Raw genomic sequence first — 228,283 nt, forward strand, 5'->3', positions numbered from 1 at the left:
GACTCAAAATCGTGAGGGAAACCGTGGGGGTTCGAGTCCCTTCACCGGCATCATAGAGAAAAGCCTTGGATATCTTTCCAAGGCTTTTTCTTGTATAGACTAACATTATAAACCGAGCCATCGTTCGTCGTTCGTTAGTCTCTCCTCCCATTATATTGCACTCCTCCTTCCAATCAGCCACCTGATGATATCCCGCAGAAGGGTGGCCATTTTAATTCGTATTGCGTTTATTTGTATGGCTATAGGGCGTTTAATTCGTATCATGTTGTTTTATGTAGGTCCTATCTACATAGATGTTCTCTTTATATGACGTGCCCTCGTAAGATGGGGGTAAGAGGGTGTACAACAGCCTTGAACAAGATCCTCAGATCAATCCGTTCGTTCTACCATTACTCCCTTTGAACGTTTTCCCCATCCTTGTTTAAAGTTGATAAACCATTCCAGCCGGCTTTACCCGGGCTAAACAGGCTCAATGTTTCTTTAGCTAAGTGCTAAATCCCTTGTTCAGAGCCTCCAACGATTCCTATCCAAGCATTGTATAAGTAAACTGCTCATTAAAGTTCCCAAAGCGTGTCGTTCATGTTTTATTAGCGGACTATTGGAGCTGCCAGTGGAGGATGTGGCTGCCGCGTTACATGCAGAAAAAGCTTGCTTCGTCTAAGGTCCGAGCCTTCCCCCGACTTAGGTCTAGGATTAAAAACCGTCTGGGGTCCGTTTTGGAAAACCCGGATTGAACCTAAAATAGAGTCATAAGGTTGATACAAACGAAAGGCGGTGACAATGCATGAGAACAAATAAAACTTCTGGTTGGGCGATCGTATTGATCGCAATCGGAGCACTGATGCTCCTGGGAGTATTCGCTCCATTATTTGGCAGGCTGATCGGATTGATCTTCCCGATCCTGATGATCGTGCTCGGCTATTATGGAATTCGCAGAGGTAAGGTGGTCATCGGTACGATTATCCTCGCATTCGGTGTCATGGGACTTCTGGCGAAGCTGTCCTGGATCATCGGACCGCTGCTGGGAATTGCCCTGGTAGTGTTCGGGATTATGCTGCTGAAAGGTAAGAAGTCGTCGAAGTGGATGTAACGGTAACAAAGAATTACCTTCAATAAATACAATCAAACGAATAGGCGATCACAGCTTATAAGGAGGGAGCAAGAACAGATGAGCGTATTTCGCAGGGTACGGGATATCACCGTAGCGACATTAAATGAACGTTTGGAACAAAGTCAGGACCCGGTACGGTTGATCGATCAGTTTTTGGCATCAACGCGTGACGATATTATGGAAGCCGAGAAGCTCGTTCAGCAGTACTCCGCTCATGTGAGACAGCTGAAGCAGCAAGTGGATCAGGCATCCAACATGAAGGAAAAGCGTGAGGAGCAGGCGCTGCTGGCTCTGAAGGCCGGCGAGGATCATCTAGCCAAGCTCGCACTGCAGGAAAAAATCATCTATGAAGAAAAGCTCGAGCAATACGGAGGACTGCTGGATACAACCCGCCAGTCGCTCACCGAGCTGGAAAATCAACTGAACGACCTGAAATTGGAGTACCAAACCGTGTACAGCAAACGTCAATACTACGCGGCACGGATGGAAACCCTCAGACTTCAGCAGCGGATGAATCAGCGCATGGAAGGTTTTGGCGGACAGGATGTTCCCAAGATGTTCAACCGTCTGGAAGATCGCATTTCCGATTGGGAATTTGAAGCACGCAGTCTGCGCGACCTGCGCCGTGGTGGTCAGGAACTGTTCGAGCAAGCCAGCGGAACAGTATCCAGCGTGCTGGAAAGGGAGCTGGCCCGCCTGAAGGAAAAGCTGAACAACAGCGGAAAGGAGTAACGTCATGAGCAAGCTATACCGATCGACCCGCGATAAAATGGTCACCGGTTTGTGCGGCGGTTTGTCCGATACCTTGGGCATCGATTCCACGCTGCTGCGGATCCTGTTCTTGATCAGTATCCCATTTACCGGCGGGACCACGCTGTTCATCTACTTTATCGCGGCTTTGGTCATCCCTAAAGAACCAACGACACCTTTTAATCCATATGGACCGGGGCCGGGGGTAGCTGGGGGCGGATACTACGGCAATAGTATGGGGTCCGGCAGCTACTACGGCAATGGTCAGCAAGGCAACGGCGCTTATGGTGCCCAATCTTTTGACCCTAGAGCCAAATACAACGGTTCGCCATACGGCGGAGGCAGACCGGGCGGATACAGCTCTTCCGCATCCGACCTGGACGCCATGATGGAAGATATTGAGAAGAAAGCCATGAAGAAAGAGCTTGAGGAATTGAAAAAAAAATTATCTAAGTACGAGAAGGGAGAAGTGTAAAACATGGGAGTATTTAAAAGAATTAAGGATATGACGAAAGCATCGGTGAACGAGGTATTGGATAAAGTTGAAGATCCGGTAATTATGCTGAACCAGTATCTGCGCGATATGGAGGCAGAAATCCATGACGCGGAAGTTACAGTAGCGAAGCAAATGGCCAATGAACGCCGCATGAAGCAGCGCGTGGAAGAAGCCGTGAAGATGGCCGGCCAACGTGAGGCTCAAGCTGAACTGGCACTTCGTAACGGCCAGGAAGAAGTAGCGCGCAAGCTGCTCGAGGAAAAGATTTATTTTGACCAAAAACTGTCCGAGTACCAAGAACTGCACGCTCAATCCGAGGCGCAAGCCAAAGAACTGGTGCAGCAGCTCCATGACATGAAAGACGAGTTCTACAAAATGCGCAACAAGCGCAATGAGCTTGTAGCCCGTGCACAAATGGCGAAAGCCAAAAAGCAAATGTCTCAAATCAGCAGCCTGCATACGATCGAAAGCGGCAGCGCGTCCCTTGGATTCCATCGCATGGAAGAAAAGATCATGCAACTGGAAGCTGAAGCTGATGTAATGCGTGCCCCTTACCGTCCGGAAACATCCGCTTTCACCAGCCCGGTCGATGCGGAGAAGCAGCTGAAGGTGGAAGAACAGCTCAGCGCGCTGAAAAGCAAGCTGAACCCGACGGCTGCCGCTCCTTCCAAATCGAATAAAGAATAAGTATTCAATTCTGCGGACAATATGATATGCTAGGAAGAATGGAATAAGGGCGCGAGACCTCATTCACATCTTCCTGGATCCCGGTGAAGCCATAAGGAGTGTGCCCGTCACAACCCTATGGCTTTTCCGGTCTTACTTTTCCGATAAACCAAGACATCATAAGGAGGTGCGGCATGGAAAAAAGAAATCGCTTCATTGCGCTGATTCTCATCGGGATCGGCCTCCTCATGCTCTTCGGCAGGTGGGTCGGCTTTTTTACCATCGTCGCCCTCTTATTCATTCTTATGGGAATTTATACGATTCGCGGCGGAAAAGTGAAGAGAGGCTACCGTCTCGTGGCGGTCGGAGCCATCCTGCTGCTGATTGATCATTTGCTGATCGTGCTGGGGATTGCGCTGATCTCCCTGGGATGGTTTTTTGTAAAGGCAAGGAAGGTGCAGAACCGGGACGGGTACCTGCAGAAGCAGGGATTTTCGGGGCATTACAATTGGGACCAGGTCCCTTGGGCTATGAGAAGCCAGAGCGTCTGGCATGTTATCAACGAAGCCGATCTGGATTTGTCGCTTGCGATCCCCGAGGAACACCGTACGGTGATGATGTTTCAAGGCATCATGGGGGATACGGACATCAAAATTCCGGAGTATTACGGGGTGGAGCTTGAAGTGTTCGTCCTGTTCGGGGCGATCGATTTCAGAGGGCACCGGGATAACGGGTTGATGAACCGTTTGAACTGGAAATCCCCTAATTATGAGACCAGCGAATACAAAGTTAAATTCCATATTTCCTACCTGGTAGGAGATGTTGATATTGATCTGTCATAGGAGGAGGGTTCCCTGATGAAAACCCGAAAACCGGCTAATATGGTCTCCCGGAGCATGGGCGAGGGGGCCCTTCTTTCTTTTGTTATGCTCCTGATCATTTTTTACGTGCTTTATACATATGGTTATTTGGCCCCGTTTGATTCTTGGCAAAAAACGCTGCAGGCCGGTGCTACGCTGATCCTGGTTCCGATCGGTCTGGGAGCTATCTTCGGGTTCTATCAGAGCTATCGGGTAAAAATGAAGCTGGAACGGCTGCGGGAAACGCTGCTCTCTTGGGAAAAAGGGAACGTCGCCCGCTCCGTACCGGAGCTTGGCAGCGACGAGGTCGGGCGCCTTGGCGAGCAGCTTGGGCGCATCAGCAAAAAGTGGGAGGAGCAGGTGAACTCCCTTCAGCGCTTGTCCACGAACAATGCCCAGCTGGCCGAGCAGGCGCGGATATCGGCGATCGTAGAGGAGCGCCAGCGTCTGGCACGGGAGCTGCATGATGCGGTATCCCAGCAGCTGTTTGCGATATCGATGACGGCGACGGCCGTGGGGAGGACGCTTGAGAAGGATTTTGACAAGGCCCAGCGCCAGGTGGCGCTCATTGAAGAGATGGCCGCTGTGGCCCAGTCGGAAATGAGGGCGCTGCTGCTGCATCTCCGGCCGGTCTATTTGGAAGGCAAGCCGCTGGAGCAAGGCCTCGGCGAGCTGGTCAAAGAGCTCAAAGTGAAGGTCCCGATGGAAATCGTGTTTGAAATGGACAAAGGCATCCACCTGGTAAAAGGAATCGAAAACCATCTGTTCCGCATCATCCAGGAGGCGATGTCTAACACGCTCCGGCATGCCAAAGCGGATAAGATGGAAATCCGGATTCACCAAAAGAAAGACACGGTCTGGGTCATGCTGCGTGACGACGGCCAGGGCTTTGAACTAAACGAGACAAAACAGGCCTCCTACGGCCTTTCAAATATGCAGGAACGCGTCAACGAAATCGGCGGATCGATCCAGATCATTACGGCGCCCGGCAAGGGTACGCGAATCGAAATTACCGTGCCGATTGTATCTGAAGACAAAGCAGGGAGTGAGGATCTTGGAAATGGAAACACCCATGATTAAAGTGCTGCTCGTCGATGACCACGAGATGGTGCGGATCGGTCTGGCGGCTGTGCTGGGGACTGAGGACGGCATCGAAGTCGTCGGCGAGGCAGGCAGCGGGGAGGAAGGTATCCGCCTTGCCCGGGAATACAAACCCGACGTCGTCCTGATGGACCTGGTGATGGAGGGCATGGACGGAATTGAGGCGACGCGGCAGCTGCTGAAGCTGTACCCGGACTGCAAGGTGATCGTGCTGACAAGCTATTTGGACGACGAGAAAATGTACCCGGTTATCGAGGCCGGTGCATTCAGCTACCTGCTGAAGACGTCGCGCGCAAGCGAAATCGCCGACGCCATCCGTGCCGCAGCGCGCGGTCAATCGGTATTGGAATCGCAGGTCGCCTCCAAGATGATGAACCGGTTCCGCCATCCGGAGGTGGAGGCCCCGGCGCACAAGGAGCTGACCGACCGCGAAATGGATGTGCTCCGCCTATTGGCGCAGGGCAAGTCCAACCAGGAAATCGCCGATGACCTCATCATTGGAATCAAAACGGTCAAGTTCCATGTGACGAACATCCTGGCGAAACTGGGCGTAGACGACCGCACGCAGGCGGCGATCTACGCCTATAAGAACGGTCTGGCGGAATAGTTGGATTGAATCCATAGCAGAGGAAAAGCCCCTGAGGAGCGGATAGCTTCTAGGGGCTTTTTTTGAGATCAGAATGTGTAAGTTTTGAAGACCGCTAAATCAAAAACAGCAGCCCGAGGGTGGCCAGACTCAGCGCCAGGCCAGCTCCAAAGCCGAATCCATAGCCATACGGATAATAAGGATAGAAGGCGCGGACGGTGGCTTTTTCCGGAGCTTTGGCTACAGGCCCCTTTGCGCGTTTTTTATGGCCGCCCTTTACTTTGGCGCCGTGCAGCTGAGTGCCTTCCGGCCCGTTCAGAATAATATGGCCGTCTTTGCACTCGGTCAGCTTTCCGGTATATACTCTGCCGTCATACATACAGGCGGCGACCATTTTGCCGCAGTGCTGCCGAATATTTTCCTCTGTTAATGGGTAAATAGGGATCATGGAAGTATGCGAACCTCCCTCATCATTTTTATTAACCAGTGTATTCATGGCCTATGGACGCGGCTATGGTCATTCACCCAATTTCGCCTATCGAGCGGTTTTAGGTATAATCGCCCCGGAAACGGACATCCTTTTAGTAGATTGATAGATTTCCTGGTGAAGGGATGTATGAGGGATGATGGCAGTCCGGAGATGGGCAGGTTTAGGTTTGGCGGTATGTGTAGCGGCTTTGGTATGGATGGGGTATTTGTGGTACAGCGCGAATCAGACGTCGGCGCCGTCCAATCAGGATCCGGAAGAATTGCGCACCCTCTTGAAGCTGGGAAATGAAGTGGTAGACGTGCCACAGCGTCTGGTTGTGAAGTGGCAGGGAGACTGGGAAGCGAGCGGTAATCAGGATGCGTACGAGGCGGCCGAGGGGCTGTCCCAATCGCTGAATCTGCCGGGAGTACAGCAGCTGACGGAAGGCGGTCACTTGACGTACCGGGTCGTGGATACGAAAAATGGCGTTAACGTGCGGTTTAACTGGCAGGAGATTTCAGAGGATCGCAGTTATATTATTATTCAATTGGAGGCGGCTGGTGATGAGCAGCTGAGCGCCTTGACTGAACTCCAGTCGGAATACGGACAGGCATTGCACGAAAACGGCATCGATGCTGAATGGAATGCTTCTTTGCAGGGAACGGTTAAAGGGGAGCATCCTGCCGGATCGACCATGAAAGCGGTAGAGGATGGCATTTTCAGAAATATGGCGGCGACAAAAGCAGAATCCTACGAGGATGCGACTACGGTCAGCAACGCTTACGAGGTGCCTTCATTGCGGTCCGGCATCCAAAGTGGAGGGAAGGTTCTGAACATGCAGGTGGCAGTCCATGAGGATCAATCGACCGGCAGCAGCCGGGTGACGATCGGGCTTCCGGTCATTACGATTGAGTATTAGACCTGCCCAGCACGCAGAAAGAAATTTTTGATTTACCACCAAGTTAAACGGATAGCATCATGCTGATGAATGTGCTAAAATGACATCAATCATTTTATGCCACCAAATTATGGTGTAAAATCGGGATTTTGAAGAGACCAAAATACGACATAGAAAGAATGAGGAGCCATGACTGAAAATCAAAATCTTGAAGCACTCAAAACACCTGGTGCTGTATTTTTTATTTTCGGGGCAACCGGGGATTTGGCCAAACGCAAACTGTTTCCTGCCATTTATAGTTTGTACCGTGAAGGTAAATTAGCCGAGGATTTTGCGGTCATCGGCGTCGCGCGGCGTCCGCGTACCCAGGAGGAGTTCCGTGAGGACATCTTCCAGTCGATTCAGGAATTTTGCCGTTACAAGGCGGAGGACAACGACAATTGGAAGACGTTTGCGCAGCATTTTGAATATAAGTCACTCGATATCAACAACGTCGACGGATTCCGTGAACTAAACGAACAGACGGTGAAGCTGGAGAAGCAGTTCGGCATTCCGGGCAACCGCCTGTTCTACCTGGCCCTGGCACCGGAGCTGTTCGGCAGCGTATCGTTTAACCTGCAAAAGGGCGGCATGCTGGATGCCGAAGGCTGGAACCGCCTCGTCATCGAGAAGCCGTTCGGCTACGATCTGAAATCGGCTGAAGAGCTGAACGAACAGATTCGGCAGGTCTTTAAAGAAGAAGAAATTTACCGGATCGACCACTACCTGGGCAAGGAAATGGTGCAGAATATCGAAGTCATCCGGTTCGCCAACGCGTTTTTCGAGCCGCTGTGGAACAACAAGCACATTTCCAACGTTCAGATTACGCTGAGCGAAACCGTCGGTGTTGAAGAGCGCGGAGGGTACTACGACCATGCCGGCGCACTCCGCGATATGGGACAAAACCATATGCTGCAGATGCTGACGATGATCGCGATGGAGCCGCCTAGCCGCCTGCTGCCGGAGGACATCCGCGACGAGAAGGTGAAGGTGCTCCGTTCGCTCCGGCCTTACGAGACAGCGGAAGAAGTGAAGAAGAACGTCATCCGCGGCCAGTACATCAAGGGCTCTGCCCGAGGTAAAGACCTGCCGGCCTATCGTGAGGAGGACAAGGTCGACCCGAACTCCAATACGGAAACGTATTTTGCGGCGCGGCTGTTCGTGGATAATTTCCGCTGGGCGGGCGTACCGTTCTATATCCGGACAGGCAAACGCCTTCCGGTCAAAACGACGGAAATCGTCGTGGAATTCAAGAGCATGCCGAACAACGTGTATTTGGGTAAAAAATACAAGCTCGAACCGAACCTGCTGGTCATCCGGGTGAACCCGATGGAAGGCATCTACGTAAAGATCAACGCGAAGAAGCCGGGCTCCGAAAATGAAATCGAGCCGCTTGCGATGGACTTCTGCCAGAGCTGTATGGTCGGCATCAACTCGCCTGAAGCGTATGAGCGCCTGCTGCATGATGCAGCCCGCGGCGAATCGACGTATTTCACCCGCTGGGATGAAGTGGCGTCGGCCTGGTCCTTCGTCGATAAAATCGCCGAAGCCTGGGCGCAAAATCAGGGCGATATCTCTTATTATCCTGCAGGGTCCTGGGGACCGAAGGAAACGGACGAACTGCTGAAAGCGGACGGTTTCCACTGGTGGCCGGTGAACGGCCAGGAAGAGGACAACGTCGTGTGGCAGATTGGCAAATAAAACCGTTGTGCCGGTGCTTGCCTTGTGTTTCACTAAAGACATAGCCTGAAATGAAATCATCCTCATGCAGCCTCTGCATGGGGGTGATTTGCGTAGAGAATGTGATACAATAATAGACATGACTTTAGTGATGAAGGGAATAGTGAAATGAGCAAAGCGATAGATGATACGCTGCAGCAGGAAGTGGAGAAGCGCCGGACGTTCGCGATTATCTCCCACCCGGACGCAGGTAAAACGACATTAACGGAAAAGCTGCTCCTGTTCGGCGGCGCGATCCGGCTGGCCGGTACGGTCAAAGCGCGCAAAGCGAGCAAGCACGCGACCAGTGACTGGATGGAAATCGAGAAGCAGCGGGGGATTTCGGTTACTTCGTCGGTGATGCAGTTCGATTATAACGGACACCGGATCAACATTCTGGACACCCCAGGTCACCAGGACTTCAGTGAAGATACGTACCGTACGCTGACCGCTGCCGACAGCGCCGTCATGCTGATCGACGTGGCCAAAGGGGTCGAGGCCCAGACGATCAAGCTGTTCCAGGTTTGCGCGAAGCGGGGCATTCCGATTTTTACGTTTATTAACAAGCTCGACCGGGAAGGCCGGAGTCCGTTCGACCTGATGGAGGAGCTGGAGCAGGTGCTTGGCATCCGCTCCGTGCCGATGAACTGGCCGATCGGGACCGGACGCGAGCTGTGCGGTGTCTACGACCGCATGAAGAATCAGGTCGAGCTGTTCCAGGGGAACGACCATTCGACCATTCAGGTACAGAAGGTGGAGGACTACAACGACCCGGTTATCCGTGAAATGGCGGGGGATTACCTGCATGATCAGCTGTGCCAGGACCTGGAGCTGCTGGACGTGGCGGGGGACCAATTTGACCTGGAAAAGGTACAGAAGGGCGAACTGACGCCGCTGTTCTTCGGCAGTGCGATCAACAACTTCGGGGTGCAGACGTTCCTGGAGAACTTCCTGCAGCTGGCCCCGCCGCCGGAGCCGCGCCGCAGCACGGCTGGGTTGATCGAGCCGACGAACGAGAAGTTCTCGGGATACATTTTCAAAATCCAGGCGAACATGAACCCGGCGCACCGGGACCGCATCGCCTTCATGCGGATCGTGTCCGGCAAGTTCCAGCGCGGCATGACCGTCAAGCATGTGCGGGTCGGCAAGGACATCAAGCTGTCGCAGCCGCAGCAGTTCCTGGCACAGGACCGCGACATCGTCGATGAGGCGTATCCTGGCGATATCATCGGGCTGTTTGACCCGGGCATTTTCCGGATCGGCGACTCGCTGAGCCAAGGCAGCGAAATCGTCTTTGACGAGCTGCCGACGTTCTCGCCGGAGATTTTCTCGAAGGTGACGGTCAAGAATGCCCTGAAGCACAAGCAGTACCAGAAGGGCATCGACCAGCTGACGGAGGAAGGGACCATTCAGGTGTTCCATACAGTCAGCTTCGACGATACGATTCTCGGCGTTGTCGGCCAGCTGCAGTTCGAAGTATTCGAATACCGGATGAAAGGCGAGTACGGCGTGGATGTGCAGCTGCAGCGGATGCCGTACCAGTTCGCCCGCTGGATCGTGGACGACCAGATCGATCCGAGCAAATTCCGCATCAACTCGACGCTGGTGAAGGATAAGAAGGGCAACTATGTCGTACTGTTCGAAAACGAATATGCGATGCGGACCGCGATGGAAAAAAATCCGACCGCGAAGTTTTTGGAGACCGCTCCTTAAGTCTGCTGAAGCTTCTGTAATATAGGAAATACCCCTCCGCTGTTTCCCAGCGGAGGGGTATTTGTCATTGCGGTAAAAGCACCAGCGTCTTTGTTAAGTCAATGGCCCCGGCTTAATCGTCTTGAGGTGCTCATGAGCCACATGGACAAGCTCGTTCTGCTGCTTCGTGTCGATATTTTTCCACATCATCTCAAAGATCGCTCCCAAGCCGGGGAGCGCCTGCTCCGGACCGTCGACGGATCCTTCAATCATTTCACGAAGCTCGGCTTCATTGGAATCATGGACCTTATGGACAATAGCTTGGCGCAGGTCGAGAAGAATTGACATGATCGTTTTCCCTCCAGGATAAAAAGTTTGAACCCTTCACATCAGAGCTGCCCGCTTCCATATAACGTGCGGACGCAGTTCTGCTTCCCAGGGCTCAGTCTGAATTGTAATGATATTCTTTAGTAATGTGCCCCGAGGCGGGTGGCAAAATTCAAGTTTCTCACCCGCTGTGATATAATAATCAGGATAGACTTCTTATAGTAGTGGAGGTTAACATATGGCGAAAAAGCAGTACGCCGTCATCGGTATGGGGCGCTTTGGCTCCAGTGTTGCAAACACACTGAGCGAGATGGGGTTTGACGTGCTTGCCATCGATTCGGATGAACAGCGCACCCAGGCGGTATCAAATATGGTTACGCATGCCGTATCAGCGGATTCAACGGATGAAGAGGCGCTTCGTGCCCTGGGCATCCGCAATTTTGACGTGGTGGTTGTCGCCATCGGCGAAGACATCCAATCCAGTATTTTGACGACGCTCATCCTGAAGGATCTTGGGGTCGGAACGATTATCGTCAAAGCGCAAAATGAACTGCACGGCAAGGTTTTGCAAAAGATCGGCGCCGATAAAGTGATTTTTCCGGAGCGGGATATGGGTATGCGGGTCGCCCACCATCTCACTTCGCCGAATATTTTGGATTACATCGAAATTTCCGAAGACTACAGCATTTTGGAATTAAAGGCTTCGCAGGACATGGTCGGCAAAAACTTGAGGGAGCTCGACATTCGCGCCCGCTTCGGCTGCAACGTCATGGCGATCAAGCACGGCACGAAGATGGATATTTCGCCGTATGCCGACGCCCCGCTGAGCGAAGACGATGTACTCGTTATCGTTGGCGAAAAAAGCGATTTGACCAAGTTGGAGCTGGCTTATCCGAAATGATCCGATCCTCAGCGCGAGAACCTCGTGCTGGGGCAGAGGAGCAGTTTGGCAGATATGAATCATGAGAAGGACGGTTAAGGATGGACATCATTTCACCGCAAAATCCCCGGGTCAAGGAATGGGCACAGCTGCTCGAGAAGAAGCACCGGGACAAGCAGCATAAATATATCATCGAGGGCATTCATCTCGTGCAGGAGGCGCTGACGGCCGGGGCAGACCTGGAGTGCGTCGCTTTTGACCTGGAGCAGGGGGTTCCGTCCGAGCTTGCCCATCTGGCTGGCGGGGAATCTGCGGAGTGGATCGGCGTATCGCCTGCGGTAATCGCGAAGTGTACGGATACGAAAACGCCGCAGCCGGTTTTTGCCGTTGCCCGGAAGCCCAAGTCCGCGGCAGGGCTTGACGCCCTGATGAGCCGGGAGGGCAGCTTGGTCATCGTCCTGGACGGCGTGCAGGACCCCGGCAATGTCGGGACGATCATCCGCAGTGCCGATGCGGCTGGGGCGGACGGGGTCATTCTGGGGCGCGGGTCGGCCGACCTGTACAATCCGAAGACGATCCGCTCGACCATGGGGTCGCTGTTCCATTTACCCGTAGTGGAGGGAGATTTGATGGAGATCCTGCCGGAGGCGAAGCGGAGCGGCGCGCGGGTGATCAGCACCAGCCTGCAGGCGCAGGACACGTGCTACAGCTACGATTTCCGGCAGGGCTCCTGCTGGCTGCTCGTCGGCAACGAAGCCAAAGGGGTGTCAGAGCAGGCGCAGCAGCTGGTGGATGACGCGCTCATCATTCCGATGCGGGGGCAGGCTGAGTCGTTGAACGTGGCGATGGCTTCGACGCTGATGCTGTTCGAGGCGATGCGGCAGCGGCATTTTGCTTGAACCTGCCTGTTCGTGAATATAAAAATAAAAGGCAATTCCGCTCGGTGTGCGATGCGGAGCTGCCTTTTTTGCGTTGCGTTACACGCCCGAATAGGCCATAAATCCGCCGTCAACGGGCACCACCGTGCCGGTGACAAAGCCCGAGGTGGTGTCGTCCACCAGCCAGAGCAGGGTACCCAGCAGGTCTTCCGGAACGCCGAACCGGCGCATCGGCGTGTGGCTGATGATTTTATGGGAACGTTCGGTCAGGGACCCGTCCTCGTTCGTCAGCAGTTTTCGGTTCTGTTCTGTCAGGAAAAAGCCGGGGGCCATGGCGTTGACCCGGATGCCCGATTCGGCAAGGTGAACCGCCAGCCACTGAGTAAAGTTGTTAATCGCTGCTTTGGCTGCGCTGTATGCGGGCACCTTGGTCATAGGACTCGGTGCGCTCATGGAGGATATGTTCAGCACAACCGCGCCGGGACGGCCGATCATCTGCCCGGCAAAGACCTGGGTCGGAATGAGGGTGCCGATCATATTGAGGCCGAGCACGTTCTGGAATCCCTGGATGCTGAGATCAAAAAACGTCGTGATCCCTGGCTGTCCAAGGTGCTCCGGCTTATAGATCTCTTCCGTCGTATTAGCACTGGGATGATTTCCGCCCGCTCCGTTAATCAGGATGTCGCACGGGCCGAAGGCCTCGCGGACCTGGCGCTCCGCCGCCTGCACGCTGCCATGCTCCATCACGTCGCAGGCCACGGCAAGCGCCTGACCGCCCGCTTCGCGGATTTGCCGGGCAACGGCTTCGCCCTTTTCCGCCGTCCGGTTCAAAATCGCGACCTTTACCCCTTGGCGTCCGAGCTCCAGCGCCATCGCGCTGCAGAGAACCCCGGACCCGCCGGTAACAACGGCTGTTTTTCCGTGCAGGGCAGGGTGGTTAGGCAATGCTTTCATGCGTATCCCTCTTTTCTGCGGTAGGTTGAAGCTTCTGGTAGGCGTCCCACAACCCCCAGAGATACATAATGCCCATGGCGCGGTCATACAAGCCGTATCCCGGCCGGCACTGCTCGCCCCATAAATGTCTGCCGTGGTCCGGGCGGGCATAACCGGTAAAGCCGGTGTCATGATATGCCTTGACGATGCCCGCGATATCGACGGTGCCGTCCTGCGTCCGGTGCGAAGTCTCGATAAAGTCGCCGTTCTCATACACGCGCACATTGCGGATATGGGCAAAAGGAATCCGGTCCGCAAACTCATGGATCATGGCGATGATGTCGTTGTCCGGATTGGCTCCAAGGGAGCCGCTGCACAGCGTAATGCCATTGGACGGGCTGTCCACAAGGGAGAGCAGGCGCCGCAGGCTGTCCTTGCCGGTAATAATACGCGGCAGCCCGAAAATCGGCCATGGCGGATCGTCCGGGTGGATGGCCATCGTAATGCCGCAGCGCTCCGCAGTTGGAATGACTGCCTCCAGGAAATAGGCGAGATGGTCCCATAGGTCCTCTGAAGTCACATTCCGATAGGCCTCAAACAGGGAGGTCAGATGCGCAAGACGTTCGGGTTCCCAGCCGGGCATCGTCAGGGAGCTGTTCTGGTTGATCGTCTGCACAAGGTCAAACGGGTCAATGCCGTGGATTTTGGATTTTTCAAAAAAGAGTGCCGTGGAGCCGTCCTCCAGCCGCTTGTAGAGTTCCGTCCGCGCCCAGTCGAACACCGGCATAAAGTTGTAACAAATCACTTTCACGCCGACTTGCGCCAGCTTTTCGATCGTTTTGACGTAATTGTCGATATACTTGTCCCGGGTCGGCAGCCCCAGCTTAATATCCTCGTGGACGTTAACGCTTTCCACCACGTCAATATGAAGGTTATGTGCTGCAGCCTGATCCCGAACAGCGATGATCTTCTCCATCGGCCATTCGTCTCCGGCCGGGACGTCATGAAGCGCCCACACGATCCCTTCGACACCGGGAATTTGTTTGATATGATCCAGCGAAACCGTGTCATTGCCTTCGCCGAACCAACGGAATACCATACGCAATCCCATACACCGCCTTGTCATTATGTTGTTTTGCAGAAAGAAGCTGCTGCCATTTCATCGGCACCATTGCCGGTACCGGTATGGCATGCTCCGGCGGCCTTGCTACATAGGCCAGCATGACTTACTTGAAATATTCCGGGTAGCGCTGTTTCAGGACCGGGAGGTTCGAAATGCTGAGGGTTAGATGCTCCTTCATGATCCGTTCGGCGAGGTCCGCATTCCGGCTGCGGATGGCTTGGATCATTTCCCGGTGCTGCTCAAACAGGTTCCCCCAGTGCGGATCCAGCGACAGCCATAACACGCGGGTGCGGTTCAGATGCGCGTTCATCTGCTGAATGACGTTCCATGTGCCCATTTTCCGGACACCCTCAAACAGGATTCGGTGAAAAGCCTCGTCGAGCTCAAACATTCGCTTGCCGTCAAGCTGCTTCATGCTCTCCTGCTGCATCACGAGATTGTTCTCCATCTCCTGCAGCTTGTCTGCGGGAAAGGACTCGCAGGCGAGACGGATGACGGCCTTCTCCAGCTGCTCACGCATGAAACGGGCTTCCTCCACCATGTCCGGATCGATCAGCGAGACACGGGTTCCCCTTTGAGGCAGCACCAGCAGCAGGCCTTCCTGGGCCAGGCGAACGAAGCTCTCCCGAACCGGCGTCCGGCTGACGTGAAAGGTCAGGGACGTTTCTTTCTCGGACAGGGCCGTACCCGGGGGAAGCTCCAGACTGACAATTTGCTGCTTGAGCTGTTGGTACACGAGATTTCCGGCTGAACCGGATTGGAGCATAGTTTCATCCATTTCATGGATACCTCCTGACACTTCCATACTACCATACAAGTATGGCAGACGAAATGAAAATTTGCAGCTGACCGACCTGGATATTAGAATGAAAAGCCAATAAAATGCAGGCCAATAGGATTAAGCAGGTTCTGCAAGCTCTGAAAACCCGTCATGGAAAAGGGCGTACAGGTTTGAGAGCCGGGTACAGGACAGAAAAAAGCCGGCGGACAAGTCCGTCGGCTTTTTAATCTGGCAGAGCGCTGCATACGATCGTGCGGGCATGAATCTTCTGTGTACATGGTGGTAGTTCGGCTAGCCGCAGTTTTTCCGGGCTTACAGAGTTCGGTTATTTTACTGGCTGCGTAATGATCCGGTCCACGATGCCGTATTCCAGCGCTTCCTGGGCGGTGAGGAAGAAGTCGCGATTGGTATCCTTCTCAATGCGTTCCAGCGGCTGTCCGGTTTTCTCCGCGATAAAATCGTTGATCTTGCTTCGCAGCTTCAAAATCCGGCGCGCCGTGATATCGATATCGGCTGCGGGACCTTGGGCACCGCCGAGCGGCTGATGCAGCATGAACTCGCTGTTGGGGAGGGCATAACGCATGCCCTTTTCCCCGGCAAGGAAGAGCACCGCACCCATGGATGCGGCAATGCCCATGCAGATCGTTGTGACCTTCGGCTTGATGTAGTCCATCGTGTCCAAAATGGCATAGCCTGCCGAGGTAGAGCCCCCCGGGCTGTTGATATACAGGGATATATCCTTCTCCGGATCGTCGGCGGCCAGGAACAGCAGCTGTGCGATGATGCTGTTGGCCACCACGTCGTTCACTTCGGAACCGAGAAATATAATCCGGTCCTTCAAAAGGCGCGAATAAATATCATAGGAACGCTCGCCAAGCCGGCTTTGTTCCACAACGTAAGGAATTGTGTTCATGTTCATGGCCTCCTTTATATGGGAAGGCACAAGGATCTACGCCGCACAGCGCAGGGACATACCCGTTCCGGAGGACATCCGTGTCCGGCTGAAACCGACCACTGGGGCCTGGTCCGTTGCCGGCTGCAGAGCTTCCATTAGCCGCTGGAGCAACTCAGGCTTCTCCTGCCGGATGGCGGTCAGCAGGATATGGCGAAACTCCTCCTGCTCGACGTCCTTCCAGTGCGGGTCCGGTGAAATGGCTTCGCCGGTGTCTCCGCTGATGTTGCGGCGCGCCCTGTGCAGCAGTGATTTGACTGTCGTTTCATTCAGTTCCAGCATGCTGGCGATATCCGACACCCGGCTCTCAAACACGTCCTTCAGCACGAACACCAGCAGCTGCTTTGGCGTCAGCTTCTCCATTAAGGTGTCGAGCCCGGACAGAAGCGTATCGATCGGGTGATCGGTCGATTGCGGCTCAACCATCGGTTCGGCCGACTCACGCGACCTTTTACGGACTAGATCGATCCAATGGTTGCGGGCAATGGTCATCATAAGCGGCAGGCTGGGCTGCCGCGGAGATGACGGGTCTTTCAGGCAGAAGCGCAGCGTTTTATCGATGGTGTCATGTGCCAGATCTTCGGCATCCCAGCGGTTGCGGGTGACGCTCAGGCAGAATTTTTTCAAACTTGGGTACAGCTCCGAAATATCCTCGCGATGATATCCGGTGCCATGGAATTGACGGATTAACATGTTAATCACACTCCTGTAGAGGCCTCTATAGAGATAACGTTTGAACAGGGGGAAAAGGATACGGGATGCTTATTTTTAAATATTATGTAAAAAGGGGATTACGATCTTCCTCTAATGTTGATACCAGTATAACAAAATACGAAAGTGGCTGCTCCCTGTCAGGAGTGGGGCTTGCTCTTCTTTTTTGCCAAGCCTGGGCATATGCTGATAAGGTAACCTACGGCTTCGAAGGAGGGGTTCCGGCATGAAAAGAAGGGCCAGATGGCGCAGCAGAGGGGCGAGCAGGCCCCGGAGCCGGCGGAGGGTATGGCTGATCGGTGCATTGGTTTTTCTCATTCTTATGCTCCAGGGCTTCGCCTATGTCGAAAATCATCTGAAGCCACCCATCATGTACCTGGCCAAAATCCGCATGAAGCAGATTGCAACCGACGCCATTAACGAAGCGGTGGCTGCGCAGGTGGCGGAAGGCGAGAACGCGGATGACCTGATCGATTGGAAAATGGATACGTCCGGCAAAGTGTCCGGCTTTATGCTGAATTACGCAGAGCATATGAAAATTACCTCCAGCACCTTTAAGGTGGTTCAGTCCACACTGGAGGACAAACATAAGCTGGCCGAGAGCATTCCGCTGGGCCAGGCGCTCGGCAGCCCGATCATTGCATCCTTCGGCCCCAATATTCCGATTCGGGTCGAGCCTCAAGGTGCGGTCAAGGTAGATCTGAAAACGAGAGAAAAAGATGCGGGGATCAATATGGTGCTCGTGGAGATTTACATTCATGTAACGGTCGAAGTGGGAGTCGTTGTGCCGTTTGACATGGAACCTGAAATCGTCGATACGGAAATTCCGGTCTCCTACCTGATGGTCGTCGGCAACGTGCCGATGTATTATTACGACAGCAAGGGCACGCCGGTTGGGGAGAGCGGGGCCGCGGCGCCAAGCATCGCGCTGCCCGGAGCCGGAGCGCAAAGCCAGCAAGGCGGAAGCCCGGCGGCCGTTACCCCGCCCAGCATCCATCCGGGAGGGCAAAACCCCGGAACAACGGATTCGACGAGCGTGGTAACGGGGGAGGCAGGGAAGCACTAAACGGCCCTGGTATAGCGATATGAAAAAGGGACCTCCCGAACACGCGGTTCAGGAGGATCCCTTTTTCTGTTTCAGCGCTTTGCGCTCTTCCATTTCCCAGCGCCGGAGGGATGGATAAGGGTCGAATGACCATTCGACCAGGCCGCTGTCACGGTAGATGCCGTAGTGCAGATGCGGAGGGAATTTACCCTGTGTGCCGGGTTTCCCGTAGCCGGAGCTGCCGACCCAGCCGATCGTTTGTCCTGGTGTGACGATATCCCCCTGTTTAATGGACTTTTCAAATCCCTGCAGATGAGCGTAGTAATGGTAATGGTTGTCCAAATCCCGGATGCCGATGCGCCAACCGCCGAACGGGTTCCACCCCTTGAGCTCAACTACGCCATAGCAGGTGCTTCGTACGGGAACGCCGTAGTTCGCAAAGATGTCCGTTCCCTCATGGATCCGGTAACCTCCCCAGCTCCGCCCGCTTCCCCAGGTGCTCCGGTACGAGTAGCTGTTGCTGATGGGGAGAGGGAAGGCATGCCCGGATAAATCCAGCGTGCCGAATTTTTCATACAGCTTGGAGAATTGTTCGATCCGTTGAACCGAGCGGCTGTTATGGTAATATTCCCACATCGCGATGTTGAAATCTTCCTGTGATTTGCCGTACCGCTGCAAATAATCCGCCATGCTGTACAGCACGTCAAGGTCGTTGTCGGGATCTGCCCGCCCGTCGCCGGAGCCGTCGCGGCCGTACCCGTCGAAGATGGAAATGGACCGCGGGTTATGATCGTTCAATTCCGGATTGAACACTCCCGACCAGGCCGGTTCCGTAATGAGGATGCCGGTGAGGCGCTCCGGGTGCTTGCGATCCTTTGGATGGGCTTTGGTCAAGGTCCGTTCGTACTGGTCGATCGCGGCAATCCTGTACCAAGGGATGTTGGTGGCCTTGCTGATCTTCGCATAGAGTGACTTTCTGGACTCCAGGATTTCTGTCCGGCTCAGCTGGTCCAGCGATTTGGCGGCTTGGTTAGGCTCCGGAGCCGCCGGCTCCGCGTCCACCTTGCTGGGAAGGTGAAAGCAGCCCAGCAGCAGCGCTGATGTGAGTACACCTGTCAGCGAACGTTTGAGCCACCGTGTGTGCGGAACAATGTATTTCATCGGTTCTCTACCTCCTGCCAGTTTGATGCAGTCCTCGCTCAATATTCGGACTGGACCGACATAGCCTTAGAGTGAATCAAGAACCTCGAATTTATCCGTGCTTGGAAATGGAAGTATTTTGGCTGATTTCATGATATAATATGGAACATGCAGCAGCTAACCATGATAGCGAAAGAAGGTCAGAACATTGCCTACGAATACCATCAAGGAGCCAAAGCCGGATTGGATTCGCATCAAACTGACAACCGGTGACAATTACCAGGAAATTAAGAGCATGATGCGCTCTAAGACCCTTCACACGGTATGTGAAGAAGCACGTTGCCCTAACATATATGAGTGCTGGGCCAATCGTACCGCCACGTTTATGATTCTCGGCGATATTTGTACGCGGGCCTGCCGTTTTTGTGCAGTAAATACAGGAAAACCGACGGAGCTGGATCTCCAGGAACCGGAACGTGTCGCTGAAGCGGCGGAGAACATGGGTCTGCGCCACTGCGTCATCACCAGTGTGGCCCGGGACGATCTGTCCGACGGCGGTGCGTCTATTTTCGCAGAGTCGATCAAAGCTGTCCGCAAGCGTCTGCCGCTGTGCAGCGTGGAGGTGCTGATTCCGGACTTTATGGGCAATTGGGACGCCCTGAAGACCGTAATGGACGCGAAGCCGGATATTTTGAACCATAACATTGAAACGGTGGAACGCATGTCGAATCGGGTGCGCGCCAAAGCGAAGTATGACCGCTCCCTGGAGCTGCTGCGCAGAGCGAAGGAAATGCAGCCGAACATTCCGACGAAGTCCAGCATCATGCTGGGAGTCGGCGAAGAATGGGATGAAATTTTGCAGGCGATGGACGACCTTCGCGCCGTGGATTGCAACATTATGACAATCGGGCAATATTTGCAGCCTTCTCCGCAGCATTTAAATGTGGTTAAATATTATCATCCGGATGAGTTTGCCGCTCTGAAGGAAGAAGGCATGAAGCGGGGATTCAGCCACGTGGAATCCGGACCGCTTGTGCGCAGCTCCTACCATGCCCATGAGCAGGTACAATCCGCTGCACAGCATAAATAGGCGCCATTATACGATAACCTCAGGCAGAAAGGCAGGGGTAGTTCATTGATTCTGATCGGCGGAAAAAATTATGAGGTGCTTAAAGATCATAAAGACGGTTGGAACCTTGAAGCCTTTCGTGAACGATACAGTGAAGTGCTGGACCGCTACGACTATATTGTCGGCGATTGGGGCTACAGTCAGCTCCGGCTTAAAGGGTTTTACCGGGATAAGCATCCCAAAGCAACCAAAGACACAGCCATTTCCGGTATGATGGATTACATTAACGAATACTGCAACTTCGGCTGCGCGTACTTTGTACTGCAGAAGAGCCGGGAGTCGCAGCCCAAAGAGAAAACAAAAAGCGGTTCCGTATAGGAGCCGCTTTTTGTTATGAGATCAGAAAGTATAAGTTTCGGAGCTTCTGCTTCCTGATCTCGCAAGAAAAACCTCCTCTAGAAGCGGTCTGTCTTCTTTGAAGGTACGTCGATAGACGTTTTTCTTATGCAACTTGTCATGCACATAAAGTCTTGATGCTGATCTATCCCAGAAATGCTTCCCGCACCCGGTTCCAGAACGGGAACGGGCGGTATCTCGCAAAGCTGACCTTTTCCTTGGCGACCTGGCAGCGAACCGAGATGAGGTCGTCCACCTGCAGGTTGACATGATCGATGTAGAGTAAGAGCCGCTGTTCTTTGCGGGAGAAAATGTCACAGTGATGGTGCTTGGGCAGCAGAAGGGGCGATCCCATCGTCCGGAAGACGCGGTTGTTGATCGAAGCGATCTCCGCGATCTGCAGCGCCTCGATAGTCGGGTGTACCATGGCGCCTCCAAGACTTTTATTATATGCCGTGCTTCCGGATGGCGTGGAGACGCAGATCCCGTCACCGCGGAACATTTCAAAGGTTTGATCGTTGATGTCCACCTGGGCCACTACCGTTCCGTCGACGCCTTTCAGAGTGAACTCGTTCAAGGCGATATAGGAAGCGTTGCCCGATTTTCTATGAATTTCAAGTTCAAGCAGCGGATATTTGACGATTCGCGGACGAATGGAGCCCGAATTGGCCGCAGAGCTCATCAGTTCGATCAGCTGCGGCAGCTCGTCCGCTTTCCAGTCCGCATAGAATCCCAGATGTCCGGTGTGAACCCCTACGAAGGCAATGTCAGGAATATGGTCAATAAACGTATGAAAGGCATGAAGCATGGTGCCGTCCCCGCCGATGGAAATGACAATCTCCGGTGATTCGGCATCCAGCTGAAATCCCCGTTGCGCCGCAAGCTTATGGAACTGCTCGCTTAAATCCACGGATAACTGATCCCCGCGATCCAGAACATAGTATCTCAAGGGTGTAAGCTCCTTTGTAATGGGTTTATAAGAATCATAAACAATATCGGAGGATAACACAACGTCCATTTCATGTTCCGTGATCAGGAGGTCCGGCGAACGCCGCGCCACAAGGATTGAATCCAGCTGATCAGAAGGGAGAGCACCGTCATCCCGGCCAGCAGGATGCACAACAGGACGAGGCAGTCCCGGATGCCTTGGGCCGAGGCCAGAAAGCCGAAGTTTTGGCTTGCGAAAGCAGGCGCATCGGTAAAACGTCCCATCACCGGTTCCCATAAAAACAAAACGAGGAAAGCAGCCACAAAACCATGGATCAAGCGCGCCATCATGAACGGCAAATAACGCAGATTGGTGGCGTGCAGAATGCTCGCGATCTGGGCATGCACGGAGAGCCCTCCCCAAGACAGGATAAAGGCCGCTGCAGCTGCCTTAAAGGGCAGCGGAACGGAGGAGGCGGCTTCACCCGCCGAACGGGCGCCCAGGGTAACCTCAAATAAGCCTCCAACGAGCGCTTCCGAGAGGGATGGAGGGAACTGGAGCGCCGTCAGGCCATTTTCCAGCAAACGATAGAAGAATGCCATTATCCCCGCTTCGGTAAGTATCTCTAAAAAAACCGAGAAGAATACAACCAGTCCGCCCACGACAATAATAAGCTTCAGCGAAGATTCGACCGCCTGCTGGAGCAGCTCGCCCACGCTTCGGCCGTCGTTCATTCTGGCTTCATGCATGGCGTTGAACGCCCGCCGCAGCCGGCTGCCGCGAACCGGGGCTCCGGAAGCCGGAATTTCGGTCACCGAGCCCCGTTTGCCATGGAAACGCATGAGGAAGCCGATCAGAAAACCGCCGCCGTAATGGGAAAGCGCCAGAATGGTCGCGATTTTGGGATAATGAAAAAAACCGACCGATACGGCGCCGATCAGAAATATCGGGTCCGACGAGGTTGTAAAGGCCACCAGCCGCTCACCTTCCTCCCGGTTGAGCATTTTCTGTTCCCACAGCTTGGCCGTCAGCTTGGCCCCGATGGGATAGCCTGACACATACCCCATCGCGGCTACGAATCCTCCGCTTCCGGGAATGCGGAACAGTGGCTTCATCAGCGGATCGAGCAGCGTGCCGAACAAGTGAACGATGCCGAAGCCCAGCATCATTTCGGAAATGATGAAGAAGGGAAATAACGACGGAAACAGGACGTCCCACCAAATGGCCAAGCCCCGCAGGGCGGATTCCAAATAAGGGCCGGGGTAACACAGCATCAGCACTAACAATCCGGCCATAGACGCAATCATGAGCGGTAAACCCAGCCTTTTTACGGACAAATTCGCAGCCTCCCTTCCGAATATGGGACATGAGAATCACACCTATGTTCCTAAATTTTATGAATGTCATCGGACAAACAGTACAAAAAAGTTGGGAAAGCGTTTACAATAAGTGCTGTATTTTTGGTGGAGATATGGTAAAATATACAGTACAACAACTAACTTCATTTCAAGTTTAAAATATATGGATGGAGTGATGAGAACATGAGTATTGTCGCCGGTCTCCTTGTCTGCGCTTTCGTGTATGTCATTCGCGAATCACTGGTCCATCCCGGCGAAGAGGATTGGAGCAGTTACTGAAGATGTCCTAAGGTGCTAAACTTACGTTTAGCGCCTTTTTTTGTGCATAGGGACTTGTCCTTCCGCGAGGCTCATGCAGAGGATCTGAGACCCTGCTTTAAAGCTCAGGGCCCACTTTGTGGGGTTATTTTGTTTTTGGTTTTTGATATAATGGAAATAATATGTACTTTGTATTTTGATGATTCATTCGAGTAAGCAGCGGGGGAAGGCCCCGGAAAGAGACAAGCAGGGATGAGGACACTGGGCATGAAAGGAATGTATGGATGTGGCATTGGAACCTCTTTACTCCATTAATGTAGTATGCTGTAATTGCGAGCATCAATTTTCCACGTCACGGGTGCGTCCGAGCTTTAAGAAGGCCGTGCGTACGGATGCGGATTTTTGTGCTTATTATAACAACGAGAATCCCGACTATTATGTGGTCAGGGTATGCCCGAAGTGCGGTTTTGCGTCTACGGAGCATTCAACAGAACGGCTGAGCGATATGCAAAAGAAGCAGTTTGCCGAGAAAATCGGCAAGCGCTGGATCGAGCGGGACTACAGCGGACACCGGGATTGGGAAATTGCGCTTGAGACCTACAAGCTCGCCTTGCTGTGTGCGCAGACGATCGGAGAGAAGGATCGGATTATCGCAAGCCTTCTGCACCATATTGCCTGGCTCTACCGGTATAAGGGCGACGAGGAGCAGGAGCAGCGCTTTCTGAAATACTGCCTGGATTCTTATATCCGGGTGTATGAGCTGGAAGGCGTAGGAGCGAACAACGCGCGCTTGCTTTATTTGATCGGGGAACTGAACCGCCGGACAGGCGATTTCCATCAGGCGGTCAAGTGGTTCTCCAGAGTCATCAATGATAAACATATCGTGGATTCAGCCATGATTCACGCTTCACGCGAGCAGTGGGGCGTGCTGCGGCAAGAGATGCTGGACAAGCGAATGGAGCTGCCGGGCGAGATGAATCCCGCCTGAACGTAAAAACACGCCAAGGAGACCGTGTCCATCACGGCATGCCTTTGCGTGTTTTCTTTCCGGAGCAGATCAGCCGGTTCGATCAGCGAATATCCTGGTCGAACAGCAAATAATCGTTGTCCGTGTCAATGATATGGAGTCTGTTGTTGCAGCAGGGAAAGACGAGCAGCTTCTTCTTTCCTTCATGAATGCTGCGAAGCTCAGCCGGCTTAAGGGGCAGCCTCACATTGTTCGCTCCGCAGAACGGACATTCATGTACATAGATATCGCCCATCACTTTGTCGTAAGGCCAGGTTCTGGAGAACGGAATCATGATTTGGTTCCTTCATCGCCGTCCTGCTTGCCGGCTTCTTCCTTGGCGAGCTCCGCCAGCTTCTGCAGCAGGATATGCTGCGGCATGTGCATCAGGTGTTCCAGGGGAACCCCCAGCTTCTCGGATAGTTTCACGGCGGTCTCCGGTGAAATTTGCAATGGTCTCATGGTGAGTATCCCTCCTCTGTATGAATAAGCCCGTTTTGCCGGGCAGAAACATAAGGGTTTCGTCTTTATAGTTATACACCTTACCATGAGGCCAATCAAATAAAATAAAAATGATGATGAGAAAGGTGATTCGAACATGAACAAAGACCTGAAATTAACTTGGAATCTTGAATCCGTATTTCCGGGCGGCTCCGCTTCCGCCGAGTTCGATACCTTCCTTCACTCCCTGGAGCAGGATCTGAAGAGCCTTCAGGGCGAAATCAAGGCAGCCAAGGCGCCGGCGAGCCCAAAAGAGACCGAGTCGTTTGACGGGTTTATTGAAGCGCTGCAGGGCACTATTGCCCGCCTCTCCGAAGCCAGCGCGTTTGTCAGCTGCCTGCAGGCACAGAACCAGCAGGATAAGAAGGCCGTTCAGCTGGGCGGCCGCCTGGCGACCCTTCGGGCGCTCATTAGTGGAATCATGACCGACTTTGACCACATTCTCCGCTCGACTGATGACGAGACGTTCGCGCAGTGGATCGGCCGGGATCAGGTGCGGCAGCTGGCCTTCGTCCTTAGCGAAAGCCGCGACCAAGCCCGCGAAATGATGAGTCCTGACATGGAGAGCCTCGCGCTCGATTTGGCCATTGACGGATATCATGGCTGGAGCAGCATGTATGATACGATCGTCAGCCATATCCAAATTCCGTTTGAAGAAAACGGCGAGACCGTGTCGCTGTCGGCTGGACAGGCGGCCAATAAGCTGGACAGTCCGGACAAGGAGACCCGCGAGTCGATGTTCGTGAAGTGGGAGCAGGCATGGTCGGACAAAGCCGACTTCTGCGGGGATACGCTGAATCACCTCGGCGGATTCCGCCTGAAGCTGTACGGACGCCGCGGCTGGGACGAAGTGCTGAAGGAGCCGCTTGAAATCAACCGCATGTCGCGTGAGACGCTGGACGCCATGTGGAATGTCATACAGGACAACAAGCAGATGCTGCTGCAGTATATGGAGCGCAAGGCCAAGCTGCTCGGCCAGGACCGTCTGAGCTGGGTGGATGTGGAAGCGCCGATCAGCAAGTCTTCGGGCACGATTTCTTACCAGGAAGCGGCGGAAACGATCGTGGAGCAGTTTCGCAAGTTCAGCCCGCGTATGGCTGATTTTGCCGAGATGGCCTTCGACAAGTCCTGGATCGAGGCGGAAGACCGTCCTGGCAAGCGTCCGGGCGGCTTCTGCACCTCGCTGAAGCTCAGCAAGGAGACGCGGATCTTTATGACGTTCAGCGGAACGGCTTCGAACGTCTCGACGCTGGCGCATGAGCTCGGACACGGTTATCACCAGCACCTGATGAACGAGCTGCCGATCTTGAACCAGCGGTATGCAATGAACGTTGCAGAGACGGCATCTACCTTCGCGGAGATGATCGTATCGGACGCGATGGTAAAATCGGCTGCCGATGAGCAGGAGCAGCTGGCGCTGCTTGAAGACAAAATCCAGCGGAGCGTCGCATTCTACATGAACATCCATGCGCGCTTCCTGTTCGAGACCCGTTTCTATGAGAAACGGGAAAGCGGTCTGCTCAGCGTTCAGGAGCTGAATGCGCTGATGGAAGAAGCGCAGAAGGAAGCGTATTGCGACGCCCTGTCGTCTTACCATCCGCATTTCTGGGCGTCGAAGCTGCATTTTTATATTACGGGTGTGCCGTTCTATAACTTCCCGTATACTTTCGGCTACATGTTCAGCACGGGCATCTATGCACGCGCGCTTCAGGAAGGCGCAGGCTTTGCCGATAAATACGACGCCCTGCTGCGCGATACCGGCGTCATGACGGTGGAGGAGCTGGCGAAGAAGCACCTGAACGCCGATCTGACGGGCCGCGATTTCTGGCAGACCGCGGCAGATCTGACGGCAGAGGATGTCAAGCAGTTCCTGGCCATGACCGACCATCTGGTGTAATCCAGACGGATGGTTCGAATAAATGATTACGCCACACAAAAAGCAGTCCCTTGGGGTTCATTACGCCCCAAAGGGACTGCTTTTTTGATGATACATTAGTTTGGGAGACACGGACTTGTTATATCGCATCGCAAGGAGACGACCGCTAAATGCACTCTTGTGGGACTGGATAGCAACATGGAATCGCTTTTGTCAGATGCCCGCACTCCGTAAAGTGCATCAAGCGGGGCATAGGTTAGGAACGTCCGCGGATTTCCTGACGCAGGAACATGACGTACGAGATCGCAAAGCAGGCCAGCGTCAGGGCGATAAGCCCGGTGACCTGCGGCCAGATCAGCAGCAGGCTCTGCCCGAAGGGGAGCGGGCTGTCAATCGCGCCGTAGGCCTGCTCCGTCGTGAGCGGACCCAGTGTACGCACCGTCGGCATCAGCAGCGTCGAGGTCGCCTCATTGAACAGCGTATACGGTGAAATCCGGCTCAGTCCGAGCATAAAGCTAACATGGTGGACCATGTCGTCGACCGATGCCGTGTCGCTGTTAGGCGCAAGGCCCGAGGAGATCAAATTCAGGATCATATCGTAAAAGAAGCTGAAGAACAGCCAGACGGCGATGCCCGACAGCGCCGATGTGGCAGGCTGGCGGAATTTAACCGAGAACAGGATGGATAAGTTCAGCCAGAATCCGATATAGACGATCGTGACGACCAGGAAGCTAAGGATTCTCAGCAGCTCCTCGAAAGACGGCGGCAGCCCTACGATCAGAAAACCGAGGGCCAGCACGAGCAGCCCGAGGGAGAGAAACATGAAGCCGATGATGGTGAGCGATGCGATAAATTTGGCATTCAGCAAATCGTCACGGTGAATCGGCTGCGCCATGATGCGGCTCAGGGTTCCTTTGTTCCGCTCGCTGTTGACGGCGTCGAAGCCGAGGCCGATGCCAAGCAGCGGGCCCAGGAAGCCGATGAATCCGATAAACGACGGCAGGGTGCCGTCGGAGGTGGTGAACAGCTTCAGGATGACGAAATCGCTGTAGCCGTCCGTGGATTTGATAGCGTCCTGCAGGCTGTTCAGCGCCGTATACAGCGAGGCGACGCAGGTCAGGAAGATGATCGCCAGGAGCAGCAGGAAGCGCCAGCTCCGGACATGATCGGAAATTTCCTTGCGCACCAGGACGCGGAATGCCGCCGGGTTCGCATTTACCCGGTTGAACCGCTCCCGGTCGGAGGGAACAGTGCCCCGTAACCGGCCGATGCCGTCCTTAAACGGGGTGCTGACCGTGTCCCAGGCTTTATTTAGCTGCTCTTTTAGAACGCTTGCTTCCAAGGTCCTCACCTCCCGCAAAATATCGCCGGTAGATTTCATCCAGGCCGTATTCCTTGCGCTGCAGCCCGTAAAGGGCCGCTCCCGACGCGACGACCGTCCGGGCGATCTCCGGACTGCAGTCGGCGTTGACGCCGATCTCCAGGCGCGTCCGGTCCTCCGCCGGTCTCATCGAGTCCTGATCCCCGCTCGCGATCCGGACAGAGCTGACCCCTTCCACGCTCTGAAGGTCAGCCAGCAGCGCATCATCTGCCTGGTCCACCTCGGCGGTGATCAAGAGCGGCGTGTCGGTCAGCAGGACGCGGGACAGCGTCTCCAGGTTTCCTTCGGCCAGCAGCCTGCCGCTGACGAACAGACCGACGCGGTCGCAGATTTGCTGTACCTGGTGAAGCTGGTGCGAGGAGAGGAGCACCGTCAAGCCCTGGTCCCGGCTGAGGCCGTGGATCAGGCCGAGGAGCTCATCGATCCCTTTGGGGTCGATGCCGAGCGTCGGCTCATCGAGGATGATGATTTCCGGCCGCTTGATCAGAACGTCCGCGAGTCCGAGGCGCTGCCGCATACCGCGGGAGTAATTCCCGGCCTTCTTATGGGCAGCATCCTCCAGCCCTACCTCCTTCAGCAGATAGAGCGAACGCTCCTCCGCCTCTTTGTCGGAAATGCCGTTAAGGCGGGCGGTCAGCTTTAAGTTCTCAAGGCCGGTCCAGTCTTCGTAAAAACCGACGTCGTCCGGCAGGTAACCGACGCGGCGTTTGACTTCAATCGGCCGCCGCGTCGGATCCAGCCCCAGCACATTGATGCTTCCGCCGTCCGGTTCGCTCAGGCCGAGAAGCATCAGAATGGTGGTCGATTTGCCTGCGCCGTTTGGGCCGAGCAGGCCGAAGATTTCCCCGCGGCGGATTTGAAGGGACAGATGGTCCACGGCTTTATGGGTGCCGTAGCTTTTGGTCAACTGCTGTATGTCGATGACTGTCTCCGCCAACGTTATCTCCTCCCGTATTTACGAATGAGTACATAGATGCCGCCCAAAATGACCAGGATGATCAGCACGCCGATCCAGCCCCACAGGACGGAGCCTTTGACAGCGACCCGGAAAGAGGCGTTGGATGAAGATTCCGCGGCCTGGGCGGTAATATCGGTCACATAGTCTCCGGCAATGGCTTTGTCGCTTGCGGTCAATTTGGCTTCCACCGTGGTGGACTTACCGGCGGCGAGCTTATCGACCGTTTTGGGATTAAAGCTGACTTCCCAGTTGGTTGGCGCCGTGGAGGTGAAGTTGATGTTGGTCAGGTCGGCGGTACCGGTATTTTTGACCAGCAGCTCAACGGTTTTATCTCCGCCTGCCTTAATGTCGGTGCTTAACAATCCGCTTGGCGTCGTCAGTTCCATGCTGTACTTGCCGGTAATGACGGCTTCGAGCTCCAGCTCGGAATTCGTTGTCTGGTTGGAAGCGCGGATCGGTATTTTAAAGGTACCTTGCGTCACGTTTTCAGCCGGCTTTACATCAACGGTAATGGATTTGTCAGCCCCTGGGTCCACTTCGACGGAAGAGACCTGTTTGCTGTCTGCCGTAAATGTTACGTCCCATCCCTTCTCAGCCTGGGCGGTTAACGCATACGTCTGCTTTTCGGCGGTGCGGTTGGACAGGTTCACCGAATAGGTAAAGGTCGCGTCGGAGTGTCCCTCCAGGTTGGCCTGATCGGTCGTCAGTTCGGTTTGATATGTGCCCTTTTCCGTGATGTTGACCGAAAGTGGTAGAGACGCGAGGCTGCCCGCCGACAGCGTAAAGCGATAGGTTCCTTTGTCGATTTGCATCGGAACCGTCACGTCCAGGGAGATCGTTTGCGATGAATCCGGCATAACCGAAATTTCGTTCAGGTCCCAACCGCCGCCCGAAATTTTGGCCGTCCAGCCTTCGGGCAGACCGGTAACGGATATCGGGGCTGTAATGACGCTGCCGGAGTTGTTTTTCAGCTCCACGCTGTAATTCAGCGATTCTCCGGGAGGCACGGAAATGGAAGTGTAGGTAGTGTACAGCGTCAGACCTCCGGCTGCATGGACCGGACTTCCCGTGCTGGCGATCAGGAAGCCGATGCAGAGCATCAGCGCCAGGCCGGCATGTGTGATGATCCTCAAGAAACGTGTCATGAAACAGAACCCTCCTCAAGTGTGTTGGTGATCATCTGGAATACGAATGAAGGGCCGCCACCGGATTTACCGGAAGATTAAAAGAAGATAAAAATTTGCTTAAAAAGGGATAAAATCACGGAGGAGGGGAGTCCGAACGCGAAATTCTTTTGCTAGAATGTTGCTGTAAAAATGGCGGCCAGCGCTCTCTTACGGGACCTTGGGTGCAGGGGGCAGGCCGGATCAAGGGAATGAAGAGAATAAGGGGGGATACTCCATCATGCAGGACCGTCCTGAAGCGTGGTTGAAGGAAATTGCAGAGGGCTCGGCTCCGGCTTTCGACCGGTTCTATGATGCGTTTGCTCCGATGGTTTACCGGCTTGCGGAATACTGGATGAAGGACCGGGTGGAAGCGGAAGATGTCTGTCAGGAAATTTTTATCGAAGTGATGGAAAAAGCGGGGCACTACGATCCCGAAAGGGGCAGCGTGGAAGCGTGGCTGGCGGTTCGTGTCCGAAGCAGGGCGATGGACCGCCTCCGGCAAAAGCAGCGGATGGCCGCCCTGCAGCGGACGCAGGAAGAGTCGGCCGTTATGCGCTGGCAGCGGACGTTGGAATCGGCGGAGCTCGAAGCGTTCCGGCATCTGGATCAGGAGCAGGTGAGGGCGGCGCTGCGCAGCATCCCGCCCATGCAGCGAATGGCGCTCTACGGGAGCTATATGATGGAGCTGACGCACCGCGAGCTGGCTGAGAAGATGCAGAAGCCGGTCGGAACCGTGAAGTCGCTGATCCGTTACGGCATCCGGAATTTACGCAGCAGACTGGAACAGGGCCAGGTTACCCAGGCCGGCGAGGGAGGTGAACAGCATGCGGTTGTCCATTCGGGAAAATGGGAGCAATAATCCTGAAGGCTGTGCTGTGCTGCCCGAGGAAAAGCTGGTCGATTATGCGATGAAACAGCTGGAAGAGCCGGAGCGTCTCCTCGTCGAGGAGCATGCCGCCGCTTGCCCCCACTGCAGGGAGCGCCTTGCCGAGTGGGAGACGGTGATGCAATCCGTTGAGCTGGTCGGCTCGGTAATGAGCGAGCCAGCCTCGGTTTTGGATAGCCAGCCAACCGCTGCAGCGTTGAGTACGTCGCTGCCCGAGTCGCCGATACGGGCTGTGGGTACCGAAGAGAAAACCGCATCAGAGGCGGATTGGCAGGCCTCCAGCGAGGTAGCTGGCCCGTTTGCGGCCTCTTCCGCAGCTCCTGGCCCTTCCGCCCGTCTGGGCCGCAAAATGCGGCTTCTGGCCCGGCTCCGTTCCCTGGAAAAAGGATTTGTCCGCTGGCGGCGTTACCTTGTACCTGCCGCAGCGGCAGCGGTTGTTGCAGGCTGCGTCGTTGCCGGACTGTTCTCCTTCAAGCATCGGGAGATGCCGTCCGCCGATTCTATCGATCAAGCCTTTACATCCAAAATCGCTGTTATGCAGTCGGCCAATTACGATCAGTACCGGATTCCGCCGCTTCCGCCGCTCCACGGATCAGGAGGCGTGTGGATCGACCGGGATTCGGGTGAGATGCTGATCGTGATCGAAGGCCTTCAGCCACCGGAGGAAAAGGCCTACCAGGTATGGCTGCAGCATGAGCAACGGTCGGTCAGCATGGGAATGCTGATGACGGGTAAGGCCGAGGGTAAAGGTTATTATTACGGATACGGGACCATGGACCCGGACCAAATTGTGATCAGTCTGGAACCTAAGGGCGGAAGCCGGGTTCCGACCGGACCCGAAGCACTAAGGGTGTCTGTCGATGATAACAGGGAGTAGCGTCAGCCTGGGGGATCTCAAATGCCCTCGGGCTTTTTTTCTTTTCAGGTTTCGCGTTAGCCCGGGATAGTCGCTTTAAGCCGACTGTTTTTTGGGTGATGGGATCATCGAAATAGATTTGGGGTAGCGTTCATTGGAGTGGATTCGTGGTTTTTCGCGCTCTTCTTGGAATGTCCTTGGGGAAATCACATTTTGTCAAAATAACCAGAAATATAGCGATTTGTTGCCGAAAATAAAATTGCTTTAACGAAAATAATAGGAATTATTACCCAATTATGTTTGATGTTGTTGTATGATACTACATGCTGTCTTATAATGAGTCATAAGCCCTATGAGTTTTGGCGAATTTTGGAGAGGGGGAAAAAGATGATCAAAACCGAGCAGTTATCTTTGGCAAGGCAATTGGATTTAGTTTTTAAGGAACTGGAAGAAGAGCTGTCAGGACTATCATCCGGCACGGTGTTTGTGCAAATACGAAATAATGTCATTGGTAAATTTGGTATCCGGCATCATCCGCTGGAAGGACGGAACGGGGAAATTCATTCCCAGGATTCCGGACTGACTCCAGTACAGTACTCGTCTTTTCGTCTCATGGCTTTAGAAAGTTTAAAATACAAGCGCCACTGGACTCACGGTGAAATCAGCTACGAATTTACGATCCGGCAGGGGCTCATTGCGGTGGATGCCATCTTGGAATCCAACTATAACATGGCTAACCTGATGATCCGGTATCCGAGACATACATATCCTGAAACAGTAACAGAATTGTCGTAGTTCGTCGTGGACTTATTTTTATCATCCCTTCTTGCTTTTGTAGTATGACTTTATCCATGAATATCCGAATAGTTTGATTAGCACAGAAGACAGACCAGGCTTAGCGGAAGTTTTTCTTGCGATGATTGAATGGTTAGCTCCGCTGAAAATTTTATAAATTCTATAATTAGAAAAAGGCAGCCCTTGGAATAATCCAGAGGCTGCCTTTTGTAGGCGGGGACGGCTCGCGCCGGGCCCGGCTCATCATGATATCAACGTATACAAATGCAGATTATTGGCCGGAACGACCCGATAATTGCTGCTCTGCCAGTTGTACCAGACGTTTCGTGATGTAACCTCCCAAAGAACCAGTCTCACGGGAAGTGTAGTTGCCCATGTATCCGTCTTGTGGCATTTGAACGCCAAGCTCTTGTGCAGCTTCAAGTTTCAGTTGTTGAAGAGCAGCGTTAGCTTGTGGAACCACCAGGTTGTTCGAGCGGCTTCCGCGTCCTTGGTTTTGACCTTGACCCATACCCATGTTTGTCACCTCCTTTGAACTTTATGGAGTTATTATGGTGCGAAAGATTTGAAAACATGCAGCAAGAATGGAGATATAAATTGGTAAATAGAGGATAACGCAAAAAGGGCCGCACGCTTCAAGCAGCATGCAGCCCTGTTATTTGTAAATTTGAAAATCCACGTTTTCCTATGCCTGATTCTAAGGAGTCGGCTTAATGGTCTTCAGAAGGATAGACCATGTCCAGCGTCAGGTCCATTTCAATTGATGCCTTCGGCTCGATCCGGATCAGTCCCGTCAGGTCCGGTCCCGCGGCAAGATTGGGCGCATCCGGCAGCCAGGTATATGGCTCGATGCACAAAAACTCGTCCGCTTCGCCTTTCGTATAGAGAACCCAATGCTTATAGTACTTCGGATCCGCAGAATACTTCAGTCCGTACCCGTCACTGCGCATCAGCAGGGCTTCCGCAGGCTGTCCTTCCCCGATCCGGAGCGGCGTGTCGAAGTTGGTCCCGGCCAGATTGAGTCCTTGATTGAGCTGATCGAGCGGTCCAAGCGGGAGGAGCTCGCCAGTCGTAATTAAATCCTTATCCAGCGCATATTCCGCGCTTACAGGCAGGGTAAGCGTCCACTCTCCCGGCTGCCCGTCAAGCAAAAACCATGTATGAAAACCGATGCCGAAAGGTATCGGATGGTCCCCCAGGTGGGTAACCTTTAAATGTTGGGTCAGTTTGGACCCTTGAAGGCGAAGCGTCATTTCCAGCTTCAGCGGTGCGGGAAACTGCTCCATCCAGTGTGGATCGTCCGAGGTCAGGAACTCCGAGGTCACTGCACAGCCTTCTTCGTCTTCTTCGATATCGCTGACTCTCCAGGACTGCGTCCGGTGGAGACCGTGAATATGGTTGTCACCGGCGGTGTTCCGGTCGAACTGATACGATCTGCCTTCGTATTCAAAATGGCCGCCGCGGATCCGTCCCGGGGGAATCAGCATCGGCATGCCAAAATGGTAAGGTTTTTGCAGGTAGAATTCCAGATCGTTGTCATCAGGTCTCCGAACGACCTGCCGATTTAGGGTATGGTCTAAAATGGAAATGACATTGTTTCCAAGCGATGGCAGCAGTGTGACTTCAAGCTCACGGCTATGCAGGATATAGGTATCGTATCCGTTCCATTGCCCTTTGGTCACTTGTTTCATATCGTTGCTCCTTTTTCCTCTAAATTCATTTAGCCTTCAAATATCTAACCCATATCATAACAGATTTGATGGCGTTTCGTAAAAAAAGGGGTTTGACAATTCGACGATCTGAGCTTTATCATAGGCATTGCAAAAGGCTTTCAATGATTATGTAAACACGATGACAGGGACAAGTAAGCAAAGACGGCGTAACCTTCAGAAAGCCGGTGGTTGATGCGAACCGGTGGAGCCGATTTTGCCGAATGGACCCTTGAGTGCCGCGTTGAACGGAAGCAACCATGACTTCCTGCGTAGACCGGCCGGCGATTCCACGTTACGGAAGCAGAAAGGCTGACAGTTGTCGCTTCCACATGGGCGGCTTGCAGCAAATAAGGGTGGCACCACGGTCTCACGTCCCTTGCGGGCGTGGGGCCTTTTTTGTTTTTACCATTTTTAAAGTTGGAGGGATTGTTGATGAAAACCGTACTGTCCGGCATTCAACCCAGCGGCAAACTGACGCTCGGCAATTATATCGGAGCCATGAAAAATTTTGTAAAACTGCAGAACGACTATCAGTGCAATTTTATGGTCGTCGATCTCCACGCGATTACGGTACCCCAGGAACCCGAGGCGCTCCGGGAGCAGTCCGAGGCGGTAGCCGCCTTGTTCATCGCAGCGGGCATTGATCCAAATAAGGCGAACGTGTATATGCAATCGCATGTTCCGCCGCATGCCGAGCTGGGATGGCTGCTGACGACGCTCACCTCGATGGGCGAGCTTGAACGTATGACCCAGTTTAAAGACAAATCGGCCGGCAAGGACTCTGTAGGCGCCGGATTGTTTGTCTATCCCGCGCTGATGGCGGCAGACATTCTGGTGTACAATGCGGATCTGGTTCCCGTAGGCGAAGACCAGAAGCAGCACCTGGAGCTTGCCCGCGACCTGGCGGGACGCTTTAATCACCGCTTCGGCGACTATTTTACCATTCCGGAACCGTACATTCCCGAAGTGGGCGCGCGGATTATGTCGCTGGACGACGCTTCGAAAAAAATGAGCAAAAGCAATCCGAACCCGGGAAGCTATATCGCCCTCTTGGATCCGCCGGATGTCATCCGCAAAAAGATCAGCCGGGCCACGACCGATTCGGGAAAAGAAATCCGCTATGCACCGGATGAAAAACCGGAAATCAGCAATTTGATGAGTATTTACTCGCAATGCTCCGGCATGTCGCTGCAGGAAATTCAAGATAAATACGAAGGTCAAATGTACGGCGGATTTAAAAAGGACCTGGGAGAAGTCATCGTAGCGACGCTCGAGCCGCTGCAGCAAAAATATGACGAAATCCGCAAGTCCGGTCAAATTCATGATATTTTGGCGCAGGGCGCAGACAAAGCCATGGAGAAGGCATCCCGCACCGTGGCCGAAGTCAAAGAAAGAATGGGGTTTCTCCCGGCCAAAAAATAACTTCCCCAGCGTCAGCAATGCCTAGCGCATTACTGGTTGCCGGGCTGCTGAAGCCGGTTCTTGCGGGCTTTGACCACAAAGCCCCACCCGATATTGAGAATTGCGAGAATGCCGAGCAGCACGGCTACCCAGCCGTTATAGCTGATGGAGACGGCGCATGCCATCAGAAGCAGGATGGACGAGGCAGCAAACCATAAAGACAAGCCTTTACTCATTGGCAAAAACCTCCATTTCATATATAGAAACTTTCTTGTATAACTGTGTCGCTGCGAGCCATACTAAGCTTGCAAGCTTGCATTTCAATAAGACGCAGAATTGAAGGGAGACTCTTATTATGGCTAGATCTCGTTCCAACAATCTGGTGGTACCTCAAGCAAACGCTGCACTGCAGCAATTGAAAATGGAAGCGGCTCAGGAGCTTGGCGTTCAAATGCCGCAAGACGGATACATGGGCAACTACACTTCCCGTGAAACCGGTTCTCTCGGGGGATACATTACGAAACGTCTGGTTCAATTGGCTGAGCAACAACTTTCCGGCCAAGGAAAATAGTTCCATACAGGAAAGTATTTTAGGTCCGGAGCGCCGCAGGTGCTTCGGATTTTGTCTTGCAACTACCGTGATTCTCTCTTATCCCGCAGCATCCGTCAAGAGGCAGGCTGTTTCCGAACGGCGGGGCAGCTGAAAAACATTACAACGGAAGGATAAAAGGCGTTACGGTAAAAAAGGGATCTGCGGAAAAATTCCGCAGATCCCTTTTTATTATGCATCCCCGTGGCACTCAGCCTGAATTGATGGAGAGCCGCTTGTTCATTTTTTTGGAGCTCAGCCAGCCAACGTAAGTATTGATCGGCTGATAATTTTTATCCATGACGAGCACAGCGACGAACGGATACTGTCTCCGGTGCCGGTAGCGCACATCTGCCCAACGGACCACATAGCCCCAGGGCAGCGGCTCGACTTCGGCCACCGCGAAGGAGGAGAAGTACAGGAAGGCTTCCACATCGGGATGCTTCCGCGAATGCTCGACCGCCGGATGGGACTCGGTGACGGCATGCTTTCTCCATTCGAGGGTATGCCCGTTCAGTACGCCGATCTGATAGCTGCCGTCTGGATGGGACTTGACGACATGCCACTTATTATAGGAAATGGTCGGAATGACGAAGTAACGTTCTCCCGGCTTACGGCTCTCATCCAGCCGGATCACTTCCCGGGTGCGCATCGAATGGGCGCCGGTCCGCCAAATATAATAAAAGACCGTCAGGATATATACGACAGTGAACAGCGGTGCAGGATGTACCGCTCCCGTACTCCAGAGCAGAACGGCCAGGGCGTGCAGCGTAAAAATAAACGGGTCAAAAATATGAATGATGTTCCACGAAATCCACTTTTCCGTCACGGGCCTGAAGGCCTGGGTTCCGTACGTATTGAACAGATCGCTGAACACGTGCAGACAGACGGCGATGCCGGTCCAGAGCACGATATGCCCGGATGGTACACCGCTGAACAGAAGGGACAGGATTCCGCTGATCAGAGCGGTCCAGATGACGAGAAACGGGAGAGAATGAGTAATTCCCCGGTGATTTTTAACATAGAGGGCGTTGCTCTTGAACCGCAGCAGGCCGTCGAAATCCGGAGCCTGCGAACCGATGACAGTGCCCAGCAGCACCGCGGCGGCAAGCGTAGGACTCGCGGCAACCGCCGGATCGACGTAGGCGAGACCGGCCAGGCTGAGTCCAATCACAAAATGTGTGGCAGTATCCATTTACCATGTCTCCTTCTTGTTGTTCTTTATTCTATTGTAACAAACTCGGAAGCTGATTTCCTTTCCGGCAGAATGCCTCAATATAGTTACTACCCAATATTGGATGAATTTATTAGTGTTTGACCATACTATTACGTGTCGCTAATACGTGTCACTAAATTGTCAAAATGGTGAATGATTTTGGAGAGGATTGTCAAACACTTTTACCTTTTGATATGATAAACTTTATAGCGGAGGGCAAGTTCCTCCATAATGACAGAACTAAGGAGGATCTTAAGGCGTGGATAATCACTTGACTTACCAAGCTCCTTCGGATTCCGCAGCGCTTTCCATCAATCAAACGCCACCCAATCCATCGGCAACTTGGAAAGATTTTATCACATTAACTAAACCCGGTATTCTCCGGTCTAACTTAATTGCTGCATTTGCAGGTTTCTGGGTCGCATCCCAATGGGATATTCATATAGGCAAGATGATTCTGACTCTACTGGGAACCATGCTGGTTATGGCTTCCGCCTGTGTCTATAACAATTATTATGATCGTGAACTGGATATGAAGATGGAACGGACGCGTAAACGTACGCTTCCGGCCGGCCGCATAAAGCCAGCAGTTGTACTCTGGTATGCCTTTATTCTAGGTGTACTGGGACTCGCTGACCTTTTTATTTTTTCAGGGGTTATGGCCGGCATCTTCGGGGTTATCGGTATGTTCGTCTATGGAGTCGTTTATACGATGTGGCTGAAACGGACCTCCACCTGGAGTACTTCCGTCGGCGCGATTTCGGGAGCTATGCCGCCGGTAATCGGTTATGTTGCCGTAACGGGTACGGTAGATATGGGCGCTGTTCTGCTGTTTGCGATGCTGTTCTTGTGGCAGCCGCCTCACTTCTGGGCTCTCGCCATCCGGCGTGTCGAAGAATACAGAGTGGCGGGATTCCCGCTGCTGCCGGTCGTCAAAGGCGTTAAGCGTACCAAGATTCAATGTATTCCTTACCTGGTATTACTGGTTCCGGTACCGGTATTAATGTATGCATACGGCTATGTGGGCATTTACTTCATGATCATTTCGCTCTTGCTGTCCCTGATCTGGCTGTACTATGGCATGAAGGGATTTACCGCCAAAGACGATGAAGCATGGGCTAAGAAAACGTTCTTCTTCTCGATAAATTACTTGACCTTGAGCTTGATCGCAATGATTTTGAACACAACTCACTAAGTTCTTACCCAGAATCCCATGGAATCATGGGATTCTTTTAAAAGGAAGAAATGAAAGCCTGTTCACCCGGGCACAAGCGGGTCACCCGGCCGTCAGGGCGGATGGTCCGCGTCGGTGTTACATAACAAACTACTGCCTGTAGTCCTGGGGAGGCAGGGCGGCATCTGAGATGTCCGCCGGCATAAGGGACAGCAGGAATCGTGATTAGGGAGAGGGGAACGAATTCGATGTTGAAGCGCTACAAATGGACATGGATTTTGCTGGTGGTGATCGTGATTGGAGCAGGGTACCTGGTATATAACGCCATGGGATTCGGCAAAGAGAAGCTGCCGGTCATCAGCCAGGTCGGAGATTTTTCGTTTGAAAATGTGGATGGCAAAACGGTAAGCCTGGACGATACCAAAGGCAAGGTCAGATTGTTCTACTTCTTCTACACCAGCTGCCCGGACGTATGCCCGGTAACGACCTTCATGCTGTCGCAGACGCAGAAGCAGCTCGTCAAGGACGGAACCTTCGGCAAAGACGCCGAGTTCGTCTCGATCTCCTTCGATCCGAAGGTAGATACCCGGGAGAAGATCAAAGAGTTCGGGGACAAGTTTAATGTCGATTACAACGGCTGGTACTTCCTGAGAGGCGAAGATCAGCAGATCCGCGATCTGGCCGAAAAGTCGTTCAAAATCGCCATTATGGGAGACAACAAGGACAACTTCTCCCATGCGAACATTATCGCTCTTGTCGACAGGGACAATCAGGTCCGCAAGCTGTATAACGCCAACAATACGGATGAAGTTACGGCAGAATCCCTTGCCAAGGACGTTGAGGCGTTGGCCAAGGAGTAATCAAACAGGAAGGCGCCACGATCCCCGGCATGCTCCGGATGGGTAGGCGCCTTTTTTTAATCTTTGGACCATACGGTGTAGGAATCGGGATAAACGATAAATTCCTCAAGCCCCGCTTTTTCCAGCTGGGAAATGATATATTCATCCGGTGTGCCCTCAACGCCCCGGTATCCCCGTCTTGTGTAGATGTGGCCTGCATCCGGGAAGGCATCACGGAGAACGCCGCGAATCCTTTTGCCGGAGCTGTCGTTGTCCATAAACAGATAAACCTCGCTGTCCTTAATTTCTTTGCGCAAAGACTCGAGCCTTGTCGTGTTTAACGTTCCGTATGTGCACACAATTTGAATTTCGGGATCCAACAGGCGGCGGACCTTACTGCGGTCGTTTTTTCCCTCGACAATAATATAAATCGGCATGGTGGCTCACCTCGGACTAAGAGAAGGATGTTTGTCTCGAAATTCCCCGGGAAATGTTGAAGCTTGGGTCCGGGTAATTCTAGTGTAGCTTGTTTTCGGCAAGCCATGCAAAAAAAAGTAAAACGATCTGTCCAGCAGGGTAGACAGACCGTTTAATATGGGAAGATCGCCGTTCTAGCACCAGAATGCACGCAAAATGATGACAAGCAGGATAAACAGTACCAGTACGACGCCTACGTTACTGTAAGGCACACACGGAGCTGCCGCCACGGGAGCTACCTTGGTTGCAGGTGCGGCCACCGGTGCTACTACAGGACCACAGCCGCAGTGAGAATACAGACCCATCGAGATCACCCCTCTTTCTTGCCTGGTCGGTTAACACAATCCATCTTATGTGGGTGAGTGCAGGAATTATTGTGCAGAGGCCTATCTCTCGATTTTTAGGCTTATGACTACACTGGATTCTCGTTCATATGGGGATGAAGCGCAGATCCCTTGCGGTTGATGGGTATCATCATAAGTCCCGCCATGAGGAGGACAAAAGCAATGTAGTACGGTGACACGGATCCTCTCAGCTGGCCGGCGGCGATCGGACCGATGAAGGAGCCGATGGACATGGCGATGGACTGGAGCGAAAAGATCCTCCCCAGCTTGCTGCCGCCGCTGAGCTGAATAAACATGGAGGCAAGTCCAGGGAAGATGATGCCTTTTGCCGAACCGAGAATAAACAGGATGACGACCAGCGGCACATGAGGAAACGCGGCCATGCCAAAGAAGCAAAGAGCCATCAATAGAACGCCTGCGATGACCCTTTTGTAGGGTGAATAGCGGTTGATAAACAGCATACTCAGCGTAAGCAGGGCGCCGATGCTCAGGACGGAAAACAGGATACCTGTCGATTTAATGCCTTCCACCCCAGTATCGCGCAGCGGCAGCTCGAAGAACAGGATCCCTTGGGAACAGGAAACGACAAAGGGGAGGATAAAATAGCGCCAGGATACGCTGGGGGCAGGGGATGACAGCGCAGCTTCTTCATTACCGCCACGGGCATCTGTCATCGCCTTGACCGGTTTCGGGACGCTGAAGACCGCCATGACGCCGGTTGCAATCAGCAGCCACCCGAGACCCTGGAATGTTGTCGAATAACCGGTATTGGCCACGATAAAGGCTCCCGCAGCTGGCGACACGACCGAGGCCAGGGTATGCACTACGCCATGACCCGACATATATTTGCCCTGGGTCACCTCGTTTTTGGACAGGGAAGCAAGCAGGGCAAGGCAGGCTGGCGACAAGAAGGCCAGCACAAAGCCGCTGATTGACCGCAGGACCAGCAGCTGCCAAGGGTACTGCACATGCGCCTGCAGCAGGAGGACGATGCCGGCCGATACGAGGCTGAAAATGATATAGCGCCGGCTGCCGTGCTTGTCGATGACCGTACCTGCAATCAAATTGCCGGGCAAATGGGTGAGTGCGTAAATGCCCATCATCCACCCGATAAAGACTGGCGCTGCTCCCAAGGAGACCGCGAATGGCGTAAGTATGGGGTACTGGGCGTGAAGGTCGAAGAAGGCGAGAAACAAAAACATGTACAGCCAAATAGCAGTTTTCACGTGAGCAGCTCCTTTTTCGCAGATTTATCATCTGTACGTTCGGTATGGAACGGGGGTTGGCCAACGGATAAGACAACCATTCGTTCATCAATCTACGTGTACGTTTCTACTTGGCGGCTTAGACCCTCTTTTTTTGGGACGGGCAAATCGATAGCTTTGCAGGTAACGTAAGACTGGACTGCTGTATGCCGGGCAGGTTGTGGATTTCTTAATATTGGAGGCACCTACGCCCCGGGAACGACGGAAAGCCCCGTCTAAGGGCTGGCTGACAGCCGATGTCCGGATCATGTATAATCGAATGGAAGTTTCTAAATCACTTGATAGGGTGGCTTAAGCCCTTCAGGTCGATGGGAGTGTGTTTTTGAAATGGATATGCAGGTATGGTCCGATTTTCTGCAGCAAAACTGGCTGGTGATCGTGATTGCCCTTGTTGTGCTGTTTATCGTCCTGAATCTGGTCAAGACGATGGTCAAATGGGCGCTCGTCATCATCATCGTGCTGGCGCTTGTCGTATACAGCGGCATTTCCCTGGAGCAGATCAATCAGGTCGTAACGACGGTGAAGGACGAGACCGTAGATACGCTGAAGAACGAGGCTATGGATGTCATGATGAAGGAAGCCAAGGATGCCAAGTATGCAGACAACGGGGACGGAACATTTACGATCACGACGCCGAACCTGGAAATGAAGGGAACCAAGGGAAGCGACAAAGTGGATGTCACGTTCCGCGGCGTACCCCTCGGGCAGTGGAAGATCAACGACACGGTCAAATCGTTTATCTCCGAATCCCAGAGCCAGGCGGGCGGTTCAAATGGAAAATAAAGGACTTAATCCATGCACCAACGTGGAGGGGGTCATCTTATGCTGCAATCATGGATAGAAAGTCTTAAGGAATTTAACATCATCAGCATCCTGCTGCTGCTGATCCTGCTGGTGTCCCTGCTTCAGGGCTGGGGCCGGGGCGCATCCCGCTCTGCGGGAAGGCTGCTGTCCCTGCTGAGGGAAAGCGTCTTTATTCTGCTGGGGCTGGTGCTTGCGGTTCCTTTTACCTTGTGGGTATCACCCAGAGTTCAGGAATGGCTCGCCGATTATGCCAGCCAGCTCCCGAACCGGGATTTGAAAATGTGGGAGCAGATTTACTATACGTTCATTACGGCGATGGCCGATTTTCCGCTGATGCGGTTCGCCGTCATCTTTATCGTGAGCTATAGCATCATCCGTTTCCTGATCCGTTGGTTGACGGTGCTGATCTTCGGCGGGAGCAGCGCGCTCTTTAACCCGGGAGGGAAGTCCTCCGCTTCGCTGCTGAGCCGTCTGGCCGGTGCGTGCATCGGCCTCTTGATCGGGGCAGGACGGTGTATCGTCGTCGTTGCGCTGCTGTTCGTGTACGTATCCCTGTATCCGCACACCTCGTTTACCCAATACGTGGAGGCGTCGCCGATCTATAAAGAAGGGGCGCAGCGGGTCATTGAGCCGTTGTCGGGTCACTTGGTAAAAGACAAGCTTCCGGTATTCACGAAAGCTGTCGAAAAAGAGCTGAACGGCATCATGCAGCGCAAATACGAGGTGATCGACCATGCGATTCCTTCGGATATCGAGGCGGCCGCCGCCGAGATCGTCAAGGGCGCGGATACCGATGAGGAAAAGGCGCGTAAATTGTATGACTGGGTCGGCACCCGGGTGCAGTACGATTACGGCAAGGTCGATGATTATGAGCAGCGAGGGATCTGGCATGAACAGACGCCGCAGGATACGTTCAACACGAAGAAGGGTGTCTGCATCGATTATGCCAGACTGTATGCAGTGATGGCCCGGTCCCAGGGTCTGCAGGTGAAGGTGGTCACAGGCCAAGGCTATGATGGCCAGGGCGGATATGGACCACATGCCTGGAATGAAGTGTATTTGCCTGAAAAGAACAAGTGGGTGCCGCTGGATCCGACATGGGCGCAGAGCGGCGACTGGTTCAATCCTCCGAAATTTGCGGAGACGCATATTAAGGAGCAGATGCTGTAATTCAAGCAGGTATATCTAATGGTACAGGATCATTGAAAAAATCCCCTTGCCCGTTCTGGGCAAGGGGATTTTGTGCTTTGATGGAATGATGCTTTGAAGCTGGATGCTGGGCTTCATTCCCGAGTTTCGCAGCTTCCTTAAGGTTGCCGACAAGGTTTACGCAGGCAGCTTGATTTGCTGACCGGGATAAATCCGGTTGGCGTTCTTGATATGATTCAGGTCGCGCAGCGTCTGCCAGGTCGTGTCGTATTTCAGCGAGATGCTGTACAGCGTGTCGCCTTTCTTGACGATATAGACCTTCGCGGCTGGAGCTGGGGCCGGTTTGACTTCAGGCTGCGGCTTGGCTGGCGCTGCCGGCTTCGAAGGCGCCGACGGTTCCGGTTTGGCCGGCGTTGGCGCAGGTTCAGACGGTGCCGGCGCTGTCGTTGCTGCAGGGGCAGGGCCTTCGGTAATCCGACCGGCAGGTCCTTCCGGAATCGGCTTGCCCTGCTGGATATAGTTGATCAGGGCTTCGTCAAGGGCGCCGTACATGCCGGCTTGCTGATACTTCGTGAACATCGAGTATTCGTCGCCGCCGACAGCCATAAAGTCATTGGTCGCGAGCGAATACGTGGCGTCCGGATCGAGCGCTTTATCGCCGATCTTCACGGAGTGAACGCGGCTTCCTTTCGGCTTGGACGTATCAATCTTAAACGTCACCCCCGAAACCTGGGAGAAGCCTCCTTTGGACTGCGGATAGTCGGATACACCGTTCTCGAGGGCCGCCTTAATATCAGAGCCTTTGACCTTCAGCTGCACGATTTGGTTGCCGAATGGCAAAACCGTAACGATGTCGCCTTTAGTGATTGTGCCGGCTTCGATCGACGCACGGATGCCTCCGCCGTTCGTGATCGCCACATCCGATTGGCTCACATCGCGCATCGCATCGGCCAGCAGGTCACCGAGGTTAGTTTCGCCGGTGCGCGCTTTCTCACGGGAACCCTCCAGCTTTACAGGCGTTTCGCCGACTTTTTCCTTCAGAATCGGTTCCTGCTCCTTCTGGATGGAAGCGACCAGATCGGCGACCTTCGGGTCGGCCTTGATATCGGCAGCTTCCTTCTCATCGATCAGCGTGGCTTCTTTTTTCACCACTTTATGGTTGTCGACCCACAGATCGACGACGCCGACATATTTCGTGTATTCGCCGGCGCTGGCGATCAGTGTGTTGTTGTCGGCCATCAGGCCGTTTTCCAGAACCGTATGGCTGTGTCCGTCGATGAAAATGTCGATGCCGGGCACTTCCTTAACGACCTTAAGGCTGGTGTCGACACTCGATTTGTCCTGACCGAGGTGGCCAACTACGACAACGACGTCGACCTGCCCGCGGATTTCGTTCACCCATTTCTTGGCTTCGGCCGATGGATCGGCGAACTTCAGCCCGGTGACGTTGGTTGGGTTCGTCTTATATGCGGTCTCCGGCGTGCTCAGGCCAATAATGCCGAACTTGACGCCGTCGACTTCCTTGATTATGTAAGGCTTGAAGAGGGTAGTGCCATCAGACTGGATGACGTTCGCGCTCAGCATCGGGAACTTCAACTCCTTGGAGAGTTCCACGAGATGCTTCCAGCCGTAGTTGAATTCGTGATTGCCCGGAACCATGGCGTCATAACCCATTTCGTTCATGACCTTCACGATGCTCTCGCCTTGAACGAGCGTGGCAAACGGCGTACCGTGTACGGCATCGCCTGCATCAAGAACGAGCGTATCCGGATTTTTGCTGCGGTATTGGTTAAAGATTCCTGTGACCTTGGCAAATCCCATTTCAGGGGATGCTTCTACCGCACGGCCGTGCATATCATTCGTGTGCAGAATCGTAATATGCTTGCCGGACGGGGCGGATGGCTCCGGGGTGCTCCCGGTCGTACCCTCTGCCGCCGCTGCCGCCTGGGCCGAACCAGCCAACAGCACCGCGCTAAACAGAAGGGAGGTGAACCATTTCCTTGTGATCATGAATCTCATAACCTCCTAAATCGTATTAGATAAATTTTCCTTACCCTTTATTCTAATAAACTATCGGAATGGTGAAATAAGACTTATGAATCATTTATTGGCCTAAGGTTGAATATAAGTGTGCATTTCCGGCGGAATGCCGACACGCTTGCAGTAGGATTCAGCCGTTTCGCCCTGCAGTATCGCCGTTCCAGCGGACAGAAGGCCGACGGCAAACCGGTTGGCCTGCCGCTCCAGCTTGCCGGGGGCAAAGTAGGAATGCTCCTCCAGAAAAAAACGGTTGATCCCCTTATGGAGCCGGTCATGGCCGAGCTCATGCGCGCAGACAAACCGCTGCCACTCGGGGGACAGCTCGCTGTGAATCACAATGAACCGCCGTCTCAGTTTCCGGTAATAGAGTCCCTTGGTGGATTTGCCGAGATCCAGGTAGCGGATATGAATGCCAAGGGACCGGGAAAGTTCGAAAGGGCAGCTGGTCTTATATTTTCGGATTAGCTTTCGAATCATTTCATCCATAGGATTCACCTGCAAGTTGTGGATTGTTCGTCCCACCCATCACGAAGAAGAGGGGCTGTCCGGAGAACCTGGCTCCTTCTTCTTCCGCTTATTCATCTGCTTCGCTTCCCAGAACAGCCCGGTGAGGACATCCTTGATACGCTGCTTGTCCTCGGCATCCAGCGGAATTCCGTCGAACATCAGCTCTCCGTCTTCCTCCAGCATTTTCTTGAAATCCCGCTTGTCCTTATAGGTCGCCCATGCCGGCGCTTCCTCCTGCAATCCTTTGGGAGCCCCGTCTGGATCCCAAAACCCTGCTGCGCTCATCAGCTCGCCGTATGGAACTTCCAGTGCGTCCGCGAGCTTCCGGATGGTCGGCGGCTTGGGCACGCCCCGAATCCCGTTCTCCATGCGGGAAATTTGCGAATTGCTGATGCCCGATGCTTCGGCAAGCTGGTTGATCGTCATGCCCTTCTGCTCGCGCAGCCGCTTAAGCACGGCTCCGAATTCTTTTTCCACGGTTTAGCCACTCCCTCTATGACGTTGATCTATTTCTATCCGTTACTATAATCCAATGTTGCCAAAAGGTAAAGAAAAATGATGTTATAATTACCAAATGGCATGAAATAAAAAGGAATTCGGAGCGAAATGGTGGTTAAGCCGGGATTTCCGGGTTTTACGCGATACCCAAAAAGTGGTATGTTAACATCATTATACGAACAAAAATGCGAACAAGCCACAGTTTTTTTTAGGTGAACATCCATGAAGGAGCGTGTTTGAATATGGATCAAATGCTGCCGCAGCTGGACCGCCGCAAGACCCAGGCCGCCGTTGAAGCGATTTTGGAGAAATACCGGATCTATAAAACGATTACGTTTGAAGTCAGGGAAGCGAGCGTTACCGCCTCTTATACCGAACGGTTTCACGGACCGACCAACGTGACCTCGGACCAGACGGCGCAGGTCGCCGTCTACAATGTGGACGCGCCTGCGGCCCGCCAGGCATACTGCCGGATGATCGAGTCGATCGTGGAACGGCTTGGCGAACGGGAACAGACGCTGATCCGCGAACGGTATATGAAGGAAGACGACGTTTTCGACTATAAAGTCTACAATTACGTGCTCGAACCGCCGGTCAGTAAGGACACGTACACGAAAATACGAACGCGAGCCTTCTATAAAATGGCGCTGGCGTTTGCGGACCGCGGGCTGCTGACGTTATCCGAGCTTCAAAAAGCCAAAGCTTGCAATTCCAAATAAAGCCCGCTCATAAGCGGGACAAGCCGGGGACCGGAGAGGTCTTCGGCTTTTTTCTTTATCTAATGGGAAGCGGGAGTTTCAGGGGATGAAACTCCCGCAGAAGTGCTGATCCTAACCATTCCTATTTGGAATAAAAAGGATGTGAAAATACGAACATATATTCGTACTATTTTCCGCCGATAACCGTCCGAACTGCCGTCAGCGTTTTCGAATCCGGGGTGTAAGATTATATCATCGGGAATGAAGCAAAGGGACGTACCGAACACAATCAGTGGATGTTAAGCCGGCCGGAAGGGCCGGTTTTTTTGCGGACGAGTGACGCTTCATTGCCCGGTGAGATCGGCAGCGAGCAGGCGATTGCTGCGATGTTTGCCGCGGATAGCGAAAATGGGGCGACCGCTTACCCGGCCCTCTATCTGGCGCTGCTCGGCGGTCCGAAGAAGCTGCTGGCCTACCGCCTGGCGGACGATACGGCCCAGGCGGCGGCCGTGACGCTGCAGAGCGGCGATGCAGCGCCGACCGCCATCTTGAAGCTGACGGCGAAGCACCCGGGCAGCCGCGGCAACGGCTTCACCGTGACGGTGCAGCCTGCGCTCGGCAATCCGGCCGCAAAGGAGCTGCGCCTGTATGAAGGCGCCAAGCTGCTCGGCACCTTCACCGGCGCGGACGGCACGGCCGCTTCCTTGGCCGCGAGCATCAACGGCGGCAATGACTGGGTCACTGCCGAGGCCGTGGATGGCGGCGGTGTGCCGGCCGACGTCAGTGGACTGGCGCTGACCGGCGGCGCGAGCGGCATCAGCGGCCTGACGAACGCCGATTACGTCGCCATGCAGGAGGCCGCCGAAGGCCAGGACTTCGACCTGCTGGCGCTCGACTATGCCGCCGACATGGCGCTGCTGCAGAGCTTTGCCGCCTGGATCAAGCGGCTGCGCGGCGAAGGCCGCGGCGTCATGGCCGTCTTCGGAGGCAGCGCGGCCGATGACGTGTCGAGGGACGCGGCCGATCTGGCGGCGGCTCGCTCCCTGGCCTTGAACCACGAGGGCATCGTCAACGTGGGCACCGGCGTCCGTCTGTCCGGGACGGACTACAGCTCTGCGCAGACGGCCGCCTATGTGGCCGGCCTGATCGCGGGCCAGCGCCTGAACCAGTCCGCGACGTACGCGGTCACGCCGTTCGAGGACGTTACCCGGCGCTGGACGCGCTCCGAGCAGGAGCAGGCCGTGAAGAGCGGCGTGTTCCTGCTCTTCTTTGACGGCCGCCAGGTGAAGGCGCTGCGCGGCATTAACACGCTGGCGACACCGGCCGAAGGCCAGAGCAGCGCCTGGAAGAAGATCCGCTCCATCCGCGTCATGGACGCGATCAATGCGGATCTGCAGCGGGCGGCGGAGCAGACGTACATCGGCCGCGTGAACAACACGGAAGAAGGGCGCCTCGCCCTGATCGGCGCGGTCAAGGAGTACCTCGGCCAGCTGGCACTGAGCAGCGTCATTGAGCCGGATGGCTATGACGTCATCCTCGATCCGGCCTACTACGGTGATTCTGCGGTGAAGCAGCCGGAGCCGGATCAGGTCTTCCTGCAGTGGAACGTGAAGCTGACGGATGTGATGGAGCAGCTGTTCGGCACATTTTACGTGCAGTGATGGAAGAGCCGCGGTCTTTTTTTAACCATGCAAGCTATGAAAAAAAACTATGAATAACTCTGAGGAGGAACCCCTATGTTGGATGCTTCAAAAGTCATTCTCGGCACGTACGGCCAGGCCTATATCGACGGTGTATGGCAGACGCACATTAACAAGCTCGAAGCCAGCGTCGAAATCGAAAAGCGCGAGCTCAAGCTGGTGGGCAGCGACTGGACGGTCCACAAAAGCGGCAGCAAAAAAGGAACCGGCACGATGAGCGGCTACAAAGTCACCTCGGATATGATCAACCGCGGCTTCACGAAATTTGAAATCATTTCCAAGCTGGACGATCCCGAGTCCTACGGACACGAGCGCGTCCGTCTGATCCGCTGCATGCCGGACAAAATCCAGCTGGCTAACTGGACCGCCGGCGAGGAAGTACAGGAGGAAACGACGTTCACCTTCGAAGGGTACGAGCTGCTGGACCCGATCTCGGCGGACTAAGGAGTTCGGAGAAATAGGCTGCCAAACTGCAAAAGTGTAATTCATCCAGCCGAAGTCACCATTTTAGAAGAAGATAGAAGCAAAAGTGCACTGACTTCTGGTGGAATTCGCGAAATGGCGGGTTGGCCGGAAATGAAGCTGCACTTTTGCTTTTATTTTAATAGTGTCCTTAGGTGTGATTTCCCGGAAAATAGCCGCACTTTTGCGCTTGTTAGTGTTCTTTTCGTAGACCAGAGTTGGCGCAGCTATTGTACGATCTGACCGGATACGCAAAAGGGCTGAGTCAGCCCTTTTTTCAAGGAGTAAAACTCTCAACATCATCCCTTTAGGGACATAAACCATTCAGCAAATGAAGGAGAGGAAGACGCATGAGCTTGCAGGATAACTGGAGCGAGGAACAAATTTTGGACAGCCTGTTTGAGGCGGCGGAGAAGCTGCCGGAGGAGACTGTGCGCATCAAGCGCCTGGATATGCAGATCGTGCTGCACGGCCTGACTTCGAGCAAGGTGGACAGCATCCGCGAGCGGTGTACGGTCCGCCGGACGGTGAAGGGGGCGGTGGACGAAAAGGTCGATACCGAAACGTTTAACGCGCTGCTTATCTCCGAAGCCACCGGCAAGCTGGAAGTGAAGGGGCTTACGCTAAACGGCTGGGGTGATCCGCGGATCACAAGCCGATTGAAGCTGTCAGGCGGGGAGCAGGCGGTGCGCCGCATGCTGCTGGCCGGGGAGCTGGACGCCGTCGGCGACAAGGTGCTGGAGCTGTCCGGTTTCGGGGTCGAGATCGCTGACCTAAAAAACTGATCGGCTCCGGGGGAATGACGACGATGCTGTACCACCTGTGGGCCCGGCATCACCTTCGTCCCGGAGAGTTTTGGCGGCTCCCGCGCGGGGAGCGGCTGCTGCTGCTCGCTTTTTCCCAGGAAGAAATCGAACAGATGGCAGCCATCAATCAAGGTTAAGGAGGTGAAGAATTCATGGCAGAAACGTTAAATTACCGGCTGAATCTCGTGATCGATCCGAAAAACGTGATCAAGGCGAACCGGGAGCTGCGGGCGATGGAGCGGTATTTTGAACGGATTCAGGGGCGGGTGCTGAAGATCGGGAGAACCCGTATGGTTCCCGAAATTGCGCTGAAGGACAGTGCCTCGAAAGGGCTGGACAGCCTGCTGGAAAAAATCAACCGCGTGAAGTCCCAGGTTATCCGGGCGACGGCGACTGTAGATGTTGCAGTAGGTGGGGGAGCGTTAGGCGGAAAGATTGATTTTTCCACTCTCGTTACAGCGCTTCAGGAAAACTCGGCCGCCGTCAAAAAGCTCACGGAGACCATTGGAGGGCTGAAAATCGGAGGGGAGAAGAAGGACGAGCCGAAGTCCACTTCTGACACAATCAAGGATGTATTTTCTGCACTAAAAAACTTTGGCGGAGGGTTGAAAAGCGCGGGGGAAATCCCGGATAAAGGCAAAGCCATCAAAAAGGCATGGAAAGGCGAGGACAAGGATAAGGAAAAAAAGGACCTGGCGGCCGATCCTGACGCTGCCAAAAGGGAAACTCCTCTAAGGACTGAAACTTATAAACGGAAAAAGACCTTGGGCCGAGCGTGGAAAACGATGGGCGCAGCGGGTGATTTCATCGGTACCATTGGTTCTGCTGGTGAAGGCGTTATCGGCGGAATACAGGGGTTGTGGAAAAGTGGTAAGGAATTCTTAGGTGGCAGTAAAAGCAGCGCGATCGCCAATTCAGCCACAAAAGCTGCCCAGAGCAGCGGGATCGCTACTTCTACCGTAAAAGCCATCGGAAGCAGTGGAATGATGACTTCAGCCGCCAAGGGCATAGGCAAAAATCTGCCGGGGGTCCTTGGACTCGCAGCCGATGCCATATCCATTATGACCGCAAAGACCGGGAAAGAGCGGGCTCAAGCCATTGGGTCCTCCGTCGGGAGCGGCGTCGGAACGGTTTTGGGAGGCTTTTTAGGATCAGTTATTCCTGGTGGAGGAACGGCGGTCGGAGCAATGCTGGGTGGTGCAGCCGGAGGTTATATAGGAGAGAAGGTCGGCGGCTGGGTCTCGGGTCTGTTCTCGAAAAAGAAGAAAAAGGACAAGCCGGCTCCCGTAAAACCTGAATCCAGCATAGGATCTGCACCAGCTGTGTCTACAGGATTGCCGTATGGGCAATATGCTTCACCTGCATGGACAGCCCAAAAAGGGTTACCGGGAATGATCTACCCGAATAGGTATGTGCCCCCAACATCCCCCCTCCCACTAACCAACAAAAGTTACGGTCCCTACCTGCCCGGAGCCCAAGGCCCGGCCGCTCCAATGGGAACAGGCCCACGGCTGCAGGCCGCAACCGGAGGCGTTAAGCCGGGAATCGGGGGCAACGGAGGCGGCAAAACGACGCCACAGCTCGTGCAGATCAGTCCGGAGCAGATGTCGGCGCTGTCGGGGTTTCTGAAGGATTTTAAAACGGAAACCAACTACAATCTCCCGGCGGGTGCGGTGCAAGTGACTGTGCATGAAGAGACGCCGATAGATGTGGAGGGCCTGATACTCCAGATCGGGCAGCGCCTGCGTTCGGAGTTTGCCAAAGCTGCGCAGAACCGCAAACCGGGGGCGAAAGCATATGTGTAACGACGTTTCCAGAGAGGAGGAACTGCTTTGGATTTGGTGTTAATGACCGGGAAGGGCGAGCGATTCACGTTTCCGGTTAATCCGGAGGAAGTGATCATTTCCAGGCAAAAGGGCTATGATACCGCCAACATTCTCTCGTCCGGGGAGTTCGATTTTCCGCAGGGGGACCGGATTAAGGAAATCTCGTTTTCCTCCTTTTTTCCGAAAGTATACGATGAGTCCTTCTGCAAAGGGGGAAAGGGCGAGCTGCCTGATCCGCAGGTGGCGATGAACAAGCTGAATGATTTTTTGGTGATGAAAACCTCGCTCCGGTTTGTCATCAGCGAAGCCGGGATCAATGTGCCCGTGTTCGTGGCCTCCCATCAAACGACATTCCGGGGAGGGGAACCGGGGGACGTGTATTTCGACATCACGCTCCGCACGTGGAGAGAGCTTAAGGTGGCGAAAACGGCTGGCAGCGGCACCGGCGGCGGGACGGCAGTCAACAAACAGCAGCGCACTGACATGAAGGAGAACAACAAAACCTACACGGTCAAGACGGGAGACTCCCTTTCCAAAATCGCCAAACTGGAGCTCGGCGACAGCTCGAAATGGAACCAGATCTACAAGCTGAACCAGAAGGTAATCGGCAAGGATCCGAACGCTATTAAGCCGGGGCAGAAGCTGGTGCTGTCATGAGTTACAAGGTGATTTTGCAGGACAAATACGATTTGACCCCCTTGGTGGAGGCGATCAACCTGCGGGACTCACTGGAGCAGATTGCTTACCAGGGCACGGTCAACTTGGTGGTGACAACGGATTTGCCTCCAATCGCCCCGGGCATGGCGATCCGTATCAGCGGCATTCCTCACGGGAAAAAGGATTACGTCACCCTGCTGCATCCTGCGGTCGTGTGGGAAGTCGAGACGACGAACAACGGCATGAAGCGGATGGCTTTGACGTTGTACGACCGGACTGTCTATTTGGACAAATCGGAGGACGAGTATTTATTCCCGGCGAAGCAGACGGCGACGCAGCGCTTTAAAAAGTATGCCGCCGACTGGAATTTGAAAATCGCCAAGCTGCCGGATACCAGTAAGGCGCTGGGCCGGGCCGTGTACCGAACGCAGTCGCTGTATGCCAGCATGTTTGCTGATTTGCGGGCTACCGCCAAAGCTGGCGGCAAGCTGTATCATCCCCGGATGATCGCCTCCGGCTTGGAGCTGTACGAGCTGGGTACGAACCCGGACGTCTACGTTCTTGAGGCGGTAACCGATACGATGCAGACGCGCACGTTGGAAGGGGCGGCGACGAAGGTGAAGGTGCTGGCGACCGCGGCGAGCGAGACGGGGAAAGAGGTTCCGTCTAAAGTCCTCGCCATTGAGGAAAAGGACGTGGCCAAGTACGGGCAGCTCCAGGCGATTATCCAGGACGACGAGGTGAAAAACGGAGCAGCCGCCCGCGAGCTCGCCCGCAGCAAGCTGCGCGGCATCCAGGAGACGATTACCGTCAACGCGCCGGATATCAATACGATTCGGGCAGGCGATGCAGTTATGCTGGGCCAAGTGCAGCTGCTCGTCATCTCGGTCAGCCGTGAGCTGGGCAACCCGGGCAGCATGTCGCTGGAGCTCGGAACCTACGACGACGTCAAAAGGAGGTTTTACCTTGAATAAAGACCCGTATGGACAGCTTGCATCCTCTTTGTACGCTTCGGTCGGCAAGCACACGCGCCAGGCGCTCGGCGGCGTCGGGGCGGTGCTGGGGACGATCACGTCGACGGGGTTGAAGCTGGACGATTTCAAGCACGAAATGCAGGAATACATGGTGGCGGAGCTGCCCGGGCTGCTTGCGCTGCCGCGTTATATGGCGGTTGGAGCATCTGGGACGCGAACGGATACCCCGAATTGGGGGAGCGTGGCGATGGATACGTCGTTTTATTTTGACGAGACCGAAGTCCCGGATGCTGCGCTGAAGCTGGGTGCCGGGCTTAAGCCCGGAGACCGGGTGCTGGCCGTCCGCGTAAACGGCGGGGATGACGTGGTCGTCGTCTGCAAGGTGGTGAGCGGTCGTGGCTAATTTGTTTCCGGAAACGGAGGACATGGTCTGGACCGAGGATGCGGAGACGGAACTATTGGAGGGAAGCGGGGCGGTGTTTGGGAGAAGCTGGCGATTCGATTTTGACGCCGGGGAATTCGTCATGTCCCCCATCCGTAAAATCGCCGTCGCGGACGAAAGGGAAGCCTGGGTAACCTGGTGCGAAAAAGCCATCCATACCCCGCGCTACCGCCATCTCATCTATTCCAGGGACTACGGCAGCGAGCTGGAGGATCTGGTCGGCAGCGGCTACGATCACGCTCTGCTCGAGAGCGAAATCCGGCGCATGGTTTCCGAGGCGCTCTTGGCTGATGCGCGGACGGAGAGCGTGGATCAGTTCGTGTTTGCGTGGGAAGGCGAGGCCTGCCGCTTCAGCTGCCGCTTCAGCTGCCGCATTCAAAGCGTCCGGGACGAGATTGAAATCATAGAAAGCGTGGTGATCTGATGGTGGACTTGCCGCTTTTTTTGCAGGATCAGACGGAAGAGAACATTATGAGCCGCATGCTGGCCAGGGTGCCTTCGGATATCGACAAGTCCGAGGGCTCTTTTATTTGGGACGCGCAGGCACCAGTGGCGTTCATGCTGTCCGAGGCGGCGCTGTGGTCGCAGGAGGTGCTGAGGAGGGGGTTTGCGAGTACTGCTTTCGGTGAGTACCTGACCTTAAGAACGGCGGAGCGCGGGGTGAACCGGAGAGCAGCGGTGCCTGCGACCGGGATCGTGAAGTTTGTGGGGCAGCCGGGAAAAAAACTGGCGAAGGGAACTTTGATTGGCACGCCGGCCGACGAAATCACGGGAGAGTCCAGTATTGAGTACCAAACAACCGCCGACGTGACGCTGGATAGCAACGGCGAGGGCCTGGCACCCATCACTGCTTTAGTGGCAGGCAGCCAGGGAAATGTCCCGGCAGGCGTGATTGAAGTGATGCTGGTCCCAACCAGCGGCATCATCTCGGTGACCAATCCGGCAGCAGTAACCGGCGGCGCCGATGAGGAGTCGGATGAGTCTTTATTGGAGAGGTACTATGCGGAAATCCGAAACCAGGGGACCAGCGGCAACAAGGCTCAATATATCCAGTGGGCCAATGAGGTTCCCGGTGTGGGAGGAGTGCAGGTCGCTCCGTTATGGCAAGGTCCGGGGACGGTAGGCATCTATTTGGTCGATATGGATAAGCGGGCAGCCAGTCCGGCAATCGTTGAAGCCGTTCAGCAGTATATTGATCCGACGATGGACGGTCAAGGAGAAGGAAAAGCTCCAGCTGGACCGGTTGTAACGGTGATGCCCGCAAAAGAGGTGCCGATCGATATCTCGGTCCAGCTCACTTTGGCAGACGGTGCAACTTTAGACATGGTCAAAGAGCAGATGATCGGCGGCATTACCGCCTATTTGAAACAGCTGGCTTTTGCCGATCCGCTTGTCCGCTTTACCCGAATTGCTGCCATTCTGCTGGATATCCCGCCGATCATCGATTATTCCAATCTGACGGTCAACGGTGCCGCGGATACGAATATCCAAATCAGTCCTGGGGAAGTGGCCGTATTGGGGGTGGTGGACGTCCATGAGTGAAGCTACATTTACAAGTTCTCGTGGTGCCGAACTGTTCTCCTATCTGCCAGCTTACTACGAATTCAGCCGGGTCATTCGAGCTGATGCGGATGCCAAGGGAGAGGAGATGGATGCTCTTTATTCAGCTCTGAATGAGACGCTGGAGCAGTTTTTTGTGAAGACGGCGACGTGGGGATTAGAACGGTGGGAGGCGGAGCTGGGGATACCTACGGATAAGAATAAGCCGATTGATCAAAGACGCTCTTATGTTGAATCCAAGCTGAGAGGCAGCGGCAAGGTTTCGGGTTCGATGATTAAAAACGTGGCACAGGCCTATGACGGCGGGGAAGTTAGTGTATTGATTACACCGGGTGAGTATAAAATCACCGTTACCTTTATTGGTACGCGTGGGATTCCAGCGAATTTGGAAGATTTGAAGGCAGTCATGGAGGAAATTAAGCCGGCTCATATGTCGTTGGAGTATAAATTTACTTATTTGACGTGGGATGAGCTGGACAAAGCGAAGAAGTCCTGGGATCAAACAGATGCACTCAATCTTACCTGGGATGAATGGGAGAAATATAGACCGTAAAGGAGGGGCTAAGGCATGGCTAATACTTTACCGAGCGGTATCCAGCGGCCAGAGGGGTCTGATAATAACAATCTGGCCGCATACAATGCAAACTTGGATATTATTGATTTTCTGAACCGGCCATACCAGGAGAAGGTGGATACATCGTCTTGGGACGCAGACGCGCAGGTCTACACAAAGGTTCAATACCTTCGGCCAGAAGACGGGAGCGTGGCAATCAGCTGTCAGCTGTCGAACAAGAACAGCAGCGGCAAATACACGACGGACACCTGGACGCTGGGCATGCCTGGGGGCACCAAGACACGGACCTGGACGCTGACCTACGACAGCGCTGGAAACGTCGTAAACAAGACGTACGCAGACAGCTAAGGAAGGAGGAGAGAGGCATGCCAAGCATTACAGATGCGCTGAGGGCTCGCGGGATCGGCTCCGGTCAAGGAATTAGCCAAACAGACCTCACAGCGTTGATCGATGTAACAAACGTGGCGGAAACGAACAACGACGCGATCAAGCTGGACGTCGTGAACAAGCTAAACACTCTGAACCCGGCGCTGAACCTAACGACAGCGGCGTCATGGTCGACGATCCGCGCAGCGATCGTCAGCATGCAGTACAGAGGGGCGCAGACGATCACCCCAGGACCAGGGGACATTCCTATTCCCGCCGGCTACCACAACGGCGGCGGGAAGGTTTCGGCGGTCGTGGTGCCTACATCCAAAGTCCTGAACGATACGACGATCGCAGGGCAGAAAGGGACCATGCCATACCTTACTGGGGTTAGGACACCCGCCGCTGTAGCTATATGGCCGGACAATAAGGACCTGGCTGTCTATCCTGAAAAAGGATATCAGGACGGAGGAGCTGGAGGCGGGGAAATCAGAGTCACAAAGGCTCATTTAGCGCAGGTCGAGCCTAACTTTGTCGCCGCGAATATCGTATCCGGTAAAAATATATTCGGGCTCGCGGGCAAAGCTCCGACTGCAGGGTATTTTTACGACTTCGGTACTAATAACTTTACTTTTTTGAGGTCCACCAATACGTACCAATGGAACATCCTAACAGGCATTAAAAAGGGTGGACATGCGGTATTAATGGGCATACAGTCCAATGGAATCAGCTGTCACGTTATGGCTACTCCGGGGGCTGTGTACCCCGGAGATTCAGCTAAGCTGACTCTAAAACTGTACGATGAGGTAACAGACGAAGCAGTGTGCACTATATTTGACCAAAGCTTTAGCTATGGTTTTCCTGGGAATACTTACTGGGACTATGACTGGTTCGAGATTGACCACGAAAACGGTAGGGTTCGACAGCGGCCTACTGGTGGCAGCTATTCCTCATGGTTTTACTTCTCTAAATCCACAAATAACTCTATAAGACTGGCAGCTGAGCATTCAGTCGTAAGTACTAGCACCGCAGGGACTAATGGCTACCTAGAAACAAGAATAACGATTACTGGTATTTCAATAAGGACATAGAAAGGAGGCTAACATATGCCATTACCAAGCTCAGCCAAACTATTGGACGTTATTGCTAAGCTGCAGGCACTAACGGGGTTTAACCAAATCCCCGAGTTGAAAGAAGCGCTGCAGGCGAAAGGGATCACGCTTATGGGCAACGAGACCATGGCCGACCTGGTGAACTTTGTTAACGATAAAAACTTAGCCATGACCGGTGATGCAACAGTTTCCGCTGGGGATATTCGTTCTGGAAAATATGGCTATAAGGCCGGTACTAAAGTTAATGGTAGTCTAATAACACAGGCGACAGGACCGCAGACAATTACACCGGGAAATTCAGATATTGTAAAGCCTGCAGGAATCTATGATGGAGCTATCACAATTAAAAGGGCCCCAGTGATTGTTACAACCATGGTATCACCGCCCGGTATTCCTGGGTACTCATATGCTGATGTAATTGTACCTGGGATGACTCAAGTACTTGGAGCGATTATGTTGGATAAAGGTAATTCACCCAGTAGCCCATCACAGGGGAGCGGGGCAGCGTTATACGGTGGTTCAATCTCAATTGGATTAGGAGTTCAAATAAATATTATGATCGGGAATAATGTGAGGCTAAACAACCCAACTGCCGCTCAGATCTACAATAATTTGTATAACCTAAATTGTATAGGTTCAACACCCTAATCAAAGGAGATATACTATGACGGCTAAAGAATGGATTGAGAAAACTTATACTGTTGTAAATCACGATTTAATGGGACAAGTAATTGTATGGGGAAATCAAATTGGTTTCTACGGTATTTATACACCTGTTGATAAGTTCCTTGAAATGTATGAGGATGTTATTCAAACTGCTCTAGATCTAGAAGAAGAAGTAAAACCAGCCCTGCGTGAAAGTGATCCGAACAATATGAGGGGATTCAACGAAATTATTTAAGAGATCCTCAGCGACTCCTAAGGCGCTATTTTCGCCCTCAGAATCCATTCCGAGGGCTTTTTCACATCCACATTTTCAAAGGAGGGGAACGCCGTGCCACACGAAAGGGTGAGTGACGTGGAGGATGCGACCAAAGCTTTGGTGGAGATTCAAATTCAACTCGCACGTATTGAAAAAACCTTGGAGCAAGTGCCGACGCTGGCCGCCACGATTGAGACAACCAAGGAACTCGCCCGGGAAGCCATGCAGTCGGTTAAGTCAGCACATCAACGGCTGGACCGGATCGAGGACGGCCAAAAATGGCTGTGGCGTACGGTCAGCGGTGCGGCCATCACGATCGTGATGGGTGCCATCGCAGCCGCCGTTCAGCTTGCAGGACATTAAACAATTACTAGGAGGATGGATGAAACATGGATTGGGATATGATTTGGCAGTTGATCGACCCGAAGCTGTTGATTGTGGTAGCTGTGTGCTGGGTTTTGGGATATGTCATGAAACAGACGCCATCAGTGCCGGACTGGAGCATCGTGTACATGGTGGTCATCGCCGCTGTGTTACTTACGGTTTGGATGCATGGCTGGAACGCGGAGACGTTCATCCAGGGGATTTTGGCGGGAGCCTTTGCAGTATTCGGCCACCAGGTTGTGAAGCAGACGAAGAAAGTAGGGGACTCGGATTGAATCAAACCGAATTCATCGCCACCCTCGCCCCCTGCGCCATCGCTGACATGCAGGCCACCGGTGTTCCAGCTTCCTTAACGATCGCCCAGGCGATTCTGGAATCCAACTGGGGGACAAGCGGTCTTGCCCGGCAGGCAAACAACCTGTTCGGCATCAAAGGCAAGGGCACAGCGGGAAGCGTAGAAATGCCCACCACAGAGTATGTCAACGGCAAGTCGGTGAAGGTGGCGGCATCTTTTCGCAAATATCACTCCTGGACGGAGTCCATTGCCGACCATTCCAAGCTTTTGCTGAACGGCACGAAGGATAAGCCGACGCGGTACCACGGCGTGCTGCACGCAGAATACCGGCAGGCGGCCGAAGCAGTTTGGAAAGGCGGCTACGCGACCGATCCGAAATACCCGTCCAAGCTAATCGCGATTATGGAGCAGTATGGACTGCCTCAATATGATGCATGGAAAGGAGAGCACACCGAAATGAGTGTTAGCATTACTGAGCTGGCCCAACAGCTGGATGACTTGAAGAAAAAAGCGGAACGCCTGACCCAACTTGAGGTCCTTCTGCAAAAAGTGGAGCAGCGGATCTCCGCGTTGGAGGCGCGGCAGCAGATGGAGGTACCGGCCTGGGCGGAATCTGCGGTAAATGCGGCGGTTGAGGCGAAGATCATTAGCACCCCGGTGAACGGAAGCTACGATCTGTACAGGGTGCTGACGATTTTACAGCGGCTGAAGGTGCTCTAGCGAGAACGCTAGTACCAATCATAGATAGAGACAAGTCAGGCAGGAGGGAAATCATAATTTTTTTCATACTAAAAGGGAGGCATCCGCTTATGCTGATTTATGAATACCAACCGACCATCCAGACGTTTTCGCTGTTAGAGCCGCTGCTGCCGGGCTGCGTGCGGGAACGCATCAAGGCGATTATGGACGCCGCCCCGGAAGCGATGTTTTTTTGCAAAATCGAGGACTTGAACCCGAGCATCCGCGTGTATCTCCTGGAACACGATCCGGTTGACGACTATACAGAGTGCCATCTGCTGTCATGCGACCGGATCGGTCAGGACTATGAATACCTGAGTCTTTCCGTGGAACAGGCCCGTTCCGTGGAAAGGTTCGCAGCCCAGATCCCCGTTATTTCCCGGAGTTAGCAGAAGCTTGCTCGTGTTTGACCCGCTCGTATTCTTCCTCGATCGTTTTGGACAGCAGCTCCGTGGCGGTCATGTTCAGCTTCTTGGCCGCTTCGGCAAGCTGCTTTTTGATGTAGGCAGGCACGTCGTAATGAAATTTAACCTTGTTGCCGTATGGCATAACCCAACCCCCTTTACCCCATAACTTCCTGGTATTTACGCTCGATAATCCGGATTAGCAGCTGGGTAGCGGACATGTCCTGCAGCGCCGCCGCTTCGATCAGCTTCTCTTTGATTTCCGGCTGGAATTCGTAAGGCAGCTTGAGCTTCGGCTCGGACATGTGGCCTTCCATCGTTTTTTCAGCATCGATCGCGAGCTTCACCAGCTCGTCCAACGTCGAAGTCTGGGATGCTTCGCGGCCGTATTTTGGCAGCACCCGGATCAAATACTGCTTCAGCGACTTCTGGTCTTCCTCGGCAATGTCCAGCTGCAGCCGGTCTTCTTCGACGTTCAGCTTGCAGTCCACGTGATAGCCGAACAGGTTAATCGAATAGTTCATGCAAAAGCCCCTCCTTGGATATTTGTTGTTTATTATATAGTGTATCGATACGCATTACAATATAATAATTTTATCCGTTTGATATAGCTTCCATTCCTCTGTAATGGGTCCTCACAATGTCCTTACTACGTCATCGTCATATCCCACAATGTCTCCACTTCGTCCTCACTACGTCCCCACAATGTCTCTGCTTCGTCATCGCCAAGTTCTCACAATGTCCTTAGCTACGTCCTCACTACGTCCTCAAACGTCATCACCACGCCCTCACCCTGTCTTAAATCCCTCTTTTACCACTCCTTTTCTCGCCCTTCAACTCTCCCCAAGAACCTCATCAGTCCCATCATCTGTACTCGCCATTTCCTTCGCCAATCTTCGATTTTGTTAACCCGAACCCGCTCCAAATATAGTATGATGTCTCTAAGGAAAACCATGTAAACGTCACCAAGCGACATGGTTTGTCTTCCTTACCGGATATACATCCAGCAACATCCCGAATGTGCACAACCACAACGAGCGCATCGTTCGCTGACGGAGCAGGGAGGGTTCTATGGAAAAATACATTTTATCACTGGACCAGGGGACGACGAGTTCCCGGGCTATCTTATTTAATGAAAAAGGAGAAGCCGTACATACGGCCCAGCGGGAGATAACGCAGCATTTTCCCCATCCAGGCTGGGTGGAGCATAACGCCAATGAGATTTGGGGATCGGTCCTGTCGGTGATCGCGTCTGTGCTGTCGGAATCGGGCGTGAAGCCCGAGCAGATCGCGGCGATCGGCATCACGAACCAACGGGAGACCGCGGTGGTGTGGGATAAGGAAACGGGCGATCCCGTGTACCATGCGATTGTGTGGCAGTCGCGGCAGACGAGCGGCATTTGCGAGGAGCTCAAGGCCCAAGGGCTTGACGACACCATCCGCGCCAAAACAGGGCTTCTGATCGATCCGTACTTTTCCGGTACGAAGGTCAAATGGATTCTTGACGAAGTCGAAGGCGCCCGGGAGAAGGCGGAGCAGGGCAAGCTGCTGTTCGGCACGATCGATACGTGGCTCATTTGGAAATTTACCGGCGGCCGCGCGCATGTGACCGACTATTCGAACGCATCGCGCACGCTGATGTATAACATTTACGAGTTACAATGGGACGACGAGCTGCTGGAGATTTTGGGGGTTCCGGCCTCCATGCTGCCGCAGGTGCGTCCATCCTCAGAGGTATACGGCCTGACGGTACCGTACCACTTCTTCGGCACAGAGGTGCCGATCGCCGGCGTTGCAGGCGACCAGCAGGCGGCCCTGTTCGGGCAGGCGTGCTACAGCAAGGGCATGGCCAAGAACACCTACGGCACCGGCTGCTTTATGCTGATGAATACCGGCGAAACGGCGGTCTGCTCGGAGCACGGCCTGCTGACGACGCTCGCATGGGGCATCAACGGCAAAGTGGAATATGCGCTGGAAGGCAGCATTTTCGTGGCGGGCTCGGCTATCCAGTGGCTGCGCGACGGGCTGCGGATGCTGAAGGAGTCGAAGGAGAGCGAGACTTACGCAGCGCGCGTGGCTTCAACGGACGGCGTGTATGTGGTTCCGGCCTTCGTCGGGCTCGGCACCCCGTACTGGGACAGCGATGTGCGCGGAGCGGTGTTCGGCCTGACGCGCGGCACGTCCAAGGAGCATTTTATCCGGGCGACGCTGGAATCGCTGGCTTACCAGACGAAGGATGTGCTGTCCGCGATGGAGGCCGACTCGGGTATCGAGCTTACCACGCTGCGTGTCGACGGCGGTGCCGTGCACAACGATTTTCTGATGCAGTTCCAGAGCGACATGCTCGGCGTTTCGGTCGAACGGCCGGTCATTAACGAGACGACAGCGCTGGGCGCTGCTTACTTGGCGGGTCTAGCTGTCGGCTACTGGAATAGCCAGGAGGACATCTCCGGCCAGTGGGCGATCGAGCGCGAGTTCCAGCCGGTTATGGAAGAGAAGGAGCGAACCGGGCTGTACGAAGGCTGGAAGAAGGCCGTACATGCAGCCATGGCTTTTAAATAAACACAGAAACATATCTTGGGGGGTCTCTTTTTCGATCTGGAGGGAGATAAGCACAGATGATATGGTCCAATACGAATCGTGAACAAATCAAGGACAGCTTGAAACAGGAAAAGTTTGACGTCCTGATCATCGGCGGCGGTATCACCGGGGCAGGCATCGCGCTGGATGCGACGACCCGCGGGATGAAGACGGCGCTGGTGGAAATGCAGGATTTTGCCGCAGGCACATCCAGCCGCTCGACGAAGCTGGTGCACGGCGGGCTCCGCTACCTGAAGCAGTTTGAGGTCAAAATGGTCGCCGAGGTCGGCAAGGAGCGGGCGGTCGTGTACGAGAACGGTCCGCATGTCACGACGCCGGAGTGGATGCTGCTGCCGATCCACAAGGGCGGCACGTTCGGCAAGTTCAGCACGTCCTTCGGACTGCGGGTGTACGACTATTTGGCCGGCGTAAAAAAAGCGGAGCGCCGCATGATGCTCTCCCCGCAGCAGACGCTGGCGAAGGAGCCGCTCATCAAGAAGGAGGGGCTGAAGGGCGGCGGGTACTACGTGGAATACCGCACCGACGACGCCCGTCTGACGATCGAAGTGATGAAAGCGGCTGTGGTGCACGGGGCTTTCGCGCTCAATTACAGCAAGGTCGAGGAGCTGCTGTACGACGCCCGGAATAACGTGCGCGGCGCGGTGGTCCACGACCAGCTGACCGGGGACACCTATGAAGTCCACGCCGCTAAGGTCATTAACGCCGCAGGGCCGTGGGTTGACCGCATCCGCGAGAAGGATGCGTCGAAGGAGGGCAAAACGCTGCGCCTCACCAAAGGTGTCCATCTGGTCATCGACCAGTCCCGGTTTCCGCTGGAGCAGGCGGTGTACTTCGACACGCCGGATAAAAGAATGGTGTTCGCCATTCCCCGCGACGGCAAGGCGTATGTGGGGACGACGGATACTTTCTTTGACCGGGATACGGCGCATCCCCGGATGACGTACCAAGACCGGGACTATATTATTAACGCGATCAATTATATGTTTCCCGAGCTGCAAATTACGGCGGAGGATGTGGAGTCCAGCTGGGCCGGGGTCCGGCCGCTCATTCTTGAACAGGGCAAGGATCCGTCGGAAATTTCCCGCAAGGACGAGATCTGGGAGTCCGGCTCGGGATTGCTGACGATCGCCGGGGGGAAGCTGACGGGCTACCGGAAGATGGCCGAGACGATTGTGGACGTGCTGTCCCGGGAGCTGACTGACCAAACAGGGCGCCCGTTTAAAGCATGCCAGACGAAGCATCTGCCGATTTCGGGCGGGGACTTCGGCGGCTCGGCGCAGTATGAGCCTTTCGTGCGGAAGACCGCCCAGACCGGAATCGAGGCGGGGCTGGCCCCGGATGAAGCCCTCGCGATCGCCGGCAAATACGGCACGAATGCATCCGGCGTCTTCCGGCTGATCCAGAGCCACCGGGCGAAGGCGGAAGCGCACGGACTGCCGCTGATGCTGTTCGGCCAGCTGGCCTATGCGCTGGAAGCGGAGATGGCGGCGACGCCGGTGGACTTTTTTACCCGCCGGCTCGGCGCGACGCTGTTCGATATTCAGCTCGTGCGCACCTGGAAGGCGCCGGTCATCGAATATATGGGCAGCGTGCTGAACTGGAGCCCGGCGGCGAAGGAAGCGTACGCGGTCGATCTCGACCGTGCGCTGCAGGAGGCCGTGGAGCCGGCGGAATCCGATTAAGCATTATAAGGCAGTCGAATGCAGTATTTCCATCAGGAACCTTTCATCCCCAGGATGAAGGGTTCCTTTTTGGCTTGGGATGATACCCATCAAAACCCGCAGGCTCCTGGCCTCGGCGGTGACAGGGAATCAATGAGAAAACGATGCCTTCCTGTCAATCCACTGTCAGTGATGTTGACACCAACTGTTCGGATATTTGCGATAAACTTTGCATTTTTATGGAAAATAGGCACTCGCCCGCGTCCCATGTTAGTACACCTCCAGCAAAATCGCTTATAATAAAAAAACCATACTGTCGTGAGAGGAGTGCTGTACATGAACATTAAAGAAAAAAGAGAGCATCGGCAGTACCCCGAACAAGTGAAATCCGACGCGTCCCGCGCGCCATATGAGCGGGATTATTCGCGGCTGATCCATTCGCCGACGTTCCGGAGGCTGCAGGGCAAATCCCAAGTGTTCGGCGCGGGTACGGGGGACTATTACCGGACGCGGCTGACCCACTCGCTTGAGGTGGCGCAAATCGCCCGGGAAGCAGCGCGCAGCCTGCTGCGGGCACATCCTGAGGTCAGCGACGAGCAGGCGGACAACCCGGGGCTCGTAATCGATCCGGAGGTGGTGGAGTGCGCGGCGATCGCGCATGACTTTGGCCATCCTCCTTTTGGACATAAAGGGGAAGAGGTGCTGGACGGCATTCTGGATCAGCTGATCCGGGACCGGACGAAAGAAGCCGTGAAGGGGCTGCATCTGTCCACGGATGAAGTGAACGACGTCCGCGCTAGGCTGCGGAAGAAATACGAGCATTTCGAAGGCAACGCGCACAACTTCCGGCTGATCATGTTTTTGGAGAAGCGGGAAAATGTGGACGGCCTGAACCTGTCCGACGCGATCCTGCTCGGCATCAATAAATATCCGTATCCCGGCACCCTGCTCAAAAAGGGGCTGTACCAGCACGAATGGGGCTATATTTCGCAGATCCGCCAGGACTGGGGCATTCCTGCAGGCAAAAAGACGCTCGAAGCCCAGCTGATGGACTTATGCGACGATATCGCCTATTCGGCCCATGACCTCGAAGACGGCATCAAGGCCGGGAAAATTGAAGTGCACGAGCATTTTCTGAAAGATCCGCATATTTTGCGCCTGATTGTCGAGAAAGTCATGACGCTGGAGGATGCGTTCTGGGATAACTGCCCGGAAGAGCATATCCGCTACAAGGTGGAGGAAGTGCTGACGTCCTTTTTAAAAGTGTGGAATGAGAAGCTTCCGTACTGCGAGTTTGACTACTCCCGTACACGCCGCGAGGTCAAGGCTTACTGGGTAAGCCTGTTTGTCAGCAGCCTCGGCGTCATTGACGACGGGGACTGGAAGAAGGTGACCTTCGTCAAGGAAGGCCAGGAGGATCAGGATATGCTCCGCACCGTCAGCGTGCTGAAAAGCTTCGCGTGGGTCACGATGATCCGCGACCTGCGGGTGCAGCGGCTGCAGAAGCGCAGCGAGTGGATGATCCAGCGGCTGTGGGACGCTTTTCTCGATCCGGTCGCCTCCAAATCGATTATCCCCTCCGACTGGCTGCAGCGGTTCGAGAAGGATCAGGCCGGGCCGAATCCGATCTGGACGTGGGAGCACATGGTGATCGACTATATTGCGGGCATGACGGATGCGTTTGCTGAAAAAATTTACAATGAGCTGTACGGATTGAAGGTAGGTTCCATCTACGACCTGGATTAGGCAGCCATAGAAGGGAAGGAAGGACTGGATGGGCGCTCTTAAACTTAGCGTGCTGGATCTTGTACCAAAAATAGGAGAGGCGTCCTTTGAGGAAGCACTGCAGGAAGCGGCCAGCCTGGCCCGCCATGCAGAACAGTGGGGTTACACCAGGTATTGGGCGGCGGAGCACCACGACCTGGTGAACCTGTCCTGCGCCGCGCCGGAAGTGCTGCTGGCGCATATCGGAGCCCGGACCGAGCGGATCCGCATCGGGTCGGGAGCGGTCCTGCTGCCGCATTACAGCCCGCTGAAGGTCGCGGAGAACTTCCGCATGCTGGCTGCGCTTTACCCCGGCCGCGTCGATCTTGGCATCGGCCGGGCGCCCGGCGGCTCGGCGCATGCCTCGATGGCGCTGAGCGGCAATTATTTGCAGCATGTGGCCGAGATGCCGGCCCGCGTCCGCGGGCTGATCGAGCTGCTGGAGGACCGCTATGCGTACGAGGACGTGCCGGTCGCGGCCAAGCCCGTCCCGCGGATCCAGCCGGAGCTGTGGATGCTCGGGACGAACAACAAAAGCGCCGGCTTCGCGGCGGAGAACGGCACGGGCTATGTGTTCGGCCAGTTCATGAGCGACCGCGACGGCGCCGAGGTGCTGGCGGCCTACCGGGAGGGCTTCAAGCCGTCGGCGCTGCTGGAGCAGCCGAGAAGCATCGCGGCCATCGGCGTCATTTGCGCCGCGACCGAGCAGGAGGCACTGGCGCTGTCCCGCCGGTCAGCCCTGCCGGAAGTCGAGCGGCCGGGAGCTGAGGCCAGCGAGCCGCAGCCGCAGGCGACCCGGCTGATCACCGGGTCGCCAAAGCAGGTGAAGTCGAAGCTGCTGGAGCTGGCGGATTCCTTCGGGTGTGACGAGTTCCTGGTCACCACGCCGGTGATGAGTTATGCCGAGCGGCTGGAATCCTACCGGCTGCTGGCGTCGGTGTGCTTATAAAAGGGAGCCAGACTAGCTCGCCTGCCATTCTGCACACGCGGTTCTTGATTGGGAATGGGAATTCGGGAATGTAGAGTAAGGACGGTGCCGAACGGTTAGACCGCAATGGAGCCCGAAGATAGGAAGAACGAACGGAGGAACTATGGAATTGACATCCGAACCATCGGAGTTTATTTATATGTACGCCAGCCACGAGTCGGAAACGGAGCTGTGCCGGATGGAGCTGAATGCTCTGCTCGGGCAGGCGAAACCTTTGAAAGGGAGAGGCCCAATGCTGCGCAGCTCCCGGTTGCTTGACCCGGACCGCAGTCCGTATGTGTCGATGCGTCTGGACGTGCTGATACAGGGCGACTCGGTCGAAGAAATTGCCCGGCAGGCTTCGGAGTTAGAGCTTGGGGACGCCACATTCAAAGTAACGTACGTAAAATCCGGCGATCCCTGCTCCTACGAGGACCAGCGGATGCTGGAGCGCCGCGTCGGCAGCAGCATCCGGGGGAAGGCGGAGATGAAGCATCCGGACGTGCAGTTCGGCCTTCTGTCCGCCGAGGGACAGTGGATGCTTGGATGGTGCCGGCATCCCGAACGCGCTTGGCGGCTGCACAAGGACAAGCCGCACAATTATTCCACCGGGCTCAGCGTCACGACCGCCCGTTCGCTTGTGAACATCCTTGTGCCGGAGCCCGCGGGTGTCCGGGCCGCTGATCCCTGCTGCGGCATGGGGAACGTGCTGATCGAAGCCCTGTCGATGGGCATCGACATCCGGGGCTGGGATATCAATCCGCTGGCCATCCGGGGGGCCCGGGCCAACCTGAAGCACTTCGGCTATCCGGAGGTGGTGACGCTCGGGGACATGACGCAGGTGACGGAACGCTTCGATGCGGCCGTCCTGGACATGCCGTACAACCTGTGCTCGGTGCTCAGCACGGATCAGCGGCTCGTCATGCTGCAGAGCCTGCGCCGTATGGCGAAGCGGGCTGTTATTGTATCGACGGAGGAAGCGGTGGAATCGATTCAGCAGGCGGGCTTTGCCATTCTGGACAGCGCCCGGGTGTGGAAGGGCAGCTTTGTCCGGAATGTCTGGCTTTGCGGGTGACGGAGGCGGGTAAGCCATCCGGCATGCGATGACTTTCTACTATATAATAGAAGAAAGTTTCTCGTCATATTAGTAGAAGTTTCTCATCCTAATAGTAGAAGTTTCTCATTATAATAGAAGAAGATTACCATCATGAGTTGAAGTCAAGTCAATCATCTCAGTGCTCATCATGAGCACTTTAAGCCAAAAAGGCTGTCTCACGATCCGGTCTGAATCGACCGGTAACGCGGGACAGCCTTTTTTCATGCTCCGAGTATATCAGGACGCTCGCATAGCATCCGGAAAATTTCGGAGGCAAAACTCCACCTTGCGGGGGGACAGCTGCTGAGAGATGTCCGTATTAATAAGCACGCTCATAATTGACGAGATTACGCGGAAGCTCTTTTCCCTGCACGTAGGCCTTCAGGTTTTCGACAAAAATATCGATGACCCGCTCGGTATACCGGTCGGTGCTTCCGGAAACATGCGGTGTAATGATGACCTGCTCCATGTCCCACAACGGGTGGTCCTCAGGGAGTGGCTCCTTCTCAAACACGTCGAGCCCGGCGCAGCTGATCTGCCCGCTGCGGAGCGCTTCGAGCAGGGATGCCGTATCCACCGTCGGCCCGCGGCCCGCATTGATGAAGCAGGCGCCCGGCTTGGCCGCCGCCCAGGCATCGACATTCAGCAGGTGATGCGTCTCATCGGTAAGCGGCAGCACGCTGATGATGTAATCGCCTTGGCTCAGCGCCTTGTGGAGCCCGTCCATGGTGAACATCTCGTCCACATGAGGATCGGCTTTGCCGGAACGGCGGACGCCGACGGTGTGCATCCCGAACGCCTTGGCCAGGCGAGCTGTCTCGCTGCCGATCTCGCCGACGCCGACGATGACGGCCGTCCGGCCGTGCAGCTCGGACAAGGTGTCCCGTCCCGGCGCGGCCAGATTCGTCTCCCAGCTGTGCTTGAGCTGATTGCGGACCGAGACGTGCAGCTGACGCGAGAAGGAGAGCATCATGCCGAGGATCGTCTCCGAGATCGGAATGGCATGGACGCCGCTGGAATTCGTCAGCAGCACGCCTTTCTGTTCGAGCTTGTCCAGAGGAAGCGTGTCCACGCCGGCCGACCAGGCCTGCAGCCATTTCAGCCGGCTGTCTTGATTCAGCACCTGATCGGCAATCTGCCTGGACCAGCCAACCAATATTTCCGCTTCGTTCACGAGTGCGGGATCCGCATCGGTGCTTTTGACGACGGTCAGCTTATAGCCGGGAGCGGCTTGTTCAATCAAGCGGGTCTGCTCCAGAGTCAGGGAATGCAGACAAACAATTTGCTTCATACCGTTTCAGCCTCCTTCATGTATGTACCCTTGATGTGGCGTTTGTGCAACTTTAGTTCAATCTATATATTATGAATATATTCAGGATAACAGATTTGAAACGATATACAACAGGGTCACCCGAGGCCAAGTGAATGAAAGGGAGCAGCGGTCAAGTAAACGCCCTCCTAAGCGTATGCTTTTGCGTAACTCTGCTGCATGACAATGGGCCCGAAAGGCGAAACTATATTAATGAAGGAATTCATGCGAATTATACCTTCGGTACCAATTTTTACAGGATCATTTTATGCGGCGCAAAGGGGAAGAAAGGGGAAGTACTTGCATGAAAATGAAAGAGAAACAAGTTCAAGATAAGCCTTTAAGGCTATTCGTCGCGGTCCGGATACCGGAATCGATCCGATCATTACTGGAAGAATGGAGGCACCGGAACGAGAAAGAGCTCGCTTTTAAAAAATGGACGCACGGGGAGGATTACCATATTACCGTCCAGTTTCTGGGAGACGCTGATGCTGGAAGAGTGCCGGAAATCGTGTCTGCCTTAAAAAGGGCCTCCTTGAAAATCAACCCATTTCAACTGGAATTTGGAGCATTTGGCACCTTCGGGCCAGCGGAGTCTCCCCGGGTGTTATGGGCTGGAGTAATTGACCAATCCGGCGGCCTGGACAAGCTCTATGAAGCGGTCACTTCCGAGATGGGGGAACTGGGGTTCGCAAAAGAGGCGAGGCCTTACCGTCCCCATGTCACGATTGCCCGTAAATACGCGGGAAAATCGCCTTTTACAGGCTCCAATTTACCGTCTTTGACAGTGGAAAAATCCGGTTCTGAAGGGAAAAATCAGCCTCTGATTTGGGAGGCCGATGAATTTGTACTTTTTTCCACGCATTTGCACGAAAAGCCAATGTATGAGATACTAGAGGCCGTTCAAATGAAAGATTCGTAGACTGGAAATAAATAGCAATAGAAATCGAATATATTTTTCCGCACATGATCGAATATCGAATTCCCTTTGTTGCCGTATCCTGTGAAGTAAATTTGTGCCGTTCCTAAGCAACATGTGTTGTAAAGACTGTCCTGTTTGTCAGTTATTGTACGATCTCGGATACAGCAATTGACTGAAAATGTTTCCAAAGGTTATTCAAAACCTGTATTTTTGGTTACTTAAAGAGGGAATGTGCCGGAAATATAGGAGGAGAAACATGTACACATTACGTCAAAACCGCTGGATGGCACTGCTGATCGGTGTGCTTCTGGTGTGTTTCTCTGCAATTTGCATGCTGCTGCAAAACGAGCAGATGCACAAAATGCAGTATAACGACAGCACGAATCAACTGGGGGCCGTAACATACAGCAAGAACGATGAAGCAGGCGCAAGCCCGCAGCATTTATCCATACAGGGGGCAAAACACCCGTTAACCGCGGAAAACTCCGTGCAGCTTTTGAATGTAAATTTATTGAAAAAATGGAACGTTAAGCATCATCCCCTTTTTGTTGAAGGGATTTCAGCACAAACACCGGCTGCCGCCAAAAAGGCCCAAGCTGTGCAAGCAAAGCCTAAGGCAAAGAAAGCTGTAGCTGTTGCAGCCAAGCCGAAGCTGGATCCAAAACTGAATCCCCCCACCACGTTATTCTTCAGCCGGACCAAACTGCTCAGTCCTTCCCAGAAGTCGGAAGCGACCAAACAGTACAAGGTAACCGCTGAGGACGTGCTTCTGCTCCGTAGAATCGTGATGGCAGAAGCCGAAGGCGAACCGTACAAAGGCAAAGTGGCTGTGGCCAATGTTGTCTTGAACCGGCTGCGGTCAGCCAATTTTCCCGATACGATTAGAAAAGTCATTTACCAGAGATATCAGTTCAGTCCTGTGGCGAACGGCCGTTTTGACCGTGTGAAGCCGAACGAGGATTCGATTCATGCCGTCAATGAGGCGCTTAACGGACGCAAGGAAGTCTCGGATGATACGTATTATTTTCTGTCGCTGAAGCTGGCCGACGACCTGACGGTTCACCATACACGGACCTTGGCCAAGACGATCGGCAACCACTCCTTTTACAAATAAATCCCGTAAGTTTAAAATGTTTATGGGTAAAGGATAATGAGGAGGTGGCGTTCATATGAAAATTACGTATTATGGTCATTCCTGTGTGGTGGTAGAGGAAGGCGGCCGGAGCGTGATCATCGATCCGTTTCTCTCGGGCAATCCGGCATCGGGTATTGCGCCTGCGGATATCCGTGTTGATGCGGTGCTGCTCACCCATGGGCACTCCGACCACTTTGGCGATGCGCTGGAGATTGCCAAAGCGAATGATTGTCCGATTGTCGCCGTGTTCGAGCTGGCGGAGTTCTGTCGCAAGAAGGGCGCGAAAACCTTTGCCATGAACATCGGGGGGCAGCAGCAGTTTGACGGATTCAAGGTCAAATACACGCTGGCTTTCCACAGCTCTGCGGTGCAGGACGGCGACGCGCTGATCTATGCCGGAGAACCGGCAGGCATCCTGCTGACCATGGGCGGCAAAACGTTCTTCCATGCGGGAGATACGGCGCTGTTCGGCGACATGCGGCTTATCGGTGAAATGAATCAGATCGATGCTGCCGCGCTGCCGATCGGCGACGTGCTGACGATGGGACCGGACGATGCGCTGCTGGCGGCCAAATGGCTGCGGGCCGACCGCGTCATCCCGGTGCATTACAACACTTTCCCTGCCATTAACCAGAACAGTACGCTCTTCTGCGACCGTCTTCATCAGGAAGGCATTGAAGGACACGCGCTCAAGCCGGGAGAGAGCATTGAGATCTGACCGCTGATGAAGCGGTGGCTTTGACAAATGGCACCCCCCGCCGTATCCGGGCATACAGTATCGTAACATTAGCCTATCGGAAAGGCGGGGGTTGATTGTTTTACCGAACTAGTGAACATAACGGGTATTTGCCGGCCGGCGAGCTGCAGAAAGCCGTACAGGGCGAGTACGAAGCGATCCGTAAGGGACGAAGGCTTCAGGAGCTGGCTCCCCCGGACCACCGGATTTATTTCAGCCGCGTGGTCGAAGAGGAGCGGCAGGGCCGTCTTGCCGAGCTAACCCGTCTCTATTATGAGCATACCGGCTGCTACCCGGTCTTCAGCAAGGTTGAAACGCCCAGGGCGTATGTAACCGGACTGAAAACGACCGTCGATGACGCACTCGAAAATGCGTGGAATTATTCGGACCTGATGCTGACGGCGACGGACCCGAAGGTCCAGAAGCTGATGCTGCGCGCGATGAACAGCGAAATGCGCTGGGTCAGCCGGCTGCAGTTTTTGTACAGCAATTATTTCCACGAAAAAGGCGACATGAAGCACAAGGGCACCATTGGCATCGCCGACAAACAGCTTCCCTCTTGAGATGGGGGAGGCTGTTTTTCTGTATATTGGAAAAAACCAAGTTGAAATGAATAATCATACGCTTTTCAGGTTAATTACAACATGCCGCTTTAATGCTTCACTGCAAAACATTTCTTATCACATTCATAAAAAGTTTAAATTGCGCAGAGGTTTAGTGGGTGTTAAAATAATATAACCAATTCATTTTGAATAATTATCGACGTTTTATAACAAAAAGAAAACCATTCCCCCATGCAACGAGGATTTCCGCCGTTGTCGCATACCCCATTCCCCTAGTGAGCATGAAGTATTATTCTTGTAGCCAATGTCGTCTTCGTACTGGTTTATTTTGATGTATCTGGATTTACTTGCATTTATTTATTCTGAAGATAGAAAGGTTGCTTTCCATGAGACATACGGTACTTCCCCCTAAGCAGGGACTTTATGATCCGCAGTTTGAAAAAGACGCTTGCGGCATGGGCTTCGTCGCTCATATCAAAGGCCGGGCCTCCCATGAGATCGTAGGCCAGGCTCTGACGATGCTCGAGAATATGGAGCACCGCGGCGGACAGGGCAGCGAGCCCAATTCCGGTGACGGCGCCGGGATCATGCTGCAAATTCCTCACCGCTTCTTTGCGGAAGAAGCGGCCCGGATCGGCTTTGAGCTGCCTGAACCGGGGCAATACGGCGTAGGCATGCTGTTCCTTTCCCACGACGAAGCCGTTCGGGAGGCTCATGAGAGCCGGCTCGTCGAAATCATCCGGGAAGAAGGGCAGCAATTCCTGGGCTTCCGCGACGTTCCGACCTATGACGAGATGCTGGGCAAATCCGCGAAGGAAGCCAAGCCGTACGTACGGCAGATTTTCATCGGACGCAGCATCGATGTGAAGGACGAAATGGACTTCGAGCGCAAGCTGTACATCATCCGCAGACGCGCCGAGCTGGCCATCCGTTATGGCGACGCTCCGCAGGCGGACTCCTTCTATATTTCCAGCCTTTCGTGCCGGAAAATCGTATACAAAGGGATGCTGACCACCATTCAGGTGGGGCAGTTCTATCTGGATCTGAGAAACGAGCTGGTGGAGACGGCGATCGCCCTCGTTCACTCGCGTTTCAGCACGAACACCTTCCCGAGCTGGGAACGGGCGCACCCGTACCGCTTCATGATTCACAACGGGGAGATCAACACGCTCCGCGGCAACGTGAACTGGATGCATGCGCGCCAGTCGCTGTTTAAGAGCGATATTTTTGGGGATGACCTCGAGAAGGTCAAGCCGGTCATCAATCCGGACGGTTCGGATACCGCCATGTTCGATAACACGTTTGAGTTCCTGTACCTGAGTGGACGTTCCCTGCCACACGTCGCCATGATGATGGTGCCGGAGCCTTGGAACAACCATGAAAGCATGGACGAAACGAAAAAAGCGTTCTACGAATACCACAGCACGCTGATGGAACCGTGGGACGGACCAGCGGCTATGGCGTTCACCGACGGCGTGCAGATCGGCGCCATCCTTGACCGGAACGGACTCCGTCCGTCCCGTTATTACGTGACGAAGGACGACCTGATTATTCTATCTTCGGAAGCAGGCGTGCTCGACATTCCAGCTGAGGATGTCCTGTACAAGGACCGTCTCCGTCCGGGCAGAATGCTGCTCGTCGATACGAAGGAAGGACGGATCATTTCCGACGAGGAAGTGAAAGCCCAGATCGCTGCCGAGCAGCCGTACCGCGAGTGGCTCGACGAGCATCTGGTCAATCTGGATGAGCTTCCGGACGCGCCGGAGCTGCCGAATCCGAAGCATGACAACGTGCAGCAGCTGCAGCTCTCCTTCGGCTATACGTTCGAAGATCTGCGCAAGGTGCTGGAGCCGATGGCTTCGACCGGCCAGGAAGCGGTAGCCTCGATGGGCTACGACGCGCCGCTGGCGGTGCTGTCCGACAAGCCGCAGCGCCTGTACAACTACTTTAAACAAATGTTCGCGCAGGTGACCAACCCGCCGATTGACGCGATCCGCGAAGAGATTATCACTGCGACCGGAACGACGATCGGACCGGAACGCAACCTGCTGCATCCGGAGCCTGAGAGCTGCCGCCAGATTCGTCTGGATACGCCGGTTCTCTCGAATGAAGACTTCGCGAAGATCCGCCACGTGCATCGTCCCGGCTTCAAGTCGATGACGATTCCGATCTTCTTCCCGGCAGAGGAGGGGGCGGAAGGCCTGCGCAAGGCGCTTGACGGATTGTGTGAAGCGGCCGACCGCGTGATCAAGAAAGGCCACAACATCCTGATCCTGTCCGACCGCGGCGTGGACAAAGAAAATGCGGCGATTCCGGCGCTTCTTGCCGTATCCTGCCTGCATCATCATTTAATCCGCCAAGGAACGCGGACGAAAGTCAGCATTTTGCTCGAATCCGGCGAACCTCGTGAAGTGCATCATTACGCGCTGCTGCTCGGTTACGGCGTGAGTGCCGTCAACCCTTACCTGGCGTTCGAAACGCTGGACGACATGATCCAACAGGGGCTGCTGCGCGGCGTGACGCACGAGAAAGCCGTTAAAAACTATATCAAAGCCGCGACGAAGAGCGTGGTGAAAATTTTGTCCAAAATGGGCATCTCGACAATCCAATCTTACCGCGGCGCACAAATCTTTGAAGCCGTCGGCCTGAAAGAGGATTTTGTCGAGAAGTACTTTACCCGTACGCCGTCCCGCATCGGCGGCATCGGCCTGGAAGAAGTGGCGGCCGAAGCGCTGGCCCACCACAACCGCGCCTTTACCGACAAGGACGGAAGCGACAAGGTGCTCGATTCCGGCGGTGACTATCAATGGCGCAAGGACGGGGAGGAGCATCTGTTCAACCCGCAGACGATCCACCTGCTTCAGCAGGCCGTACGCACCGGCGATTACCAGGTGTACAAAAAGTACGCGAAGCTTGTTCAGGGTGAAAACGAGAAGCATCTGACGATCCGCTCGCTGCTGAAGCTGAAACCGGTAGGAGCTCCGGTTCCGATTGAGGAAGTCGAGCCGATCGAGTCCATTATGAGACGCTTCAAGACCGGTGCCATGTCCTTTGGCTCCATCAGTAAGGAAGCGCATGAAAGCCTCGCGATTGCGATGAACCGCATCGGCGGCAAGAGCAACACCGGTGAGGGCGGCGAAGATCCGGCGCGTTATATTCCGGATGCGAATGGCGATTCCCGCCGCAGCGCGATCAAGCAGGTGGCGTCCGGCCGGTTCGGCGTGACGTCGAACTACCTGGTGAACGCGGACGAAATTCAAATCAAGATGGCGCAGGGAGCGAAGCCGGGTGAAGGCGGACAGCTTCCGGGCCGTAAAGTATATCCTTGGGTTGCCGAAGTGCGCGGTTCTACGCCGGGCGTGGGCTTGATTTCTCCGCCGCCGCATCATGACATTTACTCGATCGAGGATTTGGCGGAGCTGATTTATGATCTGAAGAACTCCAATCCGCGCGCGAACATCAACGTGAAGCTCGTGTCCGAGGTTGGGGTCGGAACGATCGCGGCCGGGGTGGCCAAAGGCCGTGCCGACATTATCCTCGTCAGCGGATATGACGGTGGTACCGGTGCATCGCCGCAGGGCTCCATCCGCCATGCGGGTCTTCCTTGGGAGCTGGGCGTTGCGGAAACGCACCAGACGCTCATCCTGAATAACCTGCGCGACCGCGTCGTCCTGGAAACGGACGGCAAAATGCTGAACGGACGCGATCTGGCCGTCGCAGCGCTGCTGGGTGCCGAAGAGTATGGCTTCTCTACGGCTCCGCTCGTGGCACTTGGCTGTATTATGATGCGCGTCTGCCAGATGGACACCTGTCCGGTGGGGGTAGCTACCCAGAATCCGGAACTGCGCAAGAACTTCATGGGCGATCCGGCGCATGTCGTTAACTTCATGAGATTCGTGGCTGAAGATATGCGTGAAATTATGGCGGAGCTCGGCTTCCGTACGATCCAAGAGATGATCGGACGCACGGACTGCCTGGATGCCGAAGAGGCGAACGGACATTGGAAGAAGCAAGGCATCGATCTGTCCGTTCTGCTGCACACACCGGAGCTTCCGGAAGGTAGCACGCGCTACCGCACGAAGACCCAGAACCACGGTCTCGAAGAGACGCTGGATATGCGTGAGCTGTTGAAGCTGGCGGCACCGGCGCTGGAAGACGGAACGCCGGTTACCGGCGAGCTTTCGATTACGAACGTAGACCGCGCCGTAGGCACGATTCTCGGCAGCGAAGTCACGCGGAAGTATGGGGCAGCCGGCCTGCCGGAAGACACGATTTCGCTGACCTTTACGGGAACGGCCGGCCAGAGCTTGGGCGCCTTCGTTCCGAAGGGCATCACGCTGACCGTGGTTGGCGACGCGAATGACTACACCGGCAAAGGGTTGTCCGGCGGGAAGCTGATCGTGAAGCCGTCGCCGAAATCGACGTTCAAGGCCGAAGAGAACATCATTATCGGCAACACGGCTTTCTATGGCGCGACAAGCGGCGAGGCGTACATCCGCGGCATCGCCGGCGAACGCTTTGCGGTCCGCAACTCCGGCGTGAATGTCGTCGTTGAAGGCGTTGGCGATCACGGATGCGAATATATGACAGGCGGCCGCGTCGTCATCCTTGGGGAAACGGGACGTAACTTTGGCGCAGGCATGTCGGGCGGCATCGCCTACGTCTATGATCCGCAGGGTACGTTTATCGACCGCTGCAACCTGGAGATGATTCTTCTGGAGCGCGTTGAAGATGCAGAGGAAGTCCAGGAACTGAAGAGCATGATCGAGAAGCATGTCAACTACACGGAGAGTGCTGTCGGTGAGCGTGTGCTGGAAGACTGGGAGCACAGCCTCGGCCAGTTTGTCCGCGTCATTCCGAAGGATTACAAGCGGATGACACAGCAAATCCGCAAGGTTCAGGAGAATGGACTGAGCGGCGAAGCTGCCCTGCTGGCCGCCTTCGAAGCCAACATGCGCGAGCTCGCGAGAGCGGGAAACAACTAATTCTTCCAAACCGGATGTTATAAAGACATAATTCCTATCAACAAGGTTGAAATTTTCATATTTGCGCAATAATTGCTGGAAAGGGCATACGAAATGTTTTCAATTGGAGACATAAATCGTATGCCCATTTTTTTCGACAAAAATAGAACCTGCTTCAAAAAGCAATTGTCCCATTAGACGACAACATCCAGAAGAGGCTTGGGATATAATAAAAAAGACCTAGTCACTTGGCTGATTCTTGACATTCATACTTGGAACAGACGTTGTATTTGTCAACAAAGGAGTAGCCGTGGAAATCATTTTGGATAATATGTTGAGTGGAGCGAGGGTATCTTCGATGAGAGATGAGAGAAAGTTCGGTGCCGAGGCCCGGTCCAACCAAGAACTTCCGGAGCAAACCCAATTGGACATCATGAAAGTGTTGGAGCAATGCGGGATTCATCCTGACAACTGGAAGCGCTTTGTTCAGAAAATGGAGAAGGGGACGGATTAGCGGAAATTTCGCAGATCGTGTCCGGGGGGTTCGCATAAAACGACAAGGAGGGACAGAAAACGTTTGATCTTTCCGATTTTAGACAGGGAGGCCGCCCTGCAGCAGTTGTCTTCCATATGCTCCAAAAGGGGACCCCGTCGAATTACGGTAACCGAACCTATAAAAACCTCAGCCCTCCTAAGTTCAAGGAAAGCTGAGGTTTTTCATTATTTCATGGACCGTTCCATCCGCACAAAAGCGATAAAACGTTTGGCTTCTTCCTCAGACAAGCGGCGGCCGTCAATCGTCAAATTGAACTTTTCCAGCAAGTCCTCGTCCGAAAGCTCCAGTTGATCGACAAAATCCCGGACCTCCGGATCCATGACAATCTTCGGCTGGTTCGTACGGCCGATCAGATAATCGATGGAAACGTCAAATTTGTCAGCCAGTTTGGTCAGAATCTCAAAATCAGGTTTACGGCGGTTCTTTTCATAGTGGGATAGTGCGGCTCGCGTAATGCCTATGGACTGGGCCAATTCCTCCTGGGTCCAGCCGCGTTGGTCCCGCAGTTCTGCGATGCGATTACCATGATTCATGAATTAACCTCCTCCGAATACCTGAAAAAATACATAAAGTTAGAAACAAAATGTCGCAAAAATAGATTCATATAGGAAATAAGTATTGACTAGTTACAAAATGTATCGTAAAGTGAAAATTGGAAATGATACCATTTGTATCAATTGTTGAGACGTTACGTATCCTTTAGCAGTATAAGGCGTTATCCCGATTTTCATACCATGAGGCAGGAATAATCCGATGAATATGTTAACAGCACATGGCATACATCTTCAAACGTATATGTATATCCATCAGGTCGGGAACCAGACGGTTTTTCTGCATCGGACCCGTCCTGTCATCCTATGGGAATACGAGCCAAGCCGAATGGTAATCATCAGCGACTTGGATCTCCCCGTCGTGCCCGAGCTCAGGCTGGGGTTCATTATCCACGTTCCAAATGCCCCTGCCCGTCAGGTGTACGGCACCGTGGCTTGGAAAGAAAGCAGCATCTCTTTTAAGGCCCACCAATACGGCATTCGTATTGAATCCCCGCAGCAGGAGCCGGAGCGCATGACAAAACACCACAACCGCCCACAACGAGGCGGCCGAGCGGCCTCCACACCGTATGAAAGTCCCTGTGACCATGATTCTTTCCCCGGCCCAGGACACCATTTTGATATCAAAGCATAAAAATCTTACGTTTTTTCGTAATGGGATACAGACATTTTACACTATTTATCAAAGGGCTGCATAGTGCTTTGCTTTAAAAAGGCTGAAGTATAAGCTTGTCATGTGATCGTCCGGATGGACTTATATTGAGAGCGGGGGATGGATCAGTCATGGGACGTACGTTGACCTTGGATTTCCTGATGCAGATGCTTCAAAGGGACGAGGATGTTCATTTATGAGCAGCATGAATCCGCTGAACAAAACGGTGGACGCCGGCAAGACCCTTCCGATCACTCCCCGGAAAGAGAGGATGTTGTACCTGTGGGCCAAGCGAACACTGGATATTAGCTTATCGCTTATAGGGCTGATTTTTTTATGTCCGGTATTCCTAGCCGTTGCCTTGCTTATCAAGCTGGAGGATCCAAAAGGCTCGGTGTTTTTCTCCCAGGTCCGCGTCGGCCGTGGGGGCACACCATTTAAAATGTACAAATTCCGGTCGATGGTCAGCGGAGCCGAGCTGATGCTCGGCAATTTGATCCAGCAAAGCGATGTGACCGGGGCGATGTTCAAAATGAAAAACGATCCGCGGGTCACCCGGGTCGGCCGGTTCATCCGCAAAACGAGCATTGATGAGCTGCCCCAGCTTGTGAATGTGCTGAAAGGAAATATGAGCCTGGTCGGGCCAAGACCGCCTTTGCCCCGGGAGGTAAGCGACTATACTTCCTACGATATGCAGAGGCTGCTCGTTGTCCCGGGGTGTACAGGTTTATGGCAGGTCAGCGGAAGGAACCATGTGGGATTTCAGGAAATGGTCGAGCTGGACCTCAAATACATAAACGAACAGTCGATATGGATGGATATGATCATCATTTGTAAAACGGTCAAGGTGCTGTTCGGCGCGGATAATGCGTACTAATCGCTGCGTGACCAAGTGCGCAGGGCGCAGCCGTGTCCATTAGGAAGGTGGCAGATGCATCATGAAAAAATGGGTTGTTTCGACCATCGCCGTCGTATCGGTGCTGGTGGTCGGCGTCGCGGGATACGGATTGTATATTTATAATTCGGTCAAAGCAACGGCTAACGAAATATATGAAAAGCGGGAACCGTCCGTTGTACCGGTAACCGTCAGCTCGGATGGCAAGACGGGCGCCCAGGCGGATACGTCCAAGAGCACCGAAAACCCGCCGGCGGTTCATCTGAATGAAAGGGAGCCGTTTACCGTTCTGGTCATGGGTGTGGATCAGCGCGAGGACGACCCGGGCCGCTCGGACTCGATGATCCTGCTGACGGTAAATCCGGCCAAGCAGAGTATCCTGATGTTCAACATCCCGCGTGACACGAGAACCGAAATCGTCGGCCACGGGACGACGGACAAGATCAACCATGCTTACGCCTTTGGCGGCGTAAACATGTCGGTCGCGACGGTAGAGCACTTCCTCGGTTATCCGGTCAACTATTACATCAAGGTCAATATGGAGGGCTTCGCCAAAATCATTGATTTGCTCGGCGGGGTGGAAGTGAATAATCCGTTTGCCTTCCAATATGAAGGATACGATTTCAAACAGGGCGACTTGAAGCTGGACGGCTCCGAGGCGCTGGCCTTCTCCCGGATGCGGTATGACGATCCGCGCGGAGATTTGGGGCGTAATGCACGGCAGCGGGAAATTTTGGAGCAGGTGATCAATAATGCGCTCAAAATATCGAATGTCGTAAAAGTGGAATCCCTACTGAACCAGGTAGGCGACAGTGTCAGGACGGACATCACTTTCGACAATATGAAGACCTTCGTGACCGATTACCGGTCTGACCTGAAGACAATCGAGCAGGTGGAGATCAAGGGCCAGGGCAAGAAGATCAACGGAATTTGGTATTACATGGTCAGCGATGAGGAGCGGCAGCGCATCCATAATGTCATTAAAGAGCATTTACAGTAAGAGGCAGGCGTGGCTTGAAGTCACGCTTGCTTTTTCATTTCCGGCGTCCTTTGCAGCATCCCGGAACCCGAATTGATTCATAAGCCCCACGTTGTGGGGTTATTTTTCGACTAAAACCGTCAGTTTCCTTGACAAAGGATGCAGATTCATGTAGATTTCTTGGTGTGCATGTTACAAAATGTATCTATGATAAGTCGTTGGTCATAATTTTAAGCGCAAAGACACACTTCATGGAAGGGAAGTCGATTCTCTTGAACAGTCAGCTATCCGTATTCTGCTTGCGATGTGAGCAGGTCATCCCTATGTCGGACACGGCACTTGTGTTCCGGACGGGATTTTACCGCACAGTGATTCCCCTGGGCTGCTGTACCCTATGTTATTCGCAGACACAATCAGAGGCAGATTTCCCATATGATGGGCATCTGCAAGGCGAATATGCTACAATGGGGCCAGACTTGGGCAGAAGGGGTGATAGAAATGCAGCAGGAACCGGTGGTTCGGCTGGAAGGTGTCACGAAGAAAGTCTCATCCAAAACATTGGTTGAGGATGTTACGCTGGACATCCCTCCCGGGCAGGTCTTTGGTTTTCTCGGTCCGAACGGGGCCGGAAAAACGACGACTATCCGCATGATGGTCGGGCTGACCAAGATCACCAAGGGAGATATTAAAATTTGCGGTTACAGCATCAAGGATCATTTTGAGCAGGCCATCGTCCACGTGGGGGCGATCGTGGAAAACCCGGAGATGTATAAGTTTTTGACGGGGTATGAAAACCTCCGTCACTTTGCCCGGATGATGTCAGGGATTACCGAGGAGCGCATTCAGGAAGTGGTTCAGCTCGTAGGGCTGAGCAACCGGATTCAGGACCCGGTGCGGACGTATTCGCTGGGCATGCGGCAGCGCCTGGGCGTAGCTCAGGCGATTTTGCACCGTCCGAAGCTGCTGATCCTGGACGAGCCCACCAACGGGCTGGACCCGCAGGGAATCCGCGAGCTGAGGGACTACCTGCGCCGGCTGTGCAGGGAAGAGGGGACGACGGTATTCGTCTCCAGCCATCTGCTGTCCGAGATGGAGCTGATGTGCGACGCCGTGGCCATCATCCAGAACGGACGGTTGATTGACGTACGCACACTGGCCGGTGTTGAGGGAGCGCAGGAGACGACCGTGGAAACGGCATTTGCGCTGGACCGTCCAGAGCAGGCGCAGGAGCTGCTTGGGGGCGGTACGGTACGCGATGGACTGCTGATCGTCCGGCTCGACCGAAATGGCATTGCCGACACGAATGCCCGGCTCGTCCAGAGCGGATTCAAGGTGTACGGGATTCAGAAGATAACCCGGTCGCTGGAGGACCAATTCTTGGAAATGACGGGAAGTGATCAGATTGGGTAGCTTTATCCATCTCGTGCAGAACGAGAACATGAAGATATACCGGAGAGCCCGGACGTGGATCATGCTGTCGATCCTGGCCATCGTCAACATTCTGATGCCGCTCCTGTTTCACTTGGCGGATGGCGGGGGCAATATCAGCTTATGGGAAAGCGTGCTTCAGACCGGGGCGTTTACGTTTTTTCTGTGCACCATATTTTCGGTTGTGGTCGCCTCGGATTCCGTTGCAGGCGAATTCTCCTGGGGTACCATCAAGCTGCTGCTGATCCGTCCATGGAGCCGATCGAAGATTCTGCTCTCCAAATACCTTGCCGTTGTGCTGTTCAGCCTGCTGTGCACGGTGCTGTTGATCGTCGTGTCATACGGAGTCTCCGCGATCTTCTTCTCGGGAGGAGCGGGCGGGTCCCTTATGGGCGAGCGCATCGGGCCGCGTCATTACTTTCTGATTATGCTATGCGATTATGTAGACCTGTTCATGACCGTGGCGCTGGCCTTCATGCTCTCGGCCGTGTTCCGGGCAAGCGGGCTCGCTATCGGGCTGTCCCTGTTCATCATGTTCGCGAAGGGCATCTTTAATATGCTGTTCAACCCTGAGCGCTACAGCTGGGCGAAGTTTTTGCCGTTTATGCACATGGACCTGTCGCAGTATCTGGTCTCTTCGGTGGGACCTGGAGGCGTGACGCTCGGCTTCTCGATTTTGATTCTGGCCATCTACTACGTCTTGTTTCTGGTCATCGCCTGGACCGTGTTCGGCAAACGGGACGTCGCGGCCTGACCTGTCACGATATTAAAAGCCAAAAAAACGCAGTGCATGTGGACGTGATCCGTTCACTTGCGACTGCGTTTTTTGCAGAGATAAGAAAGCAGAAGCTTCGGGCCGCATCAGCCGGCTTCCGATTCCAAATACCGCGGGGTGGAGGCGGTCTCCTGTGCCATTTCCTCCGGGGCGTCCTTCAGCTCCATTTTGCTGGATCCGTGGAGGATGCCGCCCTCGGTAATGACCAGCGACGTTGCCCCCAGCACGTCACCGAACATCTGCCCGGTCGCCGTGATGGTCAGCCGGCCGAGCGTCGTCACATCGCCGTACACTTTTCCGGCAATGATGACCTCTTTGGCATGAATGTGCGATCTTGCCACTGCATGCTCCCCGACAATGACGCTGCCTTTGCTCTCAATGACGCCGTTAAATTTGCCTTCGATGCGCAGGTTGGCCTCACAGGCCAGCGTCCCTTCGATTTCTGTCCCTTTGCCGATCAAAGTGTCCGTTGCGCTCTGGTGCCGGCTCGCTTTGGATCTGCTCATGTTTGAAATCCCTCCTTTTTTAAGATTATAGAATTTATAAAATTCAGCGAAGCTGAACCATTCTATAATCGCAAGAAAAACTTCAGCTAAACGCGGTCTGTCTTCTTTGAAGGTACGTCGATAGACGTTTTTCTTAAGATTATAGAATTTATAAATTTCAGCGAAGCTGAACCATTCTATAATCGCAAGAAAAACTTCAGCTAAATGCGGTCTGTCTTCTTTGAAGGTACGTCGATAGACGTTTTTCTTAAGATCAAACCCTACTACTGAATATAAGGAAGCGGGTTAACGGGCTTATCCTTCTTCACGACCTGAAAATGAAGATGGGGGCCGGTGCTTCGCCCGGTCGAGCCGAGCTCGGCGATCTGTTCGCCTTTGTAGACGGTTTGGCCGACATTGGCCTGGATTTTGCTGAGGTGCATATACCAGGTTTGCAGGCCGTTCGGATGCTCAATGACGATATACCGTCCCCGCGCACCGCCGCTGTTCTCAGCCGTCACGATCGTGCCCGCTCCCGCCGCATATACGGGGCTTCCGTTATCCCCGGCAATATCGATCCCCGCATGGAAGGACGCCCTTCCGGTAAAAGGGTCCGTCCGGTAGCCGAAGCTTGAGGTCGTCACTCGGGACTCGGTCGGCCACAGGTCGGGCTGCCCGGAGATCCGATCCTGCGTTTCCTCCGCTTTTTTCAAGGTCGAAGGGATTTGGTTCTCCATGGACCGCAGCAGCGTCTGCATCTCCTGAAAGTCATCTTTCGTCTCCTGGGCCAGGTCCAGCATATCGTTCTCATGCACAGCGATATATTCGCCACCGACATGCTGCGAGGCATCCCAGGACAGGGAAGACGCTTTGGCCCCGGAAGCAGGCTCGGCCATACTGGTGGTTCCGTGCTTGTTAATGAACTGCTGCAGCTGGTTCTCCAGTTCATCCACGCGGTCCATCTTCTGCTTCATATCTTTGGCTTGGCTCGACAGGTTGACGATTTCGTTCTGCAGGCGCTCGATGGACTGCTCCCGGCTGTTCACCGTCCGCTGCATCTGGACGTTCTTCAGGCTTTCGGCGGTGACCTTCTGCTCCAGCTGGGAGATCACCTGGGACGAGTGGGCCTGCAGCGCAAGAACGAGTCCGGACAGCGACAGAACGGCCACGGCGGGGACGGCCATCATCAAGGGCTTGGAGAGATGCAGCTGTTTGACGGAATGCTGGGCGTCCCGCATGACCAGGAGCGTCACCCGCCCATTGCCTTTGGCATTTTTCATGGCGGCTCCTTTCCTCGGCTTGATTGTACTTGTCTTATCTTCTATGTATTCTCTGATCTCTTAAAACATGTCAAAAATGTGATCTTTGCCGCCGCTGCGTCTGCATCAGGCCGATCCGGGTAAATACTGAATAAAGCAGGTTGAAAGTGGTCAATCCTGAACATACAGATTGCTTTTGACCCGCAAGGAGGCTGACGTATGCTGTGGCTGCTTATCGCACTACTCGTTTTTATTTTTCAAACGGCAACGATTCTGCTTCTGGAATTCCGCAATCCTTACAAGACGGTCGCCTGGCTGTTTATATTGTTTTGCTGCCCGTTGATCGGCTTTGTGGTCTATTATTTTGTGGCCCAGGACTATAAAGCGAGGAAGAAGGTCCGTACGCAGGGTTCGCGCCTGTTTCAAGAGATCCGTCCCTTGATATGGAGTCAGGCGTCCTTGGTAAAGCGTGCCGGGGATATGCACAGCAAGGATTTTCAGCATCAGGAGCGCTTGTTTAATTTGCTGTCCCATCTGTCCGAGAGCCCGATTACCGGCTGCAACAAGAGCAGGGTGCTGACCGACGGGGAGGATACCTTTGGCGCGATGCTCGCCGCCATGGATAAAGCAGAGGATCACTTACATATTCAATTTTATATTTTCCGGGACGACGATATCGGGAACCGCTTCAAGGACATCATGGTCCGGAAGGCGAAAGCCGGGGTCAAGGTGAGGCTGCTCTGCGACGGCTTCGGAAGCTACAGGCTTGGCCGCAGGCGCGGGTTCATCCAGGAGCTGAAGGAAGCGGGTGTGGAGTTCCACTTCTTCCTGCCGCCGCTTCTGGCCATGATCGACCGCAGGATCAACTACCGCAACCACCGCAAAATTATTGTCGTCGATGGAACCAAAGGTTTTGTAGGCGGGCTGAATGTCGGCGATGACTATTTGGGGAAATATCAGAAAATGGGGTATTGGCGCGACACGCACCTGGAGATCGAGGGAGATGCCGTTTATTTTTTGCAAAATGTGTTTTTGAGCGACTGGAAGCTCGCTTCAGGCGAGCGGTTGTCGGACCCTGCGCTGTTTCCCAAGCATCAATGCGAAGCCGATGAACAGGTTCAAATCGTCAGCAGCGGACCCGATCAGGATTGGAATGCCATCCAGGAGATGTGCTTTGGCGCAATTACGGTCGCGAAAAAAAGGATCTGGATCACCTCGCCCTACTTTATTCCCGATCAGGGCATCTATGAAGGACTCAAAACCGCTGCGGTCAGCGGAGTGGACGTGCGGATCATCATTCCGTTGAAAGCCGATTCCAGGCTGGTGCATCTCGCTTCGCTCTCCTATATTGAAGACCTGCTGCTGGCCGGAGTGAAGTTCTATGAATATCAGAAAGGCTTCATTCATGCCAAGGTCATGATCGTCGACGATCTGATGGCCTCGGTAGGTACCGCTAATATGGACATGCGGAGCTTTTTCTGCAACTTTGAGCTGACGGCAGCGCTGTTCGAGCAGTCCTCGATCGACCGGCTGGTGAAAGATTTCAAGGAAGATATGAGCCAGAGTCATCAAATCGTAACCGAGGAGTTTCAGGCCCGGCCGTTTCTGCATAAGCTGGCGGAAGTGCTGTGCCGGATGCTGTCCCCGCTGCTATGACCGCGCGGTCCTGAATCTGCTGCTGCCAAGCCTAGTGCCGTGGAGCCCATAGAATAACGGATACGCCGGCCATGCACAGAGCCGCTCCGATCCAGTCGTAGACGTCGGGCGTGTTTTTGTCGATCCACCAGCCCCATAGGAGGGCCAGGACGATAAAGATGCCCCCGTATGCGGCATAAACCCGCCCGAAGGAAGGATAATTCTGCAGGGTGGGAATGATCCCGTACACGATCAGAAGCAGGCTGCCCGCCGCGCCGAACCACCAGGGCTTCGCGTCCTTGATCCACAGCCATACCAGGTAACCGCCGCCAATCTCGGCCAGCCCGGCCGCAATAAATAATAATAAGGATTTCATGACAGAAAAACTCCCATCCTGATAATATACAGCTAAAAACTATGATATAATAAAGTAAGGGAATAATCACGGAAGTCCAGATTTCTTAGGCTGTACACGATGCTACCCGGGCGTTTCATGTCCCTTTATGCTACAACAATCTATAGAATCGGGGGGATTCGATGGCTGTACCTTCAAACCCGCAATCCACGGATAGGCCAAACCTGCCGCAGGATTTGCAGCCGCTCAAGGCGCCGACCTCGAAGGCCAGAGTGTTCATGCGCATCCTGGTCATGCTGATCGGAGCCGGCTTGGTCTCTGTTGCACTGGAAGTATTCCTCGTAAACAATAACATCATTGACGGCGGGATTACCGGCATTTCCATTATGCTGTCCCACCTTTTTCATCTGCCGCTCGGTATTTTTCTTACGGTTCTCAATATTCCTTTCTTGTTTCTGGGTTACAAGCAAATCGGCAAGACGTTTGCCTTCTCCACGCTGGCAGCCGTCCTGGTGATGTCGATTGGCACCGCGCTGCTGGAACCCGTTAAACCTATTACGTTCGATCCGCTGCTGGCAGCCATCTTCGGAGGCGTGATCCTCGGTGCGGGCGTCGGCCTGGTCATCCGGGCAGGGGGTTCCACGGACGGCAGCGAAATCGTCGCGATTCTCATCAACAAAAAGACGCCGTTCTCTGTCGGGGAGATCATCATGTTCATCAACTTCTTTATCCTGACGAGTGCGGGCTTCGTATTCGGTTGGAATAACGCGATGTATTCGCTGATCGCCTACTTTATCGCCTTTAAAGTGATTGATATCACCAACGAAGGGATCGACCAGTCCAAATCGGTATGGATCATCAGTGAGAAATACAAGGACATCGGTGATGCCCTCACCCAGCGCCTGGGACGCGGCGTCACGTATTTGGAAGGGGAAGGAGCCTACTCCGGAGACAGCAAGAAAGTGATCTTCGTGGTCATCACCCGTCTGGAAGAGGCTAAGCTGAAGACCATCGTCGGTGATTGGGATCCGGATGCCTTCCTTGCGGTTGGTAATATCCATGACGTTAAGGGCGGCCGTTTCAAGAAAAAAGATATCCATTAGCGGGGCAGCCAAGCTGGACTGACCCGTGAAATGCTTCAAAGCCCGGAAGGTTACCTTCCGGGCTTTGCTGCGCTTAAATGGCGGATCACCTGCTCGATCGGCTGCGGGGCGAGCGCGGCGATCAGGTCGCCGTGGCGGGCAAGCCGCTCCTCGATGTTAAGCAGGTGAAAATCGGTCGGGGCAACGTTGCTGTCCACTTCCTCCCAGTGCAGCGGGGTTGACACCGTTGCGCCCGGGCGTGCCCGGGGGGTGTAAGGGGCGGCGAGCGTTTTTCCCTGATAGTGCTGAAGGTAATCGAAGTAGATTTTATCGCCGCGGTTTTTCTTGAGCCGTTCCAGGGTGAACAGCTCCGGGTGCTTCTCCGTCACGAACATGCCGACGAAATGCCCGACAGTGCGCAGCTCGTCGAACGTGATCCCATCATTGATCGGCACGATGATCTGAATACCCGTCGCCCCGGATGTCTTCGGGACCGACTGCAGTCCGAGCGAGCGCAGCACCTTGCCGACGATGGACGCGGCCTCCATGATCCGCGGTTCGACCTCTCGCGACGGGTCGAGGTCAATCATCCATTCACAGGGCAGCGTGCTCCCTGCGTAATGGAGGGACGGGTGAAACTCCAGCGCGGCCAGGTTGCCCAGCCACAGCAGCTCGGGCAGGCCGTTCAGCAGGATGTAATTGATCCCGTCCTTCTCGGCCGTCTGGACATAGGGAGGGAGCGGCTCCGGCGCATTTTTTTGATAAAAAAATTCGCCAGGCACCCCATGCGGATAGCGGATCGTCGTGAGCAGCCGGTTCCGGCAGTACTTCAGCAAATAAGGAGCGAGCGCCGCGAGCTTTTGCAAATAAATCGCCTTGGTAATGCCCATTTCCGGCCACAGCGGCTTGTCGGGATTGGTGATGGGAATGTCTTGTCCCTCGATCGAAATCGTGCCTTTCACGGTTCGCGGCATACGGATACCTCCAATCATTTTAGGCGGGATGCCATTTCTGAGCTGCATGATGGAAAGTCACGGGCATAAGAACTCGCCGTGATTCTTTGGAAGCTACGGATCCAGCCGGCAGTCCGCGGGGGGAACATCGACAAACGCCTGAATACTAGGCTGGCGCAGGGTGCCGCCGGGCGTCCATTCCAGGAAATTCACCTTGACCACCCACTCGGGACGGATCCAGACCGCCCCTTTCTGCCGCTCCGGCTGGTTGACGAAGGGACGGTCCTTCACCGCCATGTCCGCGACCCGCTCGGTGATGCTGCGCCAGTCGGCCACCTTCAGCTTGCCCGTTCCGGCATGGCCGATATAGACCAGGCTCCCGTCGTCGGCGTACAGGCCGAGCAGCAGCGCATTCACGATGCCGTCCCGGAACGTCACCCCGCCGACCACGGCGTTCACGTCCTGGATGTTCTTCCGCTTCTGCCACCGCTTGTCCTTGCCGCCCAGGGCATAGACGCTGTTAACGTCTTTGACGACGATGCCTTCAAGCCGGTGCTGGACCGACACGTCATGCAGCAGCGGGATGTCCGTATAGCTCGGCACGAGCTGGACGTGCCCGCTGGGGATCACGGTTTCCGTCAGGAGCTGCTGCCGCTCGCGCAGCGGCCGTCCGGTTACCCATTCGCCGTTGTAATACAGGATGTCGAAGATCATATAGACGATCGGCACCTGCTGGACGCGGGCTTTGATTTGCTGCTCTACGCGGAGGCTGTCCCGTTTCATGACCTGATGAAAGGAAGGCACCCCGTCTACCAGAGCGATGATTTCGCCGTCCAGAATGACCGAATCGGCACGGCAGTAAGAAGCGATATCCAGCAGCTCTGGATACTGGCGCGTCCGGTTGTTCCCCTTGCGGTTCACGAGCTGGACCTCCCCGCCGTCGTAATAGGTGATCATCCGGACACCGTCCCATTTGATCTGGGCGATCCACTGCTCACCGGAAGGGAGGGCGTCCGTCATGACGGGTTCGAAAGGGACGATCGGGGTAAGCGGCATCGATGATCCTCCGATCTAACCGTTACGAGACGGTTTCGTTTTTCTTGGCCGTCTTGCGGCGTTTTGGCTTGGGCCCTTCGCCGGCAGCGGCGGCAGGTTCCGCAGGCTTGGCTTTGGCTTTGCCCCTGGCGGTCTTCTTGGCCGGACCCGGGTCGGTCGCCACAGGCTTGGCCGCTTCGATGCTGGCCTGCAGGGCGGCCATCAAGTCGATCACATTCGTCTCCTGCTTCGCCGGAGCGATCTTGATCTCTTCGCCGGCCACCTTATGCTCGATTAGATCGAGCAGGCGCTCGCGGTAGTCGTCCCCGTATTTTTTCGGCTCAAACGGCGTGGAGAGCTGCTCAATCAGCATTTGCGCCATGCCGAGCTCCTTATCGTTGACCTGGATATTTTCCGGAAGGTTCGGCACTTGGGAGACCGGGCGGATTTCATCCGGGTAGAACATCGTTTCGATCGCAAGGCACTCATCCAGCACGCGGATCGCCGCGAGGCTGCTCTTGGAGCGGATGGAGATTTTGGCGATCCCGATCTTGCCGCTCTGCTGCATCGCCTCTTTCAGCAGCTGGTAAGCGTTGCCCCCGGCCTGATCCGGAGCGAGGTAATACGTCTTCTGGAAGTAGATCGGATCGATTTCGGACAGATCGACAAAGTCGAGGATGGCAATCGCCTTGTTGGCCTGCTCGGTAATCTGCTCAAGCTCCTCTTTTTCAAACAAAACGAACTTTCCCTTCTCGTATTCATAACCCTTTGCGATTTCCTCCCAGCCCACTTCCTCGTCACAGACCGGGCATTTGCGGACGTAGGAGAGGGGGCTGCCGCACTCTTTATGGACGTACCTCATGGAAATATCCTTGTCCTCCGTGGCGGAGAACATTTTCACCGGGACGTGGACCAGGCCGAAGCTGATCGCTCCCTTCCAGACGGTATGCATAGTTATCGCTCCTTTAACGCTTTTTCCTACTAGTATGGGGAAAATATCCCGTTTCTATAAGGCCCGCCGCCGATTTGGCCAGGGAAAAAATGAATGGTTTAGCTGCCTGCAGGGCATATTGAACCCATGACCACATGCATGCTGTAGCGAGGAGGGAGCAAGGTTGAAGGACAGAAGACAGGACCCGGACGACGACAAGGAGCTGACGCTGGAAGCGCTCGAAAATTACGAGGCGGCCAGAGACGCGATCGAATCTTCGGATTATATCGATGCGGACAACGTCAACTGGCATAACGTAACCTCTCCGGATGAGGATATATCGCTGGATACCCATATGCTCGATATCGACCGGATGGTCAATGAGGGACTGGGCGGCGGCAACATTACGGCAGACAACGGCTACATCGGGGCGAGTACGACCGACACGATCGTCGTTGAGCCGGGCATGATCGGTCCCGCGCAAGAGGGAGATCCCGAGGAAGGCTGATAGCCCGGGCATGCTGAAATGTACAAGCAATAAAGATTTTCAAAGTAAAAGATGCAGAAGAGCGGCAGGTCTCTAGCGAAGAATGCTAGGTTCTGCGCACAATGATAGCTTATGATTCTATTACACAGGAGGCTGAAACCAACATGGATGCTCAGCGCGCGCTGGATATTTATCAGGCTAAGGACACCATTCCCGTAAACCTGGAAGGGGTACCGGTATGGATCGAAAAGGTGGATGTGGACAACGGGGTGGCCACGGTTCAGGTCGGCACCCGGCCTACCGACACCCAGACGGTGAATGTGGAACGTCTACAGGAAGGATAAACCTGACCTGATTTCCCGTCATCCTTATGGGATGGAGGAGAAGATGGATGTAAGGAAGCCGCTCGGGCTGCAGAGAGGATACTGCCGCCCTGGCGGCTTTTTTGAACAGATCAGAAAGTATAAGTTTCGGAGCTTCTGCTTCCTGATCTCGCAAGAGAAACTTCCTCTATACGCGGTCTGTCTTCATTGAAAGTACGTCGATAGACGTTTTTCTTACGTCTGCTGCTGACGGTGAACGCGAATGCGGCGCAAGCGCAAAATCCCCGTATCCATCTCTGCGGGGGTGAGGTACAATGGACCTGCAAGCGGCCCATGTTCATCGGTTTAGGGAAAGGGAGCAGGGCGGCAGAGAGGAGCTGTGTACATATGGGGGAAAGTCCGGTGGTCGCTGCCGGCAGAACGGCGGAGGTTCTGTCCTATCAGCCAGGTCAGGTGCTGAAGCTGTACCGGGAAGGCATGCCGCTCGGCATGGCGGAAGAGGAATATCAGATCAGCTTGAAGGTGTATAACACGGGAGTGACGACACCCCGCCCGATTCGGCTCGCGGAGCAAGGCTCCCGTTTTGGGGTGGTCTACGAGCAGGCGTCCGGCATCACCATGCTCCAGGCCATTTCTGTTAATCCGGACATCCTGCACGAAGAAGCAGCCCGGATGGCCAGGCTTCATCTGGATCTGCATGCCCGGGACATTCACGGTCTGCCGGAGCAAAAGACAGTTCTGAAAAACCGCATTCAGCATGCGCCTTCCTTGGCGGAAGAGGAGAAGGAACGGATTGTTGACTATTTGATGCAGCTTCCGGAAGGATCGAAGCTGTGTCATGGGGATTTTCATCCGGACAACATCATTCTCGGGGCGAAGGAATGGGTCATTGACTGGATGACAGGCATGCGCGGCAATCCGGCCGGAGACGTCGCCCGAACCTTGGTGCTGCTCCAAATGGGCACCATGCCCGACGGCACGCCGGATGAAGCTGTGAAACTGTTTGACCGGATGAGGCAGGAGCTCGTCAAGGAGTATACGCGGCAGTACATCGGAAGCGGGAGCCTCAGCCAAGCGGATGTGGATGCCTGGCTGCTGCCGGTGGCGGCGGCCCGGCTGACGGAATGGATTCCCGAAGCCGAGAAGGCCAATCTGCTTGCTTTGGTGCGCGAGGCATTGGACAGTTCTGTGGCATGATCCGGTTAGACTAGAATGGCATATAGCAGCAAGGGCGGTTCCGGCTTCAGCCGGACCGCCTTTTCGTATTTTCTATGGAAGTATGGAAGTGATGAGGGCTACACCGCGTTCTGAAGCAGCAGGGAACCGGGAACGTCGATCCGGTATCCTTTGACCAGCGTCTCCCCATTAGTCGTATCGGTCTCGTAGTGCCGCTGGAACCCGAGCTTCTCATACAGCTTCACGGCCGAGGCCATCATGTCGGAAGTGTGGAGGTTCAGCGTCGTGGCTCCAAGCTCCAGCGCACGGCGTGCCGCTTCCCGGATGAGCGCAGTGGCCACCCCGCGTCCTCTCGCGGAAGGATGAACGGCAAGGAGGCGGATGATTGGCGAGTGAATCCCCATCTCCGGATTGCCGTAAGCGGCTTCCGAGGAGAGGAACATCTGGACGCTTCCGACGATCCTGCCGTCGATTTCGGCAACGATTCGGGCATATGGAGCATTTCCATACACGGAATTCCGGATGGAATCCCGGTACTGCTCCCACCGTTCCTGGGGCATATCAAAGGCATACTGCTGATAGGATTCCAGCATCACTTCGGCAATCAATTCGCGTTCGGAATCCTTGGCGTCCCGGAGGATCAATTCTTCTGGATTCATCGCTTTCACTCCTTTTGGAAGGGATTCAGGTAATTTGGTGTGAGCTAAGTATAGCAGGTAATACCTACTATTCGCATCGGAAAATAAAATAATTAATTCAGATATCAAAAAAATCTATAAGCTTTCAGGCTTCACCATGGCCGCTAAGGCAGACCCGAGTACATCCCTTCGTGCCCGAATATGGGCGTCACTTGGGCCTTTTTTAATCCTAGAGGAACAGCCTGCTACGAAAATAAACGATTGACAATAATTTGCCAACTGCCTAAGATAAGGATAATTTATACCCTTTTTCAGGTTTAAAACCACCTAAATTCATTGGAATAGTGAGTGATAAAACTTCGGGGGTGTTACCGTGAACATCGAAAACATTGAGGCTTTTGTGTACATCAACCATTACGGCAGCTTCAACAAGGCGGCGGATGTCCTGTTCCTGTCGCAGCCTACAGTCACCGCGCGCATTCAATCGCTCGAACGCGAGCTCGATTGCCGGCTGTTCGACCGTCTGGGCAAACAGATCCATCTGACGGAAAAAGGCAAGCAGTTTCTCCCCTATGCCCAGCAAATTCTCCAGACCTACCAGAAGGGCAAGCATCACCTCCAATCCAAACGGGCCATGCCCAACGAACTGCGGATCGGCAGCACCGTCTCTGTATCCAATTATTTGATGCCCCATCTGCTGATGGGACTGACCAGGCGTTTTCCCGAAATCAAATTCAAGCTGACCACGGCGCCGACCGACGAGCTGACCGCCAAGCTGTCTGCAGGGGAGCTCGACCTGGCCTTCGTTCGCAAAATGATGAACCCGGCGTTCCAGTCCTATCCTTTTTACGAAGACCCCATTCGCCTGTATGTCTACCCCGATCACCGTCTCGCCTCGGCCGGCCGGGCGTCGATCCGGGAAATCCGTCACGAAACGCTGGTGTTTTTCGAGTGCGGTTCCCTGGACTGGCTGCGGATTCACCGGGTGTTCGAAAGCCTGGATCAGCCGCCGAACATCGTCTATCAGGTCGACAACTCCGAGACGGCGAAGAAGCTCGTTCTGGAGCGGGCGGGCATCTGCTTTCTTCCCGGCCTCTGCGCAAGGCAGGAGGAGGAGATGGGCAGCCTCGTTCCCGTGGACATCACCGAAACGGCAGGCGTCTCCCTGCAGACCAACCTCATTTCGCTCACCGGCGAGAACACGGATATCCTTGAATTTCTGCTGGATTTGAAGCAGTCGTCCGTCCCATTAATGAATTACATGATCGGATAGAAAAACTCTATTAGACGCGTTGTGCAAATCGCGGTAAAGTTAGTGACAACATAATTCTTACTAAATCTATAGGAATTATCAATCAAGAAAAAACGGGAGCCATATGAAAGGGGATGAGGTCGTGAGAAAAACATTAGCAGTCGTTGCAGGGATCATGCTGGCAGGGGTGATTGCCGGGTGCGGATCCGGATCGAAGGGCGGGGAAACCTCCGCGAATACGGCGGCGAACGCCGCAGGAGGAGCCGTCAAAAAAATCGTCGTAGGCACAGGCACGGCCTTTCCGAAAATTTGCTTTATCGATGAGAACGGAAAGCTGACCGGCTTCGACGTAGAGCTGGTGCGCGAGATCGACAAGCGCCTGCCGGACTACGAGTTCGATATCCAGACGCAGGAATTTTCCAATCTGCTGCTCAGCCTGGAGACGAAGAAGATCGATTTTGTGGCGCATGAAATGGAGAAAAACCCGGAGCGGACGGAAAAGTACCTTTTTAACAAAGAGCCGTACGCCCACTGGAGAAACAAGATCATCGTCGCCAAGGACAACGATTCGATCCATTCGCTGGACGACCTGAAGGGCAAAAAGGTGTTAACCGGCGCTACAAGCGCGGAAGCCCAAATTCTCGAGAACTACAACAAGGAACATGATAATGCGATCCAAATTGTCTATCAAAATGGTGCCGCCAACGATACTGTGAATCAAATTACGACCGGACGGGTGGACGCGACGATCGGAGCGGACTTCTCGCTGCCGCTGATCGACCCGCAGGGCAAGCTCAAAGTCACTGGCGACGATCTGTCCGAGCATGACATTCTGTTCGTCTTCCGCAAGGACGATCCGGAAGAGCAGAAGCTGGCCGATGCGGTCGACGGGGCGATCAAGGAGTTGAAGCAGGACGGAACGCTTGGCAAGCTGAGCAAGGAATGGCTCGGCAGCGACTTTACGGCGGATAAATAGTCCGGATTAAACCAGGAAGGGGGCAGGTTGTAATATGGGTGCACCGTTCGATTTCTCATTTGTGTTCAGCTTTTTTCCGAAGCTGGCATCGACGCTGGGCATCACCTTGCTGATCGTCGCAGGCTCGCTGGTGGTGGGGATGCTGGTCGGTTTTCTGATCGCCCTTCCCCGGCTGTACCGGATACCGGCGCTACGCACGTTCTCCCAGGTGTACGTCTCGTTCTTTCGGGGTACGCCGATTCTGATCCAGCTGTTCCTGTTCTACTACGGACTGCCGGAGATCCTGAAGCTCATCGGAATCGACATGTCAAAAGCGCCTGTGCTCGTGTTTGTCATCCTGACGTACGGTCTTCACACCGGGGCCTTCATGTCGGAGATGATCCGGGCGTCGGTCATGGCGGTGGACCGAGGGCAGCTTGAGGCGGCTTATGCCGTGGGGATGACAGGCCGTCAGGCGTTTACCCGGATCGTTCTGCCCCAGGCTCTGGCGATCGCCGTCCCGGTATTCTCGAACCTGGTGATCGCCCTGCTGAAAGATACGTCGCTGGCCTTCACGCTCGGCGTGATGGAGATGACGGGAAAAGCGCAGACGCTCGGTTCGGTCACCCAGCACTTTATCGAGTCCTACATCGCTTTGGCGCTCATCTACCTGGTTGTGAGCTTTACGCTGGAGAAGGTGCTCAAGGCTATGGAGGTCCGCCTCATGCGGCATGAGCTTCCGGATACACCGGCACGCACCGGCTTCCGGATCCAAAAGAAAGGGTCCTACCGGCGCGTAGTCGCAGGGATCGGAACGGAAAAAGGAGGCGCTGAGCTGTGAAAATCGACGTTACGTTTATTTGGACCGCCTTTGTCCACCTGCTGTCCGCCATACCAACCACCCTTCTCATTACCGCCGTCTCAGTGACGGCCGGTTTTATCATCGGGCTGATCGGAGCCGTGGTGCGCATCTACAAAGTCCCGGTGCTCAGCCAGATCGCCACGGCTTATGTCACCTTCATCCGCGGTACGCCGATGCTCACGCACCTGCTGCTCATCTATTTCGGGCTGCCGGTCATCGTTGACGCGGTATCCGCCGCTCTTGGCCTAGGCTTTAAATCCTCATCCATTCCGATGATCGGCTTTGCCTTCATCTCTTTCTCCATCACGGCAGGGGCCTATATGTCCGAGGTGATTCGCTCCGGCCTTCTCGCCGTGAACCGCGGTCAGCTGGAGGCCGCCTATTCCATCGGCATGACGACGCCGCAGGCGCTGCGCCGCATCGTGCTGCCTCAAGCGCTGGCCGTCAGCCTGCCGAACCTGTCGAACTCGGTGATCGGAATGCTGCATGGCTCGACGCTCGCTTTTACCGTATCCGTCGTGGACATTAACGCCAAAGCGCAAATTGTGGCGTCGACCAACTGGAAGTTCTTTGAAGCGTACCTGGCGGCTGCGGCTATTTTCTGGGGGCTGACGCTTCTGATCGAAAGGCTGACGGCGCTGCTGGAGAAACGCATCAATCTGTACAATCGGGGGGGAGTGGCATGATCAAGCTCACGAATATATCCAAGTCTTTTGGCCGGAACCCGGTGCTGAAATCGATTGATTTGACCGTGAACAAAGGGGAAGTCGTCGTCATTCTGGGGCCGAGCGGCTCTGGCAAAACGACGCTGCTGCGGTGCGTGAACTACCTGGAGAAGCCGAGCGGCGGAGAGATTGCCATCGGCGACTTCCGGATGAACGCGGAGCATGCGGCAAAGAAGGACATTCACGCGCTCCGGCAAAAAACGGCGATGGTATTCCAGCAGTACAATCTGTTCAAGCATAAGACGGCGATCGAGAACGTGATGGAGGGACTCGTCATCGTCAAAAAAATACCGAAGGACGAAGCGCGAAAGCGCAGTGCGGCACTCCTGGAGAAGGTCGGGCTGGCGGGCAAGCTGGACGCCTATCCGAGCCAGCTGTCGGGTGGGCAGCAGCAGCGTGTCGGCATCGCCCGGGCGCTGGCGTTGGAACCGGAGGTCATCCTGTTCGACGAGCCGACATCGGCGCTGGATCCCGAGCTCGTCGGCGAAGTGCTGGAGGTTATCCGCAAAATTGCCAAGGAAGGCATCACCATGATCGTCGTGACGCATGAAATGGGCTTCGCCCGCGATGTGGCGAACCATGTCGTGTTCATGGACGGGGGAGTCATCGTGGAGGAAGGGCCGCCGGCCCAGCTGTTCAACCATCCCCGGGAGGAACGGACCAAGCAGTTTCTGAAGCGGATTACGCCGGAACTGAACTACAGCATTTAGGAGGAGAGCCATATGAGCATTACGATTAGCGTTCTGGATCAAAGCCCGGTTTACCCCGGAGAGACTTCAGCGGAGGCATTCGAGCATACGATACGGCTGGCCCAGAAATCCGAGGCGCTCGGGTTCCGGCGGTTCTGGGTGTCGGAGCATCACGACTCCGATCATGTGGCCGGCTCTTCGCCGGAGGTGCTGATTTCTTACCTGCTGGCCAAAACTCAAACGATCCGCATCGGATCGGGCGGCGTGATGCTGCAGCATTACAGCCCGTATAAGGTGGCGGAGAACTTCAACGTGCTGGCGTCCCTGGCGCCGGGCCGGGTCGACCTCGGCATCGGCCGCGCGCCCGGAGGGCTGCCGCGGAGCACACAGGCGCTGCAGCGCGGAGCCGGGGATTCCGCTTCCCTGACAGATAAAATCGTGGAGCTGGGCAAATACCTCCACAACCGGCTGGAAGCGGACCATCCGCTGCACGGGCTGCGCGCCACGCCGCTGCCGGAAACGGCCCCCGAGCTGTACGTGCTGGGCGCCAGCGTAGGCAGCGCAGAGATCGCAGCCGGCTTGGGGCTGCCCTATGTGTTTTCCCTGTTCATCAACGGGGATGAAGCGACCGCGCTGGCGGCCATCCGCGCCTACCGTGACGCATTTGACGATTCGCATGGAACCCGGCCGCAGGTCATCGTAGCGCTGTCCGTCGTCGTGGCGGACAGCGTGGAAGAAGCTGCCGAGCTGGCCGGATCCCACAAGCTGGTGAAGATTCACCTCGCCAGCGGCCGTACGCTGACAGTCGGTACGCTGGAGCAGGCCGAGGAATTCGGCCGCCAGGCCAATGAGCCGTATACGGTCGAGGAGCAGGAGCCTTCGGTGCTGAAGGGCACGAAGGAAACCGTCCGCGAGAAGCTGCTTGAGCTTCATCAGGCGTCGGGGATCGATGAGTTCGTCGTCACGACCAACATCCAGCCTTTCGACAAGCGTCTCCGTTCATTTGAACTGTTGGCGGAAGCGCTGGCCGAGGTGCCGGCAGAGGCTTGAGGCCATGAGCGGGGAAGGGTGCGATTTGAATACGCCTAAGTATCCATAGACACAAGTAAAAGGAGGATGGCGACATGCCAAGCGATGCTGTACGGATCCCCTCCGCCGCGGGGGTGGACCGCTTGATCGAAATCCGCCGGGAGCTGCACCGCTTCCCGGAGCTGTCCGGCGAGGAGCATGAAACGACGCGCCGGATCCGGGGCTGGCTGAGCGAAGCAGGCATCCGGATCCTGGACCTTCCGCTGGCCACCGGCGTGGTGGCCGAGGTCGGCGGCCTGCAGCCCGGGCCGGTCATCGCGCTGCGCGCGGACATCGACGCGCTTCCGATTCAGGAAGAGACGGGACTCCCGTTCGCGTCCGAGATTGAAGGCAGAATGCATGCCTGCGGGCATGATTTTCATACCGCCGCCCTAATTGGGACGGCGTACGCGCTGAAAGCCCGTGAAGACAGGCTTCACGGCACCATCCGGCTGATCTTCCAGCCGGCCGAAGAAAAGGCGAAGGGCGCGAAGCAGGTCATTGGCAGCGGCGCGCTGGAAGGAGTGCAGGCCATCTTCGGCATGCACAACAAGCCCGATCTTCCCGTTGGGACGATCGGCATCAAGGAAGGGCCGCTGATGGCGGCGGCCGACGGCTTCGTCGTCGAAGTCGCCGGGAAGGGCTCGCATGCGGCCGTTCCGGAGGCCGGGCTGGACCCGATCGTGACGGCTTCGCATATCATTACGGCGCTGCAGTCGGTGGTGAGCCGAAACATCAGCTCCCTGAGCAGCGCGGTGATCAGCGTCACGAAGCTGCACAGCGGAACGGCGTGGAACGTCATTCCGGAGCAGGCGCTCCTGGAAGGCACGATCCGCACGTTTGACCAGCAGGTGCGCGAGCTGGTGCTGGCGCGGTTCGAGCAGGTCGTCCGGGGCGTGGCGGAAGCCTTCGGCACCACGGCCGCGGTCCGCTGGATCGAAGGGCCGCCGCCGGTGGACAACGACCCTGCTCTGGCCGAGCTTGGCACAGCCGCAGCCGAGGCGGCGGGATATCAGGCGATCGTGCCGGTTCCTTCGCCCGCCGGGGAAGATTTTGCCGTCTACCAGCAAGCCGTTCCCGGGTTGTTCGTCTTCATGGGGACGAACGGCAAACAGGAATGGCATCACCCCGCCTTTGACCTGGATGAGAATGCGCTCCCGGTCAGCGTCGCCTTTTTTACGCAGTTAGCCGAAGACGCCCTGGCGCATTTCGGCCACGGGGGTGCGTCGAAATAGCCATGGGAAAATGGTATGACGTCATTGTCGTCGGGGCGGGCTCGGTCGGCATGAGCGCCGGGTATTACCTGGCCCGCCGCGGAGTGAAGACGCTGCTGATCGATGCGTTTGACCCGCCGCATGAGGAGGGGAGCCACCACGGGGAACCGCGCCTGATCCGGCACGCTTACAGCGGCGATCCGGTTTATACGGAAATGGCGATCCGCGCGCACCGACTCTGGAACGAAGTCGAGGACCTGACCGAGACGAAGCTGCTTGTCCAGTCCGGCGTGCTGAACCTCGCCGACAGCGGCCTGTATTCCTACAGGGAGCGGATCGAGCTGGCCAAGCGGCATGGGCTGCATCCCGAATGGCTGGATGCGGCGGAGATCCGCAGACGCTGGCCCGAGCTGAGCGTGCCGGATTCGTTCGAGGCGATGTATGAGCCGGCCGCCGGATATCTGCACAGCGAGCGCTGCGTCGGAGCTTACCGCAAGCTGGCTCTCTCCAAAGGGGCGGAGCTGCTGACTTACGCGAAGGTCCGGGGCATCGAAGCGCATCAGGACGGGGTCACTGTGTCGACAAAGGAAGGCACTTACCATGCCTCGTTCGCGGTTCTGAGCGCCGGCGCCTGGTTCGGCACGCTGTCCCCGTTCGTGAACCTTCCGGTTCGAGCCGTCCGCAAAACGGTGGGCTGGTTCGAGACGAATACCCCTGCCTTCGATAACGGACGGTTCCCCGGGTTTACGCTGAACGCGCCGGAGGGCTCTTATTACGGCTTTCCGAGCATCGGCGGGGCCGGGCTCAAAATCGGCCGGCACGACACCGGGCATGCATGGCAGCCGGGCGAGGAGCTGGCACCCTTTGGCTCGCTCCCCGAGGACGAAGGCGACTTGAGGCGCGCCTTGGATGCCTACATGCCGGGAGCTTCGGGCCGGTTGAAGCGGGGAGTGGTATGTAAATACGAAATGTCGCCCGACGAGGGCTTTATCATTGACCGGCATCCAGAGCACCCGCAAGTGTGGGCAGCGGGCGGATTTTCGGGGCATGGCTTTAAATTTTCGAGCGTGGTCGGCAGCCTGCTGGCGGACCTGATCTTGGACGGCCGCAGTCCGCACAATATCGCGCCGTTCTCCCTGTCCCGGTTTCATCCATCGCCCGCCGACACGCCAACATCACCCGTATCCTAATCAGTTGGAAGGAGTGTTCATATGAGCGAGGTTCAAATTGACAAATTCAGCGGCACACATCGTCAACTGCTCGCAGCCATCGAAGGTCTGGCCGAGGAGCAGCTGACCTGGAAGCGGGCGCCGGAAGTATGGAGCGTGCAGGAGGTCCTCTCGCACCTGACCGATCACAGCATCGTGACCTCGTTTCGCATCCGCGACATTCTTGCGGGCACGACGGCACAGCTGCCAGCGTTCGAACAGGACGCCTGGGTCAGCGGCCAGCATGCCAATCAAGGCGGCACGCCGGACATCCTCGATGCTTTCCACGCGCTGCTCACGTATAACACGCTGCTGCTCCAGCGGCTTACGCCCGAAGACCTGGAGAAAACCGGCGTGAACCCTAGAGGTCAAACCGTCAGCATCGCCGATCTGGTCAACGGATTTATCCGGCACGTGGAGAACCACCTGGGGCAAATCGAGCGCATTAAGCAGGCGGCAGCATTGGTCTAAGTCCTTTCCAGGCACGTTACTGCAGAGACTTGTGACGCAAAAGAGGCCGGAGCACAGGCTATTTGAAGCCGCAGAACTAAAGTCGTAAAGCCAACCGTTTGAAGCCATAGCAGTCACAATCGAAGCTTAAAAACTTTGAAGCCGCAAGAGAAATAGCATACCTGCTGCGGCGCTTGGCAGCGCTTGGATGATATTAAATGGCACGGGTTACGTGAATTTTTATCCATAATAGAATCGCTTTTTAAATAAGGGGGATGGAAGAGATGGCCAAGAAAAGACAGTTAAAACTCGGCGCGCTGCTGCACGGTGTCGGAGGAGGAACCTCCATGTGGCGCCATCCGGATGCCCAGCCCGACGCCAGCGTCAATTTTGAGATTTACAAACGGTGGATCCAAAAAGCCGAGGAAGGGAAGATGGACCTCATCTTTATCGCGGACGGCTTGTATATTAACGAAAAATCGATCCCGCATTTTCTGAACCGTTTTGAGCCGATCACGATTCTGAGCGCGCTCGCGTCCGTCAGCAAGAATATTGGGCTTGTCGGCACGTTATCCACCTCCTACAGCGAGCCCTTTACCGTATCCCGCCAGTTCGCTTCGCTCGATATGATCAGCGGCGGGCGCGCCGGCTGGAACATCGTGACGTCCCCGCTGGAAGGGTCGGCACTGAACTACAGCAAGAAGGAGCATCCCGAACACGATAAGCGCTACCGGATCGCGACCGAATTTCTGGAAGTGGCCCGGGGGCTGTGGGATTCGTGGGAGGACGACGCGTTTGTGCGGAACAAGGAAACCGGGGTATTCTTCGATCCGGAGAAAATGCACACCTTGAACCATGAAGGCGAGTTTTTCTCGGTCAAAGGACCGCTGAACATCGCCCGCTCCAAGCAGGGGCAGCCAGTTATCTTTCAGGCGGGCTCGTCCGAGGTCGGCAAAAACTACGCTTCCAAGGAAGCGGACGCCGTCTTTACGGGGCACGAAACGCTGGCGGATGCGAAAGCCTTTTATCAGGACGTCAAAACCCGAGCCGCCTCCTTTGGACGCAATCCGGACGACGTGCTGATCTTCCCGGGCATCAGCCCGATTATCGGTAGCACGCCGGAGGAAGCCGAGCGGAAATATCAGGAGGTTGCCAGCCTGGTGACGATCGAAAATGCGCTGAACTACCTCGGCCGGTTTTTCGAGCATCACGACTTTTCCCAGTATCCGCTTGACGAGCCGTTCCCGGATCTCGGTGATCTCGGCAAGAACAGCTTCCAGAGCGGCACGGACAAAATCAAAAAGGATGCCAAGGAAAAAGGCCTGACGCTCCGGCAGGTGGCGCTGCAGTCGGCCACACCGCGCGGCAATTTTATCGGAACCGCGGAGCAGGTTGCGGACCGAATTCAGGAGTGGTACGAGGAAGGAGGGGCCGATGGCTTCATGATTACGGCCGCCGTGCCGAAAGGGCTGGAGGAATTCGTGGACCAGGTGGTACCGATTCTGCAGGAACGCGGTATTTACCGGACCGAATACGAGAGCGACACACTGCGCGGCAATCTCGGGCTGGCGGTGCCGGAGAACCGGTATGCCGGAGCTAAGGCCGCGGCCGGGCGTTCTTAAAGGAGCGGACGATGATCGGGCTGACACAGGCGGATGAACTGATGGAATTCGCCGGAGGGCTCCGCGAGGAGCTCGTCCGGATTCGCCGGGACCTGCACCGCCATCCTGAGCTGCTGTACGATGTGGTCCGCACCTCGGGCATCGTGGCCGGCCTGCTGGAATCCTGGGGGATCGAGGTCAGGCGCGGCGTCGGCAAGAACTTTGGCATGGGGGTCGTCGGAACGCTGCACGGTACCGGCGGCAGCGGCCCGACCCTGCTGCTTCGCGCCGACATGGACGCCCTTCCGATCCAAGAGGAGAATGACGCTGAGTACCGCTCGATCCATGAAGGCGTCATGCATGCCTGCGGCCATGACGCCCACACAGCGATGCTGCTCGGCGCGGCACGGACGCTGGCGGCGCACCGACACCGGATCCGGGGCACGATCCGGTTCGTGTTTCAGCCGGCGGAGGAAGGCGCGCTGCGAAGCCCGCTGGACGGGCGGCTGCTGTCGGGCGGCCGCGACATGATCGAGGACGGTGTGCTGGACGGTGTCGACCAATGCTTCGCGCTACATGTCATGCCGGAGCTGCCTGTCGGCACGCTGGGCGTGCATCCGCGCGAAGCAATGGCGGCTTCCAGCCATTTTACCGTCCGGTTTCAGGGCGCGTCCGGGCATCACAGCGCCCCGCACCAGGCGGTGGACGCGCTGCAGATGGCGGCGCGGTTTGTCACCGAGGTGAACGGCCTGATGGCGAATCGGGTCAATCCCGCGGAAGCGGCCGTTCTCGCCTTCGGCACGCTGCATGCCGGGTCGGCCGTGAACGTCATTGCAGCCGACAGCGAGCTGAGAGGGACCTTCCGGGCCTTCCGGAAGGAAACCGTTGCGGCGATCACGGAAGGGCTTCGGCGTCTGGCCGCCACCATCGCGGAAGCGGCCGGCGGAAGTTACGCCATGGAGCTGCGCGAGGGCATCGCCGTCGTGAATGATGAGGCCGCCGTCCGGCGGATCATGGCTGCGGCGCGGCAGGTGCTCGGCGAGGAGCGGGTGAGCTACCTCGATCCGCCCAGCCTGGCCGGCGAAGATTTCGGCTGGTACCTGGACCGCGTTCCCGGCGCTTTCGCCTTTATCGGCTGCGGGAACAAGGAAGCGGGAATTGTGCATGCGATCCACCAGCCCCGGTTTGACCTCGACGAGGATATCCTGGTGCACGGGGTCCGGATATTTGTGAAGTTGGCAGTCTCAACCCCATCCCATGAGGAGGAATGATGATGACGAAAATAGCATTTATTGTGGGGAGCCCGACGCATGGGTCCCGCCTGTTCGCTTTGACCCAGTTTTTCGAGGATCGGCTGGCGCTGGCCGGATACGGGATCGATTTCATCTCGGCGGCGGATTTGCCGGCAGAGGACTTGCTCCGCGCGGATTTCAACAGTCCGGTGATCCGGCAGGTGATTGCGGCCGTGGAAGAAGCGGACGCAGTCATTATCGCAAGCCCGGTATATAAAGCTTCCTACTCGGGGGCGCTGAAGACGATTCTGGACGTCATCCCGCAGAAAGGCCTGCAGGGCAAACTGGTGCTGCCGCTGTTTATCGGGGGCACGATCGCCCATCTTCTGGCCGTGGATTATGCCCTGAAGCCGGTGGTAGCCGCACTGGGAGGCACGCATATTCTTGGCGGTGTATTCGCCGTAGACGGATGGATCACGCGCCTGGAGAACGGCGGTTTCGAGATCAAGGAAGAGCTGAGAGATCGCCTGGAATCCGCTTTAACCGAGCTTCGCAGCGAGCTTACCCGTTACGCCGTATTAACGCCGGCTGAAGAGCAGGCAGTCTGACCTCTATTTCATACCCCCTGTACTCCACATATAATACAGAGCTGTCCGAAACAACCCTGAGAACCGCGGTCCGCCAAGCACGGATCGGGGTTTTTCACATACCCGGAAAAGCCCGCAGTTAAAGCCTTATAGAGAATGGAAAAGCCTGAATAGAAGATTTTAATACGGTATTGTAGCCCGAAAGGCATAGATGGTACAGTATCAGCAATAATCCCGACTATACTCATTGGAAAAATAATATTGAAACCGTCGAGGGTCATCTTTGGAGTCATTTCAAGCATCAACCCAAATTTAAAAAAAGATGGAGTGAGTGAACTATGGGCAAAAACAGACAGCTTCGACTGGGGGCCACCATACACGGCGTGGGCAGCAGCCACACCGCCTGGAGACATCCGCAAATTCCTTCAGATGCGAGCGTAAACATTTCGTTCTATACACAGCAGGCACAGAAGGCCGAAGAGGGCAAGTTCGATTTTGTTTTCATTGCCGACGGCCTGTATATCAACGAAAAGTCGATCCCGCATTTTTTGAACCGGTTTGAGCCGATTACGATCTTGTCCGCGCTCGGCGCAGCCACTTCCCGGATCGGGCTTGTCGGCACGCTGTCGACCTCTTACAGTGAGCCGTTTACGGTCGCCAGGCAGTTCGCCTCCATCGACCACATCAGCGGCGGGCGCGCAGGGTGGAACGTCGTGACTTCACCACTGGAGGGGACCGCGCTGAATTTCGGCGGCCGGCCGCATCCGGCCCATTCCGAGCGGTACCGGATCGCGGAAGAGTATCTCGAGGTGGTCAAAGGGCTGTGGGACTCTTGGGAAGACGATGCCTTTGTGCGGGATAAGGAGAGCGGGGTGTTCTTCGATCCGGACAAATTGCACCGGCTGAACCATGAAGGGGAGTTCTTCTCTGTGCAGGGGCCGCTGAACATTGCGCGCTCCCGGCAGGGGCAGCCGGTCGTGTTCCAGGCGGGCTCCTCGGACAGCGGCCGCAGCCTGGCGGCGAAAACGGCGGACGCCGTGTTCACCGGCCCGGAGACGATCGAGGAGGCCAAGGCTTTTTACCGGGACGTGAAACAGCGGGCAGCCGCACTCGGACGCGCTCCGGAGGAAATTCTGATCTTTCCGGGCATCGGGCCGATCGTGGGCCGCACGGAAGAAGAAGCCGAGCGAAAATACCAGGAAATCGCCGGGCTGGTGACGATTGAGAAGGCTTTGGAGTACCTTGGACGCTACTTCGAGCACCACGACTTTTCCCAATACCCGTTGGATGAGCCGTTTCCCGACCTGGGTGACTTTGGTTCGAACAGCTTCCGCAGCACGACCGACCGTATCAAGAGACGCGCCAAAGAGGAGAACTTGACGCTGCGCGAAATAGCGCTGCAGGAAGCGACGCCGCGGACGGTGTTTATCGGGACGCCGGAGAAGGTGGCGGATTTGGTGCAGCAGTGGTTTGAGGAAGAGGCTGCCGACGGCTTCATTATCGGATCGGGCGTGCCGGGCGGATTGGACGATTTCGTCGAGCTGGTGGTTCCGATTCTGCGCGAGCGGGGGCTGTTCCGCACGGAATACGAGGGAGATACGCTGCGGGGAAATCTGGGTCTGCCGGTGCCGGAGAACCGCTATACGAAGCAAAAAGCGCTGTCCTAAACGGGACGGGTCTCTGCCAATCTGCGGAGTCCCAGCACCCCGCATGCAAACGATATTTGGATCTGAAGGGAGTCTGAGAGAGATGAAGTTTTATTCGAAAAACAGGCGCAAATCGGCAGCAGCCGCTCTGCTGGTCATGGTTATGCTGCTGTCCGCTTGCGGAGGCAAGCAGACGGCCTCCCAAGGGCAGACGGATAGCGGGGCGGCACCGGCCGTACAGGGAGCATCCGCCAAGGGCGGAGAGCTCACCTACGCTCTGGCGACGTCGCCGGATACGCTGGACCCGCACCGCAGCGGCCTGGCCGTCGCGGTCCGCGTCATCCGCACCATCTACGACAGTCTGGTCGTTCAGCTGCCGGACAATACGATCAAGCCGTGGCTGGCGACGGAATGGACCATTTCAGACGATGGGCTTAGCTACACGTTTAAGCTGCGGAAGGATGTCAAATTCCAGGACGGAACGCCGTTTAACGCCGAGGCGGTCAAGTTCAACTTCGACCGGATTCTGGACCCCGCCACCAAGGCGGCGAATGCGGCCGCCCTGCTTCAGCCCTACAAGTCCTCCGAGGTCATCGACGAGTACACGATCAAGCTGAATTTGTCGACGCCCTCACGCGCTTTTCTGGGCAACCTGAGCCAGGCGCTGCTTGGCATTGTGTCGCCGACTGCAGCCAAGCAATACGGGGATCAGCTGGGGCAGCATCCGGTCGGCACGGGGCCGTTCAAATTCGTCAAGTGGGATGAGAATGCCGACATCAAGGTCGAGCGCAATCCGGACTACGCCTGGGCGCCGGAGATCGTGACCAATACGGGGGCGCCTTACCTGGATGGCATCGATTTTAAAATCGTACCCGAAGAGGCCACGCGGATCGGCAGCGTGCAGAGCAAGCAGGTGCTGGCCGCCGAGACGGTGCCGCCTCAAAACATCCTGACCTTGAAAAAGGATCCGAATTTTCAGCTGCTGCAGGCAAATACGCTCGGCCTGCCGTACACGCTGTTCTTCAACCAGGAGCGCGCGCCGTGGAACGAGCTGAAGGCAAGGCAGGCGGTGCAGCTGGCCGTGGACGTGGACGCCATCGTCAAAACGCTGTACCTGGGCACGTACGAGCGGGCTTGGTCCCCGCTGACCCCGGGCACCTTCGGTTATGACCCGTCGCTGGAAAACTCGGTCAAACCGGATATCGCCAAAGCCAATCAGCTGCTTGACGAGCTGGGATGGGTCAAGGGAGCAGGTGGCGTCCGGGCCAAGGACGGGAAGAAACTGACCTTGCACTACGTCGACGGCACGCCAAACCGGGAGAAACGCAACGACATCGCGGTCATGGTGCAGCAGCAGCTGAAGCAGATCGGCGTGGACGTCGAGGTTGAGATCACGAAGGATGTCCGCACTGTGGTCTACACCAACGGAAACTATGATTTGTACGGCAACAGCCAGGTCAACTCCGATCCGAACGCGCTGTACTCCTTCTACCATTCCTATGATCCAAAGAGCCGGCCGACACTGCCAAGACTCGCCAGTCCGGAAGTCGACAAGTGGCTGGAAGAGGGACGGGTCGAGAAGGACGATGCCAAGCGTGAGGAGCTGTACCATAAAATTCAGCATTATATCATCGATAATGCGGTCATTCTGCCGATTTACGTCTTCCCGTATACGGTGGCCGCTTCCAAATCGGTACAGGGACTTACCTTTGATTCCCTCGGGTATCCGCTGTTCAACGACGTATCTTTGCAAAAATAGAAAGGAGGCTTGAGGCGGCATGCTGTGGATGGTAACCCGGCGCCTTTTAACGTCGCTCCTCGTCATTATCGGCTCGCTCGTTTTGGTGTTCACGATCCTCTACGTTCTTCCCGGGGATCCGACCGACAACATGGTCGATCCCTCGATGGCGACGCCGGAGGTCATTGCGAACTTAAGGCATCAGCTGGGCGTGGACCAGCCGTTTCACATCCAGCTTCTCCATTATTTCGGGAGCATCCTGCAGGGGGATTTCGGCAAATCCCTGCTGAATTCCGATCCGGTGCTGCCCAAAATCGCCGAGAGCTTCCCCGCCACGCTGGCCCTGACCGGAGCCAGCGTGCTGGTGTCCGTGACCGTGGGTCTGCTGCTTGGTGTCCTGTCGGCCATTCACCGGAACGGGGCGATTGACATCATCGCCCGCGTCATCGGGCTGTTCGGCATTTCCATGCCAACCTTCTGGTCGGGCATCCTGCTCATCCTGATTTTCTCCATTACGCTGGGCTGGTTTCCGGCGATGGGATCGGACGGGTGGCGGACGCTGGTTCTGCCCGCACTGGCGCTCGGCACAGTCGGGAGCGGTTTTATTATCCGGATGGTCCGCAACAGCATGCTGGAGGTCATCAGCGAGCAGTTCATCGTTACGCTTCGTTCCAAGGGATTGGCGGAGCGGGCGGTCATGTACCGTCACGCGCTGCGCAATGCGCTGATACCGGCCGTCACGATGACGGGCATGCTGATCGGTGACATGCTGGCCGGCACGGTTGTTGTCGAGACGGTGTTTTCCCGCCAGGGCATCGGCCGGATCATTTCGGACGCGATCATGGCCAAGGATCTCCCGGTTGTCCAAGGCGTCATTTTGTTCTCAGCCATCATCTATACGCTGGTTAACCTGCTGGTGGATCTGTCCTATACGCTGATCGATCCGCGCGTGAGACGTTCAACATAAACCTTAGGAGGGGAGCAGTTATGAGGGAGGCGGTATCCGCCAAGACGGTCTGGCGCGAGCGGAAGCTTGCGGCCGCGGCCGCACCGAAAATCCGTAAGTTCACGGCAAGCGACCTGTTCCTGGTGGCGGCCGGATTAATCATTTTGTTTGTGGCGGCCTGTGCCATCGTGCCGCAGTGGATTGCACCCTACGCCCCGACGGAGATGCGGACGGACAGCATCATGCAGGCGCCAAGCGGCGCGCATCTGTTCGGCACCGACTATTTCGGCCGGGATATTTTCAGTGTGGTCGTGTACGGGAGCCGGGACTCGCTCTTTATCGGGTTTGCTTCCGTTCTTGTCGGCGGCCTGCTTGGGGGAACGATCGGGGCGCTGTCCGGTTATGCTGGCGGCTGGATCGACACGGCGATCATGCGTCTCAATGACGTGCTGATGACGATCCCGGGCATCCTGCTGGCACTGGCCATCGCCGGCGCGCTCGGTCCGAGCCTGTTTAACATCGTGCTGGCGGTAGCCGTATCCTCCGTGCCGGGTTATGCCCGGGTGATGCGGGCCCAGGTGCTGAGCATCAAAAGCCGGACGTTCGTCAAAGCGTCGGTATCCATCGGCGCTTCACCGCTGCGCGTATTCTGGAAGCATGTGCTGCCGAACAGCCTGTCTCCGCTGCTGGTCATGGCAGCTATCGGTATCGGGACGTCCATTCTGACGGGATCGGGCCTGAGCTTTCTGGGTCTTGGGGTTCTGCACGAGGTTCCGGACTGGGGGACGCTGCTCTCCCAAGGCAGAGGCTATTTGACCGCGGCCTGGTGGATCTGCACCTTCCCGGGATTGGCCATCACCGCCTTCGTGTTGTCTGTCAACATTATTGGCGACCGGCTCCGGGACCATTTCGATCCGAAGAAAGTCACGCAGCGCTAAAGGAGGAGGAACGTCAATGAGCACTTTGCTTGATATCCGGGAGCTGTCCGTCGATTTTACGACCCGAAAAGGGACGCTGCAGGCGATCCGGGACGTGACGCTGTCGATCGAAGCCGGGGAAACCGTCTGCCTCGTCGGGGAGTCGGGAAGCGGTAAGACGGTGGCCTCCAAAGCGATCATGCGTCTGATCGACCATGAGAACGGGCGCATCAGCGGAGGAAGCCTTCTTCTGGACGGGACGGACCTGGCAGGCCTGCCGGAGGCCGAACTGCGCCGGATCCGCGGCAAACGGATGGCGATGGTGTTCCAGGAGCCGATGGCGGCCTTCGACCCGGTCTTTACGATCGGGCAGCAAATTCAGGAGACCATCTTGCAGCATGAGAAAGTTTCCAAGCGGGTGGCCAGAGAGCGCGCCGTCAGGCTGCTGAAGCGGGTCGGCATTCCGGAGCCGGAGCTGCGGCTGAAGCAGTATCCGGGCGAGCTGTCCGGCGGAATGCTGCAGCGGGCCATGATCGCCATGGCGCTGTCCTGCGGGCCCGACCTGCTCATCGCGGATGAGCCGACCACTGCGCTGGACGTCACGATCCAGGCGCAAATTTTGCGCCTGCTGAAAGAGCTGCAGGCCGAGCTCGGCATGTCGATCCTGCTGATCACTCATGATCTCGGGATCGCCGCCGAAATTGCCGACCGGGTGGTCGTCATGTATGCCGGCGAAATCGTCGAGGAGGCACCGGCTTCCGAGCTGTTCCGCCTTCCGCGCCACCCTTATACGCGGGGCCTGCTCCGTTCCGTCGCGACGCTTGATACGGTCCGTGGCACGAAGCTGCATTCCATCGAAGGTTCGATCCCGAGCCTGGCCGCACTTCCGCAGGGCTGCCGCTTTCACCCGCGCTGCCCCTTTGCGACGGAGCGCTGCACGCAGGAAGCGCCGGTCTTAACCGAATCCGGCGAGCGCCGGAGCGCCTGCTGGCATGCGGAGGAGCTGGTTCGGTCGGAGGGCTGGATGGCCCCTGTCGTGCCGGCGGGCTCCGGTGCAGCTGAGGGTTCCGGTACAGCTGAAGGTTTCGGTGCGGCGGCATCCAATGCGATGGCTATTTTGGGTGCAGCTGCAGGTTCTGGCGACCCGTCGGCTTCCAGCGAGACGGCTGCTTTACGCGTTACACGGGAGGGCGGCGCAGAAGAGAACATTGAAGGACGCGGCGAAGCCGGCTCAGCCGAGGCAGCGGAAGAAGCGGCGGACGCTTTGTTTACCGTGGATCACCTGAAAAAGTATTACCCGGTGCATGGCGGAGGCATCGGCAAAGCGAAGAAGCTGATCCGCGCCGTGGACGACGTCAGCTTTACGATCCGCAAGCGCGAAACCTTCGGCCTGGTCGGCGAGTCCGGCAGCGGAAAGTCGACGCTGGGCCGGGTGCTGCTCCAGATGGAGCGTGCCACGGCAGGGACGGTTCTTTTTGACGGCAAGGACCTGACGAACCTGGGAGGACGTGAACTGCGCGCCGCCCGTCAGCATATGCAGACGATCTTCCAGGATCCGTACGGATCGCTGGATCCGCGCTGGAAGATCGGCGACAGCATCGCCGAGCCGCTTAAGGTGCACGGTCAGGGGCAGCGCTCCCCCGCCGACATCAGCCGCCGCGTCAGCGGGCTGCTGGAGCTGGTGGGGCTCGACCCGTCGTGGGCGCAGCGGTATCCGCACGAGTTCTCCGGCGGGCAGCGGCAGCGGATCGGCATCGCCCGCGCGATCGCCCTGAACCCGCGGTTCATTCTCGCCGACGAAGCCGTATCCGCGCTGGACGTATCGGTTCAGGCCCAGATCATCAATTTGCTGCAGGACCTGCAGCAAAAGCTGGGGCTGACCTACCTGTTCATCGCCCATGGCCTGCAGGTCGTCCGGCATCTGTCGGACCGGATCGGCGTGATGTACCTCGGGAAGCTCGTGGAGATCGCACCGAGCGAGTCGCTGTTTCTCGCCCCGGCCCACCCGTATACCCAGGCTCTGATCGAGGCCATACCGCAGACCACGCCCCGCCAAGGCCAACCGGCCGGAAGCCTGGAAGGGGAGATTCCCTCGCCGGCCAATCCGCCCTCGGGCTGCCGGTTCCATACCCGGTGTCCGTTTGCCACAGACCGCTGCCGGCAGGAGGAGCCGGCGCTGCGCCAATTGGACAGCGGTCACCACGCGGCTTGCCATTATGCGCTGTGACGGGATGGCCGCCACCTGAACGGGAGGTTATGAATTGTCAGTCACGATGAATGCTGCCGCGGCAAAGGCCGAAGAGGGGCAGAGCAGTCTGCCGTTTTGGCCGGTTCTACTCACCCTGTTCTGCGGTTCCTTTGTCGGCATGTACCCCATGGTTTCCTTAAACGTTTCGCTGCCCGGCTTTATTGGCATCTTTCACACCGGCCTCGGGACCGTGCAGTGGATCATTACGGGCTTTACGCTGGCCTTCGGCATGATTGCTCCCGTCAGCGGCTATCTCTCCAGCCGTTTCGGCGGCAGGCGGATGTTTCTGCTGTCGCTGGCCGGAATCACCGTCAGTTCCGTAATGTGTTCCCTGTCCTGGAATATTCATGCACTGATTTTCTTCCGCATCTTGCAGGGCTTATGGTGCGGACTGATCCAGCCCGTGTCCCTGGCCATGATTTATCAGACGCTGCCGCGAGGAAGACAGCCTCTAGCGGTCAGCGTCTGGTCGTTTTCGACGGTGCTTGGCACGGCGGTGGGCCCCTCGGTTAGCGGGTGGCTTCAGCAGCACGACTGGCACCTGATTTTTCTCGTGACGCTGCCGGCCGGCATTCTGGCCTGGTTGGCGGGCCGTATCCTGCTCCCGAAGGACGTTCGGGGTCCGCAAAAGCGTCTGGACTCCGCCGGACTCCTGCTGGCCACCGCGGGCAGCCTTGCCATCCTTCTGCTGTTCGGCAATCTGCACGCCTGGGGCATGCGGTCGGTCTGGACGTGGGGCTGCCTCCTGATCGGCGGCGCATGCACCGTTCTCTTCATCCAGGTCGAGCTGCGCGCGAAGGAGCCGCTGCTGAACCTCAGGCTGTTCGGCAATTTCACGTTCGCCGCGAGTCTCGGTGTATCGCTGATTCTGTCCTTTGCCCTCTACTCCGGCGTATACTTTGTCCCGCTGTTCCTGGAAGAAGTTCAAGGGCTGTCGTCTTTTCAGGTCGGGCTGCTCTTTCTCCCCGCGGCCGCGTGTCTGACCCTGGCCACGTTCCTGTCGGGGAAAGGTTACCGCACCTTTGGGCCGGCAGCGCTGATTGCCCTGGGCAGCCTGATCCTGCTGGTGACGACTTTTCGCTTCAGCCGGCTCGGCACGGAAACGACGCTCGTCTCCGTCATGATCTGGCTGGCGATCCGCAACGTCGGTACGGGGCTGTCGCTGACGCCTGCGACCAGCGCGGCGATGGCGGCGGTTCCACAGTCCGAATCGGGCCATGCGTCGGCCCTGATCAACTGGCTGCGGCAGTTATTCAGCGCGGGAGCGCTCGGCATGTTCACATCGGTGTTTTATGCGCGGATGAGCGTGCACGAGTCCCGGCTGCACGCTAATTATGCGGCGCAGGGCACGGATTGGATACGCCGCGAGGCGTATACGCGGAGCATCGACGATGCATTTTTGTTCGCGAGCGCGTTGGTGGCGCTGGCCATTCCGCTGGCGCTCCTTCTGCGCAAACGGAAGGAAGCGGCAGGTGCCGGACCACGCCTGGAGCAGCCGACCGAACTCAACTGATTTTGAATGGATAGGAGGCCAGATCCCAAATGAAAGTGGCTGTATTTAGTCTTATGATGAATCTTCCCAATGCAGTAACAGGGGAGTCCTTGACCGCGCAGCAAAAGTTCCACAACGTCATCTCGCAGGCGGTCCTCGCGGAGAAGCTTGGCTTCGACGCTTACGGTGTGGGAGAACGGCACGGAGCTCCCTTCCTGTCCTCGGCGCCGCCCGTAGTGCTGACCGCCATCGCATCCCGCACGACCCGCATCCGCCTGCTCACCACCGTGACTGTGCTGAGCGTGCTGGATCCGGTGCGGGTGGCTGAGGATTATGCCACACTGGACCATTTGTCCGGCGGCCGGCTGGAGATGATCATCGGCAAAGGAAACGACCCCCGTCATTATCCGCTGTTCGGCATTACGGAGGAAGAACAGTGGGATTCGATGGAAGAGCGGTACAGGCTGCTGAAACGGTTGTGGACTGAGGAAAACGTCACCTGGGAAGGAAAGTACCGGCCGCCGCTGCAGGAAGTGACGACGTTCCCCCGACCATATCAGGCTTCCATTCCGGTCTGGCACGGCAGCGCTTCGAGCACCCGTTCGACCGAGCTGGCGGCCCGGTTCGGGGAGCCGATTTTTTCCTCCAACGCCTTCCATCCGCAGGCCAAGTATAAAGCGCTGATCGATCATTACCGCGAGCGTCTTGCCTATTACGGCCATGATCCCGCCAAAGCGGTCGTCGGCGCGGGCTCCGGGAGCCTGTACTTGGGAAATACGACCGAGGAGGCGATCCGGCGGTACCGGCCTTATTATACGGCCTTCAGCGCAACGGAATCGGCAAAGCATAACCATTCGCCTTTTCACAGCCTGGAGGATCAGATCGAGAACGGCCCGGCGCTGATCGGCAGCCCTGAAAAGGTCATCGAGAAAATATTGAATTACCATGAGGCGTTTGGCCATACGGTGCTGAGCATCGGCGTGGATGGGCTGACCGAGTCGGAGCAGCAAGAGCAGCTGCAGCGGTTCGCGGAGGAAGTGTTGCCGGTACTCAGGCGCGAAATTCCGAGTCGGGTATGGGGGAGCGGACCGGTGCTGGCCGGGGAAGAGACAGCGGTTTTGTCCGAATCTTGAGCGGGTTGATAAGCAGTCCATAGACCCGGGAAAAGAGATAGAAAAAAGTGCGTAAGGTGATTACGCACTTTTTTATTTTGATATTCAGTTGGTCATCACAAAGATCGGACGGAGGCAGGACATACGGTATGTCGCAGCGAATGTAGTGCACCAAAATCATTGGAAGTCAGGAGTGATAACCGTGCCAAAGCCGCCCAGCCAGCATGTGGAGGACTTTCTGAACCAGCTGGATCATCCGCTTAAGCCTGAAATGGAGGAAGTTCGGAAAATCATATTGAACACGGATAAAGGGCTCTCCGAGCATATCAAGTGGAACGCCCCAAGCTTTCTCTTCCAAAATGACGACAGGGTGACTTTTAATCTGCATGGAAAGGGATTTTTCAGGCTGGTGCTGCATCGCGGGGCTAAGTCAAAAGATCCTGTCGACCTTAGGCCGTTTTTCGAACATGCCCAGGAGCTGCTGGAATGGTCTGCGCCTGACCGGGCAACGATCCGATTTACCGGTATGGATGACGTCGAGTCCAAGCGGGATGTGCTGCAGGCCGTCATCCGCAAATGGCTGGAGGTCTCCGGGTAACAAGTATAAGAGGAGGAGGGCGCTCTTCCAATATGCAGACAGGGGTGGCCGGCCGGCTGCTCGTTACCCTGCCGCGGACACCGAGGCACTAAACTTTTGGAGCAGCTGACGCAGCTCATCCGGGTGGCTCAGCATGGGCAGATGGCCGGACTCAAGTCGTTCGACGCAGGCGCCCAAATTTCCGGCCATCTTGTCCTGCAGGCCTGGCTTCAGCTCCTGATCCTGACCAAGCTTGATGTACAGGGAAGGGACCTGAAGCCGGGAAGCAGCCTCTACCCGGTCCGTGTAGACCCGGATCGATTCGGGGGTAAACCGGCGGATGATTTCGTCGGCCTGCTCCTCGGTGAGATCGCTGCAGAGCCCGCGGCGGATGGCTTGTTCGGGAGGCCTGGTCCCGAACAAGCGCATCATCAGGGGCAGCAGGAGCCGCTGCCCTGAAGGGAAGGCGGACGTGAACGATCCCCCGCTTGCCGGGATCACCGCTCCGATGGCGGCAAAACCGGCGACCCGGTCCGCCATTTCGTCGGCGATGCTCAGACCGAGTACACCACCGAGAGAATGAGTGACCAGGATGAATTTTTCCACATCCCAGCTGCGGATTTGCTCCTTTACATGTGCACAATAATCCTTTAAGGACAGCTTGCTTGTTCCTCCGTTATTCGTTCCTCTGCCCGGATAGTCCACCGTCAGACAAGGCGCCGGCAGCTCCCCTGCCACCCTGTTCCATATTTGGGCGTCCAGTCCCGCCCCGGGAATGAATACATATCCGATTGGTTTGCGATCCTTGAGAGCTTTTTCCATTTGAATCTCCTCCATTTTCATTTTTTAATGTAAAGCCGGCAGACGATGCTGTCAGCGCATTGGCATATTTGCGGGCTGTTTGCCCTTTAACCCCATCATACCCTTACTTCACTGACAACTCCGGTCAGTGGAGATTTGTCGAATGGCCGTTTTCCTAAAATGACTGTCGATTCTGCGTCTTCCCTGATTCGCCATATTCCGCGGCTGCTGGGACTTGCCGCCAAATTTCACGGATTGCGTACATGGTTGTCACAGGTTTGCAATCTCCGGCCGGTAGGATAGGACTTATGGCCTGACTCCGAAAGTTGCGGGCTTGGGGGAAGGGGGAGGACAAATGTGAAGAAAATGAGCGCACCCGCCATGAAATGGCTGAAGATCGTGCATATCGTATTGGTGTCCTTGTTTTTTGGCGGCATTCTGAGTTCGGTGACCGTCAACTTTGCACTGGGGTTAGGCAGCTATGAAGATACGCTGAAATCTTATAAAGTCATCGTGCTCATCAGCGACGGTGTGATCCGGACGGGGGCCGTGGGTACGCTGGCGGTCGCCTTCGTGTACGGCTTTTTTACGCCATGGGGCTTCTTCAGGCACCGCTGGCTGACCGTGAAATGGATTTTGTTTCTGCTGCAGACGTTCATCGGTATTTTCGTCGTGGATAAGCTGATGCTTGCCAATCTCTATCTGCTGGAGACGTTGGGGCCGGCGGCGCTTGAAGACCCTGGATTTCTCCGCAACCATGGTCTCAGAAATGCGTTTGTCTTCATCCAGATCATCCTGACGCTGGTCATATTCATCATTTCGGTCATCAAGCCATGGAAAAAGAAACGAAAATAGTTTTCGATACGATCATTCACGCCTTACGCGCGAAACATAACCCCTGTCCCTTCCGGCACAGGGGCTTTGCTCGTTGGCAGGAAGCCGCGGGAGTCCGCAGGTCGCTGTTCTCCCCCAACGGTACTTCTGTGAATCCGTGATATAATGAAGGAACACGGCGGATGAGCCGCCAAAGGAATTGGAGGATGCGTATGTCCTACGAAGAACGTTTACGGCAGTATATCCTGGAAAATGATCTTTTAATGAAAGATCTGGAACGGGTGCGGGAGCTTGGGCTTCCGCAGTGCTACATCGCGGCCGGGTACGTCAGGGGGACGGTGTGGGACCGGCTGCACGGATATGTGAACCAGGCGGCCCATACCGATATTGACGTTATTTTCTATGATCCGGGAGATCTGTCGGAGGAGCGCGAATGGCTGCTGGAACAAAGGCTGATCGAACAAACCGGGAATGATAAATGGTCTGTTAAAAATCAGGCGCGCATGCATATCCGCAACGGCAATCCGCCTTACCGTTCCTCGGAGGACGCGATCAGCTGGTGGCCGGAGACGGCGACCGCAGTCGGCGCACGCCTGAATTCCGAGAGCAGGCTGGAGATCTTGGCCCCTTACGGGCTGGACGATCTGTTCGGCCTCGTCGTACGCAGAAGTCCCCGGTTTGAGGATAGAGCCTACTATATCAGCCGGGTACGTTCGAAAAACTGGAAGCGGCAGTGGCCGCAGCTGACCATCCTTGAGGATTAGGGATAAGGCTGACCGGAACACACGGCCCCCAGTCCTTGCGGGTGTCAGGGTTGACCGATATAATTAAGGGCAAGTTGCATTCAAGGATTTGGAAGGAGAAGGTGGAATCCCATCGTGGAAAGCAATCATAACGGGAAACCGTTCATCTATTCCTCCCGCAGCCCCGAGGATACGGAGGCGCTGGCCGCGTGGCTGGCAGGCGTAGCGGAGCCGGGGACCGTGATCGGCCTGGACGGCGATCTGGGGGCGGGAAAGACCGCCTTTTCGCAGGCGTTCGCCAGGTATTTTGGGGTGCAGGATGTTGTAAACAGCCCCACATTCACCATTATTAAGGAATACGAAGGGCGTCTGCCCTTTTACCATATGGATGTCTACCGGGTGTCTCTAGAAGAGGCCGAGGATCTGGGACTGGACGAGTACTTCTTCGGAAACGGCGTCAGCCTGGTCGAATGGTCGCAAATCATCGAAGAACTGCTGCCGGACCGGCATCTGCATATCTACATCGAGACTGCCGGCCTCACGGAGCGAAGCATTACGGTCCGGGGGTATGGACAGCCTTATGAAGAATGGGTCGGCAGTTTGAACAGAAATGGAGTCGTATCAACATGAATAACGAGAATTCACAGCCGCTGCGGCGGTTTTTGGCGCTGGACACCTCGACGGCCTGCCTGGCGCTGGCGGTCATGGAGGACGACCGCGTGCTTCATACGATCGAGGCTTCAGGCGAGCGGAATCATTCGGTCCATCTGCTGCCTTTGGTCCAGAAAGGCCTCCGGGAAGCCGGCGTGGAAGCATCCCAAGTCGACGGCGTCGCCGTGGGCGTTGGCCCGGGTTCTTATACCGGAACCCGGATTGCCGTCACGGCCGCCAAGACGCTGGCCTGGGCCTGGAACGTGCCGGTCGCCGGCATTTCCAGCCTGCATGCTCTGGCCTGGAGCGGACTGATGGCCGGCCCGGACTCACGGGCCTCAGGCGGAACGAGCTGGGTCATTCCGCTCGTAGACGCCAGAAGAGGCCAGGCGTATACGGCCTTGTTTGCGGCCGGGCAGGCGGTCATCCCGCAGCGGAAGAAGGACGATGCCATCCGGCTGATGCAGCGGTGGGTGGAGGAACTGGAGCAGCTCCTCTTGTCCATGCCGGAGGAAGAATGGCCGGCTGCCGTCCATTTTGTAGGCGAGATCGGCAATCATCAGGAATCGGCGCAGCGGCTGCATCCCATGCTGGGGGACCGGCTTCATCTGACTTCCTGCGATATGAAAGGGGAGCCGGTAGGGCAGCTTGGTGCGGACCGCCTCCTCCGGGGAGAGCGGGATGAGCTGCACGCCCTGGTGCCAAACTATACGCAGCTTGCCGAAGCTGAAAAGCTCCTGCGCAAGCCGTGAAGGGAGTCTTTTGACAATCATGGAGCAGGAGATCAAACAGGACGCGGAAGGATTAACTTTCCGTCCGATGACATTAGAGGATATACCCGCCGTGATGGTGATCGAGCATGACGCATTCACTCTGCCCTGGACGGAGGAAGCGTTCCGGAACGAGCTGACGCATAATCATTTTGCGCGTTATATGATGATGGAATGGAACGGGGAACCTGTCGGATATGCGGGGATGTGGACGGTCATTGACGAAGCGCATGTGACGAATATTGCCGTTTTGTCCCCTTACCGCGGCCGCAAATGGGGAGAGCGCCTGCTGCTTGAACTGATGAAGACAGCTTCGCAGCTTGGCATGAAACGGATGACACTCGAAGTCCGGGTCTCCAACCGGGTGGCGCAAAATTTATATATGAAAATGGGATTCGAGCCGGCCGGACTCCGAAAAGGGTATTATTCGGACAACCAGGAGGACGCGATGATCATGTGGGCCGAGCTGTTTCCGGACCGCAGTCAGAACGCCCGCGGCTAGGAAGGAAAGTACACAAATGAATCAAGCCAACATACAATCACAACCATGCTATATTCTGGCGGTGGAAACGAGCTGTGACGAAACGTCCGCCGCGGTGGTCAAAGACGGCAAAGAGGTGCTCAGCAACCTGATCGCCAGCCAGATCGAAACCCATAAGGCGTTCGGCGGTGTCGTGCCGGAGGTCGCTTCCCGCAAGCATGTCGAGAATATTACGCTGATGCTTCAGGAAGCGGTGCAGGCCGCGGGCATCACCCCGCAGGACTTGTCGGCAATTGCCGTTACCCAAGGCCCCGGCCTCGTCGGGGCTTTGCTTGTGGGCGTCGTCGCGGCGACCAGTCTGGCGTTTGCGCTCTCGAAGCCGCTCATCGGCACGCATCATATTGCCGGCCATATTTACGCCAACAATCTGGTGGCCGACCTGAAGTACCCGTGTATGGCGCTGGTGACTTCCGGCGGGCATACGGAGCTGGTCTACCTGGAAAAAGAGGGCCACTTCGAAGTCATCGGGCGCACGCGGGATGACGCGGTCGGCGAGGCATACGACAAAGTGGCGCGGGCGCTCGGCTTTCCGTATCCTGGCGGCCCGCACGTGGACCGTCTGGCGCTGGAATCCGAAGAGGCCATTCCGCTTCCGCGGGTCTGGCTTGAGCCGGACAGCTACGATTTCAGCTTCAGTGGTTTGAAGTCGGCGGTGCTGAATGTGGTGAACCAGCGCAAAATGCGCGGGGAGCCGGCCGCGGAAGGCGCGATTGCACGCGGTTTCCAGGAATCCGTCGTGGAAGTGCTCGTCACGAAGTCGATCCGCGCGGTGAAGTCTTACCATGCGAAGCAGCTGCTGCTGTGCGGGGGCGTGGCGGCGAACAAGGGCCTGCGGGCGGAGCTGTCCCGCCAGTGCGAGCAGGAAGGCATCGAGCTGATTATCCCGCCGTTCAAATACTGCACGGATAATGCGGCCATGATCGGAGCCGCTGCTTATTTGAAATGGAAGGAGCAGCAGTTCGCTGGTTTGGACCTGCGGGCGATGCCGCAATTTTCGCTGGAGGAATGGTCCGTGCGCGCTTGAAAGCTGGCCGTACGTTTTCCCGATCATGAGATCCGGTCTGAGCCGGAGGGAAATCAGTAACATAGACCTTGTGAATTATGAACAGCCTGTTGTCTCGTTGATGAGACGGCAGGCTGTTTTGCATCTTTGACGGTTATGGCGGTTGTTGTCCGACGATAGGGGACGAAAAAGCCGTTATGCCGTCGAAGGCTCCTGTCATTCTTGTCGGAAGAATCGGCGAATCGGCAGACTAAGGACCTATTTTGGGGCTATATCTTAGGACCTGGTCCTTGTCAAGATGTGGACAAGGTTATCCACATATTCCACCGAAATTGTGCACAACCACCTGTTTCTTAATAAAATCGCTGGTTTATAGAGGGGTGAAAATAGGGGATAGGTTTTTCACAGGTTTTCTGTGGGAACTGTGGATAATGTGGATAATTTGGTGGATAAAGATGGATATTTTACAAAGAGGCGCATTTGCTCAACAAAAAATGGCCCTTAAGGCCATCCTTTGTTGGAAGTTATGCACTTTTTTTGGGGATAAGGCTGTGAATAAGTGGAATCTTAACATCAAAACTTTTTTTGAAAATTTGACAAAAGTTCGAACATTGGAGCTTCCGCCGGCTCCATTTGTTGAAAATCGGCTTACTCCGCGGCCAATGTTTCCCATTCGGCATAAATCGTTTCCAGCTGGTTTTTCTTTTCCTCCTGCTGCTGCTGATGCTCCTGCAGGGCGACGTAGTCTTGGTAGACCTCCGGCTTGGCCATTTCCGCGTCAAGTTCCGAAATTTCTTCCTCCAGGCTCTGGATCTGCTCCTCGAGCGCGGCAAGCCTGCGCTGCCGGTTTCGTTCCTCTCGCTTAGCCTGCTTGTCGGCCTCGAACGAAGATACGCCGGATTTATCGCTGTTATCGTTTGCTGCCTCTGGTTTGGAGGGGCTGTTCTTCGCTCCGGCTCCGCCTGCCTGCTCAAGCGCTTCTTGGCTGAGCTCCTCCAGCTCCTGCTTTTTCGCTACATAGTCGTCGTAGTTGCCGAGGTAATGCTCGGTCCCTTCGGGATGAAGCTCAATAATGCGTTCGGCCATTTTGTTCAGAAAGTACCGGTCGTGCGAAATAAACAGCAGGGTGCCTTCGTAATCGATCAGAGCCGACTCCAGCACTTCCTTGCTGAAGAGATCCAGATGGTTGGTCGGCTCGTCCAGTATAAGCATATTGGCTTCCAGCAGCATCAGCTTGGCCAGCGATACCCTAGCCTTCTCGCCGCCGCTGAGCGCAGCGATTTTCTTGAGCACGTCCTCGCCGCTGAACAGGAAGTTGCCGAGTACGGTGCGAATCCGGGCTTCCTCCATGTGCGGGTAGGCGCTCCAAAGCTCCTCGAGCACGGTATTGGAAGGATTAAGGTTGGTCTGCTCCTGGTCGTAATACCCGATTTTGACCTTGGTCCCCCAGTGGATCGCTCCGGTCTGCGGCTGGCTGGTTCCGATCAGGCACTTGAGCAGTGTCGATTTGCCGATCCCGTTCGGCCCGATGAGCGCGACCGTTTCCCCGCGGCGCAGGTCGAAGGATACGTCCTTAAACAGCGCCTTCGGCGGCTGGAATGACACGGACAAGTCCCGCACCTGCAGCACTTCCTTGCCGGACATGTACTCGACCTCGAAGGAGAAGTGGGCCTTCTTCAAATCGCCGAGCGGCTTGTCCATCCGGTCCATTTTCTCGAGGGCCTTGCGCCGGCTCTGGGCCCGCTTGGTGGTCGACGCACGGACGATGTTGCGCTGGATAAAAGCTTCCATCTTGGCGATCTCGTCCTGCTGCTTCTCGTACATCTTCATTTGGGATTCGTACTCGGCCGCCTTGAGCTCCATATACCGGCTGTAATTGCCCGTATACCGCTTGGATTGATGCCGCTCGATCTCGACGACGGTCGTCACGAGGCGGTCCAGAAAATACCGGTCATGGGATACGACCAGCAGCGATCCGGAATACGCGCGCAAATAGTCCTCGAGCCAGGTCAGCGTCGCAATGTCCAGGTGGTTGGTCGGTTCGTCGAGCATGAGCAGGTCCGGGGCCTGCAGCAGGATGCGCGCCAGCGCAAGCCGCGTTTTCTGCCCGCCGCTGAGCGTGGCGATCGGGGTCTCCGGCGCAAAGCTGCCAAAGCCCATGCCGTGCAGCACGCTGCGGATCCGCGTTTCCATTTCGTAGCCTCCGTGGTCCTTGAACCAGTCCGAACGGGAAGCATAACGGTCCAGCAGATCCTGGTATTTCTTCGGATTATCCATCACCGCCGGATCGGCGATCTGCTGCTCCATCACCCGGAGCTCTTTTTCCGTCTCAATTAAAGGAGTGAACACATCCAACATTTCTTCCCAAATGGTACGGTCGGATTGAAGCCCGCTGTTCTGGGCGAGATACCCGATCGTCGTTTCCTTCGATTTATAAATTTGCCCGCCGTCATAGGACATTTCCCCTGCCAAAATTTGCAGAAGGGTCGACTTGCCCGCGCCGTTGACGCCGACGAGGCCGATACGTTCCCTCTCCTGAACCTGCAGGTTGATGCCTTCCAGCACGGGAGTGATGCCGAATAATTTTTTGATTCCGCTCGCTTGAAGAAGCATGTGACGTTGCAACCTCCATCTATCATCTTAATAAGATCAGTTTACATGAAATACTGAGAATGCGCGACTTGCAGTGCAGGACTTCGGGACAATCTTGGCGAAAGAGAAGCAACAGTGGTAAGATAAGAGCAAATCAACGGATGCAGGACTGAAAATCGAACGCGTCGTTGGATGCCACAGGGGGCGGCTTGGATGAAAGAAGAGAAGGCGCGTCTTCGCTTTGCCATGCGGCAGGTGCGGGATGGTCTGCCGGAAGAGGAGCGGAGACGCGCTTCCGATCAGGCCTGCCGTCATGCATCGGCGTGGATGGAAGCGGCTGGATGCCGGAGCGTGATGGTGTACGTTCCGTTCCGCAGCGAGCTGGACACGCGGCCGCTGATCGAACGGGCCTGGCTTCGGGGCGTAGATGTGTACGTCCCGCGCTGCCATCCCGGGGATCGTTCCATGACGATTCACCGGCTGCGGCGGTGGGACGAGCTTCAGGCCGGCGCATACGGCATCCTGGAGCCGGACCCCGAGCGGGTGCAGGCCGAGCAGGACGGGATGCTGCCGGATGCGGTGCTGGTGCCCGGTCTCGCTTTCGATCACGGAGGTGGAAGACTCGGGTACGGTGCGGGTTACTACGACAGGCTTTACGAACGATGGAGCGCTGCGGCCGGGGACGGTACCATGCCTGTGTGGGCCGGGATTGGTTTTGCGCCGCAGGTAGTAGACCGCGTCCCTATGGACGAGAACGACGCCCGTCTTCAGGTCCTCATTACCGACCAAGGGATATACACGATGAACAAGGGGGCTGACGATGGATCTGACGCATTTTAACGAACAAGGCCGGGCCAAAATGGTAGACGTCTCGGAGAAGGACGTCACCTCGCGTACGGCGGTGGCCTGCACGACGGTCACGATGGCGCCAGAAACGCTGGCGCGGATCAAGGAAGGGCGGATCGGCAAAGGAGACGTGCTCGCCGTCGCTTCCGTTGCCGGCGTCATGGCGGCGAAGAAAACGTCGGATATCATTCCGATGTGCCACCCGCTGCCGCTGACAGGCATTGATATTCATTTCAGCGATAACGGAAATGATGAACTTTATATAGAAGGAACTGTGAAGACTACGGGCAAGACCGGCGTCGAAATGGAGGCGCTGACCGCCGTATCGGCTGCCGCTCTGACGGTCTATGACATGTGCAAGGCGCTGCAGAAGGATATGGTCATCGGTCCGACCCGGCTGGAATCCAAGACCGGGGGCAAGAGCGGCGACTACAGCCGCGAAGCTTGAGTATAGTCGAAGAAGGACCTGCTCGGATCAGACGGTTCACAAAGATAAGAACTTAGGGTTAAAGGAGGAGGGGTGATCTTATGGTGTGGAGAACAGCGATCCTGACGGCAAGCGATAAGGGAGCCCGAGGTGAACGTGAAGATACGAGCGCACAGGTCATCCGGGAGCTGGTGGAGGAGGAATTGGGCGGGGAGATTGTGGAATACCGCATCGTTCCCGACGAGCAGGATGATATTATCGCGTCGCTCATTGAGTTAACCGATTATTTCCAGGCGGACCTGGTGCTGACGACCGGAGGTACGGAGCTGGCGATCCGGGACGTAACGCCGGAGGCTACCCGCCGGGTCATCGAGCGGGAGGTGCCGGGCATCGCGGAGGCCATGCGGGCGACCGTCATGCAGAAGAACCGCGCGGCGATGCTGTTCCGCGGCATCGTTGGCATCCGCGGACGGACGCTGATCGTCAACCTGCCGGGCTCGCCCAAGGGCGTGCACGAGCACTTGGCGGCCATTATGGACCAACTGCCGGAAGCGCTGCTGATGGTGACCGGGCAATACCGCCAATAATCCAGCATTTACCTGACTTTTTTCAAAATTGTCACACTTATCTGATATTGTAATGATCCGTGATATGGTATGATGGCGATGTGGCAATTTTATGTCATTGCTGTGAACAAGCCCAATCGACATGCAAACATCCATCAATGATCTGCTTTACTCGGACACGGTGTGTTACATATCCGGATTTTGGTTAAGAGTAAAGTACAGAGAGGAGAATACCATATGCTGAGTGGAATCGGTGTGCCAGGCATTATTTTGCTGGTCATTTTGGCATTGCTGCTGTTTGGACCCAACAAGCTCCCTGAACTCGGACGGGCCGTCGGCCGCACATTCCGCGAGTTCAAGGACGGTGCCCGCGATATTATCGGCGAAGACGATCAGGCGCCGCGCAAGAGCGAGCCTAAGCCGCTGGCCGCAAGTGAAACGCAGCAGCCTGCACCTGTGCAGAGCAGCGCTGCCCAAGATAAGCGCCTGCCGGAGTGATTTCGGGGAGAAATCCAGGCAGTCTATATCCATCCCTTCCTTGCGGGGAGGGATTTTGTTTTGTCCGGAAGGCTTAAAGCGAAGGAAGGTGACCTCATCGTGGAAAAACAGGAAGAAATGTCGATCGTCGAGCATTTGAGCGAGCTGCGCAAACGGATCATTTACGTCCTGGTCGTGCTTGTGCTCGGGCTTGTGGTCGGCCTGGTCTGCGCCAATCCCATCTACCAGTACCTGATCAGCGTCGACTCGGCGAAGGATTTCGAGCTGCACGCATTTTCCTTCTGGGACGGGATCGGCATGTACATGAAGATCGCCATGATTGTATCGCTTGTGGCGACGATTCCGTTTACGGCGTACCAGCTGTGGGCCTTCGTCAGCCCGGGGCTCCGCGAAGTGGAACGCAAGGCCGCGCTGCGCTATGTGCCTTACGTATTTCTACTGTTTCTGGCCGGACTTGCCTTCGGCTATTACGTTGTATTCCCGATGGCGCTGGGCTTTACGACCCAGGTGACCGAGTCCATGGGACTGAAGGAGACGTACGGCATCTCCCAATACTTCAGCTTTTTGTTTACGCTGGTCGTACCGGTGGCGCTGCTGTTCGAGCTGCCGATCATCGTCATGTTTCTGACCAAGCTGCGGATCCTGAACCCGCTGCGGCTGCGGAAAATGCGGAAGATCGCCTATTTTGCTCTCGTATTTATCGCGATCGTCATTACGCCGCCGGATTTCATCTCGGATTTTCTCGTGACGATTCCGCTGCTCGTGCTGTATGAGTTCAGCGTGTTTTTATCCTCCGTCGTGTACCGCAAGCAGCTGGCCGCGGATGCGGCGGTGGAGGCCAGATACCGGTTCCCGGCCGAACCGCAATAAGAGGACACAGGCATTCTTTTTCTGGACGGAAAAAGGATGCTTTTTTCTTTTCTTCGAAAACGGGCATTTCTTTTTCAGAAATCACGGAAAACGTCATATTTCAGATTCCGGTGGATACAATGATGGAGGATGTCTTATTCGCTGCGGAGGCCTGTGACAGGCTTGTCCGGTGCAGGATGGGACGGGTTCTGCGGAGGTGCTATGAAAAGTGTGAAGTTCTTAGAAAAATGCTTCAAAGAGGACTTGAAATCTGTTCCCAAGTTGAGTATCATAAAAGTGGTTGTTAGCACTGAACGTTGTCGAGTGCTAACAAGAATCGTCAACCAGACTTTAACCGCAGCACAACATACTAAATAAGGAGGCTATTTTTCATGATCAAACCTTTGGGTGACCGCGTTTTGGTAGAACCAATCCAACAAGAGGAAACAACTTCGTTCGGGATTGTCCTTCCGGACTCCGCCAAGGAAAAGCCGCAAGAAGGCAAAATTATCGCTGTTGGCAGCGGAGCCGTTAAAGACGGGGCACGCGTTCCTTTGGAAGTCAAAGAAGGCGACCGTGTGTTGTTCTCCAAATATGCCGGAACAGAAATCAAATATGAAGGTAAAGAATATTTGATTATGAAAGAAAGCGACATACATGCAATCGTAGGCTAAGCGACTTTTTGATCCGGCGAGGATTGAATTTTCGGCGAAGAGCCTGAACATATGAGCAACATCTATATCATTTATGGGAGGTTTTTATCAACATGGCAAAAGATATCCGTTTCAGTGAAGACGCACGCCGCTCCATGCTGCGTGGTGTAGACGCTTTGGCTAACGCTGTAAAAGTGACGCTCGGACCTAAAGGCCGCAACGTCGTTCTGGAGAAAAAATTCGGCAGCCCGCTCATTACTAATGACGGTGTGACGATCGCTAAAGAAATCGAACTGGAAGACGCTTTTGAAAATATGGGCGCTCAGCTCGTTAAAGAAGTAGCAACCAAAACCAACGATGTAGCCGGTGACGGTACGACGACTGCTACGGTTCTGGCTCAAGCCATGATCCGCGAAGGTCTGAAGAACGTAACTGCAGGCGCTAACCCAATGGTTGTCCGCAAAGGGATCGACAAAGCGGTTAAAGCGGCAGTTGCCGAGCTGAAGAACATCGCAAACGAAGTTAAAGGCAAACAAGAAATCGCTCAAGTCGCTTCCATTTCCGCAGCTGACGAAGAAGTGGGCCAACTGATCGCCGAAGCGATGGAAAAAGTGGGCAAAGACGGCGTTATCACCGTTGAAGAATCCCGTGGATTCGCTACAGAGCTTGAAGTCGTGGAAGGTATGCAGTTCGACCGCGGCTACATTTCCCCATACATGATCACCGATACGGATAAAATGGAAGCTGTGCTTGAAAATCCATACATCCTGATCACTGACAAGAAAATCAGCAACACGCAGGAAATCCTGCCGCTGCTTGAAAAAATCGTTCAACAAGCCAGACCGCTTGTGATCATCGCTGAAGACATCGAAGGCGAAGCTCAAGCGATGCTGATCGTGAACAAACTGCGTGGAACGTTCAACGCGGTAGCTGTTAAAGCTCCTGGCTTTGGCGACCGTCGCGAAGCGATGCTGCAGGATATCGCTGCCCTGACTGGCGGCCAAGTGATCACCGAGAAGCTCGGCCTGGATCTGAAGAGCACATCCATCGAGCAACTGGGTAACGCCCGTCAAGTGCGCGTAACGAAAGAAAACACAACCATCGTTGACGGAAGCGGCGAGAAGAGCGACATCAACGCTCGTATCTCCCAAATCCGTTCGCAGCTGGAAGAAACGACTTCCGAGTTCGACAAAGAGAAACTGCAAGAGCGTCTGGCTAAACTGGCCGGCGGCGTAGCAGTTATCAAAGTCGGTGCTGCAACCGAAACCGAACTGAAAGAGCGCAAACTGCGCATCGAAGACGCCCTGAACGCAACCCGCGCTGCGGTTGAAGAAGGTATTGTATCCGGTGGCGGTACAGCCCTTGTGAACGTATACCATGCGGTAGCTGCTGTTGACGTGACTGGCGACGAGAAAACAGGCGTAAACATCGTTCTGCGTGCGCTCGAAGAGCCAATCCGTACGATCGCTGCCAACGCTGGTCAAGAAGGTTCCGTGATCGTGGACCGCTTGAAGAAAGAAAAAGTGGGCATCGGCTACAACGCAGCTACGGACGAGTGGGTGAACATGTTCGAAGCAGGTATCGTTGACCCTGCGAAAGTAACGCGTTCCGCGCTGCAAAACGCAGCTTCCGTTGCGGCTATGTTCCTGACGACAGAAGCCGTAATCGCCGACAAGCCAGAGCCTGAAAAGGCTGCTGCTCCAGACATGGGCGGCATGGGCGGAATGGGCGGAATGATGTAATAAAGGGCCCAAAAACCCTAATATAGCAGTAAGAGAAAGGCTCCCGAGAGGGGGCCTTTTTTTGTATGCCTTATATCGCCTTTTTCGACTTGATTTGCGGCTATTTCTAGGACATCTTCCTGATTTTACATTGCGATAACATTTCTAGATTAATATATGAGAGAAAATGTAGATTTAAGGTGTGGTGAACAGGTTGATTGCTGCAATCGTTGACGTCGGATCGAATACGATCCGTTTGACCGTATACCAATACGAAGGTCAGGATACACAGGTATTGTTTCATCGCAAGACTATGGCCGGGCTTGTCCATTATATCGACAAGAAGCGCATGAATGAGGCCGGCATACGGGTCGTCTGCCAGACCCTGAACGACTATATGAGCATGCTGAAGCAGCTGCCCGTTATACCGGACAGTATTCATGTGTTTGCCACGGCCGCCATCCGCAATATCGCTAATACCCGGCAAGTGGTCGATGCGATCCGCGAAAGCGCTGGCATTGAGGTGGAGGTGATTTCTGGCGATGAAGAGGCCAGGCTCAGCTATGTGGGAGCTATGCACAGCGTAGAGCTGGAGGAGGGCGTTCTCGTCGATATTGGCGGCGGGAGCTCCGAAATTGCCGTTTTTCAAAATAAAGAGATTTGTTACAGCGATAGCCTGCCTATCGGATGCTTGAATGCCTACGAGAAATGCGTCGAGAAAATTATTCCGTCCGAGAAAGAGCGTCAAGCGATTGCGGAACTGGTGCAAAAGCAGCTGCAGGCCATGTCCATCCCGGAACTGGGTCCCCTGCCGATCTGCGGCGTTGGCGGCACGATCCGCGCATCCTTCAAATTGAAGGGCGTTCTTGGCGAAACGGACCAAGCCAACCAGATGAGCATCGAAGAGCTGCAAGGGATGATTCGGCGTTTTAAAAATCACAAGAAAAAGCATATCGCTCCCATTTTGGTGAAGACGCCGGATCGGATTCACACCCTGATCCCAGGGATGATTTTGCTTAACGAAATCGCCCGTTTTTTTCAAAGCGAAGTGGTGCATATCAGCCGTTTCGGGGTTCGTGAAGGGTTTTTATATGATCGCTTAGCCAAAGGAAGTGAAGAGAAATGACAGCCTCCACGCCATTGAAAACACAAACCTCTTATATGCAGAACCGGGAGCTATCCTGGCTCAGGTTTAATGAGCGCGTGCTTGAAGAAGCGATGGACGAGCGGGTTCCGCTGTTCGAGCGTCTGAAGTTCGTTTCCATCTTCACCAGCAATTTGGATGAGTTCTATATGATCCGGGTCGGCAGCTTAACCGATTTGGCCGGTATGAAGGAAGAGCATCGGGATAACAAAACCGGATGGACGGCCCAGGAGCAGCTGAATTACATTTTTGAGGCCACCGAGCCTTATTATGAGAAGCGAAACGCTATTTTTGCCCAGATCGAACAAGCTTTGGAGAACTATCAGATTTACCGCGTCGGCATGGATGACCTCAGCAAGCAGGAGAAAAAGTTCATTGAGGATTATTATGCAGAGCATATTTTCCCGGTCCTGTCGCCGATTGTGGTCGATTCGCATCATCCGTTTCCGCATCTGATGAACAAGCAGCAGTACGTGATGTGCAGTTTCGAGGACAAAAACCAAACGCTTGGCATTATCCCGGTCTCGCCGTCTTTTCCGGACTTCATCCAATTACCTGGAGATTCCTTTCGGTACATATTGACGAGCCACGTCATCCTGGGATATGCCAAGCAGCTGTTCAATATGTATAAAGTGAGCAGCACCCAATTGGTAGCCGTTACCCGGAACGCCGACATTGCGCTGGATGACGAACATCTGGAATACGACGACGATGACGATATCCGGCAGCTGATGAAGAAGACGCTCAAGAAACGGGCACGCCTGGCACCGGTCCGATTGGAGGTCGAAGGCCAGCTTCCCAAACGCGTCGGGCAATTGTTGTGCGACAAGCTGCAGCTGAGCCGCAAACAAGTGTTCAATAGCGTGGCACCGATCGTGCTGAATTATCCGTTCGAGTTGATCCAGCGCATGCCGAAGCATTTGGAAATGAAATGCACGTATCCTCCTTTCAGGGCCAACAATCTTCTTGATATGCAGGCTTACCCAACGGTAACGGAATGGTGTTTGAAGGAAGATATGATGCTCTTTTACCCCTATGATTCGATGGAGCCTTTTCTGCAGCTGCTCAAGGAAAGCGCCGAGGATCCCCATGTCGTTTCGATCAAGATCACGATTTACCGGCTGGCTCAGCACTCGATCATTACCCAGTATTTATGCCTCGCGGCCGAAAACGGCAAGGACGTCACCGTCTTGATTGAGCTGCAGGCCAGATTCGATGAACAAAATAACATTGAGTGGGCCGAGCGGCTGGAAGAGGCCGGCTGCCAGGTTATCTATGGTGTCGAGGGCTATAAGGTGCACAGCAAGATATGCCTCATTACGCGCAAGGACCGGAATAAAATTCAATATATTACGCAGATCAGCACGGGCAATTATAACGAAAAGACCGCCAAGCTGTACACGGATGTTTCGATGATGACCTCGCATGAAGAGATCGGACGCGACGCGGATGCCTTCTTCAAAAATATGGCGATCTCGAATCTGGACGGGCAGTACCGGCATCTGCTCGTCGCGCCGAATCATTTCAAGCAACCCCTGCTTGAATGCATGGACCGGGAGATTGAGAAAGCGGGCCGAGGTGAGCCGTGCCGGATTTTAATGAAGTCCAATTCCTTGACGGACAGGGAAATTCTGCAGAAGTTGTTCGAGGCATCGGAAGCCGGGGTTCCCGTTCAGCTCATCATCCGCGGGATCTGCTGCCTGCTGCCGGGCGTCCCGGGAAAAACAGAAAATATTACCGTTCGCAGCATCGTCGGACGTTTTCTCGAGCATTCCCGGATCTTCTGCTTCGGGGCGGATGAGGACTGCTCCATCTACATTTCGTCAGGGGATTTAATGACGCGCAGTACGACCCGCCGTGTCGAGACGGCTTGCCCGGTGTATGACCCTGGGCTGAAGCAGCGCATCCTGCATCATCTGGATGTCATGCTGCAGGACAATGATAAAGCAAGACAGATGTCCAGCAACGGGCAGTACAAACGGCTGTCCTCGCCGTATGAAGCCAACCTGAAAGACAGCCAGAAGCATTTCATCGAAGAGGCGATGCAGGGCATGGACCGGCGGCAGCCGAGGCATTTGCGTATTTGGCGCAGGTGGGCCCGCTTGCTGCAGCATTGATCGGGTACAAATATTCAGGATGATTACCATCCACGATACCAATGGATTTAAAAGAGATGACTCCCGTATGATACTGGGGTCATCTCTTTTATAGCTGCAAGCCTATGAAAAGAGCTGCCTAGCGGCAGCCTTTCGATCCTCAACTTTAGCGTTTAACCTTCCCCTTTTTGAATCCATTCCCCGAACTGTTTCATGGCTTTCTCGCTGTGCACGTATTTGTATTTTTTGCCGTCGTCGTAATGGAAAATCGCCGCGCTGTCCTCGTCGCCTTCGATTTCGGACGTGATCGAAAGGATGCGCTGGGTGTCGAGCAGCTTGAAATTGCCTTGGTCGTCTTCGGCGGGAATCGCCTGTTGCTTTGGTTCTTCTTCCATATTCATCGTTGCAGCCTCCATAGGTCGTTTTGTCTTATTGTACCCGAACGGACAACGATTTGCATGGATGCCACCAGTTTTTCTCATTACGCCTAATTCTCCAAACTTCATCCGGTAACACCGAAGATAGCGATAGTCCACTCCCATGATGTGCATTGGACATATACATATGTCATATACACATATTCCTAATTTTTTAAGGGAAGGGTGCCGCAAATGAGAAAAGGAGGAAAAACGAAGCGCACATATGTAAAGAAGAAAATAAAATGCATCGGCGCTAAAAGAATCAAAAAGACGGTCGTTTGCAAAAAGGTGAACCCTAGAAGAAAACGGAAGATCCGAAATGTGATGGATCAGCATGCCTTACAAGCGGCAATCGAGGAAGCCAAGGCACAAATCAAAGCAGAGCTGGCGCTATTGACCGGGATGCAGGGCGATCATGGCCCTCAAGGGGAACGGGGGATGGATGGCACTGCAGGACTGCCCGGGATTCCCGGACCGCAAGGCCTACAGGGGGTGCAGGGCCCTCCTGGGACGTCAGGTCTGCGCGGGCCGGAGGGGCCGCAAGGCGTACAGGGGCTCCCCGGACAACCGGGTGGCCCTGGCCCTCAAGGGGTACCAGGGATGCAAGGGGCACCAGGCGCACCGGGCATTCAAGGGCCGGCTGGTCCGGAAGGACCCGAAGGTCCGCAGGGCCCGCCTGGACCCGTCGTTATACCAGGAGTAACTGTGCTGCCGACGGCCGCCCGTTATTTTTATCAGCCGGAGACTGATCTGGATTTAACGGCGTCGGCCGCGGTTGCGGCGAGCCAATTCACGAATGATGAAGGTGATGCGGTTGCCGATTTTTCGACGCTTGGTCCCAATAGTTTCAGCAACCTCTATATCAACGGGATCATCCAGCCGGGGAAATCGTACAGCATCAATCCGTCGGAACTATATTTTCCACCGCAAAGCACGACTATATATGCGGGGACTCCTATTGTTTTAGAAACGGTGCAGTTAACGGCGAATATTACAGTCTAGCACTTTTTCGTATTTTCCCCCACGCCAATTCAAACCTTCCTGCATTTAATAGGGTAGAGGATCCGATGGTTTTCAAAGATTTTGGTTTGAAAATCTATATGTTCCTCAACCAAGAAGGGAGGAGAGAATATGCCTATCGTAACCCCGTATCAGAACAGCGTGAGATTCACTTCGACCATTGGTGCAGGTACCGGAACCGGAGCGACCTTCGCTATAGCCGCAACGGCCTTCACCAATGACGCTGGAGTGGCTGCTACGGCGTTTCCTGGGACGTTCAACTACTACAACCTTTATTTGAATGGTTTGATGCAGACGGCCGACGTTTCGTCAGCGACAACAACGACGCTTACCATTCCTGGAGGCGATGTGTTGGACCCCGGTACCCCGGTTGTCGTTCAGTTTGTTGTTTCTTGATCAGACGAGGACTAACGGATGACCCGGAGGTCCTCTTTGCCTTTTTATTTGGAATTCAGGGCGATTTTCTCGATCAATTCTTCACCTTCGTTCCGTACGTTTCCGACCGATCCGGGCACGGGATAGGAGTACATGTCCTCTGCCTCGTAAGGCCGCAGCAGCCCCTGCAGCAAGTCCTTATCGGACACGCCGGGATCCAGCCAGATGTTCAGCTCTTCCTCACCAAGAATAACGGGCATACGGTCGTGGACCTTCTTCGTAAGGGAATTCGGCTTTGTCGTTATGATGGTGCAGCTCGTGATCACCTCGCCCTCCGGGCTTTTCCAATCATCGTACAGGCCGGCAAAAGCAAACACATCTCTCGATTTCACCCGGAACCGATAGGGCTGCTTATGCTCGCCTTCATGAGTCCACTCGTAGAATCCGTCTGCCAACACGGCCATTCGTTTCTCAGGAAAAGCTGACCGAAATGCCGGCTTGCTGTCAATCGACTCCGCACGGGCATTAAACGTATGGTAGGCCATCTTTTTCGTCTTGGCCCAGAACGGAAGCAGCCCCCAGTGAAACCCCTGCAATATCCGCTTTCCGTGATCGCTTCGAACGCCGGCAACCGTTTGGGTCGGGGCTATATTATACCGTGGAGTTATTTCATACTGGACATCATCGATGTCAAATGGCTGGACGAGATCCTCTTCTTCAACCGCCAACGTATACCGTCCGCACATGTCATGTCCTCCTTACTTCATCTCCGTTTTCTTTTTATTACCCCAAAAATGAGTGCGGCACAAAATGAAACGAAGATACCGCGGCGGCGTATTATAGATCATTCAAACAGAAATGAGGTTAACGCCAATGCGTTATTTATTATGCTTTCTTCCGCCGCTGGCCGTTCTGAGCTGCGGTAAATTGGGACAGTTCATCTTAAGCATCATCCTTACATGTATCGGCTACATTCCGGGCGTCATTCATGCGATGCTTGTGGTTCATTCATACAAAGAAGATCAACGGGCGGATCGGATCGTACGGGCGATTCGGGAGCAGCATCGGTAAAACGAGGGTCATTCTTATAATATAGAACTGGCGTCTGATATCCATTAAAGGTCCCCAAAGGTGGGGGCCTTTTCCTTTATATAGGATTCAACTATGTTATTTTCACCCAGCCGTTTTTTATTGCAACAAAAATTAACATACAGCCCGCTTTCCTGTATAATTATGGAAAAGTTGCGAGGTGGAACCAATGAAGCGTTTTTCCTTAGGGGATAAGATCCTGATTTTTTTCCTGCTCGGGTTGGCGGCGCTGTTTATCATCAGTTTCTTTGTGGTGCGTTACATTATCCAGCATGTGTCATTTGCTCCGTAAGCAGGCAGCCATTGATTTAAAAGGAGCGGCCCTATGAAAAATATGAGGTACAATCAAATCGAACGTTATGCGGATAAATCCGCCTGGCTTTTGGATGTGCTGCTGTATCTCCCTCGGTTACTTATCAAATTGCTCAGTTGACTTGCTTATCCCGGAACGACGGCTGCGTGATCCCGTTCTATCCATAAAGGAGTCGATACATATGCCGGTGCTGATCATGGGAATCGTGCTTGCTGCGATTGGCTGGTTTGCCAGAAAAAAGCCGGAATCGTGGTGGTTTCGAAGATTCGGCGAGGATTGGGATGCGGAGCTGAGTGAAGATCGGCGATGGTACCTTCGCTTTGCCGGCATGATTCTTATGATCTTCGGTGGACTGCTGTGTTTGGCAGGTGTGTTCAGTATTTGAGAATGACAAAAACCCTCTCTGATTCCAGAGAGGGTTTTCCTCGTAAGCTAAGCAGAAGCAGCTTACAGTGTCAGGCCGCCGTCCACAAGGACGATGGAGCCAACCATATAGCTTGACCGGTCGGATGCAAGGAAGGAGACCATTTCGGCCAATTCCTCCGGCTGCGCGTAGCGGCCGATCCGCATGTTGCTGACTTCTTCGGGCATATAGCCGCCCGCTTTGAACTGTTCTTCCACGCTTTGGGTCAGCGAGGTCTGCACGCCGCCAGGGCAGATGGCGTTGACCCGGATGCCTTTTTTTACGTATTCCATGGCTGCCGACTTCGTCAATCCGATCACCGCATGCTTGGTTGCCGAATACACGGACACGCTGTGCTCGCTGCGGATGCCGGCTGTCGACGCCGTATTGATGATCGAGCCGCTGCCCTGCTTCTCCATCACTTTGAGTACATACTTCAGCCCCAGGAAGGCACCCTTCATGTTAACGGCGACGAGGCGGTCGAACTCCGCTTCTTCCACGTCGGCCAGCAGTGAAAATTTCTGGATGATGCCGGCATTGTTGAAAAAGGCATCGATCCGGCCATAGGTGTCCACGGCGGCATTGACGTAGCGCTGCACGTCTTCGCTCTTGGATACGTCCGCCTGAACGAAAATGCCTTCGCCGCCCTGGTCCTGGACCATCCGCAGCGTTTCTTCGCCAGTTTCGCGGTTAAAATCGACCAGCACGACTTTGGCCCCGTTAGCGGCCATTTTTAAACTGCTGGCTCTGCCGATGCCGCTTCCGGCGCCGGTGACCAGCACGATTTTATTTTCCAATTCCATCGCACATTCCCCCTAATCGTTGATCATGATCTGTTCATTGACCATTGTACGAGGGTTTGATCGGCAATTATTGTACTTTTCTACGCTTAATTGTATTATTTTAATGTGAAGAAACCGCTATCATTTATGCCGGCAAAAAGGGGGAGCGTCATGCGGTTCGCATTGGAAGAAATTAAATACGTGTGCCACCATCTGCATGAGGCCCATGGCGTGTCTGTATTTTACGTCAACACCCGCGGGCAATTTGCATATGAAAGTCCCGCTGCGAGCATCCGCCAGAGCCCGTATTATGTTCCGCTTCAGGAGCAGATCAGGGAACATGCAGTAAACGGCGGGCAGAAGAAGATTCCGACCTTTTTTTCCATCAACAGGCTGCATTTTTTTCGAATCGGCCTGCAGCATGACGAAGCATCCTTGGGGCAAATCGTGGTCGGTCCCTGTCTCGATGCCGGGCTGGACGAAACGCAACTCGATTACATCACAGAGCTGATGCACGAATTTTCCAACGTCCGGGTGCTGATTGAGTTTTACCAATCCCTGCCGGTTATTGGCCCGGAGCGTTTTCGTTCCATGAGCCTTTTGGTTTACAGCCTGCTCTACCAGGAACGGTTGGACCCGGTACAGATCGTTGAGACCAGCGGCGAGCAGCCACCGGAGAATCAGCCGACGCATGCGCCGGATCTGGAGATTTCGCGGGAACGGATGAACCTGATTTCCCATACGAACCTTTCGCATGAGCGGGTGCTGCTGGATTATGTCCGCAAGGGACGCACCGATAAAGTCCAGGACGTCGTCCGTTATTCATTGATCGGCGAAGACGAGCTGGGCAAGCTGTCCAGGCGCAGCCGGATCCGCAGCGAGAAAAACCTGATGATCACCGGCGTGGCCTTGATCTGCCGGGCGGCGATCGAAGGCGGGCTGAACGAGGAGACGGCCTTTACGCTGAGCGATTTCTATATTCAGCAGCTGGAGGAGCAGGAAAGCCTGCAGGCGATATCCAAGGTGATGACCGAGGCGGTTTTCGCGTTTACGGAACGGGTGTCCAAGGTTAAGGAGCAGCAGTATTCGTCGACGATTACGGCCTGCCAGCACTATATTTCCGACCATCTCTACGACGACATTACACTCGAGCAGCTGGCGAAGCTGACCTATTTGAGTCCCAACTACTTATCCAGCCTGTTCAAGAAAAAGGTAGGTGTCTCCATCAGTGAATATATCCAGCGCGAAAGAATTGACGAGGCGAAAAAGCTGCTGAAGCTGACCAAATATAAGGTTTCGGACATCTGTTCATGGCTGAACTTCAATGATCAGAGTTATTTCAACAGGGTGTTTAAAAAAATGACCGGCGTGACGCCAAAACGGTACCGGGAGGAGGGATCAGCCGGGCGAGCGGCGGAAAAAACAAAAGAACCAAAATAACGAATACCGGAAGAACCAAGAACGAAAACCAGAATAACCAGAATAACCAGAAGAACCGAAGTTCCCTGTTTAACACGGATACCTGAGTCTCCAGTTCCTTTGGCGATTCATATGCTGCTGTCTAAGGACAACAATGAAAAGATAAACAAGCTTCCAGCAGGCGAGTCCTGCAGGAGGCTTGTTTTAATATTCCATGATTTGGCGGTTTGACAATACGCCTTTTCCGCCCTAGAATTATACCCATAGGGGTATACGTATAATACCTCGATCAATGATCAATACACATCCGGATCTTACTTTATAAGGGAGGTTTACAAGCATGGCGGAAATATCGGTAAATGTCACTTTGGACTGCAAAGGTTTGTCCTGCCCGATGCCTATCGTCAGAACCAAAAAAGCGATGGACCAGCTTGAAGCGGGACAGGTCATCGAGGTGTTGGCCACGGACCGGGGGTCTTTGGCGGATATGCAGGGCTGGGCCAAAAATACGGGCCACCAGTACCTGGGGACGCTCGAAGACGGGGAGGTGCTGAAGCATTACCTGCGCAAATCCCGGCCGGAAGAGCTGAAGGAAGCGGCGAATTACCCGCATACCATTTCCAATGAAGAGCTTCAAAGCAAGCTCGCAGCAAGCGAGGACTTGGTTGTTCTGGACGTACGTGAGCCGGCTGAATATGCGTTTGGCCACATACCCGGGGCGGTATCCATTCCGCTGGGGGACCTGGAGGCGCGCCTTTCGGAGCTGGATCCTGAAGACAGCATTCATGTAGTATGCCGCACAGGATCGCGCAGCGATCTGGCATGTCACCTTCTTGCCGAGCATGGATTTCAGCATGTAAGCAACGTCGTGCCCGGCATGTCCGCATGGACGGGACCAATTGAAAATCAATAAAACCAAAACCAAAAACCAAATTCAAAAATTTACGGAGGTATGATCCATGAGTACAAAAGTAGCGATTATTGCCAGCAACGGCGGATTGTTTGATGCCTATAAAGTGTTTAACATTGCCACGGCGGCCGCAGCCACCGAGGCGGAGGTTGCCGTCTTCTTCACATTCGAAGGCTTGAATTTGATTCACAAGCAGGCCCACCAACAGCTGCCGCTGCCGGCCGGACGCGAGCATTTCGCCGAAGGGTTCCAGAAAGCTAACGTTCCGGGCATTCCGGAACTGGTCGCGATGGCGCAGGAGCTTGGCGTCCGGATGATCGGCTGCCAAATGACGATGGACGTCATGAATTTGACGAAGGAAGACTTTATCGACGGGATTGAAGTCGGCGGAGCGGTGACCTTCCTCGACTTTGCCAAGGATGCCAACGTCACCTTATCTTTCTGACAAGGAGGAATCTTTGATATGACAGCTTCAGTGAATACGAATCCGGGCGTCATGACAGCCAAGGAGCTGACACGGCGGATTTTGGCCAAGGAAGAACTGTTGATTTTGGACGTGCGCAATGAGAGTGACTTTAACGACTGGAAGATCGAAGGGGAGCGGGTAGAAATCGTCAACATCCCGTACTTCGATCTGCTGGACGGTGTTGATGAAGCCCTTGCCCGACTGCCTGAAGGCAAAGAGGTTCTCGTCGTGTGCGCCAAGGAGGGATCCTCCCAATTCGTCGCTGAACAGCTGGCTGAAGCGGGCAGAACCGGCGTGTCCTACCTGGAAGGCGGCATGAAATCCTGGAGCGAGCATTTGGAACCGGTCCAGATCGCCGAATTGAACGGCGGGGGTGCGCTGTATCAGTTCGTGCGGATCGGAAAAGGCTGTCTGTCTTATATGGTGGTCTCCGGCGGCGAAGCTGCCGTTATCGATACGCCGCGCATGACCGGCATCCTGGAACGTTTTGCAGGCGAACAGGGGGCGGTGATCAAGCATACGCTGGACACGCATCTGCATGCCGACCACATTTCCGGCGGAAAAGCGTTAGCCGAAAGCACCGGAGCGGCCTACTGGCTGCCGCCGAAAGATGCGGAGGAAGTTACCTTTTCCTATGAGCGTTTGGAGGAAGGCCGGGAAATGAACGTAGGAAGCACCACCATCGCAATCGAGCCGGTGTATTCCCCGGGGCATACGATTGGAAGCACGTCGCTGATTATCGATGGGAAGTATCTGCTGACCGGCGATATTTTATTCGTCGAATCGATCGGCCGTCCAGACCTAGCGGGCCAGGCGGAGGATTGGGTGGACGACCTGCGGAGCACGCTGTACAGCCGGTATAAAGGGCTGTCCGAGGACTTGATCGTCCTGCCGGCGCATTTCGGCAAAATCTCCGAGCTTGGTGAGAACGGGAAGGTCATGGCCCGGCTGGCGGACCTGTTCCGTCACAATCCGGGGCTGAACATTCAGGACGAGGAATCGTTCCGGCGCACCGTTACGGAAAATCTCCCTCCGCAGCCTCATGCATACCAGGATATCCGGCAGGCGAATATGGGCAAAATCCATCCGACCGAAGAAGAGCAGCGCGAGATGGAGATCGGGCCGAACCGCTGTGCGGTTCATGACAAGTAACCAGCGTACGAAATGCGCGGGCAGCCTGTTTTCACTAAGGATGCTTAGGGAGGAGAAAGGAGGGAGGACGCCATGGCGGATATGATGCTCTACGCTGTCATGCTGCTGCTGGGTCTCGTCGGATCGTTCTTCTCCGGACTGCTCGGCATCGGCGGGGCGATCATCAATTTTCCCCTGCTGCTGTATGTTCCGCCTATGCTGGGATTGCCATCGTTCTCCGCACACGAGGTTTCCGCGATCAGCATGTTCCAGGTTTTCTTCTCTTCACTGGCCGGCGTGCTGGCGTACCGGTCGAAGCCCGATCCGAAAGGAGGGGCGGTCCACAAAGGCCTCGTCATGTATATGGGGGGAGGCATTCTGGCCGGCAGCCTACTCGGCGGACTGACCTCCGGTTCGATGGACGGAACGGCTATCAACGTGATTTACGGCATTTTGGCGGTACTCGCCGTCGTCCTCATGCTCATTCCGAACCGGGGAACGGAGAGCCGGTCTGAACCGCTAACGTTTAACAAAACCGTAGCCGTCACGGCGGCTTTTCTGGTCGGTGCTGTTTCCGGCATCGTGGGTGCGGGCGGATCGTTTATACTGATTCCGATCATGCTAACAGTGCTGCGCATTCCCACCCGGACGACGATCGCTTCCTCGCTGGCCATCGTGCTGATTTCGGCAGTCGGCGGAGTCATCGGCAAAATCGCGGGCGGGGGCATTCCGCTCGGACCGACCGTCTTTACCGTCCTTGGCAGCCTGATCGGGGCTCCGCTCGGATCGAGAATCAGCTCCAGGATGAACGTGACACTTTTGCGGTATGCGCTGGTGGTGTTGATCGCCTTCACGGCTGTGAAAATATGGGCGTCCCTGCTGTGAGAAAGATCGGGTGGAATAAATTTCAGTGCGGCAGCGGGATCCGTACCAGTGTAGTTTTGTATTTTTTTGCTCTATAATATACCCATACCGGTATATCGTTAGAAAAGGTGGGATCCTGACATGGATTACAATTACACGGATGAAATGAAAACACGTCTGCGCCGCATCGAAGGGCAGATCCGGGGCGTGCTGCGCCTCATGGATGAAGGAAAATCATGCAAGGAGGTCGTCTCCCAATTATCCGCTGTGCGCAACGCCTCGGATAAGGCGATCGCCCAGATCGTCGCGGAGAACCTGCAGCAGTGCATCTTGGCGGAGCAGGCAGCTGGAAACATGGACACCGGAAAAATGGTGAAGGAAGCCGTGGAGCTGCTGGTGAAAAGCCGGTAAACCCTGGCATTTGACAACCCCGGAGGAAATCAATATACTTTGCTTATCCATTTGAATATTCGGAATATACGCGGAAAGAGCGAAGTAGCGGGAAGTCCCTGTTCTCAGAAAGCCGGGGGTCGATGCGACCCGGCAGCACACGGTCCTGACGAATTACACTCTGGAGTATCTTGGGTAATGCCAAGCGGAATGGCCAACGTTATATGCGCCGTCGAGTGGTGCAGCATGCCTTGAATGAGGCGGCCCTGCGCAATGTGGGTGGTAACACGGTTATTACAATCGTCCCTTAGGTCTGTTTCAGGCCGGGGGGCGATTTTTTGCGTTTCCCGGCTTCATGAGGAAGCCTTGCATCCGGGAGAAGCCCGCCTCGATCCATGTATAACCGATTTTTAGTCCCATATATCATGAACAAGCAAAGGAGCTGGACAAGGAAATGAACATTATTGACGAACTGGAGTGGCGCGAGGCCATTAACCAACAGACGGACGCGGAGGGACTCCGCCAATTGACGGAGGAGAAATCGATCTCCCTGTACTGCGGCGTCGACCCGACCGGGGACAGCATGCACATCGGGCACCTGATCCCGTTCATGATGCTGAAACGGTTCCAGCTGGCCGGACACCGGCCGGTCATTCTGATCGGCGGCGCCACCGGAACGATCGGCGACCCGAGCGGACGCCAGTCCGAACGCACGCTGCAGACGATGGAACAGGTGCAGGCGAACGTGGACGCCCTGACCGCCCAAATGAAGAAGCTGTTCCTGACGGAAGGCGACAACCAGCTGCGCATGGTGAATAACTACGACTGGACGCATCAGCTGAACGTCATTGATTTTCTCCGCGATTATGGGAAAAACTTCAGCATCAACACGATGCTGGCCAAGGATATCGTCGCCAACCGGCTCGAAACCGGCATTTCGTACACGGAATTTTCCTACCAAATTCTGCAGTCGATGGACTTCCTGCACCTGTATCGGGAAGAGGACGTCCAACTTCAGATCGGCGGCTCCGACCAATGGGGCAACATTACGAGCGGCCTGGATCTGATCCGGAAAAAGGAAGGCTCGGAAGCGAAAGCATTCGGCCTGACCATTCCGCTTATGCTGAAGGCGGACGGCACGAAATTCGGCAAAACCGCCGGCGGCGCCATTTGGCTCGATCCGAAGAAAACGACGCCGTACGAGTTCTACCAGTTCTGGGCGAACACGGACGACCGCGACGTCGTCAAGTACCTGAAGTACTTCACCTTCCTGGACAAAGAAGCGATCGACGCTTTGGCGGAAAAGGTGCAGACCGAGCCGCACAAACGCGAAGCACAGATTACGCTGGCCGAGGAAATGACCCGGTTCGTCCATGGCGAAGAAATGCTGGCCCAAGCTAAAAAGATCACCGCTGCGCTCTTCAGCGGCGACATCAAGTCGCTTACCGCGGACGAAATCGAGCAGGGCTTCAAGGAAATGCCGACGTTTGAAGCGTCGAAGGAATCCAAGAACATCATCGACTGGCTCGTCGATGTCGGCATCGAGCCGTCCAAGCGCCAAGCGCGCGAGGATCTGAATTCGGGAGCCATCTCCATGAATGGTGAGCGCGTCACCGACGTCGAACTGGAAGTAAGCGCCGACCATGCCATCGAAGGCCGGTTTATCATCATCCGCAAAGGCAAGAAAAAATACCATCTCGTGAAGCTTTCCTAGTCTCCGGACGTATTTTCGGAGTCAAGAGCCGCGTCAGAACGTTAACGGGATCTATCACAAAAAAGGCTTTCCTGCCGTCCATGGGGACGAAGGGAAAGCCTTTTTTGCCGTACATTCCGACCTGCGTGAACGGTAGTCGCCGTAAGCGGCAGAGGGGTTGGGTTATGCCTTTTCCTCAACCGGACGCTCAACGTGAAGCGGTGGAGGAACAAGCCAGCCCTTCTCCTTGTTCATACGCAAAATCCGCACGCCAAGGGCGGTTTTGGTCGTATGGTATTTGGCGAATAATGCGCCGATGTCCTCGCGGATAGACATGCCCATAATCGCGCTGCAGGCAGTCAGTCCCGCGGCGGTGTCGGCTGCCAGCTTGGCGCCGATTTCCTGGTCCATAAAGCGGGCCCCGGGCGGTATGTCCTCCAGATTGACGGCCGGTCTGTCGGCCATAATCGGCGCGGGGACGACGCCGTTGTCGGTCAGCAGCTTGTCGCATTCCTTGATTTCGGTCTTGGCTTGGTCGATCAGGTCCTCAAGAATTTGTTTGAGGTCTTTGTCTCCGGCATGGTTCAGATATACCTGATAGCAGGAGACGAGTCCTTTGGCCATCATGGAAACTTCCCATAAATTGAAGACTTCGCCGTAATGCATCGGTTGGTGTTTCGGATTTCCGTCGAGAATACCCATCGATTTCATTCTCTCCTTAGTTTTAGGTAGGGCAGTACCGTTACATTATGAGCAATTCCCTTCGGTTTCATGTACGCAGCCGAAGCTTGTAGCTCCGCTATATTGCATATCACGAGTCGCCGGACCACGTTCCGATGACCGACTGGCACGATACCGAACCAACCCGGCAGATGAGTTTCCAGCACGGAGCGTCGTTGACGGATTGTATATCAAGCTGCTGAAGAATCAGGGGCTTTCGCGCTGACTTTTCGGCTAAATTGAGTGTAAGCCCTTTAATTATGTGTGCTCCCATTGTAAAATGGTGGACAAAACCATATGACAAGGGGACGATCGAATGAGCACAGCAGCAAGCAGGCTGCCTGACAGCAAGCAGCGCATACCACTATGGGAGGATGTTCCGCTGGGACAAAGCGGGCCGGAGAACGAGGGCTGCCCCAGCATTACGCCTTACCTGCTTGAAGGGGAGGGCCCTTTCCCGATGATGGTGGTATGCCCGGGAGGCGGATACGTCATGCGCGCAGACCATGAAGGCGAACCGATCGCCTTGTGGCTGAACAGCATCGGGGTGTCGGCGGTGGTGTTGAACTACCGCGTATCGCCGAACCGCCACCCGGTTCTGCTGGGAGACGCTCAGCGGGCAATCCGCACGGTGCGAAGCCTCGCGGCCGATTGGAACATCGATCCGGCGCGGGTAGGCATTTTGGGCTTTTCCGCCGGTGGACACTTGGCGTCCACTGCCGGTACCCATTTTGATGCAGGCCAGTCGGATGCGGAAGATCCGGTCGAGCGCGAGAGCAGCCGTCCCGATCTGCAGGTGCTGTGCTATCCGGTCATCAGCTTCGGGCCTTATACCCACGAAGGCAGCAAGTATTCGCTGCTCGGGGAAGAGCCGGACCCGGAACTGGTCCAGTATTTGTCCAACGAGACGCGGGTCACGCCGGATACGCCGCCGGCCTTTATTTGGCATACGGCCGATGACGGGGCCGTTCCTGCGGAGAACAGCCTGCTCTTCGCCCTCGCTTTAAGCCGCGAGAAGATTCCTTATGCGCTGCATGTATTTGAGGCCGGACGGCACGGACTTGGGCTCGCGGAGGAAGAAGAGGCTGTCAAGGCATGGCCGGACCTGTGCGCGACCTGGCTGAGAGAACGGCAATTCATATAATAATGCTATCACCCGAAAGAAAGGGACGACGCTTATGGAGCGGACGTCCCTTCTTGCCGTTAAGGAGGGGATAAGCACTTCCATCCTCTCCAAGGCATACGCTGGTTACGAACGAGTTGAAATGAAAACCCCCAGGAGGATGATACAGAAGTGATGACCCGTACTTTTGGCATCGGAAACTCAGGCAGGGGATGGGTATGAACACCACGCTCGGCCTAATGTCTGCCAAGACGGCCGAAAGGTCCCATTTTCTTCCCTATGTTGAGGCAGCGAATGTGGCAGGTTTCAAACGGTTGATTCTTTTTGCGCCTGAAGATGTGAACCTGGCCCGGCGAAAAATTACCGGTTACACTTATCAAAAGCATAAATGGGTGCGTACGGTACAGGGATTTCCAGATCTCATTTATGATATAGGCCATTACAGGACGATCCGCGGTTACCAGCAAGCGGAAGAAATCAAATCCTTCAGCCGGCTGCCCTTTGTTGGGGACTGGCTTGGCAATAAGTGGGTCGTCTATCAGGGACTGAAGGCGTCCCCGGAAATCGCGGAGCATTTGGTGGAGACGGAGCTGCTGATTCGGGCGGCCGACGGAATTTCCATGCTGGAGCAGCACAAAGCGCTCATGCTGAAACCGGTCAGCGGAGAATCGGGTACCGGGATCAAACGGATCAGTCTTCGCAAGGACATGCTGATTATTGAGGAAGACGGGGGCGTATGCCGCGGCATCAAGGTGGAATCGGCAGGGAGATATTTAGATCAGCTGGCCGCCAAAGGTTATATGATGCAGCCGGCGCTCGATTTGCGCGTGAACAGCCGAAACCCCTGGGACTGCCGTGCGCTGATTCAGAAAGATGGGCTGGGCAGCTGGAGCTTTACCGGGCTCGTCGTCCATGTAGGACAGACAAGCCGTCTGACGACGCATCCGGAGCACGGCGGGCAAACGTTGGAGGGGTATCCCTTTTTGGCCAAAAGATTTGGGGAGGAGGAAGCGAAGAGGCTGTACGAACAGGTCGGGGACCTGTCACGGCGGGTCGCTGAGCAGCTGGAGCTATATTACAACCGGAGCTTTGCCGAGTTGGGCGTCGACTTGGCCATAGGCGAGGATCGGTCCCTCTATATTCTGGAAGTGAACCATAAGCCGTGCAAGCCGTTCATGCGAACGGAGCGTGACCTCGAACTCTATTTGAAAAGCATCCGGGTGCCGTTCCAATACGCGGCTTATCTGGCTCATACGCAAGCTGCGGTTATTCCGGCGGCACCTCCATGGTCGCGGGATACGTCCGGATGCTCCAGAGCGGAGCTCATCGAACAGATCATCCAGGACGGCATGGCATTCTACCGGACTCCATACCGGTTCGGTGCGGTGCCCTGGTCCATCGACGCGTTCGATTGCAGCTCGTTCATGCAATTTATTTTTGCCAGAAGCGGTCTGCTGCTGCCGCGTACGTCCAGACAGCAAAGCCTCCTGGGATATGATGTGGCCAGAAAGAACCTGCAGCGGGGCGATCTGCTGTTCTTTTCCGTCCACTCCCGAACGCATAAGAAAGGGCTGGAACGAATCGGCCATGTCGGCATTTATCTTGGCGGCGGCCGGTTCCTTCATTCCTGCAAAGCGGGCGGCGTCGTGGTCACCGAGCTCTCGGATCCGTATTGGAATCGGCTGTATATTAAGGGCCGCCGGGTGATTGAAGAGGATGGCTGCTCGTAGGCGGCGTCCTTTTTTCGGCAAGTCCTTATCAATCGCTGAGGCGTGGGATATAATGGATTGTGCATGTCCCATATGATAAAGGAGGACTACCCGAGTGAGTGTAAAGATATCGCCTTACATTGTAATGAATGGCAATTGTGCCGAGGCCGTTGCGTTTTATGAAAAAGTGCTGCAGGCCAAAAACCTGGGATTGTCCCGCTTCAGCGATATGCCGGATCCGGATCATCCGCTGCCGGATGAAGCCAAAGATCGCGTATTGCACGCCGCACTTGAATTTGACGGCAACACGCTGCTCTTCTCCGATACGTTTCCGGGAAATCCGTATCAGCTTGGGGATCAGTTGAGCATCGCCATTACATCGAATGACAGCGAGCGTCTCCAATCGGTCTTCGCCGGATTGTCGGATGGGGGACAGGTGCTGATGGAACTGCAGAAGACGTTCTGGAGCCCGGCCTTCGGCATGGTCCGCGACAAGTTCGGTATCACGTGGCAGGTCAGCACAGAGCAATAGGAGCTTGGCAGGATCGATCCTGACTACGGATCCTGGCAGGCGCTTCTAAGACAATCTGCCAGTTGATTCTCGTCCATCATAAACAAGCCATGGCACAATCGGAACGCTGCATTCTTCACTCAAAGGGCAGCGGGAAAGAGGGCCGTGGCTTTTTTGACTTGGGCTGGAACCTGACATTGCGTGGAACCTTCCTGATTTATACATTCCGGTGACAACATCCGCGAATGTGTGATATCCTTGTGAAGGATGATACAAATCTGCTTTCCTGATTGTCGTTAACGATATCCATCATGGGAAAGTTTGTGAAAAATATCATTTGTTTGGCAATACGGCGTTTTCGCCCGAAAATTATACGAACCCATTTATCATGGGTACATTATAAGGAAGGGAGCATGGTGCATGCTCAAACAGTTCATGAAAGCCTCACGCTTCGGAGTTGTACCGGTCATGCTGATTCCGGTCGCGCTGGGAGCGTTGGGGGCTTTTGTATGGAACGGCGTTTTTAACGTCTGGCTGTTTCTGATTACGCTTGTCGGCGCGGCGGCGGCCCACCTGTTTTCCAACATGGTGAACGACCTGTGGGATTACAAGAGCGGGACCGATACGGCTGCCAAAGAGGCAGTGGATGCGGTCTCCACGAACTCGGGCTTTTTGACGGGCGGCGTATGGAGCATTCGCAAGTTTGCGGCGGTCACTTGGGCGCTGTTTGGCGTTGCCGCGGCTTGCGGAATTATATTGGCCGTATTCTCAGGGCCGTGGGCTTTCATTTTCGGCGCTCTCGGCGGCTTGATCGCATACTTCTATGTGGCGCCGCCACTGAAGTTCGGATACCGGGGCAAAGGCTACTCGGAAGTCGCAATCCTGCTCTCGTTCGGCGTTCTTCCGGTCATGGGTGCCTATTATGTGCAAACCTCGCATTTGGATCTGCGGGCGCTGCTCCTGTCCCTGCCGATCGGCCTGTTAACTACGCTGATTCTGTTCAACCATCACTTTTTACACTGGCAGGCGGACCGCCAGGCCGGCAAACGTACGCTGGTCGTCGTGTGGGGCGAGCAAAGAGCGCTTGGCTTCTCCCGGTTTCTGCTGTTTCTGTCCGCGCTGATGCTCGTGGTCAGCGTCATTGCCGGGGCGCTCCCGGTGTACGGACTGCTGGCCCTGCCGGGCATGATTCCGCTGTACCAGGTGTACGGCAAGCTGAAGTCTCATAATAACAGCCATGCCTATATTCCGCTGATGGGAGCTTCGGTGAAATCGACCCAGCGGAGCGGGATCATTATGATTATATGTTTGCTGATACAAGGCTTAATCTGACCTTACGGCCATATTGACTTAAGCGAGAAAGGAAGTTCGATGCTACATGGTACAACAACGCGTTTTTGGGGATTTTCATACGATTCTGTCGGAGGGCGAGGTTTGGAAAATCGGCGGCTTTCCGCTGCCGGACGGTACGTTCTGGGAATACCGGGAGCCTGACGCGGTAGTCATCGTCCGCAACGGCATTCTGTACGTCCGTGCTCCATTGAGCCGGCAAAACGACCAGATTCAAATTTTGGACAACGCGAAGCATATGTATTATTCAGTGGAAACGGTCAAAGTACCGGATCACGGAGTGGTCGACTTCGAACTGCAGATCCGCGCCCGCTCGGTCAATACCGTGCCGAACGATCTGTACGACGGCTACGTATCGCTTAACCTGCTGGATTTCACGACCGGAGCGGCGCTGGATTTCTTTGCCGGCAACGACAAATATGCCAGCGTGTACGCTGTTCTTCCTTTCCCGGGGGTAGAGGTTCCGCCATCGGACAAGACCCGGTATTTCTGCATCTTTAAAGAAGACACCAACTTTAAGCCACGTGAATTCAACACCTACAAAATTACGTATGACCGCGGAAACGACGAAGCTGTGTTCTATTTGAACGGCACGGAAATCCGCCGGGAGAAGAACATCCCGATCAAGTTCAACGAGTTTACGATCGCGCTCGGCATCATGACCGAGAAGGACATCTCGCCTGAAGGCAGCGTATCCGTTCATGGGCAGGTCGTGACGGCCGAGTATTCGCCGGTGACCGTGACGATCGACGACCGTTCGGAGAATAAGCGGGCTGCTGAAGAAGAGTAAACGTCAGAGTGGAGAGGCTCGCAACAGAGCCATTCTATAGAAGCACCGGTTCGGTGTCTGGATGACGAACCTGACACCTCTTCCAGCAAAAAAGGGCTGGGTCCCCAGGTAGAACAATCTACCGGGGCCCAGCCCTTTTTCCTTTCATATGAGTCTGTAGAGAATGAATTGAATTATTTCTTCAGGTCTTCGATTGACTTAATGTCAACGTAGGACGGCACGACCAATCCGGTTTTGACGCCGGTCATATTAGCGCCCAGATCATCGATCTGATCTTTGAATTTGGCGAGGTAATCGGCGTGGGTCAGCGGCAGCCAGGCTGCGGCCGATGCGTCCACGTCCCCGTTGGCGACGCCGGTCCACATCGGTCCTGCCTCAACCTGCAGAGCGGTTACCTTGTAGCCCAGTTTTTCCTGGAGGATGTACTGCAGCAGGTTGGTGCTGGCAATTTCCGAATCCCAGGCTACGTAGCTCAGCTTCAGCGGGTTGCCGTTAACGGGCTTCAGGTCCTTGATCCATTCATTGACCCGGTCGGCATGGCTGTCAGCCCATGCCTTGGCGGCCTCTTCCGGCTTCTTGCCTTCCTGGATCGCCGTCATGATCTCACCCATTTCATCGGAGGACCATTCAAACCGGTCCAGGAATGTGTAAGCGGTCGGCTCATCCTGTTCCAGACCCTTGCGGGCGATCGTATGGATTTCCTCGGCTTCACCGTATACTTTCTTCGGATCATCCAGGTACTTCAAATCATATTTGGAGAACATCCAGTGCGGTGTCCATCCGGTAATGACGATCGGCTTTTTGGCCTTAATGTCTTTGGCCAGCGTCGCAGTCATCGCCGCGCCGGAGCCTTCAATCAGCTTCCAGTCGGACAGGCCGTATTCTTCGATGGCTTTGTTGGTCGCCTTCATGATTCCGGCACCGGGGTCGATACCGATAATTTCATAGTTGACCTGTTTACCGAAGGAATCGGCGCTGCCTTCTCCGCTTGCCGACCCGCCGGAGCCGTTTTGGCCGCAGGCGGACAGCATCAGTGCGCCGGCCAGACCAAGGCTGGCCAGGATCGTCCATTTTTTCTGTTTTTTCATGTTATGCACCCCTTTTTTTGGATTTAAATAGGTTTTGCGTAAAGCGGTCGAGCACGATGGCGAGAATAACCACCGCAAGACCGGCTTCGAAGCCTTTCCCGATCTGGAGCTGGGTTACCGCGCGGTATACCTCGGCTCCGATGCCTTGGGCGCCGATCATTGAAGCGATGACGACCATGGACAGCGACAGCATGATGGTCTGGTTGATGCCGGCCATCAGCGTCGGCATGGCCAACGGCAGCTGCACCTTGAAGAGCTTCTGCGGTCCGGTGGACCCGAAGGCATCGGCTGCTTCGGTGAGCTCGCCGGACACCTGCTGAATGCCGAGCAGGGTCAGGCGGATCGTCGGCGGAATGGCGAAGATGACCGAAGCGATGACCCCCGGCACGACACCCAGGCTGAAGAAGGTAACTGCCGGCAGCAGATAGACGAAGGCCGGCATCGTCTGCATGAAATCGAGTATCGGCGTAATGATGCGGGACGCCCCTTTGCTGTAAGCACACCAGATGCCGATCGGAACGCCTAAGACGACCGAAATCAAGGCGGAGGTGATGACCAGACTGAGGGTGTCCATCGTCTGCGGCCAGTACCCCAGGTTATAAATCAGCAGAAATCCGATCACCGAGAACAGCGTCAGAGATATCCGCCCGACCAGGAAGGCAAGAATACCGAGTATGACGATAAACAGGAACGGATGCGGCAGCAAGAACAGCCAGGTAAATCCGTTAACGATGCCTTCGATGACGCTCGAAATGAAGTCGAACAGGACCGTCAGATGGTCCCCCATCCAGCCGACCAATGCTTCAATCCACTCATCCAGCGGTATTTTCGGCATTTGGGCTCACCTCCTTCGAACTGTTCTCCCCGGCGAGCGCCCCAAGCAGGGCACCCCGGACGATCACGCCAGCAAGACGGTCGTTGTCGTCGACGACGGCCAGCGGCACCTTGGACATGCTGGTAATTTCAAACAGCTCGTTGATCAGGACGTCCGGATGCACTCTTGGACCGTCCGTGATCAGAATGTCCGCAAGCGTTTTGCCGCTGCGCATCGCTTCCGAGGCATCCTCCGCCGTGATGACACCGAGCAGCCGCTTGCCGCGGTCGATGACGAACAGGTTGGAGATGCCGCGCTCGCGCATCAGCTCGAGCGCCACACGCGGCCCCCGGTCCGGCATGATCGTCTCCGGACGGCGCATGACATGGGCGGCGGTCAGCACCTTGGACAGGTCGACGTCCTCGACGAACCGCTCCACATAGGCGTTGGCCGGCTGCGTCAGAATTTCTTCCGGCGTGCCCACTTGCACGACGGCGCCATCCTTCATGAGCGCAATCCGGTCGCCGATCCGCAGCGCTTCGTCCAGATCGTGCGTGATGAAGATAATCGTTTTCTTCATCGTCTCCTGCAGTTCGAGCAGCTCATCCTGCATGTCGCGGCGGATCAGCGGATCAAGCGCGCTGAAGGCTTCGTCCATCAGCAGAATCTCCGGGTCGTTCGCGAGCGCCCGGGCCAGACCGACGCGCTGCTGCATGCCGCCGCTCAATTCGTCGGGAGATTTGTTTTCCCAGCCCTTGAGGCCGACCAGCTCGAGCGACTTCATCGCTTTCTCCGTGCGCTCCGGCTTTTTGACCTTTTGAATCTCAAGCCCGTATTCCACGTTTTCCAGTACGGTCCGGTGCGGAAACAGCGCAAACTTCTGAAAGACCATACTGATCGTCTGGCGCCGTACCTTACGGAGCTGCTCCTTATTCATTTTTCTTAAATCCTGCCCGTGAACGAGGATTTCCCCCGCCGTAGGCTCAATCAGCCGGTTCAGCATCCGGACGAGGGTGGATTTGCCGCTGCCGGACAGCCCCATAATGACGAAAATTTCGCCAGCTTCAATACTGAAGTTGACCCGGTTCACCCCGACGGTCACGGATTTTTCCTTCGCCAGCTTCTCCTTGTTCCAGCCTTGTTCGAGCAGTCCGACGCTTTGCTCCGCCTGGGCTCCGAACAATTTGCTGACTTGTTTAAGCTGCAAAATAGACAACAGTGATACCCCCTTATTGCTTCTCTATCGTTGATAAGTGCGAACACGATGCTGCGTGAATAACCAACGGGTAACAGTGTAACAATTAATATATATAGTATCAAACGTTTTAACCGTACGTAAAGAACGTACAGAAAAAACTGTACGAAATTTACTGCCGAATGCTCCCATATCCGCCGTTTTCCTGACGGATCGGTTTCTTTACAATTAAAATCGGTTTACATACAATAGACGATGAAGGTTTGGTCTTCTCCATACTTTTTCACTTACAAACACGGGCAACACAAGCGGATTCCGGACCTTGTCAGGCTTATGGGCCGGGGATTCTGCGGAGAATGGTTGAACAAATAAGGAGGTTGCAAGCATGAGCTTGGACCAATTCGAAGATGAACGCGACGCAGCAATCCACAAGGTACGCAAGCGCGTCATTGAAACAATCGGAAGAAACATGGACTTATATGGAATCTCCCAGTCCACCGGACATTTATACGGGCTGCTTTTTTTTGCAGACAAGCCGATGACCCTGGATGAAATGGGACGGGAAATGAAAATGAGCAAGACCAGCATGAGCACGGGCGTCCGGACCCTGCTGGACTTGAAGATGGTCAATAAAGTATGGGAGAAGGGCTCCCGCAAGGACTTATATGAAGTGGAATACGACTGGTATCAGACGTTTACTGACTTTTTCGATATCAAGTGGAGAAAATCGGTAGAGAGCAATATCCAGATTCTGAGCAAGTCCATCGACGAAATGGGCCGCTTGCTGACGGAGTACGAGCATGATCCCGAGTTCACCGAGCTGCTGCGCAAGGATATCGCCAAACTGCACGAGGCGGTTGCTTATTACGGCTGGCTGGACCGGCTCATCGATACGTTTGAGAGCGGAGAGATATTCAAGCTGGTCCCGAAGGAGCCTCCAACCCCACATAACTAAACATAAAAAGCACCGGAACCGGGCTGCGTTACAGCAGTCCGGTTTTTTTGGATTTTCATGACGCCAGGCGTGGGGATTTTTGTAGTTGACATCCGCCTGCTTTCGGTCATATGGTGTAATTTAGTAAAAGTTAGACGAAGAGCTGAGCGAGGAGAGATGAAAATGGTTACGGGTTATGCCGGATGGCAGGAAGATGAGTTAAGGCGGGAGCAAGCCCGGCTGCAAGCAGAATACGAGGCATACCGGAGTTTGAATTTGAAGCTGGATATGTCCCGGGGCAAGCCGTGCCCGGAGCAGCTGCAGCTTTCGAACGAAATGCTGGACGTTCTGCCGTCCGGGGAAGAGCTTCGGGCGGAGGATGGGACGGACTGCCGCAATTACGGCGGCCTTGACGGGCTCCCGGAGGCGAAGCGTTTTTTTGCCGAGATGCTTGGGGTTCAGTCTTCCGAAGTGATTGTTCAGGGCAACTCCAGCCTAAACTTGATGTATGATGCGCTGGCACGGGCGATGCTGTTCGGGGTGCTTGGCAGTGAGCAGCCGTGGAGCAGGCTCCCTTCCGTCAAATTCCTGTGTCCAAGCCCTGGGTATGACCGCCATTTTGCGATCTGCGAGCAGCTGAATATCGAAATGATCACCATAGATATGACGCCGGAAGGGCCGGATATGGACGCAGTAGAGAGGCTTGTCGCTGAAGATGACTCCATCAAGGGGATTTGGTGTGTGCCGAAGTACAGCAACCCCGGCGGTATCACGTATTCCGACGAAACGGTAGAACGGCTGGCCCGGATGAAGACGAGGGCTGGCGATTTCCGCATTTTCTGGGATGACGCTTATACGGTCCATCATCTGACTTCAAGGCATGACGAGCTGAAAAATATGCTGGAAGCCTGTTCGAACGCCGGCAATCCAGACCGTGTATTCATCTTTGCATCCACTTCCAAGGTGACTTTTCCGGGGTCCGGCGTAGCGGCCATGGTGGCGAGCAGGGACAACCTCAGCCATTTGAAAAAACAGCTGTCCGTGCAGACGATCGGCCCGGATAAAGTGAATCAGCTGCGGCACATCCGCTTTCTGAAGGATATGGAGCACCTGGGCCGCCACATGGAAAAGCATGCCGCGATCATCAAGCCGAAATTCGACTTGGTACTGAACAAGCTGGAATCCGGGATTGGCTCCAAGGATATCGCTTCATGGAGCAAGCCCAGCGGCGGTTATTTTATCAGCCTGGATACGATGGACGGCTGCGCACGGGAAGTCGTGCGGCGTGCAGCCGAGGCGGGGGTGACACTAACGCCTGCCGGAGCTACTTATCCGTACGGGCGCGATCCGCGGGACCGCAATATCCGTATTGCGCCAACCTATCCATCGCTCGAAGAGCTTGCGCAGGCCATCGATATTTTGAGCGTATGCGTGCAGCTGGTATCGATCGACCGTATTTTGGCGGATCAATAGAGCAGGAACATTTTTATTGAGACAGGCAGGTCAGGAAGGATGGGTCAGAGATGGTACCGCAGGGGCGGTATCCCGGCCCAACCTCCGGCCTGCCGTTTCTTTTTTGCCGAATGACTGGGAAATAAGCGGCCTTCCCCCGATAACGGAATCCGGGCATGTTGTTAGACAGTGCCGTGGACAACGTCTTGTTCCACGAGGAACGTTTCATGGTCAGCGCATCAGAGAAATAACTTTTTTTGGATGATTTGCATGGATTCCCTCATTTGAACCGTCAAACTGAATAGAACGAACTTAATAGAGAAGAGATGTGATGAAATTGATCAAAACGACGGCTTTGAAGACGGGAGTCCAGACGGCATGGATGAAATGGGAGGGCTTGTTCGACCGGATCACGCGGCTGCGGAGCAAGCGGGTGCTGAGTTACGGAATTTGCAAGCTGGTGGTTCGGCCTTTTCACGGGAAAAGCATCCGCAGTGACAGCGGGCAGTGGCTTCATGCCGGCGACTGGATCGGGGAGCTTCATTTGGATAACGGGCAGGTGCTGGAGCTGTCGCGGAGCCTTGGGCCGGACAGGGCGGCGCTGAAAACCGCCAGGCTCCTGAAGCAATCGCTCAGACAGATCCATGAAGCGATGGACCAGGTTCCCGAACTGGCTGAGGTCAAAGCGTTGACCGGAATTACGCTGCTTCACCGGGGACTGACCCATGGGCTGGGCTTTGAGCAGCACCAGCTGAAGGCCGGGTGGTTCCGGCTGCTGACGACGATCTATTTAAGGTTTCTGCTGCGAATGCTTCATCCCGCCGGGCAAAAACGCGTGAAGCACAGCGCTCCCAAGCTGGTTCCGCAGATGCTGCTCATGACAAGGCAAGCGTTCATGGAGCGGTACCGCCGCGAGTCACCTTTATGCAACGTCGTATAACAGTGCACTAATAATATTAAATTCAGTAACACGGATTCGGTATCAGGCTTGTCATGCTAGTCTGCATAATGTGACCAAGTCCCTCATAGACATGTATCAATCAGTTCAAACCAAGTGCTAAGGGGGATGATGTCATGCGCCGGATTTCATGGATGCTCGCCATGATCTTGTGCGTTACGGTTGTGTTGGCAGGCTGTGGTGGCAAAAAAGATGCCGCTTCCGTTGTCAAAGACTTGAACAACGTGGTCGATACACTGCAAAGCAAGGATGGCTCTTACAAAGGAACGGGGAAAATGACGCTGTATACCGGGGAAAAGCCGCAGGAATACCAGGTGGAGGTATGGTACCAGAATCCAAACTACTACCGCATCAGCCTGACGAACGCCCAGAAGGACGTTACGCAAATCGTTCTCCGCAACGACGACGGGGTATTCGTGCTGACGCCAAGCCTGAACAAAAGCTTCCGGTTTAAAAGCGACTGGCCGGACAACCAGGGGCAAGTCTATTTATACCAAACGCTCGTCCGGGGCATCTTAAGCGATAACACCCGGCAGTTTGCCGCAGACAAGGACAGCTATGTGTTCGATGTTGCGGCCAACTATCACAGCCAGTCTCTCGTCCGCCAGAAAATTTGGCTCAGCAAGGACAATTACGCGCCAAAACAAGTACAAGTCTCCGACTCTGACGCCCATGTCGTCGTTGAGGTCAAATTCGACCAGTTCCAGTTCGATGCGAAATTCGACAAGGACTCTTTTGACATGAAGCGCAACATGACCGTGCAAAGCGATCCGTCGGTCGGCACGGTGGCCGAAGTAGACGAGAACGGCAATCCGGTCGCATCCCAGGACCAGCCGCAGGGCGATAACGGGGAAGCGGCGCAGGAAGTCACCAAGGAACTGGGCGACTTTGGCATGATTATCCCGGATTACCTGCCTGAAGGCGTTACGCTCAAGGACAGCAACAAGTTGGACAACAGTGACAACCATGCGCTGCTGCTTCGGTATGACGGTACATACCAGTTCACGATCATGGAATCCCGTCCGCAGGACCGTGCCGTGTCCCTGATGTCGGGTGAAGTGGTGGATCTTGGATTTACGGCAGGCCTCCTGGCTGGCGATGAGCAGCAGACGCTGACCTGGATGAATGGGGACGGCGTGGAATTCCGCATTACAAGCGCAAACCTGCCGGTGGACGAAATGATACAAATCGCAGCGTCTTTACAGGAACAATCGGGTAAATAATACGCAGACAGGCGGACCCTTCGGGCCGGCGGGGCATGATTCCACCGGCGAAACGAAGGGGCTTTCGCCTATCCATCTTCGAAAACCGCTGTGGTACGGTAAACCGGCCGGATTCAGCCGGGGCGTGGTTCATTGACAGTCACCTTCCTGAACATTACGATTACATAGGATAAACGAAAGGTAAAGGACAACTGATTTTCGATCCGATCCATCTGTGTCCATAGACAGATCGAACGAAAATGACAACTCTCCTTTCAATGACTGTATGTAATGAGTGTGTTAATTCTTAGAGAAGGTGACGAATAAATGCAGCAACAATATAGAGCAACTAGAGCGGAAATCAATCTGGACCATCTGCAGGCGAACGTTACGGCGTTTCGCCGGGCTCTGCCCGAAGGCATGAAATTTCTGGCCTGCGTCAAGGCGGATGCGTACGGTCATGGAGCCGTGCAGGTGGCGCGGGAGCTTGCGAGCATCGGGGTGGACTATTTAAGCGTCGCTTTCCTGGATGAAGCGATTGAACTGCGGCATGCCGGTTTGACGCTGCCCATCCTGGTGCTTGGCTACACGCCTCCGGAAGGCATAAGAACGGCGTGGGAGAATAACATAACAGTGACGGTGTTCAGCCCGGAGGTACGGGAAGCGATCCGGCAGCTCCCGGCGGACGCCGAGTCCAGACCGCTGAAGGTGCACATTAAGATCGACAGCGGAATGGGCAGACTGGGACTTCTTCCCGGCCCGGACGCCATTTCGTTTATCGAGTCGCTCTATGCTCTTTCGCAGGCTGAGGTTGAAGGCTTGTTTACCCATTTTTCCAAAGCGGACGAAGAAGATAAAAGCTATACACTGGAGCAGTACCGGCGTTTCGAGAGCGTGGTGGCCTCGCTCGGGGAGAAAGGATTCAGCCCTCCTCTTATACATACGGGCAACAGCGCCACAGCGATTGATACCCCTCAGCTGTCCTACAATATGGTCCGCGTCGGCATCAGCCTGTACGGATTGTATCCATCGGATGAGGTGAATCATCAGACTGTCGCACTTTCCCCGGTATTGACGCTGAAGACAGAGCTTGTATATGTCAAAACCCTTCCGCCGCATTGGGGCGTCAGCTACGGCGCCAGATATGTGACGGATCAAGATGAAGTCATTGGAACGCTGCCGATCGGCTATGCCGACGGGTACTCGCGGATGCTGAGCGGTAAAGCGGAAGTCCTGATCCGCGGCCGCCGCGTTCCCGTTGTCGGAACGATCTGTATGGACCAGTGTATGGTAACACTTCAATCTTTTGCCGAAGAGGCAGAAGAAATTCATGCGGGCGAGGAGGTTGTGCTCATCGGTCAGCAGTCTGGCCAGTGTATTACGGCAGATGAGCTGGCTTCTCAGTTGGGTACCATCCACTATGAGGTCATCTGTATGATTTCCCACCGGGTACCTCGTGTTTACACGAAGCACGGGGCGCTGTACAACCGGGTCAACCCACTGCTTACCTAGTGCAAAGAAAGGCGGAATTTCAGCCTTTTTGCTGGAAATGAAGGAATACGGACCAAGCATCCCGAATAAAGGTAATGACGGAATGACTGTACGTAAATGCCGAGTCTAGTTTATAATGTATGCAGCATACCTGGTATATCTTCGGCATATATATTCCTTTGTATAAATTTCCTTGATTCAAGTTATACTGGGCACAAGGGTGAGAAGGTATTGTGGGGGTGGAACAGAAGGTGGCTAATATGCAGAATACCAAACGAATTATGATCAGCTTGCCAGATCATCTTTTGCAGGAAGTGGATGGCATCGTTGCAATGGAGAATTCGAACCGCAGTGAACTCATCAGGCAAGCCATGAAACTGTATTTAACGGAGCGGAAGAAACGTTATATACGGGAGTCAATGCAGCGCGGCTATATGGAAATGGCCAAGATCAATTTGACGATGGCATCGGAGGCCTTTCACGCGGAAGAAGATGCAGACAGCACTCTAGGCCGCTTAGTGAGCGGGGTGTAGACATTGATCGTAAAACGCGGCGACGTTTTTTTTGCGGATCTTTCACCCGTAGTCGGTTCTGAGCAAGGTGGAGTCAGGCCCGTTCTGATCATTCAGAACGATATCGGCAACCGTTTTAGTCCTACGGTCATCGTGGCGGCCATTACCGCCCAGATTCAAAAGGCAAAGCTGCCGACCCATGTGGAAATCGATGCGGTTTCGCATGGTTTCGACAGGGATTCGGTCATTTTGCTGGAGCAAATCCGGACCATTGATAAGCAGAGGCTGACGGACAAAATTACCCACCTGGATGAAGAAACGATGAAAAAGGTGGATGATTCGCTGCAAATCAGTCTCAGCCTGATCGATTTTTAAGCGTTGAACCATAAGGTTGATGATATGGTTGTGAAGGATAAGGCGTACCCGAAAGGGACGCCTTTTTCTTGTTTTTGAACTTGTTTTTAAGTCACATAAGTCCATTGTAAGGGGTTACGCATCCGCTATAATGAATGGTATCCAACGTATGAGCGGGCAGGTGAGTACTGCATCTGCGTCTATCCGCTTGTGATATCAGGGAGGGAATTATGGCGATTCATATCGATGCTAAGCAGCAATTATTTCATCTTCAGACCCGCAGTTCAAGCTATGTATTTCAGATTCTTCCGTCCGGCTATGCCGCCCATCTCTATTACGGGAAAAGGCTGCGCGACGCTGACCTGAGCTGGCTGCTCGTGACGACCGAGCGGGCTTCCTTCAGTCCGAATCCGGTGCCGGAGGATCGTACGATCTCCCTGGACACGCTGCCGCAGGAGCTTCCAGTGTACGGAACGAGCGATTTCCGTCACCCGCTGGTACAGTTCCGGCTGCCTGACGGCTCAACCGTCACCGAATTCAAGTATGTGTCGCATCGGGTAGAGCAGGGCAAGCCGCGGATGGAGGGACTTCCTTCGACATATGTGGAGAGCGAGTCCGAAGCCGAAACGCTGTTTGTGAATATGCAGGATCCCGTGTCGGGACTGCATGTGGAGCTGCAGTACACGGTGATGGAAGCTTATGATGCGCTGACCCGCTCGTTAAAAATCGTGAACGACAGCACCGAGCCGGTGGAACTGCTGAGAGCCCTCAGCGCAAGCGTGGACTTCCCGCGCGCCAATTACGAGTGGCTGCAGCTGTCCGGCGCATGGACCCGGGAACGCGACGTTGTGCGCCGTCCGGTCGCCTATGGCATGCAGGCGGTGGAGAGCCGCCGCGGGGCCAGCAGCCACCAGCAGAACCCGTTTGCGGCGCTGCTGTCTCCGGGGGCGGATGAAGACCACGGCGAGGTCTACGGCTTCAGCCTGGTATACAGCGGAAGCTTTATCGCCCAGGCCGAGGTGGACCAGTTCCGGACGACCCGTCTGTCGATCGGGATCAACCCGTTCGATTTCACCTGGCTGCTGGAACCGGGAGCCGCGTTCCAGACGCCGGAGGCCGTCATGGTCTATTCCTCCGATGGCCTGGGAGGCATGTCGCGGACGTATCACCGGCTGTACCGCGAGCGCCTGGCCCGCGGCCAGTTCCGGGATAAGGAGCGCCCGATCCTCGTCAACAACTGGGAGGCGACTTACTTCCAGTTCAATGCGGAAAAAATCGTCGACATCGCCAAGGCCGGCAAAGAGCTCGGGATCGAGCTGTTCGTCCTGGACGACGGCTGGTTCGGCCATCGCGACAGCGACAACTCCTCGCTTGGCGATTGGGTGGTGGACAAGAACAAGCTGCCGGGCGGACTGGAAGACCTGGTGAACCGCGTGACGGACATGGGAATGCAGTTCGGCCTGTGGTTCGAGCCGGAGATGGTTTCCCCGGACAGCGACCTATACCGCAAGCACCCGGACTGGTGCTTGCACGTACCGGACCGGCGCCGCACGGAAGGCCGCCAGCAGCTGATCCTCGACTTCTCGCGGCAGGATGTGCGCGAGGAGATTGTACGGATGCTGACGGAGGTGCTGAGCAGCGCGCCGATTACGTACGTGAAGTGGGACATGAACCGCAACATGACGGAAATCGGTTCGGCGCTGCTGCCGCCGGAGCGTCAGCGGGAGACGGCGCACCGCTACATGCTCGGCCTTTACGAAGTGATGGAACGGATCACGTCGGCGTTCCCGCACATCCTGTTCGAGAGCTGCTCCGGCGGAGGCGGACGCTTCGATCCCGGCCTGCTCTATTACATGCCGCAGACGTGGACGAGCGATAACACCGATGCGGTGTCCCGCCTGCGCATCCAGTACGGCACGAGCATCGTTTACCCGGTGAGCGCCATGGGCTCGCATATTTCCGCCGTTCCGAACCACCAGGTGGGACGGTCTACGCCGCTCGACATGCGCGGCTACGTCGCCATGTCAGGCAACTTCGGCTACGAGCTTGACTTGACGAAGTTCACCGAAGAAGAGAAGGAAGTCGTCAAGCAGCAGGTAGCGCTGTATAAGGAAATCCGCGGGCTCGTCCAGACCGGCGAGATGTACCGGCTCCTCAGCCCGTTTGAAGGCAATGAGACCGCCTGGATGTTCGTGGCGGAAGACGGCAGCGAGGCCGCGGTCTTCTATTTCCGGGTGCTGGCCGAATCCAACGCGCCGCTGAACCGCCTCAAGCTGAAGGGGCTCGATCCGGCCGCAGATTATGCGCTGGTGGGCACAAGCGAGGTGTACACTGGCGACGCCCTGATGTATGCAGGCATCGCGGTAGGCGCTGAGCGCGGGGATTACCACAGCGAGTTTTTCCGCTTCCGGCGCGTATAAGCCCCGGTCCTTTCCAGAATTAACCGGCCTCCGGCCTGCGTTAAGGTCTATACAGATGGAAGCCGCAGCAGTATGATGAACCTTGCCCTGTTTATGGGGTAAGGTTCTTTTTGCTTTTTCAGGGGAAATCTACCGTGGCATGGAAGCTTTCTCCTGCCAAACATGACCGCTGGAAAAATGGTTCAAAGTTTGTGATAATAAGATATGAAAACTTTGTAGATTTGCCTAAAGTTTTGGTTTGATCTCACAGTTTTCCATAGAGGCTGTCCGCACGTTAAGCGGACTGGCCGCCAGGCAAGCTGACGCTGATACCTATAACGCCGCAGGAAGCCGCTCCGCTGATATGAAATTTTCGGTACACGCGGTTTGCGGGAGCAGACGTTTATAAACCAGACCAAGCCGATTTTTCGACTCGGACAAGTCTGTGACCAATCACATGATGACGAATGAATGTTTTGATGACGACGATGATGAGAGAACGTTTGAATACATGGAAACACAAGTACGAATGGGAAAGAGGGATTTCTTTTGACGGAAAAGGAAATGGTTATCGAACAGAACGGTGAAGTACTGAAGGCACAGGAAAAGGAACGGATCGTGCAGCAGATTGCCAAGGAGCTGCAGCTGTCCCTGAAGCAGATTCGGACGACGGTGGGACTGTTGGATGAGGGCAACACGATTCCGTTTATCGCCCGTTACCGTAAGGAAATGACCGGGGAATTGGACGAGAACCAGCTGCGCGGAATCGAAGAGCGCGTGACTTATCTGCGGAATCTGGAAGAGCGCAAGCGCGAGGTCATCCGGATTATCGACGAGCAGGGGAAATTGACCGGGGAGCTCAAGACGTCGATCGAGAAGGCGGCCAAGCTCCAGGAAGTGGAGGACTTGTACCGTCCGTACCGGCAGAAGCGTAAAACCCGTGCCAGCGTCGCCAAAGAGAAGGGGCTCGAGCCGCTCTCTGAGTGGATCATGGCTCAGCCGAAGCAGGGGGATGTTCATAAGGAAACCGCCAAATACGTCGATTCTGAAAAGGGCGTGGAAACGGCGGACGATGCGATTTCTGGCGCGATGGACATTCTGGCGGAGAACCTGGCCGACGATGCGACCATCCGGGCCTGGGTGCGGCGTTATACGATGGACCATGGGATGCTGACCTCGGAAGCGAAGGATCCCGAGCAGGAGTCCGTGTACGAGAACTATTACAACTACCGGGAGCTGGCGAAAAAGATGCCGCCTCACCGCATTTTGGCCATTAACCGGGGAGAACGCGAAAATATTCTTAAAGTCGGCCTCGAGGTACAGCATGAGTCGATCCACAATTTTATGGCGCGTCAGGTCATCAAGGGCAGCTCGGTGGTGCAGCCGATTCTCACGGCCGTTATTGAAGATGCTTACAAACGGCTGATCGCCCCTTCCATCGAACGCGAAATCCGCGCTGAGCTGACTGAGAAGGGGGAGAATCAGGCGATTTCGATCTTCTCCGGCAACCTGCGCAGCCTGCTGCTGCAGCCGCCGGTCAAGGGCCGCTGCGTTCTCGGGGTAGATCCAGCCTACCGGACAGGCTGCAAGCTCGCCGTCGTGGACGATACTGGCAAGCTGCTTGAGGTGGCAGTGACGTACCCAACGCCGCCGAACAACAAAAAGAAAGAAGCCGCCGCGAAGTTCAACGAGCTGATTAAGAAGTACGGCATCCAGCTGATCGTGATCGGCAACGGTACGGCTTCGCGCGAGACGGAACAGTTCGTGGCAGAAGTGATCAGCGACATCGGCGTGCCGGACCTGGCTTACCTGATCGTCAACGAGGCTGGAGCAAGCGTGTATTCGGCGTCCAAGCTGGCCCAGGAAGAATTCCCGGATCTTGACGTTGCGGAGCGCAGCGCAGTGTCCATCGCCCGCCGCGTGCAGGACCCGCTGGCTGAGCTTGTAAAGATCGAGCCGAAGGCGATCGGTGTCGGCCAATACCAGCATGACGTCTCCCAGAAGCATTTGGACGAGAGTCTGAAGACCGTTGTCGAATCGGCCGTCAACCATGTCGGCGTCGACGTGAATACTGCTTCGCCGTCGCTGCTCTCCTATGTGTCCGGCGTCAACGCGACGACCGCCAAAAACATCGTGAAATACCGTGATTCCAACGGGAAGTTTTTGAGCCGTAAAGAACTGCAGAATGTGCCACGGCTGGGAGCCAAAACCTACGAGCAGTGCATCGGATTTATGCGCATCTCCGAGGGCGATAACCCCCTCGACCGCACGCCGATCCACCCGGAATCGTACAAGGTGGTGGACCGTCTGTTCCGCGAGCTTGGTGTCGGCATGGAGAAGCTGGGAACGCCTGAGCTGTCCGAGCTGCTGGGGCGTCAGGACGTGGAGAAACTGGCGGAGGTACTGGAAGTCGGCGTGCCTACGCTGCGCGACATTCTGGAAAGCCTTCAGCGCCCGGGCCGCGACCCGCGGGAGGAGCTGCCGCTGCCTATTTTCCGGACGGACGTGCTGAAGATCGAGGATTTGACCCCAGGCATGGAGCTGCAGGGCACCGTACGCAACGTCATAGACTTCGGGGCTTTCGTGGACATCGGGATCAAGAGCGACGGTCTCGTCCACATTTCACAGCTTAGCAGCGGCTACGTCAAGCACCCGATGGACGTGGTGTCCGTCGGCGATAATGTGACGGTATGGGTTCTGAACGTCGATTTGAAAAAAGGCCGTGTCGGCCTGACGATGCGCAATCCGCATCAGGGAGAATAACTTGATCGCAAGACTGCAAGTGTACAAGATCGGATCTTAATAAGATCAAAATTCAACAAGATCAGTATATAGGGAGTTCCGGCCAACTAGGTGTTCTTTAGCTGGTCCATGATCACTGCCGGACTCCATCCCATAGCCCACCCGAAGAATGGAAAAAAATGTTTCCGGTCTTCGGGATTTTGGCGTGTTCGGGTTTAGATTTGGTCATGGTCGTGCGGGGTTGCTTTCTTCCGTGCCCGGAATCGTCGGACCTTCATCAGATTCCCGCACATTTTGTCATCACAGTAGCGTTTGGACCGGTTGCGGGTATCGTCATAATACACCCAGAGACAGTCCGGATTGTCACAGATCCGGATTCTTGCCGTTTCGCCATTGGCGATCGTCTCGGCAAAAGACGCGGCGATCTCCGACATGACCTGCTGCCAGTCCCAGCGGATCGGTTTGTTCCCAGTAGACAAGCTGTCTTCGCGGTAGAACAGCTCCCGAATGACGGGGCCGGCGGACATGACCGCATTTAGCCTGCCGATCGCCTCGGCTTCAAGGGAAACGCCCTGGACGATGGAGGTGACCATGCCATGGAGCAAGGAGCGGAGCTCTTTCAGCTGCTGCAGCTCGTGGGGTTTTGGTTCATCGAGTAACGGCAGCTGCTGCTCCTGCAGCCATGCCCGCAGCCATCCGGGCCGGTCCAACCGGTCCTCGGACTTGCCGCTGCCCCGCCAATCATGCCAGTCGCTGTTCAAAAAATCATCCCAAAGCATTCGTTATCCTTCCTTTCAGGAACATTGTAACAACTAAATAATTCTTTTGCTAGTTACTTGACCGATAGAAAAGCATTGTGTTAATTTATGGATGTAACTAATAAAATGGTTTTAGTTCGTTACAAAAATCCGGACAGGGAGGATTTGCAGATGGGCCAAACTCAAGAGCAGCTGCAAAGATGGGATGAATGTTTCGATCAGGAAGGCTGGTATCCGCCGCTCGTGCCGGCATTGGATGGTGTAACCGCTGCGGAAGCGGTATGGAAACCGGAAGGGGAAGCCGTCAACACGATCTGGGAGAACGTAAACCACCTGCTTTATTACAAGGAATATTACCTGCAGCGGATGCGCGGCGAGGAACCGGACGGCAAGGCGTCAAGCAATGATGAGACGTTCAGGAACGTCGAAGATGGAGATGAGGCCTGGCAGAAGACGGTCGATCGGCTCAAAAGGATCCATCTCGAGATCCGTAGCTTCCTGTCCGGTTTAAGTGACAGCGAGCTGAACGCGCTGTTTCGGGACAGGCCGCTTTCCGGCTTGATTCACAGCCTGATGATGCATGACGCCTATCATACGGGTCAGATCATTTTACTTCGCAAGCTGAAAGGAAGCTGGCCGGCTTCGAGAAGCTTTGAGTAGGTAACAAGGAGCACACTGACTATAGAAATCGTCTAAACCAAACGCAAAAAACAGGCAGGTACACGGTACCGGCCTGTTTGCATGGAGCGGGCTTCATTTCTAAATATTTATCGGGCGTCCGAGTTTTCTTCCGGGGCGTTTCGGTAGAAGAACCAGCATTCGTTGAGCAGTTTGATCTGGCGTCTGTCTTTTTTGTGAAACGCCTTCCTCAGCTGATTACAGAGCCATTGCGGCAAGGGTGATCTCCTCCTCTTGCATTCCGTCTCTACGGTCAGCATATGGGGAGAACGCCCAAAGCGTGCAGGTCTCATTTGAATTTCCCGGGTTCAGCAAGGGGACGGGATTGTATTTTTATAAACGCATCCCATTATGCATTCCTTCACAATTCTTTTCGCTGTGATCCCGGGCAATTCATGGCTATTTCCGTAATAACGCTGCGGCCGCCTAGCCCTCGGCTTCCTCCTCATACCACTGTTCCAGTTGGGCTTGAAGGGCACGGATTTCGGTCAGCAGGGCGATGAGGGGATAGCTCTGTTCATCGATGGAAGCAAAGGATTGTTCCAGTGCGTTGATGTAGGCAAGTCCATCCTGAATTTGCAGATGTTCCTGCAGCAGATCCAACTGATCGCATTCCGCCACGGCGAGCGGCAGCTCGGGGACGACAGAGGCCGTCAATTTGTCTATTTCCTTATTGAGGCGCAGGTTCAGCGCGCTGAGCTGGTAAGCGTAATCGGCGGGCATTTCCACAAAAAAGAGGTCGGCATTTTTCTGTAAAATTACATATCTCATCTTCGGCATAAGGCGCAAAAATCTCCCTCCATAACATTCTACTTGTCAGTGTAGCGTATGGGGAAGTTATAATTCAAGAGAATGTTTCTTTCGGGACGACCGCCCCGAAGACCGTCAAATTCAGTCAGAGGAGGACCTCATGGACGTCATGAGCAATGAAGAGCTGCAAGCTTGGGTGGAGCGGATTTCGGAGGAAAGCTTCGGCCTGCCTTTCAGGCACCGGGCCACGTTCAACCGGCGATTATCCACAACGGGCGGGCGCTATTTTATGAAAAGCCATCATATCGAGATTAATCCCCACCAGCTGGAAGCGAACGGGCGGGAGGAAGTGGAAAAGATCATCAAGCATGAGCTGTGCCATTACCATTTGCACCTGACGGGAAGGGGCTACAAGCACCGGGATCCGGATTTTAAAATGCTGCTGCAGCAGGTCGGGGGAAGCCGTTACTGCCAGTCGCTGCCTTCGGCACGCGAGCGTAAGGTTCAGCCTTACCGGTACCAGCTGGTGTGCCGCCAGTGCGGGATGGTATATCTGCGCAAACGCAAGGTCGATCCTCGCCGTTACCGGTGCGGGAAATGCGCTGGAAATCTTCGCTTGAACAAGCTTGACTCCGCTACAAAATCATGATAAATTATTTGGTGTTACCATATAACAATGTTCCCTGATAGCTCAGTTGGTAGAGCACTCGACTGTTAATCGAGTTGTCACAGGTTCGAGTCCTGTTCGGGGAGCCAGTTTCTTGGAGAGATACCCAAGTGGCTATAAGGGGACCCTCTGCTAAGGGGTTAGACTGCGTAAGCGGTGCGAGGGTTCGAATCCCTCTCTCTCCGTTTTGAGATACTTCGTAAGAAAGCTCCCACCGCCTTTGCGGCTGGGGGCTTTTTGGTGTAAAGGGATGAGAACCCTCGGGGGAGGGTTCGTCGGAGCATAAGCTTCGGGAGGATAGGCTTCGCAGTCTCGAACGAAGTGAGAGTATCCCTCTCTCTCCGTTTTGAGATACTTCGTAAGAAAGCTCCCACCGCTTTTGCGGCTGGGGGCTTTTTGGTGTAAAGGGATGAGGACCCTCGGGGAGGGTTCGTCGGAGCATAAGCTTCGGGAGGATAGGCATCGCAGTCTCGAACGAAGTGAGAGTATCCCTCTCTCTCCGTTTTGAGATACTTCGTAAGAAAGCTCCCACCGCTTTTGCGGCTGGGGGCTTTTTGGTGTAAAGGGATGAGGACCCTCGGGGAGGGTTCGTCGGAGCAACAAAACAACCCCCATCCATCATTGGACAGGGGGCTGCTTGGGCAAATCCTCAAAGCTTTATTTTTCGTCTTCGTACTCTTCCCGCATGCCTTCAATCGCTCTTTCGCGCTTGGCGTTTTTGTGCTGAAGGTTGTGTACTTCCTGACCGGAAATTTCCTCGGCGTGTTCGGCCAAATAATCGTTGGTTTCGTTAATGTTGTCCTGCGTGTTGATAATGGCGGTTTTGATCTTTTCCGCGTTATCAGAACGGTCGTCTGGTTTAGCCATTGATTTTGTCTCCTTGTCGTGTGTTGATGTCATTGACGTGTATAGGATGCCAAATAAGGGACGATTTTATGCCCGGGCATAGGAGAGAAATGGCAACGACACAATTTTTAAAAATATTACAAAAAGGGCTTGCCAACCTTTTTTGTTCTATGCTATACTCAGTCTTGTCGTCAAGAAAGTGATGTTACGATATGGCCCGTTGGTCAAGGGGTTAAGACACCTCCCTTTCACGGAGGTAACATGGGTTCGAATCCCATACGGGTCACCACTTTCATTGCTTGCAACAGGGATGAGAACCCAAGATGGGTTCGTCGAAGCGCTGCATCGTTAGGATCAGCTTCGCAGTCTCGAACGAAGTGAGAGTATCCCATACGGGTCACCACTTTCATTGCTTGCAGCAGAATAAGAATTCCAATATCTGTACCATCTATAGCTTATGGGCGCACAGGTTGTGGATCATCGAGAGCCATTAGCTCAGTTGGTAGAGCACCTGACTTTTAATCAGGGTGTCGAAGGTTCGAGTCCTTCATGGCTCACCAGTTTTTTTAAATAGCAGTTCCCTTTAAACGTGCGGTAGTGGTGGAATGGCAGACACGCTATCTTGAGGGGGTAGTGGGCGTACGCCCGTGGAGGTTCGAGTCCTCTCTACCGCACCATAATTTGATTAATGACAATCCTTGCGAATGGGCAAGGATTTTTTTGTTATATCCGTATTCTGCATTATTGGACCTGGAACTGGGCTTGCGTGGCAAGCGGGTTTCTGGAATACTGGGAGTAATATACTTTGCAAACGCTGTCAAAGGAGGGGAACATCGTGAACATACTCGTATTATGCGACGATCAATGGCATCCGGCCGATGTAGTGAAGGGAGGCTTAGAGCCGCTTCGGGCAGGCGGGTTCAATTTTCACTACATTTTGGAAACCGATGCCGAATGGCAGGACTCGCTGGAAAGGTTGCTTACGGAATATGATTTGCTGATCTTGGCGAAATCCAATCGGGTCTCCGCGGTAAAAGAGCAACCGTGGCTCACAGCCCAAGCCGGTGGTCTGCTGCAGCGTTACGTCAGCGGGGGTGGCGGTCTGCTCGTTCTGCACTCCGGTACGGTGGGTTACCGGGACATGGAGGATGTGCGCGGGCTGGTCGGCGGAGTCTTTCATCACCATCCGGAGCAGTGTCCGGTCACGGTCGAGCCTGTACAAGACACGGAGATTACCCGGGGAGTCCAGGCCTTCACGTTGCAAGACGAGCACTATTTCATGGATATGACCGACCTGAGTGACGTGAATATATTTATGGTGACCCGGTCGGAACAGGGGGAGCAGCCGGGCGGATGGACCCGAACGGAAGGCGAGGGAAGGGTTTGTGTGCTGACACCCGGCCACAATTTGGCGGTTTGGCTGCATCCGGGCTACCAGCAGCTCCTGCGGCAAGCATTGACGTGGACCGCATCAGCGCCGAAGGGAGAATAAATCATGGACCAGGTTGTTTTGATTACGGAAGTTCACCGTCCGTGGGAATGCGCACTAGTTCAGGAATTCGCCAAAAAGGGATGGAGCGTCATGGCGTGCAGTCTCGTTCCCGAAGAGGAATTTCAGGACGCCTTTGATACGGATAAAATACGTATCTTCACGATGGATACAAGGTCCAGAGAATCGGTGCAGCAGGCAGCCCGGCGGATTCAGGAACATACCAGCCGGGTGGATCTGCTCATTTGCGGAACGGCATCCAGCCAGGGGAGGGAGGCGGCCGGAATCGCCCAAATGTCGGCGGATCTCGTATTGGAAGATTACCAGGCGAATACGCTAGGTCCGATTCGTGTCATCGAGGCGTGCCTGCCACTTATGGATAACGGGCTGCGAAGAATCGCGCTGCTGTCCGATGTCCAGGGCAGTTTGGGGCTTGGCCTTTCGGGGGCAGGGACAGGATACGCGATGTCCAAAGCTGCCCTGCATATGGCGTACACCATGCTGCATAGAGATCTGAGCGGCAAGGGGTTCACGTTCCGGCTGTTTGAGCCTGGATCGGAGCTTGAAACGGGGGCTTCGGCTGAAGCGGCGGCGGCTTATTTTACCGGGGCCCGGGAGGATGAAGAGCGGGTAGTTATGCTGGATTGGCGGGGACAGGAGATTCCTTTATAGCGGGCTTTAAAAAGGAGGTGCTTACGGGTGAGCAGGAGCAGAATTGCCGTTGTTACAGGCGCGGACCGGGGGTTGGGACTCGGCATCACAAAAAGGCTGCTGGAGCTGGGCTGGGACGTTTTTGCCGGGAGTTATCTGGCGGATTGGCCGGAACTGACGGAGCTTAGACAGAAAGAGCCGGAGCGGCTGCATGTCATTCCGCTGGACGTATCCAGTGATGAGAGCGTTCAGGCGGCCAGCCGGGCGGTTGAGGGCAAGACTGATCGGGTGGATGTGCTGATCAATAATGCGGGGATCGCCACGCGTTACCCCAGAACGATTCATGAAGAGCAGGTCGAGGAGGAACTGCTGCGAATTTACAACGTTAACGCGGTTGGGCCCATGCGGATGGCGCAGGCGTTTGTGCCGCTGCTGAGAGCGGGGTCCGGAAAGCGCATGTGCTTCGTGTCCTCGGAAGCGGGGAGCATCAACCGCAGCTTTCGCGATAACTGGTACGGGTACTGTATGTCCAAAACCGCGCTGAACCGGGGTGTTCAATGCCTGTTTGACGAACTCCGTCCTGATGGCTTTACCTTTCGCCTGTACCATCCGGGCTGGGTCAGATCCTATATGTCGGGTGAGCTGAATACCGAGGGTGACCTGGATGCCGATGATGCGGCGCGCATGGCGGTGGCCTATTTTCTGCGGGATCGCTATGAAGGACCAGGGGTTCAGGAGGAGGACAGGCTGGTCATGAGGGACTGGCTGGGCAGGGAGTGGCCATGGTAGGAAGCTGATATGGAAAAAGGAAAAAGCGCACCTTGCGGCACGCTGAAAGGGTCGGACCTGATTGGGGTGTCCGCCCGGACAGGCAGCCGGGGGTGCGCTTTTTGAAAATGATTTTTAGAGGATACGTCGGATAGACGATTTCCTGGGTGTCCTTAAGGCGTTGTCTGCGGTGCCACGCGGTGGTGAGTGTGCTGCTCAAAGCTGTACGCCAGCTTGATCAGCTCCGGCTCGCTGAAGGCTCTGCCGAAGAAATCGATGCCGACCGGCAGATGGTCGCTGGTGAAGCCGGCCGGTACGGTGACCGTCGGCCAGCCGGTGAAGGAGCTTAGTTTGAAGGCGTCGCCCGCCACCTGCTCTTGGCCGATTTTCACGGCTGTTTTGGAGGAGGTCGGGAAGATAAGGGCATCCAAATGGTTGTCCGCCATCATTTTGAGGACCGCTTCCTGTACGTATTTGGTCCGGAACAGGACGATGTCCTTGTACTCCTGGGCATCCAGCGATTCACGGTTGTTGCGGTCGATCAGGGCTTTTTCAATCGACGGGTCGTATTTGCCCGAAGCGATCAGCTCGTCCAAAGACTTGTAAGGTGTAGCGTCGCCAAGGGACTTCAGGTAGTCGTTGAATTGGAACTTAAACTCCCAGGCGCTTAGGCTTCCGTATTTGTTGATGAGATCGAAGTTCGGAATTTTGACGTTGTCCACCAACGTCGCCCCGGCAGTTTTCATCTCTTCGATAGCCTGGGACACGACTGCGTTGACCTGGGCGTCGTCTCCGAATACTTCGCGGACGATGCCGATCCGTGCTCCTTTGAGGCCGTCCTTATCGAGATAATCCGTATAATCCTTCGGCACGAAACCGACGCTCTTCGCGGTGGCGATGTCTTTCGGGTCATAACCGGCCGTCGCGTTCAATATGAATGCGGCGTCTTCCACGGTACGGGCGATCGGGCCGCCGGTATCCTGCGTCAGGGCAAGCGGAGCGATGCCGTAGCGGCTCGACAAGCCGACCGTTGGACGAATGCCGACCAGGCTGTTGAACGAGGAAGGAATCCGGATCGATCCTCCGGTGTCGGTACCCATGCCTACCGCGGCCAGATTCGCGGCTACCGCGGCTGCGGTTCCGCCGCTGGATCCACCGGGCACGCGGGTCGGGTCATAAGGATTCAGCGTCTGCCCACCCAATGAGCTGACGGTTGTATAGCCAAAGGCGAACTCATGCAGGTTAGCTTTGCCGATAATAATTGCCCCGGCATCGCGCAGCTCCTTGACTTGTGTGGCATCCTCCGGAGGGATGACATCCTTTAAGCCGATATTCCCGGAAGAGGTCGGCATGTCGGAAGTGTTGTAGTTGTCTTTGACGATCACCGGAATCCCGTGCAGCGGGCTGCGTTCCCCTTTGGCTGCGCGTTCGGCGTCCAGCTGCTTCGCCGTTTCCAGCGCTTTATCGTTCAAGGTGATGATGCTGTTCAGCTTCGGGCCCTGGTCATCGTACTTCGCGATCCGGTCCAAATACTGCTGGACAAGTTCCTCTGAGGTCAGCCGGCCGGTTTCCATCGCCTTTTGCATCTCCGCAATGGTCGCTTCCGTCAGCTTGAACGGCTGCAAATATTGATACAGGCGGTAGATGATCGTGGCGGCTTCCCGGTGCGTCAGCGGCTTGCCGTATCCGAAAGCTTGGGAGGAGCTGCCTTGCATAAGGCCGGCGGTATAGACATTGGCGATGGCTTTGTTGTAAGGGCTGCCTCCGGCAATGTCTTGGTAGCCTGCGGAAGCGGCGTAAGGGACATGGATGACGGAATCCAGCAGTACGGCGGCCTTTTCGCGTGTCAATGCACCGCTAATATTGGAACCGGACGGACTTACCGTCGTCCCGGCTTCTTCTGCAGCGAGTTTCATCGCTTCGGCAAACTCTGCGGCGGTAATCGGTTTGCTGCTGGCGGTAAGGGAGGTCAGAGATTTGGGCATCCAGCTCTGGGACAGCGCATCGGCCGTCTCACCGTTTAGCGCTGCTGCGGAAGCGGCTGGTGAGGCAGAGGCCAGCGTCGGGGTCAGCGATAAAGCTGAAACGATTAAAACCGTGAATAGATTGCTCTTAAAACTCTTCAAGTCGTTCTCCTCCAATACAGCGTTATGTATTCTGACTTTTTGGCGGAAGGAAGGCATCGTTTGAAATTTCCGCGGGAGAAACTTCGCAGGATGGAGGACGAACCCGCAGAAACTGGGGATAAACGAATGCCTTCACTCCGTCATTGGAGTCTATTATATTGAAGAAGAGTTAACATGAATTGTATAAAACGGAAGTCGTGTCAGGAAAGTTTACGCTATGATAACTAGATTACGATTTCCGCAGGAGCTGCACCATCCAGCGGGTTGGGCATTCGCTGCTGAATTTTTTGAACTCGTGGATAAAGTGGGCCTGGTCGTAATAGCCGTACTCTGAAATAATGTCGTTAAAAGCCGCCCGCGACGGATGCAGCAGTCTGCCCACTGCCGATTGATACCGGATGATTTGGCAGAACAGCTTGGGAGAGAGGCCAATGTATGACTCGAACAGGGAACGAAAACTCCGTGTTGAACAGTCCGTGGCTGTAGAGAGCTCGGTTATGCTGATATTGCCGCAGGACTGAAAAATAAGCCGGATGGCCTGATAAAAGTGCGATGGTACAGAAGCGGCAGTGCATGGCCCGGAATGAAGTAGCTTACGGAGGCCGCTGTTGAAACTGGATATTCTGCGATGGAAAGAGGTGTCTTCCTGCTGTATTTGCTGTATGGCGGCGGCTGGAATGGATAAGGCGCGATCCAGCGGCGTGGATCGGTCCGCCAATTCTTTTAGCGGAATTTTAAAAGCAGGAGCGAGGGGGACGGGAAGCAGCCGGACACCGAAGTATAACGTGCCTGGACGAAACGGCACCTCCCGGCGGCAAAGAACGCTGCCGAGAAGCACAGAATCGGTAGGGGAGCCTCCGACCGGGAACAACATATCGACATGTCCCCCAGGCAGCATGGGGCAGCGTCCTGAGTGGCCGCATGGGACCGAGAATTGGTAGAACAGAACAGGCAGCGGAGTGTCTGGTAATAAGTCGCAATGCTCTGTGTAATCGGTAAAATGCTTGGCAAAGCCCGGCTGAATGGGCATAAACGTCTCGAAGGCAGTGGATGCGGCCGGCATGTTCATCGTAATCTCTCCCCCGGAATTGTAATAGGAATATGGCTTATGGTAGATAATATGACTATTTTACTCCTTGATTGATAGATTTGAAAGTATATTTAACATTTTAAGTTATAAAATATGACATTAATTTATGTAGTAATTTTCATTAATGCATTGGGAGAGCCTCTAGTGGAACCAGGGCAACTACAGGGAGTAGAGTGATCTGTGGGCTGGGGGCATATGGCTGTGATTGTAAAAGAAATAAAAAGCACCCTTCTGCCAGGTGCAGAAAGGTGCTGAATCGATCAAGCCCAAGGGGCTTTATACGGTTGTGGACGTTCCGGTATCGCGGTTTGGCATGTTGTTGTTCTTTGCCCGTTTGGCAAGATAGAACGCGTATACTATGATGAACAGGACGAGGAACAAGGATGCGTAACGGTACATTGCCCCGTAAGTCGAGTATTGGGCGATCTGGCCCAAAACCATGGCTCCAACGGCGATGCCAAGGTCCAGCGAGTTGAAATACATACTGTTGGCGAGTCCCTGCTTTTGCGGAGGAACCTGCTGCAGCATCCAGGATTGAAGGGTCGGCTGAACCGTGCCGAATCCGAGGCCGTAGCACAGAGCGGCCAAGGCTAAAAATCCGGTGGTATGGGCATAAGACAGCAGCCATAGCCCTCCAATGAGCAGCACCGCCGACGGAATGAGCAGGGCGATATGCCCCTTGCGGTCGTAAATTTTGCCCGAGATGGGCCGAATCAGCACGACGGCGGCCGCATTGAACAGAAAGAACAGCGATGCGTTCGCGAGGCTGGCCTCTTTTCCGAACAAATTAATAAAACTGAGCAGTCCGCCATAGGTAATGGACATCAGCAGGTTCATCAGGCTGGGCAGAAGGAGCGCTTTCGGAAAGCCCTGCTTCTGGGGAACCGCCGTAAATTCTTTTGGAATGGCCGGGGCGGCCGGCTTCACCTTTTTGGTCAGCGGAATGACCAGCGGGAAGATCAGGGCAATAACGATTAGCGTAGCATATACCAGCGTGTCGAACCCTTTGTTCTCCAGAAGCGCCGTCCCGATGACAGGTCCAAGCGAAAGGGCGATGCTTGTCGACAGTCCGAAATAGCCCATTCCCTCGCCCAGCCTGCGGACCGGTATAATACCGGATGCCATCGTAGGCAGCGTCGTGCTGCCCATGCCGAAGCCAACGCCGAACACGATCCGCATCAGCAGCAGCAGCGCCATCGTGCCGCTCCACAGGTAACCGAAGGTGGCGAGCAGCGCTAAGGCAAGGCCGATATATAAGATTTGATTACGGATGCCTTTCTCCAAAGCCTTGGCGGAATACAGGCGCGCCGCGATCGCAGCCAGCGAGAACAGGGTCGTAAACATGCTGACCATGAAGGCGCTGGCGTGAAAATGTTCTTTTACATAGCCGGACAGAGGGGATACGATCATTTGCAAATTTAAAAATAACAGCAGGTTGCACAGCGTAAGCATAATAAACTCACGTGTCCACAGTTTCTCTCGGGTGTCGTTCATAGGTGACTCCTACTCCATTAAAATTCGGTCTATATTTTTATTGATTTGATCCATGATGCGGTTCAGTGACTCCAATTGCTCGTCCGTAATGCCGGCGATCAGCTCGTCATTGAGCTTCAGCTCCATCGGGATCGTTTCTTTCATCAGCTCCTGCACGGCTGGCGTGGCGTAGATTAAATAAGCCCGGCGGTCAGCCGGATCCGGCTTGCGCTGAATCAGTTCTTTCTTGTCCAGCACATCGAGAATGCGGGTGATGGAGGGCTGGTCTTTGCCGGAGCGAAGCGCGAGTTCCTTCTGGTTAATGCCTTCCTGGAGGTGAACCTGGTACAGTACGGACCATTGCTCGGGTGTGATGCCGTAAGGCTTAAGCAGGCCTGCAAAAATAGAAGACATTCTGCGGGACATATTTCCGTATCGGAAACCGATCGTTTGGGACGAAGATGAGAAGCGGGACAGGGAAAACACTCCTTCAAAATATAATTGTCATAACAATTATATGGATATGAACAAAGAACGTCAACGAAAAAAAGCTGCGGTGCGTTGACGATGATTTTGAAGAAGTGTTTGGTTGGGGAAGAGACTGGAGGTGGTGCAGCTACTGATGAGTAGGCGTGTCCAATATGGACGAGTACTTGGGATACAGCCGGCGTATGCAGTCCGGGCAAATATCGTGCGTGAATTCGGTGTGGGCATGCTTTTGCAAAAAACTCTCGATGGAATTCCACAAGTCATCGTCATCGCGAATTCGTTTGCAGACAGCGCAGATGGGCAGCAATCCGCGTAGAGTGCGGATCTGGGATAAGGCGGTCATCAAGTCGTTCTCGAGCTGTTTGCTTCGGCTGATATCCGACAGGCAGACGATCATTCCCCGGGGTTCCTCCCTGGCGCCGTTCCGGAGCGGGAAAGCCTCGATTTGAAACCAGCGGGAGGGCTGGATGCAGCTCGATCGGAATTCGTTCCTGTAGTATGTAGAAATACCCTGCAAAACCGCCTGGAGTCTGTCCAGGTCTTGTTCGTCTTCTCCCGAAAGGGCGTCGGCGATTTGCATGAAATTAATGCCAACCCAGTTAAAGGATTGGGGGACGCCTTCGTCATATGCGCTTTGAATCCAGGCGTGGTTCACTGAAATGATAACTCCTCCGGCATCCACGACGGCAATACATTGCCTCATGGCATGGATCAATTCATGATAAGAAATGTCGAGTGTGTGCAAAAGCGGTCGCTCCCTGTCTTGGTATTGGTCATAAGCGGGCCCGAATCGCGTTGGAAAGGTAAGGTCAGATATGAAGTGAATGATTGCAGGGCGGTTGGATTAGAAAAGGGACTAATGATACAATAAGAGCCATAGGTATGGAAATTCCTAATATAAAGAATACTATACACGTTTTTGCGTCATATTGCAAGCATAAAATTACTTAAATGCGTCGTTTTTTGCGACATGACTGGAAGGCGGTTTTTTATGCAATCCATTTACGGACGTATTGAGGCATTAATTAAGCAGAAGGGGATGACCAAAAAGTCGTTTTGCGAGCAGCTTAATATCAGCACGGGGAATTTCGGAGATTGGAAAAGGGGGAAGTCCACCCCGAGCACCAATAAATTGATCGAAATTTCGAGCTTTTTCGGCGTCAGCCTTGACTGGCTGATTCTGGGCAAGGAACCGGGGCCGTATATGGTGAAAGAGCAGCAGGATCCTTATTTGTGGGAAAACGGAAGGCAGTTAAACGAAATGCCGCTATCCGATCACGAGAAGGAGTTTATTAAGGAGTACATCAAGTTTGTGGAATACCGGAAGAACCAGTCCCGCGATCAGTAAGATGAAGGTCAAGTACATACATGGGAACAGAAAAGGCACTTCGCTGCGGCAGGGCAGAGCGGAGTGCCTTTGTGGTGTTGGTAAAGGGTTCACGAGGCGATATGGGAGTCGTTCTCCTGGATGTTGACAAGGTCTGTGGGCAGGGAGTCTTTCTCCGCTGTCCATGCGCGCTCCATTTCAGCCGTCCATTTGCCGGCCAACGCTTTGGCGTCGTGAGGCGGAATGCTTAGCGAGCGGGCAGCGAGCTGGATGCATGTGCAGACCGCAGATTGCATATAGCCATAAACGGTGTGGTCGCGGCTGGACCCGAGCTGATAGTTGACATAGGCATGCGCCGTGGCCAGGCAGACGGGAGACAGCTCCTTCTGCGCGAGTTCGTCAAGAACCTTCAGATTGAGCCAGGGGTACAGAGCCTGGGCCAGTTTCAAAAGTCTTCTGCCCCGTTGGCGCACCGCTTCATCATTTTCATGTACAGCGATTCTTCCGAGGATGTACCGGTCAATTATGGCGATCTGACGGATATCCCGTTGGTCGGCAGCTGCGTAAATCGCCAGAATGGCCGCGCCGTCTTGGCGGACCAAGCGATTCATCATCGGATGAAGGATGAACCCTTCCAGCTCTTCCTGGCTCTGGATGCGCCCTTCTGCAATTCGGGTTTGGAGGTCAAACACATGGCTGAAGCCTCCAACCGACAAGTCGTTATCCAGCGTTTGCACGTAATCGAGCAGTTTGGTGCTTTTGTCGTTCAACACGGTCACCTCCAGATTATCTTATGATAAGAAATATGACGTGAATTGCAGATTGAAATCATCGAGCACTATTATTTGTAAGTTAATATTACATAAATATAATGATTTGTCAATGTTATGGCGACTTATTCAGTATATTCGTTGGTTTTTATGTTATATAATATTACATATATGATGTTCTAGTGCATTTCCCTTTACAATTCGGATGATTTTGTGTATAATAAAAAAGTTCGCTAAATGAACTTTGGATATGCGGTAGTGGTGGAATGGCAGACACGCTATCTTGAGGGGGTAGTGGGCGTACGCCCGTGGAGGTTCGAGTCCTCTCTACCGCATCTATGAACACAGAAAGAAGCTTCCTTGGAGAAATCCAGGGAAGCTTTTTTTGCTTTGTGGCATGTTGTGTCACTATTCGCTTTTTCGGGATGCAAGCAGCTTGCGGATGTCGTTTTCGATTTTGTCCGGTGTCGTTTTGGGCGCGTAACGCTTGATGACCCTGCCCTTGGAATCGACCAGGAACTTGGTAAAGTTCCACTTGACCGCTTTTGATCCGAGCACGCCCGGCGCTTCCCGGGTAAGATATTGAAACAGTGGATGGGCGTTGCTGCCCTTGACGTCGATCTTCTCAAACATCGGGAACGTGACCCCGTAATTCATCTGGCAGAATTCGCCGATCTCCTCGCTGGTACCTGGCTCCTGATTGGCAAACTGGTTGCTCGGAAAACCGAGAATTTGAAAATGATGGTCGCGGAACTCGTCGTACAGCTCCTGCAGCCCGCGAAACTGCGGCGTAAATCCGCATTTGCTGGCCGTGTTCACGATCAGCAGCACGTCACCTTCATATTCCTTTAACGATACCTCTTTGCCGCGCAGCGTGTTCACTTGAAAATCGTAGACGCTCACTGCCATCCTCCTCCTTTTGTGCTGCTATGAATCATCATCCAGCCGAAGCATTTACCAAGCGCACAATTTAATTTTAAACGATTGAACTGTAATGTCAATGCGGATATTCCTGCGAGCCAGTGTCCCTGAATGACCTGGTTTTCATAAATGCGCCAAATCGGGAGCATGGAAGAGGTAGAAGTCAAAAAGCCAAAATGTAAGCGCTAATAAGGTCCTGAATGTTCCAAAATTCGCGGTTCATGATTTTTAGACTGCCTTTACAGCTTGGAAGGAGCGGGTGTATGATTCAGAGCGTATTCAATACAGTTTCCATTACTAATCGCTGAGTTTCCGCAAAAAAGCGCGGAAATCGGGGGAACCAAACGCGTGCCATGGAGCAGCGAACCGGTGTGAGAGTCGGGGGTCTGCTGCCAGCCGCAGGGGTGAATCCCGGCTACGGATGCCATGGATCCGGCCGGGTAGAGCGACTCTCACCGCTCGAATCCGTCAGCTAACCTCGTAAGCGCCGTTTGAGAGAGGAATGATGAAACTTGCGACCCGAATAAACTTTCGGATCACAGGGGGATCAGCTGGCCTCTGTGTTTTTTTTACCCTTTTTTAGCTTACTGGAACAAAAGAGAGCATTCATCACAATCACATACACTTATCAATAACGCTTAATTCCGGCCGGAAACGGCCGGGAGCGGGGGAACCACAGCGGCCGCCTGGAACGGAAGCCGCCGGGGTGAATCTTTCCGGTACGGTAAGTACCGGAAGGTAGGGCGACTCTCACGCCCGAATCCGACAGCTAACCTCGTCAGCGTAACGGGAGAGGCAGCACTTGTCGTGCGCATGTTGAATATAGGACGATCCTATTTATATTCGTCCACATTCAAGAAGCCGCGGGAAAGGTCCTTCTTTCCCTGCGGCTTCTTTTGCGTATTCGCGGCTGCCGCACAGGAGGAGCCTTTGAAATGGACAACGTCGTCATTGTGACCGCGCCGAACGAGGCGGGACGCAATTTTATCAAGCTGCTGATGTATTGGAAGAGGCCCTTTGCCGTTCTGACCAACAGTGCCCGGGAGGAACGCCTCTTGAGAAAAATGGGGGTGCAGCGGATCATCCGGCTGAATACGAATCACGCGGAGGATTGGGTGGTTCCCGAAATAGAGGTCGGCAAAATCTTTCTGTTTGAAAGCAGCCTCAACCTGACCTGCCGCTATTTGCAAATCTGCCGTCCCTGGACGTCGGAACCGGTATATGTCATTACGCAGAGGGGCAGCTCACCCGGCATTTACCGGGGGCTTGGTGCAGATCACATCATTTATACCTTAAACGGCGAAGTCGGATTTTTACTGAAATAAAGATGATTCTAACCATGCAAAGGAGAGACCGGAAACGATGATGGATGTATATATGATACTTGCACTCGCTGCCACTTATGGCGTGTTCTTGTTATTTCTTCATTGGTGCGGCCGAGTGGTGGAAGAAGGGGGCAAAGACCAATGATTGTCGTTGGAGCATTCGCCGTGCTTGTCTTTATCTATTTGGTTTACGCCTTGATCCATCCGGAAAAATTTTGACCGGTATTTTAAATCTGTAAGCCTCAAGGGGCCAAAGCAGAACATGCTCGTAAGAGGGGGAAGCCAACCTTGGATATTTTGCAAATTTGTATCGTGATTTTCGTTCTCCTGCTGCTCGTGAAGCCGGTAGGCACTTACGTATATCATATGTTTTCCAATGAACCGAATCGGACGGACCGGATCTTTGGCGGCGTGGAAAGAGTTCTATACCGGATCATCGGGCTGAAGCAGCGGGGCAGCATGAATTGGAAAAAGTACGCGCTCAGCATGATCGCAACCAATATCTTTCTGGTAGCGATCAGCTATATATTGCTCCGAACGATGGGCGCCCTTCCGGGCAACCCGAGCGGCATCGGCAATATGGAGGCGAGTCTGTCCTTCAACACGGTCATCAGCTTTATGACGAACACGAACCTCCAGCATTACAGCGGAGAGAGCGGCATGTCTTATTTTGGCCAAATGATCGTCATCACGATGATGATGTTTACCTCGGCAGCCTCGGGCCTGGCTATCGCGATTGCTTTTATGCGCGGCATCACCCGCAGGGGTGAGGGGCTCGGGAACTTCTTCGAGGACTTTATCAAGGCGCATGTCCGCCTGTTCGTGCCGCTCGCCCTCATCGTGACCCTGGTGCTGGTCGGGCTCAAAGTGCCGCAGACGCTGGAGCCGCTGCGGGCCGTGCAAACGTTGGGAGGCGGCGTGCAGCAGATTCCGCTGGGTCCTGTAGCCTCGCTGGAATCGATCAAGCACCTCGGAACAAACGGGGGAGGTTTCTTCGGCGTCAACTCGGCCCATCCGTTCGAGAACCCGAGCCCGCTGACCAACGTGATCGAAATTCTCAGCATGTGGACGATTTCAGCGTCGCTGCCTTACACGTTCGGACGGTTCGCCCGGAACAAGAAGCAGGGCTGGATGATTTTCAGCGTCATGATGACGCTGTTCGTAGCGTTCCTGTGCCTGACGTATTTCGCGGAAAAAGCCGGCAACCCGCTGATCAACCAATTGGGAATCAACAGCTCGGCCGGCAGCATGGAAGGCAAGGAGGTGCGCTTTGGTATCGCGCAGTCCGCGTTGTTCACGACGGTCACCACTGCCGCAACGACGGGGTCGGTCAACAACATGCATGATACGCTGACGCCTCTGGGGGGACTTGCGCCTCTGGCCGAAATGATGCTGAACGTCGTGTTCGGCGGCAAGGGGGTCGGCTTCGTCAATATGATCATGTATGCGATCCTTGGCGTATTTATCTGCGGCCTAATGGTTGGCCGGACGCCGGAATTTTTGGGCCGGAAAATCGAAGCCCGGGAGATGAAGCTGATCGCGGTGGCGATTCTGATGCATCCCTTCATTATTCTTGCGCCGACGGCGATTTCGTTTATGACGCACCTGGGAACCGACGCCTTCTCCAATCCTTCGTATCACAGCTTGAGCCAGTCGCTCTATGAGTTCACCTCCTCGGCGGCGAATAACGGCTCCGGGTTCGAGGGATTGGCGGACAATACCGTATTCTGGAACGTCAGCACCGGTCTGGTGATGCTCCTCGGCCGATATATCTCGATTATCGCGCTGCTCGCCGTTGCAGGTTCGCTGGCGGTGAAGCAGAAGGTCGCCGAGACTCAGGGCACCTTCCGGACGGACAACAAGCTGTTCGCCGGCATTTTGACCGGAACCGTGCTGCTGATCGGGGCGCTGACGTTCCTTCCGGTTCTCGTTTTGGGGCCGGTCGCCGAATTTTTAACACTTAACTAAAGAGGTGGAGCAAGTCATGAGCGGACAACGCAAAAGCATGCTGTCTGGCGGCATTGCCAAACAGGCGCTGAAAGACAGCTTTATGAAACTGAACCCGGCCGTAATGATGAAAAATCCGGTCATGTTCGTTGTGGAGGTCGGCACCTTCGTGGTGCTGCTGATGGTTCTTTTTCCCTCTTATTTTCATACCGGGGGACGGATAGGGTTTAATCTGACCGTGTTTCTGATATTGCTCTTCACCGTCCTGTTCGCGAATTTCGCGGAGGCGCTGGCGGAAGGCCGGGGCAAGGCCCAGGCCGATACGCTCAAGAAGAGCAAAAAAGACATAACGGCGAACAAAATCGTTGGCGGCGAGATCAAGGTCGTCAGCTCAGCCGAGCTGCGCAAAGGCGATGTCGTCATCGTCTCCCAGGGCGAGATGATCCCGGGTGACGGGGAAGTCATCGAAGGGCTGGCATCGGTTGACGAATCGGCGATTACCGGCGAATCGGCACCGGTGATCAAAGAAGCCGGCGGCGATTTCAGCTCGGTCACCGGGGGAACCCGCGTCGTCAGTGACCAGATCAAGGTGATGATCAAAAGCGATCCAGGCGAATCGTTCCTGGACCGGATGATATCTCTGGTCGAAGGGGCGGCGCGCCAGAAAACACCTAATGAAATTGCTCTTAACACGCTGCTTACAACACTAACGTTGATATTTCTGATCGTGGTTGTCACGTTAGCGCCAATTGCCAAGCATTTCGGGATTTCGCTGGATATCCCGGTGCTGATCTCCCTGCTCGTGTGCCTCATTCCGACGACGATCGGCGGGCTGCTGTCCGCCATCGGCATCGCGGGCATGGACCGGGTTACGCAGTTCAACGTGCTGGCCATGTCGGGGAAAGCCGTAGAGGCATCCGGTGACATCAACACGATCATTTTGGATAAAACGGGCACGATTACCTTCGGTAACCGGATGGCGAGCCAGTTCATTCCGGTGGGGGACGCGGATTATGGGGAAACCGCCTATTGGGCAGCCGTCAGCTCGGTTAAAGACGAGACGCCGGAAGGCCGCTCCGTGCTGGAACTGATGAAGAAGCAGTCGATGGAGGTTCATCCGGAAGCGGCCGCCGCTGGAGAGTTTATCGAGTTCAAGGCGGAGACGCGGATGAGCGGCATCGACCTGGTGGATGGGCGGCATGTCCGTAAAGGGGCGGTGGACGCGGTGAAGCGCTGGGTGCTGGCCCAAGGTGGAAATATTCCGGCAGATCTGGATATGGAATCCGATAAAATCGCGTCGGAAGGCGGTACGCCACTGGCAATCGCTGTGGACAGCCGTATTTACGGGTTGATTCACCTGAAGGATACGGTCAAACCCGGCATGAAGGAACGCTTTGACCAGCTCCGGCAAATGGGGATCAAGACGATCATGTGTACCGGCGACAACCCGCTGACCGCGGCTACGATTGCCCGGGAGGCGGGCGTCGATGACTTTATCGCCGAGAGCAAGCCGGAGGACAAAATCGCGGTCATCCGCCGCGAGCAGGCCGAGGGCAAGCTGGTCGCCATGACCGGCGACGGCACGAACGACGCGCCGGCGCTGGCTCAGGCCGACGTCGGGCTCGCGATGAACAGCGGCACGGCGGCTGCGAAGGAAGCGGCCAACATGGTCGACCTCGATTCTGATCCGACGAAGATCATCGAGGTCGTGGCCATCGGCAAGCAGCTGCTGATGACCCGCGGCGCGCTCACCACGTTCAGCATCGCGAATGACGTGGCCAAATATTTTGCCATCATTCCCGCCATGTTCATGGCCGCTATCCCGGAAATGAACGTGCTGAACGTCATGAAGCTCGGCTCGCCGCTTTCGGCGATCTTAAGCGCCTTGATTTTCAATGCGGTCATTATCCCGCTGCTCATCCCGCTGGCGATGAAAGGGGTGGCCTACAAGCCGATAAGCTCGTCGCGCCTGCTCAGCCGCAACCTGCTTATCTTTGGCCTTGGCGGCGTGATTGCGCCTTTTATCGGCATCAAGCTGATTGATCTGGTGGTTCATTTGTGGATTTAGATAGAATGAACTAAAGAAATGGATAAGCGATAGATTATGATAAAGGGATGATACGATATGAAAACGACAGTGACGACGGCGGTCGGCGAAGAAAAGTGGAACGGTTCCTTGTGGGGTGTCGCGCTGCGCACGAGTCTGGTGCTGATCGTCCTATGCGGGATTGCGTACCCGCTGGTGAGCACGGGCCTGGCCCAGCTGATCTTTCCAAGCCAGGCGAGCGGCAGCATGCTTAAGGACAGCACGGGAAAGGTCGTGGGTTCCGAGCTGATTGGCCAGTCCTTTACGGACCCTTCCTTCTTCCAGGGGCGTGTTTCCAGCATTGATTACAAGGCAGAGGGTTCCGGATCGAACAACTATGCTCCATCCAATCCCGAGCTGCTGAAGCGGGTTCAAGCCTCGATCGCGGATTGGCAAAAGAACAACCCGGACGTACCGGTCAGCGAGCTTCCGGTTGACCTGATCACCAACTCGGGCTCCGGGCTGGATCCCCATATTACACCCGAATCAGCGAAAGCCCAGGTACCGCGGATCAGCAAGCTGCGCGGCGTTTCGGCCGATGAGCTGGACCGCCTCGTTGAGCGGAACACAGAGGGCCGGGACCTCGGCGTATTCGGCGAGAAGCGTGTCAATGTGCTGAAGCTGAACCTGGCCCTGAGCGAGCTCGGCAAGTCCTGATATTTAAAAAAAGCCCCGTATCCATGGAATCCATGAGATACGGGGCTTTTATAGTGTCCATCGCAATTAACCGAAAATGGTCTGAACCAGAAGGTACACATTCAGGACAATGATAAATGCCGTCACGACCCAGGCCAATATTTTGACCCAAACCGGATTGACGAATTTGCCCATAAGCTTCTTGTCGCTAGTAAACTTGACCAGCGGAACCACCGCAAACGGCAGCTGGAGGGACAGGATGACCTGGCTCAGAATGAGCAGATCCTCGGTGCCGCTCTCGCCGTAGATGGCCGTCACGATGACCGCCGGGATGATGGCGATCATCCGGGTGATCAGCCGGCGCAGCCAGGACGGCAGCCGCAGGTTCAGGAAGCCCTCCATGACGATCTGTCCGGCGAGCGTGCCGGTCAGCGTCGAGTTCTGGCCCGATGCCAGCAGGGCGACGGCGAACAAAATGCTTCCGAGCGTCGTTCCGAGCAGCGGCGTCAGCAGATGGTACGCATCGCTGATGTCGGCGACCGTAGTCATCCCCGCCTTGTGGAATGTCGCCGCCGAGACGATCAGGATCGCCGCGTTGATGAACAGGGCAAGCGTCAGCGCAATCGTCGAATCCCAGACGGAAAATTTGATGGCTTCCCGCTTGCCCTTGTCGGTGTTTTCGTACTGCCGGGTCTGCACGATCGATGAGTGAAGGTACAGGTTATGCGGCATAACGGTCGCGCCCAGGATGCCGATGGCGATATAGAGCTTCTGATGATCGGTCACCAGATCGGCCGTCGGGATGAACCCGGTCAAGATGCTGGCGGCATCCGGTTTGGAGAGCCACAGATCGATCCCGAAGCACAATCCAATCGTCACGATCAGCACGATGACGAGCGTCTCGATCGCCCGAAAGCCCTTATGCTGCAGCAGCAGCACGAGCAGGACGTCGAGTGCGGTGATCAGCACGCCGTACAGGATCGGAATCCCGAACAGCAGCTTCAGGGCGATCGCCGAACCGATGACTTCGGCCAGATCGCAGGCTGCGATGGCCAGTTCACACAGCACCCACAGACCGATGCTGACCGGCTTGCTGTAATGGCTGCGGCACGCCTGCGCCAGGTCGTGGCCTGTAACGATGCCGAGCTTACTGCACAGCGACTGGAGCAGGACGGCCATCAGGTTCGACAGCAGGATCACGGCCAGCAGGGAATAGCCGAACCGGGATCCCCCGGCGATGTCCGTCGCCCAGTTTCCGGGATCCATATAGCCTACAGCAACCAGATATCCGGGGCCGACAAAGGCCAGAAATTTGCGAAAAGTCGAGGCGTTCACCGGGACTTTCATAGATTGGTTTACGTCAGACAGCGAAGTTCTTTCCTTCGGTTTCTCCCACGTATTGGACTTGGAAGGATGTATAATTTCGGTGTCTTTCATATGCATCACACCTTATTAAAATTATTGTAATGTAATAAATGTTCTACTATTCATTGTACTCATACAAATTTGTTTGTCTAGGGAAACTTTTGTGTGGTTGTACAATTATTTTTGGGACACACAAGAATGGGATGCACACCTCTTCTGAATAGCCATTATCCGAAGGATCCCGTTTCAAATAGGAAGGATCGCTTTAATTAATGAGGGTAGGGTCAAATTCAGGAAAAGGAGTCGATGAAGATGAAAGCTCTATATACGGCAACGGCAACGGTCCATGGCGGCCGGGAGGGTTCGGTCGCATCCTCCGATGGTGTCCTGAAGCATGAACTCAGTATGCCCAAAGAATTAGGCGGAGCCGGCGGCAATGGAACCAACCCCGAGCAGCTGTTTGCAGCCGGGTATGGTGCATGCTACGAAAGCGCACTGGCCAATGTGGCCCGCCAGGCCGGCGTGAAGCTGAATGATGTGGAAGTCACTTCCAACGTCATGATCGGCAAAGACGAGAGCGACGGCGGTTTCCGCCTTGCGGCCCGTCTCGATATCAAGCTGCCCGGGATCGAACGTGAACAAGCGGAAGAGCTTGCGAAAAAGGCGCATGATTTCTGCCCGTATTCCAAAGCCACGCGGGGGAATATCGATGTCGAGCTGAACGTGATTTAAATAATGCCAGGATGTATCCGAACGTCTATCGACGTACCTTCATAGAAAACTGGCCGCGTTTCGCGGAAGTTTTCCGTGCGATGATGGAATGGATTTAGCTCCGCTGAATTTTATCATCGTAACAAAAGCCGGGGGCTCACCACACGGTGGCGGCTGCTTCCGGCTTTTTGTCGTATCCTTTTTCGGCATAACCATATCCCTGGAACGATTTCCACCGCCCTGGCGTAAAATAGTTAGGCACCAAAGGAAAGGGGAGATCAGCTTGAGCATTAAGGACATCATTGAGGATCGTTTTGTTTGCGTTAAGTGCAAGGGGCGGATCTGCGACATCCGTGAGGTTTCCATGACGGGAGCCGGCCTCAGCAAGATGTTTGATATCCAGCATATCCATTATTTATTTGTTTCCTGCAAGCATTGCGGGAATGTCGAGGTGCTTAATCCCGATATTTTGGAAGGGAAAAAGAAAGATCAGCTTGGTACGATTCTGGATATTTTCTTTGGGAGTTAGGCATCCTTTATATTGAAGGGAAGCAAAAGCGATCGGTACTGTAGAGACATATTGGGGCCAAATACATGAATTACATACCCTTCTTTGTTGACATGATATATAAAATTCATTTAATATGTCTAAGTACTTGTTACGTACTATTTGTCCGAGGCAAGAAAACTAAATAAACGGGTGATGCATATGTCTTACAGACCGATCATTACGAACGTCAGAGAAGCCAGCAGCAATGAAAAAAGCGGATTGTACGAATTCATTATCAACCTGGCTGACGGAACAGAGTGCCGTGCGTTCTATAACCGTTTTCCGGAATGGAAAATGACTAACATCAGCCGATTGCAGAAAACTCCTTGTCCTGTATGCCGCAAAGACTTTATTTGCAAGTGCATGGAGAGCTTTACAGGCGAGCTGGAACAGCAAATCGTTGAGAACCAATGGATTGATAAGGCGATTGCCCATTAATATCATCCAGGAGATACAGGTGCGGGATTATGAATCCCGTGCTTTTTTCTATATTGAGGGAGTAATAAGGTGGCTTGATTTACGAGGCAATAAGGAAGATACTGGAGGTAAGGGAGGGCTCGCCGATGACCATGCAGCAAGGAAACGCAGGTAAGCCAAATGCCATTGTTCTGATTGACGGCGTCTGTCATTTATGCCAGGGGCTGACCAAGTTCATTCTCCAGCGGGATCCGGAAGGAATATTCCATTTTGCCTCACTTCAGTCCGAGATCGGAGAGAAGCTGCTCCGGGAGGGCGGATTGCCAGTCGGAGCCCTAAATACCGTCGTTCTGATTGAAAACGGACGCTATTATACGGAATCTGCTGCGGCTTTGCGGATTGTGCGGCGTTTAAAGCAGCCTTGGCCGCTTCTGTATGCTTTCATCGCTGTGCCTGCGCCGCTCCGGAACGTGATCTATCGCTGGGTCGCGCGTAACCGGTACCGCTGGTTTGGCAAGGAGGAAGCCTGCCTGCTGCCCACGCCAGAGATTAGGAACCGTTTTCTGTGAAAAAGGAAACGTTACCGGATCGATTTTTTCATGTCAAAGTGTATTGTGTTTCCGTTCCGGATGTGATAAATTCTAAATTAAGTAAATACTTACCAATAACGGAAGCACCGTTTAACACCCGCCAGGCGGGTTGTTGGACGGTGCTTTTTTGCTGTCTGAAACGAGGAGGGATCATTCGTGATGGTACCATACCGAATTACGCTCGCGGTCAAGGAGGCGCAGTATCTGGAGGGTATCCTGCACTATGTTCACAGCAGCGAGTTTGGGGACAAGCTGCACATATCCGGATTCACTAAATTGGACGCTTTTATGAAGTATATGGACGGCAAGGAGCTGCCCGACGCCGTCGTTGGGGAGGCAGCCTTCCTGGAGCCCTGGCTTGCCGGGAAGAACGGCGATATACCGAACTGGATTTTGCTCGGACATGGGGAGGCCGCCTCTATACAAGGACCGGTGCTCCCCAAATATCAGCCCCTTCCGGAGCTGATGGCTTCCATCCTCGGCTTATGCCGGAGGGAAGGTCAGCGGCGTACACTGCCGGTGGCGGACGGAGAGGCCGTGACGATCGGCTTCGTCTCCGTCGTGGGCGGGAGCGGGAAGACGACCGCCGCCGTTAATATGGCCAAACAGCTGGGGGCGGCCGGCCTGTCGGTATTTTATTTGAACCTCGAAACCGTGAACAGCAGCGGAATTTTTCCCAGACAGGGGGGCGGTGCGGAGAGTGCCGAGGGGCTGCCCGGGATGCTGTATGAGCTGAAAGCGGTCCAGGAGGAGAAGCATGTGCAGACGATGGTATCTCCGGAGCCGTACACCGTCCATCATCCGGGAATTCGTGCGGATTGGTTCAAACCCGTCACCAATTTGAAAGAGCTGGTTCAATTGGGTAAGGCCGATACACGGAAGCTGCTGCAGAGCATCGCGGCAAGCGGCCGGTACGACGTGGTGATCGCCGACACAGATTCCGGGCCGAACGAACGCCTGGCCGCTGTCCTGGAAGGATGCCGCCACCTGGTCTGGCTGATGCTGGACGACATCACCAATCTGTACAAAAACGGCCAGTGGTTTGCGTTTATGGAGCGGAGCCAGCCGGAACTGTTCGCGGAGCTTGCCGGAAAGAGCCGGTACGTGGTCAATCGGTTCACCGGGCAGCTGGCCAATCCGCTGCCCGCGTGCATTCCAGAGGTGGACGGCGTTCTGCCGTATATCCCTTCCTGGAAGCATAACAGCAACGAAGAGCTGCTGCTCAGCTCGCCGATCTACCAGCGGGATATCCTCAAGCTGTGCAAGTCCCTCTTGGGGGACTCATTCGTCAGTGGTTCAGGGGTGAGAGGATATGGATGAAGAGCTGTTCCGCGAGCTTCGTCAAGAAATCCGGTCCGGACTGGACGTGACTTCTGCGCTTGGCAACCGGGAGCTGATGCAGTATATCGAGCTGACGGTGTTCAGGAGACCTGAGCTTCGCGAGCTGACCGCGCAGGAGAAGCGCAGCCTGATCCGGCGGATCTTCGATTCGTTCCGCGGGCTCGACATTTTGCAGCCTTTAGTGGACAATCCCGCGATTACCGAAATTATGATCAACAGCCACGAGGATATTTTTATCGAACAGGACGGCGTGGTGTCCCGGCTGCCGCTGAAGTTCGAATCGAGATCGAGGCTTGAAGACATTATCCAGTCGATCGTTGCCGGCGTGAACCGCGTCGTCAACGAGTCTTCGCCGATCGTGGACGCCAGGCTGAAGGACGGCTCGCGGGTCAACATCGTCCTGCCGCCGGTTGCGCTGAAGGGGCCGACGATGACGATCCGGAAGTTCCCCGAATCGCCGATGACGATGCAGGACTTGATCGTCCGGAGAGCACTGAGTCAGGAGGCGGCTGAGTTTCTCCAGCAGCTGGTGGTGGGGAAATACAACATCTTTATCAGCGGCGGGACGGGCTCCGGCAAAACGACGTTCCTCAATGCCCTGTCGCAATTCATCCCACCGGACGAACGGGTGATCACGATTGAGGATTCGGCTGAACTTCAGATTGTCACGGTCCCCAATCTGGTCGCTCTGGAGACCCGTAACGCCAACACGGAGGGGAGAGGGGAAATCGCCATCCGGGATCTGATCCGCTCCTCCCTTCGGATGCGTCCCAATCGGATCGTGGTCGGCGAGGTCCGGGGGAGCGAGGCGCTCGATATGCTGCAGGCGATGAACACCGGCCATGATGGAAGCTTATCGACCGGCCATGCGAACAACACGCGCGATATGATCAGCCGGCTGGAGACGATGGTGCTGAGCGGAGCGGATCTGCCTGTGCCTGTCGTCCGCCAGCAGATCAGCTCGGCGATCGATATTTTTGTCCATCTGTCCAGGATGCGCGACCGCACGCGGAAGGTCACTGAAATCAGCGAGGTGGCCGGGCTGGAGAACGGCGAGGTGGTCCTTAATCCGCTGTTCCGTTTTCGGGAGACGGGGGAGAAGGAAGGAAAGGTTGAAGGGGAGCTGGAGCCGACGGGAAACGGATTGATTCATGTCGCAAAGCTTCAGGCTGCGGGAATCGCCGCCGCAAAGAAGTGAAGCGGACATTTTTAATTCCAATATGAAGAGATTGGGGTCGCGGGCTGCTTGATTCAGCATCAAATTAAAAGGCCTTAATAAACCAGTTGGGTACTGTCACCAGGGAGGTGAAGCGATGTTACACGAACAGCAGGGAACAGGGAGCAATGGTAACCGGCGGGAGGCCGCTCCTTCCAAGAAGCCAGGCAGGGCGCTCAGGAGGCAAGGCATGGACGGATCTCCCCCTCCAGAGGATATAGGGAAGAAGCTCCCGGATTACCAGACTTATGAGCTGAACGGGCTCCAGCGTACGGCATGCATTGCTATTGGGGGCTTGTTATGCTTCGGAATTGGCTATTTGTTCTATCACCAATGGCTCGTAGCTATGATCATGGCATCCGGCGGATGGATCGTTCCGCGGTTTTGGAGGGCGCATCTTCTGGAGCGCCGGAGGACCGCGATGAATCTTCATTTTAAGCAGGCGCTGTATTCGCTGTCTTCCTCCCTGTCTGCGGGCAAATCGGTGGAAAACGGTTTTAGGGAGGCTATTCAGGACCTGCGGATGCTCGACCCGGATGCGGAGAATGACCTGATTACCGAGCTGGGCATTATCTGCGCGCGGATGGAGTATGGCGAACCGGTCGAGGATGCATTGAATGACTTCAGCCGCCGTGCCGCAATGGAGGATATTACGAATTTTGCGGATGTGTTCACGACGTGTAAGCGCACGGGAGGGGACCTTGTCGAGGTTGTACGGCACACCTCAACAGTGATCGGCGAGAAGCTGGATATCAAACAGGAGATCTCGGTCATGATCGCCCAGAAAAAGTTTGAATCCAGAGCCTTGTTGGCTGCGCCTATCCTGATGCTGATGTTTATGAATTTTACGGCCGGAGATTATATGCAGCCGCTGTACAGCGGGATGGGCATCGTGATTTCGACAGGTGCATTGGCGGGACTGGCCGGCTGCCTGCTATGGATTATGAAAATGATGAATATCAAGGTGTGAACGGGGTGAAGTCATGAAATTATTGGCTGCCGTGATGCTGGCTCTGCTGGCGGGAGGTTGGGTGGTGCAGAACCAGCGCTGCGGCGACAAATATAAGCGGTTGATGACATTGCCGATGGAAGGGATTCGGCTGAGAGCGGTGATGCGGCCCATGCTGTACATCATCGACCAGTACAAGCTGACTGCTCGTTTTCCGCTCTTCTTCTTCAGGCTTCAGCGTTCGATTCAGAAGATTTACGGGCAGCGGCACAGCGTGGAGATGACGCTCCTGTATGCCGGAGAGATGCTGTGTTACAGCTGGCTGATGCTGATGCTGGGCTGCCTGCTGACGCTTGCCGCCGGGGGAAACACGGGGCTTATTATTGGAGGGCTGCTGGCCATCCTTCTCCCGGCCGCGATCATTAAGGACCTGCACACGAAGGTTGATAAGCGGGACCAGGATATTACGATCGAGCTGGCCGAGCTGCTGAACAAGATCGTCCTGCTCGTCGGAGCAGGCGAGACGGTGCAGAAGGCCATCACGCGATGCGCACGTCAGAAGGAAACCCAAAGGGATCATCCGCTTTATAAGGAACTAATCCGGATGATCGATGATCTGGAAGGCGGATATTCCTTTCAGCAGTCGTTTGAAAATTTTAGCAAACGCTGTGCCGTGCAGGAGGTATCCGCGTTTACGACAGCCGTGCTGCTCAATTTGCGGCGAGGGGGCAGCGACTTTGCCATGGCTCTGAACGACTTGTCCCGGGGATTATGGGAGAAGCGCAAGGCCATTACCCGGACACGAGGAGAGCAAGCTTCGTCAAAGCTCGTTTTTCCAATGATGGTCATTTTTATGATCGTGATTGTGCTGGTGGGCACACCGGCTTTTATGATGATGAACATGTAGGAGGGGTATAAATGCTGACAATGATAAGACGAAGCGGCAAGAAATTATGGAAGGACGAGGAGGGACTCGGAACGCTCGAAATGCTGCTGATTATCGTCGTGATCCTCATTATCGCGCTTCTGTTTAAGAAGCAAATTATGGAGCTTATCAACAAACTGCTGGCTAACGTCAACAAAAAAAGTGAAGAATTTACGAGCTAGGTTAAAAGAATGCGAGGGAAGCTTTACGCTGGAAGCCTCCCTCGTCATGCCGGTCGTTCTGTTCACGACGATGATTCTGCTGTTTCTGTCCCTGTATATGTATCAGCAGAGCATGCTGCATCAAGCGGCGTCCGCAGCCGCGGAGCGCACGGCCTACAGCTGGGATAACAGCCATAAAGAAGCGCTTGACGGCTCGGTTCCGGTCAACCAATATGATTCGCTGTATTGGCGAATGACAGACGATCAATGGCTTGGTGCGTTGTTTGGCTGGGCAGGAGCCGAGAACTCGCAGACGGTACCTGTTCCAAGTACCTCTTCCACCCAAGGGGCGCTGACGGCGATCAAGCTGAGCAAAACCGGCTCGGCGATTCCGGCGGGCATGCAGGGGGATATGACCTATAAAAATGCTCTGCTGCAGCGGAAAGTAACTGCCAGCTTGAACCAAATGATCTCCCTCCGGCCGCTCGATGCCATGTTGGACGGAGGGAGCGAGCTTCGAACCTCCGGGAGTTCATTGGTCGTGGATCCGGTAGAATTTATCCGCAGCATCCATCTGATGAGATACTACGGCTCGAAGTTCAAGAAGAATGATGCTGGTGAAGGGATGGATCGAGGCAGCGCGGCTGGGGTGCTGAAGCAGCTTCAAGCTTCCGGAAGCCAGCCTTAGGAGCCGGAGAGGAGGATTGGCGGGTGTTCGGTAAGAGACGCTCAGAAAGTGGATCGGTATCCATCTTTCTTATTGGGGTTTTGGCCATGATTTTTGCGTTTGTCGCATTATTTATCGACTACGCCCGGATCGCGGCGATGAAGGCGCAGAGCGAGCGGTTGGTCCGTGCGGCGGTCCGGTCGGTCATGTCGTCGTACGACCCTGAACTGCAGGAAAGGTATGGACTTTTTGCACACGGCAGCACGAGCGGCGATCAAATTATGGCTGGCGTGCTTAACAGCACGATGGATAAGGGAGACCGCAGCGATCGGTTTGATCTGCTTCCGCTTCAGCTGGACACCTCATCGCTCAAGATGGAACGGATGCTGGGGGAGTATGACATTTTTAATAGGGAAGTCAGCGAGGAGATGAAGTATAAAGCGCCCATCGACTTTTCTCTGGAACTCGTCAGCAGGTTCAAGCCGCTGTCCGAATCCATGAAGGAAGCCTCGGATACGGTGGATGTCCTGGGCAAGCTGCAGAAGCTGTATGACAAGCGCGAGGAGGCCCTAGATCAGATGCTGGCGGCCCAAAGAAAGGCCGGTCAAAGCCTGAAGGAGGTTCCGGTTTTGATCATGAGCCCTGCCGGAGGGGCGATTCCGGACCAATCGCTCGGTTCTTCGGAAGTGGTCACCGCGGCCGACATCGCCGCACAATATGAGGACTACGTAGACAAGGTCAATCAGGATGCAAACCGTGGCGAAGACGAAGAGGAACAGTACAGCTCGGAAATCCGGGAGTATAACCGCAGCTCAGGAAAGGTCATTTCCCGCCTGCAGGGCATCCAGTCCTCGGCGGCCAAGAGCCATGCGAAGGAACTCCAGAATGCCCTGGAGTACTGGGAGGAGGCCCGGAGCAGCAACGATAAGATGAAGGAAGTGATTGCAGAAGCCGGAAACCGCGGCGGGACCGAAGGCTACGATCAGGTCGGGAGCGCCATAATCCCGGGGGCGGCACCGGAAGCATCCGGAAGTGATCCAGCGGCGATTCATGGCATCCGGGACGGCATAGACCAACTGCTGCTGTCCGATAGTCTGCTTCAGGAATTGAATGATGTAATTAAGACCCAAAAACAGGATTATAGTGCCTTTAACAACCAGTTATCTACCCTTTTATCTTCCCTTGCCGAGTCTTCCGGGGTTCAGGGAAGCAGTGGGCGCATGAAAAATGAGGTGATCCGGGGAGTAAGCGCCGCTGACCGTTATGTCCATGATTACGCCGTGTCAGGCAGCGGGAATAAGCTCGACCGGGTGGCAGGTCAGCTGCAGGAGCATCGGGGATCTGACAAGGAAAGGAAAGAAAAAGAGAAGCTGAGCAAGGCCAAGCTGTCCGAAGCAGCGGGCATTTTGGAAAGCATTAATAAGCTGGACCAGAAAGTGAAGCAGCATAATGAGGAATACCAAGAGCTTCAGCAGTATTACGACGATAGCTTGACCTTTAATAAGGAAGACGCAGGCAGCGAGTATAAGGGGACCGATCTTGATCATGACCCCTATGATGCGGGCAAATCGGCCATGAAGCAGACGGACTCGGTATATGGATCCATGGCGGGGATGATGTCGGGCATCAAGGACGAACTGTTCCAGAACGAATATGCAGCGCTGTATTTTACCCATTTCGATCTTGGACTGCTGAAAGAAGCGGCGGCAAGCCCAGGAAGCCGGCTTGGGGATGCGGTAGCCGATGAGATGAGCGTAAGCCATCAAGAGCTGGAGTATATCGTGTACGGCTTCCATAACCCGGTGGGCAATGTGTCAGCAGCCTATGCCGAAATTTTTGCGGCACGGCTGGCGGTTCGGACCATGGAGGGGCTCGTGAAGAACAGCAAACTGGGAAATCCTCTGCTCGTTCTAGCTGCCGCTCTACTGTACGGAGTAGAGATGGCCATGGCCGACATGGTGAAGCTCTGCAGGGAAGGATCCGTAGAGCTGTCCAGTTACGTTAAGATTCAAATGACATACCGCGACTACTTGAGATTGTTCCTGCTGATCCACAGCGACAATGAGAAGAAAATGTCCAGAATGCTGGCGCTGATTCGTCTGAATACGGGAATTAATCCCGCCGAACGAGCCACGTATGCGTCAGGAGAAGTCCGGATCGGAATGAGGCTGTGGTTTCTGCCCGGCGTGATCCAAATGGCGGGTTATGCCGGAGGCAGTCCGGATAACGTGGAAGGAAACCGTTACTATGTTACGAAAAAAGCGGATTTTGCTTATTGATCGGCTGCACCGCATGAATTGGGGGAGAGCTTCTGCTTTCGCCAAGGCGTTTCCGAAGCGGGGGAAGCGGGAGCTGGGCAGCATCGTCCTGGAAGCCTCGTTGGTGCTGCCCGTCTTTTTGTTCTTCGTCATTTTTCTGATTTATATCGTTCAGATGACACTCATTTCTACGGCGCTGCAGAGCACCGTATCGGATACCGTCAAGCTGGTATCTTCCCACATTTATCCGGTGGCTTTGGCCATCCAGCCGGAAGCATCCGCAGGGACGGGAAACGAATCCAAGGAGCGTGACTCCGGGAGCTGGTCGGTTCCCGAGCTGTCGCTAAGCGATTGGGCTTCCCAATATACGGGGGCTCTTCCGTCTCCCCTGAAGGAATGGACGAATGAGGCAGTGGGGCGGGCCGAAGCCCCGCTCCAGGATTTAAAAAATCAGACGGCAGAGGCGGTGCTCGATCCGGTGGTCAAACCGATATTGAAGCCACAAATGCAAAGCCATTTTCTAAGCTACGAGCGAATTCATGTTTCCAATATTCAAATCCCTGACCTCAAGAACAGGACGGATCCGTACTTTGGCATTGAAGTGAGCTACGAGCTGCCGATAAAGGTCCCTTTTATCAATAGAAAAATCGTGATCCAGGCCAAGGCACAGGAACGCCTGTGGATCGGCGCCACTGATGAAGAAGGCTCAGGAGAGGGTGAAGGGGATGTTGATGGACGCACATCCATCAGCATTTTATCCAAGCCCGATCCCGCGTATGTCGGCAAAAAGGCCAAGGTGCGCGCCAAGATCGCTCCAAACGGATCGGCAAATTTATCCGTGTTTTATAAAAGCGGTCAAAGCACCGCCAAATACTTGGGGGAAAAGCAGGCAGACGCGGACGGAACCATCGAGTGGGAATGGTGGGTCGGACCTAACACGACACCTGGAACATGGCCCTTCGTCATCACGACTTCGGACGGCCAACGGCTGGAGGTTATGTTTACCGTCGTAAAGGGATAGCTCATACCTCAAATGGTGGTTTTACCTCAATTGGTGTACCAGCCTCGTTTGGGTCGTGAAAAACCTCTTTTTGGCCTGCTTAACCTCATGTGTCCGATACCTCTACCGTAATTACGGTAACAGTTAGTTTAGTTCAACTACATAAAGAAGGGGAAAGGAGGCGGTTGTACCGTGAATCCAGCCATATATGGATGTGCAGTGCTGATTGCCGCTGCTTTTGTGACCGATATCCGGACGTTGAAGATCCCGAATAAGCTAAATTTCAGCGCAATTATCGCGGGGATAACCTTCCACGGAATTTGGGACGGCTGGTCCGGGCTCGCGTTTGCAGGGAAAGGGCTGGCTGCCGGATTCCTGGTATTGCTCGTCATGTACTGGATGGGCGCGGTCGGAGCCGGAGATGTGAAGCTGTTTGCCGGGATCGGCGCCTGGATGGGCGCTCTGTTTGCGGTTCAGTGCGTGGTTTATTCGGTCATCTTTGCGGGAATCATCGGGCTGTTGATTTCCTTGTGGAGGAGGGACGCAATGAAGCGACTGCGCCAAGCCGCGGGAAGCCTGTCCGGATTTATTGTATTAAGGAGTCTGACCAGCTTGAGGGGAAATCGGAAAGAGCAGCTTCATTTTCCGTTTATGCTTGCCGTGCTGCCTGGCTTTATATGCGCGTGCATGTATTTGTGATTCTCGGGTTTACGAAGTGATAAGTTCCTAGATATGGTTTTTGGAGGTGAACACCGGTTTGGAGTCCCTGACGCGTGACTTTATTCAACATGACGGAACCTTTATGGTCATTGGCCCTGCTGAAGGGTACCGTCCCGATGAATTAAACAATATAGAGTTATCTATGATTTCGGCCTCCCGGATTGCCAGATTTCTTCCGCTGCGCCTGAAGGAGATGGATCTCAGGGTAACGCTCCAGTATGACATTACAGGCAAGAAGATGCTGTCCCATATGCTGAGAGGAGAGAGGCTCAGCATGCCGGATTATTACGGGCTTTTGTGCCAGGTGGCCGGGACGCTGGAAGAGAGCAAGTCTTACATGCTGCAGCCGGATAAGTATGTGCTGGACGAGGATTACATCTTCGTTGACGGGTCCTTGCACTCGGGAACGCTTTATTTTACCTATGTTCCACTGGAGGAGCCGTTTCAGGACAAGCCGCTGCGAATCCGATTGAAGGAATTAGTCACGCGGCTGATGGCCACGGTCCAGGAGCTAAAGGGAAACGGTGTTCAAAGACTGCTTCAATTCACCGGAGGCGAGGACTTTTCGGTCTCCGGCCTTAAAAAGCTCCTGCTCGAACTATTAACCGCCGAGGAGGATGATGGACATGGATATGCTGACCATCCGGGAGGAGTCCAGGCGTTAGAAGGGTATCAGGATCATACTCAGCAGGCTTACAGACAAGGGTTGCCAGGTGGCAGTCGTGTTCCGGGAAAAGGAATAAGAGAAGCAGAAGACTCTGCAGCGGGCAGCGTGGTTCCTTTTCAGACGGCAAGAACAAATGCCCGGGCAGCCGAAGGGGATCGGCTGCGGTCCATGCCGATGCAGCAGGCAGACCGACAGAGTCCCGAAAGGGACTCCTTTCCGAGAGTGGGCGGGCTTCAGGAAGCGTTTGACCAATGGAACCGGAGTCCGGACCGTGACGATGCCTTAGACGCAAACGATGAGCGGGAAGCAAACGGAAAGTCTGGTGGAAAGATTTATATTGCTTTGGGATGTCTATTATGTGCCGCTGTCATCTGGCGGATGATTTATATGCCGAAACCGACGACAAGCTCGCTGCTGATCAGTATCTTATTGACGATTCTGCTTGGTGTGGCGGCTTGGCTTAGCTGGTCTGGAAAGCTAAAGCTGGGCCGTTCTGCGCAGCAAGCGATGGAAGGAGAAATCCCGGATTTCGGATCGGGTGAAATCGATGATGATCGTCATTCGGCTTCACGAAAGAGAATCCCACGGTTTCAGGTGGAGCAGCTGACCGGCTGGTTCGGCAAAGGCAGCAGACGAAAGGATCGCGATGATGACGATCACGGAACAGATGATGCGGAACCGGATTGGAAGTGGAAGTTTTCGCAGGATTTACTTGCAGCATCAACAGGTATTGAGCTGAGGGGAGGAGGGCAGAGGACAAGCGAGACAAGTTGGCCTAGCTACTCGGTGGTAGGCTCTAACAATAAGGGGCTAGGACTGGGGAGCGGAGTTGGGATCGGACAGGAAGGACGGGATGGTCGGGATGGTCGGGAGGAACGGGAAGGTCGGGAAACTCCGGCCGACCGGGAACATTATTCGGACATCCGGCAGCGTCTGTGGAGCCACCTTGAGGCTACCCATGCAGCCGGGGTTGAACGTGCGGCTAACGAGCATGCTGGATCGGATGGAAGCGCCGGACACGATTTCCGTTTGAAGGAAGGACAGGCTATGTCCGGCACCGGACGAAGTAATGCGACTGTACTTCTATCCGCGCCTGTGGATGGTGCTGCCGGAGGGAAAAGCCATCGCTCCGGCAGTCCCGGCTATTATCTGATTCGCGAAGGTGAGCAGGGGCGCCCTTCTGAACGGATCGAGTTGAAGCTGCCGCACTTCGTGATCGGAAGGTCGGAAGAGGTTGCCCAGTATGTAGAAGCCTCCACAGGCACCTCACGCGCGCATGTCGAGCTGGCCAGAGGCAAGGACGGCGGCTACCTGATCAAGGATCTGGGCTCCCGCAACGGAACCAAGCTGCATGGAGAGCCTATGGTGCCCTACAAGGAGTATCCGCTGAAGGACGGGGACACTTTTACCATCATCAGCGGAGTCTATACATTCAAGGTATCCTGAGATCCCTTGTAGAACGTTCATCCCGGCTTGTTGGCAAGGTCGTTCAAAGCCTCCTGAAGGCGGGGATACCGGAATTTAAAGCCTAGCTCAAGCGCCTTGGCCGGAAGAATGCGCTGGCCTTCCAAGATGATCAAGGATTGTTCGCCAAGAACGGCCTTCATCATCACGGCGGGTACCGGAAACCAATGTGGCCGGTGATACGCACGGCCAACGGCTTGCCCGAATTGATCGTTGGTAACCGGTTCAGGTGCCGTGGCGTTCACCGGACCCTCGGCCTCCGGATGCGTCATGCAAAACTCGATCAGCCGGACGATGTCTTCCAGATGAATCCAGGACAGCCACTGCCGGCCGCTGCCGATTTTGCCGCCGACCCCCAGCCTGTAGGGAAGGCGCATGATCGGGAAGGCTCCTCCCTGATTTCCAAGCACGACGCCGATGCGCAGCTTGACGAGCCGTACGCCCTGGATGCTGTCGGCAGCGTCTTCCCACCGGCTGACGACATCCGAAGGAAAATCCATAACCCGTTTCGGACTGTTTTCGTCAAAGGTGTCGGTCCATGAGGTGCCGTAGACGGCAATAGCTGATGCCTGAATGACGACCCCGGGCTTGCTGTGCAGCTCCTCCACAAGCTTGGCGACGGCAGCTACGGTATTGAGGCGAGAGCGGATAATGCTGTCCTTTGCCTTGGCGGTCCACCGCTGGCTTAATGAAGAACCGGCTAAATTGACCAGCGTATCCATGCCCTCCATCAATTCAGGATGGCTCGCAATTTCATTCCACGTATACAACACCAGCCTAGGGTCGCGTTTATGATCGGGCGGAAGCTTGCGGGTGACAACAGTCACCTCATGTCCGTTTTTGAGCAAATGCTTCGACAGCGCGCTGCCGATAAAGCCGGTTCCTCCGCAAATGGCGACTCTCATCCGATCCTCTCCTCCGAAGTTGATCTCATTTTATGATATGTATATAAATAACCCCCGGCAGAGATCAGACTGTCGAAATGAACCCATTTCTTCAATGTGAGCACTCCTGCACGGGGGTGTTCCTTCTATAAAGCGCTATTCTATTTCTCGTTCCCGGGTCTTTGGAAAAGGTCCTGAAAACCCGGTCCAAGCTGCGGATTATTCGTCCATCAGATGCTTGTAAGGCGTATAGTCAATTTGGTTCTTGTTCAGAAAGGCCACCAGGAATTTATTGTCCCGTTTTGGCGTTGCTTTGATATATCCTTGGATGCAGTGATCCTGCGTCACTTCCTTGGCTCCGCTCTCCACCGCAATTTTTCCGATTTCGGCTGCAATCGAATGCTTGGCAATATCCCGGAAGGGACCCGGTACCGGCTTCACTAGTTTGTCCAGAAACGCCTTGGATTCGTCCGTCCACAGATGCCGGCTGGTTTCGACCCAGTAATTCTGCCAGTCCAGCTTGGACTTGCCGTCATTCTTCGGCAGCACCTTCAGAAATTTGCGGATCATAAAATATCCGCCGATCACCATGCACACAAGCAAAATGATGGCCCACACAAATATGGAATTCATAAACGTGTTGGACGGCGCCGTTGCAGTCAGCAACTTTGTGCCCAGTGAACTATGCATATTGTCACCTCTATAAATCGTTTATCGCAGTTATATTCCATTCTTTAGAATTATAACGCATTTATAGATTTATTTCATTATCCACGATAAAATAAGGGATAATTCGTTTAAGGGGGATAAACCATGCTCAAAATTGGTTCTCACGTGTCCTTTTCGGACAAGGGCCTGTTAACTGCAACCAAAGAAGCGGACACCTATGGATCGAGTTCGTTTATGATATATACGGGCGCACCGCAGAATACGCGGCGTAAGCCCATTGAATCGATGTACATCGAAGAAGGCAAAGCCCAAATGAAAGAGAGCGGTATCGACGAAATCGTCGTTCACGCGCCTTACATTATTAACCTCGGCTCTTATAAGTCGAATACGTTTGAGCTCGCCGTAAACTTTTTGCAGGAGGAAATCCGCCGGACCCATGCCATCGGGGTCAAAAACATCGTGCTGCATCCCGGCGCTTACACCGACATGGATGCCGAATACGGCATTCAGCGCATCGCCGACGGCTTGAATGAAGTGCTCGACGGAACCAACGAGACGGAGGTTCATATCGCGCTGGAGACGATGGCCGGCAAAGGCACGGAGATGGGACGCACGTTCGACGAAATCGCCCGCATGATCGACAAGGTGAAGCACAACGAACGCCTGACGATCTGCATGGACACCTGCCACATTCATGACGCAGGTTATGATATCGTGGACGACCTTGATGGCGTGCTGGAAGAGTTCGACCGGATCATCGGTCTGAATCGGATCGGCGTTGTTCATATCAATGACAGCAAAAATCCGCGCGGCGCCGCCAAAGACCGTCATACGCCAATCGGATCCGGCTGGATCGGCTTTGATGCCATCAACCGCGTTGTCCACCACGAGAAGCTGCAAGGGCTCCCGTTCATTCTGGAAACGCCGTGGATCGGCAAGGATGCGAAGACGCAGCGGCCGATGTACGAGGTGGAGATTGCGCTGCTTCGCGGCAATGTCGTCGAACGCTTCGGCTCTGAGTTCCTCGGCCAGGTTGAACAGCTGCATTCCTTCTTTGACAAACAGGAAGTCGATCCACGCCAATATGTGCTGGACGTGTGGAATGTGCTGAAAACCGACGCCAAGGCGAAGAAGGCAGATCCGCGCGAGCCGATGGAGCGTCTGTACGACATGATTATCGAAGCGGGACTGTTCCCTGAGCTCAGCGAGGAGCAGATCAATCTGCGCCTGACCGCTTGGTTTGCGGGTAAAGGGATTTTGGCGTAAGCCGAACGGAATCACAGAGGGGCCATACGGTTCAAGAGAGAGAACACGAGAGAGAGGAATGGATTTACACATGGAATTGCATGTCAAAAAAGAAAACAACACGGGAAGTGCGCACGCCAACCGCGCAAGAATGCTGATTTCGTGTCCGGACGGACCGGGAATCGTGGCGGCGGTATCGCATTTTCTGCATCAACACGGCGCGAATATCGTCCAGTCGGACCAATATACGATGGATCCAGAAGGCGGCATGTTCTTTATGCGCATTGAATTCGACCTGCCGGAGCTGGAGAAGAGGCAGCCGGAGCTGGAAAGCCAATTCAGCGAAGTGGCATCGACCTTCCGGATGGATTGGAAAATGCAGAACGTCAGCCGTAAGAAGAAGCTGGCCATTTTCGTATCCAAGGAAGACCACTGTCTGGTCGAGCTGCTGTGGCAGTGGCAGGCCGGCGACCTGGATGCCGAAATCGCCATGGTGGTCAGCAACCATCCGGATATGAAGGAATATGTGGAATCGTTCGGCGTTCCGTACCATCACATTCCGGTGACGGCGGATACGAAGAAGGAAGCGGAGCAGCGCCAGCTTGAAGTCGTGGGCAGTGACATCGACGTGATCATCCTCGCCCGGTATATGCAGATCGTTTCACCGTTCTTTATCGAGCATTACCGCAACCGGATCATCAACATCCACCATTCGTTCCTGCCGGCATTCGTCGGCGGCAAACCGTATGCCCAAGCCTATCAGCGCGGGGTGAAGATCATCGGGGCGACCGCGCACTACGTGACGGAGGAGCTGGATGGAGGACCGATCATCGAGCAGGACGTTCAGCGGGTCAGCCACCGCGACGATGTCAGCGAGTTGAAGCGGATCGGCCGGACGATCGAGCGTGTCGTGCTGGCGCGTGCGGTGAAATGGCATATCGAGGACCGCATTCTGGTGCATGAGAACAAGACGGTCGTTTTTAACGGGTAACCCGCAATAGACAGGCACCCTTGGCGCGAACTATAGCGCAGGCAGCCAGTATCTATGAATCATTGAAAAAATGAATAAAGGCTTTTGCGTACGAGAAGCGGCTCGCTAGTTTTCAGGAGATGTGACGAGGATGCAGGGTTTGACCCCATCGCGTTCGTCAATAGGATGAATGACATAGAGCTATGGGGATCACCGTGCGCATCAAGCTGTAGGTATGTCCGTCCCGCTCTTCATAGAGCGGGATTTTTTTGTCGATTTAGCCCAGTCCGGACAATTTATCCAAAATTATGAAAATATTTTACCAATTTTGCCGCATCCCTATAGTAGAATGACCAAAGAAGCCTGAGAGAAGAGAGGAGACAATCATGCAATCATTTCGACGTTACATAAGGCGGATCTTACTTCCAGTACTACTTACCATATGGGTGCTGCTGCTCCTGCCTGGATGGGGCGGCACCGCGCATGCGGAGGATGCCCCTTCCATTTCGCTGAAAACCGAAATCGGCTACAACGGCAAAATGAAAATGGGCAGCTGGAATCCCGTCAAATTCACCCTCACCAGCAGCCAGGATATTTCCGGAGATCTGGTCATTCAGATCGACACCGGACTGGCTCCCGCCACTTACGTCCAGCACGTCGAACTGCCGAAGGATACGGCCAAGGTCGTCATCATGGGCGTTCCGGGGGACAACTTCACCAAGGATACCAATGAAATCCGCTTTTATAAAAATTCTTTCCAAAAGGGCAAGCGGGTCAGCTTCAGCTCCGGTACGCCTTATCTGAAGGGCATGCCTGTGACGGCCTCCAATGTGGCCGTTCTTTCGGAAGACCCCGACACGATGAATTTTTTAAACGTGCTGCGGAGCAGCGGGTATGACTTGAACGTTCTGCCGCTGAAAGGCACGGATTTGCCCGAGGATCCGATGCTGCTGGACAGCCTTGACGTCATCGTGCTGAACCGTTTTGCCTCGGACACCTTGTCCAAAGGGCAGGCCGCAGCCGTAGAGCAGTGGGTGCGTTCCGGCGGCGAGCTGGTCCTTGCCGGCGGTGCGGCATATCCGAAGTCGGCGGCCGCTTTCGAGCAGATTGCCCCGGTTCAGTATACGGGCACTTACACGGCATCATCCCTTCCGGAGCTCGCCAAGCTGGGCGGCAAGCTGCTGGAGCTGGGCGGTGAGCTTACGCTCTCCGACGCTTCCCCGGTGGAAGGAGGAGAGGTCATGTATCAGGCCGGCGGCAAGCCGCTCATCGCCTCCCGTCAAGTCGAGCAGGGCACCGTGCTGTATGCAGCCTACGATTTGTCGATGGAACCGCTGGCTTCCTGGAGCGGCCATCCGTCGGTGTGGTCGTATCTGCTGCGCGATCACCTGGCGCTGTCCAATCAGCCGAACAACAAATTCAACATGATGCAGAACCAGATGTACAATCTCATTAACGTACTGGATTATTTTCCTTCGCTGAAAATGCCGTCTTTTCCAGTCATGGCCTGGCTGCTCATCATTTATGCTGTGATTGTGGCGCCGGTGCTGTACTGGATTCTGAAAAAGGCAGACAAGCGCGAATGGGCCTGGTGGATCATTCCGCTCATCGCGGTTATCGCCAGCGGCACTGTCTACATGATCGGAGCGGCCGATAAAACCAAACAGCTCGCCCATACCATCAACATGCTGGAGCTGGACGGCAAGGGCAATGCCTCGGAGGTCAGCGCTTCGGCGTTCTTTACGCCCCGGAGCGGGGAGTTCACGATTGATTTTCCGGCACATACCTATCTGACGGTTGATCGGACCAACGGGGCTTTCAGCAGCTCGAACCGTTCGAACAGCTTTGTGGAGGTCGGTGATCAGTCGACCCGATTGACCTTGAGTGATATGCCGCAGTGGTCCCTCGCGAAGGTATGGTCCAATCGCCGGGAGAACCGGAAGGTCGGCCAGTTCGATGTGAAGATCCAGCTGGATGCCAAAGGGAACATCGGAGGGCAGGTGACGAACAACACTTCCTATAATCTGAATCATGCGGTGCTGGCGCTAGGCGGAAGCCTGTTTGAGCTCGGCGACTTCGGCAAAGGGGAAACCAAACCGCTGTCGGCTGCCAGTAAACCGACCGCCGGTAATCCGTATAATATGGCCAACCAAATCTTTGGCAACCTGACCGGAGGCCAGGCGGACGAATTTACGCGGGAACGCGAAATTCTGATGACCACGGTTCCGAACACGGCATGGTATCAGTCAGGCTCCTACGTGATGGCCTGGAGCAAGGATCCGCTGGTCAGCTACACCATGGAGGGCAAGAAGCTGGAGGGCAATCAGCTGAACCTGTGGGCACAGCCCGTTTCCATCGACTGGGCGCAGAACGGAAAGCTCAACATTCCTTTCGGGTTTATTCAACCGAAGGTTACTCAAATATCGTCACCGGGATGGTATGAAGATCCGAGCGGAACCACCGAAATGGACCAAGGCAGTATCACCTTCGAGTACACGGTGCCTGCGCTGAAGCAGGGTGCCTCTGCCGTGCTGACTCTCCGTGCGAACAACCCCGGGAAGAAAACGCAATACCAGATTTTCAACAATGACAAACAGACCTGGGACCCGGTAACCTGGGATGCCACCAAGCAGTGGAAGGCTGAAAAGAACGTCCAGCAATACTTGGCGGGCGGCCGGATTCGACTGATGCTGACAGCCCAGGAGCATGTCCAGTTGAAACTTCCGGAGATCAGCTTGAAGGGAGCGGAGAAGCCGTGATCGAGATTGAACATTTAACGAAAACTTATGGGAGCTTTCAAGCGTTAAAAGATATTAATATGTACATTCCGCAGGGAACGGTTTTTGGGTTCGTCGGTCCGAACGGGGCCGGCAAATCGACGACGATGTCGATCCTGGCCACGCTTATGCTGCCAACTTCGGGCACCGCACGGGTAGACGGCTTTGAAGTGACCGAAAACCCCAAGGAGGTCCGCAAAAGAATCGGCTACATGCCGGATTTCTTTGGGGTCTATGACCAGCTGAAAACGACGGAGTACCTGCATTTTTACGGAGCCAGCTACAACATCCCGCGCGGGGAGCGGGACAAATTGATTCCTCAGCTGCTGGAGCTCGTCAACCTGAGCGACAAAGCGGATACCTACGTCGACAGCCTGTCCCGGGGGATGAAACAGCGGCTGTGCCTGGCCAGATGCCTGGTGCATGACCCTAAGGTGCTCATTCTCGACGAACCGGCATCCGGGCTCGACCCGCGGGCACGCATCGAAATGCGCGAAATTTTGAAGGAACTGAAGCTGATGGGCAAAACGATCATTATTTCCTCGCACATCCTGCCCGAGCTGGCGGAAATGGTCGATGAAATCGGCGTCATCGAGCACGGGCAAATGGTCGCCCAAGGCCGGGTGGCCGATATCCAGAATCGTCTTCGCGTCAAAAAAGTGCTGCACATCCGTTCGCTGGATAAGGAAGAAGAGCTTGCGGCACGGCTGCGGGACGAACCTTACGTCAGCGGCGTTCTTGCCGACAACACCGGCATCCATGTCCATTTCGGCGGCGGAGATGAGGATCAGGGAGCCCTGCTACAGAGAATCGTCACATGGGGTTACCCCGTACTGTCGTTTCACGAAGCGCAGACCAATCTGGAAGACGTATTCCTCGAAATTACGAAAGGAGGGCCCGCGACATGAATTGGACGCGCAAATGGATCAATCCCGTGCTGGATAAGGAATTCCGGCTGCGGATGCGGACCCCCCGGTCGGCGATTTCCCTGATGGTGTATATTTTGGTTCTCGGGCTGATCGCCCTGGGCTTTATTTATGTCAGCATGTACCTCGGGAACGGCGGCGGGCAGACCCGATTCAACTCGGGCATGGGCCAGATCATGTTCTATGTGCTGAGCTTTGCCCAGCTGGTGCTGATTGCATTCATGGCACCTGCTCTGACGGCCGGAGTCATCAGCAGCGAACGGGAAAAGCAGACGCTCAGCATGCTGCTTACCACCCAACAGAGCTCGTCGACGATCATTTTGAGCAAGCTGGTATCCTCGCTCAGCTTTATGGCCTTGATCGTAGTAGCGACGCTGCCGGTATACAGCATCGTATTTATGTATGGCGGCATCTCCCTGAATCAGCTGGTCTCACTGTTCCTGTTCTATCTGTTCATTATGCTGATGCTGGGATCGCTGGGGGTTCTTTTCTCCACGCTGCTGAAGCGGACGATGATCTCCGTGATCGTGACTTATGGCGTTGGATTGTGCATCTTTTTGCTGACGGGACTGCTGTATCTGTTCGCCCTGAGCTTGGTTCAGAGACAAAATGCACAATCCGTGCTGCAACCGGATTACTCCTGGGTTGGTTATATCCTAGGCCTGAATCCGGCGGCGGCGCTGATCAGCTTATTCGAACCGAGCTTTTCCAAACAGGCTTTCCTCGTCCGGGGAACGACGCTCAACGCGGATGCGCCGATTCAGCTGTGGCTGGAGTTTGTGGTGGTGTACAGCGTGGTCATCATCGTGTCGCTCTGGATCAGCATCCGACGGATTCGCCCGGTTCGCCGTAGAAGGAAGCAGGCAGAGACAGACGGCACGGATGGCGGAGCAACGATGGAGCCCGTGAAGTAAGTACTGGACGGGATTTAAAGAAAGCAGGACGGGATTATAAGCACACTGGCCGAGTATTTTATCCATTAAAAAGGAGGTGGAAAACCATGGACCGGATCATGCAGGCGATTCACCGGGCCCGGGCCCGTCTGCAGGTCTTCAGAATGCTGAGGTATTTGGCATACGGGTTGTCCTGCGGTTTGACGGCGGCGCTGCTTTTCTTGCTCGCCGCCAGGCTGTGGCCGATTCCGTTCTACCAGCTGGCGGCTGCCGGGCTTGTGGTAGCAGGAGCGGCCGCCGGTCTGGGTGCCGGGCTGCTGCACCGCATCCGTGTGAAGGAAGCGGCTGAAGCGATGGATCTCGCCAGCGGCAGCGCGGAGCGAAGCGACATGATGGTGACCGCATTGTCTTTTGCCGGGAACGATTCGGCGGCGGCGCGATGGCAGCGGACCCAGGCGGCCGAATACGGACGCCTGTTTGCCGCACAGATGAAGACAAGGCTGAGAATGCCGAAGTTGACGAAGTGGTGGGCTGGCTGCGGTGGGGGGCTTGCCGTATGCCTTGCTCTGGCACTGCTGCCAAGCCCGATGGATGACAAGCTTGCCCAGGCGGCGGAGCAGAAGCAGTGGGTTCAGGAGCAGCGGAAGAAAACGGATGATCTGGTGAAAGAGCTCGAAACGAAGAAGCTGGATCTGACGGCGAAAAAACCGCTGGACGGCCACCTCAAGACGCTGCAAAAGGAACTGGACGGGACCAAGGATCCGGACCGGGCCTTGGAGCAGCTGGAGAAAACGATGAAGGCGATGGAGCAGACGGCCAAACAGCAGGAAGAGAAGGCGCGGACCCTGTCGGAGCTGGGCCGGAAGATGCAGCAGACACCCCAGCTGTCTTCCATCGGGAAGAGCCTGGAGCAGAAGGATCAGGCTGCGATGAAAAAAGCGCTGGACCAGCTGAAGCAGCAGATCCAGAAGCTGTCGCCGGAAGAGAAGGAGCAGCTCCGGGAGGCTCTGAAGAAGATGGCCGAAGAGGCCGGGAAGAAACAGGACACCAAGGCCCTTCAGGAAGCGATGAGCAAGGCGGAGCAGGCGCTGGCCGGCACGGACCCTTCCAAGCTGGACGAAGCCTTGAAGGGGCTGGAGGATGAGCTGGCCAAAGCGATTGCCGCGAGCCAGGCGTCTTCTAGCCAATCCGACGCCGCTTCGGCGTTGGCCGCAAGCCTGGCGTCGCAGGGGCTCGGCCTGGCTTCGCAAATGACGGCGGCCGGCATGCCCGTATCGGATGCATGGGCCACCGGCGGCGCGGCGGAACAGCTGGCCCTGGCGGATTCGGCCGGGATGGGCGAGCCTTCGGACAGCGGCGGAGGCGATCCATCGGAGCCGATTGACGGGGCGGGCCAAGGTAATAGTCCAGGCCAGGGATCCGGCAGTGGATCCGGAAGCGGCTCCGGTTCCGGCGCCGGACAGGGCGGATCCGGACGCGGCGGGGCCGGCCAGGGTCAGGGTCCTGGTGCAGGCCTTGGCCAAGGCGGACGCGAGCTCGTGACGACGCCGCGCGAGTTTGCCGGCAAAGGGAATGTGCAGGCGGACACCGGTCCGATCCAAGGCGGAGGCGGAACGGTCCAGAAAGGCGGCGTCGCTCCGGGAGTCGAGGGAGCGAGCCGACCTTACGAGGAAGTGTACAAAGAATATGAGGCCGAGGCTAAAAAGTCGCTGGGGCGCAGCGACCTGCCGCAGCAGATGCAGGGTCTGGTCGAGGAATATTTTACGGGAATCAATCCGAATCCCTGATCCACAATTGAGGAGGAAGGTTAATGCTGGATACGCAAATTCAACCGGAAGCTTGGAAGGAGACGATATCCCGGGTACGGGGGCAGATCGCCGAGGTGATCGTGGGCCAGCAGGAGGTCGTCGAGCAGATGCTGTGGTGCATCTTCGCGGGAGGCCACGCCCTTCTGGAGGGCATTCCCGGTCTGGGCAAGACGATGCTGGTCCGCACGATTGCCGATACGCTCGACTTATCGTTCTCGCGCATCCAGTTTACGCCGGATTTGATGCCAAGCGACATTACGGGGACGCAGGTCATCTCTTTCGGCCGTCAGGGGGAGACTTCGATGTCCTTTCAGCGCGGGCCGCTCTTCAGCAGCATCGTGCTGGCGGACGAGATCAACCGGGCGACCCCGAAAACGCAGAGCGCTTTGCTCGAGGCGATGCAGGAGAAAACGGTGACGGTTGGCAGCGAGACGCACGTTCTGCCGAAGCCGTTCTTCGTCCTGGCGACGCAAAACCCGCTTGAAAACGAAGGGACCTATCCGCTGCCGGAAGCCCAGCTGGACCGGTTCCTGCTCAAAATTCTCGTGCCGTATCCGGGAAGCGAGGAGCTGAAGGAAATCGTCCGGCGGACAACGACGAACCGCCAGCCGGAGGTGCGGAAACAGGCCGGTGCCGCTGAGCTGCTGGAAATCCAGCAGGGAGCAAGGGAAGTACTGGTCGCCGATGAAGTGCTGGATTATGCGGCCAGGCTGCTGATGATGACCCATCCGGAAGAGGCGTCGGCGCCGGAGGGCGTCAAGAAGTACGTGCGCTTCGGTTCGGGGCCGCGCGGCATCCAGTCGATCATTTCGGCGGGGAAGGTCCGGGCGGTCTGCCAAGGCAGGATGCACCTGTCCACCGGCGATATCCATGCCGTCGCGGTGCCGGCACTGCGACACCGGATATTTTTGAACTTTGAAGGCCAGGCCATGGGCATTACGACGGACCAGGTGATCCGCGAGATGCTCGAGCGGGCGGAGGGGCAGGAATGAGCGCGGAATACCTGCTGCCCCCGGACTGGATGGTCCGGCTGGAGCGGATGAGCCTTGGCTCTGCGAAGCGTGTGGCCGGTACCCTGCAGGGCAAACGGCGCTCCAGCCTGCTCGGCTCTTCGCTCGAATTCGCCGATTACCGGCCTTATGCACCCGGGGATGACATCCGCCGGTTCGACTGGGGCGTGTATGCGCGGACAGGCAAGCCGTTCGTCCGGCAGTTTATGGACGAGCAGGAGCTGATGGTCAGCCTGTACGTGGACTGCTCGGCATCGATGGATTTTGCAGGCGGGACCCGAGGACGGGAGGGGAATGGGAATGAAGCGATTCCCTCCAAGTTACGGTATGCGAAGCAGCTGGCCGCCAGCATCGGATATGTTGCGCTGTGCTCTTACGAACGGCTGCAGGCCTGCTGCTTCAGCAGCCAGATCGACGCCCGCCTGCCCGTGCTCCGCGGGCGCGGGGCGGCCCACCGGCTGTTTCGGTTTTTTCAGGACGCGGGCCCCGGAGAAGAAGGAAGCCTGGCGGCCGCCTTCGGCGCACCAGGAGCGATGCCCAGACTGCCGGGGATGACCTGGATCTTCTCGGACTTTTGGCTGGATGAACGGGAGGAGGATCTCGGGCTGATGCTGAGCCGCCTAAGAGGGGCGGGGCAGGAGGTCGTACTCGTTCAGGTGCTGGCCCCGGAGGAAATCGATCCGGCCTACAGCGGCGACCTAAGACTGGTCGACAGCGAGCTGGGCACCGGGAAGGATATCGCCTTCACCGGCAAAGTGTTACGGGCCTACCAAGACGAGCTTGAACGGTATCAGGAATACCTGATGAAGCTGGCTGCAGATCGCGGTATGACCTTCATCCGGGTTTCGACAGATATGAGCCTGCAAAAGGCGGTGTTTGGCGTAATGGCGGAGGCAGGTCTCGTCATTGCCTGACGAGCTTGGCTTACAGAGAAAGGGGGAAGCATTGTGGGAATCGGTTCATGGGCAGGGCTGTGGTTTGCGCTCAGCATACCGGCGATTCTGCTGATGTATTTGCTCAAACGCAAGTTTATAGACACCACTGTGCCCAGCCACCTGCTGTGGGACCGGGTGCTGAAAAATATCGAAGCCAACCGCCCGTGGCAGAAGCTGCAAAATCGTCTGCTGCTGTGGCTGCAGCTGCTTGCCGCCGCGCTGCTCGTTTTTGCCCTGCTGCAGCCTTATCTGTGGGTATCCGGAAATAGTGGAGGGCATATCGTCTTCGTTGCCGATACATCCGGGAGCATGGGTGCAATAGCGGCGCCGCCGGCCGGCAATGCAGAACAGTCTTCCCAGGATCCGCAGGAGACGCGGATCGAACGAATGAAATCCGAGATGAAGCAGTACGTGAAGAAGCATGCCCGCGGCAGCGAGGTTACCCTGCTCAGCATGAAATCCGAGCCCGACGTGATCATTTCCCGGGAAAAGGATACGAAGCGCATTCAGGATGCGATCGACGGTCTCACGCCTTACTACGGTCAGGCGGCGTATAATGAGACGCTGTCGCTGGCCTCTGCGCTTACGCGGGAGGAGCAGAACGCGGAGGTTGTTCTTTTTACGGACGGCGAATGGAAGGGCGCCAGCGACCAGGTGACGTTTGAAGTTCCTGCACACACTGTCCTGGTTGGAAACGGTCCGGTGAAAAATGCCGGCATCCAGCAGTTTGGCATTCAGCAGGGCAAGGAAGGTAATGATGCGGTGGCCGTGCTCGGCTCGAGCGGGACATGGGATGCGCCGGTCGATATACGCATTTATGGGGACAACAAGCTGCTGCGTACCGAATCGGCCGATCTTGCCCGGCACAGCGCCACACTGGTTCTGCAGTCTCTGCCGCCGGCTGACGTGTACCGGATTGAGCTGGATGGCGATGACGGATATGCCGCCGACAACGCAGCTTACGCTTTTGGGAAAAGCAGCCGGGAGCCGAGCATTCTGCTGCTGACGCCGGGCAATCTGTTTCTGGAAAAGGCGCTGCAGCTGACCGGAGCGCAGGTGACCCGGATGACAACGGAAGAGGCGGCATCCAGCAATTCCGCGAAAACGGCGGATTCAGGGAACACTGCGTCTGTTCCACAGATTCCCAAGGATCCGCCGGATTTGATCGTTGTTGACGGGCAGCCGCCTGCTTTTACGAAGGAAGGTTCCTGGAAGCAGCTGCTTGAAGAGACCCCGCTGTGGTCGATCGGCGGCAGCGGTCCGGAAATCAAGGTGAACGGTCAGGAGCCTAAAGTATCCGATCATCCGGTGAACCGGTACATCACGCTGAGAGGCCTCTACGTGGGCGAGCTGCACAAGGAACCGCTGCCGGCCTGGGCCGAGCCGCTGGTGATGATCGGCGGTACGCCGGCCATATATGCAGGCAAGGAAGCGGGACATCCGCGGCTGTCGTTTCTGTTCCGGCTGCAGGACACGGATCTGCCGCTATCGGCGGAATTTCCGATCCTCGTCCATAACGCGGTTTCTTGGCTGAACGAAGGCGAAGGTATGGGTCTCGGCAGGGTAACAGCCGGATCGGGCATGGAGGTGCCGATCGCAGCGGATGCGGAGCAAGCGGAATGGAAGGTGCAGCATACCGGGGTGCCTGGTGCGGGAGCGCCGGTTCCGGAGGTGCAAAAACGGGAGCGGGCGATATCCTCCCTGCAGACGGCGCCGCAAGTACCCGGATTGTATGCTTTTGAAGAGCGAAACAGTCAGGGGAACACCACCAGCTATCTGGTGGAGGCGGCTGCCGATCCTTTTGAGGGGACCTTTGCCTCCTCTAAACCGGTTGTTTTGAAATCGGGCCAAGACGATACAGGCAGGGCTGAGGCAGGTGCCGGAGAACAGGCAGGGAATCCGGGAACGGATGGGAAAATCGGTCAAAGCCGCTACTCGCTCATGTGGTTGGCCGCCGCCGTCGTACTGCTGATGATCGTGACCGAATGGGGGGTGTACCAGCGTGGGCGTTCAATTTAATCACCCTTGGCTGCTGCTCTTGCTCCTTCCGCTGGCGCTTCTGATGGTGTATGCGTACAAATCGGACTTTCGCCTGGCCGGCCGCCGCAAGACCTGGGCGATCGCCATCCGTTCCGTGATCCTGCTGCTGCTCGTGCTGATGCTGTCCGGATTGCAATCTTATACTGTATTGCACCAAAAGAAGGTCGTATATGTCGTTGACCGCTCGATGAGCATGACGGACACGGAAAGCGCCGAAGCGTTTATTGGACAATCGGCCAAAGGCAAGGAAGCGAAGGACACCATCGCGGTGGTATCCACAGGTCTGGACGCGGCTGTTGAGCAAAAAGAGACCCATGAGCTCCCGGGCTCCCTTCGGCTGAATGCGGACCTGAAGCGGGAATACACGAATCTGGAAGCCGGCATGATGCTCTCCGGGAGCATGCTGGACAGCCGCTCGGATTCCCGGATCGTCCTGATCACCGACGGGGAGGAGAATGTCGGCAGCATGCTGTCGGCCGGACGGCTGTTGAAGGACCAGGGCATCCCGGTTGACGTGCTGGAGATGCCCTCGTCCGAACAGCAGGACGTCTCCGTGGAGGAAGTCAAAGTCCCGGAGAAGCTCTACCAAGCAGAGTCCTATTATATTGAAGTGCTGGTGCGGAGCACTTATAAAGGCAAGGGTGAGCTCCGGCTGTATGAAGACAACGCCGAGATCGGCCGCGAGTCGGTGGACGTGACCCCGGGAGACAATCGGTACGCCGTGAAGGGGCTGGCGAAAAAAACGGGGCTTCACCGCTACCGTGCCGAAATTTTCATGGACGGCGACCGCCAGTCGGCCAACAATGCGGGATATGCCTTTACCCGGGTGGAAGGTCCGCCCAAGGTGCTGATCGTGGAAGGCGAGAAGGGAAACGCGGCCAATCTTGCGTCGGCCCTCTCATCGGGCCTGGTGCAGTACGAGCGGATCGATCCGAGTGTTCTGCCGCTGGAGCCGGCGAAATATGCAGCGTATGACTCCATCATTTTTAACAACGTTTCCGGTGACCAGGTGGGCGAGCGGCGGATGGCCATGATCGAACAGGCGGTCCGCACCTACGGGGTCGGCTTTATGATGGCCGGTGGCGAGGACAGCTACGGCATGGGCGGCTATTTCAAGACGCCGATCGAAAAGCTGCTCCCCGTTTCCATGGAGCTGGAGGGCAAGCGGGAGATCCCGTCCCTCGGTCTGATCCTGGTCATTGACCGTTCGGGCAGCATGAGCGGGGACAAAATGGAGCTCGCCAAGGAAGCTGCGATCCGTACGGTGGAAATGCTGAGATCCAAGGATACGGTCGGCGTGCTCGCCTTTGATTCCCAGCCGTGGTGGGTCGTGACCCCTCAGCCCCTGGCGAACGGCAAGGAGGATGTCATCTCACAGATCCAATCCATCCAAAGCGATGGCGGGACCGATATTTACCCGGCTGCAGCGTCCGCCGTGGAGGAAATGCTGAAGGTCAAGGCCCAGCGGAAGCATATCATTCTGATGACCGACGGACAGTCGGCCGGAAACGGCGGATACAGCGATTTGATCGAGCAAATGAAGGGCGGCAAAATCACGATGTCCACGGTTGCAGTCGGAATGGACGCGGACGTCAATCTGCTGCAGTCGCTGGCGGATGAGGCCAAGGGCCGATACTATTTTGTGGATGACGCTTCGTCGATACCGTCGATTTTCAGCCGCGAAGCCGCGATGATGTCCAAGTCCTACATCGTTGATAAGCCGTTTGTGCCGGCACTACAAAACGGCGGGGATTGGACGTCTTTGTTCGAAAACGGTGTGCCGCAAGTTTACGGCTATGTCGCCACCACGCCGAAGCAGGGGGCGCAGACGGTGCTGACCAGTCCGGAGCCCGACCCGCTGCTGGCGAGGTGGCAGTACGGATCCGGCCGAACCGTCGCCTGGACGAGCGACCTGATGGGCAAATGGTCGAAGGACTGGGTAGCTTGGCCCGCCTTCTCCAATGTCGTGACCCAGATGGTAAAGTGGACCTTCCCACAGTTTACGGCTTCCCCGTATGAGGTAAGCACGCAGATCGAGGGGAACCGGGTCCGTTTTGAAGTCAAATCGGATACGGCTGGCACGGATCAACTGCAGGCCGTCATTACCGGGGATGACCTGCAGGAGCATAAGGTGGATCTCGTTCAGGAGGCGCCGGGAAGCTATACCGGAGAGCTGCCGGTGGACCAGTCCGGTTCGTATCTGATGACGCTGCTCGATGGCAGTGGCAAGCCGGCTGCGCCCGGCACCGGGCTGGTCGTCCCTTACTCTCCGGAATACCGGATTGCGGACGGGAATTCGGATCAGGGGCTTCAGCGATTGGCTGAGCTGACCGGCGGCCGGATGCTGTCGATAGACCATCCGGAGCAGGTATTTGCCGCCAAAGCCAAGCCGAGCCGCCAGCTCCATGATTGGAGCTATGCGCTGCTTGCGGCGGCCCTGGTGCTGTGGGTGGCGGACATTGCCGTCCGCCGCCTGGCGCTTCCATGGGGCGCCATCGCTGCGCGGGCCGCCGCCATCCTGCGGCGGCGGCAAGCACCGGCCGGCGGGGCGGAGGCCCCGGACGCCGGCCTGGGCCGGCTGGCGGCGCGCAAGCAGCGCACCGCCGCCTTCTACGGCGGCCGCTCTGCCGGGCCGCCGGTACAGGCGCCGCAGGCGCGCGCGGAGCGTGGCGCGGCCGGCGCCAGCGGGCGCAGCCCGCAGGAAGCCGGAGCGGAGCGTCCGGCTTCGGGGGCGTCCCGCCCGGCGGCTTCGCCTTCGCCGCCGCGCGGGGCGCCAACAGCCCGGCCGCCGGAGGCCGGGCCGGGCAAGGAAGCTGCGGCGCAAAGCCCGCCGCAGCCGGAGGAAGAGCGGTCCGCAGCGATGGACCGCCTGCTGGCCGCGCGCAAGCGGAACCCGCGCTAGGGCGCGGACCGCGCCAACTTTACTCAAACCAAAGAACCCCTTGGAGGCAGGAGGGCTGAGGCCCGCCAGTGAATGCCATTCCAAGGGGTTCTTTTTCATATGGATTTTCAATTACAGTGAATTTTCAATTTATAACATCTTCGTTTAGATGATCGACGCTCCCTGCGAATTCCCGCCGGTGGTAAGCTCCCAGCGGCATGTCATCGTCAGCACGTTCCCGCTCAGCTCGGCGGACAGCCGGCCGCCCATCTTCTCCATCAGGCTGCGGGCGATGGACAGTCCGAGGCCGGTCCCTTTACCGGAGCGCGTTTGGTCGGCTGTATAGAACCGGTCAAACAGCAGGGAGGGATCGGTGCCGGCGAGATGCGGGGCATCATTGCGGATGACCAGCACCGCCTCGTTATTTTGCCGCTTCAGCCCGATGCCGACTTCGCCGCGCGTGTGTTTGATCGTATTGAGCAGCAAGTTTTCGATGACCCGTTTGACGGCCGACTCATCCGCAAACCCGATGATCTCCTCTTCAGGAAACTCCAGGAATGGGGTGATACTGCAGTCGGTGAACTGGTCGTACAGGCTCATGATCACGTCTTGCAGCACCGGGACGAAACGGATGCGCGCCGGCTTCAGCTCGTAATCGGTGGACTCGATCACGGACAGCTCGAAAAAATCGTTCAGCAGCGCCTGCAGACGCTGCGAACGGTGTTTGATCACACTTAAGTAGGCATGCTTTTCTTCGGGACTGAGGTCCTCGGCCTCAAGCAGCTGAATATAGCCGAAGATCGACGTCAGCGGCGTGCGGATATCATGGGACATGTTGGCGATCGCCTGCTTCAGCTCGTTTTCCGTTCGGCGCTGCAGGGCGCCGCTCTCGGTCACCCGGTCGATCAGACGGTTGATTTCAGCCGCAAGCGATTCAAGATCTTTTTCGTAATAGGACAAATCGGTTTTTTTGCCCGATCTGCCTTCGTTGTAGCTCTTCAACTGGGCGGTTACCCGCCGAAGTTCCCTGCGCATCCGCAGGAGGCGGACGACGAGCAGAGCAATTACGGCGAGAGCGACAATGGTGAAGTAGAGCATCGTGTGTCCGCCTCCTTTGATTAGATGGTTTCCCACGAAAATAGATTCACTACCTTGCAGCTCATTGTTTGTATGGGGTTGCTTCTTACTTAATCTCCTTCTTCCGGAAGGCCAGAATGCCCAAAGCTCCAAACATCAGGAACCAAACGACCGGAACCACGACCATGGCGCTGAGCTGTCCACCGCTTCGTTCCAGGAGCGGCACGTTGTTGACCAGCTGGAAGACAGAGTAGTCGTACAGCGTGCCGATGAAAGGAATGTATCCGCCGGCTCCGGCGAACAGGGAATCGGCCAGCAGGAACAGGATAAACAGGAAGCCGATCGATTTGCCGCTGTCGGTCAGCAAGGTGGAAAACAAGGCGGCAATGCCGGCAAATCCGGCCGCATAGAGGACGGTAAATCCCAGGGCTCGCAGTACAAAAGGCAGCGGTAACGATCCCGCGTCCCCATTAGCGATCACCATCACGGCTGTCGCTACCACCGGCAGGGCGAGCGCAAGCAAGGCCGTACCAACGGTGAAGACCAGCAGCTTTGCGGCGAACAGCCGGATCCGGCTGTTGCCGGAAGAGGCGATGCATTTCATGACGCCGGTCGAATATTCGCTGGAAATAAAGAAACCGGCCAGCAGGGCGGCGGAAAATTTCAGCACATAGGCGTTGCCGGCCAACACATTTTGCATAAACTCCAGGCTCGTGACTTCCGGCTCGCCGGCGGTATGGTCCATGATGACGAGCAGGGGATACACGATGGCGGCCGCCGTAATGCACAGGAGCAGGGTCCGGAACGAGAGGTCCTTGCGCAGCTTGAACCATTCCGCTTTGATGACGTTGCTCATGGCTGCACACCTCCGATCCGTTTCGTGAAAAACGTCTCCAGGTCTTCGCCTTTCGGCATAAACTGCTCGATCTCCAGGCCGGATGCGGCGAGTGTGGTCGATACGCGCCCGGGATGCTCCAAATGATCGTAGAGCTGGATGGACCCGTCCGGCATGACCTCGAATTCCGTGGTGTCCAGACGGTTCTGCAGGACCGATGCCGCCGCGGCAGGGTCGTTGACTTTGATATGAATGAACTGCCGGCATTTCTCCTGCAGTTCCTTGGCCGTCAGTTCCTCGAGCAGGACGCCGCGGTGAATGATGCCGTAATGGGTGGCCAGCAGATGCAGCTCGCTTAAAATATGGCTGGAAATCAGGATGGTGATCCGCCGTTCCTGGTTCAGCCGCTTGAGCAGCTCGCGCATTTCGACGACGCCCATAGGGTCAAGCCCATTGGTAGGCTCGTCCAGAATGAGAAACTCCGGATCACCCAGCAGGGCGATCGCCAGGCCCAGACGCTGCTTCATGCCCAGCGAGAAGTTTTTCGCCTTTTTCCGACCGGTCCCTTCCAGGCCCACCAGTTCGAGCGATCGCTTGACGATATCTTTTCCGGGAATGCCCCGCAGAAGCCGGTTGGCCTCGACGTTCTCCTCCGCCGTCATTTGCGGGAACAGCGCCGGGCTTTCAATGATGGATCCGATGCGTTTGCGCGCCTCGTTTGTTTCCGCTGGACCGCTGTATCCGAACAGCTCCACCGAGCCTTCCGTCGGAAAGGCCAGCCCCGCGACGATGCGGATGAGCGTGGATTTGCCGGCTCCGTTTTGCCCAATGAATCCGTAAATGGACCCCCGTTTGATCGAGAGATTCACCTTATCCAAAGCGATGCCGTTTTTGAACGTTTTGGTGAGATTGGTGGTGCGAAGAACATATTCGCTCATGATTTTCTCATCAGCCTCCCTCCAGTGATAGGCTCAGTGTATTCCGGAAAGCGTAAGAGAAGTTTAAGACAATTCTTAAGAAAGGCTTAAGTCTGAAGAGGCGACTGCGGCCGGTACAAGACTGCAGCGGATAACGCTATGTTGTTGAAGGATGCGGCTGTACAGCCCTGAAAGGCAGCGGACCTAAGCTCCACCAGCTTCTCACGGCTTCAGCCGGTAGCCGATGCCCCACACGGTTTCGATCCATTCCTCGCCGGGGCAAGCCTTGGCCAGTTTGCTGCGCAGATTGCTCATATGTACGTTGACGGTATTGTCATCCCCGAGAAACTCCTCGCCCCAGATGCTTTCATACAGATTGGATTTGGAAAATACCTTTTTGGGCGATGCCATGAGCAGATGAAGGATATCGAATTCGCGGGCGGTCAGGGAAATCGGCTCGCCGTCGGCGTGGACGGTTTTGGCTTCCGGGTCGAGCAGCAAATTTTTATGCGAATAGATGACCGGCTTGGCGGAGTTCGCGGCACGATGGACCCGTCTAAGATGCGAGTCGATGCGTGCAGATACTTCCTCGATGTCGAACGGCTTCGTGATATAGTCGTCGGCACCGCCGCGGAGGGCGGCGATCTTTCCGGACTGGTCGCCCTTGGCTGAAATGATCATTACCGGCGGAGCGCCGTGTTCCCGAGCTTCGTTCAGTACTTCCTCGCCGGATAAGCCGGGAAGCATCAAATCCAGAAGGACCATGTCCCATGGCTGCTGCTTCAAATAAAGGACGGCCTCGGTCCCGGAAAAGGCGGGCTGTGCGGTATATCCGCTGCGGCGGACGATACTGCAGAGCAGGCCGCTGATGTCGTTGTCGTCCTCCACGACCAGAATGTGCGTATTTCCGTTCATTTGACGTTTTCACCTCGGTTACATGCAGTTGAGTTACGAACTATCATACTCGAAGAAACGGCTGTTTCCAATGGTTTTTGCTGTTTCAGGACCGGACCGTGCGGGTCATAGATGGAAGACGCGTCAACCCGCAGTGGTACATGAAAAATGTTTGAAACTATTGCCAGACGGAGGGCAGGCGAGACTTCGCCCAATCCCGCTCGGCTCTTGGCTTCGACCGGGATCTGCTGCCCCGTCATCCGATCAGTTTTGCTCCGCATAATGACCTTCTTCATGGGGAATGGTGATAAAGGTTATGGAAAAGAAGAAAGGCAAGTGTTATAATAAGTCAAAATGAAACATTCAAGCGGATGTTCTTCTAAGCCGCCGGGTTTTTCCGTGCTTTCAAGTGTGCCCGCTTCATGTTAATTTCCCAGAAATACTGAGGAGGATAACCATGACTGACAAGAATCAAGCGATTGACAAGGCCGAGAACGCGACCATCGATAATCTGTCGATTACGACGATCCGTACCCTCGCGATCGATGCGATCGAGAAAGCAAACTCCGGACATCCGGGTATGCCGATGGGCTCTGCACCAATGGGATACCAGCTGTTCGCAAAGACGATGAACCACAATCCGGAGAATCCGACCTGGATTAACCGCGATCGTTTTGTTCTCTCCGCTGGGCACGGCTCTATGCTGCTGTACAGCTTGCTTCACCTGAGCGGATACGATCTTCCAATGGAAGAACTGAAACAATTCCGTCAATGGGGAAGCCTGACTCCAGGTCACCCAGAGTTCGGTCACACCGCTGGTGTTGACGCAACGACAGGTCCTCTTGGACAAGGCGTGGCTATGGCCGTTGGTATGGCAATGGCTGAAGCTCAGCTGGCTGCAACTTACAACAAAGACAACTACAAAGTGGTTGACCACTATACGTACGCGATCTGCGGCGACGGCGACCTGATGGAAGGTATCTCGCATGAGGCTGCTTCTTTGGCGGGCCATCAACAGCTCGGCAAGCTGATCATGCTGTACGATTCCAATGACATTTCCCTCGACGGTAAACTTAACCTGTCCTTCTCCGAAAACGTACAAAAGCGTTTCGAAGCATACGGATGGCAAGTGCTGCGCGTGGAAGACGGCAACGATCTTCCGGCCATCGAGAAAGCCATTGCGGAAGCGCAAGCCGAAACGAGCAAACCGACCCTGATCGAAGTGAAAACCGTCATCGGTTACGGAAGCCCGAACAAACAAGGTAAAGGCGGCCATGGCGGTACTCACGGATCCCCGCTGGGTGCGGAAGAAGCCAAGCTGACCAAAGAATTCTACAAATGGGTATACGAAGAAGACTTCTACGTGCCTGAAGAAGTTCGCGCTCATTTCGCGAAAGTGAAAGAACACGGCGTGAAAGTCAACAAAGAATGGAATGAGCAGTTCGAAGCTTACAAGAAAGCTTATCCTGAACTGGCCGCTCAATTCGAAAAGGCTGTTGTCGGCGACCTTGCTGAAGGATGGGATAAAGACCTTCCGAAGTATTCCGTGGAAGACAAAGCTGTATCGACACGCGTTGCTTCCGGTAACGCCCTGAACGGTCTTACAGGCGGCGTACCACAGCTGCTGGGCGGATCCGCCGACTTGGAAAGCTCCACGATGACTCACCTGAACAACCTGGCTAACTTCACCCCTGACAGCCGCGAAGGCCGCAACATCTACTTCGGCGTACGCGAATTCGCGATGGCTGCAGTGATGAACGGCATGACGCTGCATGGCGGACTGAAAGTATTCGGCGGTACGTTCTTCGTATTTACCGACTACCTGCGTCCGGCGGTTCGTCTGGCTTCGATCATGAAGCTGCCTGTCACTTATGTTCTGACTCATGACAGTATTGCTGTTGGTGAAGACGGTCCTACCCATGAACCGATCGAACAGCTGGCATCGCTGCGCATCATTCCTGGATTGACTGTGATCCGTCCGGCTGACGCCAACGAAACATCGGCTGCCTGGGCTTACACCGTTGAAAATAAAGAGAACCCGGTAGCGCTCGTATTGACGCGCCAAAACCTGCCAATCCTGGCCGCTACGGCTGAGGGCGCACGCGAAGGCATCAAGCGCGGTGCTTATGTAGTAGCTGACGCGAAGAACGGCAAACCTCAAGCGCAAATCATCGCAACGGGTTCCGAAGTACAGCTGGCTGTGAAAGCTGCCGAAGCGCTGTCCAAAGAGGGCATCGAAGTTCGCGTCATCAGCATGCCAAGCTGGGATCTGTTCGAAAAACAAGATCAAGCTTACAAAGATTCCGTCCTGCTGCCTGACGTCAAAGCGCGTCTTGCCATCGAAATGGCTTCGCCATTCGGTTGGGAACGCTATGTCGGCGACAAAGGCGACATTCTCGGCATCTCCATCTTTGGCGCATCCGCTCCTGGTAACCGCGTCATTGAAGAATACGGATTTACGGTGGACAATGTAGTCAGCCGTGTCAAAGGGCTGCTGTAAGGTCATAGCCGTTTAATTCATATTTTGAGTTCAAAAGGAGCAGTGAGCACATGTCGCAGTTCAGCAATGCCACCATCGTCAAAGCAGCCAACGTCTATTATGACGGCCAGGTGACCAGCCGCACCGTCATTCTGGAAGATGGTAGCAAGGTTACGCTCGGAATCATGCTTCCGGGCACGTATGAATTTGGGACGGACGGTCCTGAAATTATGGAGATCCTGTCCGGCCACCTGAAGGTCCTTCTTCCCGGTGAAGAATCCTGGCAAGAAATTCAGGGAGCACACACGTTTCACGTGCCTGCCCATTCCAAATTCGCTCTGGAAGTGTTCAGCGTAACCGATTACTGCTGCTCCTACCCGGCGGAGTAACGAAAAAGGGTAAGTCCGTCATCTGGCGGACTTACCCTTTTCTCTCCGGTAAACTCATTTTTCTGCATAATTTGGAGCCGTTCCATTCAACCTATGGCTGTATATGGAAGGAGCCTGTCCATTATTGCAGCGGCTTGCCGCCGATCGTCTGTCCGATCCATGCTTCATAGCATTTGACGACAGCGGACAGGTCCTCATCTCCGAAGCCCTGCGTCTGCCCGGCTTGAAACAGGCTTTTTGCCAGGTTCAGCATCGGGGACGGTACGCCAGTGGCGTCGGTGAGGGAGGAGGCAAGCTTCAGGTCTTTGAGCATCAGCGCAAGGGAGAACTGGTTGCTGAAGTCGTGGTCGATGATCTTCCGGCCTTTCAGGTCCGCGGCCTTGCTGCCGGCCGAACCGAGCTGCACCAGCTCGAGGAAGCTGTCCGCAGGAATGCCGGATTTGGCGGCGATGGCGAAGCCTTCCGCCAAGGCCAGGTTGTTGATGCCGACCATCGTGTTATGGGCAAGCTTGGCAACGGAACCGCTGCCGCTTGGTCCCATATGGATGACCTTCTTGCCCAGCGTATCAAACAGGCCGGATGCGGCTTCCAGCACGGAAGCTTCTCCGCCGACCATAAACACGAGTGTGCCGTCGATGGCCGCCGGCTTGCTGCCGGTAACCGGTGCGTCGAGGAAATAGGCTCCGAGCTTGTGAACCTCGGCGGCCAGCTCTTTGACGAGCCCCGGGGAAATGGTGCTGCTGTCAATGACGGTGGTACCTTGAGCCAGCGTTTTCAGAATGCCATCTTCGCCGTAAAACACCTCGCGGATGGAATCGTCATTGCTGACCATCGTGATGACCGCATCCTGTCCTGAGGCCGCTTCGGCAGGAGTGGCGGCTTGGGACGCGCCTTCCCGGACAAGCGCTTCGGCCTTGGAAGCCGTGCGGTTATAGACGGTTACCTCGTAACCTTGTTTTAACAAATTGGAAGCCATGGGCGCTCCCATGGTGCCCAGTCCGATGAAGCCTATTTTTTTCATGAGAATCACCTTTTCCTGTGAGATATAAGCATTCATTAAGTTTACCATGAGGCCATGCGACAATCCATGGGGGGAGAAGTGAAATTGTGGGTGGATAAGCTTCATATTGTCCTTGCCAAATGCAGTCAAATTACAGTATCCTATTCTAAAGCTGTTTTTTTCGGAGCGTAAATAGAATAGAGATGAAGCCAAACTAGGAGGTTTACATTAGATATGTCTACCAAATTAAATTTCGATTACAGTAAGGCGCTCTCCTTTATCGGTCAGCACGAAGTGGATTATCTGGCAGAGCCGATCCGACTCGCTCACGAGCAGCTTCATAACAAGACAGGCGTAGGTTCTGACTTCTTGGGATGGATCGATCTTCCTACCCAATACGACAAGGAAGAATTTGCACGCATCCAAAAAGCAGCAGCGAAAATCCAAAGCGATTCTGACGTTCTGATCGTCATCGGAATCGGCGGATCTTACCTCGGCGCACGCGCGGCGATTGAAGCTCTGTCCCATTCCTTCTATAATGTATTACCAAAGGACAAGCGTAAGACGCCTGAGATCTATTTCGCCGGCAACAACATTAGCTCCACTTATGTGGCGCATTTGCTCGATCTGATCGAAGGCAAGGACTTCTCCGTGAACGTCATTTCCAAGTCCGGCACAACGACGGAGCCTGCGATTGCATTCCGTATTTTCAAAGCCGAGCTGGAGAAGAAATACGGCAAGGAAGAAGCCCGCAAGCGCATTTATGCAACAACTGACAAGGAAAGAGGAGCCCTCAAGAAGCTCGCGAATGAAGAAGGCTATGAGTCCTTTATCATTCCGGATGACGTGGGCGGAAGATATTCCGTACTGACTGCAGTTGGCCTGCTGCCAATTGCTACTGCCGGAATCAACATCGAAGAGATGATGCAGGGTGCCGCTGACGCTTCCAAGGAATTCAGCAACCCGAACGTGCATGAGAACCTCAGCTACCAATACGCTGCCGTGCGTAACGCACTGTACCGCAAAGGCAAAGCCATTGAGATTCTCGTGAACTACGAACCTTCTCTTCACTTCGTATCCGAGTGGTGGAAACAGCTGTACGGCGAAAGCGAAGGCAAGGACTACAAAGGCATTTATCCGGCATCCGTCGACTTCTCGACCGATCTGCACTCCATGGGACAATTCGTTCAGGAAGGCAGCCGCAACATTTTCGAAACGGTCATCCAGGTAGAGAATGTAGCGAAGCAAATTACGATCGAGAGCGATCCGGACGATTTGGACGGCCTGAACTTCCTGGCTGGCAAAACGATGGATTTCGTCAACAAAAAGGCCTTCCAAGGCACGATGTTGGCACATACAGACGGACAGGTTCCTAACCTGATCGTAACCGTGCCGGATATGACTCCGTATTCCTTCGGATATCTGGTGTACTTCTTTGAAAAGGCGTGCGGTATCAGCGGCTATCTGCTTGGCGTCAATCCGTTTGACCAGCCTGGCGTGGAAGCCTATAAGAAGAACATGTTCGCTTTGCTCGGCAAACCGGGC

229 protein-coding genes, 6 tRNA genes, 2 pseudogenes and 2 riboswitches (1 of these 239 cut by a window edge) are annotated in these 228,283 nt (G+C 55.1%); of the genes and pseudogenes, 172 read left to right on the forward strand and 65 right to left on the reverse strand.

From position 1 onward, the window contains the following. Positions 1–784 precede the first annotated feature (784 nt). The 7 genes from IAE55_RS22035 to IAE55_RS22065 all read left to right on the forward strand — a co-directional run bounded on the left by IAE55_RS22035 (position 785) and on the right by IAE55_RS22065 (position 5,591). On the forward strand, positions 785–1,090 hold the full coding sequence (locus IAE55_RS22035; RefSeq protein ID WP_076175192.1) for a LiaF transmembrane domain-containing protein: 306 nt from the start codon (positions 785–787) through the stop codon (positions 1,088–1,090). Positions 1,091–1,168: 78 nt separating this feature from the next. Further along, positions 1,169–1,843: a PspA/IM30 family protein gene (locus tag IAE55_RS22040; protein ID WP_076175189.1), complete on the forward strand. Its 675-nt coding sequence runs from the start codon at positions 1,169–1,171 to the stop codon at positions 1,841–1,843. 4 nt (positions 1,844–1,847) lie between these two features. Then, positions 1,848–2,336 carry a PspC domain-containing protein gene (locus tag IAE55_RS22045; protein WP_145026286.1) on the forward strand — a complete coding sequence of 163 codons (489 nt, stop codon included), beginning with the start codon at positions 1,848–1,850 and terminating at the stop codon, positions 2,334–2,336. Between the two features lie 3 nt (positions 2,337–2,339). Further along, positions 2,340–3,044: a PspA/IM30 family protein gene (locus IAE55_RS22050; protein ID WP_200633910.1), complete on the forward strand. Its 705-nt coding sequence runs from the start codon at positions 2,340–2,342 to the stop codon at positions 3,042–3,044. A 173-nt stretch (positions 3,045–3,217) separates the two neighbouring features. Next, complete coding sequence (gene liaF, locus IAE55_RS22055; protein ID WP_076175183.1) at positions 3,218–3,865, forward strand: cell wall-active antibiotics response protein LiaF; 648 nt, start codon at positions 3,218–3,220, stop codon at positions 3,863–3,865. 15 nt (positions 3,866–3,880) lie between these two features. Continuing rightward, a complete protein-coding gene (locus IAE55_RS22060) occupies positions 3,881–4,963 on the forward strand; it encodes a sensor histidine kinase (protein ID WP_145160943.1) in 1,083 nt (360 codons plus the stop codon). Further along, entirely contained in the window at positions 4,944–5,591 is a 648-nt protein-coding gene (locus tag IAE55_RS22065; RefSeq protein ID WP_076175243.1) for a response regulator transcription factor, read from the forward strand. Before IAE55_RS22060 ends, IAE55_RS22065 begins: the two co-directional genes overlap by 20 nt. 94 nt (positions 5,592–5,685) lie before the next feature. Here IAE55_RS22065 and IAE55_RS22070 read toward each other — a convergent pair whose 3' ends face one another. Further along, positions 5,686–6,018, reverse strand: coding sequence for a hypothetical protein (locus IAE55_RS22070; protein ID WP_105442008.1), 333 nt, complete (start codon positions 6,016–6,018; stop codon positions 5,686–5,688). 175 nt (positions 6,019–6,193) lie between these two features. On the opposite strand from IAE55_RS22070, the gene IAE55_RS22075 reads away from it, so the two are divergent. From IAE55_RS22075 to IAE55_RS22085, 3 genes are all read left to right on the forward strand, one after another. Next, positions 6,194–6,958 carry a YwmB family TATA-box binding protein gene (locus IAE55_RS22075; RefSeq protein ID WP_200633911.1) on the forward strand — a complete coding sequence of 255 codons (765 nt, stop codon included), beginning with the start codon at positions 6,194–6,196 and terminating at the stop codon, positions 6,956–6,958. Between the two features lie 168 nt (positions 6,959–7,126). After that, the gene (gene zwf / locus IAE55_RS22080; protein ID WP_105442010.1) at positions 7,127–8,677 is read left to right on the forward strand and encodes a glucose-6-phosphate dehydrogenase; all 1,551 of its coding nucleotides are present in this window, start codon (positions 7,127–7,129) and stop codon (positions 8,675–8,677) included. Between the two features lie 147 nt (positions 8,678–8,824). Beyond that, entirely contained in the window at positions 8,825–10,408 is a 1,584-nt protein-coding gene (locus IAE55_RS22085; protein ID WP_105442011.1) for a peptide chain release factor 3, read from the forward strand. 93 nt (positions 10,409–10,501) lie between these two features. On the opposite strand, the gene IAE55_RS22090 is transcribed toward IAE55_RS22085, so the two are convergent. Then, positions 10,502–10,735 carry a small acid-soluble spore protein SspI gene (locus tag IAE55_RS22090; protein ID WP_076175171.1) on the reverse strand — a complete coding sequence of 78 codons (234 nt, stop codon included), beginning with the start codon at positions 10,733–10,735 and terminating at the stop codon, positions 10,502–10,504. A gap of 217 nt (positions 10,736–10,952) precedes the next feature. On the opposite strand from IAE55_RS22090, the gene IAE55_RS22095 reads away from it, so the two are divergent. Together IAE55_RS22095 and IAE55_RS22100 are read left to right on the forward strand one after the other, a co-directional pair. Next, a complete protein-coding gene (locus IAE55_RS22095; RefSeq protein WP_076175169.1) occupies positions 10,953–11,615 on the forward strand; it encodes a potassium channel family protein in 663 nt (220 codons plus the stop codon). An 80-nt stretch (positions 11,616–11,695) separates the two neighbouring features. Continuing rightward, the gene (locus tag IAE55_RS22100; RefSeq protein ID WP_200633912.1) at positions 11,696–12,493 is read left to right on the forward strand and encodes a TrmH family RNA methyltransferase; all 798 of its coding nucleotides are present in this window, start codon (positions 11,696–11,698) and stop codon (positions 12,491–12,493) included. 78 nt (positions 12,494–12,571) lie between these two features. Here IAE55_RS22100 and IAE55_RS22105 read toward each other — a convergent pair whose 3' ends face one another. The 5 genes from IAE55_RS22105 to IAE55_RS22125 form a co-directional block, all read right to left on the reverse strand. Continuing rightward, positions 12,572–13,426 carry an SDR family oxidoreductase gene (locus IAE55_RS22105; RefSeq protein WP_145160935.1) on the reverse strand — a complete coding sequence of 285 codons (855 nt, stop codon included), beginning with the start codon at positions 13,424–13,426 and terminating at the stop codon, positions 12,572–12,574. Then, positions 13,410–14,510: a mannonate dehydratase gene (uxuA, locus tag IAE55_RS22110; RefSeq protein WP_145161046.1), complete on the reverse strand. Its 1,101-nt coding sequence runs from the start codon at positions 14,508–14,510 to the stop codon at positions 13,410–13,412. The genes IAE55_RS22105 and uxuA overlap by 17 nt, the downstream gene beginning before the upstream one ends. Before the next feature lie 121 nt (positions 14,511–14,631). Next, a complete protein-coding gene (locus IAE55_RS22115; protein ID WP_076175161.1) occupies positions 14,632–15,306 on the reverse strand; it encodes a GntR family transcriptional regulator in 675 nt (224 codons plus the stop codon). Between the two features lie 328 nt (positions 15,307–15,634). Next, the gene (clpP, locus tag IAE55_RS22120; protein WP_258875268.1) at positions 15,635–16,228 is read right to left on the reverse strand and encodes an ATP-dependent Clp endopeptidase proteolytic subunit ClpP; all 594 of its coding nucleotides are present in this window, start codon (positions 16,226–16,228) and stop codon (positions 15,635–15,637) included. 30 nt (positions 16,229–16,258) lie between these two features. Continuing rightward, positions 16,259–16,954 carry a sigma-70 family RNA polymerase sigma factor gene (locus IAE55_RS22125; RefSeq protein ID WP_145160933.1) on the reverse strand — a complete coding sequence of 232 codons (696 nt, stop codon included), beginning with the start codon at positions 16,952–16,954 and terminating at the stop codon, positions 16,259–16,261. A 244-nt stretch (positions 16,955–17,198) separates the two neighbouring features. Between IAE55_RS22125 and yunB the strand changes: the two genes are divergently transcribed. Beyond that, positions 17,199–18,038 (forward strand): sporulation protein YunB, encoded by an 840-nt coding sequence (gene yunB / locus IAE55_RS22130; protein ID WP_145160931.1) that lies wholly within the window; start codon positions 17,199–17,201, stop codon positions 18,036–18,038. 48 nt (positions 18,039–18,086) lie between these two features. Here yunB and IAE55_RS22135 read toward each other — a convergent pair whose 3' ends face one another. After that, a complete protein-coding gene (locus IAE55_RS22135) occupies positions 18,087–19,178 on the reverse strand; it encodes a M23 family metallopeptidase (RefSeq protein ID WP_145160929.1) in 1,092 nt (363 codons plus the stop codon). A gap of 187 nt (positions 19,179–19,365) precedes the next feature. Between IAE55_RS22135 and lipA the strand changes: the two genes are divergently transcribed. Beyond that, complete coding sequence (lipA, locus tag IAE55_RS22140) at positions 19,366–20,247, forward strand: lipoyl synthase (protein WP_234489770.1); 882 nt, start codon at positions 19,366–19,368, stop codon at positions 20,245–20,247. A gap of 45 nt (positions 20,248–20,292) precedes the next feature. Continuing rightward, positions 20,293–20,604 carry a YutD family protein gene (locus IAE55_RS22145; RefSeq protein WP_076175150.1) on the forward strand — a complete coding sequence of 104 codons (312 nt, stop codon included), beginning with the start codon at positions 20,293–20,295 and terminating at the stop codon, positions 20,602–20,604. A 163-nt stretch (positions 20,605–20,767) separates the two neighbouring features. Here the strand turns inward: IAE55_RS22145 and IAE55_RS22150 are convergent, their stop codons facing one another. After that, positions 20,768–21,571 (reverse strand): NAD kinase, encoded by an 804-nt coding sequence (locus tag IAE55_RS22150; RefSeq protein WP_076175238.1) that lies wholly within the window; start codon positions 21,569–21,571, stop codon positions 20,768–20,770. 83 nt (positions 21,572–21,654) lie between these two features. Next, positions 21,655–22,887 carry a sporulation integral membrane protein YlbJ gene (gene ylbJ, locus IAE55_RS22155; protein ID WP_200633913.1) on the reverse strand — a complete coding sequence of 411 codons (1,233 nt, stop codon included), beginning with the start codon at positions 22,885–22,887 and terminating at the stop codon, positions 21,655–21,657. 565 nt (positions 22,888–23,452) lie between these two features. Between ylbJ and IAE55_RS22160 the strand changes: the two genes are divergently transcribed. Next, on the forward strand, positions 23,453–24,154 hold the full coding sequence (locus IAE55_RS22160; RefSeq protein WP_200633914.1) for a DUF2225 domain-containing protein: 702 nt from the start codon (positions 23,453–23,455) through the stop codon (positions 24,152–24,154). Between the two features lie 82 nt (positions 24,155–24,236). Here IAE55_RS22160 and IAE55_RS22165 read toward each other — a convergent pair whose 3' ends face one another. After that, positions 24,237–24,467, reverse strand: coding sequence for a hypothetical protein (locus IAE55_RS22165; RefSeq protein WP_105442021.1), 231 nt, complete (start codon positions 24,465–24,467; stop codon positions 24,237–24,239). Continuing rightward, the gene (locus IAE55_RS22170; protein WP_076175142.1) at positions 24,464–24,634 is read right to left on the reverse strand and encodes a YycC family protein; all 171 of its coding nucleotides are present in this window, start codon (positions 24,632–24,634) and stop codon (positions 24,464–24,466) included. The genes IAE55_RS22165 and IAE55_RS22170 overlap by 4 nt, the downstream gene beginning before the upstream one ends. Positions 24,635–24,770: 136 nt before the next feature. Here IAE55_RS22170 and IAE55_RS22175 point away from each other — a divergent pair, with 136 nt between their 5' ends. Beyond that, on the forward strand, positions 24,771–26,570 hold the full coding sequence (locus IAE55_RS22175; RefSeq protein WP_145160923.1) for a M3 family oligoendopeptidase: 1,800 nt from the start codon (positions 24,771–24,773) through the stop codon (positions 26,568–26,570). 235 nt (positions 26,571–26,805) lie between these two features. Here IAE55_RS22175 and IAE55_RS22180 read toward each other — a convergent pair whose 3' ends face one another. The 3 genes and pseudogenes from IAE55_RS22180 to IAE55_RS22190 form a co-directional block, all read right to left on the reverse strand. Then, positions 26,806–27,738 (reverse strand): ABC transporter permease, encoded by a 933-nt coding sequence (locus IAE55_RS22180; protein WP_234489784.1) that lies wholly within the window; start codon positions 27,736–27,738, stop codon positions 26,806–26,808. 118 nt (positions 27,739–27,856) lie between these two features. After that, positions 27,857–28,810 (reverse strand): annotated as a pseudogene (locus IAE55_RS22185) (ABC transporter ATP-binding protein); the annotation flags it as partial. A gap of 59 nt (positions 28,811–28,869) precedes the next feature. After that, positions 28,870–30,033, reverse strand: coding sequence for a COG1470 family protein (locus IAE55_RS22190; RefSeq protein ID WP_192716227.1), 1,164 nt, complete (start codon positions 30,031–30,033; stop codon positions 28,870–28,872). A gap of 259 nt (positions 30,034–30,292) precedes the next feature. Between IAE55_RS22190 and IAE55_RS22195 the strand changes: the two genes are divergently transcribed. From IAE55_RS22195 to IAE55_RS22205, 3 genes are all read left to right on the forward strand, one after another. Next, positions 30,293–30,913 carry an RNA polymerase sigma factor gene (locus IAE55_RS22195; RefSeq protein ID WP_200633916.1) on the forward strand — a complete coding sequence of 207 codons (621 nt, stop codon included), beginning with the start codon at positions 30,293–30,295 and terminating at the stop codon, positions 30,911–30,913. Continuing rightward, the gene (locus tag IAE55_RS22200; RefSeq protein ID WP_105442025.1) at positions 30,879–31,817 is read left to right on the forward strand and encodes an anti-sigma factor; all 939 of its coding nucleotides are present in this window, start codon (positions 30,879–30,881) and stop codon (positions 31,815–31,817) included. Before IAE55_RS22195 ends, IAE55_RS22200 begins: the two co-directional genes overlap by 35 nt. A 366-nt stretch (positions 31,818–32,183) precedes the next feature. Continuing rightward, positions 32,184–32,591 carry an O-methyltransferase gene (locus IAE55_RS22205; protein ID WP_076175130.1) on the forward strand — a complete coding sequence of 136 codons (408 nt, stop codon included), beginning with the start codon at positions 32,184–32,186 and terminating at the stop codon, positions 32,589–32,591. Positions 32,592–32,862: 271 nt separating this feature from the next. On the opposite strand, the gene IAE55_RS22210 is transcribed toward IAE55_RS22205, so the two are convergent. Then, positions 32,863–33,102 (reverse strand): alpha/beta-type small acid-soluble spore protein, encoded by a 240-nt coding sequence (locus IAE55_RS22210; protein ID WP_076175232.1) that lies wholly within the window; start codon positions 33,100–33,102, stop codon positions 32,863–32,865. Positions 33,103–33,301: 199 nt separating this feature from the next. After that, positions 33,302–34,282, reverse strand: a complete 981-nt coding sequence (locus tag IAE55_RS22215) for an aldose 1-epimerase (protein ID WP_192716230.1) — start codon at positions 34,280–34,282, stop codon at positions 33,302–33,304. A 453-nt stretch (positions 34,283–34,735) separates the two neighbouring features. On the opposite strand from IAE55_RS22215, the gene trpS reads away from it, so the two are divergent. Continuing rightward, positions 34,736–35,725: a tryptophan--tRNA ligase gene (trpS, locus tag IAE55_RS22220; RefSeq protein WP_076175126.1), complete on the forward strand. Its 990-nt coding sequence runs from the start codon at positions 34,736–34,738 to the stop codon at positions 35,723–35,725. Positions 35,726–35,754: 29 nt separating this feature from the next. Here trpS and IAE55_RS22225 read toward each other — a convergent pair whose 3' ends face one another. Then, entirely contained in the window at positions 35,755–35,940 is a 186-nt protein-coding gene (locus IAE55_RS22225; RefSeq protein ID WP_116231828.1) for a hypothetical protein, read from the reverse strand. A gap of 119 nt (positions 35,941–36,059) precedes the next feature. Here IAE55_RS22225 and IAE55_RS22230 point away from each other — a divergent pair, with 119 nt between their 5' ends. Beyond that, complete coding sequence (locus IAE55_RS22230; protein WP_094595154.1) at positions 36,060–36,275, forward strand: alpha/beta-type small acid-soluble spore protein; 216 nt, start codon at positions 36,060–36,062, stop codon at positions 36,273–36,275. A gap of 229 nt (positions 36,276–36,504) precedes the next feature. On the opposite strand, the gene IAE55_RS22235 is transcribed toward IAE55_RS22230, so the two are convergent. Next, on the reverse strand, positions 36,505–37,488 hold the full coding sequence (locus IAE55_RS22235; protein WP_145160913.1) for a metal-dependent hydrolase: 984 nt from the start codon (positions 37,486–37,488) through the stop codon (positions 36,505–36,507). A 280-nt stretch (positions 37,489–37,768) separates the two neighbouring features. Between IAE55_RS22235 and cyoE the strand changes: the two genes are divergently transcribed. Then, complete coding sequence (cyoE, locus tag IAE55_RS22240; protein ID WP_116231830.1) at positions 37,769–38,704, forward strand: heme o synthase; 936 nt, start codon at positions 37,769–37,771, stop codon at positions 38,702–38,704. A gap of 227 nt (positions 38,705–38,931) precedes the next feature. Beyond that, entirely contained in the window at positions 38,932–39,543 is a 612-nt protein-coding gene (locus IAE55_RS22245) for an SCO family protein (protein ID WP_076175116.1), read from the forward strand. A 56-nt stretch (positions 39,544–39,599) separates the two neighbouring features. Here IAE55_RS22245 and IAE55_RS22250 read toward each other — a convergent pair whose 3' ends face one another. The 3 genes from IAE55_RS22250 to IAE55_RS22260 all read right to left on the reverse strand — a co-directional run bounded on the left by IAE55_RS22250 (position 39,600) and on the right by IAE55_RS22260 (position 41,569). Beyond that, positions 39,600–39,959 carry a toprim domain-containing protein gene (locus tag IAE55_RS22250; protein WP_076175114.1) on the reverse strand — a complete coding sequence of 120 codons (360 nt, stop codon included), beginning with the start codon at positions 39,957–39,959 and terminating at the stop codon, positions 39,600–39,602. 174 nt (positions 39,960–40,133) lie between these two features. After that, positions 40,134–40,304 (reverse strand): hypothetical protein, encoded by a 171-nt coding sequence (locus IAE55_RS22255; RefSeq protein ID WP_163882325.1) that lies wholly within the window; start codon positions 40,302–40,304, stop codon positions 40,134–40,136. A gap of 107 nt (positions 40,305–40,411) precedes the next feature. Then, positions 40,412–41,569: an MFS transporter gene (locus IAE55_RS22260; RefSeq protein ID WP_145946616.1), complete on the reverse strand. Its 1,158-nt coding sequence runs from the start codon at positions 41,567–41,569 to the stop codon at positions 40,412–40,414. A gap of 366 nt (positions 41,570–41,935) precedes the next feature. On the opposite strand from IAE55_RS22260, the gene IAE55_RS22265 reads away from it, so the two are divergent. Then, positions 41,936–42,391: a hypothetical protein gene (locus IAE55_RS22265; protein ID WP_076175110.1), complete on the forward strand. Its 456-nt coding sequence runs from the start codon at positions 41,936–41,938 to the stop codon at positions 42,389–42,391. A 39-nt stretch (positions 42,392–42,430) separates the two neighbouring features. Beyond that, the gene (locus IAE55_RS22270; protein ID WP_145160909.1) at positions 42,431–43,582 is read left to right on the forward strand and encodes a transglutaminase domain-containing protein; all 1,152 of its coding nucleotides are present in this window, start codon (positions 42,431–42,433) and stop codon (positions 43,580–43,582) included. Positions 43,583–43,738: 156 nt separating this feature from the next. On the opposite strand, the gene IAE55_RS22275 is transcribed toward IAE55_RS22270, so the two are convergent. From IAE55_RS22275 to IAE55_RS22285, 3 genes are all read right to left on the reverse strand, one after another. Beyond that, on the reverse strand, positions 43,739–45,571 hold the full coding sequence (locus tag IAE55_RS22275; RefSeq protein ID WP_200633917.1) for a 5'-nucleotidase C-terminal domain-containing protein: 1,833 nt from the start codon (positions 45,569–45,571) through the stop codon (positions 43,739–43,741). A 102-nt stretch (positions 45,572–45,673) separates the two neighbouring features. Continuing rightward, the gene (locus IAE55_RS22280; RefSeq protein WP_145160904.1) at positions 45,674–46,087 is read right to left on the reverse strand and encodes an ImmA/IrrE family metallo-endopeptidase; all 414 of its coding nucleotides are present in this window, start codon (positions 46,085–46,087) and stop codon (positions 45,674–45,676) included. A gap of 39 nt (positions 46,088–46,126) precedes the next feature. After that, positions 46,127–46,585 (reverse strand): XRE family transcriptional regulator, encoded by a 459-nt coding sequence (locus tag IAE55_RS22285; protein ID WP_105442033.1) that lies wholly within the window; start codon positions 46,583–46,585, stop codon positions 46,127–46,129. Positions 46,586–46,848: 263 nt separating this feature from the next. Between IAE55_RS22285 and IAE55_RS22290 the strand changes: the two genes are divergently transcribed. The 20 genes and pseudogenes from IAE55_RS22290 (at position 46,849) to IAE55_RS22385 (ending at position 60,511) form a co-directional block, all read left to right on the forward strand. Next, on the forward strand, positions 46,849–47,325 hold the full coding sequence (locus IAE55_RS22290) for an ArpU family phage packaging/lysis transcriptional regulator (RefSeq protein WP_145160902.1): 477 nt from the start codon (positions 46,849–46,851) through the stop codon (positions 47,323–47,325). Positions 47,326–47,660: 335 nt separating this feature from the next. After that, positions 47,661–48,965, forward strand: a pseudogene (locus tag IAE55_RS22295) (phage tail sheath family protein); the annotation flags it as partial. A gap of 75 nt (positions 48,966–49,040) precedes the next feature. Beyond that, the gene (locus IAE55_RS22300) at positions 49,041–49,448 is read left to right on the forward strand and encodes a phage tail tube protein (RefSeq protein ID WP_200633919.1); all 408 of its coding nucleotides are present in this window, start codon (positions 49,041–49,043) and stop codon (positions 49,446–49,448) included. A 368-nt stretch (positions 49,449–49,816) separates the two neighbouring features. After that, positions 49,817–50,251, forward strand: a complete 435-nt coding sequence (locus tag IAE55_RS22305) for a phage tail assembly chaperone (protein WP_076175084.1) — start codon at positions 49,817–49,819, stop codon at positions 50,249–50,251. 14 nt (positions 50,252–50,265) lie between these two features. Then, complete coding sequence (locus tag IAE55_RS22310) at positions 50,266–50,409, forward strand: hypothetical protein (protein WP_200634023.1); 144 nt, start codon at positions 50,266–50,268, stop codon at positions 50,407–50,409. A 15-nt stretch (positions 50,410–50,424) separates the two neighbouring features. After that, on the forward strand, positions 50,425–52,077 hold the full coding sequence (locus tag IAE55_RS22315) for a hypothetical protein (RefSeq protein WP_200633920.1): 1,653 nt from the start codon (positions 50,425–50,427) through the stop codon (positions 52,075–52,077). A 42-nt stretch (positions 52,078–52,119) separates the two neighbouring features. After that, the gene (locus IAE55_RS22320) at positions 52,120–52,755 is read left to right on the forward strand and encodes a LysM peptidoglycan-binding domain-containing protein (RefSeq protein ID WP_200634011.1); all 636 of its coding nucleotides are present in this window, start codon (positions 52,120–52,122) and stop codon (positions 52,753–52,755) included. Further along, positions 52,752–53,729, forward strand: a complete 978-nt coding sequence (locus IAE55_RS22325) for an XkdQ/YqbQ family protein (RefSeq protein ID WP_200633921.1) — start codon at positions 52,752–52,754, stop codon at positions 53,727–53,729. Before IAE55_RS22320 ends, IAE55_RS22325 begins: the two co-directional genes overlap by 4 nt. Continuing rightward, positions 53,722–54,132: a hypothetical protein gene (locus IAE55_RS22330; RefSeq protein WP_200633922.1), complete on the forward strand. Its 411-nt coding sequence runs from the start codon at positions 53,722–53,724 to the stop codon at positions 54,130–54,132. The genes IAE55_RS22325 and IAE55_RS22330 overlap by 8 nt, the downstream gene beginning before the upstream one ends. Further along, positions 54,125–54,595 (forward strand): DUF2634 domain-containing protein, encoded by a 471-nt coding sequence (locus tag IAE55_RS22335; RefSeq protein WP_200633923.1) that lies wholly within the window; start codon positions 54,125–54,127, stop codon positions 54,593–54,595. Before IAE55_RS22330 ends, IAE55_RS22335 begins: the two co-directional genes overlap by 8 nt. Next, positions 54,595–55,713 (forward strand): baseplate J/gp47 family protein, encoded by a 1,119-nt coding sequence (locus IAE55_RS22340; RefSeq protein ID WP_200633924.1) that lies wholly within the window; start codon positions 54,595–54,597, stop codon positions 55,711–55,713. Before IAE55_RS22335 ends, IAE55_RS22340 begins: the two co-directional genes overlap by 1 nt. Further along, on the forward strand, positions 55,706–56,284 hold the full coding sequence (locus tag IAE55_RS22345; protein WP_200633925.1) for a YmfQ family protein: 579 nt from the start codon (positions 55,706–55,708) through the stop codon (positions 56,282–56,284). The genes IAE55_RS22340 and IAE55_RS22345 overlap by 8 nt, the downstream gene beginning before the upstream one ends. Positions 56,285–56,299: 15 nt before the next feature. Next, complete coding sequence (locus IAE55_RS22350; protein WP_200633926.1) at positions 56,300–56,653, forward strand: hypothetical protein; 354 nt, start codon at positions 56,300–56,302, stop codon at positions 56,651–56,653. A gap of 17 nt (positions 56,654–56,670) precedes the next feature. After that, positions 56,671–57,762: a hypothetical protein gene (locus IAE55_RS22355; RefSeq protein WP_200633927.1), complete on the forward strand. Its 1,092-nt coding sequence runs from the start codon at positions 56,671–56,673 to the stop codon at positions 57,760–57,762. A 15-nt stretch (positions 57,763–57,777) separates the two neighbouring features. Next, positions 57,778–58,431 (forward strand): hypothetical protein, encoded by a 654-nt coding sequence (locus IAE55_RS22360; RefSeq protein ID WP_145137093.1) that lies wholly within the window; start codon positions 57,778–57,780, stop codon positions 58,429–58,431. A gap of 16 nt (positions 58,432–58,447) precedes the next feature. Beyond that, positions 58,448–58,684, forward strand: coding sequence for a hypothetical protein (locus IAE55_RS22365; RefSeq protein WP_200633928.1), 237 nt, complete (start codon positions 58,448–58,450; stop codon positions 58,682–58,684). 93 nt (positions 58,685–58,777) lie between these two features. Further along, a complete protein-coding gene (locus tag IAE55_RS22370; RefSeq protein WP_240913446.1) occupies positions 58,778–59,068 on the forward strand; it encodes a hemolysin XhlA family protein in 291 nt (96 codons plus the stop codon). A gap of 26 nt (positions 59,069–59,094) precedes the next feature. Further along, entirely contained in the window at positions 59,095–59,364 is a 270-nt protein-coding gene (locus tag IAE55_RS22375; RefSeq protein ID WP_094595181.1) for a phage holin family protein, read from the forward strand. Beyond that, positions 59,361–60,104, forward strand: a complete 744-nt coding sequence (locus tag IAE55_RS22380; RefSeq protein WP_200633929.1) for a glycoside hydrolase family 73 protein — start codon at positions 59,361–59,363, stop codon at positions 60,102–60,104. Before IAE55_RS22375 ends, IAE55_RS22380 begins: the two co-directional genes overlap by 4 nt. An 89-nt stretch (positions 60,105–60,193) precedes the next feature. Then, the gene (locus IAE55_RS22385) at positions 60,194–60,511 is read left to right on the forward strand and encodes a hypothetical protein (RefSeq protein ID WP_094595183.1); all 318 of its coding nucleotides are present in this window, start codon (positions 60,194–60,196) and stop codon (positions 60,509–60,511) included. Here IAE55_RS22385 and IAE55_RS22390 read toward each other — a convergent pair. Together IAE55_RS22390 and IAE55_RS22395 are read right to left on the reverse strand one after the other, a co-directional pair. Further along, complete coding sequence (locus IAE55_RS22390) at positions 60,495–60,671, reverse strand: hypothetical protein (protein WP_200633930.1); 177 nt, start codon at positions 60,669–60,671, stop codon at positions 60,495–60,497. The two genes, IAE55_RS22385 and IAE55_RS22390, sit on opposite strands and share 17 nt — an antisense overlap. 13 nt (positions 60,672–60,684) lie before the next feature. Further along, entirely contained in the window at positions 60,685–61,050 is a 366-nt protein-coding gene (locus IAE55_RS22395; RefSeq protein WP_076175060.1) for a hypothetical protein, read from the reverse strand. A gap of 547 nt (positions 61,051–61,597) precedes the next feature. Here IAE55_RS22395 and glpK point away from each other — a divergent pair. The 5 genes from glpK (at position 61,598) to IAE55_RS22420 (ending at position 68,594) form a co-directional block, all read left to right on the forward strand. Further along, positions 61,598–63,088, forward strand: a complete 1,491-nt coding sequence (gene glpK / locus IAE55_RS22400; protein WP_200633931.1) for a glycerol kinase GlpK — start codon at positions 61,598–61,600, stop codon at positions 63,086–63,088. A 56-nt stretch (positions 63,089–63,144) separates the two neighbouring features. Further along, positions 63,145–64,809 (forward strand): glycerol-3-phosphate dehydrogenase/oxidase, encoded by a 1,665-nt coding sequence (locus tag IAE55_RS22405; RefSeq protein ID WP_200633932.1) that lies wholly within the window; start codon positions 63,145–63,147, stop codon positions 64,807–64,809. A 315-nt stretch (positions 64,810–65,124) separates the two neighbouring features. Beyond that, positions 65,125–66,534: a deoxyguanosinetriphosphate triphosphohydrolase family protein gene (locus IAE55_RS22410; protein WP_200633933.1), complete on the forward strand. Its 1,410-nt coding sequence runs from the start codon at positions 65,125–65,127 to the stop codon at positions 66,532–66,534. Between the two features lie 28 nt (positions 66,535–66,562). Then, positions 66,563–67,501 carry an LLM class flavin-dependent oxidoreductase gene (locus IAE55_RS22415; protein WP_200633934.1) on the forward strand — a complete coding sequence of 313 codons (939 nt, stop codon included), beginning with the start codon at positions 66,563–66,565 and terminating at the stop codon, positions 67,499–67,501. A gap of 142 nt (positions 67,502–67,643) precedes the next feature. After that, positions 67,644–68,594: a TRM11 family SAM-dependent methyltransferase gene (locus tag IAE55_RS22420; RefSeq protein WP_145946629.1), complete on the forward strand. Its 951-nt coding sequence runs from the start codon at positions 67,644–67,646 to the stop codon at positions 68,592–68,594. 340 nt (positions 68,595–68,934) lie between these two features. On the opposite strand, the gene IAE55_RS22425 is transcribed toward IAE55_RS22420, so the two are convergent. Then, on the reverse strand, positions 68,935–69,906 hold the full coding sequence (locus IAE55_RS22425; RefSeq protein WP_145946630.1) for a D-2-hydroxyacid dehydrogenase: 972 nt from the start codon (positions 69,904–69,906) through the stop codon (positions 68,935–68,937). Between the two features lie 322 nt (positions 69,907–70,228). Between IAE55_RS22425 and thpR the strand changes: the two genes are divergently transcribed. The 6 genes from thpR (at position 70,229) to IAE55_RS22455 (ending at position 78,758) form a co-directional block, all read left to right on the forward strand. Continuing rightward, positions 70,229–70,846 (forward strand): RNA 2',3'-cyclic phosphodiesterase, encoded by a 618-nt coding sequence (thpR, locus tag IAE55_RS22430; RefSeq protein ID WP_200633935.1) that lies wholly within the window; start codon positions 70,229–70,231, stop codon positions 70,844–70,846. Positions 70,847–71,102: 256 nt separating this feature from the next. Continuing rightward, positions 71,103–71,960, forward strand: coding sequence for a cell wall hydrolase (locus IAE55_RS22435; RefSeq protein ID WP_105442053.1), 858 nt, complete (start codon positions 71,103–71,105; stop codon positions 71,958–71,960). 55 nt (positions 71,961–72,015) lie between these two features. Then, a complete protein-coding gene (locus IAE55_RS22440) occupies positions 72,016–72,699 on the forward strand; it encodes a metal-dependent hydrolase (RefSeq protein WP_076175040.1) in 684 nt (227 codons plus the stop codon). A 95-nt stretch (positions 72,700–72,794) separates the two neighbouring features. Continuing rightward, on the forward strand, positions 72,795–73,280 hold the full coding sequence (locus IAE55_RS22445; protein ID WP_200633936.1) for a ferritin-like domain-containing protein: 486 nt from the start codon (positions 72,795–72,797) through the stop codon (positions 73,278–73,280). A 386-nt stretch (positions 73,281–73,666) separates the two neighbouring features. Continuing rightward, positions 73,667–78,265, forward strand: coding sequence for a glutamate synthase large subunit (gene gltB, locus IAE55_RS22450; RefSeq protein ID WP_200633937.1), 4,599 nt, complete (start codon positions 73,667–73,669; stop codon positions 78,263–78,265). A gap of 337 nt (positions 78,266–78,602) precedes the next feature. Beyond that, positions 78,603–78,758: a hypothetical protein gene (locus IAE55_RS22455; RefSeq protein WP_163882458.1), complete on the forward strand. Its 156-nt coding sequence runs from the start codon at positions 78,603–78,605 to the stop codon at positions 78,756–78,758. A 206-nt stretch (positions 78,759–78,964) separates the two neighbouring features. Here the strand turns inward: IAE55_RS22455 and IAE55_RS22460 are convergent, their stop codons facing one another. After that, positions 78,965–79,333 carry a helix-turn-helix domain-containing protein gene (locus IAE55_RS22460; RefSeq protein ID WP_076175034.1) on the reverse strand — a complete coding sequence of 123 codons (369 nt, stop codon included), beginning with the start codon at positions 79,331–79,333 and terminating at the stop codon, positions 78,965–78,967. Positions 79,334–79,553: 220 nt separating this feature from the next. Between IAE55_RS22460 and IAE55_RS22465 the strand changes: the two genes are divergently transcribed. The 5 genes from IAE55_RS22465 to IAE55_RS22485 all read left to right on the forward strand — a co-directional run bounded on the left by IAE55_RS22465 (position 79,554) and on the right by IAE55_RS22485 (position 84,059). Further along, the gene (locus IAE55_RS22465; RefSeq protein ID WP_076175032.1) at positions 79,554–79,985 is read left to right on the forward strand and encodes a hypothetical protein; all 432 of its coding nucleotides are present in this window, start codon (positions 79,554–79,556) and stop codon (positions 79,983–79,985) included. 223 nt (positions 79,986–80,208) lie between these two features. After that, on the forward strand, positions 80,209–80,880 hold the full coding sequence (locus IAE55_RS22470) for a sugar transferase (RefSeq protein WP_234489790.1): 672 nt from the start codon (positions 80,209–80,211) through the stop codon (positions 80,878–80,880). Positions 80,881–80,941: 61 nt separating this feature from the next. Then, on the forward strand, positions 80,942–81,898 hold the full coding sequence (locus IAE55_RS22475; RefSeq protein WP_200633939.1) for an LCP family glycopolymer transferase: 957 nt from the start codon (positions 80,942–80,944) through the stop codon (positions 81,896–81,898). Positions 81,899–82,375: 477 nt separating this feature from the next. Continuing rightward, the gene (locus IAE55_RS22480; protein WP_145160849.1) at positions 82,376–83,287 is read left to right on the forward strand and encodes an ABC transporter ATP-binding protein; all 912 of its coding nucleotides are present in this window, start codon (positions 82,376–82,378) and stop codon (positions 83,285–83,287) included. Then, entirely contained in the window at positions 83,280–84,059 is a 780-nt protein-coding gene (locus IAE55_RS22485; protein WP_200633940.1) for an ABC transporter permease, read from the forward strand. The genes IAE55_RS22480 and IAE55_RS22485 overlap by 8 nt, the downstream gene beginning before the upstream one ends. A 107-nt stretch (positions 84,060–84,166) precedes the next feature. Here IAE55_RS22485 and IAE55_RS22490 read toward each other — a convergent pair whose 3' ends face one another. Together IAE55_RS22490 and IAE55_RS22495 are read right to left on the reverse strand one after the other, a co-directional pair. Then, complete coding sequence (locus IAE55_RS22490) at positions 84,167–84,586, reverse strand: bactofilin family protein (RefSeq protein WP_089549924.1); 420 nt, start codon at positions 84,584–84,586, stop codon at positions 84,167–84,169. 263 nt (positions 84,587–84,849) lie between these two features. Then, complete coding sequence (locus tag IAE55_RS22495) at positions 84,850–85,845, reverse strand: M23 family metallopeptidase (protein ID WP_200633941.1); 996 nt, start codon at positions 85,843–85,845, stop codon at positions 84,850–84,852. Between the two features lie 198 nt (positions 85,846–86,043). Here IAE55_RS22495 and cls point away from each other — a divergent pair, with 198 nt between their 5' ends. Beyond that, positions 86,044–87,480, forward strand: a complete 1,437-nt coding sequence (gene cls, locus IAE55_RS22500; RefSeq protein WP_145946634.1) for a cardiolipin synthase — start codon at positions 86,044–86,046, stop codon at positions 87,478–87,480. Positions 87,481–87,511: 31 nt separating this feature from the next. Here cls and IAE55_RS22505 read toward each other — a convergent pair whose 3' ends face one another. Then, the gene (locus IAE55_RS22505) at positions 87,512–87,835 is read right to left on the reverse strand and encodes a YnfA family protein (protein ID WP_145026107.1); all 324 of its coding nucleotides are present in this window, start codon (positions 87,833–87,835) and stop codon (positions 87,512–87,514) included. A 257-nt stretch (positions 87,836–88,092) separates the two neighbouring features. Between IAE55_RS22505 and IAE55_RS22510 the strand changes: the two genes are divergently transcribed. Then, the gene (locus IAE55_RS22510; protein ID WP_234489791.1) at positions 88,093–88,917 is read left to right on the forward strand and encodes a YitT family protein; all 825 of its coding nucleotides are present in this window, start codon (positions 88,093–88,095) and stop codon (positions 88,915–88,917) included. 50 nt (positions 88,918–88,967) lie between these two features. On the opposite strand, the gene ligD is transcribed toward IAE55_RS22510, so the two are convergent. From ligD to ku, 3 genes are all read right to left on the reverse strand, one after another. Beyond that, positions 88,968–89,870, reverse strand: coding sequence for a non-homologous end-joining DNA ligase (ligD, locus tag IAE55_RS22515; RefSeq protein WP_200633942.1), 903 nt, complete (start codon positions 89,868–89,870; stop codon positions 88,968–88,970). A 93-nt stretch (positions 89,871–89,963) separates the two neighbouring features. Continuing rightward, positions 89,964–90,905, reverse strand: a complete 942-nt coding sequence (locus IAE55_RS22520; protein ID WP_145160840.1) for an ATP-dependent DNA ligase — start codon at positions 90,903–90,905, stop codon at positions 89,964–89,966. Positions 90,906–90,927: 22 nt separating this feature from the next. Continuing rightward, complete coding sequence (gene ku, locus IAE55_RS22525; RefSeq protein WP_105442063.1) at positions 90,928–91,836, reverse strand: non-homologous end joining protein Ku; 909 nt, start codon at positions 91,834–91,836, stop codon at positions 90,928–90,930. Positions 91,837–91,999: 163 nt separating this feature from the next. Here ku and IAE55_RS22530 point away from each other — a divergent pair, with 163 nt between their 5' ends. The 3 genes from IAE55_RS22530 to IAE55_RS22540 all read left to right on the forward strand — a co-directional run bounded on the left by IAE55_RS22530 (position 92,000) and on the right by IAE55_RS22540 (position 93,822). After that, the gene (locus IAE55_RS22530) at positions 92,000–92,323 is read left to right on the forward strand and encodes a hypothetical protein (RefSeq protein ID WP_105442064.1); all 324 of its coding nucleotides are present in this window, start codon (positions 92,000–92,002) and stop codon (positions 92,321–92,323) included. Between the two features lie 143 nt (positions 92,324–92,466). Continuing rightward, complete coding sequence (locus IAE55_RS22535) at positions 92,467–92,646, forward strand: H-type small acid-soluble spore protein (protein ID WP_076175007.1); 180 nt, start codon at positions 92,467–92,469, stop codon at positions 92,644–92,646. A gap of 366 nt (positions 92,647–93,012) precedes the next feature. After that, the gene (locus IAE55_RS22540; RefSeq protein WP_186381994.1) at positions 93,013–93,822 is read left to right on the forward strand and encodes a phosphotransferase family protein; all 810 of its coding nucleotides are present in this window, start codon (positions 93,013–93,015) and stop codon (positions 93,820–93,822) included. Positions 93,823–93,920: 98 nt separating this feature from the next. Here IAE55_RS22540 and IAE55_RS22545 read toward each other — a convergent pair whose 3' ends face one another. Continuing rightward, positions 93,921–94,460 carry a GNAT family N-acetyltransferase gene (locus IAE55_RS22545; RefSeq protein WP_105442066.1) on the reverse strand — a complete coding sequence of 180 codons (540 nt, stop codon included), beginning with the start codon at positions 94,458–94,460 and terminating at the stop codon, positions 93,921–93,923. 352 nt (positions 94,461–94,812) lie between these two features. Here IAE55_RS22545 and IAE55_RS22550 point away from each other — a divergent pair, with 352 nt between their 5' ends. From IAE55_RS22550 to IAE55_RS22645, 20 genes are all read left to right on the forward strand, one after another. Further along, positions 94,813–95,712, forward strand: a complete 900-nt coding sequence (locus IAE55_RS22550) for a LysR family transcriptional regulator (protein WP_145160836.1) — start codon at positions 94,813–94,815, stop codon at positions 95,710–95,712. 154 nt (positions 95,713–95,866) lie between these two features. Next, complete coding sequence (locus IAE55_RS22555; protein ID WP_438822531.1) at positions 95,867–96,667, forward strand: transporter substrate-binding domain-containing protein; 801 nt, start codon at positions 95,867–95,869, stop codon at positions 96,665–96,667. A gap of 34 nt (positions 96,668–96,701) precedes the next feature. After that, the gene (locus tag IAE55_RS22560; RefSeq protein ID WP_105442068.1) at positions 96,702–97,487 is read left to right on the forward strand and encodes an amino acid ABC transporter permease; all 786 of its coding nucleotides are present in this window, start codon (positions 96,702–96,704) and stop codon (positions 97,485–97,487) included. After that, on the forward strand, positions 97,484–98,194 hold the full coding sequence (locus IAE55_RS22565) for an amino acid ABC transporter permease (protein WP_076174989.1): 711 nt from the start codon (positions 97,484–97,486) through the stop codon (positions 98,192–98,194). The genes IAE55_RS22560 and IAE55_RS22565 overlap by 4 nt, the downstream gene beginning before the upstream one ends. After that, a complete protein-coding gene (locus IAE55_RS22570) occupies positions 98,191–98,943 on the forward strand; it encodes an amino acid ABC transporter ATP-binding protein (protein WP_116231873.1) in 753 nt (250 codons plus the stop codon). Before IAE55_RS22565 ends, IAE55_RS22570 begins: the two co-directional genes overlap by 4 nt. A 12-nt stretch (positions 98,944–98,955) precedes the next feature. Further along, positions 98,956–99,972 carry an LLM class flavin-dependent oxidoreductase gene (locus IAE55_RS22575; protein ID WP_105442070.1) on the forward strand — a complete coding sequence of 339 codons (1,017 nt, stop codon included), beginning with the start codon at positions 98,956–98,958 and terminating at the stop codon, positions 99,970–99,972. A gap of 74 nt (positions 99,973–100,046) precedes the next feature. Beyond that, the gene (locus tag IAE55_RS22580) at positions 100,047–101,225 is read left to right on the forward strand and encodes a M20 peptidase aminoacylase family protein (protein WP_145160832.1); all 1,179 of its coding nucleotides are present in this window, start codon (positions 100,047–100,049) and stop codon (positions 101,223–101,225) included. A gap of 2 nt (positions 101,226–101,227) precedes the next feature. Further along, positions 101,228–102,394: an N-methyl-L-tryptophan oxidase gene (gene solA / locus IAE55_RS22585; RefSeq protein ID WP_145160830.1), complete on the forward strand. Its 1,167-nt coding sequence runs from the start codon at positions 101,228–101,230 to the stop codon at positions 102,392–102,394. A 21-nt stretch (positions 102,395–102,415) separates the two neighbouring features. Beyond that, positions 102,416–102,883 (forward strand): DinB family protein, encoded by a 468-nt coding sequence (locus IAE55_RS22590; protein WP_145160828.1) that lies wholly within the window; start codon positions 102,416–102,418, stop codon positions 102,881–102,883. Positions 102,884–103,146: 263 nt separating this feature from the next. Further along, positions 103,147–104,484, forward strand: a complete 1,338-nt coding sequence (locus IAE55_RS22595) for an LLM class flavin-dependent oxidoreductase (protein WP_089549934.1) — start codon at positions 103,147–103,149, stop codon at positions 104,482–104,484. An 11-nt stretch (positions 104,485–104,495) separates the two neighbouring features. Next, complete coding sequence (locus tag IAE55_RS22600; protein ID WP_200633943.1) at positions 104,496–105,734, forward strand: M20 metallopeptidase family protein; 1,239 nt, start codon at positions 104,496–104,498, stop codon at positions 105,732–105,734. 2 nt (positions 105,735–105,736) lie between these two features. Continuing rightward, a complete protein-coding gene (gene ssuE, locus IAE55_RS22605) occupies positions 105,737–106,303 on the forward strand; it encodes an NADPH-dependent FMN reductase (protein ID WP_076174972.1) in 567 nt (188 codons plus the stop codon). A 317-nt stretch (positions 106,304–106,620) separates the two neighbouring features. Then, positions 106,621–107,949, forward strand: coding sequence for an LLM class flavin-dependent oxidoreductase (locus IAE55_RS22610; RefSeq protein ID WP_145160822.1), 1,329 nt, complete (start codon positions 106,621–106,623; stop codon positions 107,947–107,949). 82 nt (positions 107,950–108,031) lie between these two features. After that, positions 108,032–109,687: an ABC transporter substrate-binding protein gene (locus tag IAE55_RS22615; protein ID WP_200633944.1), complete on the forward strand. Its 1,656-nt coding sequence runs from the start codon at positions 108,032–108,034 to the stop codon at positions 109,685–109,687. Between the two features lie 19 nt (positions 109,688–109,706). Continuing rightward, positions 109,707–110,633: an ABC transporter permease gene (locus IAE55_RS22620; protein ID WP_076174964.1), complete on the forward strand. Its 927-nt coding sequence runs from the start codon at positions 109,707–109,709 to the stop codon at positions 110,631–110,633. Between the two features lie 20 nt (positions 110,634–110,653). Further along, on the forward strand, positions 110,654–111,550 hold the full coding sequence (locus tag IAE55_RS22625) for an ABC transporter permease (RefSeq protein ID WP_145160816.1): 897 nt from the start codon (positions 110,654–110,656) through the stop codon (positions 111,548–111,550). A 16-nt stretch (positions 111,551–111,566) separates the two neighbouring features. Beyond that, on the forward strand, positions 111,567–113,756 hold the full coding sequence (locus IAE55_RS22630; protein ID WP_145160814.1) for an ABC transporter ATP-binding protein: 2,190 nt from the start codon (positions 111,567–111,569) through the stop codon (positions 113,754–113,756). 34 nt (positions 113,757–113,790) lie between these two features. Continuing rightward, on the forward strand, positions 113,791–115,290 hold the full coding sequence (locus tag IAE55_RS22635) for a DHA2 family efflux MFS transporter permease subunit (RefSeq protein WP_234489772.1): 1,500 nt from the start codon (positions 113,791–113,793) through the stop codon (positions 115,288–115,290). 29 nt (positions 115,291–115,319) lie between these two features. Continuing rightward, positions 115,320–116,402 (forward strand): LLM class flavin-dependent oxidoreductase, encoded by a 1,083-nt coding sequence (locus tag IAE55_RS22640; protein ID WP_145160812.1) that lies wholly within the window; start codon positions 115,320–115,322, stop codon positions 116,400–116,402. Positions 116,403–116,583: 181 nt separating this feature from the next. Beyond that, complete coding sequence (locus IAE55_RS22645; protein ID WP_258168079.1) at positions 116,584–116,979, forward strand: DUF1801 domain-containing protein; 396 nt, start codon at positions 116,584–116,586, stop codon at positions 116,977–116,979. A gap of 63 nt (positions 116,980–117,042) precedes the next feature. Here the strand turns inward: IAE55_RS22645 and IAE55_RS22650 are convergent, their stop codons facing one another. Then, a complete protein-coding gene (locus IAE55_RS22650; protein ID WP_145160809.1) occupies positions 117,043–117,780 on the reverse strand; it encodes an alpha/beta fold hydrolase in 738 nt (245 codons plus the stop codon). A gap of 345 nt (positions 117,781–118,125) precedes the next feature. Between IAE55_RS22650 and IAE55_RS22655 the strand changes: the two genes are divergently transcribed. From IAE55_RS22655 to tsaD, 6 genes are all read left to right on the forward strand, one after another. Then, positions 118,126–118,614: a DUF2269 family protein gene (locus tag IAE55_RS22655; protein ID WP_234489794.1), complete on the forward strand. Its 489-nt coding sequence runs from the start codon at positions 118,126–118,128 to the stop codon at positions 118,612–118,614. 191 nt (positions 118,615–118,805) lie between these two features. Beyond that, positions 118,806–119,357: a nucleotidyltransferase family protein gene (locus IAE55_RS22660; protein WP_145160806.1), complete on the forward strand. Its 552-nt coding sequence runs from the start codon at positions 118,806–118,808 to the stop codon at positions 119,355–119,357. A gap of 114 nt (positions 119,358–119,471) precedes the next feature. Further along, positions 119,472–119,966 carry a tRNA (adenosine(37)-N6)-threonylcarbamoyltransferase complex ATPase subunit type 1 TsaE gene (gene tsaE, locus IAE55_RS22665; RefSeq protein WP_438822527.1) on the forward strand — a complete coding sequence of 165 codons (495 nt, stop codon included), beginning with the start codon at positions 119,472–119,474 and terminating at the stop codon, positions 119,964–119,966. Then, positions 119,963–120,739, forward strand: coding sequence for a tRNA (adenosine(37)-N6)-threonylcarbamoyltransferase complex dimerization subunit type 1 TsaB (gene tsaB, locus IAE55_RS22670; protein WP_145160804.1), 777 nt, complete (start codon positions 119,963–119,965; stop codon positions 120,737–120,739). The genes tsaE and tsaB overlap by 4 nt, the downstream gene beginning before the upstream one ends. A gap of 19 nt (positions 120,740–120,758) precedes the next feature. Beyond that, positions 120,759–121,259 carry a ribosomal protein S18-alanine N-acetyltransferase gene (gene rimI / locus IAE55_RS22675; protein ID WP_089549944.1) on the forward strand — a complete coding sequence of 167 codons (501 nt, stop codon included), beginning with the start codon at positions 120,759–120,761 and terminating at the stop codon, positions 121,257–121,259. Positions 121,260–121,275: 16 nt separating this feature from the next. Beyond that, positions 121,276–122,322 (forward strand): tRNA (adenosine(37)-N6)-threonylcarbamoyltransferase complex transferase subunit TsaD, encoded by a 1,047-nt coding sequence (gene tsaD / locus IAE55_RS22680; RefSeq protein WP_089549945.1) that lies wholly within the window; start codon positions 121,276–121,278, stop codon positions 122,320–122,322. Between the two features lie 627 nt (positions 122,323–122,949). Here tsaD and IAE55_RS22685 read toward each other — a convergent pair. Further along, positions 122,950–124,914 carry an ABC-F family ATP-binding cassette domain-containing protein gene (locus IAE55_RS22685; protein ID WP_145160802.1) on the reverse strand — a complete coding sequence of 655 codons (1,965 nt, stop codon included), beginning with the start codon at positions 124,912–124,914 and terminating at the stop codon, positions 122,950–122,952. A gap of 192 nt (positions 124,915–125,106) precedes the next feature. On the opposite strand from IAE55_RS22685, the gene IAE55_RS22690 reads away from it, so the two are divergent. The 9 genes from IAE55_RS22690 (at position 125,107) to ppk1 (ending at position 133,714) form a co-directional block, all read left to right on the forward strand. Beyond that, positions 125,107–125,733: a 5-formyltetrahydrofolate cyclo-ligase gene (locus tag IAE55_RS22690; protein WP_234489773.1), complete on the forward strand. Its 627-nt coding sequence runs from the start codon at positions 125,107–125,109 to the stop codon at positions 125,731–125,733. Beyond that, complete coding sequence (moaC, locus tag IAE55_RS22695; RefSeq protein WP_145160798.1) at positions 125,714–126,187, forward strand: cyclic pyranopterin monophosphate synthase MoaC; 474 nt, start codon at positions 125,714–125,716, stop codon at positions 126,185–126,187. The genes IAE55_RS22690 and moaC overlap by 20 nt, the downstream gene beginning before the upstream one ends. 80 nt (positions 126,188–126,267) lie before the next feature. Further along, positions 126,268–126,753, forward strand: coding sequence for a MogA/MoaB family molybdenum cofactor biosynthesis protein (locus tag IAE55_RS22700; RefSeq protein WP_076174928.1), 486 nt, complete (start codon positions 126,268–126,270; stop codon positions 126,751–126,753). 219 nt (positions 126,754–126,972) lie between these two features. Next, on the forward strand, positions 126,973–127,230 hold the full coding sequence (locus IAE55_RS22705; RefSeq protein WP_076175208.1) for a twin-arginine translocase TatA/TatE family subunit: 258 nt from the start codon (positions 126,973–126,975) through the stop codon (positions 127,228–127,230). A 96-nt stretch (positions 127,231–127,326) separates the two neighbouring features. Next, complete coding sequence (gene tatC, locus IAE55_RS22710; protein WP_200634012.1) at positions 127,327–128,100, forward strand: twin-arginine translocase subunit TatC; 774 nt, start codon at positions 127,327–127,329, stop codon at positions 128,098–128,100. A 371-nt stretch (positions 128,101–128,471) separates the two neighbouring features. Continuing rightward, positions 128,472–128,753 carry a co-chaperone GroES gene (gene groES, locus IAE55_RS22715; protein ID WP_076174926.1) on the forward strand — a complete coding sequence of 94 codons (282 nt, stop codon included), beginning with the start codon at positions 128,472–128,474 and terminating at the stop codon, positions 128,751–128,753. A 92-nt stretch (positions 128,754–128,845) separates the two neighbouring features. Continuing rightward, the gene (gene groL / locus IAE55_RS22720; protein WP_076174923.1) at positions 128,846–130,474 is read left to right on the forward strand and encodes a chaperonin GroEL; all 1,629 of its coding nucleotides are present in this window, start codon (positions 128,846–128,848) and stop codon (positions 130,472–130,474) included. Between the two features lie 193 nt (positions 130,475–130,667). Continuing rightward, entirely contained in the window at positions 130,668–131,579 is a 912-nt protein-coding gene (locus IAE55_RS22725; RefSeq protein WP_200633945.1) for a Ppx/GppA phosphatase family protein, read from the forward strand. Further along, positions 131,576–133,714, forward strand: a complete 2,139-nt coding sequence (ppk1, locus tag IAE55_RS22730; protein WP_200633946.1) for a polyphosphate kinase 1 — start codon at positions 131,576–131,578, stop codon at positions 133,712–133,714. Before IAE55_RS22725 ends, ppk1 begins: the two co-directional genes overlap by 4 nt. 152 nt (positions 133,715–133,866) lie before the next feature. Here the strand turns inward: ppk1 and IAE55_RS22735 are convergent, their stop codons facing one another. Continuing rightward, complete coding sequence (locus tag IAE55_RS22735; RefSeq protein WP_089549950.1) at positions 133,867–134,094, reverse strand: hypothetical protein; 228 nt, start codon at positions 134,092–134,094, stop codon at positions 133,867–133,869. Between the two features lie 342 nt (positions 134,095–134,436). Here IAE55_RS22735 and IAE55_RS34140 point away from each other — a divergent pair, with 342 nt between their 5' ends. After that, complete coding sequence (locus IAE55_RS34140; RefSeq protein ID WP_267918371.1) at positions 134,437–135,114, forward strand: DUF4183 domain-containing protein; 678 nt, start codon at positions 134,437–134,439, stop codon at positions 135,112–135,114. A 129-nt stretch (positions 135,115–135,243) separates the two neighbouring features. Next, positions 135,244–135,528 (forward strand): DUF4183 domain-containing protein, encoded by a 285-nt coding sequence (locus IAE55_RS22745; protein WP_200633948.1) that lies wholly within the window; start codon positions 135,244–135,246, stop codon positions 135,526–135,528. Between the two features lie 44 nt (positions 135,529–135,572). Here the strand turns inward: IAE55_RS22745 and IAE55_RS22750 are convergent, their stop codons facing one another. Continuing rightward, positions 135,573–136,253 (reverse strand): SOS response-associated peptidase, encoded by a 681-nt coding sequence (locus tag IAE55_RS22750; protein WP_200633949.1) that lies wholly within the window; start codon positions 136,251–136,253, stop codon positions 135,573–135,575. 127 nt (positions 136,254–136,380) lie between these two features. Here IAE55_RS22750 and IAE55_RS22755 point away from each other — a divergent pair, with 127 nt between their 5' ends. From IAE55_RS22755 to IAE55_RS22760, 3 genes are all read left to right on the forward strand, one after another. Further along, the gene (locus tag IAE55_RS22755) at positions 136,381–136,578 is read left to right on the forward strand and encodes a YqaE/Pmp3 family membrane protein (protein WP_076174899.1); all 198 of its coding nucleotides are present in this window, start codon (positions 136,381–136,383) and stop codon (positions 136,576–136,578) included. 187 nt (positions 136,579–136,765) lie between these two features. Then, positions 136,766–136,888 carry a hypothetical protein gene (locus IAE55_RS34145; protein WP_256992339.1) on the forward strand — a complete coding sequence of 41 codons (123 nt, stop codon included), beginning with the start codon at positions 136,766–136,768 and terminating at the stop codon, positions 136,886–136,888. A gap of 202 nt (positions 136,889–137,090) precedes the next feature. After that, a complete protein-coding gene (locus IAE55_RS22760; RefSeq protein ID WP_105442089.1) occupies positions 137,091–137,294 on the forward strand; it encodes a hypothetical protein in 204 nt (67 codons plus the stop codon). Between the two features lie 62 nt (positions 137,295–137,356). On the opposite strand, the gene IAE55_RS22765 is transcribed toward IAE55_RS22760, so the two are convergent. Further along, complete coding sequence (locus IAE55_RS22765) at positions 137,357–138,115, reverse strand: SDR family NAD(P)-dependent oxidoreductase (protein WP_145160783.1); 759 nt, start codon at positions 138,113–138,115, stop codon at positions 137,357–137,359. Between the two features lie 150 nt (positions 138,116–138,265). On the opposite strand from IAE55_RS22765, the gene IAE55_RS22770 reads away from it, so the two are divergent. The 7 genes from IAE55_RS22770 (at position 138,266) to tyrS (ending at position 144,988) form a co-directional block, all read left to right on the forward strand. Further along, positions 138,266–139,534 (forward strand): helix-turn-helix domain-containing protein, encoded by a 1,269-nt coding sequence (locus IAE55_RS22770; RefSeq protein ID WP_200633950.1) that lies wholly within the window; start codon positions 138,266–138,268, stop codon positions 139,532–139,534. Between the two features lie 319 nt (positions 139,535–139,853). Further along, a complete protein-coding gene (locus IAE55_RS22775) occupies positions 139,854–140,426 on the forward strand; it encodes a sulfurtransferase TusA family protein (protein WP_145160781.1) in 573 nt (190 codons plus the stop codon). A gap of 46 nt (positions 140,427–140,472) precedes the next feature. Then, positions 140,473–140,868, forward strand: a complete 396-nt coding sequence (locus IAE55_RS22780; protein WP_105442092.1) for a DsrE/DsrF/DrsH-like family protein — start codon at positions 140,473–140,475, stop codon at positions 140,866–140,868. A gap of 18 nt (positions 140,869–140,886) precedes the next feature. Further along, the gene (locus IAE55_RS22785) at positions 140,887–142,041 is read left to right on the forward strand and encodes an MBL fold metallo-hydrolase (protein ID WP_200633951.1); all 1,155 of its coding nucleotides are present in this window, start codon (positions 140,887–140,889) and stop codon (positions 142,039–142,041) included. A gap of 72 nt (positions 142,042–142,113) precedes the next feature. Beyond that, positions 142,114–142,905 carry a sulfite exporter TauE/SafE family protein gene (locus tag IAE55_RS22790; protein ID WP_105442093.1) on the forward strand — a complete coding sequence of 264 codons (792 nt, stop codon included), beginning with the start codon at positions 142,114–142,116 and terminating at the stop codon, positions 142,903–142,905. A gap of 120 nt (positions 142,906–143,025) precedes the next feature. After that, positions 143,026–143,295, forward strand: a complete 270-nt coding sequence (locus IAE55_RS22795; protein ID WP_076174880.1) for a metal-sensitive transcriptional regulator — start codon at positions 143,026–143,028, stop codon at positions 143,293–143,295. 433 nt (positions 143,296–143,728) lie between these two features. Further along, positions 143,729–144,988 (forward strand): tyrosine--tRNA ligase, encoded by a 1,260-nt coding sequence (tyrS, locus tag IAE55_RS22800; protein ID WP_200633952.1) that lies wholly within the window; start codon positions 143,729–143,731, stop codon positions 144,986–144,988. Positions 144,989–145,150: 162 nt separating this feature from the next. On the opposite strand, the gene IAE55_RS22805 is transcribed toward tyrS, so the two are convergent. After that, the gene (locus tag IAE55_RS22805; RefSeq protein ID WP_105442095.1) at positions 145,151–145,669 is read right to left on the reverse strand and encodes a DUF3231 family protein; all 519 of its coding nucleotides are present in this window, start codon (positions 145,667–145,669) and stop codon (positions 145,151–145,153) included. 334 nt (positions 145,670–146,003) lie between these two features. Between IAE55_RS22805 and IAE55_RS22810 the strand changes: the two genes are divergently transcribed. From IAE55_RS22810 to IAE55_RS22830, 5 genes are all read left to right on the forward strand, one after another. Beyond that, complete coding sequence (locus IAE55_RS22810) at positions 146,004–146,831, forward strand: alpha/beta hydrolase (RefSeq protein WP_200633953.1); 828 nt, start codon at positions 146,004–146,006, stop codon at positions 146,829–146,831. A 197-nt stretch (positions 146,832–147,028) separates the two neighbouring features. After that, entirely contained in the window at positions 147,029–148,540 is a 1,512-nt protein-coding gene (locus IAE55_RS22815) for a YheC/YheD family protein (RefSeq protein WP_200633954.1), read from the forward strand. Positions 148,541–148,634: 94 nt separating this feature from the next. Continuing rightward, entirely contained in the window at positions 148,635–149,051 is a 417-nt protein-coding gene (locus IAE55_RS22820; protein WP_089549965.1) for a VOC family protein, read from the forward strand. A gap of 399 nt (positions 149,052–149,450) precedes the next feature. Further along, positions 149,451–150,362: a prenyltransferase gene (locus IAE55_RS22825; RefSeq protein WP_116231907.1), complete on the forward strand. Its 912-nt coding sequence runs from the start codon at positions 149,451–149,453 to the stop codon at positions 150,360–150,362. Positions 150,363–150,408: 46 nt separating this feature from the next. Then, positions 150,409–151,170, forward strand: a complete 762-nt coding sequence (locus tag IAE55_RS22830; RefSeq protein ID WP_105442101.1) for a DUF6081 family protein — start codon at positions 150,409–150,411, stop codon at positions 151,168–151,170. 173 nt (positions 151,171–151,343) lie between these two features. Here IAE55_RS22830 and IAE55_RS22835 read toward each other — a convergent pair whose 3' ends face one another. Genes IAE55_RS22835 through IAE55_RS22845 form a run of 3 tightly spaced genes read right to left on the reverse strand, consistent with a single transcriptional unit; the run spans position 151,344 to position 154,288 of the window. Further along, positions 151,344–152,258: a glycine betaine ABC transporter substrate-binding protein gene (locus IAE55_RS22835; RefSeq protein ID WP_200633955.1), complete on the reverse strand. Its 915-nt coding sequence runs from the start codon at positions 152,256–152,258 to the stop codon at positions 151,344–151,346. A gap of 1 nt (position 152,259) precedes the next feature. Next, complete coding sequence (locus IAE55_RS22840; protein WP_105442103.1) at positions 152,260–153,093, reverse strand: ABC transporter permease; 834 nt, start codon at positions 153,091–153,093, stop codon at positions 152,260–152,262. Next, on the reverse strand, positions 153,071–154,288 hold the full coding sequence (locus IAE55_RS22845) for a quaternary amine ABC transporter ATP-binding protein (protein ID WP_200633956.1): 1,218 nt from the start codon (positions 154,286–154,288) through the stop codon (positions 153,071–153,073). The genes IAE55_RS22840 and IAE55_RS22845 overlap by 23 nt, the downstream gene beginning before the upstream one ends. A 364-nt stretch (positions 154,289–154,652) precedes the next feature. On the opposite strand from IAE55_RS22845, the gene IAE55_RS22850 reads away from it, so the two are divergent. The 9 genes from IAE55_RS22850 to IAE55_RS22890 all read left to right on the forward strand — a co-directional run bounded on the left by IAE55_RS22850 (position 154,653) and on the right by IAE55_RS22890 (position 166,332). After that, on the forward strand, positions 154,653–155,222 hold the full coding sequence (locus tag IAE55_RS22850) for a GbsR/MarR family transcriptional regulator (RefSeq protein ID WP_116231912.1): 570 nt from the start codon (positions 154,653–154,655) through the stop codon (positions 155,220–155,222). Between the two features lie 156 nt (positions 155,223–155,378). Further along, positions 155,379–156,674: an aminotransferase class I/II-fold pyridoxal phosphate-dependent enzyme gene (locus IAE55_RS22855; protein ID WP_442793344.1), complete on the forward strand. Its 1,296-nt coding sequence runs from the start codon at positions 155,379–155,381 to the stop codon at positions 156,672–156,674. Positions 156,675–156,984: 310 nt separating this feature from the next. Continuing rightward, on the forward strand, positions 156,985–157,593 hold the full coding sequence (locus IAE55_RS22860; RefSeq protein ID WP_234489774.1) for a YkoP family protein: 609 nt from the start codon (positions 156,985–156,987) through the stop codon (positions 157,591–157,593). Between the two features lie 134 nt (positions 157,594–157,727). Next, positions 157,728–158,834, forward strand: a complete 1,107-nt coding sequence (locus tag IAE55_RS22865) for an outer membrane lipoprotein-sorting protein (protein WP_076174843.1) — start codon at positions 157,728–157,730, stop codon at positions 158,832–158,834. Between the two features lie 306 nt (positions 158,835–159,140). After that, a complete protein-coding gene (gene alr / locus IAE55_RS22870; protein WP_105442107.1) occupies positions 159,141–160,325 on the forward strand; it encodes an alanine racemase in 1,185 nt (394 codons plus the stop codon). A 230-nt stretch (positions 160,326–160,555) separates the two neighbouring features. Beyond that, positions 160,556–160,837 carry a CopG family ribbon-helix-helix protein gene (locus IAE55_RS22875; protein WP_036648438.1) on the forward strand — a complete coding sequence of 94 codons (282 nt, stop codon included), beginning with the start codon at positions 160,556–160,558 and terminating at the stop codon, positions 160,835–160,837. A 3-nt stretch (positions 160,838–160,840) separates the two neighbouring features. Then, complete coding sequence (locus IAE55_RS22880) at positions 160,841–161,191, forward strand: type II toxin-antitoxin system PemK/MazF family toxin (protein WP_076174838.1); 351 nt, start codon at positions 160,841–160,843, stop codon at positions 161,189–161,191. A 209-nt stretch (positions 161,192–161,400) separates the two neighbouring features. Then, entirely contained in the window at positions 161,401–163,590 is a 2,190-nt protein-coding gene (locus tag IAE55_RS22885) for an alpha-galactosidase (protein ID WP_200633957.1), read from the forward strand. A gap of 543 nt (positions 163,591–164,133) precedes the next feature. Then, positions 164,134–166,332, forward strand: a complete 2,199-nt coding sequence (locus IAE55_RS22890) for a Tex family protein (RefSeq protein WP_200634014.1) — start codon at positions 164,134–164,136, stop codon at positions 166,330–166,332. A 194-nt stretch (positions 166,333–166,526) separates the two neighbouring features. On the opposite strand, the gene IAE55_RS22895 is transcribed toward IAE55_RS22890, so the two are convergent. Then, positions 166,527–167,090 (reverse strand): CGNR zinc finger domain-containing protein, encoded by a 564-nt coding sequence (locus tag IAE55_RS22895; RefSeq protein ID WP_200633958.1) that lies wholly within the window; start codon positions 167,088–167,090, stop codon positions 166,527–166,529. Positions 167,091–167,240: 150 nt separating this feature from the next. Here IAE55_RS22895 and IAE55_RS22900 point away from each other — a divergent pair, with 150 nt between their 5' ends. Then, entirely contained in the window at positions 167,241–167,729 is a 489-nt protein-coding gene (locus IAE55_RS22900) for a DinB family protein (protein WP_145025977.1), read from the forward strand. A 107-nt stretch (positions 167,730–167,836) separates the two neighbouring features. Here the strand turns inward: IAE55_RS22900 and cmpA are convergent, their stop codons facing one another. Further along, positions 167,837–167,965, reverse strand: coding sequence for a cortex morphogenetic protein CmpA (cmpA, locus tag IAE55_RS22905; RefSeq protein WP_089549977.1), 129 nt, complete (start codon positions 167,963–167,965; stop codon positions 167,837–167,839). A 208-nt stretch (positions 167,966–168,173) separates the two neighbouring features. Beyond that, a complete protein-coding gene (locus IAE55_RS22910; protein ID WP_076174826.1) occupies positions 168,174–168,527 on the reverse strand; it encodes a hydrolase/acyltransferase in 354 nt (117 codons plus the stop codon). Between the two features lie 139 nt (positions 168,528–168,666). On the opposite strand from IAE55_RS22910, the gene IAE55_RS22915 reads away from it, so the two are divergent. The 3 genes from IAE55_RS22915 (at position 168,667) to IAE55_RS22925 (ending at position 169,349) form a co-directional block, all read left to right on the forward strand. Beyond that, the gene (locus IAE55_RS22915; RefSeq protein ID WP_084204161.1) at positions 168,667–169,146 is read left to right on the forward strand and encodes a SprT family protein; all 480 of its coding nucleotides are present in this window, start codon (positions 168,667–168,669) and stop codon (positions 169,144–169,146) included. A gap of 31 nt (positions 169,147–169,177) precedes the next feature. Beyond that, positions 169,178–169,253 (forward strand) — tRNA-Asn (locus IAE55_RS22920). Between the two features lie 7 nt (positions 169,254–169,260). Continuing rightward, positions 169,261–169,349: transfer RNA gene (locus IAE55_RS22925), tRNA-Ser, on the forward strand. A 472-nt stretch (positions 169,350–169,821) separates the two neighbouring features. On the opposite strand, the gene tlp is transcribed toward IAE55_RS22925, so the two are convergent. Further along, positions 169,822–170,031, reverse strand: a complete 210-nt coding sequence (tlp, locus tag IAE55_RS22930) for a small acid-soluble spore protein Tlp (RefSeq protein ID WP_076174820.1) — start codon at positions 170,029–170,031, stop codon at positions 169,822–169,824. A gap of 193 nt (positions 170,032–170,224) precedes the next feature. Here tlp and IAE55_RS22935 point away from each other — a divergent pair. From IAE55_RS22935 to IAE55_RS22960, 6 genes are all read left to right on the forward strand, one after another. Beyond that, positions 170,225–170,299: transfer RNA gene (locus IAE55_RS22935), tRNA-Glu, on the forward strand. Between the two features lie 195 nt (positions 170,300–170,494). Then, positions 170,495–170,570, forward strand: a tRNA-Lys gene (locus IAE55_RS22940). A 31-nt stretch (positions 170,571–170,601) separates the two neighbouring features. Next, positions 170,602–170,687: transfer RNA gene (locus IAE55_RS22945), tRNA-Leu, on the forward strand. Positions 170,688–170,845: 158 nt separating this feature from the next. After that, a complete protein-coding gene (locus tag IAE55_RS22950; protein ID WP_200633959.1) occupies positions 170,846–171,502 on the forward strand; it encodes a ThuA domain-containing protein in 657 nt (218 codons plus the stop codon). 3 nt (positions 171,503–171,505) lie between these two features. Beyond that, complete coding sequence (locus tag IAE55_RS22955; protein WP_200633960.1) at positions 171,506–172,171, forward strand: SDR family NAD(P)-dependent oxidoreductase; 666 nt, start codon at positions 171,506–171,508, stop codon at positions 172,169–172,171. A gap of 27 nt (positions 172,172–172,198) precedes the next feature. After that, on the forward strand, positions 172,199–172,939 hold the full coding sequence (locus tag IAE55_RS22960; RefSeq protein ID WP_200633961.1) for an SDR family oxidoreductase: 741 nt from the start codon (positions 172,199–172,201) through the stop codon (positions 172,937–172,939). Positions 172,940–173,091: 152 nt separating this feature from the next. Here the strand turns inward: IAE55_RS22960 and IAE55_RS22965 are convergent, their stop codons facing one another. The 5 genes from IAE55_RS22965 to IAE55_RS22985 all read right to left on the reverse strand — a co-directional run bounded on the left by IAE55_RS22965 (position 173,092) and on the right by IAE55_RS22985 (position 178,841). Continuing rightward, the gene (locus tag IAE55_RS22965) at positions 173,092–175,044 is read right to left on the reverse strand and encodes an amidase family protein (protein WP_234489775.1); all 1,953 of its coding nucleotides are present in this window, start codon (positions 175,042–175,044) and stop codon (positions 173,092–173,094) included. Between the two features lie 229 nt (positions 175,045–175,273). Next, complete coding sequence (locus tag IAE55_RS22970) at positions 175,274–176,113, reverse strand: AraC family transcriptional regulator (protein ID WP_145160751.1); 840 nt, start codon at positions 176,111–176,113, stop codon at positions 175,274–175,276. Positions 176,114–176,410: 297 nt separating this feature from the next. Further along, on the reverse strand, positions 176,411–177,628 hold the full coding sequence (locus IAE55_RS22975) for an MFS transporter (protein WP_145160749.1): 1,218 nt from the start codon (positions 177,626–177,628) through the stop codon (positions 176,411–176,413). 9 nt (positions 177,629–177,637) lie between these two features. Further along, positions 177,638–178,021 (reverse strand): MarR family winged helix-turn-helix transcriptional regulator, encoded by a 384-nt coding sequence (locus IAE55_RS22980; protein ID WP_167372902.1) that lies wholly within the window; start codon positions 178,019–178,021, stop codon positions 177,638–177,640. Positions 178,022–178,223: 202 nt separating this feature from the next. Beyond that, positions 178,224–178,841: a PAS domain-containing protein gene (locus IAE55_RS22985; RefSeq protein ID WP_105446048.1), complete on the reverse strand. Its 618-nt coding sequence runs from the start codon at positions 178,839–178,841 to the stop codon at positions 178,224–178,226. A gap of 246 nt (positions 178,842–179,087) precedes the next feature. Here IAE55_RS22985 and IAE55_RS22990 point away from each other — a divergent pair, with 246 nt between their 5' ends. Continuing rightward, on the forward strand, positions 179,088–179,444 hold the full coding sequence (locus IAE55_RS22990) for a helix-turn-helix domain-containing protein (RefSeq protein WP_076173486.1): 357 nt from the start codon (positions 179,088–179,090) through the stop codon (positions 179,442–179,444). Between the two features lie 89 nt (positions 179,445–179,533). Here IAE55_RS22990 and IAE55_RS22995 read toward each other — a convergent pair whose 3' ends face one another. Next, positions 179,534–180,193: an urease accessory UreF family protein gene (locus tag IAE55_RS22995; RefSeq protein ID WP_200633962.1), complete on the reverse strand. Its 660-nt coding sequence runs from the start codon at positions 180,191–180,193 to the stop codon at positions 179,534–179,536. Between the two features lie 252 nt (positions 180,194–180,445). Here IAE55_RS22995 and IAE55_RS23000 point away from each other — a divergent pair. Beyond that, positions 180,446–180,528, forward strand: a tRNA-Leu gene (locus IAE55_RS23000). A gap of 73 nt (positions 180,529–180,601) precedes the next feature. On the opposite strand, the gene IAE55_RS23005 is transcribed toward IAE55_RS23000, so the two are convergent. Then, on the reverse strand, positions 180,602–181,096 hold the full coding sequence (locus tag IAE55_RS23005; RefSeq protein WP_200633963.1) for a glutathione peroxidase: 495 nt from the start codon (positions 181,094–181,096) through the stop codon (positions 180,602–180,604). Between the two features lie 310 nt (positions 181,097–181,406). After that, positions 181,407–181,617: riboswitch (cyclic di-AMP (ydaO/yuaA leader) on the forward strand. Positions 181,618–181,739: 122 nt separating this feature from the next. Next, positions 181,740–181,912, forward strand: a riboswitch (cyclic di-AMP (ydaO/yuaA leader). A gap of 137 nt (positions 181,913–182,049) precedes the next feature. Between IAE55_RS23005 and IAE55_RS23010 the strand changes: the two genes are divergently transcribed. The 5 genes from IAE55_RS23010 (at position 182,050) to kdpC (ending at position 187,129) form a co-directional block, all read left to right on the forward strand. Beyond that, positions 182,050–182,439: a hypothetical protein gene (locus IAE55_RS23010; protein WP_105446046.1), complete on the forward strand. Its 390-nt coding sequence runs from the start codon at positions 182,050–182,052 to the stop codon at positions 182,437–182,439. Positions 182,440–182,580: 141 nt separating this feature from the next. Next, on the forward strand, positions 182,581–182,658 hold the full coding sequence (kdpF, locus tag IAE55_RS34385; RefSeq protein WP_354502751.1) for a K(+)-transporting ATPase subunit F: 78 nt from the start codon (positions 182,581–182,583) through the stop codon (positions 182,656–182,658). A 69-nt stretch (positions 182,659–182,727) separates the two neighbouring features. Continuing rightward, positions 182,728–184,407: a potassium-transporting ATPase subunit KdpA gene (gene kdpA / locus IAE55_RS23020; protein WP_234489776.1), complete on the forward strand. Its 1,680-nt coding sequence runs from the start codon at positions 182,728–182,730 to the stop codon at positions 184,405–184,407. A gap of 16 nt (positions 184,408–184,423) precedes the next feature. Next, positions 184,424–186,454 (forward strand): potassium-transporting ATPase subunit KdpB, encoded by a 2,031-nt coding sequence (gene kdpB, locus IAE55_RS23025; RefSeq protein ID WP_200633964.1) that lies wholly within the window; start codon positions 184,424–184,426, stop codon positions 186,452–186,454. 57 nt (positions 186,455–186,511) lie between these two features. Beyond that, the gene (gene kdpC, locus IAE55_RS23030) at positions 186,512–187,129 is read left to right on the forward strand and encodes a potassium-transporting ATPase subunit KdpC (RefSeq protein ID WP_163882348.1); all 618 of its coding nucleotides are present in this window, start codon (positions 186,512–186,514) and stop codon (positions 187,127–187,129) included. Between the two features lie 66 nt (positions 187,130–187,195). On the opposite strand, the gene IAE55_RS23035 is transcribed toward kdpC, so the two are convergent. Continuing rightward, positions 187,196–188,545 carry an Nramp family divalent metal transporter gene (locus IAE55_RS23035; protein WP_200633965.1) on the reverse strand — a complete coding sequence of 450 codons (1,350 nt, stop codon included), beginning with the start codon at positions 188,543–188,545 and terminating at the stop codon, positions 187,196–187,198. Positions 188,546–188,785: 240 nt separating this feature from the next. Here IAE55_RS23035 and IAE55_RS23040 point away from each other — a divergent pair, with 240 nt between their 5' ends. Next, on the forward strand, positions 188,786–189,205 hold the full coding sequence (locus tag IAE55_RS23040; RefSeq protein WP_145160734.1) for an organic hydroperoxide resistance protein: 420 nt from the start codon (positions 188,786–188,788) through the stop codon (positions 189,203–189,205). 136 nt (positions 189,206–189,341) lie between these two features. Here IAE55_RS23040 and IAE55_RS34390 read toward each other — a convergent pair whose 3' ends face one another. Next, the gene (locus IAE55_RS34390) at positions 189,342–189,596 is read right to left on the reverse strand and encodes a hypothetical protein (RefSeq protein ID WP_438822532.1); all 255 of its coding nucleotides are present in this window, start codon (positions 189,594–189,596) and stop codon (positions 189,342–189,344) included. On the opposite strand from IAE55_RS34390, the gene IAE55_RS23045 reads away from it, so the two are divergent. From IAE55_RS23045 to IAE55_RS23105, 13 genes are all read left to right on the forward strand, one after another. Further along, the gene (locus IAE55_RS23045; RefSeq protein ID WP_374954757.1) at positions 189,549–189,713 is read left to right on the forward strand and encodes a zinc ribbon domain-containing protein; all 165 of its coding nucleotides are present in this window, start codon (positions 189,549–189,551) and stop codon (positions 189,711–189,713) included. The genes IAE55_RS34390 and IAE55_RS23045 overlap by 48 nt on opposite strands. A 180-nt stretch (positions 189,714–189,893) precedes the next feature. Then, positions 189,894–190,172, forward strand: coding sequence for a hypothetical protein (locus tag IAE55_RS23050; protein WP_105446042.1), 279 nt, complete (start codon positions 189,894–189,896; stop codon positions 190,170–190,172). A gap of 125 nt (positions 190,173–190,297) precedes the next feature. Continuing rightward, positions 190,298–190,720 carry a thiol-disulfide oxidoreductase DCC family protein gene (locus IAE55_RS23055; RefSeq protein ID WP_200633966.1) on the forward strand — a complete coding sequence of 141 codons (423 nt, stop codon included), beginning with the start codon at positions 190,298–190,300 and terminating at the stop codon, positions 190,718–190,720. A gap of 177 nt (positions 190,721–190,897) precedes the next feature. Further along, on the forward strand, positions 190,898–192,061 hold the full coding sequence (locus tag IAE55_RS23060) for a hypothetical protein (protein WP_200633967.1): 1,164 nt from the start codon (positions 190,898–190,900) through the stop codon (positions 192,059–192,061). Further along, complete coding sequence (locus IAE55_RS23065) at positions 192,054–193,280, forward strand: CpaF family protein (protein WP_200633968.1); 1,227 nt, start codon at positions 192,054–192,056, stop codon at positions 193,278–193,280. Before IAE55_RS23060 ends, IAE55_RS23065 begins: the two co-directional genes overlap by 8 nt. 208 nt (positions 193,281–193,488) lie before the next feature. Further along, complete coding sequence (locus tag IAE55_RS23070; protein WP_145161031.1) at positions 193,489–194,268, forward strand: type II secretion system F family protein; 780 nt, start codon at positions 193,489–193,491, stop codon at positions 194,266–194,268. 13 nt (positions 194,269–194,281) lie between these two features. Further along, a complete protein-coding gene (locus IAE55_RS23075; RefSeq protein WP_145160728.1) occupies positions 194,282–195,154 on the forward strand; it encodes a type II secretion system F family protein in 873 nt (290 codons plus the stop codon). An 11-nt stretch (positions 195,155–195,165) separates the two neighbouring features. Continuing rightward, positions 195,166–195,354, forward strand: coding sequence for a Flp1 family type IVb pilin (locus tag IAE55_RS23080; protein WP_116231932.1), 189 nt, complete (start codon positions 195,166–195,168; stop codon positions 195,352–195,354). Continuing rightward, a complete protein-coding gene (locus IAE55_RS23085; protein WP_325168676.1) occupies positions 195,335–196,021 on the forward strand; it encodes a TadE family protein in 687 nt (228 codons plus the stop codon). Before IAE55_RS23080 ends, IAE55_RS23085 begins: the two co-directional genes overlap by 20 nt. 86 nt (positions 196,022–196,107) lie before the next feature. After that, entirely contained in the window at positions 196,108–198,279 is a 2,172-nt protein-coding gene (locus IAE55_RS23090; RefSeq protein ID WP_234489777.1) for a hypothetical protein, read from the forward strand. Continuing rightward, positions 198,248–199,279 (forward strand): TadE/TadG family type IV pilus assembly protein, encoded by a 1,032-nt coding sequence (locus IAE55_RS23095; RefSeq protein WP_234489778.1) that lies wholly within the window; start codon positions 198,248–198,250, stop codon positions 199,277–199,279. Before IAE55_RS23090 ends, IAE55_RS23095 begins: the two co-directional genes overlap by 32 nt. 171 nt (positions 199,280–199,450) lie before the next feature. Beyond that, entirely contained in the window at positions 199,451–199,957 is a 507-nt protein-coding gene (locus tag IAE55_RS23100) for an A24 family peptidase (protein ID WP_200633971.1), read from the forward strand. 58 nt (positions 199,958–200,015) lie between these two features. Then, positions 200,016–202,091: a DUF6382 domain-containing protein gene (locus IAE55_RS23105; RefSeq protein WP_200633972.1), complete on the forward strand. Its 2,076-nt coding sequence runs from the start codon at positions 200,016–200,018 to the stop codon at positions 202,089–202,091. Between the two features lie 17 nt (positions 202,092–202,108). Here IAE55_RS23105 and IAE55_RS23110 read toward each other — a convergent pair whose 3' ends face one another. Together IAE55_RS23110 and IAE55_RS23115 are read right to left on the reverse strand one after the other, a co-directional pair. After that, a complete protein-coding gene (locus IAE55_RS23110; RefSeq protein ID WP_200633973.1) occupies positions 202,109–203,014 on the reverse strand; it encodes a TIGR01777 family oxidoreductase in 906 nt (301 codons plus the stop codon). 198 nt (positions 203,015–203,212) lie between these two features. Further along, positions 203,213–203,683: a DUF2621 family protein gene (locus IAE55_RS23115; RefSeq protein WP_105446035.1), complete on the reverse strand. Its 471-nt coding sequence runs from the start codon at positions 203,681–203,683 to the stop codon at positions 203,213–203,215. 123 nt (positions 203,684–203,806) lie between these two features. Between IAE55_RS23115 and IAE55_RS23120 the strand changes: the two genes are divergently transcribed. The 10 genes from IAE55_RS23120 to IAE55_RS23165 all read left to right on the forward strand — a co-directional run bounded on the left by IAE55_RS23120 (position 203,807) and on the right by IAE55_RS23165 (position 219,168). Further along, a complete protein-coding gene (locus IAE55_RS23120; protein ID WP_200633974.1) occupies positions 203,807–204,928 on the forward strand; it encodes a deoxyribonuclease IV in 1,122 nt (373 codons plus the stop codon). Between the two features lie 70 nt (positions 204,929–204,998). Then, positions 204,999–205,898 (forward strand): formyltetrahydrofolate deformylase, encoded by a 900-nt coding sequence (gene purU, locus IAE55_RS23125; RefSeq protein WP_200633975.1) that lies wholly within the window; start codon positions 204,999–205,001, stop codon positions 205,896–205,898. 365 nt (positions 205,899–206,263) lie between these two features. Further along, positions 206,264–208,636, forward strand: a complete 2,373-nt coding sequence (locus IAE55_RS23130; protein WP_200633976.1) for a DUF7408 domain-containing protein — start codon at positions 206,264–206,266, stop codon at positions 208,634–208,636. Then, positions 208,633–209,562: an ABC transporter ATP-binding protein gene (locus IAE55_RS23135; RefSeq protein WP_076173458.1), complete on the forward strand. Its 930-nt coding sequence runs from the start codon at positions 208,633–208,635 to the stop codon at positions 209,560–209,562. The genes IAE55_RS23130 and IAE55_RS23135 overlap by 4 nt, the downstream gene beginning before the upstream one ends. Beyond that, positions 209,559–210,494, forward strand: coding sequence for an ABC transporter permease (locus IAE55_RS23140; protein WP_200633977.1), 936 nt, complete (start codon positions 209,559–209,561; stop codon positions 210,492–210,494). The genes IAE55_RS23135 and IAE55_RS23140 overlap by 4 nt, the downstream gene beginning before the upstream one ends. Positions 210,495–210,580: 86 nt before the next feature. After that, a complete protein-coding gene (locus IAE55_RS23145; RefSeq protein ID WP_200633978.1) occupies positions 210,581–212,260 on the forward strand; it encodes a phage tail tape measure protein in 1,680 nt (559 codons plus the stop codon). A 23-nt stretch (positions 212,261–212,283) separates the two neighbouring features. Beyond that, entirely contained in the window at positions 212,284–213,273 is a 990-nt protein-coding gene (locus IAE55_RS23150; protein WP_200633979.1) for an AAA family ATPase, read from the forward strand. Beyond that, positions 213,270–214,205: a DUF58 domain-containing protein gene (locus IAE55_RS23155; protein ID WP_200633980.1), complete on the forward strand. Its 936-nt coding sequence runs from the start codon at positions 213,270–213,272 to the stop codon at positions 214,203–214,205. Before IAE55_RS23150 ends, IAE55_RS23155 begins: the two co-directional genes overlap by 4 nt. Before the next feature lie 33 nt (positions 214,206–214,238). Then, entirely contained in the window at positions 214,239–216,245 is a 2,007-nt protein-coding gene (locus IAE55_RS23160; RefSeq protein ID WP_200633981.1) for a VWA domain-containing protein, read from the forward strand. Beyond that, entirely contained in the window at positions 216,229–219,168 is a 2,940-nt protein-coding gene (locus IAE55_RS23165) for a VWA domain-containing protein (protein WP_200633982.1), read from the forward strand. Before IAE55_RS23160 ends, IAE55_RS23165 begins: the two co-directional genes overlap by 17 nt. A 144-nt stretch (positions 219,169–219,312) precedes the next feature. Here the strand turns inward: IAE55_RS23165 and IAE55_RS23170 are convergent, their stop codons facing one another. From IAE55_RS23170 to IAE55_RS23185, 4 genes are all read right to left on the reverse strand, one after another. After that, positions 219,313–220,245, reverse strand: a complete 933-nt coding sequence (locus IAE55_RS23170; protein WP_200633983.1) for a sensor histidine kinase — start codon at positions 220,243–220,245, stop codon at positions 219,313–219,315. Between the two features lie 85 nt (positions 220,246–220,330). Then, positions 220,331–221,080 (reverse strand): ABC transporter permease, encoded by a 750-nt coding sequence (locus IAE55_RS23175; protein ID WP_200633984.1) that lies wholly within the window; start codon positions 221,078–221,080, stop codon positions 220,331–220,333. Further along, positions 221,077–221,997, reverse strand: a complete 921-nt coding sequence (locus IAE55_RS23180) for an ATP-binding cassette domain-containing protein (RefSeq protein ID WP_200633985.1) — start codon at positions 221,995–221,997, stop codon at positions 221,077–221,079. The genes IAE55_RS23175 and IAE55_RS23180 overlap by 4 nt, the downstream gene beginning before the upstream one ends. Before the next feature lie 201 nt (positions 221,998–222,198). Beyond that, a complete protein-coding gene (locus IAE55_RS23185) occupies positions 222,199–222,891 on the reverse strand; it encodes a response regulator transcription factor (protein WP_200633986.1) in 693 nt (230 codons plus the stop codon). Between the two features lie 436 nt (positions 222,892–223,327). Between IAE55_RS23185 and tkt the strand changes: the two genes are divergently transcribed. Together tkt and ppnP are read left to right on the forward strand one after the other, a co-directional pair. Continuing rightward, positions 223,328–225,370, forward strand: coding sequence for a transketolase (tkt, locus tag IAE55_RS23190; protein WP_200633987.1), 2,043 nt, complete (start codon positions 223,328–223,330; stop codon positions 225,368–225,370). 50 nt (positions 225,371–225,420) lie between these two features. Further along, positions 225,421–225,738 (forward strand): pyrimidine/purine nucleoside phosphorylase, encoded by a 318-nt coding sequence (gene ppnP, locus IAE55_RS23195; protein WP_076173446.1) that lies wholly within the window; start codon positions 225,421–225,423, stop codon positions 225,736–225,738. 121 nt (positions 225,739–225,859) lie between these two features. Here the strand turns inward: ppnP and IAE55_RS23200 are convergent, their stop codons facing one another. Then, positions 225,860–226,759 carry an NAD(P)-dependent oxidoreductase gene (locus tag IAE55_RS23200; protein WP_105446021.1) on the reverse strand — a complete coding sequence of 300 codons (900 nt, stop codon included), beginning with the start codon at positions 226,757–226,759 and terminating at the stop codon, positions 225,860–225,862. Between the two features lie 213 nt (positions 226,760–226,972). Between IAE55_RS23200 and IAE55_RS23205 the strand changes: the two genes are divergently transcribed. Continuing rightward, a protein-coding gene (locus IAE55_RS23205; protein ID WP_200633988.1) for a glucose-6-phosphate isomerase crosses the window boundary here: on the forward strand, positions 226,973–228,283 show its 5' portion. It continues 45 nt past the right edge of the window; only the first 1,311 of its 1,356 coding nucleotides appear in the window; its start codon is at positions 226,973–226,975; its stop codon lies off the right edge, out of view.

It is taken from the genome of Paenibacillus sp. S28 (assembly GCF_016624415.1).
GTDB lineage: Bacteria > Bacillota > Bacilli > Paenibacillales > Paenibacillaceae > Paenibacillus_AQ > Paenibacillus_AQ favisporus.

Bases quoted from the DNA above. Each gene is read 5' to 3' on its own strand.
- IAE55_RS22035 (WP_076175192.1), top strand. From the start codon at position 785: ATGAGAACAAATAAAACTTCTGGTTGGGCGATCGTATTGATCGCAATC.
- IAE55_RS22040 (WP_076175189.1), top strand. From the start codon at position 1,169: ATGAGCGTATTTCGCAGGGTACGGGATATCACCGTAGCGACATTAAAT.
- IAE55_RS22045 (WP_145026286.1), top strand. From the start codon at position 1,848: ATGAGCAAGCTATACCGATCGACCCGCGATAAAATGGTCACCGGTTTG.
- IAE55_RS22050 (WP_200633910.1), top strand. From the start codon at position 2,340: ATGGGAGTATTTAAAAGAATTAAGGATATGACGAAAGCATCGGTGAAC.
- liaF (WP_076175183.1), top strand. From the start codon at position 3,218: ATGGAAAAAAGAAATCGCTTCATTGCGCTGATTCTCATCGGGATCGGC.
- IAE55_RS22060 (WP_145160943.1), top strand. From the start codon at position 3,881: ATGAAAACCCGAAAACCGGCTAATATGGTCTCCCGGAGCATGGGCGAG.
- IAE55_RS22065 (WP_076175243.1), top strand. From the start codon at position 4,944: ATGGAAACACCCATGATTAAAGTGCTGCTCGTCGATGACCACGAGATG.
- IAE55_RS22070 (WP_105442008.1), bottom strand. From the start codon at position 6,018: ATGATCCCTATTTACCCATTAACAGAGGAAAATATTCGGCAGCACTGC.
- IAE55_RS22075 (WP_200633911.1), top strand. From the start codon at position 6,194: ATGATGGCAGTCCGGAGATGGGCAGGTTTAGGTTTGGCGGTATGTGTA.
- zwf (WP_105442010.1), top strand. From the start codon at position 7,127: ATGACTGAAAATCAAAATCTTGAAGCACTCAAAACACCTGGTGCTGTA.
- IAE55_RS22085 (WP_105442011.1), top strand. From the start codon at position 8,825: ATGAGCAAAGCGATAGATGATACGCTGCAGCAGGAAGTGGAGAAGCGC.
- IAE55_RS22090 (WP_076175171.1), bottom strand. From the start codon at position 10,735: ATGTCAATTCTTCTCGACCTGCGCCAAGCTATTGTCCATAAGGTCCAT.
- IAE55_RS22095 (WP_076175169.1), top strand. From the start codon at position 10,953: ATGGCGAAAAAGCAGTACGCCGTCATCGGTATGGGGCGCTTTGGCTCC.
- IAE55_RS22100 (WP_200633912.1), top strand. From the start codon at position 11,696: ATGGACATCATTTCACCGCAAAATCCCCGGGTCAAGGAATGGGCACAG.
- IAE55_RS22105 (WP_145160935.1), bottom strand. From the start codon at position 13,426: ATGAAAGCATTGCCTAACCACCCTGCCCTGCACGGAAAAACAGCCGTT.
- IAE55_RS22115 (WP_076175161.1), bottom strand. From the start codon at position 15,306: ATGGATGAAACTATGCTCCAATCCGGTTCAGCCGGAAATCTCGTGTAC.
- clpP (WP_258875268.1), bottom strand. From the start codon at position 16,228: ATGAACATGAACACAATTCCTTACGTTGTGGAACAAAGCCGGCTTGGC.
- IAE55_RS22125 (WP_145160933.1), bottom strand. From the start codon at position 16,954: ATGTTAATCCGTCAATTCCATGGCACCGGATATCATCGCGAGGATATT.
- yunB (WP_145160931.1), top strand. From the start codon at position 17,199: ATGAAAAGAAGGGCCAGATGGCGCAGCAGAGGGGCGAGCAGGCCCCGG.
- IAE55_RS22135 (WP_145160929.1), bottom strand. From the start codon at position 19,178: ATGAAATACATTGTTCCGCACACACGGTGGCTCAAACGTTCGCTGACA.
- IAE55_RS22165 (WP_105442021.1), bottom strand. From the start codon at position 24,467: ATGATTCCGTTCTCCAGAACCTGGCCTTACGACAAAGTGATGGGCGAT.
- IAE55_RS22170 (WP_076175142.1), bottom strand. From the start codon at position 24,634: ATGAGACCATTGCAAATTTCACCGGAGACCGCCGTGAAACTATCCGAG.
- IAE55_RS22175 (WP_145160923.1), top strand. From the start codon at position 24,771: ATGAACAAAGACCTGAAATTAACTTGGAATCTTGAATCCGTATTTCCG.
- IAE55_RS22190 (WP_192716227.1), bottom strand. From the start codon at position 30,033: ATGACACGTTTCTTGAGGATCATCACACATGCCGGCCTGGCGCTGATG.
- IAE55_RS22195 (WP_200633916.1), top strand. From the start codon at position 30,293: ATGCAGGACCGTCCTGAAGCGTGGTTGAAGGAAATTGCAGAGGGCTCG.
- IAE55_RS22200 (WP_105442025.1), top strand. From the start codon at position 30,879: ATGCGGTTGTCCATTCGGGAAAATGGGAGCAATAATCCTGAAGGCTGT.
- IAE55_RS22205 (WP_076175130.1), top strand. From the start codon at position 32,184: ATGATCAAAACCGAGCAGTTATCTTTGGCAAGGCAATTGGATTTAGTT.
- IAE55_RS22210 (WP_076175232.1), bottom strand. From the start codon at position 33,102: ATGGGTCAAGGTCAAAACCAAGGACGCGGAAGCCGCTCGAACAACCTG.
- IAE55_RS22215 (WP_192716230.1), bottom strand. From the start codon at position 34,282: ATGAAACAAGTGACCAAAGGGCAATGGAACGGATACGATACCTATATC.
- trpS (WP_076175126.1), top strand. From the start codon at position 34,736: ATGAAAACCGTACTGTCCGGCATTCAACCCAGCGGCAAACTGACGCTC.
- IAE55_RS22225 (WP_116231828.1), bottom strand. From the start codon at position 35,940: ATGAGTAAAGGCTTGTCTTTATGGTTTGCTGCCTCGTCCATCCTGCTT.
- IAE55_RS22230 (WP_094595154.1), top strand. From the start codon at position 36,060: ATGGCTAGATCTCGTTCCAACAATCTGGTGGTACCTCAAGCAAACGCT.
- IAE55_RS22235 (WP_145160913.1), bottom strand. From the start codon at position 37,488: ATGGATACTGCCACACATTTTGTGATTGGACTCAGCCTGGCCGGTCTC.
- IAE55_RS22245 (WP_076175116.1), top strand. From the start codon at position 38,932: ATGTTGAAGCGCTACAAATGGACATGGATTTTGCTGGTGGTGATCGTG.
- IAE55_RS22250 (WP_076175114.1), bottom strand. From the start codon at position 39,959: ATGCCGATTTATATTATTGTCGAGGGAAAAAACGACCGCAGTAAGGTC.
- IAE55_RS22255 (WP_163882325.1), bottom strand. From the start codon at position 40,304: ATGGGTCTGTATTCTCACTGCGGCTGTGGTCCTGTAGTAGCACCGGTG.
- IAE55_RS22265 (WP_076175110.1), top strand. From the start codon at position 41,936: ATGGATATGCAGGTATGGTCCGATTTTCTGCAGCAAAACTGGCTGGTG.
- IAE55_RS22270 (WP_145160909.1), top strand. From the start codon at position 42,431: ATGCTGCAATCATGGATAGAAAGTCTTAAGGAATTTAACATCATCAGC.
- IAE55_RS22275 (WP_200633917.1), bottom strand. From the start codon at position 45,571: ATGATCACAAGGAAATGGTTCACCTCCCTTCTGTTTAGCGCGGTGCTG.
- IAE55_RS22280 (WP_145160904.1), bottom strand. From the start codon at position 46,087: ATGGATGAAATGATTCGAAAGCTAATCCGAAAATATAAGACCAGCTGC.
- IAE55_RS22290 (WP_145160902.1), top strand. From the start codon at position 46,849: ATGGATCAAATGCTGCCGCAGCTGGACCGCCGCAAGACCCAGGCCGCC.
- IAE55_RS22300 (WP_200633919.1), top strand. From the start codon at position 49,041: ATGTTGGATGCTTCAAAAGTCATTCTCGGCACGTACGGCCAGGCCTAT.
- IAE55_RS22305 (WP_076175084.1), top strand. From the start codon at position 49,817: ATGAGCTTGCAGGATAACTGGAGCGAGGAACAAATTTTGGACAGCCTG.
- IAE55_RS22310 (WP_200634023.1), top strand. From the start codon at position 50,266: ATGACGACGATGCTGTACCACCTGTGGGCCCGGCATCACCTTCGTCCC.
- IAE55_RS22315 (WP_200633920.1), top strand. From the start codon at position 50,425: ATGGCAGAAACGTTAAATTACCGGCTGAATCTCGTGATCGATCCGAAA.
- IAE55_RS22320 (WP_200634011.1), top strand. From the start codon at position 52,120: ATGACCGGGAAGGGCGAGCGATTCACGTTTCCGGTTAATCCGGAGGAA.
- IAE55_RS22325 (WP_200633921.1), top strand. From the start codon at position 52,752: ATGAGTTACAAGGTGATTTTGCAGGACAAATACGATTTGACCCCCTTG.
- IAE55_RS22340 (WP_200633924.1), top strand. From the start codon at position 54,595: ATGGTGGACTTGCCGCTTTTTTTGCAGGATCAGACGGAAGAGAACATT.
- IAE55_RS22345 (WP_200633925.1), top strand. From the start codon at position 55,706: ATGAGTGAAGCTACATTTACAAGTTCTCGTGGTGCCGAACTGTTCTCC.
- IAE55_RS22350 (WP_200633926.1), top strand. From the start codon at position 56,300: ATGGCTAATACTTTACCGAGCGGTATCCAGCGGCCAGAGGGGTCTGAT.
- IAE55_RS22355 (WP_200633927.1), top strand. From the start codon at position 56,671: ATGCCAAGCATTACAGATGCGCTGAGGGCTCGCGGGATCGGCTCCGGT.
- IAE55_RS22360 (WP_145137093.1), top strand. From the start codon at position 57,778: ATGCCATTACCAAGCTCAGCCAAACTATTGGACGTTATTGCTAAGCTG.
- IAE55_RS22365 (WP_200633928.1), top strand. From the start codon at position 58,448: ATGACGGCTAAAGAATGGATTGAGAAAACTTATACTGTTGTAAATCAC.
- IAE55_RS22375 (WP_094595181.1), top strand. From the start codon at position 59,095: ATGGATTGGGATATGATTTGGCAGTTGATCGACCCGAAGCTGTTGATT.
- IAE55_RS22385 (WP_094595183.1), top strand. From the start codon at position 60,194: ATGCTGATTTATGAATACCAACCGACCATCCAGACGTTTTCGCTGTTA.
- IAE55_RS22390 (WP_200633930.1), bottom strand. From the start codon at position 60,671: ATGCCATACGGCAACAAGGTTAAATTTCATTACGACGTGCCTGCCTAC.
- IAE55_RS22395 (WP_076175060.1), bottom strand. From the start codon at position 61,050: ATGAACTATTCGATTAACCTGTTCGGCTATCACGTGGACTGCAAGCTG.
- glpK (WP_200633931.1), top strand. From the start codon at position 61,598: ATGGAAAAATACATTTTATCACTGGACCAGGGGACGACGAGTTCCCGG.
- IAE55_RS22405 (WP_200633932.1), top strand. From the start codon at position 63,145: ATGATATGGTCCAATACGAATCGTGAACAAATCAAGGACAGCTTGAAA.
- IAE55_RS22410 (WP_200633933.1), top strand. From the start codon at position 65,125: ATGAACATTAAAGAAAAAAGAGAGCATCGGCAGTACCCCGAACAAGTG.
- IAE55_RS22415 (WP_200633934.1), top strand. From the start codon at position 66,563: ATGGGCGCTCTTAAACTTAGCGTGCTGGATCTTGTACCAAAAATAGGA.
- IAE55_RS22420 (WP_145946629.1), top strand. From the start codon at position 67,644: ATGGAATTGACATCCGAACCATCGGAGTTTATTTATATGTACGCCAGC.
- IAE55_RS22425 (WP_145946630.1), bottom strand. From the start codon at position 69,906: ATGAAGCAAATTGTTTGTCTGCATTCCCTGACTCTGGAGCAGACCCGC.
- thpR (WP_200633935.1), top strand. From the start codon at position 70,229: ATGAAAATGAAAGAGAAACAAGTTCAAGATAAGCCTTTAAGGCTATTC.
- IAE55_RS22435 (WP_105442053.1), top strand. From the start codon at position 71,103: ATGTACACATTACGTCAAAACCGCTGGATGGCACTGCTGATCGGTGTG.
- IAE55_RS22440 (WP_076175040.1), top strand. From the start codon at position 72,016: ATGAAAATTACGTATTATGGTCATTCCTGTGTGGTGGTAGAGGAAGGC.
- gltB (WP_200633937.1), top strand. From the start codon at position 73,667: ATGAGACATACGGTACTTCCCCCTAAGCAGGGACTTTATGATCCGCAG.
- IAE55_RS22455 (WP_163882458.1), top strand. From the start codon at position 78,603: ATGAGAGATGAGAGAAAGTTCGGTGCCGAGGCCCGGTCCAACCAAGAA.
- IAE55_RS22460 (WP_076175034.1), bottom strand. From the start codon at position 79,333: ATGAATCATGGTAATCGCATCGCAGAACTGCGGGACCAACGCGGCTGG.
- IAE55_RS22465 (WP_076175032.1), top strand. From the start codon at position 79,554: ATGAATATGTTAACAGCACATGGCATACATCTTCAAACGTATATGTAT.
- IAE55_RS22470 (WP_234489790.1), top strand. From the start codon at position 80,209: ATGAATCCGCTGAACAAAACGGTGGACGCCGGCAAGACCCTTCCGATC.
- IAE55_RS22475 (WP_200633939.1), top strand. From the start codon at position 80,942: ATGAAAAAATGGGTTGTTTCGACCATCGCCGTCGTATCGGTGCTGGTG.
- IAE55_RS22480 (WP_145160849.1), top strand. From the start codon at position 82,376: ATGCAGCAGGAACCGGTGGTTCGGCTGGAAGGTGTCACGAAGAAAGTC.
- IAE55_RS22490 (WP_089549924.1), bottom strand. From the start codon at position 84,586: ATGAGCAGATCCAAAGCGAGCCGGCACCAGAGCGCAACGGACACTTTG.
- IAE55_RS22495 (WP_200633941.1), bottom strand. From the start codon at position 85,845: ATGAAAAATGCCAAAGGCAATGGGCGGGTGACGCTCCTGGTCATGCGG.
- cls (WP_145946634.1), top strand. From the start codon at position 86,044: ATGCTGTGGCTGCTTATCGCACTACTCGTTTTTATTTTTCAAACGGCA.
- IAE55_RS22505 (WP_145026107.1), bottom strand. From the start codon at position 87,835: ATGAAATCCTTATTATTATTTATTGCGGCCGGGCTGGCCGAGATTGGC.
- IAE55_RS22510 (WP_234489791.1), top strand. From the start codon at position 88,093: ATGCGCATCCTGGTCATGCTGATCGGAGCCGGCTTGGTCTCTGTTGCA.
- ligD (WP_200633942.1), bottom strand. From the start codon at position 89,870: ATGCCGCGAACCGTGAAAGGCACGATTTCGATCGAGGGACAAGACATT.
- IAE55_RS22520 (WP_145160840.1), bottom strand. From the start codon at position 90,905: ATGCCGCTTACCCCGATCGTCCCTTTCGAACCCGTCATGACGGACGCC.
- ku (WP_105442063.1), bottom strand. From the start codon at position 91,836: ATGCATACCGTCTGGAAGGGAGCGATCAGCTTCGGCCTGGTCCACGTC.
- IAE55_RS22535 (WP_076175007.1), top strand. From the start codon at position 92,467: ATGGATGCTCAGCGCGCGCTGGATATTTATCAGGCTAAGGACACCATT.
- IAE55_RS22540 (WP_186381994.1), top strand. From the start codon at position 93,013: ATGGGGGAAAGTCCGGTGGTCGCTGCCGGCAGAACGGCGGAGGTTCTG.
- IAE55_RS22545 (WP_105442066.1), bottom strand. From the start codon at position 94,460: ATGAATCCAGAAGAATTGATCCTCCGGGACGCCAAGGATTCCGAACGC.
- IAE55_RS22555 (WP_438822531.1), top strand. From the start codon at position 95,867: ATGCTGGCAGGGGTGATTGCCGGGTGCGGATCCGGATCGAAGGGCGGG.
- IAE55_RS22560 (WP_105442068.1), top strand. From the start codon at position 96,702: ATGGGTGCACCGTTCGATTTCTCATTTGTGTTCAGCTTTTTTCCGAAG.
- IAE55_RS22570 (WP_116231873.1), top strand. From the start codon at position 98,191: ATGATCAAGCTCACGAATATATCCAAGTCTTTTGGCCGGAACCCGGTG.
- IAE55_RS22575 (WP_105442070.1), top strand. From the start codon at position 98,956: ATGAGCATTACGATTAGCGTTCTGGATCAAAGCCCGGTTTACCCCGGA.
- IAE55_RS22580 (WP_145160832.1), top strand. From the start codon at position 100,047: ATGCCAAGCGATGCTGTACGGATCCCCTCCGCCGCGGGGGTGGACCGC.
- solA (WP_145160830.1), top strand. From the start codon at position 101,228: ATGGGAAAATGGTATGACGTCATTGTCGTCGGGGCGGGCTCGGTCGGC.
- IAE55_RS22590 (WP_145160828.1), top strand. From the start codon at position 102,416: ATGAGCGAGGTTCAAATTGACAAATTCAGCGGCACACATCGTCAACTG.
- IAE55_RS22595 (WP_089549934.1), top strand. From the start codon at position 103,147: ATGGCCAAGAAAAGACAGTTAAAACTCGGCGCGCTGCTGCACGGTGTC.
- IAE55_RS22600 (WP_200633943.1), top strand. From the start codon at position 104,496: ATGATCGGGCTGACACAGGCGGATGAACTGATGGAATTCGCCGGAGGG.
- ssuE (WP_076174972.1), top strand. From the start codon at position 105,737: ATGACGAAAATAGCATTTATTGTGGGGAGCCCGACGCATGGGTCCCGC.
- IAE55_RS22610 (WP_145160822.1), top strand. From the start codon at position 106,621: ATGGGCAAAAACAGACAGCTTCGACTGGGGGCCACCATACACGGCGTG.
- IAE55_RS22615 (WP_200633944.1), top strand. From the start codon at position 108,032: ATGAAGTTTTATTCGAAAAACAGGCGCAAATCGGCAGCAGCCGCTCTG.
- IAE55_RS22620 (WP_076174964.1), top strand. From the start codon at position 109,707: ATGCTGTGGATGGTAACCCGGCGCCTTTTAACGTCGCTCCTCGTCATT.
- IAE55_RS22625 (WP_145160816.1), top strand. From the start codon at position 110,654: ATGAGGGAGGCGGTATCCGCCAAGACGGTCTGGCGCGAGCGGAAGCTT.
- IAE55_RS22630 (WP_145160814.1), top strand. From the start codon at position 111,567: ATGAGCACTTTGCTTGATATCCGGGAGCTGTCCGTCGATTTTACGACC.
- IAE55_RS22640 (WP_145160812.1), top strand. From the start codon at position 115,320: ATGAAAGTGGCTGTATTTAGTCTTATGATGAATCTTCCCAATGCAGTA.
- IAE55_RS22650 (WP_145160809.1), bottom strand. From the start codon at position 117,780: ATGGAAAAAGCTCTCAAGGATCGCAAACCAATCGGATATGTATTCATT.
- IAE55_RS22655 (WP_234489794.1), top strand. From the start codon at position 118,126: ATGAGCGCACCCGCCATGAAATGGCTGAAGATCGTGCATATCGTATTG.
- IAE55_RS22660 (WP_145160806.1), top strand. From the start codon at position 118,806: ATGTCCTACGAAGAACGTTTACGGCAGTATATCCTGGAAAATGATCTT.
- tsaB (WP_145160804.1), top strand. From the start codon at position 119,963: ATGAATAACGAGAATTCACAGCCGCTGCGGCGGTTTTTGGCGCTGGAC.
- rimI (WP_089549944.1), top strand. From the start codon at position 120,759: ATGGAGCAGGAGATCAAACAGGACGCGGAAGGATTAACTTTCCGTCCG.
- tsaD (WP_089549945.1), top strand. From the start codon at position 121,276: ATGAATCAAGCCAACATACAATCACAACCATGCTATATTCTGGCGGTG.
- IAE55_RS22685 (WP_145160802.1), bottom strand. From the start codon at position 124,914: ATGCTTCTTCAAGCGAGCGGAATCAAAAAATTATTCGGCATCACTCCC.
- IAE55_RS22690 (WP_234489773.1), top strand. From the start codon at position 125,107: ATGAAAGAAGAGAAGGCGCGTCTTCGCTTTGCCATGCGGCAGGTGCGG.
- moaC (WP_145160798.1), top strand. From the start codon at position 125,714: ATGGATCTGACGCATTTTAACGAACAAGGCCGGGCCAAAATGGTAGAC.
- IAE55_RS22700 (WP_076174928.1), top strand. From the start codon at position 126,268: ATGGTGTGGAGAACAGCGATCCTGACGGCAAGCGATAAGGGAGCCCGA.
- groES (WP_076174926.1), top strand. From the start codon at position 128,472: ATGATCAAACCTTTGGGTGACCGCGTTTTGGTAGAACCAATCCAACAA.
- groL (WP_076174923.1), top strand. From the start codon at position 128,846: ATGGCAAAAGATATCCGTTTCAGTGAAGACGCACGCCGCTCCATGCTG.
- ppk1 (WP_200633946.1), top strand. From the start codon at position 131,576: ATGACAGCCTCCACGCCATTGAAAACACAAACCTCTTATATGCAGAAC.
- IAE55_RS22735 (WP_089549950.1), bottom strand. From the start codon at position 134,094: ATGAATATGGAAGAAGAACCAAAGCAACAGGCGATTCCCGCCGAAGAC.
- IAE55_RS34140 (WP_267918371.1), top strand. From the start codon at position 134,437: ATGGATCAGCATGCCTTACAAGCGGCAATCGAGGAAGCCAAGGCACAA.
- IAE55_RS22745 (WP_200633948.1), top strand. From the start codon at position 135,244: ATGCCTATCGTAACCCCGTATCAGAACAGCGTGAGATTCACTTCGACC.
- IAE55_RS22750 (WP_200633949.1), bottom strand. From the start codon at position 136,253: ATGTGCGGACGGTATACGTTGGCGGTTGAAGAAGAGGATCTCGTCCAG.
- IAE55_RS22755 (WP_076174899.1), top strand. From the start codon at position 136,381: ATGCGTTATTTATTATGCTTTCTTCCGCCGCTGGCCGTTCTGAGCTGC.
- IAE55_RS34145 (WP_256992339.1), top strand. From the start codon at position 136,766: ATGAAGCGTTTTTCCTTAGGGGATAAGATCCTGATTTTTTTCCTGCTC.
- IAE55_RS22760 (WP_105442089.1), top strand. From the start codon at position 137,091: ATGCCGGTGCTGATCATGGGAATCGTGCTTGCTGCGATTGGCTGGTTT.
- IAE55_RS22765 (WP_145160783.1), bottom strand. From the start codon at position 138,115: ATGGAATTGGAAAATAAAATCGTGCTGGTCACCGGCGCCGGAAGCGGC.
- IAE55_RS22770 (WP_200633950.1), top strand. From the start codon at position 138,266: ATGCGGTTCGCATTGGAAGAAATTAAATACGTGTGCCACCATCTGCAT.
- IAE55_RS22775 (WP_145160781.1), top strand. From the start codon at position 139,854: ATGGCGGAAATATCGGTAAATGTCACTTTGGACTGCAAAGGTTTGTCC.
- IAE55_RS22780 (WP_105442092.1), top strand. From the start codon at position 140,473: ATGAGTACAAAAGTAGCGATTATTGCCAGCAACGGCGGATTGTTTGAT.
- IAE55_RS22785 (WP_200633951.1), top strand. From the start codon at position 140,887: ATGACAGCTTCAGTGAATACGAATCCGGGCGTCATGACAGCCAAGGAG.
- IAE55_RS22790 (WP_105442093.1), top strand. From the start codon at position 142,114: ATGGCGGATATGATGCTCTACGCTGTCATGCTGCTGCTGGGTCTCGTC.
- IAE55_RS22795 (WP_076174880.1), top strand. From the start codon at position 143,026: ATGGATTACAATTACACGGATGAAATGAAAACACGTCTGCGCCGCATC.
- tyrS (WP_200633952.1), top strand. From the start codon at position 143,729: ATGAACATTATTGACGAACTGGAGTGGCGCGAGGCCATTAACCAACAG.
- IAE55_RS22805 (WP_105442095.1), bottom strand. From the start codon at position 145,669: ATGGGTATTCTCGACGGAAATCCGAAACACCAACCGATGCATTACGGC.
- IAE55_RS22810 (WP_200633953.1), top strand. From the start codon at position 146,004: ATGAGCACAGCAGCAAGCAGGCTGCCTGACAGCAAGCAGCGCATACCA.
- IAE55_RS22815 (WP_200633954.1), top strand. From the start codon at position 147,029: ATGAACACCACGCTCGGCCTAATGTCTGCCAAGACGGCCGAAAGGTCC.
- IAE55_RS22825 (WP_116231907.1), top strand. From the start codon at position 149,451: ATGCTCAAACAGTTCATGAAAGCCTCACGCTTCGGAGTTGTACCGGTC.
- IAE55_RS22830 (WP_105442101.1), top strand. From the start codon at position 150,409: ATGGTACAACAACGCGTTTTTGGGGATTTTCATACGATTCTGTCGGAG.
- IAE55_RS22835 (WP_200633955.1), bottom strand. From the start codon at position 152,258: ATGAAAAAACAGAAAAAATGGACGATCCTGGCCAGCCTTGGTCTGGCC.
- IAE55_RS22840 (WP_105442103.1), bottom strand. From the start codon at position 153,093: ATGCCGAAAATACCGCTGGATGAGTGGATTGAAGCATTGGTCGGCTGG.
- IAE55_RS22850 (WP_116231912.1), top strand. From the start codon at position 154,653: ATGAGCTTGGACCAATTCGAAGATGAACGCGACGCAGCAATCCACAAG.
- IAE55_RS22855 (WP_442793344.1), top strand. From the start codon at position 155,379: ATGAAAATGGTTACGGGTTATGCCGGATGGCAGGAAGATGAGTTAAGG.
- IAE55_RS22860 (WP_234489774.1), top strand. From the start codon at position 156,985: ATGAAATTGATCAAAACGACGGCTTTGAAGACGGGAGTCCAGACGGCA.
- IAE55_RS22865 (WP_076174843.1), top strand. From the start codon at position 157,728: ATGCGCCGGATTTCATGGATGCTCGCCATGATCTTGTGCGTTACGGTT.
- alr (WP_105442107.1), top strand. From the start codon at position 159,141: ATGCAGCAACAATATAGAGCAACTAGAGCGGAAATCAATCTGGACCAT.
- IAE55_RS22885 (WP_200633957.1), top strand. From the start codon at position 161,401: ATGGCGATTCATATCGATGCTAAGCAGCAATTATTTCATCTTCAGACC.
- IAE55_RS22890 (WP_200634014.1), top strand. From the start codon at position 164,134: ATGGTTATCGAACAGAACGGTGAAGTACTGAAGGCACAGGAAAAGGAA.
- IAE55_RS22895 (WP_200633958.1), bottom strand. From the start codon at position 167,090: ATGCTTTGGGATGATTTTTTGAACAGCGACTGGCATGATTGGCGGGGC.
- IAE55_RS22900 (WP_145025977.1), top strand. From the start codon at position 167,241: ATGGGCCAAACTCAAGAGCAGCTGCAAAGATGGGATGAATGTTTCGAT.
- IAE55_RS22910 (WP_076174826.1), bottom strand. From the start codon at position 168,527: ATGCCGAAGATGAGATATGTAATTTTACAGAAAAATGCCGACCTCTTT.
- IAE55_RS22915 (WP_084204161.1), top strand. From the start codon at position 168,667: ATGAGCAATGAAGAGCTGCAAGCTTGGGTGGAGCGGATTTCGGAGGAA.
- tlp (WP_076174820.1), bottom strand. From the start codon at position 170,031: ATGGCTAAACCAGACGACCGTTCTGATAACGCGGAAAAGATCAAAACC.
- IAE55_RS22955 (WP_200633960.1), top strand. From the start codon at position 171,506: ATGGACCAGGTTGTTTTGATTACGGAAGTTCACCGTCCGTGGGAATGC.
- IAE55_RS22970 (WP_145160751.1), bottom strand. From the start codon at position 176,113: ATGAACATGCCGGCCGCATCCACTGCCTTCGAGACGTTTATGCCCATT.
- IAE55_RS22975 (WP_145160749.1), bottom strand. From the start codon at position 177,628: ATGAACGACACCCGAGAGAAACTGTGGACACGTGAGTTTATTATGCTT.
- IAE55_RS22980 (WP_167372902.1), bottom strand. From the start codon at position 178,021: ATGTCTTCTATTTTTGCAGGCCTGCTTAAGCCTTACGGCATCACACCC.
- IAE55_RS22990 (WP_076173486.1), top strand. From the start codon at position 179,088: ATGCAATCCATTTACGGACGTATTGAGGCATTAATTAAGCAGAAGGGG.
- IAE55_RS23010 (WP_105446046.1), top strand. From the start codon at position 182,050: ATGGACAACGTCGTCATTGTGACCGCGCCGAACGAGGCGGGACGCAAT.
- kdpF (WP_354502751.1), top strand. From the start codon at position 182,581: ATGATTGTCGTTGGAGCATTCGCCGTGCTTGTCTTTATCTATTTGGTT.
- kdpB (WP_200633964.1), top strand. From the start codon at position 184,424: ATGAGCGGACAACGCAAAAGCATGCTGTCTGGCGGCATTGCCAAACAG.
- kdpC (WP_163882348.1), top strand. From the start codon at position 186,512: ATGAAAACGACAGTGACGACGGCGGTCGGCGAAGAAAAGTGGAACGGT.
- IAE55_RS23035 (WP_200633965.1), bottom strand. From the start codon at position 188,545: ATGAAAGACACCGAAATTATACATCCTTCCAAGTCCAATACGTGGGAG.
- IAE55_RS23040 (WP_145160734.1), top strand. From the start codon at position 188,786: ATGAAAGCTCTATATACGGCAACGGCAACGGTCCATGGCGGCCGGGAG.
- IAE55_RS23045 (WP_374954757.1), top strand. From the start codon at position 189,549: ATGACGGGAGCCGGCCTCAGCAAGATGTTTGATATCCAGCATATCCAT.
- IAE55_RS34390 (WP_438822532.1), bottom strand. From the start codon at position 189,596: ATGGATATGCTGGATATCAAACATCTTGCTGAGGCCGGCTCCCGTCAT.
- IAE55_RS23050 (WP_105446042.1), top strand. From the start codon at position 189,894: ATGTCTTACAGACCGATCATTACGAACGTCAGAGAAGCCAGCAGCAAT.
- IAE55_RS23055 (WP_200633966.1), top strand. From the start codon at position 190,298: ATGACCATGCAGCAAGGAAACGCAGGTAAGCCAAATGCCATTGTTCTG.
- IAE55_RS23065 (WP_200633968.1), top strand. From the start codon at position 192,054: ATGGATGAAGAGCTGTTCCGCGAGCTTCGTCAAGAAATCCGGTCCGGA.
- IAE55_RS23070 (WP_145161031.1), top strand. From the start codon at position 193,489: ATGGACGGATCTCCCCCTCCAGAGGATATAGGGAAGAAGCTCCCGGAT.
- IAE55_RS23075 (WP_145160728.1), top strand. From the start codon at position 194,282: ATGAAATTATTGGCTGCCGTGATGCTGGCTCTGCTGGCGGGAGGTTGG.
- IAE55_RS23080 (WP_116231932.1), top strand. From the start codon at position 195,166: ATGCTGACAATGATAAGACGAAGCGGCAAGAAATTATGGAAGGACGAG.
- IAE55_RS23090 (WP_234489777.1), top strand. From the start codon at position 196,108: ATGATTTTTGCGTTTGTCGCATTATTTATCGACTACGCCCGGATCGCG.
- IAE55_RS23095 (WP_234489778.1), top strand. From the start codon at position 198,248: ATGTTACGAAAAAAGCGGATTTTGCTTATTGATCGGCTGCACCGCATG.
- IAE55_RS23110 (WP_200633973.1), bottom strand. From the start codon at position 203,014: ATGAGAGTCGCCATTTGCGGAGGAACCGGCTTTATCGGCAGCGCGCTG.
- IAE55_RS23115 (WP_105446035.1), bottom strand. From the start codon at position 203,683: ATGCATAGTTCACTGGGCACAAAGTTGCTGACTGCAACGGCGCCGTCC.
- IAE55_RS23120 (WP_200633974.1), top strand. From the start codon at position 203,807: ATGCTCAAAATTGGTTCTCACGTGTCCTTTTCGGACAAGGGCCTGTTA.
- purU (WP_200633975.1), top strand. From the start codon at position 204,999: ATGGAATTGCATGTCAAAAAAGAAAACAACACGGGAAGTGCGCACGCC.
- IAE55_RS23130 (WP_200633976.1), top strand. From the start codon at position 206,264: ATGCAATCATTTCGACGTTACATAAGGCGGATCTTACTTCCAGTACTA.
- IAE55_RS23140 (WP_200633977.1), top strand. From the start codon at position 209,559: ATGAATTGGACGCGCAAATGGATCAATCCCGTGCTGGATAAGGAATTC.
- IAE55_RS23145 (WP_200633978.1), top strand. From the start codon at position 210,581: ATGGACCGGATCATGCAGGCGATTCACCGGGCCCGGGCCCGTCTGCAG.
- IAE55_RS23150 (WP_200633979.1), top strand. From the start codon at position 212,284: ATGCTGGATACGCAAATTCAACCGGAAGCTTGGAAGGAGACGATATCC.
- IAE55_RS23155 (WP_200633980.1), top strand. From the start codon at position 213,270: ATGAGCGCGGAATACCTGCTGCCCCCGGACTGGATGGTCCGGCTGGAG.
- IAE55_RS23170 (WP_200633983.1), bottom strand. From the start codon at position 220,245: ATGCTCTACTTCACCATTGTCGCTCTCGCCGTAATTGCTCTGCTCGTC.
- IAE55_RS23175 (WP_200633984.1), bottom strand. From the start codon at position 221,080: ATGAGCAACGTCATCAAAGCGGAATGGTTCAAGCTGCGCAAGGACCTC.
- IAE55_RS23180 (WP_200633985.1), bottom strand. From the start codon at position 221,997: ATGAGCGAATATGTTCTTCGCACCACCAATCTCACCAAAACGTTCAAA.
- IAE55_RS23185 (WP_200633986.1), bottom strand. From the start codon at position 222,891: ATGAACGGAAATACGCACATTCTGGTCGTGGAGGACGACAACGACATC.
- tkt (WP_200633987.1), top strand. From the start codon at position 223,328: ATGACTGACAAGAATCAAGCGATTGACAAGGCCGAGAACGCGACCATC.
- ppnP (WP_076173446.1), top strand. From the start codon at position 225,421: ATGTCGCAGTTCAGCAATGCCACCATCGTCAAAGCAGCCAACGTCTAT.
- IAE55_RS23200 (WP_105446021.1), bottom strand. From the start codon at position 226,759: ATGAAAAAAATAGGCTTCATCGGACTGGGCACCATGGGAGCGCCCATG.